The 213,168-nt window shown below is 69.2% G+C and carries 203 protein-coding genes, 2 tRNA genes and 1 pseudogene (1 of these 206 only partly in view); 69 read left to right on the top strand and 137 right to left on the bottom strand.

The features are described from left to right. The first annotated feature begins 39 nt into the window (after positions 1 to 39). Positions 40 to 1,167, top strand: coding sequence for an LLM class flavin-dependent oxidoreductase (locus tag G5C66_RS09560; protein WP_165110720.1), 1,128 nt, complete (start codon positions 40 to 42; stop codon positions 1,165 to 1,167). 109 nt (positions 1,168 to 1,276) lie between these two features. Here G5C66_RS09560 and G5C66_RS09555 read toward each other — a convergent pair whose 3' ends face one another. The 10 genes from G5C66_RS09555 to G5C66_RS09510 all read right to left on the bottom strand — a co-directional run bounded on the left by G5C66_RS09555 (position 1,277) and on the right by G5C66_RS09510 (position 14,244). Continuing rightward, positions 1,277 to 2,065 carry a DUF1684 domain-containing protein gene (locus G5C66_RS09555; protein WP_165110719.1) on the bottom strand — a complete coding sequence of 263 codons (789 nt, stop codon included), beginning with the start codon at positions 2,063 to 2,065 and terminating at the stop codon, positions 1,277 to 1,279. A gap of 17 nt (positions 2,066 to 2,082) precedes the next feature. Beyond that, the gene (locus G5C66_RS09550) at positions 2,083 to 3,036 is read right to left on the bottom strand and encodes a transporter substrate-binding domain-containing protein (protein ID WP_165110718.1); all 954 of its coding nucleotides are present in this window, start codon (positions 3,034 to 3,036) and stop codon (positions 2,083 to 2,085) included. Between the two features lie 21 nt (positions 3,037 to 3,057). After that, on the bottom strand, positions 3,058 to 3,819 hold the full coding sequence (locus G5C66_RS09545) for an amino acid ABC transporter ATP-binding protein (protein WP_165110717.1): 762 nt from the start codon (positions 3,817 to 3,819) through the stop codon (positions 3,058 to 3,060). Beyond that, on the bottom strand, positions 3,816 to 4,784 hold the full coding sequence (locus G5C66_RS09540) for an ABC transporter permease subunit (RefSeq protein WP_165110716.1): 969 nt from the start codon (positions 4,782 to 4,784) through the stop codon (positions 3,816 to 3,818). Before G5C66_RS09540 ends, G5C66_RS09545 begins: the two co-directional genes overlap by 4 nt. Before the next feature lie 129 nt (positions 4,785 to 4,913). Beyond that, positions 4,914 to 6,413, bottom strand: coding sequence for an IMP dehydrogenase (gene guaB / locus G5C66_RS09535; protein ID WP_165110715.1), 1,500 nt, complete (start codon positions 6,411 to 6,413; stop codon positions 4,914 to 4,916). Positions 6,414 to 6,474: 61 nt separating this feature from the next. Next, entirely contained in the window at positions 6,475 to 7,386 is a 912-nt protein-coding gene (locus G5C66_RS09530; protein ID WP_165110714.1) for a GNAT family N-acetyltransferase, read from the bottom strand. 54 nt (positions 7,387 to 7,440) lie between these two features. Continuing rightward, entirely contained in the window at positions 7,441 to 8,226 is a 786-nt protein-coding gene (locus G5C66_RS09525; protein ID WP_338144123.1) for a DUF1684 domain-containing protein, read from the bottom strand. Between the two features lie 66 nt (positions 8,227 to 8,292). Beyond that, positions 8,293 to 9,024: a hypothetical protein gene (locus G5C66_RS09520; protein ID WP_165110712.1), complete on the bottom strand. Its 732-nt coding sequence runs from the start codon at positions 9,022 to 9,024 to the stop codon at positions 8,293 to 8,295. A gap of 97 nt (positions 9,025 to 9,121) precedes the next feature. Further along, on the bottom strand, positions 9,122 to 12,661 hold the full coding sequence (locus G5C66_RS09515) for an amino acid adenylation domain-containing protein (protein ID WP_206443877.1): 3,540 nt from the start codon (positions 12,659 to 12,661) through the stop codon (positions 9,122 to 9,124). 116 nt (positions 12,662 to 12,777) lie between these two features. After that, positions 12,778 to 14,244 carry an LVIVD repeat-containing protein gene (locus G5C66_RS09510; RefSeq protein WP_241248360.1) on the bottom strand — a complete coding sequence of 489 codons (1,467 nt, stop codon included), beginning with the start codon at positions 14,242 to 14,244 and terminating at the stop codon, positions 12,778 to 12,780. A gap of 180 nt (positions 14,245 to 14,424) precedes the next feature. Here G5C66_RS09510 and G5C66_RS09505 point away from each other — a divergent pair, with 180 nt between their 5' ends. Both G5C66_RS09505 and G5C66_RS09500 read left to right on the top strand, forming a co-directional pair. Beyond that, a complete protein-coding gene (locus G5C66_RS09505; protein ID WP_165110711.1) occupies positions 14,425 to 15,093 on the top strand; it encodes a DUF305 domain-containing protein in 669 nt (222 codons plus the stop codon). A gap of 19 nt (positions 15,094 to 15,112) precedes the next feature. After that, positions 15,113 to 15,862, top strand: a complete 750-nt coding sequence (locus G5C66_RS09500) for a GH25 family lysozyme (RefSeq protein WP_165110710.1) — start codon at positions 15,113 to 15,115, stop codon at positions 15,860 to 15,862. A gap of 83 nt (positions 15,863 to 15,945) precedes the next feature. Here the strand turns inward: G5C66_RS09500 and groL are convergent, their stop codons facing one another. The 3 genes from groL to G5C66_RS09485 all read right to left on the bottom strand — a co-directional run bounded on the left by groL (position 15,946) and on the right by G5C66_RS09485 (position 18,793). Then, positions 15,946 to 17,565, bottom strand: coding sequence for a chaperonin GroEL (gene groL, locus G5C66_RS09495; protein ID WP_165110709.1), 1,620 nt, complete (start codon positions 17,563 to 17,565; stop codon positions 15,946 to 15,948). 91 nt (positions 17,566 to 17,656) lie between these two features. Continuing rightward, positions 17,657 to 17,950, bottom strand: a complete 294-nt coding sequence (gene groES / locus G5C66_RS09490) for a co-chaperone GroES (protein WP_165110708.1) — start codon at positions 17,948 to 17,950, stop codon at positions 17,657 to 17,659. 186 nt (positions 17,951 to 18,136) lie between these two features. Beyond that, positions 18,137 to 18,793, bottom strand: coding sequence for a hypothetical protein (locus tag G5C66_RS09485; RefSeq protein ID WP_165110707.1), 657 nt, complete (start codon positions 18,791 to 18,793; stop codon positions 18,137 to 18,139). 80 nt (positions 18,794 to 18,873) lie between these two features. Between G5C66_RS09485 and G5C66_RS09480 the strand changes: the two genes are divergently transcribed. Continuing rightward, entirely contained in the window at positions 18,874 to 20,043 is a 1,170-nt protein-coding gene (locus tag G5C66_RS09480; RefSeq protein WP_165110706.1) for a class I SAM-dependent methyltransferase, read from the top strand. Between the two features lie 15 nt (positions 20,044 to 20,058). Here the strand turns inward: G5C66_RS09480 and tsaD are convergent, their stop codons facing one another. From tsaD to glmS, 10 genes are all read right to left on the bottom strand, one after another. After that, a complete protein-coding gene (gene tsaD / locus G5C66_RS09475; RefSeq protein WP_165110705.1) occupies positions 20,059 to 21,120 on the bottom strand; it encodes a tRNA (adenosine(37)-N6)-threonylcarbamoyltransferase complex transferase subunit TsaD in 1,062 nt (353 codons plus the stop codon). 307 nt (positions 21,121 to 21,427) lie between these two features. Next, a complete protein-coding gene (locus G5C66_RS09470) occupies positions 21,428 to 21,991 on the bottom strand; it encodes a TetR/AcrR family transcriptional regulator (protein WP_165110704.1) in 564 nt (187 codons plus the stop codon). A 22-nt stretch (positions 21,992 to 22,013) separates the two neighbouring features. Continuing rightward, complete coding sequence (gene rimI / locus G5C66_RS09465; RefSeq protein ID WP_165110703.1) at positions 22,014 to 22,478, bottom strand: ribosomal protein S18-alanine N-acetyltransferase; 465 nt, start codon at positions 22,476 to 22,478, stop codon at positions 22,014 to 22,016. Continuing rightward, positions 22,475 to 23,143, bottom strand: coding sequence for a tRNA (adenosine(37)-N6)-threonylcarbamoyltransferase complex dimerization subunit type 1 TsaB (gene tsaB, locus G5C66_RS09460; RefSeq protein WP_165110702.1), 669 nt, complete (start codon positions 23,141 to 23,143; stop codon positions 22,475 to 22,477). Before tsaB ends, rimI begins: the two co-directional genes overlap by 4 nt. A gap of 10 nt (positions 23,144 to 23,153) precedes the next feature. Continuing rightward, complete coding sequence (tsaE, locus tag G5C66_RS09455) at positions 23,154 to 24,098, bottom strand: tRNA (adenosine(37)-N6)-threonylcarbamoyltransferase complex ATPase subunit type 1 TsaE (RefSeq protein WP_165110701.1); 945 nt, start codon at positions 24,096 to 24,098, stop codon at positions 23,154 to 23,156. Further along, the gene (locus G5C66_RS09450; protein WP_165110700.1) at positions 24,095 to 25,189 is read right to left on the bottom strand and encodes an alpha/beta fold hydrolase; all 1,095 of its coding nucleotides are present in this window, start codon (positions 25,187 to 25,189) and stop codon (positions 24,095 to 24,097) included. Before G5C66_RS09450 ends, tsaE begins: the two co-directional genes overlap by 4 nt. Next, the gene (gene alr, locus G5C66_RS09445; RefSeq protein WP_165110699.1) at positions 25,186 to 26,373 is read right to left on the bottom strand and encodes an alanine racemase; all 1,188 of its coding nucleotides are present in this window, start codon (positions 26,371 to 26,373) and stop codon (positions 25,186 to 25,188) included. The genes G5C66_RS09450 and alr overlap by 4 nt, the downstream gene beginning before the upstream one ends. Positions 26,374 to 26,393: 20 nt before the next feature. Beyond that, entirely contained in the window at positions 26,394 to 27,791 is a 1,398-nt protein-coding gene (locus tag G5C66_RS09440; protein ID WP_165110698.1) for an NAD(P)H-hydrate epimerase, read from the bottom strand. Between the two features lie 46 nt (positions 27,792 to 27,837). Beyond that, positions 27,838 to 28,191: a holo-ACP synthase gene (locus tag G5C66_RS09435; RefSeq protein WP_165110697.1), complete on the bottom strand. Its 354-nt coding sequence runs from the start codon at positions 28,189 to 28,191 to the stop codon at positions 27,838 to 27,840. Between the two features lie 13 nt (positions 28,192 to 28,204). Continuing rightward, a complete protein-coding gene (gene glmS, locus G5C66_RS09430) occupies positions 28,205 to 30,049 on the bottom strand; it encodes a glutamine--fructose-6-phosphate transaminase (isomerizing) (RefSeq protein ID WP_165110696.1) in 1,845 nt (614 codons plus the stop codon). 70 nt (positions 30,050 to 30,119) lie between these two features. On the opposite strand from glmS, the gene coaA reads away from it, so the two are divergent. Further along, complete coding sequence (gene coaA, locus G5C66_RS09425; protein ID WP_165110695.1) at positions 30,120 to 31,085, top strand: type I pantothenate kinase; 966 nt, start codon at positions 30,120 to 30,122, stop codon at positions 31,083 to 31,085. A gap of 86 nt (positions 31,086 to 31,171) precedes the next feature. Here the strand turns inward: coaA and glmM are convergent, their stop codons facing one another. From glmM to G5C66_RS09405, 4 genes are all read right to left on the bottom strand, one after another. Beyond that, complete coding sequence (gene glmM, locus G5C66_RS09420) at positions 31,172 to 32,527, bottom strand: phosphoglucosamine mutase (protein WP_165110694.1); 1,356 nt, start codon at positions 32,525 to 32,527, stop codon at positions 31,172 to 31,174. Between the two features lie 102 nt (positions 32,528 to 32,629). Next, a complete protein-coding gene (gene rpsI / locus G5C66_RS09415) occupies positions 32,630 to 33,130 on the bottom strand; it encodes a 30S ribosomal protein S9 (RefSeq protein ID WP_008362446.1) in 501 nt (166 codons plus the stop codon). Positions 33,131 to 33,144: 14 nt separating this feature from the next. After that, entirely contained in the window at positions 33,145 to 33,588 is a 444-nt protein-coding gene (gene rplM / locus G5C66_RS09410) for a 50S ribosomal protein L13 (RefSeq protein WP_008362447.1), read from the bottom strand. 258 nt (positions 33,589 to 33,846) lie between these two features. After that, positions 33,847 to 34,542, bottom strand: coding sequence for a flavodoxin family protein (locus G5C66_RS09405; RefSeq protein ID WP_165110693.1), 696 nt, complete (start codon positions 34,540 to 34,542; stop codon positions 33,847 to 33,849). Positions 34,543 to 34,620: 78 nt separating this feature from the next. Between G5C66_RS09405 and G5C66_RS09400 the strand changes: the two genes are divergently transcribed. Together G5C66_RS09400 and rocD are read left to right on the top strand one after the other, a co-directional pair. Next, entirely contained in the window at positions 34,621 to 35,673 is a 1,053-nt protein-coding gene (locus G5C66_RS09400; RefSeq protein ID WP_165110692.1) for a LacI family DNA-binding transcriptional regulator, read from the top strand. 75 nt (positions 35,674 to 35,748) lie between these two features. After that, positions 35,749 to 36,987 carry an ornithine--oxo-acid transaminase gene (gene rocD, locus G5C66_RS09395; protein WP_165110691.1) on the top strand — a complete coding sequence of 413 codons (1,239 nt, stop codon included), beginning with the start codon at positions 35,749 to 35,751 and terminating at the stop codon, positions 36,985 to 36,987. Positions 36,988 to 37,076: 89 nt separating this feature from the next. On the opposite strand, the gene G5C66_RS09390 is transcribed toward rocD, so the two are convergent. The 4 genes from G5C66_RS09390 to G5C66_RS09375 form a co-directional block, all read right to left on the bottom strand. Continuing rightward, positions 37,077 to 38,156 (bottom strand): nitrate- and nitrite sensing domain-containing protein, encoded by a 1,080-nt coding sequence (locus G5C66_RS09390; RefSeq protein WP_165110690.1) that lies wholly within the window; start codon positions 38,154 to 38,156, stop codon positions 37,077 to 37,079. Beyond that, entirely contained in the window at positions 38,153 to 38,668 is a 516-nt protein-coding gene (locus G5C66_RS09385; protein ID WP_165110689.1) for a SigE family RNA polymerase sigma factor, read from the bottom strand. Before G5C66_RS09385 ends, G5C66_RS09390 begins: the two co-directional genes overlap by 4 nt. A gap of 146 nt (positions 38,669 to 38,814) precedes the next feature. Continuing rightward, positions 38,815 to 40,377, bottom strand: coding sequence for a hypothetical protein (locus G5C66_RS09380; RefSeq protein ID WP_165110688.1), 1,563 nt, complete (start codon positions 40,375 to 40,377; stop codon positions 38,815 to 38,817). Between the two features lie 128 nt (positions 40,378 to 40,505). Continuing rightward, positions 40,506 to 41,102, bottom strand: coding sequence for a TetR/AcrR family transcriptional regulator (locus G5C66_RS09375; protein WP_241248359.1), 597 nt, complete (start codon positions 41,100 to 41,102; stop codon positions 40,506 to 40,508). A gap of 49 nt (positions 41,103 to 41,151) precedes the next feature. Between G5C66_RS09375 and G5C66_RS09370 the strand changes: the two genes are divergently transcribed. From G5C66_RS09370 to G5C66_RS09360, 3 genes are read left to right on the top strand one after another with little or no spacing between them, the layout of a single operon-like run. Then, positions 41,152 to 42,693 carry a flavin-containing monooxygenase gene (locus tag G5C66_RS09370; protein WP_165110686.1) on the top strand — a complete coding sequence of 514 codons (1,542 nt, stop codon included), beginning with the start codon at positions 41,152 to 41,154 and terminating at the stop codon, positions 42,691 to 42,693. Next, positions 42,690 to 43,526, top strand: coding sequence for an SDR family NAD(P)-dependent oxidoreductase (locus G5C66_RS09365; protein ID WP_165110685.1), 837 nt, complete (start codon positions 42,690 to 42,692; stop codon positions 43,524 to 43,526). The genes G5C66_RS09370 and G5C66_RS09365 overlap by 4 nt, the downstream gene beginning before the upstream one ends. Before the next feature lie 15 nt (positions 43,527 to 43,541). Continuing rightward, positions 43,542 to 44,066, top strand: a complete 525-nt coding sequence (locus G5C66_RS09360) for a ribonuclease FAU-1 family protein (RefSeq protein WP_165110684.1) — start codon at positions 43,542 to 43,544, stop codon at positions 44,064 to 44,066. Positions 44,067 to 44,070: 4 nt separating this feature from the next. Here the strand turns inward: G5C66_RS09360 and G5C66_RS09355 are convergent, their stop codons facing one another. Beyond that, a complete protein-coding gene (locus G5C66_RS09355) occupies positions 44,071 to 45,417 on the bottom strand; it encodes a threonine/serine exporter family protein (protein WP_338144122.1) in 1,347 nt (448 codons plus the stop codon). Between the two features lie 82 nt (positions 45,418 to 45,499). On the opposite strand from G5C66_RS09355, the gene G5C66_RS09350 reads away from it, so the two are divergent. Continuing rightward, the gene (locus G5C66_RS09350; protein WP_165110683.1) at positions 45,500 to 46,627 is read left to right on the top strand and encodes a glutamate--cysteine ligase; all 1,128 of its coding nucleotides are present in this window, start codon (positions 45,500 to 45,502) and stop codon (positions 46,625 to 46,627) included. Between the two features lie 93 nt (positions 46,628 to 46,720). Here the strand turns inward: G5C66_RS09350 and G5C66_RS09345 are convergent, their stop codons facing one another. From G5C66_RS09345 to G5C66_RS09325, 5 genes are all read right to left on the bottom strand, one after another. After that, entirely contained in the window at positions 46,721 to 47,836 is a 1,116-nt protein-coding gene (locus G5C66_RS09345; protein WP_165110682.1) for an FUSC family protein, read from the bottom strand. 33 nt (positions 47,837 to 47,869) lie between these two features. Next, positions 47,870 to 48,520, bottom strand: a complete 651-nt coding sequence (locus G5C66_RS09340) for an HNH endonuclease family protein (protein ID WP_165110681.1) — start codon at positions 48,518 to 48,520, stop codon at positions 47,870 to 47,872. A 110-nt stretch (positions 48,521 to 48,630) separates the two neighbouring features. Beyond that, positions 48,631 to 49,443, bottom strand: coding sequence for an MBL fold metallo-hydrolase (locus tag G5C66_RS09335; protein WP_165110680.1), 813 nt, complete (start codon positions 49,441 to 49,443; stop codon positions 48,631 to 48,633). A 36-nt stretch (positions 49,444 to 49,479) separates the two neighbouring features. After that, a complete protein-coding gene (locus G5C66_RS09330) occupies positions 49,480 to 50,706 on the bottom strand; it encodes a DNA methyltransferase (protein ID WP_165110679.1) in 1,227 nt (408 codons plus the stop codon). 10 nt (positions 50,707 to 50,716) lie between these two features. Beyond that, positions 50,717 to 51,256, bottom strand: a complete 540-nt coding sequence (locus G5C66_RS09325; protein WP_165110678.1) for a hypothetical protein — start codon at positions 51,254 to 51,256, stop codon at positions 50,717 to 50,719. Between the two features lie 77 nt (positions 51,257 to 51,333). Between G5C66_RS09325 and G5C66_RS09320 the strand changes: the two genes are divergently transcribed. Next, the gene (locus tag G5C66_RS09320; protein WP_165110677.1) at positions 51,334 to 51,909 is read left to right on the top strand and encodes a uracil-DNA glycosylase family protein; all 576 of its coding nucleotides are present in this window, start codon (positions 51,334 to 51,336) and stop codon (positions 51,907 to 51,909) included. Positions 51,910 to 51,913: 4 nt separating this feature from the next. On the opposite strand, the gene G5C66_RS09315 is transcribed toward G5C66_RS09320, so the two are convergent. Continuing rightward, positions 51,914 to 53,080 carry a hypothetical protein gene (locus G5C66_RS09315; RefSeq protein WP_165110676.1) on the bottom strand — a complete coding sequence of 389 codons (1,167 nt, stop codon included), beginning with the start codon at positions 53,078 to 53,080 and terminating at the stop codon, positions 51,914 to 51,916. A gap of 207 nt (positions 53,081 to 53,287) precedes the next feature. Here G5C66_RS09315 and G5C66_RS09310 point away from each other — a divergent pair, with 207 nt between their 5' ends. Beyond that, positions 53,288 to 55,087 (top strand): hypothetical protein, encoded by a 1,800-nt coding sequence (locus tag G5C66_RS09310; protein ID WP_165110675.1) that lies wholly within the window; start codon positions 53,288 to 53,290, stop codon positions 55,085 to 55,087. A gap of 1 nt (position 55,088) precedes the next feature. Here the strand turns inward: G5C66_RS09310 and G5C66_RS09305 are convergent, their stop codons facing one another. Further along, positions 55,089 to 55,625: a TOPRIM nucleotidyl transferase/hydrolase domain-containing protein gene (locus tag G5C66_RS09305; protein WP_165110674.1), complete on the bottom strand. Its 537-nt coding sequence runs from the start codon at positions 55,623 to 55,625 to the stop codon at positions 55,089 to 55,091. A 74-nt stretch (positions 55,626 to 55,699) separates the two neighbouring features. On the opposite strand from G5C66_RS09305, the gene G5C66_RS09300 reads away from it, so the two are divergent. Beyond that, positions 55,700 to 56,449: a helix-turn-helix domain-containing protein gene (locus G5C66_RS09300; RefSeq protein ID WP_165110673.1), complete on the top strand. Its 750-nt coding sequence runs from the start codon at positions 55,700 to 55,702 to the stop codon at positions 56,447 to 56,449. Then, positions 56,443 to 57,231, top strand: coding sequence for a Fic family protein (locus G5C66_RS09295; protein WP_206443874.1), 789 nt, complete (start codon positions 56,443 to 56,445; stop codon positions 57,229 to 57,231). The genes G5C66_RS09300 and G5C66_RS09295 overlap by 7 nt, the downstream gene beginning before the upstream one ends. 4 nt (positions 57,232 to 57,235) lie before the next feature. Here G5C66_RS09295 and G5C66_RS09290 read toward each other — a convergent pair whose 3' ends face one another. The 6 genes from G5C66_RS09290 to G5C66_RS09265 form a co-directional block, all read right to left on the bottom strand. Continuing rightward, complete coding sequence (locus tag G5C66_RS09290) at positions 57,236 to 57,850, bottom strand: nucleoside/nucleotide kinase family protein (RefSeq protein ID WP_165110672.1); 615 nt, start codon at positions 57,848 to 57,850, stop codon at positions 57,236 to 57,238. A 124-nt stretch (positions 57,851 to 57,974) separates the two neighbouring features. Further along, positions 57,975 to 59,510 (bottom strand): arabinosylfuranosidase ArfA, encoded by a 1,536-nt coding sequence (gene arfA, locus G5C66_RS09285; RefSeq protein WP_165110671.1) that lies wholly within the window; start codon positions 59,508 to 59,510, stop codon positions 57,975 to 57,977. A gap of 26 nt (positions 59,511 to 59,536) precedes the next feature. Continuing rightward, positions 59,537 to 60,376 carry a carbohydrate ABC transporter permease gene (locus G5C66_RS09280; RefSeq protein ID WP_165110670.1) on the bottom strand — a complete coding sequence of 280 codons (840 nt, stop codon included), beginning with the start codon at positions 60,374 to 60,376 and terminating at the stop codon, positions 59,537 to 59,539. Continuing rightward, positions 60,376 to 61,278 carry a carbohydrate ABC transporter permease gene (locus G5C66_RS09275; RefSeq protein ID WP_165110669.1) on the bottom strand — a complete coding sequence of 301 codons (903 nt, stop codon included), beginning with the start codon at positions 61,276 to 61,278 and terminating at the stop codon, positions 60,376 to 60,378. The genes G5C66_RS09280 and G5C66_RS09275 overlap by 1 nt, the downstream gene beginning before the upstream one ends. Continuing rightward, positions 61,275 to 62,624 (bottom strand): extracellular solute-binding protein, encoded by a 1,350-nt coding sequence (locus G5C66_RS09270; RefSeq protein ID WP_165110668.1) that lies wholly within the window; start codon positions 62,622 to 62,624, stop codon positions 61,275 to 61,277. The genes G5C66_RS09275 and G5C66_RS09270 overlap by 4 nt, the downstream gene beginning before the upstream one ends. Before the next feature lie 294 nt (positions 62,625 to 62,918). Continuing rightward, positions 62,919 to 63,941, bottom strand: coding sequence for a LacI family DNA-binding transcriptional regulator (locus G5C66_RS09265; protein WP_165110667.1), 1,023 nt, complete (start codon positions 63,939 to 63,941; stop codon positions 62,919 to 62,921). 156 nt (positions 63,942 to 64,097) lie between these two features. On the opposite strand from G5C66_RS09265, the gene G5C66_RS09260 reads away from it, so the two are divergent. The 3 genes from G5C66_RS09260 to G5C66_RS09250 all read left to right on the top strand — a co-directional run bounded on the left by G5C66_RS09260 (position 64,098) and on the right by G5C66_RS09250 (position 70,119). Continuing rightward, positions 64,098 to 67,202 carry a DUF3427 domain-containing protein gene (locus G5C66_RS09260; RefSeq protein ID WP_165110666.1) on the top strand — a complete coding sequence of 1,035 codons (3,105 nt, stop codon included), beginning with the start codon at positions 64,098 to 64,100 and terminating at the stop codon, positions 67,200 to 67,202. A gap of 114 nt (positions 67,203 to 67,316) precedes the next feature. Further along, positions 67,317 to 69,713 carry a type IV secretion system protein gene (locus G5C66_RS09255; RefSeq protein ID WP_165110665.1) on the top strand — a complete coding sequence of 799 codons (2,397 nt, stop codon included), beginning with the start codon at positions 67,317 to 67,319 and terminating at the stop codon, positions 69,711 to 69,713. Next, positions 69,655 to 70,119: an agglutinin cell wall attachment protein gene (locus G5C66_RS09250; RefSeq protein WP_165110664.1), complete on the top strand. Its 465-nt coding sequence runs from the start codon at positions 69,655 to 69,657 to the stop codon at positions 70,117 to 70,119. The genes G5C66_RS09255 and G5C66_RS09250 overlap by 59 nt, the downstream gene beginning before the upstream one ends. Before the next feature lie 28 nt (positions 70,120 to 70,147). Here the strand turns inward: G5C66_RS09250 and G5C66_RS09245 are convergent, their stop codons facing one another. Next, complete coding sequence (locus G5C66_RS09245; protein WP_165110663.1) at positions 70,148 to 71,068, bottom strand: helix-turn-helix transcriptional regulator; 921 nt, start codon at positions 71,066 to 71,068, stop codon at positions 70,148 to 70,150. Positions 71,069 to 71,121: 53 nt separating this feature from the next. Between G5C66_RS09245 and G5C66_RS09240 the strand changes: the two genes are divergently transcribed. Then, positions 71,122 to 71,823, top strand: coding sequence for a class I SAM-dependent methyltransferase (locus G5C66_RS09240; RefSeq protein WP_165110662.1), 702 nt, complete (start codon positions 71,122 to 71,124; stop codon positions 71,821 to 71,823). 48 nt (positions 71,824 to 71,871) lie between these two features. Further along, positions 71,872 to 73,629 carry a DUF429 domain-containing protein gene (locus G5C66_RS09235; RefSeq protein ID WP_165110661.1) on the top strand — a complete coding sequence of 586 codons (1,758 nt, stop codon included), beginning with the start codon at positions 71,872 to 71,874 and terminating at the stop codon, positions 73,627 to 73,629. Positions 73,630 to 73,632: 3 nt separating this feature from the next. Here the strand turns inward: G5C66_RS09235 and G5C66_RS09230 are convergent, their stop codons facing one another. Continuing rightward, positions 73,633 to 74,409, bottom strand: coding sequence for an NPP1 family protein (locus G5C66_RS09230; RefSeq protein WP_165110660.1), 777 nt, complete (start codon positions 74,407 to 74,409; stop codon positions 73,633 to 73,635). A gap of 133 nt (positions 74,410 to 74,542) precedes the next feature. On the opposite strand from G5C66_RS09230, the gene G5C66_RS09225 reads away from it, so the two are divergent. After that, a complete protein-coding gene (locus G5C66_RS09225; protein WP_165110659.1) occupies positions 74,543 to 74,980 on the top strand; it encodes a TY-Chap domain-containing protein in 438 nt (145 codons plus the stop codon). Here G5C66_RS09225 and G5C66_RS09220 read toward each other — a convergent pair. The 11 genes from G5C66_RS09220 to nrdR form a co-directional block, all read right to left on the bottom strand. After that, positions 74,974 to 75,210: a hypothetical protein gene (locus G5C66_RS09220; protein ID WP_165110658.1), complete on the bottom strand. Its 237-nt coding sequence runs from the start codon at positions 75,208 to 75,210 to the stop codon at positions 74,974 to 74,976. The genes G5C66_RS09225 and G5C66_RS09220 overlap by 7 nt on opposite strands. A 207-nt stretch (positions 75,211 to 75,417) precedes the next feature. Then, complete coding sequence (locus G5C66_RS09215; protein WP_165110657.1) at positions 75,418 to 75,843, bottom strand: hypothetical protein; 426 nt, start codon at positions 75,841 to 75,843, stop codon at positions 75,418 to 75,420. A 2-nt stretch (positions 75,844 to 75,845) separates the two neighbouring features. Continuing rightward, on the bottom strand, positions 75,846 to 76,202 hold the full coding sequence (locus G5C66_RS09210; RefSeq protein WP_165110656.1) for a hypothetical protein: 357 nt from the start codon (positions 76,200 to 76,202) through the stop codon (positions 75,846 to 75,848). Between the two features lie 7 nt (positions 76,203 to 76,209). After that, positions 76,210 to 77,412, bottom strand: a complete 1,203-nt coding sequence (locus G5C66_RS09205) for a hypothetical protein (RefSeq protein ID WP_165110655.1) — start codon at positions 77,410 to 77,412, stop codon at positions 76,210 to 76,212. Further along, positions 77,412 to 77,714: a hypothetical protein gene (locus G5C66_RS09200; RefSeq protein WP_165110654.1), complete on the bottom strand. Its 303-nt coding sequence runs from the start codon at positions 77,712 to 77,714 to the stop codon at positions 77,412 to 77,414. Before G5C66_RS09200 ends, G5C66_RS09205 begins: the two co-directional genes overlap by 1 nt. A 171-nt stretch (positions 77,715 to 77,885) precedes the next feature. Then, positions 77,886 to 79,028 (bottom strand): hypothetical protein, encoded by a 1,143-nt coding sequence (locus G5C66_RS09195; RefSeq protein ID WP_165110653.1) that lies wholly within the window; start codon positions 79,026 to 79,028, stop codon positions 77,886 to 77,888. A gap of 115 nt (positions 79,029 to 79,143) precedes the next feature. Next, positions 79,144 to 79,590, bottom strand: coding sequence for a YybH family protein (locus tag G5C66_RS09190; RefSeq protein WP_165110652.1), 447 nt, complete (start codon positions 79,588 to 79,590; stop codon positions 79,144 to 79,146). 167 nt (positions 79,591 to 79,757) lie between these two features. Further along, entirely contained in the window at positions 79,758 to 80,093 is a 336-nt protein-coding gene (locus G5C66_RS09185) for an HIT domain-containing protein (RefSeq protein WP_165110651.1), read from the bottom strand. A 38-nt stretch (positions 80,094 to 80,131) separates the two neighbouring features. Further along, positions 80,132 to 80,491: a DUF4440 domain-containing protein gene (locus tag G5C66_RS09180; protein ID WP_206443872.1), complete on the bottom strand. Its 360-nt coding sequence runs from the start codon at positions 80,489 to 80,491 to the stop codon at positions 80,132 to 80,134. 84 nt (positions 80,492 to 80,575) lie between these two features. Continuing rightward, a complete protein-coding gene (locus G5C66_RS09175; protein WP_165110650.1) occupies positions 80,576 to 83,515 on the bottom strand; it encodes a vitamin B12-dependent ribonucleotide reductase in 2,940 nt (979 codons plus the stop codon). A 164-nt stretch (positions 83,516 to 83,679) separates the two neighbouring features. Then, complete coding sequence (gene nrdR / locus G5C66_RS09170; protein WP_045546759.1) at positions 83,680 to 84,180, bottom strand: transcriptional regulator NrdR; 501 nt, start codon at positions 84,178 to 84,180, stop codon at positions 83,680 to 83,682. 398 nt (positions 84,181 to 84,578) lie between these two features. On the opposite strand from nrdR, the gene G5C66_RS09165 reads away from it, so the two are divergent. Next, positions 84,579 to 85,484 (top strand): hypothetical protein, encoded by a 906-nt coding sequence (locus tag G5C66_RS09165; protein ID WP_165110649.1) that lies wholly within the window; start codon positions 84,579 to 84,581, stop codon positions 85,482 to 85,484. 116 nt (positions 85,485 to 85,600) lie between these two features. Here G5C66_RS09165 and G5C66_RS09160 read toward each other — a convergent pair whose 3' ends face one another. Beyond that, complete coding sequence (locus G5C66_RS09160) at positions 85,601 to 85,993, bottom strand: LysM peptidoglycan-binding domain-containing protein (RefSeq protein WP_165110648.1); 393 nt, start codon at positions 85,991 to 85,993, stop codon at positions 85,601 to 85,603. Positions 85,994 to 86,173: 180 nt separating this feature from the next. Here G5C66_RS09160 and lexA point away from each other — a divergent pair, with 180 nt between their 5' ends. The 3 genes from lexA (at position 86,174) to G5C66_RS09145 (ending at position 90,371) form a co-directional block, all read left to right on the top strand. Then, the gene (gene lexA, locus G5C66_RS09155; protein ID WP_241248358.1) at positions 86,174 to 86,938 is read left to right on the top strand and encodes a transcriptional repressor LexA; all 765 of its coding nucleotides are present in this window, start codon (positions 86,174 to 86,176) and stop codon (positions 86,936 to 86,938) included. An 88-nt stretch (positions 86,939 to 87,026) separates the two neighbouring features. Beyond that, a complete protein-coding gene (locus G5C66_RS09150) occupies positions 87,027 to 88,712 on the top strand; it encodes an alkaline phosphatase D family protein (RefSeq protein WP_165110647.1) in 1,686 nt (561 codons plus the stop codon). A gap of 93 nt (positions 88,713 to 88,805) precedes the next feature. Then, positions 88,806 to 90,371: an MXAN_6640 family putative metalloprotease gene (locus G5C66_RS09145; RefSeq protein ID WP_165110646.1), complete on the top strand. Its 1,566-nt coding sequence runs from the start codon at positions 88,806 to 88,808 to the stop codon at positions 90,369 to 90,371. Positions 90,372 to 90,452: 81 nt separating this feature from the next. Here the strand turns inward: G5C66_RS09145 and G5C66_RS09140 are convergent, their stop codons facing one another. From G5C66_RS09140 to miaA, 9 genes are all read right to left on the bottom strand, one after another. Next, positions 90,453 to 92,447: a helicase C-terminal domain-containing protein gene (locus G5C66_RS09140; RefSeq protein ID WP_165110645.1), complete on the bottom strand. Its 1,995-nt coding sequence runs from the start codon at positions 92,445 to 92,447 to the stop codon at positions 90,453 to 90,455. Between the two features lie 10 nt (positions 92,448 to 92,457). Then, positions 92,458 to 93,213: an SGNH/GDSL hydrolase family protein gene (locus G5C66_RS09135; RefSeq protein ID WP_165110644.1), complete on the bottom strand. Its 756-nt coding sequence runs from the start codon at positions 93,211 to 93,213 to the stop codon at positions 92,458 to 92,460. A 99-nt stretch (positions 93,214 to 93,312) separates the two neighbouring features. Continuing rightward, entirely contained in the window at positions 93,313 to 94,812 is a 1,500-nt protein-coding gene (gene hflX / locus G5C66_RS09130) for a GTPase HflX (RefSeq protein ID WP_165110643.1), read from the bottom strand. Positions 94,813 to 94,872: 60 nt separating this feature from the next. Beyond that, the gene (locus G5C66_RS09125) at positions 94,873 to 96,504 is read right to left on the bottom strand and encodes a VWA domain-containing protein (protein ID WP_165110642.1); all 1,632 of its coding nucleotides are present in this window, start codon (positions 96,502 to 96,504) and stop codon (positions 94,873 to 94,875) included. Positions 96,505 to 96,625: 121 nt separating this feature from the next. Further along, positions 96,626 to 97,402 (bottom strand): SDR family NAD(P)-dependent oxidoreductase, encoded by a 777-nt coding sequence (locus G5C66_RS09120; protein WP_008362565.1) that lies wholly within the window; start codon positions 97,400 to 97,402, stop codon positions 96,626 to 96,628. Between the two features lie 80 nt (positions 97,403 to 97,482). Further along, entirely contained in the window at positions 97,483 to 98,334 is an 852-nt protein-coding gene (dapF, locus tag G5C66_RS09115) for a diaminopimelate epimerase (RefSeq protein ID WP_165110641.1), read from the bottom strand. Next, entirely contained in the window at positions 98,334 to 98,963 is a 630-nt protein-coding gene (locus G5C66_RS09110) for an MSMEG_1061 family FMN-dependent PPOX-type flavoprotein (protein ID WP_165110640.1), read from the bottom strand. The genes dapF and G5C66_RS09110 overlap by 1 nt, the downstream gene beginning before the upstream one ends. Then, positions 98,960 to 99,901: a helix-turn-helix transcriptional regulator gene (locus G5C66_RS09105; protein WP_165110639.1), complete on the bottom strand. Its 942-nt coding sequence runs from the start codon at positions 99,899 to 99,901 to the stop codon at positions 98,960 to 98,962. Before G5C66_RS09105 ends, G5C66_RS09110 begins: the two co-directional genes overlap by 4 nt. Beyond that, complete coding sequence (miaA, locus tag G5C66_RS09100) at positions 99,898 to 100,830, bottom strand: tRNA (adenosine(37)-N6)-dimethylallyltransferase MiaA (protein WP_165110638.1); 933 nt, start codon at positions 100,828 to 100,830, stop codon at positions 99,898 to 99,900. Before miaA ends, G5C66_RS09105 begins: the two co-directional genes overlap by 4 nt. A 120-nt stretch (positions 100,831 to 100,950) precedes the next feature. Between miaA and G5C66_RS09095 the strand changes: the two genes are divergently transcribed. Together G5C66_RS09095 and G5C66_RS09090 are read left to right on the top strand one after the other, a co-directional pair. Beyond that, the gene (locus tag G5C66_RS09095) at positions 100,951 to 101,148 is read left to right on the top strand and encodes an antitoxin (RefSeq protein WP_165110637.1); all 198 of its coding nucleotides are present in this window, start codon (positions 100,951 to 100,953) and stop codon (positions 101,146 to 101,148) included. Between the two features lie 265 nt (positions 101,149 to 101,413). Beyond that, positions 101,414 to 101,971 (top strand): hypothetical protein, encoded by a 558-nt coding sequence (locus tag G5C66_RS09090; RefSeq protein WP_165110636.1) that lies wholly within the window; start codon positions 101,414 to 101,416, stop codon positions 101,969 to 101,971. A gap of 89 nt (positions 101,972 to 102,060) precedes the next feature. On the opposite strand, the gene G5C66_RS09085 is transcribed toward G5C66_RS09090, so the two are convergent. Continuing rightward, on the bottom strand, positions 102,061 to 102,993 hold the full coding sequence (locus tag G5C66_RS09085; RefSeq protein WP_165110635.1) for a zinc metalloprotease: 933 nt from the start codon (positions 102,991 to 102,993) through the stop codon (positions 102,061 to 102,063). 106 nt (positions 102,994 to 103,099) lie between these two features. Continuing rightward, positions 103,100 to 104,602, bottom strand: coding sequence for a tRNA (N6-isopentenyl adenosine(37)-C2)-methylthiotransferase MiaB (gene miaB, locus G5C66_RS09080; protein WP_165110634.1), 1,503 nt, complete (start codon positions 104,600 to 104,602; stop codon positions 103,100 to 103,102). A 157-nt stretch (positions 104,603 to 104,759) separates the two neighbouring features. Between miaB and G5C66_RS09075 the strand changes: the two genes are divergently transcribed. The 4 genes from G5C66_RS09075 to G5C66_RS09060 all read left to right on the top strand — a co-directional run bounded on the left by G5C66_RS09075 (position 104,760) and on the right by G5C66_RS09060 (position 108,079). After that, a complete protein-coding gene (locus G5C66_RS09075) occupies positions 104,760 to 105,536 on the top strand; it encodes an amino acid ABC transporter ATP-binding protein (protein WP_165110633.1) in 777 nt (258 codons plus the stop codon). A 76-nt stretch (positions 105,537 to 105,612) separates the two neighbouring features. Continuing rightward, positions 105,613 to 106,431, top strand: a complete 819-nt coding sequence (locus G5C66_RS09070; protein ID WP_165110632.1) for a glutamate ABC transporter substrate-binding protein — start codon at positions 105,613 to 105,615, stop codon at positions 106,429 to 106,431. A gap of 74 nt (positions 106,432 to 106,505) precedes the next feature. Further along, the gene (locus G5C66_RS09065) at positions 106,506 to 107,195 is read left to right on the top strand and encodes an amino acid ABC transporter permease (RefSeq protein ID WP_165110631.1); all 690 of its coding nucleotides are present in this window, start codon (positions 106,506 to 106,508) and stop codon (positions 107,193 to 107,195) included. Beyond that, complete coding sequence (locus G5C66_RS09060; RefSeq protein ID WP_165110630.1) at positions 107,195 to 108,079, top strand: amino acid ABC transporter permease; 885 nt, start codon at positions 107,195 to 107,197, stop codon at positions 108,077 to 108,079. The genes G5C66_RS09065 and G5C66_RS09060 overlap by 1 nt, the downstream gene beginning before the upstream one ends. 66 nt (positions 108,080 to 108,145) lie before the next feature. Here G5C66_RS09060 and G5C66_RS09055 read toward each other — a convergent pair whose 3' ends face one another. From G5C66_RS09055 to G5C66_RS09040, 4 genes are all read right to left on the bottom strand, one after another. After that, positions 108,146 to 108,613: a hotdog fold domain-containing protein gene (locus tag G5C66_RS09055; protein ID WP_165110629.1), complete on the bottom strand. Its 468-nt coding sequence runs from the start codon at positions 108,611 to 108,613 to the stop codon at positions 108,146 to 108,148. 49 nt (positions 108,614 to 108,662) lie between these two features. Next, positions 108,663 to 108,929, bottom strand: coding sequence for a metal-sensitive transcriptional regulator (locus G5C66_RS09050; RefSeq protein ID WP_008362591.1), 267 nt, complete (start codon positions 108,927 to 108,929; stop codon positions 108,663 to 108,665). 149 nt (positions 108,930 to 109,078) lie between these two features. After that, positions 109,079 to 109,459, bottom strand: coding sequence for a VOC family protein (locus G5C66_RS09045; RefSeq protein WP_165110628.1), 381 nt, complete (start codon positions 109,457 to 109,459; stop codon positions 109,079 to 109,081). Continuing rightward, positions 109,456 to 110,253 carry a methyltransferase domain-containing protein gene (locus tag G5C66_RS09040; protein ID WP_165110627.1) on the bottom strand — a complete coding sequence of 266 codons (798 nt, stop codon included), beginning with the start codon at positions 110,251 to 110,253 and terminating at the stop codon, positions 109,456 to 109,458. Before G5C66_RS09040 ends, G5C66_RS09045 begins: the two co-directional genes overlap by 4 nt. A 109-nt stretch (positions 110,254 to 110,362) precedes the next feature. Between G5C66_RS09040 and G5C66_RS09035 the strand changes: the two genes are divergently transcribed. Next, on the top strand, positions 110,363 to 110,851 hold the full coding sequence (locus tag G5C66_RS09035; RefSeq protein ID WP_165110626.1) for a MarR family winged helix-turn-helix transcriptional regulator: 489 nt from the start codon (positions 110,363 to 110,365) through the stop codon (positions 110,849 to 110,851). Positions 110,852 to 110,955: 104 nt separating this feature from the next. On the opposite strand, the gene G5C66_RS09030 is transcribed toward G5C66_RS09035, so the two are convergent. Further along, on the bottom strand, positions 110,956 to 112,761 hold the full coding sequence (locus G5C66_RS09030; protein ID WP_420901734.1) for an ABC-F family ATP-binding cassette domain-containing protein: 1,806 nt from the start codon (positions 112,759 to 112,761) through the stop codon (positions 110,956 to 110,958). A 95-nt stretch (positions 112,762 to 112,856) separates the two neighbouring features. Between G5C66_RS09030 and G5C66_RS09025 the strand changes: the two genes are divergently transcribed. After that, the gene (locus G5C66_RS09025) at positions 112,857 to 114,119 is read left to right on the top strand and encodes a TetR/AcrR family transcriptional regulator (RefSeq protein WP_165110624.1); all 1,263 of its coding nucleotides are present in this window, start codon (positions 112,857 to 112,859) and stop codon (positions 114,117 to 114,119) included. Between the two features lie 220 nt (positions 114,120 to 114,339). Continuing rightward, positions 114,340 to 115,152 carry an IclR family transcriptional regulator gene (locus tag G5C66_RS09020; protein WP_165110623.1) on the top strand — a complete coding sequence of 271 codons (813 nt, stop codon included), beginning with the start codon at positions 114,340 to 114,342 and terminating at the stop codon, positions 115,150 to 115,152. Positions 115,153 to 115,277: 125 nt separating this feature from the next. Here the strand turns inward: G5C66_RS09020 and G5C66_RS09015 are convergent, their stop codons facing one another. From G5C66_RS09015 to G5C66_RS09005, 3 genes are read right to left on the bottom strand one after another with little or no spacing between them, the layout of a single operon-like run. Beyond that, the gene (locus G5C66_RS09015) at positions 115,278 to 116,180 is read right to left on the bottom strand and encodes a 4-(cytidine 5'-diphospho)-2-C-methyl-D-erythritol kinase (RefSeq protein ID WP_165110622.1); all 903 of its coding nucleotides are present in this window, start codon (positions 116,178 to 116,180) and stop codon (positions 115,278 to 115,280) included. Next, complete coding sequence (rsmA, locus tag G5C66_RS09010; RefSeq protein ID WP_165110621.1) at positions 116,177 to 117,046, bottom strand: 16S rRNA (adenine(1518)-N(6)/adenine(1519)-N(6))-dimethyltransferase RsmA; 870 nt, start codon at positions 117,044 to 117,046, stop codon at positions 116,177 to 116,179. Before rsmA ends, G5C66_RS09015 begins: the two co-directional genes overlap by 4 nt. 34 nt (positions 117,047 to 117,080) lie before the next feature. Next, entirely contained in the window at positions 117,081 to 118,148 is a 1,068-nt protein-coding gene (locus G5C66_RS09005; RefSeq protein ID WP_338144121.1) for a transglycosylase family protein, read from the bottom strand. 572 nt (positions 118,149 to 118,720) lie between these two features. Here G5C66_RS09005 and G5C66_RS09000 point away from each other — a divergent pair. Continuing rightward, the gene (locus G5C66_RS09000; protein WP_165110619.1) at positions 118,721 to 121,075 is read left to right on the top strand and encodes an immune inhibitor A domain-containing protein; all 2,355 of its coding nucleotides are present in this window, start codon (positions 118,721 to 118,723) and stop codon (positions 121,073 to 121,075) included. A gap of 77 nt (positions 121,076 to 121,152) precedes the next feature. Here G5C66_RS09000 and G5C66_RS08995 read toward each other — a convergent pair whose 3' ends face one another. Together G5C66_RS08995 and rsmI are read right to left on the bottom strand one after the other, a co-directional pair. Further along, positions 121,153 to 121,974, bottom strand: a complete 822-nt coding sequence (locus tag G5C66_RS08995) for a TatD family hydrolase (protein ID WP_206443871.1) — start codon at positions 121,972 to 121,974, stop codon at positions 121,153 to 121,155. Positions 121,975 to 121,987: 13 nt separating this feature from the next. After that, the gene (gene rsmI / locus G5C66_RS08990; protein ID WP_165110617.1) at positions 121,988 to 122,836 is read right to left on the bottom strand and encodes a 16S rRNA (cytidine(1402)-2'-O)-methyltransferase; all 849 of its coding nucleotides are present in this window, start codon (positions 122,834 to 122,836) and stop codon (positions 121,988 to 121,990) included. Positions 122,837 to 122,869: 33 nt separating this feature from the next. Here rsmI and G5C66_RS08985 point away from each other — a divergent pair, with 33 nt between their 5' ends. The 3 genes from G5C66_RS08985 to G5C66_RS08975 are packed head-to-tail and all read left to right on the top strand — an operon-like array spanning position 122,870 to position 126,215. Beyond that, positions 122,870 to 124,651, top strand: coding sequence for a phospholipid carrier-dependent glycosyltransferase (locus tag G5C66_RS08985; protein WP_165110616.1), 1,782 nt, complete (start codon positions 122,870 to 122,872; stop codon positions 124,649 to 124,651). Further along, a complete protein-coding gene (locus tag G5C66_RS08980) occupies positions 124,642 to 125,772 on the top strand; it encodes an N-acetylglucosamine-6-phosphate deacetylase (RefSeq protein WP_165110615.1) in 1,131 nt (376 codons plus the stop codon). The genes G5C66_RS08985 and G5C66_RS08980 overlap by 10 nt, the downstream gene beginning before the upstream one ends. Positions 125,773 to 125,795: 23 nt before the next feature. Next, positions 125,796 to 126,215, top strand: a complete 420-nt coding sequence (locus G5C66_RS08975) for a DUF3054 domain-containing protein (protein ID WP_165110614.1) — start codon at positions 125,796 to 125,798, stop codon at positions 126,213 to 126,215. A gap of 73 nt (positions 126,216 to 126,288) precedes the next feature. Here G5C66_RS08975 and G5C66_RS08970 read toward each other — a convergent pair whose 3' ends face one another. Genes G5C66_RS08970 through G5C66_RS08955 form a run of 4 tightly spaced genes read right to left on the bottom strand, consistent with a single transcriptional unit; the run spans position 126,289 to position 128,677 of the window. Continuing rightward, the gene (locus tag G5C66_RS08970; RefSeq protein ID WP_165110613.1) at positions 126,289 to 127,041 is read right to left on the bottom strand and encodes an ATP-binding cassette domain-containing protein; all 753 of its coding nucleotides are present in this window, start codon (positions 127,039 to 127,041) and stop codon (positions 126,289 to 126,291) included. After that, complete coding sequence (cbiQ, locus tag G5C66_RS08965; protein ID WP_165110612.1) at positions 127,038 to 127,649, bottom strand: cobalt ECF transporter T component CbiQ; 612 nt, start codon at positions 127,647 to 127,649, stop codon at positions 127,038 to 127,040. Before cbiQ ends, G5C66_RS08970 begins: the two co-directional genes overlap by 4 nt. Before the next feature lie 3 nt (positions 127,650 to 127,652). Beyond that, positions 127,653 to 127,988: a PDGLE domain-containing protein gene (locus G5C66_RS08960; RefSeq protein WP_165110611.1), complete on the bottom strand. Its 336-nt coding sequence runs from the start codon at positions 127,986 to 127,988 to the stop codon at positions 127,653 to 127,655. Further along, positions 127,985 to 128,677: an energy-coupling factor ABC transporter permease gene (locus G5C66_RS08955; protein WP_165110731.1), complete on the bottom strand. Its 693-nt coding sequence runs from the start codon at positions 128,675 to 128,677 to the stop codon at positions 127,985 to 127,987. Before G5C66_RS08955 ends, G5C66_RS08960 begins: the two co-directional genes overlap by 4 nt. A gap of 187 nt (positions 128,678 to 128,864) precedes the next feature. Between G5C66_RS08955 and G5C66_RS08950 the strand changes: the two genes are divergently transcribed. The 4 genes from G5C66_RS08950 (at position 128,865) to G5C66_RS08935 (ending at position 133,533) form a co-directional block, all read left to right on the top strand. Further along, positions 128,865 to 130,091, top strand: a complete 1,227-nt coding sequence (locus tag G5C66_RS08950; RefSeq protein ID WP_165110610.1) for an acetyl-CoA C-acetyltransferase — start codon at positions 128,865 to 128,867, stop codon at positions 130,089 to 130,091. Positions 130,092 to 130,153: 62 nt separating this feature from the next. After that, a complete protein-coding gene (locus tag G5C66_RS08945) occupies positions 130,154 to 130,951 on the top strand; it encodes a CoA transferase subunit A (protein WP_165110609.1) in 798 nt (265 codons plus the stop codon). Between the two features lie 3 nt (positions 130,952 to 130,954). Then, positions 130,955 to 131,605 carry a CoA transferase subunit B gene (locus tag G5C66_RS08940; RefSeq protein ID WP_165110608.1) on the top strand — a complete coding sequence of 217 codons (651 nt, stop codon included), beginning with the start codon at positions 130,955 to 130,957 and terminating at the stop codon, positions 131,603 to 131,605. A gap of 92 nt (positions 131,606 to 131,697) precedes the next feature. Continuing rightward, positions 131,698 to 133,533 (top strand): CocE/NonD family hydrolase, encoded by a 1,836-nt coding sequence (locus G5C66_RS08935; RefSeq protein ID WP_165110607.1) that lies wholly within the window; start codon positions 131,698 to 131,700, stop codon positions 133,531 to 133,533. 45 nt (positions 133,534 to 133,578) lie between these two features. Here the strand turns inward: G5C66_RS08935 and G5C66_RS08930 are convergent, their stop codons facing one another. From G5C66_RS08930 to G5C66_RS08915, 4 genes are all read right to left on the bottom strand, one after another. Next, positions 133,579 to 134,799: an MFS transporter gene (locus tag G5C66_RS08930; protein WP_165110606.1), complete on the bottom strand. Its 1,221-nt coding sequence runs from the start codon at positions 134,797 to 134,799 to the stop codon at positions 133,579 to 133,581. Positions 134,800 to 134,869: 70 nt separating this feature from the next. Next, positions 134,870 to 135,343 (bottom strand): MarR family winged helix-turn-helix transcriptional regulator, encoded by a 474-nt coding sequence (locus tag G5C66_RS08925; RefSeq protein WP_165110605.1) that lies wholly within the window; start codon positions 135,341 to 135,343, stop codon positions 134,870 to 134,872. Between the two features lie 113 nt (positions 135,344 to 135,456). Beyond that, positions 135,457 to 135,990, bottom strand: coding sequence for a glutathione peroxidase (locus G5C66_RS08920; RefSeq protein ID WP_165110604.1), 534 nt, complete (start codon positions 135,988 to 135,990; stop codon positions 135,457 to 135,459). Positions 135,991 to 136,060: 70 nt separating this feature from the next. After that, positions 136,061 to 136,363, bottom strand: a complete 303-nt coding sequence (locus tag G5C66_RS08915) for a hypothetical protein (RefSeq protein WP_165110603.1) — start codon at positions 136,361 to 136,363, stop codon at positions 136,061 to 136,063. A gap of 185 nt (positions 136,364 to 136,548) precedes the next feature. Here G5C66_RS08915 and G5C66_RS08910 point away from each other — a divergent pair, with 185 nt between their 5' ends. Then, on the top strand, positions 136,549 to 137,373 hold the full coding sequence (locus tag G5C66_RS08910) for a metal-dependent hydrolase (protein ID WP_165110602.1): 825 nt from the start codon (positions 136,549 to 136,551) through the stop codon (positions 137,371 to 137,373). Here the strand turns inward: G5C66_RS08910 and G5C66_RS08905 are convergent. The 7 genes from G5C66_RS08905 to G5C66_RS08875 form a co-directional block, all read right to left on the bottom strand. Continuing rightward, entirely contained in the window at positions 137,357 to 139,429 is a 2,073-nt protein-coding gene (locus tag G5C66_RS08905; protein WP_165110601.1) for a protein kinase domain-containing protein, read from the bottom strand. The two genes, G5C66_RS08910 and G5C66_RS08905, sit on opposite strands and share 17 nt — an antisense overlap. An 82-nt stretch (positions 139,430 to 139,511) precedes the next feature. Beyond that, entirely contained in the window at positions 139,512 to 140,930 is a 1,419-nt protein-coding gene (locus G5C66_RS08900) for a nitrate- and nitrite sensing domain-containing protein (RefSeq protein WP_165110600.1), read from the bottom strand. Positions 140,931 to 141,158: 228 nt separating this feature from the next. After that, positions 141,159 to 142,202, bottom strand: coding sequence for a hypothetical protein (locus G5C66_RS08895; protein ID WP_165110599.1), 1,044 nt, complete (start codon positions 142,200 to 142,202; stop codon positions 141,159 to 141,161). Continuing rightward, positions 142,199 to 142,813 carry a DUF2867 domain-containing protein gene (locus tag G5C66_RS08890; protein ID WP_165110598.1) on the bottom strand — a complete coding sequence of 205 codons (615 nt, stop codon included), beginning with the start codon at positions 142,811 to 142,813 and terminating at the stop codon, positions 142,199 to 142,201. The genes G5C66_RS08895 and G5C66_RS08890 overlap by 4 nt, the downstream gene beginning before the upstream one ends. 75 nt (positions 142,814 to 142,888) lie before the next feature. Further along, complete coding sequence (locus G5C66_RS08885; RefSeq protein WP_165110597.1) at positions 142,889 to 143,566, bottom strand: response regulator transcription factor; 678 nt, start codon at positions 143,564 to 143,566, stop codon at positions 142,889 to 142,891. Then, positions 143,563 to 144,753 carry a sensor histidine kinase gene (locus tag G5C66_RS08880; RefSeq protein WP_165110596.1) on the bottom strand — a complete coding sequence of 397 codons (1,191 nt, stop codon included), beginning with the start codon at positions 144,751 to 144,753 and terminating at the stop codon, positions 143,563 to 143,565. Before G5C66_RS08880 ends, G5C66_RS08885 begins: the two co-directional genes overlap by 4 nt. Positions 144,754 to 144,769: 16 nt before the next feature. Continuing rightward, a complete protein-coding gene (locus G5C66_RS08875) occupies positions 144,770 to 145,780 on the bottom strand; it encodes a TerC/Alx family metal homeostasis membrane protein (RefSeq protein WP_165110595.1) in 1,011 nt (336 codons plus the stop codon). A 290-nt stretch (positions 145,781 to 146,070) separates the two neighbouring features. Between G5C66_RS08875 and G5C66_RS08870 the strand changes: the two genes are divergently transcribed. The 3 genes from G5C66_RS08870 to G5C66_RS08860 all read left to right on the top strand — a co-directional run bounded on the left by G5C66_RS08870 (position 146,071) and on the right by G5C66_RS08860 (position 148,186). Beyond that, complete coding sequence (locus tag G5C66_RS08870; protein ID WP_165110594.1) at positions 146,071 to 146,601, top strand: flavin reductase; 531 nt, start codon at positions 146,071 to 146,073, stop codon at positions 146,599 to 146,601. A gap of 49 nt (positions 146,602 to 146,650) precedes the next feature. Next, positions 146,651 to 147,046, top strand: coding sequence for a superoxide dismutase, Ni (sodN, locus tag G5C66_RS08865; RefSeq protein WP_165110593.1), 396 nt, complete (start codon positions 146,651 to 146,653; stop codon positions 147,044 to 147,046). 174 nt (positions 147,047 to 147,220) lie between these two features. Continuing rightward, complete coding sequence (locus tag G5C66_RS08860; RefSeq protein WP_165110592.1) at positions 147,221 to 148,186, top strand: bile acid:sodium symporter family protein; 966 nt, start codon at positions 147,221 to 147,223, stop codon at positions 148,184 to 148,186. Here the strand turns inward: G5C66_RS08860 and G5C66_RS08855 are convergent. The 10 genes and pseudogenes from G5C66_RS08855 to G5C66_RS08810 form a co-directional block, all read right to left on the bottom strand. Further along, positions 148,173 to 148,475 (bottom strand): hypothetical protein, encoded by a 303-nt coding sequence (locus G5C66_RS08855; RefSeq protein WP_165110591.1) that lies wholly within the window; start codon positions 148,473 to 148,475, stop codon positions 148,173 to 148,175. The genes G5C66_RS08860 and G5C66_RS08855 overlap by 14 nt on opposite strands. Before the next feature lie 4 nt (positions 148,476 to 148,479). Then, the gene (locus tag G5C66_RS08850) at positions 148,480 to 149,205 is read right to left on the bottom strand and encodes an arsenate reductase/protein-tyrosine-phosphatase family protein (protein ID WP_338144119.1); all 726 of its coding nucleotides are present in this window, start codon (positions 149,203 to 149,205) and stop codon (positions 148,480 to 148,482) included. A 36-nt stretch (positions 149,206 to 149,241) separates the two neighbouring features. After that, positions 149,242 to 149,967 carry a sulfatase-like hydrolase/transferase gene (locus G5C66_RS26445; RefSeq protein ID WP_165110590.1) on the bottom strand — a complete coding sequence of 242 codons (726 nt, stop codon included), beginning with the start codon at positions 149,965 to 149,967 and terminating at the stop codon, positions 149,242 to 149,244. Continuing rightward, the gene (locus tag G5C66_RS26440; protein ID WP_165110589.1) at positions 149,901 to 150,842 is read right to left on the bottom strand and encodes a sulfatase-like hydrolase/transferase; all 942 of its coding nucleotides are present in this window, start codon (positions 150,840 to 150,842) and stop codon (positions 149,901 to 149,903) included. Before G5C66_RS26440 ends, G5C66_RS26445 begins: the two co-directional genes overlap by 67 nt. Before the next feature lie 173 nt (positions 150,843 to 151,015). Next, the gene (locus G5C66_RS08835; RefSeq protein ID WP_165110588.1) at positions 151,016 to 151,879 is read right to left on the bottom strand and encodes a 3-hydroxybutyryl-CoA dehydrogenase; all 864 of its coding nucleotides are present in this window, start codon (positions 151,877 to 151,879) and stop codon (positions 151,016 to 151,018) included. Beyond that, on the bottom strand, positions 151,876 to 152,619 hold the full coding sequence (locus G5C66_RS08830; protein WP_165110587.1) for an enoyl-CoA hydratase/isomerase family protein: 744 nt from the start codon (positions 152,617 to 152,619) through the stop codon (positions 151,876 to 151,878). Before G5C66_RS08830 ends, G5C66_RS08835 begins: the two co-directional genes overlap by 4 nt. Next, complete coding sequence (locus G5C66_RS08825) at positions 152,619 to 153,776, bottom strand: acyl-CoA dehydrogenase family protein (protein ID WP_206443870.1); 1,158 nt, start codon at positions 153,774 to 153,776, stop codon at positions 152,619 to 152,621. The genes G5C66_RS08830 and G5C66_RS08825 overlap by 1 nt, the downstream gene beginning before the upstream one ends. A 71-nt stretch (positions 153,777 to 153,847) precedes the next feature. Then, positions 153,848 to 155,847, bottom strand: a pseudogene (locus tag G5C66_RS08820) (acetate--CoA ligase family protein). Between the two features lie 74 nt (positions 155,848 to 155,921). Next, positions 155,922 to 156,740 carry an SDR family oxidoreductase gene (locus G5C66_RS08815; protein ID WP_206443868.1) on the bottom strand — a complete coding sequence of 273 codons (819 nt, stop codon included), beginning with the start codon at positions 156,738 to 156,740 and terminating at the stop codon, positions 155,922 to 155,924. Next, on the bottom strand, positions 156,737 to 158,341 hold the full coding sequence (locus G5C66_RS08810) for a BCCT family transporter (protein ID WP_206443867.1): 1,605 nt from the start codon (positions 158,339 to 158,341) through the stop codon (positions 156,737 to 156,739). Before G5C66_RS08810 ends, G5C66_RS08815 begins: the two co-directional genes overlap by 4 nt. A gap of 342 nt (positions 158,342 to 158,683) precedes the next feature. Here G5C66_RS08810 and G5C66_RS08805 point away from each other — a divergent pair, with 342 nt between their 5' ends. Together G5C66_RS08805 and G5C66_RS08800 are read left to right on the top strand one after the other, a co-directional pair. Next, positions 158,684 to 159,538, top strand: coding sequence for a TetR/AcrR family transcriptional regulator (locus G5C66_RS08805; protein ID WP_165110584.1), 855 nt, complete (start codon positions 158,684 to 158,686; stop codon positions 159,536 to 159,538). After that, positions 159,535 to 160,170, top strand: a complete 636-nt coding sequence (locus tag G5C66_RS08800; RefSeq protein WP_241248357.1) for an NUDIX hydrolase — start codon at positions 159,535 to 159,537, stop codon at positions 160,168 to 160,170. Before G5C66_RS08805 ends, G5C66_RS08800 begins: the two co-directional genes overlap by 4 nt. Before the next feature lie 104 nt (positions 160,171 to 160,274). Here the strand turns inward: G5C66_RS08800 and G5C66_RS08795 are convergent, their stop codons facing one another. Beyond that, complete coding sequence (locus tag G5C66_RS08795; RefSeq protein WP_206443866.1) at positions 160,275 to 162,119, bottom strand: BCCT family transporter; 1,845 nt, start codon at positions 162,117 to 162,119, stop codon at positions 160,275 to 160,277. Between the two features lie 245 nt (positions 162,120 to 162,364). Between G5C66_RS08795 and G5C66_RS08790 the strand changes: the two genes are divergently transcribed. From G5C66_RS08790 to G5C66_RS27070, 5 genes are all read left to right on the top strand, one after another. Further along, on the top strand, positions 162,365 to 163,336 hold the full coding sequence (locus G5C66_RS08790) for a LysR family transcriptional regulator (RefSeq protein WP_165110582.1): 972 nt from the start codon (positions 162,365 to 162,367) through the stop codon (positions 163,334 to 163,336). Between the two features lie 171 nt (positions 163,337 to 163,507). Beyond that, positions 163,508 to 165,871, top strand: a complete 2,364-nt coding sequence (locus G5C66_RS08785; protein WP_165110581.1) for a sulfatase-like hydrolase/transferase — start codon at positions 163,508 to 163,510, stop codon at positions 165,869 to 165,871. 16 nt (positions 165,872 to 165,887) lie between these two features. Continuing rightward, positions 165,888 to 166,835: a formylglycine-generating enzyme family protein gene (locus G5C66_RS08780; protein WP_478354315.1), complete on the top strand. Its 948-nt coding sequence runs from the start codon at positions 165,888 to 165,890 to the stop codon at positions 166,833 to 166,835. Continuing rightward, positions 166,832 to 167,206 (top strand): YidH family protein, encoded by a 375-nt coding sequence (locus G5C66_RS08775; RefSeq protein ID WP_165110579.1) that lies wholly within the window; start codon positions 166,832 to 166,834, stop codon positions 167,204 to 167,206. The genes G5C66_RS08780 and G5C66_RS08775 overlap by 4 nt, the downstream gene beginning before the upstream one ends. Next, positions 167,203 to 167,532, top strand: a complete 330-nt coding sequence (locus G5C66_RS27070; RefSeq protein WP_165110578.1) for a DUF202 domain-containing protein — start codon at positions 167,203 to 167,205, stop codon at positions 167,530 to 167,532. Before G5C66_RS08775 ends, G5C66_RS27070 begins: the two co-directional genes overlap by 4 nt. Here G5C66_RS27070 and G5C66_RS27065 read toward each other — a convergent pair. From G5C66_RS27065 to G5C66_RS08730, 8 genes are all read right to left on the bottom strand, one after another. Continuing rightward, positions 167,446 to 167,766 (bottom strand): SDR family oxidoreductase, encoded by a 321-nt coding sequence (locus G5C66_RS27065; protein WP_420901733.1) that lies wholly within the window; start codon positions 167,764 to 167,766, stop codon positions 167,446 to 167,448. The genes G5C66_RS27070 and G5C66_RS27065 overlap by 87 nt on opposite strands. A 518-nt stretch (positions 167,767 to 168,284) precedes the next feature. Next, positions 168,285 to 168,360: transfer RNA gene (locus tag G5C66_RS08760), tRNA-Ala, on the bottom strand. A gap of 54 nt (positions 168,361 to 168,414) precedes the next feature. After that, complete coding sequence (gene sepX / locus G5C66_RS08755) at positions 168,415 to 169,221, bottom strand: divisome protein SepX/GlpR (RefSeq protein ID WP_165110577.1); 807 nt, start codon at positions 169,219 to 169,221, stop codon at positions 168,415 to 168,417. A 101-nt stretch (positions 169,222 to 169,322) separates the two neighbouring features. Beyond that, positions 169,323 to 169,922 (bottom strand): GNAT family N-acetyltransferase, encoded by a 600-nt coding sequence (locus tag G5C66_RS08750; RefSeq protein WP_165110576.1) that lies wholly within the window; start codon positions 169,920 to 169,922, stop codon positions 169,323 to 169,325. Positions 169,923 to 169,934: 12 nt separating this feature from the next. Continuing rightward, the gene (locus G5C66_RS08745) at positions 169,935 to 170,411 is read right to left on the bottom strand and encodes a MogA/MoaB family molybdenum cofactor biosynthesis protein (protein WP_165110575.1); all 477 of its coding nucleotides are present in this window, start codon (positions 170,409 to 170,411) and stop codon (positions 169,935 to 169,937) included. After that, entirely contained in the window at positions 170,408 to 170,878 is a 471-nt protein-coding gene (gene moaC / locus G5C66_RS08740) for a cyclic pyranopterin monophosphate synthase MoaC (RefSeq protein ID WP_165110574.1), read from the bottom strand. Before moaC ends, G5C66_RS08745 begins: the two co-directional genes overlap by 4 nt. Continuing rightward, a complete protein-coding gene (gene glp / locus G5C66_RS08735) occupies positions 170,878 to 172,086 on the bottom strand; it encodes a molybdotransferase-like divisome protein Glp (RefSeq protein ID WP_165110573.1) in 1,209 nt (402 codons plus the stop codon). Before glp ends, moaC begins: the two co-directional genes overlap by 1 nt. A 10-nt stretch (positions 172,087 to 172,096) precedes the next feature. Next, positions 172,097 to 173,473, bottom strand: a complete 1,377-nt coding sequence (locus G5C66_RS08730; RefSeq protein ID WP_165110572.1) for a UTP--glucose-1-phosphate uridylyltransferase — start codon at positions 173,471 to 173,473, stop codon at positions 172,097 to 172,099. Between the two features lie 23 nt (positions 173,474 to 173,496). Here G5C66_RS08730 and G5C66_RS08725 point away from each other — a divergent pair, with 23 nt between their 5' ends. The 4 genes from G5C66_RS08725 to G5C66_RS08710 all read left to right on the top strand — a co-directional run bounded on the left by G5C66_RS08725 (position 173,497) and on the right by G5C66_RS08710 (position 175,618). Next, positions 173,497 to 174,114 carry a 5-formyltetrahydrofolate cyclo-ligase gene (locus G5C66_RS08725; RefSeq protein ID WP_338144116.1) on the top strand — a complete coding sequence of 206 codons (618 nt, stop codon included), beginning with the start codon at positions 173,497 to 173,499 and terminating at the stop codon, positions 174,112 to 174,114. Positions 174,115 to 174,173: 59 nt separating this feature from the next. Continuing rightward, positions 174,174 to 174,440, top strand: coding sequence for an FmdB family zinc ribbon protein (locus tag G5C66_RS08720; protein WP_165110570.1), 267 nt, complete (start codon positions 174,174 to 174,176; stop codon positions 174,438 to 174,440). 100 nt (positions 174,441 to 174,540) lie between these two features. Beyond that, positions 174,541 to 175,200 carry an SAF domain-containing protein gene (locus tag G5C66_RS08715; protein WP_165110569.1) on the top strand — a complete coding sequence of 220 codons (660 nt, stop codon included), beginning with the start codon at positions 174,541 to 174,543 and terminating at the stop codon, positions 175,198 to 175,200. A gap of 67 nt (positions 175,201 to 175,267) precedes the next feature. Next, positions 175,268 to 175,618, top strand: coding sequence for an MscL family protein (locus tag G5C66_RS08710; RefSeq protein ID WP_165110568.1), 351 nt, complete (start codon positions 175,268 to 175,270; stop codon positions 175,616 to 175,618). Positions 175,619 to 175,641: 23 nt separating this feature from the next. Here the strand turns inward: G5C66_RS08710 and G5C66_RS08705 are convergent, their stop codons facing one another. Next, entirely contained in the window at positions 175,642 to 175,821 is a 180-nt protein-coding gene (locus tag G5C66_RS08705; protein WP_165110567.1) for a hypothetical protein, read from the bottom strand. Then, on the bottom strand, positions 175,821 to 177,902 hold the full coding sequence (locus G5C66_RS26750; RefSeq protein WP_165110566.1) for an LCP family glycopolymer transferase: 2,082 nt from the start codon (positions 177,900 to 177,902) through the stop codon (positions 175,821 to 175,823). Before G5C66_RS26750 ends, G5C66_RS08705 begins: the two co-directional genes overlap by 1 nt. Before the next feature lie 203 nt (positions 177,903 to 178,105). On the opposite strand from G5C66_RS26750, the gene G5C66_RS08695 reads away from it, so the two are divergent. Further along, positions 178,106 to 178,181, top strand: a tRNA-Arg gene (locus G5C66_RS08695). Positions 178,182 to 178,211: 30 nt separating this feature from the next. On the opposite strand, the gene G5C66_RS08690 is transcribed toward G5C66_RS08695, so the two are convergent. Then, positions 178,212 to 179,387, bottom strand: a complete 1,176-nt coding sequence (locus G5C66_RS08690) for a saccharopine dehydrogenase family protein (protein WP_165110565.1) — start codon at positions 179,385 to 179,387, stop codon at positions 178,212 to 178,214. A gap of 148 nt (positions 179,388 to 179,535) precedes the next feature. On the opposite strand from G5C66_RS08690, the gene G5C66_RS08685 reads away from it, so the two are divergent. The 3 genes from G5C66_RS08685 to G5C66_RS08675 are packed head-to-tail and all read left to right on the top strand — an operon-like array spanning position 179,536 to position 181,551. After that, positions 179,536 to 180,357: a response regulator gene (locus G5C66_RS08685; RefSeq protein ID WP_165110564.1), complete on the top strand. Its 822-nt coding sequence runs from the start codon at positions 179,536 to 179,538 to the stop codon at positions 180,355 to 180,357. A gap of 31 nt (positions 180,358 to 180,388) precedes the next feature. Continuing rightward, positions 180,389 to 180,658: a DUF2277 domain-containing protein gene (locus tag G5C66_RS08680; RefSeq protein ID WP_165110563.1), complete on the top strand. Its 270-nt coding sequence runs from the start codon at positions 180,389 to 180,391 to the stop codon at positions 180,656 to 180,658. Beyond that, positions 180,655 to 181,551, top strand: coding sequence for a Sir2 family NAD-dependent protein deacetylase (locus G5C66_RS08675; RefSeq protein ID WP_165110562.1), 897 nt, complete (start codon positions 180,655 to 180,657; stop codon positions 181,549 to 181,551). Before G5C66_RS08680 ends, G5C66_RS08675 begins: the two co-directional genes overlap by 4 nt. Here G5C66_RS08675 and G5C66_RS08670 read toward each other — a convergent pair. The 7 genes from G5C66_RS08670 to G5C66_RS08640 form a co-directional block, all read right to left on the bottom strand. After that, positions 181,537 to 181,806, bottom strand: coding sequence for a hypothetical protein (locus G5C66_RS08670; RefSeq protein WP_165110561.1), 270 nt, complete (start codon positions 181,804 to 181,806; stop codon positions 181,537 to 181,539). The genes G5C66_RS08675 and G5C66_RS08670 overlap by 15 nt on opposite strands. 128 nt (positions 181,807 to 181,934) lie before the next feature. Next, on the bottom strand, positions 181,935 to 182,621 hold the full coding sequence (locus G5C66_RS08665) for an iron-dependent transcriptional repressor DtxR (RefSeq protein ID WP_165110560.1): 687 nt from the start codon (positions 182,619 to 182,621) through the stop codon (positions 181,935 to 181,937). Between the two features lie 101 nt (positions 182,622 to 182,722). Continuing rightward, positions 182,723 to 183,208, bottom strand: a complete 486-nt coding sequence (locus tag G5C66_RS08660) for a MarR family winged helix-turn-helix transcriptional regulator (RefSeq protein ID WP_165110559.1) — start codon at positions 183,206 to 183,208, stop codon at positions 182,723 to 182,725. Then, on the bottom strand, positions 183,205 to 184,824 hold the full coding sequence (locus G5C66_RS08655) for an MDR family MFS transporter (RefSeq protein WP_165110558.1): 1,620 nt from the start codon (positions 184,822 to 184,824) through the stop codon (positions 183,205 to 183,207). Before G5C66_RS08655 ends, G5C66_RS08660 begins: the two co-directional genes overlap by 4 nt. A 477-nt stretch (positions 184,825 to 185,301) precedes the next feature. Beyond that, positions 185,302 to 187,266, bottom strand: a complete 1,965-nt coding sequence (locus tag G5C66_RS08650; RefSeq protein ID WP_165110557.1) for an ABC transporter transmembrane domain-containing protein — start codon at positions 187,264 to 187,266, stop codon at positions 185,302 to 185,304. A gap of 76 nt (positions 187,267 to 187,342) precedes the next feature. Next, positions 187,343 to 189,091, bottom strand: coding sequence for an ABC transporter ATP-binding protein (locus G5C66_RS08645; RefSeq protein WP_165110556.1), 1,749 nt, complete (start codon positions 189,089 to 189,091; stop codon positions 187,343 to 187,345). Continuing rightward, positions 189,092 to 189,724 (bottom strand): TetR family transcriptional regulator, encoded by a 633-nt coding sequence (locus G5C66_RS08640; protein WP_165110555.1) that lies wholly within the window; start codon positions 189,722 to 189,724, stop codon positions 189,092 to 189,094. It abuts the gene before it with no gap. 178 nt (positions 189,725 to 189,902) lie between these two features. Between G5C66_RS08640 and G5C66_RS08635 the strand changes: the two genes are divergently transcribed. Further along, positions 189,903 to 191,612, top strand: a complete 1,710-nt coding sequence (locus G5C66_RS08635; RefSeq protein WP_165110554.1) for a S8 family peptidase — start codon at positions 189,903 to 189,905, stop codon at positions 191,610 to 191,612. 71 nt (positions 191,613 to 191,683) lie between these two features. On the opposite strand, the gene G5C66_RS08630 is transcribed toward G5C66_RS08635, so the two are convergent. The 4 genes from G5C66_RS08630 to G5C66_RS08615 form a co-directional block, all read right to left on the bottom strand. Next, positions 191,684 to 191,917 carry a hypothetical protein gene (locus tag G5C66_RS08630; protein ID WP_165110553.1) on the bottom strand — a complete coding sequence of 78 codons (234 nt, stop codon included), beginning with the start codon at positions 191,915 to 191,917 and terminating at the stop codon, positions 191,684 to 191,686. A gap of 49 nt (positions 191,918 to 191,966) precedes the next feature. Next, on the bottom strand, positions 191,967 to 193,961 hold the full coding sequence (locus G5C66_RS08625; protein WP_165110726.1) for a beta-galactosidase: 1,995 nt from the start codon (positions 193,959 to 193,961) through the stop codon (positions 191,967 to 191,969). A gap of 5 nt (positions 193,962 to 193,966) precedes the next feature. Then, positions 193,967 to 194,614, bottom strand: a complete 648-nt coding sequence (gene pdxH / locus G5C66_RS08620; RefSeq protein WP_165110552.1) for a pyridoxamine 5'-phosphate oxidase — start codon at positions 194,612 to 194,614, stop codon at positions 193,967 to 193,969. Positions 194,615 to 194,681: 67 nt separating this feature from the next. Then, positions 194,682 to 195,185: a hypothetical protein gene (locus G5C66_RS08615; protein WP_165110551.1), complete on the bottom strand. Its 504-nt coding sequence runs from the start codon at positions 195,183 to 195,185 to the stop codon at positions 194,682 to 194,684. A gap of 105 nt (positions 195,186 to 195,290) precedes the next feature. Between G5C66_RS08615 and G5C66_RS08610 the strand changes: the two genes are divergently transcribed. Further along, positions 195,291 to 196,394 carry a citrate synthase gene (locus G5C66_RS08610; protein WP_165110550.1) on the top strand — a complete coding sequence of 368 codons (1,104 nt, stop codon included), beginning with the start codon at positions 195,291 to 195,293 and terminating at the stop codon, positions 196,392 to 196,394. 22 nt (positions 196,395 to 196,416) lie between these two features. Here G5C66_RS08610 and G5C66_RS08605 read toward each other — a convergent pair whose 3' ends face one another. Together G5C66_RS08605 and G5C66_RS08600 are read right to left on the bottom strand one after the other, a co-directional pair. Further along, a complete protein-coding gene (locus G5C66_RS08605) occupies positions 196,417 to 197,274 on the bottom strand; it encodes a PhzF family phenazine biosynthesis protein (protein WP_241248356.1) in 858 nt (285 codons plus the stop codon). 45 nt (positions 197,275 to 197,319) lie between these two features. Continuing rightward, on the bottom strand, positions 197,320 to 197,793 hold the full coding sequence (locus G5C66_RS08600; RefSeq protein ID WP_165110549.1) for a GNAT family N-acetyltransferase: 474 nt from the start codon (positions 197,791 to 197,793) through the stop codon (positions 197,320 to 197,322). A 43-nt stretch (positions 197,794 to 197,836) separates the two neighbouring features. Between G5C66_RS08600 and serC the strand changes: the two genes are divergently transcribed. After that, positions 197,837 to 198,952, top strand: coding sequence for a phosphoserine transaminase (gene serC / locus G5C66_RS08595; protein WP_165110548.1), 1,116 nt, complete (start codon positions 197,837 to 197,839; stop codon positions 198,950 to 198,952). 122 nt (positions 198,953 to 199,074) lie between these two features. Here serC and G5C66_RS08590 read toward each other — a convergent pair whose 3' ends face one another. The 3 genes from G5C66_RS08590 to G5C66_RS08580 all read right to left on the bottom strand — a co-directional run bounded on the left by G5C66_RS08590 (position 199,075) and on the right by G5C66_RS08580 (position 204,275). Beyond that, positions 199,075 to 200,052, bottom strand: coding sequence for a hypothetical protein (locus G5C66_RS08590; RefSeq protein ID WP_165110547.1), 978 nt, complete (start codon positions 200,050 to 200,052; stop codon positions 199,075 to 199,077). Beyond that, entirely contained in the window at positions 200,049 to 201,260 is a 1,212-nt protein-coding gene (locus G5C66_RS08585; protein ID WP_241248355.1) for a class I SAM-dependent methyltransferase, read from the bottom strand. The genes G5C66_RS08590 and G5C66_RS08585 overlap by 4 nt, the downstream gene beginning before the upstream one ends. A gap of 213 nt (positions 201,261 to 201,473) precedes the next feature. Further along, complete coding sequence (locus tag G5C66_RS08580) at positions 201,474 to 204,275, bottom strand: FAD-linked oxidase C-terminal domain-containing protein (protein WP_165110546.1); 2,802 nt, start codon at positions 204,273 to 204,275, stop codon at positions 201,474 to 201,476. A gap of 151 nt (positions 204,276 to 204,426) precedes the next feature. Between G5C66_RS08580 and G5C66_RS08575 the strand changes: the two genes are divergently transcribed. Further along, positions 204,427 to 205,785, top strand: coding sequence for an MFS transporter (locus G5C66_RS08575; protein WP_165110545.1), 1,359 nt, complete (start codon positions 204,427 to 204,429; stop codon positions 205,783 to 205,785). A gap of 17 nt (positions 205,786 to 205,802) precedes the next feature. Continuing rightward, the gene (locus tag G5C66_RS08570) at positions 205,803 to 206,762 is read left to right on the top strand and encodes an ornithine cyclodeaminase family protein (RefSeq protein ID WP_165110544.1); all 960 of its coding nucleotides are present in this window, start codon (positions 205,803 to 205,805) and stop codon (positions 206,760 to 206,762) included. Between the two features lie 196 nt (positions 206,763 to 206,958). On the opposite strand, the gene G5C66_RS08565 is transcribed toward G5C66_RS08570, so the two are convergent. Both G5C66_RS08565 and G5C66_RS08560 read right to left on the bottom strand, forming a co-directional pair. Next, positions 206,959 to 207,846: an NUDIX domain-containing protein gene (locus G5C66_RS08565; protein ID WP_338144115.1), complete on the bottom strand. Its 888-nt coding sequence runs from the start codon at positions 207,844 to 207,846 to the stop codon at positions 206,959 to 206,961. Positions 207,847 to 207,896: 50 nt separating this feature from the next. Then, a complete protein-coding gene (locus G5C66_RS08560; RefSeq protein ID WP_165110542.1) occupies positions 207,897 to 209,129 on the bottom strand; it encodes a geranylgeranyl reductase family protein in 1,233 nt (410 codons plus the stop codon). A gap of 127 nt (positions 209,130 to 209,256) precedes the next feature. Between G5C66_RS08560 and G5C66_RS08555 the strand changes: the two genes are divergently transcribed. Genes G5C66_RS08555 through G5C66_RS08545 form a run of 3 tightly spaced genes read left to right on the top strand, consistent with a single transcriptional unit; the run spans position 209,257 to position 212,083 of the window. After that, entirely contained in the window at positions 209,257 to 210,327 is a 1,071-nt protein-coding gene (locus tag G5C66_RS08555; RefSeq protein WP_206443864.1) for an iron chelate uptake ABC transporter family permease subunit, read from the top strand. A 35-nt stretch (positions 210,328 to 210,362) separates the two neighbouring features. Then, positions 210,363 to 211,331, top strand: coding sequence for an ABC transporter substrate-binding protein (locus tag G5C66_RS08550; RefSeq protein WP_165110540.1), 969 nt, complete (start codon positions 210,363 to 210,365; stop codon positions 211,329 to 211,331). Continuing rightward, positions 211,328 to 212,083: an ATP-binding cassette domain-containing protein gene (locus G5C66_RS08545; protein ID WP_165110539.1), complete on the top strand. Its 756-nt coding sequence runs from the start codon at positions 211,328 to 211,330 to the stop codon at positions 212,081 to 212,083. Before G5C66_RS08550 ends, G5C66_RS08545 begins: the two co-directional genes overlap by 4 nt. 17 nt (positions 212,084 to 212,100) lie before the next feature. On the opposite strand, the gene G5C66_RS08540 is transcribed toward G5C66_RS08545, so the two are convergent. Further along, a complete protein-coding gene (locus G5C66_RS08540; protein ID WP_165110538.1) occupies positions 212,101 to 212,586 on the bottom strand; it encodes a pyridoxamine 5'-phosphate oxidase family protein in 486 nt (161 codons plus the stop codon). 23 nt (positions 212,587 to 212,609) lie between these two features. Beyond that, on the bottom strand, positions 212,610 to 213,168 hold the 3' portion of the coding sequence (locus G5C66_RS08535; RefSeq protein WP_165110537.1) for a glycerophosphodiester phosphodiesterase family protein. The gene runs 512 nt beyond the window's last position; the window shows 559 of its 1,071 coding nt (coding positions 513-1,071); its start codon lies beyond the right edge, outside the window; its stop codon occupies positions 212,610 to 212,612.

Raw genomic sequence — 213,168 nt, 5'->3', positions numbered from 1 at the left:
GCCCTGGGGCTGGGGCTCCCCCACCAGAGGAGAAGACGCATGAGCCGCGTACCCCTGTCAGTCCTCGATCTCGTCCCCGTCTCCTCCGGGTCCTCCGGCGCCGACGCGTTGCGCAACGCCGTGGCGCTCGCGCAGGCGACCGAGTCCCTCGGCTACCACCGCTACTGGGTCGCCGAGCACCACCTCAACCCCGGCGTCGCCGGCACGTCACCGGCGGTGGTCCTGGCGCTGCTGGGCAGTGCCACCTCGACGATCCGGCTCGGCTCCGGCGCCGTGCTGATGGGGCACCGGACGGCGCTGTCGACGATCGAGGAGTTCGGGTTGCTCGACGCGGCCTTCCCCGGTCGGATCGACCTCGGCCTGGGGCGCTCCGGCGGCAGACCGGGGGCGTCGGGTCCGGTGACCGTCCCGGTGGAGCTGGTCGACGGGCGCACTCCGGAAGGCCTGCTCGTGCCGCCGAGGTTCGACCCCAGCGGACTGCTCGGGTCACCGCGGATCCGGCTCCAGAAGGAGCTCCTGCAGCTACCCGGGGCGACCTCCGCCGACTACGGCGAGCAGGTCGACACGATCCTGGCCTTCGTCGACGGCACCTACCGCGACGCCGCCGGCACCCCGGCACGGGTCGTACCCGGCGAGGGCGCCGAGCTCGAGCTGTGGGTGCTGGGCAGCAGCGGCGGTGAGAGCGCCGAGGTGGCCGGCAAGCGGGGACTCCGCTTCGCGACCAACTATCACGTCAACCCCGCGGGCGTCCTCGAGGCGGCCCACTCCTACCGTGCCGCCTTCGCGCCGTCCGACACCTTCGCCGCGCCCCACGTCGCGGTCTCCGCCGACGTCGTCGTCGCCGAGACCGAGGAGTCGGCACGCGAGCTCGCGACCGGCTACGGCCTCTGGGTCCGCTCCATCCGCACCGCCGAGGGCGCCATCCCGTTCCCCACCCCCGAGGAGGCTCGCGCGTGGGAGTGGACCGAGGAGGATCGAGCACTCGTGCAGGACCGTCTCGACACCCAGTTCGTCGGCACCGCGGCTCAGGTCGCCGACCAGCTGGAGATCCTCCAGCGGGCTGTTGACGCCGACGAGCTGGTCATCACGACCATCACCCACGACCACGCCGACCGGGTCCGCTCCTACGAGCTGCTCGCCGAAGAGTGGGCCCGCCGCGGTCGCTAGGCCCGGATGCTGACCGAGGTACGTCGGTGGGGCATCGCTTCCCTCGCGGAACTCCACGAAAGCAGCGACCGCTCACCGAGTTACCTCGGTCAGCATCCAGCAGCTCGCCCTACGGCAGCTTCTCCCCCGCCTCGACCGCGACCGGCAACCGGTTGCCGGCGGGCGGGAGCGGACAGGTGGCGTGGTCGGTGTAGGCGCACGGCAGGTTGGTGGCGCGGTTGAAGTCGATCACGACGTTGCCCTCCGCGTCGGGTGCGGCGACGGAGAGCGACCGGTTGGCGGCGTACGTCGTCTTTCCCGAGGTCTGGTCGACGAAGAGCACGTGCAGGGCGCCGGGCGCGGAGCCGGGGAACGCGATCAGACTGTGCACGGCGTCGCCCACGGTGAACTCGATCTCGCCCACCGCCTCGTAGACATGCTCGAGGCCGTCGACGACCGAGCCGACGGTGGTGGGCACCGGCGTCTCGTAGGCCACGAAGCGCCCGGGAAGAGCCCACTTCGGGTCCGGCGGATAGGCCTCCGTGCCGCGATAGCCGACCAGGACCGGGTTGTCGGGATGGCGCGGGCGAAGGATGTCGTTCCCGCCGCGCTTGGCGATCTCGACGACCGCGTCGCCGAACCCGGCGGTGATCCCGCCGCGCTCGTCGATGACGCCGAACGAGTGCCGGCCGGTGATCTCGGTGCCGTCGACGACGAGCGACTCACCCGGGGCGAGCGAGACCACGATGCCCTCGGGCCCGATCGACCAGGCGCCCGGCACGTCGTCGTACGTCTCCGGCTCCTCGCCGAGCCAGCGAATCGACGTGATCGCCAGGAAACCGTGCTTGTCGGCGCGGCGCCGCTCGTGCTCCTCGTGCCAGGCTGTCCACTCTTCGGCGAAGGTGTCGGTGACGGTCATGGGTCCTCCCGGAAGGTTCAGAATGCCGGCTTCGGATTGAACTCCGACTTGTCGAGCTTTATGTCCGAAACGTCCCACTTCGTGAAGATCTTGTTGTAAGTCCCGTCGGCGATGAGCGCATTGATCGCGTCGACGAGCACCGGGGCCAGCGGCGAGTTCTTGGCGACGACGAAGCCGACGTCGGTGAGGCTGAGCTCGCCGAGGTACTTCAGGCCGGACTGGTGGGAGACCAGATACTTCAGCGACAGGGTCGGCCCGAAGTAGAGGTCGGTCTTGCCGTTCTGCAGACCGAGCAGGATCGCGGCGTTGTCCTTGAAGTACTCCACCTCGTAGGCCTTCTTGCCGGCCTTCTCGCACTCCGCGGCGCCGTCCTCGAGGATCTGCTGGAAGCTGGAGCCCGGCGTGGTCGCGACCGTGTGGCCGCAGATGTCGGTCAGCGTCTTCACCTGGTCGAGGTCACCGTCCTCACGGGAGACGAACGACTGCCCGTCGAGCAGGTAGGTGGCGTAGTCCACGACCTCGAGCCGCTCCGAGGTGACGGCGAAGTTGGCCTGCCCGACGTCGTACTTCCCGCTCTGGGTGCCCGGCACGATCGTCTCGAAGCTGCCGAACTCCGTCTTCCAGGTCACCCCGAGCTTGGCCGCGAGCGCGTTGCGCAGGTCGATGTCGAGACCGATCTGCTCCCCGGACTGGTCCGACCCACCGTGCGGCAGCCCCTGCTCGCCGGTCGCCTCGGTGGTGCCGAGGATCAGCGTCTTCGACTTCCGTACGTCGGCCGGCAGCCGCTCGGTCAGGGCCGGGTCCGCCTGGACGTCCGAGACGACGTCCTGGGTCGGGATCGCGCCCGGTTCGGCGGAGGCCGACCCGTCCGAGCCGATGCCACGTTCGGCGTCGCTGAGCGTGTCGGAGGCATTGCCGCAACCAGCGAGGGCGAGGGCCGCGACGGCGACCAGGGCGAGCTTGAGCTTCACGGATGGGGTCCTTTCGAGGGGTCACAACACAGCGGAGAGGAACGCCCGAGCGCGCTCATGGGTGGGTTCGGTGAGGACGGCGTCGGGCGTGCCGGCCTCGACCAGCCGGCCCTCGTCGAGGAAGACGACCTGGTCGGCGACCTCGCGGGCGAAGCCGATCTCGTGGGTGACCACGATCATCGTCATCCCGGTGCGGGCGAGGTCCTTCATCACACCGAGCACCTCGCCCACCATCTCGGGGTCGAGCGCGGAGGTCGGCTCGTCGAAGAGCATCAGCTCGGGCTCGACCGCGAGCGCCCGGGCGATCGCCACCCGCTGCTGCTGGCCGCCCGACATCTGCCGTGGGTAGGAGCGCTCCTTGTCGGCCAGACCGACCCGGTCGAGCAGCTCGCGACCGCGTGCCTCGGCCGGCCCGCGGCGTACGCCTGCGGCCAGCTGGCCCTCCAGGACGTTCTCCAGCGCGGTCTTGTGCGGGAACAGGTTGAACTGCTGGAACACCATCCCGATCCGGCTGCGCTGGCGGGTGATGGCCCGGTCGGAGAGCTCTCTGAGTCGGGTGCCGTCCCGGCGGTAGCCGATGATCTCGCCGTTGACCTCGACGAAGCCGGCGTCGGGCTTCTCCAGGTGGTTCACCGTACGCAGCAGCGTCGACTTGCCGGAGCCCGACGGCCCCAGGACGACCGCCACCGAGCCCCGGGCGACGTCGAGGTCGATGCCGTCGAGGACCGTGTGGTGGCCGAACCGCTTGCTCAGGCCGCGGACGCGGACGAGGGGCTCGCTCATCGGAGCACCTCCAGGTCACGACGCGGGCGCGAGCGCGGGACGAGCGGGAGCTGGCCGCGCCACAGCTGCCAGAACCCGCTGCGCGCACCCTTGCCGCGGGCGTAGTGGCGCTCGACGAAGAACTGGATCGTCGACAGGATCGTGACCAGGATCAGGTACCAGATCGTGGCGACCAGGAGCAGCGGGATGACCAGGTAGTTCTGCGCGTAGATCAGCTGCACCGAGTAGAGCAGGTCCTGCACGGCGATCACCGAGACGATCGAGGTGCCCTTGAGCAGCCCGATCAGCAGGTTGCCGGAGGCCGGGATGATCGCCGGCATCGCCTGCGGCAGCACGATCCGCCAGAAGATCCGGGCCTTCGACAGGCCGAGCGCCTTGGCCGCCTCGGTCTGGCCGGCCTCGACCGAGACCAGGCCGCCGCGGATGATCTCGGCGGCGAACGCGGCCATGTCGAAGGTGAGCCCGACGAAGGCCGCGAGCAGCCCGCTGAACAGGTGGGCCGTCTCGATCGTGACGAACGGCTTCAGGAACGGGATGCCCAGGCTGATCTGCGGATACAGCGAGGCCATCTGGAACCAGAAGAGAAGCTGCAGCAGCGGCGGCACGCTCCGGAAGAACCAGATGTAGACCGCGCTGACCGAGCTCAGCACCGGGTTCGCGGAGAGCCGCATGACCGCGAGCACGATGCCGAGCAGGTAGGAGCTGACCAGCACCGCCGCGGTCAGCCACAGCGTCAGCACCAGCCCGTCGAGGATCGAGGGGCGCAGGAAGAAGGCGCCGACGACGTCCCAGTGGTAGCGCGGGTTCGTGACCAGGCTCTTCACGATCCCGGCGACGACCAGCAGCACCAGCACCGCCGAGATCCACTGTCCCGGCTTGCGGCGCGCGACGAGCCGGGCACCGAGCAGCTCCTCGTCGCCGTCGCGGGCGAGCAGGGGGCGACGTACGGCCTCGTCAACACTCACGCGCAACCACCACCTATTTGTCGAGTAACTTGCTCAACATTCTAGCCGTGGTTCCTGGATCCCGGCGGAGCATCCGAGAAATGGGACGAGCCCCGGATCCGTGGGATCCGGGGCTCGTCTCGCGAAGGCTCACATGTGGTAGTTGGGAGCCTCGGCGGTGACCTGGACGTCGTGGGGGTGCGACTCCTTGAGCGAGGCGGAGGTGATCCGCATGAAGCGGCCCTTCTCCTGCAGCTCGGGGATGGTGCGCGCGCCGACGTAGAACATGGTCTGGTGGAGGCCGCCGGTGAGCTGGTGGGCGACGGTGGCCAGCGCGCCCTTGTAGGCGACCTGGCCCTCGACGCCCTCGGGGACGATCATGTCGTCATCGGTGACCTCGGCCTGGAAGTAGCGGTCCTTGGAGAAGGACTTCTTGCCGCGGCTCGACATGGCTCCCATGGAGCCCATGCCGCGGTAGGCCTTGAACTGCTTGCCGTTGATCAGCACCGTGTCGCCGGGGGTCTCCTCGGTGCCGGCGAGCATCGAGCCGAGCATCACGGTGTCGGCGCCGGCGACGATCGCCTTGCCGATCTCGCCGGAGTAGCGCAGGCCGCCGTCGGCGATGACCGGGACGCCGGCCGGCTTGCAGGCAAGGGAGGCCTCGTAGACCGCGGAGATCTGCGGCACGCCGACGCCGGTGACGACGCGGGTGGTGCAGATCGAGCCCGGGCCGACACCGACCTTGACGGCGTCCGCGCCCGCGTCGACGAACGACTGGGCACCCTCGCGCGTCGCGACGTTGCCGCCGATGACCTGGACGTGCTTGGTGGCCGGGTCGGTCTTGAGGCGGCGGACCATGTCGATCAGCATGCGTACGTTGCCGTGGGCCGTGTCCGCGACGAGCACGTCGACGCCTGCCTCGATGAGCGTGGTGGCCCGCTCCCAGGCGTCACCGAAGTAGCCGATCGCGGCACCGACGAGCAGACGGCCCTGCGCGTCCTTGGAGGCGTCGGGGAACTGCTCGGACTTCACGAAGTCCTTGACGGTGATCAGGCCGGTGATGCGGCCGTCGGTGTCGACCAGCGGGAGGCGCTCCAGCTTGTGCTGGCGCAGCAGCTTGGTGGCCTCCTCGCGGGAGATCTCGGCGGGGCCGGTGATCAGGTCCTTCGAGGTCATCACCTCGTTGACCTTCGTGGTCGCCCACTCCGCGACCGGGGTGAACCGCAGGTCGCGGTTGGTGATGATGCCGATCAGCTTCTGGTCGACGTCGACCACGGGGAAGCCGGAGATCCGGTATTCGCCGGCGAGCTTGTCGAGCTGCTCGAGCGTCGCATCGGGGCCGATGGTGACCGGGTTGGAGATGATCCCGGTCTGGGTGCGCTTGACGAGGTCGACCTGGTAGGCCTGATCCTCGATGCTCAGGTTGCGGTGGAGCACGCCGATGCCGCCCTGACGGGCCATCGCGATCGCCATCCGGGACTCGGTCACGGTGTCCATCGCGGCGGAGATCAGCGGGACCCGCAGGTCGATCTCGCGGGTCAGCCGGGAGGTCGTATCGATGTCAGACGGCGCCAGATCCGAGTATCCAGGCATCAGGAGTACGTCGTCGTAGGTGAGGCCGAGCGTCGCGAACTTCTCCGGGATCTCCATGAAGAGATTCTACGTTCCGGCTCCCGCGTGACCGAAAACGCCAGGAGTCATCCTGGCGAATCTAGGTCTGCAACGGTTTGAGATCCCGCACCGGCACCTTGACGGTCAGCAGATCGCCCGCCATCCGGATCCGGCCGCGCATCCCGGCGGCGAGGACCATGGGCAGGACCGCCTGGTTGTCGGACTGGGTGGTGAGCAGGATCTCGTCGGCACCGAGCATGTGCGCGAGCTTGGCGGTGTCGACGAGCAGCCGCGTGCCGATGCCGCGGCGCTGCCAAGCCGGGTCGACGCGCAGGTTGACGATACGTACGTTCTCGTCGTCCTCCGCCTGGCCCAGGACCTCGCCGATGCCGACGGCGACGCCGTCGATCAGGGCGGTCACGGTCTCGCCGGTGACGACGAGGTCGGGGGTGCTTCCGGTGCCCAGGCGGCGTACGGGCGGGGTGGTGCCGATCGCGGCCGACTCGCGGCTGCGGTCGAGGACGTCGTTGACCAGGTCGGCCATCGCGGAGCCGCGGGCGTGCTCGGTCGCGGTGAAGGGAGCGGTGCGGTGGAGCTGGACGTCGACGTCCGCGACGCGGAGCTCCATGGTGTCGTGGACGACCCCGGGCGGGGCCTCCGCCTCGGCGTCGAAGAGCTGGGCGACCACCTCGGGGAACGACATCGGCCGCTCCAGGACATGCCGGGCTGCCTGCACGTAGCGCGTCGGCTGGTCGGCCAGGGCTGCCTCGGTCGCGATCTGGATGACGATCCCGCCGCCGCCCGCGGAGGAGATCAGTTCACAGATCTCCTTCTCGCCCCAGCCTGCGGGAGTACGCAGCACGAACTCGTCGGTGACCTGCGCCAGCCCGGGGAAGATCTGCATCCCCAGGATGTTGACCTTGGCCTCACCGCAGCGCTGAGCCAGCGCCGCCAGCGCACCCGGTCGGTCCGGCAGCGTCGTACGCACTCTCCACAACATCGTCCCCGCCATGTGCCCTAGTCTGCCTGTTTCGCTGTTTCTGGTCCGTTACCCACGGTTAAACCTTCAGTCCGCGGGCGGACGAGGCGGAGTCTGCTCGCCCGCCTCGACGAGCACGTCGATGTGGTTGCTCGCGGGTGGCAGCGGGCAGGTGGCATGGATCGTGTAGGCGCAGGGCATGTTGGCGGCGCGGTTGAAGTCGAGGACGGCCTTCCCGTCGACGGGCCGCTCGACGGCGAGCTGGCGGCACGCCGCGTAGGTCGTCACCCCGCTGGTCTCATCGGTGAACAGCAGCCACAGCTCGTCGTCGCCGCCGTCGAACGCGATCAGCCGCTGCGGGCGACCCGCCGCTTCAAAGGCCACCTCCCCCACGGCGTCGATGGTGGTCGACCGCCCCTCGACCACGGAGCCGACCGAGATCGGCCGCGGCTCCGCGTAGGCGGTGAAGGCGGCGATGATCCGCCACGCCGGGTCCGGAGCGTACGTCGGCGTGCCAGTGTAGTCGCGCAGGAACGGACCGTCGGGCTGCCGCGGCCGAAGCACCGGGGTGCCGAACCGGTCGGCGATCTCGACCGTCCCGGCGTCATAGGTGGCGATGACACCGACGGGATCGACATGGCCGAAGACGTGCCGGCCGGCGAGCGTGGCCCCGCCGAGCTCGAGCCACTCGCCCTCGCCGAGCTCGACGACGGCACCCTCCGGCCCGTTCGACCAGACGCCCGGGATCCCGGGAAAACGCTGCGGCTTGGGGCCCAGCCAGTGCAGCCCGGTGATCGCCAGGAAACCTTCGGGACTTCTCAGCTCGGCCTCTCGCTCATCGCGCCACCGCTGCCAGGCCTGCTCGAAAGTCACGCGCCGCACTCTACAAAGACTTGCGTTGCCAGGTCTTGCAATGGTCGCCGACTTTTACCCTCGGCTTTACCGTCTGTGTGCCTCGCCCTTCACGCCCACAAGCCGGACCAGGCGCACCGAGCCGCGCGCCGCGGTGACCAGGACGAGGTACCAGATCGCCGCCACCACCAGCAGCGGGATGATCAGATGGTTGCGCCCGTCGAGCGCCTGGACGACCCCGAGCAGGTCGGTGATCGCGAGCACCGAGACCAGGCTGGTCGCCTGGAGCGTCGTCACCAGGATGTCGCCCAGCGCGTCGAGCCGGTCGCCGCTCGGGAGGGTTCTCGCCGCGTACGCACCGAGCGCCAGCGCCAGCCCGGCGATCGCCGCGTGGACCGGCGTGACCAGCCGCACCGCGTCGATGTGCACCCCCGGGATCCCGAACGTGATGTCGGGGAAGACCAGCGCGACGTTGCTCCACAGCAGGAGCTGCACGAGCACCGGGATGCTGCCGAAGACCCAGACGTACGCCGCCGCGATCCCGCCCAGCAACGGGTTGCCCGAGCGTTCCATCCTGACCACGACGAGTCCGATCGCCGACGCCACCGCGAAGACCAGCGCGGTCAGCCGGACCGTCAGCCAGACGCCGGCGAGGACGTCCGGGTGGAGCAGGTGGTCGACGACCTCGCCCGGGAGCAGGTTCTCGTTCCTCGCCAGGCTCCACAGGAACCTCATCAGGAGCAAGGCGAGGAGAGCTGCGATCGCCCATCCGATCGCGTTGGTCTCGACACGATCGTCATCGGCAGCCATCTCGGTCATCGCAGAGAACCATGGCCATGCGTAGTGACCAGAAGGTTGCGGCTAGCGAGCCGCCGGAGCAACTCACGCACTCAAAAGGCCAACACGGCGGCGCGGATCAGGAAACCCGAGTCAAGGGCTCGCTCGCCGTACGCTGCCAATCGGCGAGACGCCCGATGAACCAGACGAACGGCTGGGTGTGGCCTCCGAGAGCACACCTCCCGTCGATGATGCTCGCGAGCAGACTCTCGGGGTCCCGCGCGCTGAGTGCGGCCACCGCTCCCGCGTCGAGGAGCCGAAGAGAGCAGGCGAGGGCCTCGGCGGGCACATCGGCGCCTCGGGTCGCGCCGCGCTCGTCGATCCGGACGACGACATCCTCCTCGTCGGGCGACTCGATCGTGACCACGAGGCTCGGCACCGCCGTGGGAAGCTCGGCCAGCGTGGTGTTCAGGTAGGCGGTGAACGCCTCGGCCCACCCGGTCACAGTGCATCTCGACGCCGGCGACTCCACTCCATGAGACTGCGACGCGGCGCCGTCGGATGCAGTCCGTCGGGTCGCCTCTGCCTCCGCCTCGACCAGCGCCTGCAGGGTCCTGTCGACGTCCTCGCGGGTGTGGGAGGCCGAGCAGATGAACCTCAACCGGCCCCGGCTGCGTTCGACGATCGGGTAGGTGACCGCCGCGGTGTGGATGCCTCGCTCGAAAAGACCGCGGGCGATGGCTCTCAGGTTCTTCCCGTCGGAGAAGTGCGGAGTGATGATGAGCCCGTCCCCGGTGCCGAGCTCATAACCCGCCGCCGCGAAGCGTTCCCTCATGTAGTTCGCGGTGTCCCAGAGCCGTTCTCGCAGCGCATCGCTCTCGCCCACCCGGCGTAGCGCTGCGAGCGCCGCCGCGATGTCGGCAGGCGATGTGTTCGCCTGGAAGACGTACGCCCTCGCCGAGCTCCTCAGCAGAGCGATGAGGGGCTCTTGTGCGGCCACCACACCGCCGATGCTCCCGAGCGCCTTGCTCAACGTCGTGAGGATGAGATCGACATGCTCGGTGACTCCTTCCGCCGCGCACAGCCCGGCACCTCGCCCTCCGTACAGGCCGAAGGAGTGGGCCTCGTCGACGAGGACGAGCGCGCCGAACTCCTTCGCGGCGGGCACGATGTCCCGCAGCGGGGCCGCCCCCTCGCCCATGCTGTATACGCTCTCGAGCACGACCAGGGTCGTGTGGTGGGGCGACGACTCCGCCTCGAGCACCGCCCGCAGATCGGCGGTGTCGTTGTGCCGGAACGTCCTCACCCGGGCACCGCTCAGGCGAGCTCCGTCGACGAGGGATGCGTGGCACAGCTGATCCATGACGACCACGTCCCCCTCGCCGACCACCCCTGCGATGGCGCCGAGGCTCGCAGTGAAACCGGTGGGGAGGAGGCAGGCGGACGGCTTGCCGACGATCGCGGCGAACTCGCGCTCGAACTCCACGTGGAGATCGGTCTGCCCCGAGCCGGCGGCGGAGATCCCCATCCCCGTGCCGAAGCGGCTGAGAGCGTTCCGCGCCTCCTCGATGATCTTCTCGTCCCGGTTGAACCCGAGGTAGAGGTTGGTGGTCCAGATGATCGCCTCGCGCTCCTCGCCGGTGTGCACGTCGACGACGGTGCCGCGTTCGGCACTCCCGGTGCGCACGACCTTGCCGTACGGATCGAGTCCCGAGCGGGAGAGGAGGCTCCGAAGGTGCTGCACGAGGGCACCTTTGTCGATCGCGGACCAGGCTGGGATCTTGGCAGCGAAAGCAGGCGGGTGCCCCGACCGGATCTGCGCCTGGAACGCAGGGAGTCGAGCTGCCGCTCCGACACCGTTCGGGCGCCCATCCGGCTCTCGGCCGCCGGACGCACGGCGGATTGCCGACAACGCGTCCGCGGCGTCCTCGACGGTCATCAGCTCGTCCAGCGTGGACGACGGAAGGCTTGTTGCCAACACCTGAGACAGACGTACAGTGAGCTCGGCGACGTCCAGCGAGTCAAGGCCCAGCGACTCCAGTGACACCTTCGGTGGGACCGAGTCGGCAGCAGGAGAGCCGAGCAGCACGGCCACCTCGTTCCTGACCGCGTCGAGGAGCGACGACTGCCGGGTCTCCGTCGCCGTCGGACCGCCCGCCACCCCCTCGGTACGCCTCACCGCGGGGAGTCGGTGACGGTCCACCTTGCCGTTCGGCAGTCGCGGCATCTCGGCCAGCGGCATCACGATGTGCGGAGTCATGTACTTCGGCAACTGGTCTGCCAGATCGGCCCGCACGGAGGCGGCGCTCACCGACTCCGACTGCGTCTCCACGTACGCCACCAAGAGGCCCTTGCCCTCCGCCCGGTCGACGACCACCGCTGCCTCCGCGACCCCGGGCATCGACTGCAGCACCACCTCGATCTCGTCCAGCTCGATCCGATGGCCCCGGATCTTGACCTGCCGGTCGACCCGCCCGAGGAACTCGAGCTCTCCCGACTCGGTCCACCGGCACAGGTCTCCGGTCCGGTAGATCCGTTTCTCCGGGATCGGCCCGTCAGACTTGAGCTCCAGGAAACGCTGCCGAGTCCGCTCGTCGTCGTGGAGGTATCCCCTCGCGAGCTGGTCCCCGGCCACGAAGAGCTCACCCGCCTCGCCGGCGGGCACCGGCTGCAACGACTCGTCCAGGACGTACGCCCGCGCACCCGCGACCGGGGCCCCGATCGTGATCGGCTCGTCGGCCGCATCGACGATTCCGGCGGTCGTGAACACCGTGGTCTCCGTCGGACCGTAGACGTTCAGGACCCGAGGCGGACGCGGCCCAGCATGCAGGTCGGCAACGAGGGAGGGGGTGAGCACCTCGCCGCCGAGCACCACGCATCGAACTCCGTCCGGCAGCGGGCCGGCCGTGAGCAGAGCCTTCATCGCGGACGGCACCATGATGGTCGTTCGCACCCGATCCGCACAGGGCACTTCACGCAACGCCAGGACGTTCTCCGCCAGCACGACTGTCCCGCCGAGCATCAACGTCCCCAAGATCTCCATGACCGACGGGTCGAAGCAGACCGACGCGCCGGCCAGGACCCCACCCAGGTCCTCCTCGTCGAGCAGCCGGCGCATCGCCTTCGCCATCGCCACGACGCTCCGGTGCTCGACCGCCACGCCCTTGGGGTTGCCCGTCGATCCCGAGGTGTAGATGACGTACGCGATGTCACCGGCCACGGGCTCGGCTCCCGGCGGCAGCCGGCGGTCCGAGATCGTGCGAAGGGGCACGAGGTCGGGCGCTGCTGCACACAGTTCGGCCGCCTCGTCGTCGACGATCACGGTGACGGCTCGGGAGTGCTCGACCATGTAGCGCACCCGTTCCGACGGGTACGCAGGGTCCAGAGGTACGTAGCCGCAGCCTGCTCGCAGGACGCCCAGCAGCGTCGCGACCAGTTCCCACGTACGTCCCAGGCAGACCCCGACGAGCGATCCCGGCGCGACGCCCCGCGCGACCAGCTCGTCGGCGATCACCTGCGCTCGGGCGCGCAGCTGCTCGTAAGTGATGTCGACCGTCCCGTCGACGACCGCGGTCCGGGCCGGGCGACTTGAAGCCTGGGCGTCGAACAAGGCCCAGATGGTCTCCGCTGAGTGTTCGCCGTGGCGCATCGGCTGCTGCTCCCAAGTGATCGAGGTCACGATCTGCGGAGCCTAGTGTCGCGTCCTGCAGGTTGCTGAACGCTTGGCACAATGCTGGGACTCAAAAGACCAACACCCGCCCGGGTGAGGGCCGGGCGAGTGTTGGCGCTCTGGGCTCAGTAGGAGGGCTGAGCCTGGACGTTCAGCTCGTCGAATCGCACCTTCTTCGCCGAGGCGACCCGCGGGTCGCGCAGGTCGAAGACGTCGAACCCGCGCTGGATCTCGTTGGAGTAGATGTAGCCGTTGTAGTAGTAGGTCGACCAGGGGCCGGCGATCGTCGAGGTGTCCTCGAACGGGCCGCGGTCGAACCAGGCGATCTCCTTCGGGTTGGCCGAGTCCGTGAAGTCGTAGACCGACACACCGCCCTGGTACCAGGCCTGGACCATGATGTCCTTGCCCTTGACCGGGATCAGCGAGCCGTTGTGAGCGACGCAGTTCTCGGTGTTGGACTGGGTGCGCGGCATCTTGTAGTAGGACTTGAAGACGAGCTGGCCGTCCTCGATGTCGTAGATGCCGTTGGCACCCTTCTCCATCCCGGTCTCCGGGTTGCAGGTCGGCGCACCGCCGCCGCCGAGCTCGTCGGTGAAGACGACCTTGGTGCCGGTGTTGTTGAAGGTGGCCGAGTGCCAGAACGCGAAGTTCTCGGTGTCGCGGACCCGCTCGGTCACGACCGGGTGCTCGCGGTCGGAGATGTCCATCAGGATGCCGTCACCCATGCAGGCGCCGGCCGCGATGTCCTTGGACGGGTAGGTGGTGATGTCGTGGCAGCCGGCGGTGTTGGTGTAGCCGCCGTCGGGGAACAGCACCGGCTCACCGACCACCGCGGCCTGCTCCGGCGCCCGGGTGGGGATCTTCACGATGCTGATCTTGTCGTGCGGGGGCTGGCAGTCCGGGTAGGTCAGGCGGGGGCCGTAGGAGGAGACGTACGCGTAGACGGACCGGCCGTCCTTGCTCGGTGCCAGCGAGTGGGTGTGCGAGCCGCACTTGGTCTCGACGGCTGCGACGTACTCCGGCTCGCGGGGATTGCTGATGTCGAAGACGCGCAGGCCTTCCCACGACTCCTTGATCTCGGCCGACTGCGCCACGTTGTCGCAGGTGTTGTTGCTCCGGCTGGAGTCGACGGAGAGGACCAGCAGGTCGCCGTAGACGGAGATGTCGTTCTGTGAGCCCGGGCAGACGTACTGCTTGACCAGCCGCGGCTTCCTCGGGTCCTTGATGTCGATGACGTTGAACCCGCTGTAGTTGCCCGCGAACGCGTAGTCGCCCTGGAAGGCGAGGTCGCTGTTGAGCGCGTTGACGGGCTCGAAGGCGCCCGACTTGGGGATGTTGGCGATCAGGTGCATGTTGGGCGAGCCCGCGGACTCGCCGGCGGGAACGACCGGGTCGTTGGCGCCCAGCCGGGCGAGGTCGTTGCCGGCGACGCAGGCGGAGGCGAAGTTGTCGCCGAGCTTGGTGATCGCCCGCTTCTCCTCGGCCGTGCAGCTCGTCTGGGCCTCGGGAGACTGCGTGCTCTCGGTGCCGTGGGTGTGGGACTCGTCTGCGGAGGACGGGGCGGCGACGGCCAGCCCTCCTGCGACAACCATGACCGCCGCGATGGGGGCCAGGTAATGGGTAGGTCGTCTAAGCCTCATGATCGCAAGCCTTCCGAGTCGGCCGCCGTGGGGTGGCACGGGCATGACTTCTCAACTTTAGTAAAAGCCGTACACGGGCCGCACGGAATGTGAATAAATTGTTCGCGCCTACGGCATCTCGGAAGGAGTCACATGCCCGTTCGACGGTTCGGTGTCATCGCCTCGGGTGTCGTGATCGCTGCGATGTCGCTCGGCGCGTGCGGAGGCTCCACCCACGACGCCCACGGTGCCCACGGTGCCCACTCGCCCAGCCCCGAGGCGGCCACCCAGTCGGCGCCGGTGGTGCAGGGCGGGGCGCCGGGCGAGGCCGCGCGGACCGTCTCGCCCTCGGCCGCCGACACGGATCCGTGGAACCGGACCGACGCCGACTTCGTGACGATGATGATCCCCCATCACGCCCAGGCGCTGGAGATGACCCGGCTGGCACGGGAGCACGCCGTCCACCCCGAGGTGGTGTCCCTGGCCGAGCGCATCGAGTCGGCCCAGGGACCCGAGATCGTGGCCATGAGCGGCTGGCTCGAGCTGCGCGGTCTGCGGGTGCCCCGGGCCTCGGATCCCCCGCACACGATGGCGGGCATGCTCACCCCCGACCAGATGAGCGCGCTCGGCAAGGCCCGCGGCGAGGAGTTCGACCGGCTCTTCCTGACCGGGATGATCCAGCACCACCAGGGTGCCCTGGAGATGGCCGAGCCGATGGCGTCCCGGGGCAGCGACGCGCTGGCGCTCGAGATGGCGACCGACGTCGAGGCCACCCAGTCGGTCGAGATCGAGATCATGGAGAAGCTGCTCGCCGAGCTGTGAGACCGGGTACGTTGCGGCGGTGCCCCTCACCCCCACCCGCCGTCGACAGGTGCTCATCGGCTCCGCCGTCGTCGCCGTCCTCGCGCTGGTCATGACCGCGCTGGTCTACACCGGCGTCGTGATGCCCACCCGGATGTTCGCGGCGAAGTACGACGTACGCGGCATCGACGTCTCCCACCACAACGGCACCATCGACTGGCCGCGGGTCGCCGAGCAGGACATCGACTTCGCCTGGATCAAGGCGACCGAGGGCTCCTCCCACGTGGACTCGCGCTTCGCCGCCAACTGGGCCCAGGCGCAGCGGGCCGGGATCCCGACCGGCGCCTACCACTTCATGAGCTTCGAGAGCCCTGGCAGCGACCAGGCGCACAACATGATCGCCACGGTCCCTCGGGTCGCCGGCACGCTCGCCCCGGTCGTCGACCTGGAGCCGTACGGCTCGTTCATGGGCGACCTGCCGCCCGCGGCCGAGGTCCGCGCCATCCTCGACCCGCTGCTGAGCACCCTCGAGGCGCACTACGGCATCGCGCCGGTCATATACACCACGCCGTCGGCATACCGCGCCTACCTGGTCGACCTCTACCCGGACAACCCGATCTGGTTCCGCTCCGTCGCCTGGCCGCCGCGGATTCCCGACGGACGCGACTGGACCGTCTGGCAGTACTCCAACCGCGACCGGCTCGACGGCGTGGGGAGTGAGAAGGAGGCGTACGTCGATATGAATGTGCTTTCGGACGACGTCTCGCTCGAATCGCTGGTCGTTCGCTGAAATCGCCGAGTCGGCGCATCGGACCCCTTTCGCTCGCTTCGCTTCGCGAAGCACGGGGTCAGATGCGCCGACTCGGCTGTGTGTCAGTGGCCGTGACCGTGGCCGTGACCGGCCGCAGGCGCCTCTTCCTCTTCCGGCTTGTCGACGACCAGGGTCTCGGTCGTGAGCAGCATGCCCGCGATCGAGGTGGCGTTGACGAGCGCGGAGCGGGTGACCTTGACCGGGTCGATGACGCCCTGGGCAACCAGGTCGCCGTACTCACCCGTGGCGGCGTTGTAGCCCTGGCCGACACCGAGGTCGCGGACGCGGGTGGTGATCACGTAGCCGTTCTCGCCACCGTTCTCGGCGATCCAGCGCAGCGGCTCGTCGGCGGCCTTGCGGACGACGCGTACCCCGACCGCCTCGTCGCCCTCGAGGCCGAGGTCCTTCTCCAGCACGGAGACGGCGTGGATCAGCGCGGAGCCACCGCCGGGGACGATGCCCTCCTCGATGGCGGCGCGGGTCGCGGAGACAGCGTCCTCGATGCGGTGCTTCTTCTCCTTGAGCTCCACCTCGGTGTGAGCGCCGACCTTGATCACGCAGACGCCGCCGGCGAGCTTGGCGAGGCGCTCCTGGAGCTTCTCGCGGTCCCAGTCGGAGTCGGTGCGCTCGATCTCGGACTTGAGCTCGGCAACCCGGCCCTCGACGGCAGCGGCGTCGCCGCCACCCTCGACGATGGTCGTGTTGTCCTTGGAGACGGTCACGCGGCGGGCGGTGCCGAGCACCTCGAGACCGACCTGGTCGAGCTTGAGGCCGACCTCCTCGGCGACGACCTGCGCGCCGGTCAGGATCGCGATGTCCTGCAGCATGGCCTTGCGGCGGTCACCGAACGCGGGAGCCTTGACGGCGGTCGCGTTGAAGGTGCCCTTGATCTTGTTCACGACCAGGGTCGAGAGGGCCTCGCCCTCGACGTCCTCGGCGATGATGAACAGCGGCTTGCCGGCGGCGATGACCTTCTCCAGCAGCGGCAGGAGCTCCTGGACGGAGCTGATCTTGCCCTGGACGAGCAGGATCAGCGGGTCGTCGATGACGGCCTCCATCCGCTCCTGGTCGGTCACGAAGTACTGAGAGATGTAGCCCTTGTCGAACTGCATACCCTCGGTGAACTCGAGCTCGGTGCCCGTGGTGTTGGACTCCTCGACGGTGATGACGCCGTCCTTGCCCACCTTGGCGAAAGCCTCGGCGAGGATCTCGCCGATCTTCGCGTCGCGGGAGGAGATGGTGGCGACCGAGGCCATGTCGGACTCGTCGACGACCTCACGGGCGGCGGCACGCAGCGCGTCGCCGACGGCGGCGGCAGCGGCGTCCATACCGCGCTTGAGGCTCATCGGGTTGGCGCCGGCGGCAACCGCACGCAGACCCTCGTGAACCATCGCCTGGGCGAGGACGGTCGCGGTGGTCGTACCGTCACCAGCGATGTCGTTGGTCTTGGTCGCGACCTCCTTGGTGAGCTGAGCACCAAGGTTCTCGAACGGGTCGTCCAGCTCGACCTCACGCGCGACGGTGACACCGTCGTTGGTGATGGTCGGGGCGCCCCACTTCTTGTCGAGGACGACGTAGCGGCCCTTGGGACCCAGCGTCACCTTGACGGCGTTGGCGAGGGCGTCGACGCCACGCTCGAGGGCGCGGCGGGCGTTCTCGTCGAACTCCAGGATCTTCGGCATATGCATTACTCCCTAGTACGCAGCGCGCGGCCGTGGTCGGCCAGGACTTCCACCCCGCCGGCCCGGCCGCGCTGTTGCGAGACGGATGACGTCAGGCGATGACCGCGAGGATGTCGCGGGCGGACAGGATGAGGTACTCCTCGCCGGCGTACTTGACCTCGGTGCCGCCGTACTTGCTGTAGATGACCTTGTCGCCGACCTGGACGTCGAGCGGGACGCGGTTGCCCTTGTCGTCGATGCGACCCGGGCCGAGAGCCAGGACCTCGCCCTCCTGGGGCTTCTCCTTGGCCGTGTCCGGGATGACCAGGCCCGAGGCGGTGGTCTGCTCGGCCTCGACGGCCTTCACGACGATGCGGTCCTCGAGCGGCTTGATGTTGACCGACACTGTGTCGACCTCCCCATTTCTTCTATGGAGTCAGATGATTCTGGGTGGGTGTTGCTACGTCTGTGCTTGCGACATGCCGCGTACGCCGTCGCGGGGGTCGCACCCGGCTCGCAAGCGCTGGCACACTCAGGGGGAGAGTGCCAATGCAGACGTTAGCACTCGCCCGCAATGAGTGCCAGCAATGGGCTACCGCTGGCCGGGGAGTCGCACGGTCAGTGCGACCGCGCCGGCGAGCAGACCGACGACGATGATGCCGCCGACGATCATGAACGACCAGCGGTCCTCGCGGTCGTCGCTCTCCTCGAAGTTCGTGATCTCGAGCTCTTCGCCGTCACCCTGTAGCAGCAGGTCAGTCGAGGATTCCGGACTCTCCGACCGCTCGGCGGCGGCCGACTCCTGCTGCTTCGCCCCCTCCTCCTGCGGCGTGGGCGAGGGCTCCTCGGTCGCGTTGTTCTCCGGCTTCGCGGACGCCTCTTCCGTCGCCTCCGGCTCGCTCGCAGCCCGGGTCCGGACGTACGTCACCGTGTAGCTGTCCAGCTGCCGGCCGCTGCTGTGCTGGATCACCGTGCTCGCTTGCGGGGTGGCCAGAGTGTGCACCTCGGGGCCGGCATTACCACGGCCGACGACACAGAAGGACGCGATCCCGTAGCCGTCGGGCGCCGTGGCGGTGGCGGAGCGGGAGCCCACCGACGAATAGGAGCGGTCCCCGGCCGGGCACTGACCCACCGGGCTCACCGAGTCCGCCGAGGCGGGCATGGGCGCGGTCAGCAACAGCGACACCAGAGTGATGACCACGGCGACCGTCCACAGGGTCAACGGGGCTATGCGGGGGGATCTACGCACTCGGCGGATCCTAGATCAGGAACACCCGCGGGGGTAATGGAGTTTGCCAAGACCGGAAAACGGCCTGAGAGGATCGAGCCATGGATCTCGACGCCTTCGCCTGGTTGCTCACCGATGACGGGCAGCGACTGCTGGCGCGAGCCACCGAGATGACCGCCATGGGCGAAGACTCCGCCCTGGCGGTGCAGTCCGCGCTGCGCAAGGACGAGACCGCCGAGCATGTGGCCGCGGCGATGACGCAGGTCGACCTACGCCGGAAGGCAGCCGCCAAGTTCGGCGACCTGGCGCCGCAGATGTACTTCACCCCCGACGGCCTCGAGCAGGCCACCCGCCTCGCCGTCGCCCACCACCGGGCGGCGCGACTGCGCGCCTTCGACGCAGGCAGCGTCATCGACCTCGGCTGCGGGATCGGCGGCGACCTGATCGCCTCCTCCCGTGCCGGGCTCACCGCCGCCGGGGTCGACAACGATCCGGAGCGGGTCGCCGTCGCCCAGGCCAACCTCGACGCGCTCGGGCTCCCCGGCGCCGTCACCGTCGCCGATGCGACCGCCGTCGACCACTCACCCTTCGACGTCGCGTACGCGGACCCCGCACGTCGCGGCGCCAAGGGCCGGGTCTTCTCCGCGGAGGGGTGGACTCCGCCCTGGTCGTGGGTCGAGACCCTCTTCGCGCGCGACGCGTGCGTGAAGGTCGCCCCTGGGTTCCCGCACGATCTCGTACCCGACAAGGTCGAGGCCGAGTGGGTCAGCGACCGCGGCGAGGTCAAGGAGGCAGCGTTGTGGTCGGGCTCGCTGGCCAGCACGCACCGGCGGGCCACCGTCATCGGCGAGCGCGGCCTGGCGACGCTCACCTCCGAGGACGACCAGGGTGGCGAGGTCGGCGAGGTCGCCGAGTTCCTCTACGAGCCCGACGGCGCCGTGATCCGTGCCGGGCTGGTCACCGCCGTCGCCGCAGGGGTGCAGGGGCATCTGATCGACGAGCACATCGCGTACGTCACCTCCTCCGCCTCCTTCGAGACGCCCTTCGCTCGCGGGTACCAGGTGCTCGAGGAGCTCCCCTACCGGGAGAAGCAGCTCAAGGCAGCGCTGCGGGAGCGTGGGATCGGGAAGCTGACGATCAAGAAGCGGGGCGTGCAGGTCGTGCCCGAGCAGCTCCGCAAGCGGCTCGCGCTGTCGGGCTCCGCGGAGGCCACGATCGTGCTCACCAGGGTCGCCGGCGAGGGGACCTGTCTGCTGGTACGGCCGTTCTGAGGTCCGGACCGCGGGTCAGACCAGGACGGACGTGATCGGCTGGGACGAGTCGGCCGGAAGGTCCAGCGCCGACGGCGTACGTCCCCTCGCCACCATCTCCGCCCCCAGAGCAGCCACCATCGCGCCGTTGTCGGTGCACAGACCCGGACGCGGGACCCGGACCCGGATGCCCAGCTTGGTGGCACGCTCCTCGGCGAGCACGCGGAGCCGGCTGTTCGCGGCGACCCCGCCGCCGATGATGATGTCCTCGATGCCTTCGGAGGAGGCCGCGTCGAGGGCCTTCCGCACCAGCACGTCGACCACGGCCTCCTGGAAGCTGGCGGCGACGTCGGCGACCGGGACCGGTTCGCCGCTACGCTCCTTTGCCTCGATCCAACGAGCCACGGCGGTCTTGAGGCCCGAGAAGGAGAAGTCGAAGCGGTGCCGTTCGAGGTCGCGACGGCTGGTGAGCCCGCGCGGGAAGTCGATCGCGATCGAGCTGCCCGACGTGGCGGTCCTGTCGATGACCGGACCACCCGGGAAGCCGAGGCCGAGCAGGCGGGCGACCTTGTCGAAGGCCTCCCCCGCGGCGTCGTCGATCGTCGCGCCCATGGGGTCCACGCCCTCGGTGATGTCGGTGACCTTGAGCAGGCTGGAGTGGCCGCCGGAGACGAGCATGGCCACGCAGGGCTCGGGAAGCGGCCCGTGCTGCAGCTGGTCGACCGCGACGTGCGAGGCCAGGTGGTTCACGCCGTAGATCGGCTTGTCGAGCCCCAGCGCGAGGGCCTTGGCGGCCGCCACCCCGACCAGCAGGGCACCCGCGAGACCTGGCCCGGCGGTGACGGCGATCGCGTCGACGTCGTTCAGCTTGATGCCGGACTCCTCGCAGGCCCGCTCGATCGTCGGCACCATCGCCTCCAGGTGCGCCCGGCTCGCGACCTCCGGCACCACCCCACCGAATCGGGCGTGCTCCTCGACGCTGCTCGCCACCGCGTCGGCCAGCAGGGTATGGCCACGCACGACGCCGATCCCGGTCTCATCACATGAGGTCTCGATCCCGAGGACCAGGGGCTCATCAACGAGGGCACCGGAAGTCATGAGCCCATTCTGCCTTCCCCTCGATCCGAGGCGGGGAGCCCGCCCCTCGCCGTGGCGGACGAACGAATTTTCATTCGCTCCAAGCTCGCGGACGAATTTTCATTCACCCCGCTCGCACGAACGAACGTACATTCACGCTGGACGCGCGAACGAACGTTCATTTCACCCGTGCCCGTCCGCGAACGAATCTTCATTCGTCACAGGCCGCGAATGAATTTTCGTTCGTCACGGGCACGCGAACGAATCTTCGTTCGCCTGGGCCTCACGTGGTCCGCCCGAGATGCGCTCCATCCGAAGCACCGGCCGCTCAGGCGGCTTGGGCGCTGTCCAGATCGTCGCGAAGAGCGGCGTACGCGGCGGTCCAGATCTGCTGTGCCAGATCAGGATCGATGGGCTCGGCTGAGCAGAGGCCGTCCCACAACCCACGGAGCAGGACCACCAGCCCGCCCGATTCGAAGTCGGTGAGGTCGCGACCGATCGAGCTGCGGAGCCAGAACCTCACGTTGTGCCACAGGTCTCGGACCGCCTCGCCGACCACGTCGTTGGACCGAGCGAGCTCCTCGATGCCGAGCCAGGCCCGGAGAAAGTAGATCTCGTCCTTGGTCGACGGCAGGTAGCCGGACCAACCCCGTAGGTTCACGCGCTGAGCGATCTGCTCCCAGTAGATCCCAGCGAACCCTGCCGCGGCATGGGGCAGCATGTTCTCCCGCCCGGCGAACCACTTGTGCAACGTCGACTGACACATGTTCGCCTCCTCGGCGACCACCTTCAGGGTCGGCGCACGCAGACCGTCGCGGCCGATCGTCCTCGCCAGGGCGATGCCAGCCGTCTTCGTTTCGAACCTGTCGCGGTTGAAGGCCATGACACTCATCGCACCACAGACCACCGACATTTCAGTCAGGCGTCGCTCCCGAGTCCGTGAGGTCCATCGCCAGCACGATCCCCGTCGCCCCGTCTCGGTAGTAGCGCTCGCGGCGGTCGATCTCGACGAAGCCCGCTCGGTCGTAGAACGGGAGGGCAGCGGCGTTGTCCTCCCGCACTTCGAGCAGCACCCGCTCGGCCTGCTCCTCCCGTGCCAGCTCGACACACGCCTCGAGCAGCCCACGACCGATCCCCTGCCGCCGCTGGTCGGCCGCGACCGCGATCCGCTGCAGCTCGGCGATCTCGTAGACGACGCTCACCAGCGCATGGCCGACGATCACCCCGCCCTCCTCGGCGACGAGGATCCGGACCGTCGGCATCTTCCCCTCGATCGCGACCTGCAGGTAGTCGCGGGTCCAGGCGTCGTCGGGGAAGGCCTCGACCTCGAGGCCGGCGATCGCGTCGACGTCGTCCGGGCCGGCCGAGCGTACGATCATTGCGAGACCTGCTTGTGGACCTTCTTCTGGGCAGCCTGCTCCACCGCGTCAGGCCGACGCAGATAGAGCGGCTCGGGGTCCATCAGCTCGACCCGCTCCTCGGCCACGGCCCGTGCCAGCCAGCCTGCGGACGGACGCTGCGGACCGAGCGGCGTCGAGAAGGCGTCGGGGTAGAGCAGCGCTCCCTCGCCGACCACCGGCATCGAGGTGGCGACCTCGGCCGGGCGGGCGACGACGGGCCCCTCGAGACGTACGCCGTCGGGGTCGTAGGAGGCCAGGTAGACCTCCTTGCGGCGCGCGTCGGTCGCCACGAAGAACCCCTCGGCGGTCGAGCTTGTCGAGACCACGCCGGACTCCACCGCCTCCACCGCCAGCACGTCCAAGGTGCAGGCCGCGTAGACCGGGATCTCCAGAACGAACCCGAGCGTCCGGGCGGTGACCAGCCCGACCCGGAGACCGGTGAACGGCCCGGGACCGGCGCCGACGGCGATGGCGGTCAGGTCCTGGCGTACGATCCCGGCCTCCGCCATGACGTCGGAGATCAGCGGCGCGAGCTGCTCGCCGTGCTTCATGGTCCGGTCGGAGGCGACCTCGGCGACGACGTCGTCACCGTCGTGGAGCGCAACGGTCACCTGGGGTGTGGCGGTGTCAAAGGCGAGAAGCACAACTCCCACCCTAGAGCGCGCTCAGGTCCACGCCACGCCAGCGGGCCCCGACCGGGACGATCTCGACACGTCGCGGATCAGCGCCGTCGGGCGCCTCCACCAGATCGAGGGGAGCCTCGTCGGCCTCGGCACGTACGATCCGGATCTCCAGTCGGGAGTCGGAGAGCCCCTCGGCCAGCCCCTCGCCCCACTCGACCACGGTGACCGCATCGTCGAGATCGGTGTCCAGGTCGAGGTCGTCGAGCTCGTCCATCCCGCCGAGCCGATAGGCGTCGACATGGACCAGCTCCGGGCCACCGACCGTCGAAGGATGCACCCGGGCGATCACGAACGTCGGCGAGGTGATCTCGCCGCGCACCCCCAGCCCGGCGCCGAGGCCCTTGGTGAAGGTCGTCTTGCCGGCACCGAGGCCACCGGAGAGGACGAGTACGTCGCCGGCGGCAACCAGTGCGGCCACGCGCCGCCCCAACTCGAACATCGCGTCGGCGTCGAGCGCCTCGACGACGTGCTCGTTGAGCGGACGGTGGAGCCGTACGGCGGGCGCAGCACGGGAGACCTCACGAAAGCCCTGACGGACCCAGAACCGCAACGTCTCCGGGAGCTCCTCGCGAGCGATCACCGCGAGGTCGTCGAACCCCTCGGCACGCGCGATGCCGGCGGCGTACGTCACCATCTTGTGTGCCACACCATGACCCTGCTGATCAGGCAGAACAGCGAATCGACGCAGCCACATGGTCGAGTCGGCGGGATCCATGACGACGGCGCCGACGCCGACCCCGTCCAGCCGCGCCAGCACACCCCCGAAGCCGGAGAGGCGCTCCTTCAGCGACCCCTCGGTCTCGCCGAGCGCATCGGCAGGCGGGTCCAGGGGCGGGCGGGCGGAGAAGGCCGCACGGACGATGCCGAGCACCTCCGCCGCGGCCTCCGCCCCGACCCGCTCGAAGACGAGCGTCATGCCGAGGCCGCATCCCGGGTGGCCGAGGCGAGCAGCTGGTCGAGCTCGGCGTTGACCTGACCGTGGCGCTCGAGGATGACCATGTGTCCGGCCTTCTCGCACTCCACCAGGCGCGAGCCGGGGATGTAGGAGTGCAGCTTGCGGCTGTGGCCGATCGCGGTGAGCCGGTCGGCGGTGCCGCAGATGATCGTGGTCGGCACCCGCCCCATCGCAGCGACGCTCGAGAACTTGTCCAGCGCACGGAAGCTCGGGAAGAACTCCGCGACCACCTCGAACGGCGTCTGTGAGAGCAGCCCGTCGACGAACTCGACGTACGCCGCGGGCACCTCGTCGCCGAAGGCGAACACGTCGGTGAAGACGGTCGCCACCGAGGCCCCCATGACCCGGAACCGGTCGACGATCCCGTGCCCGCGCGCCAGTGTCCGCATGGTGCCGTTGGCGATCCCGCCGGACAGCTTGGCCGGGAGCACCGGGATCAGCAGCCGGCTCGGGTCCAGGCCACCGGCGGTCGTCGAGATCAGGGCGGCGCCGATGATCCGGCCACCCTCGTCGTAGGGCGCGAACAGCTCGGGGTGGTCCTCGGCGAGCGCGGCGATCGTCATCCCGCCCATGGAGTGGCCGACCAGGATCACCGGGCCCTCGGGCACGACCGCGTCGAGCACCTGGAGCAGGTCGTCACCGAGCTGGTCGATGGTGGCGTTGCCGAGCGAGGACCGGCCGCTGCGACCGTGGCTGCGCTGGTCGTAGAAGACCGACCGCACCAGACCGCGGTAGGCGGCGCGCTGGAAGTGCCAGCAGTCGAGGTTGAGGCAGTAGCCGTGCACGAAGACCATGGTCACGTTGCTCGACGCGCTGTTGTGGTTGTGAGCCTGATCGACCTCGTCGACCTCGACGTGCAGTGGTACGCCGTCGGAGGTCACCACGGTGACCGGACAGGACCGCAGCGTACCGAGCGGGGTGCGGTCCTCGGGGCGTTCCTCTATCGCGCGACGGCGCTTCTTGACCACCACCGCACCGCGGGCCGCGGCGGCGACCGCCGCCGCTCCCAACGTGCCTGCCGCGATCTGACCGATACGTGTTGCGATGCTCACTGGTCGCCTCCCTGCTCGGTGTCGACGTCGGTGTCGATATAACGGCGCTTCATCCGTCCTCCGATCCTGGTGACGACTTCATAGGCGATGGTCTCGCTCGCCTCCGCCCAGTCCTGGGCGGTCGGCTCGCCATCGGCGCCGGTGCCCCACAGCACCACCTCGGCGCCGGGCTCGACCGTGGAGTCCCCGAGGTCGACCACGATCTGGTCCATGCAGATGGTGCCGCGCACGGGTCGCCGCGCGCCGTCCACCCACACCGACGCACGGTTCCCGGAACGACGCTGGATGCCCTCGGCGTAGCCGACCGGGACCAGCCCCACCGTCGTCGGCTCCTCGGCCACCCAGGTGTGGTTGTAGGAGACGCCCGCGCCGGCCTCGATCCGCTTCACCAGCGCCAGCTCGGCCCGCACGGTCATCGCCGGGACGAGTCCGAGCTCGGGCCACGGCGAGCCCTCGACGCCCGGCGCCGGGTCGATGCCGTACGTCGCGATCCCGACCCGCACCAGGTCGAGCCTTGCACTGGGGCGCAGCAGCGCTCCCGCGGAGTTGGCCAGGTGGCGCACCTCGGGCCGCAGGCCCGCCTCCTCGGCGACCGCGAGCGCCTCGGCGAAGACCTTCTCCTGAAGAGCGCTGGCCGGGTCGGCGGTGTTCTCGCTGGCGCTGAAGTGGGACCAGATGCCGGTGACCCGGATCGCTCCCTCGGCCTCGAGGATTCGCGCCAGGCCGACCAGCTTCGCCCAGTCGGCGAACGCAGCACCGCCCCGGGAGAGCCCGGTGTCGACCTTGAGCTGCACGCGTGGCGTACGACCCAGGGCATCGCCGGCGGCAGCGAACTTCTCCAGGTCTGCGATGGTGTAGGCGGTGACGTCGATGTCCGCGGCGACGAGCTCCTCGGCGGGCTCGCTCGGCATGATCAGCCAGGCCAGCAGCCGCCCCCCGTCGCCGGCCGCGCGCAGGGCGAGCGCCTCGTCGGCCGAGGCCACCCCGAGCCAGTCCGCGCCACCCTCGCGAGCGGCCCGTCCGGCCTCGACCAGGCCGTGCCCGTAGCCGTCGGCCTTGACCACCGTCATGATCGGCGTACGCAGGTGTTCCTTCAGCCGCGAGACGTTGTGTCGGATCGCGGCGAGGTCGATGACGATCTCGGCTCGCCGAAGCGGAGCCCGAGGCGCTGGGCTCGGTGACATGGTGTCAAGGGTAGTTGCTGCTAGCTGGAGACAGCAGGAAGGGATCGGATAACGGCGGGTATCGCGGCGGCGACGCCGCTCGCCGTGACCGGCCCGCCCGCGCTGGCGAGGGTCGCCGCCGCACCGTGCAGCCAGGCCCCGGCCGAGGCGGCGTCGATGGGGGCGAGACCGGTCGCGAGAAGCGAGCCGATCAGGCCGCCGAGCACGTCCCCCGAGCCGGCGGTGGCCAGCCACGAGGTGCCGGTGGTGTTGACGCGTACCGGCGTGTCGGGATCGGGTGCGGCGATGGTCGTACGCCGCCCCTTGAGCAGCACCACCGCATCGAACCGCTGGGCGGCGAGCCGAGCGTAGTGCAGCGGACGGGCCTCGATGTCGGCGCGATCCTCCCGGATCAGCGCCGCCAGCTCGCCCGCGTGCGGCGTCAGGATCGCCGGTACGCCCAGCGGCCCGTTCAACGCACGGAGGCTGTCGGCGTCGATGACCAGAGGTACGCCGCTGGCCCGCGCGAACGCGAGCGCGCTGTTGGCGCCGTCGGCGCTGCCGGAGCCGACCACCCAGGCCTGTGCCTGCCCGTCGCCGACCACCTCCGGGTGCTGGCGCTTGACCCACTCCGAGGCGGTCCCGACGTAGCGGACCATCCCGGCGAGCCCGGTGTTGGCGCCGGCGACCGCCAGCAGCGCGGCGCCGGGGTAGGTGGCGCTGCCGACCCGCAGGCCGACCACGCCGCGGGTGTACTTGTGCACGTCCGGCGCCGGCCGCGGCACCAGCGCAGCCACGTCGGCGGCCTCCAGGCTCTCGATCGCCGGCGTCGGCAGATCGAGGCCGATGTCGACCAGCTGGACCTTCCCGCAGGCCGAGGCCGCCGGATCGAGCAGATGGCAGGGCTTGTAGGTGCCGAAGGAGACCGTCAGGTCGGCAGTCACGTGGGCGCCGTCCACCTCCCCGGTGTCCACGCAGACGCCGCTCGGCGTGTCGACGGCCACCACCGGGACCCCGGCGAGCGTCTTCAGCGCCGTCTCGGCGTCCGGCCGCAGCCCCGGCTTCCCGCCGATCCCCACGATCCCGTCGACGACCAGGTCCGGGGTGATCGAGCTTGTCGAGATCACGCCAGAGGAGACAACTCCCCCTGCCGCCTTCAGGGCACCGACCCCACCCGCATGCGCCCGATCCGACAGCAGCCACGCCTCGACCCGCGCGCCGCGACGCGCGAGCAGCGCCCCGGCGTACAGCGCGTCTCCGCCGTTGTCCCCGCTCCCGACGAGCAGGACGACCCGGCGGCCGTAGGCGCCACCGAGATGGTCGATGACCGCGTGGGCCAGCCCGGCGGCCGCGCGCTGCATCAGGGCGCCCTCCGGCAACCTCGCCATCAAGGCCTTCTCTGCCGCTCTGACCTGCTCCACCGAGTGTGCACGCCGCATGGTCCAAGCGTACGCGTCCTGGTCGCGGGCCCGGACGGGTCGAAGGTCAGTCCTCGAGGACGACCATCGCCGAGGCGATCCCGGCGTCGTGGGAGAGCGAGAGGTGGACGGTGGCGACTCCGAGCTTCGTGGCCTGCGCCAGCACCGTTCCGCGGAGCTCGAAGCGCGGCTTCCCCGACGACTCCGAGATCACCTCGGCGTCGTGCCACTCCATCCCCTGCGGCGCGCCGAGCGCCTTGGCGAGCGCCTCCTTCGCGGCGAACCGGGCCGCCAGCGAGGCGATCGGCTTCGACGCCTCCGCGGTGGTGAACAGCCGCTCGCGCAGCCGCGGCGTACGCTCCAGCGACTCCTCGAAGCGCTCGAGGTCGCAGACGTCGATCCCGACTCCGATCACAGCCATCAGCGCGGCGCCGTCACTCGACCGTGACGGACTTGGCGAGGTTGCGCGGCTGGTCGACGTCGTAGCCGAGCTCGGTGGCGAGCTGGCAGGCGAAGAGCTGCATCGGCACGACCGCGACGAGGGGCTGCAGCAGCACCGGCACCTTCGGCAGCCGGATGATCGTGTCGGAGACCGCGTCGACGGAGTCGTCGCCCTCCTCGACCAGCGCGATGGTGCGGGCGCCTCGGGCGCGTACCTCCATGATCCCCGAGCGCATCTTGTCGTGGAGGAAGTCACGGCCGCGCGGGGGCACGATGCACCAGATCGGCAGGCCCTCCTCGACCAGCGCGATCGGGCCGTGCTTGAGCTCGCCGGCGGCGAACCCCTCGGCATGCAGGTAGGCGAGCTCCTTGAGCTTGAGCGCGCCCTCCAGTGCGACCGGATAGCCGGCGTGGCGCCCGAGGAACAGGAACGCCCGGCGGTCGGCGTACTCACGCGCGAGCTCGTAGACCTGCGGAGCCGTCTCCAGGACCTGAGCCACGGCAGCAGGCATCGCCTCGAGCTGGGTCATCACGGCGTCGATCTCGTCGCCGTACTTGGTGCCCTTGACCTGGGCCAGGTAGAGCGCGAGCAGGTAGCAGGCGACCAGCTGGGTGACGTACCCCTTGGTCGAGGCGACCCCGATCTCCGGGCCGGCGTGGGTGTAGATCACCGCGTCGGACTCGCGCGGGATCGTGGAGCCGTTGGTGTTGCAGATCGCCAGCACCTTGGAGCGCTGCGAGCGGGCGTGCCGGATCGCCTGCAGGGTGTCGGCGGTCTCGCCGGACTGCGAGATGGCGACCACGAGGGTGGAGTTGTCGAGGATCGGGTCGCGGTAGCGGAACTCGGAGGCCAGCTCGACCTCGACCGAGATCCGGCACCAGTGCTCGATGGCGTACTTGGCGACCATGCCCGCGTAGAACGAGGTCCCCGCGGCGATGATGATGATCTTGGTGACCTCGCGCAGCTCGTCGTCGTCGAGCCGCATCTCGTCGAGGTGGAGCGACCCCGAAGGCGTACGCCGCCCCAGCAGCGAGTCGGCGACCGCACGAGGCTGCTCGAAGATCTCCTTGCGCATGAACCAGTCATGGCCGTCCTTCTCCGCGGCCGCGAGATCCCAGTCGACGTGGAAGCGGCGGCCCTCGGCGGGGCTGCCGTCGAAGTTGGTCACCGACGCCCCGTCGCGGGTGATCGTGACGACCTGGTCCTGGTCGAGCTCGAGCGCCTCGCGGGTGTGCTCGATGAAGGCGGCGACGTCCGACCCGAGGAACGACTCGCCCTCGCCGAGACCGACCACGAGCGGGCTGTTGCGCCGGGCGGCGACGACCCGGGACGGGTCCTCGGCGTCGACCGCGACGAAGGTGAACGCGCCTTCGAGGATCGAGCAGACCTTCTGCATGGCGACGGTCAGGTCGGTCCCGCCGACGACCTCGCGCTCGAGCAGGTGGGCGGCCACCTCGGTGTCGGTCTGCGAGGAGAACTCGTGCCCGGCCTCCTCCAGCTCGGCGCGGAGCTCGGCGAAGTTCTCGATGATCCCGTTGTGGACGACCGCGACGCGCCCGGCACGGCCGATGTGGGGATGGGCGTTGCCGTCGGTCGGACCGCCGTGGGTCGCCCAGCGGGTGTGGCCGATCCCGGTCGTCGACGCCGGCAGCGGCGTGTCCACGATCGCCTTCTCCAGGTTGGCGAGCTTGCCGGCCCGCTTGTCCACGGCCAGCTTCCCGCCGGCCACCAACGCGATCCCGGCCGAGTCATAGCCGCGGTACTCCAACCGCCGCAGGCCATCGATCACGACGCTCTGCGCCGACCGGTCTCCGACGTACCCAACGATGCCGCACATGGCGGATGATCCTACGGCGCTCGTGGACCCCATCAGGAAGTGGCGGCGCCGGTGCGTAACAATCGTTGCCATGTCACACCCCGGGCCACACGGCGATGACCGCGGCTCCTCGCCCTACGTCGAGCTCGACCGTAGTGCGTGGGCCGAGCTCGCGACCGAGACCGAGAGTCCGCTGACCGAGGCCGAGATCGAGTCGCTTCGGGGCCTGGGCGACCAGATAGACCTCAAGGAGGTCGAGGAGGTATACCTGCCGCTGAGCCGCCTGCTCAGCCTCTACGTGAGCGCCTCGGCCAAGCTCCACGACCAGCAGGAGCTGTTCCTCGGCAAGACGATGCCGGAGCGTACGCCCTTCGTCATCGGCGTCGCCGGGTCCGTCGCCGTCGGCAAGTCGACGACCGCGCGCGTGCTCCAGCAGATGCTGGCCCACTGGCCCGAGCACCCCAACGTCGCCCTGGTCACCACCGACGGGTTCCTCTACCCCAACGCCGAGCTCGAGCGTCGCGGGCTGATGGAGCGGAAGGGCTTCCCGGAGTCGTACGACCGCAAGGCCCTCCTCCGCTTCCTCGTCGACCTCAAGTCGGGCGAGGACGAGGTCCGCGCACCGATCTACTCGCACCTCACCTACGACGTCACCGACCAGACCGTGCTCGTCAAGAAGCCCGACATCGTCATCCTCGAGGGGCTCAACGTCCTGCAGCCCTCCCGCGTCCGCGCCGACGGCACCATCTCGCCGGCACTCTCCGACTTCTTCGACTTCTCCGTCTACGTCGACGCCGGGTCGCGCGACATCAAGCAGTGGTACGTCGACCGCTTCCTGCGGCTGCGCGAGACCGCCTTCCGCGACCCGTCGTCCTACTTCACGAAGTATGCGGCCCTGTCCCACGACGAGGCGGTCACCCGCGCCACCGAGATCTGGAACGAGATCAACGGCCCCAACCTCCGCGAGAACGTCCTCCCCACCCGCTCCCGCGCCACCCTCGTCCTCCGCAAGGACAGCGATCACTCCGTCCGCTACGTACGCCTCCGCAAAATCTGACGCCGAGTCGGCCCGTCTTGACCGAAAACCACGCCGAGTCGGCCCGTCATGACGGGCCGACTCGGCACCGGGTGTGACGAGAGGGGTCAGAGGGCCAGCCGGGACCGCACCACGTCAGCGAGACGCTCAGCACACGCCTCGGCCTCGTGGTGGGTGGGTGCCTCGACCATGACGCGTACGAGGTTCTCGGTGCCCGACGGGCGCAGCAGGATGCGCCCGGAGCCGGCGAGGGCCGTCTCCTCCGCGGCGACCGCCTCCAGGAGACCGGAGTCGGTCTTGCAGCGCGCCTTGTCGACGCCCTTGACGTTGAGCAGGACCTGCGGGAGGCGGGTGACGACGGAGGCGAGATCGGCGAGCGTACGTCCGGTGTCGGTCATCCGCTGCAGCACGTGCAGCGCGGTGAGGATGCCGTCGCCGGTGGTGGCGTGCTCGCTCATGATGATGTGGCCGGACTGCTCGCCGCCGATGGCGTAGCCGCCGCGGCGCATCTCCTCGAGCACGTAGCGGTCGCCGACGGCGGTCTGCTTCACCTGCACGCCGGCGGCGTCCATCGCCTTGACGAAGCCGAGGTTGCTCATCACGGTGACCACGACGGTGTCGTCGGGGAGCCGGCCGGCGTCGTGGAGTCCGAGCGCGAGGATGGCGATCAGCTGGTCGCCGTCGACGAGGTTGCCCTCGGCGTCGACAGCCAGGCAGCGGTCGGCGTCGCCGTCCCAGGCGAAGCCGACGTCGGCGCCGTGCTCGACGACCGCCTTCTGGAGCATCTCCGGGTGGGTCGAGCCGACGCCGTCGTTGATCGAGAGCCCGTCGTTGGTGTCGTTGATCGCGATGACCTTCGCGCCGGCCTGGTCCAGGGCGAGCGGCCCGGCGGCCGCGGCGGCGCCGTTGGCGCAGTCGACGACGACGGTCAGCCCGTCGAGACGGCGCTCGAGCGTGGAGACCAGGTGGGCTGCGTACGTCTCCACTGGGTTGTCGTGGGACGAGATCCGGCCCACCGAGGCGCCGGTCGGGCGGTCCCAGGGCTCATCGACGTGGGCCTCGATCCGGTCCTCGAGCACGTCGTCGAGCTTGTGCCCGCCGCGCTGGAGGAACTTGATGCCGTTGTCGGGCATCGGGTTGTGCGAGGCCGAGATGACCACGCCGAGGTCGGCCTGGAGCGCCGCGGTGAGGTAGGCGACGCCGGGCGTCGGCAGGACGCCCACCTCGATCACGTCGCAGCCCGCCGAGGCGAGCCCGCCGGCGACCGTCGCCTGGAGGAACTGCCCGGAGACGCGCGAGTCGTTGCCGATGACCGCCAGCGGCTTACGTCCGCTGCCGGAGCCGCGAAGCTCCTCGGTCAGGACCAGTGCTGCAGAGGTCGCCAGCTTCTGGGCGAGCGAGGCGGTGAGGACCTCGCCGTTCGCGAGACCGCGAACCCCGTCAGTGCCGAAAAGGCGTGCCACGTCCGTGTGACCTTCTTTCGTACGTCGGCCCCCGCCCGAAAAGAGTTGGGGTGCCTCGGCGAGCCGAGGCACCCCAACAATGCTAGGCGATCGCGAGGGCGATCAGCGCTTGCTGAACTGCGAGGCCTTGCGGGCCTTCTTGAGACCGGCCTTCTTCCGCTCCACGACGCGGGCGTCGCGGGTCAGCAGACCGGCCTTCTTCAGGGTCGGGCGGTTGGCCTCGACGTCGACGTCGTTCAGCGCACGGGCCACGCCGAGACGCAGCGCGCCGGCCTGACCGGCGATGCCGCCGCCGTCGATGCGGGCGATCACGTCGAAGCGGCCCTCGAGCTGCAGCGCGACGAACGGCTCGTTCGCGACCTGCTGGTGCAGCTTGTTGGGGAAGTAGTCCTCGATGGTGCGACCGTTGATGGTCCACGCGCCGGTGCCCGGGACGATCCGGACGCGGGCGACGGCCTCCTTGCGGCGGCCGGTGGCGGCAGCCGGGGCGATGGTCGCGGGACGCTCGGGGGTGTCGGCGGACGGGGCGCTCTCGGAGGTGTAGGCGAGGCCCTGCTCGTCGGTCTCGAAGGTCTCCTCGACCTCTACGGTGTTCTCAGTCATGTTCTGGTCCTGGCTCACTGGGCGATCTGCTTGATCTCGAACGGAACGGCCTGCTGCGCGGCGTGCGGGTGCTCAGGGCCGGAGTAGACCTTCAGCTTCTTGAGCATCTGACGGCCGAGCTTGTTCTTCGGCAGCATGCCCCACACCGCCTTCTCGATCGCCTTGCGAGCGTCCTTGTCCAGGACCTCACCGATCGGGGTGGCCGTCAGACCGCCCGGGTAACCCGAGTGACGGTAAGCCAGCTTGGTGGTCTTCTTGTTGCCGGAGAGGGAGACCTTCTCGGCGTTGATGACGATGACGAAGTCGCCGGTGTCCGCGTTGGGCGCGAAGATCGCCTTGTGCTTGCCGCGGAGGAGCTCGGCGACCTGGACAGCGAGGCGGCCGAGACGGACGTCGGTCGCGTCGATCACGAGCCAGGCGCGCTCGATGTCGCCCGGCTTGGGAGCGTAAGTACGCACGTGTGCCTTCTTAGTTCGTTGGACCCGGCGCACGGATGCGCACCGGGATGGTGCTGCGTGGCTTCTGACGAACACGGCCCGGCTTGCCCTGTCCTCTGGGTGGTCCCAGCGACAGTCATCCGGATCTGCGTCCCTGACCGTGCGCAGTTCTTATCGAACCAGGGATCAGGACGCGGCAGGAGTCACGACCTCACAAGGTTACGAGCCCTCGCACGGCAGAGACAAATCAAGACGTACGCCGCCGGGTCACGCACTTGCTTACTGGATGCTGGTCACCGACACGACCTCGTCTCCTGCCACCGGGGGCTTTGCTGGGACACCGTGATCGGCCCACACGCGGTTGGAGCGCGGAGTGTCGAGCCGATAGTCCGTCACATGCGTGGTGAAGAGGCGCTCCCCCAGGTCGTAGGCCCGTTGCAGTGGGTTGGCCGGGTCCCACTTGACCTCACCACGAGAGTTGCTCACTCCCACGACTACGCCGGCGAGTTCCTGTCGGTTGTAGCGCGTGAGCTCTTGGAACTGGGTGACGAGCCCGAGCGTGGCTCCCTGATAGTTCTCCTCGCATGAGACCAGGAGGCCGATGCGCTTGCCGGTGAGTCCGGCCATCACGCGCTCCCCGTCGGGCGCACTGTTCGAGGTGTAGCAGAACAGCCGGTCGAAGAACGCTTTCAGACGACTGGTCATGCCGTAGTAGTGCAACGGAGTCGCGATCACGACGGCGTCCGCAGGGACCACGTGATCCACGAGAAGGGTCTCGTACTCGTCGAGGATCGAGCATCGGCCGTGACTGTCGCGGCAGCGCCGGCAGTCGCCCAACACTCCGTCCACGAAGTCGCTGAGGTGGAGCAACTCGACCTCGTGCCCCGCCGCCTCCGCGCCGTTTGCTGCCTGCTGTGCCATCGCCGCGGAGTTACCCGCCCGTCGCGGGCTGGAACTAATGACGAGTACCTTCATCTCTCCTCCTGCCAAAGCGCTTTGGCGCCAGCATGCATGATGGGTCCAAAGCGGTTTGGCATGGGAGGGACCAACGCGATGCGCGCCACGATCCAGGATGTAGCTCGGGAGGCTGGGGTCTCCATCACCACGGTCTCCCACGTACTGGGAGAACGTGGCCGAGTAGCGGCTGCGACCCGGGAGAGGGTCAAGCGCGCCGCCGCCTCGCTCGGCTATCGAGCCAACGTGCACGCGCAGCAGCTGATGACCCGCCACAGCAGGACCTTTGCGGTGCAGATCGCGAACTCCGTCCAAGCAACCGACGGCTGCTCACTGGTACCCAACTCCGAATACTTTCTCGAGCTGCTCAACGGTGCTGCGGAGGTGGCTGACGAGCGCTCCTACGCACTCGTGATGGCTTCACCCACCTCGAGCCCCTTCGATTTGGCTCAGTTCGCGGTGGACGGCGTGATTCTCGTGGACCCTACTGGGGAGGAGTCATGGTTCTCTCCCGAACTCAAGCCCAAGCCTCCGATCGTGACCACCGCCCGACCGATCGTCAGAGGGCGGCGGATCCGAGCAGTCGTCGATCATCAACTCCAGGACGCAGCAGCGACGATGCTGGACCACCTCTGGGAACAGGGCTACCGAAAGCCGGCCTTCATCACCACAAGAAGGACCCGCTCCTATACATGGGACCTCACCGAGGGATACCGGTCGTGGGCTGAAGCCAAAGGCATCACGCATCGCGTCGTAGAGATCGCAGAGCAGCCGACCCTGCAAGACGCCGGCCAGGCCCTGGCATCGTTGCTCGACAGCAAGACGCCGCCCGACGCGGTCTTCACAAGTGCGGAGTACTTGGCCATAGGCGCGCTCCACGAAGCGCAGAACCGCGGCATCAGCGTGCCGGCCGAGCTGGGCGTCTGCAGCGCCGTCGACAGCGGCGCGCTGCAACTGACCTCACCGCAGATCACCGGCATGTTCGCCTTTCCTCGCGACGTCGGCCGCCAGGCAGCCTCCGCACTCATCGACGTGATCGAGGGCACCACCGAACCTCCCCGATTCATAGGGGTGCCCGTCGAGCTGCGCGTTCGACGTTCGACCATGCGGGGCTTCCCCGCAGGCGCGACAGCGATGAGACATCTGGCGTAACCTGATCGTAGGATTGTCTGACAATCAGATGATCCTGGTTCAGATCACCCAGAACACCCACGATGGAGGAGTGCGATGACCCTGCTCAACGAGGCTCAGGCCACCGCTGCGACCAGCTTGACCCCCGCCGCCTTCGCGGCCGCCGAGGCACACTCCGCGCACAACTATCACCCCCTCGAGGTGGTGATCAGCCACGCCGAGGGCGCCTGGGTGACCGACGTCGACGGCCGTCACTGCCTCGACATGCTGGCCGGCTACAGCGCGCTGAACTTCGGTCACGGTCACCCCGCGCTGCTGTCCGCAGCCCGTGAGCAGCTCGACAAGGTCACCCTGACCTCGCGTGCGTTCGTGCACGACCAGTTCGCCGAGTTCACCGCCCGCCTGGCCGCGATGTGCGGCAAGGACATGGTGCTGCCGATGAACACCGGCGCCGAGGCCGTCGAGACGGCGATCAAGGTCGCCCGCAAGTGGGGCTACGACGTCAAGGGCGTCCCGGCCGACCAGGCCGAGATCATCGTGATGGCCGGCAACTTCCACGGCCGCACCACCACGATCGTCGGCTTCTCCGACGACGCCGACGCGCGCGACGGCTTCGGCCCGTTCGCCCCCGGCTTCGTGATGGTCCCGTACGCCGACCTCGCCGCGATCGAGGCCGCGATCACCCCCAACACCGTGGCCGTCCTGGTCGAGCCCATCCAGGGTGAGTCCGGCGTCGTCATCCCCGGCGACGACTTCCTGATCGGCCTGCGCGAGCTCTGCACCCGCGAGAACGTGCTCTTCGCCGCCGACGAGATCCAGGCCGGCCTGGGCCGCACCGGCTACACGTTCGCCTGCGACCACGCCGGTGTGAAGCCGGACATGTACATCCTCGGCAAGGCCCTCGGCGGCGGCATCGTCCCGGTCTCGGCGGTCGTCGCCGACCGCGACGTGCTCGGCGTCATCGGCCCCGGCCAGCACGGCTCCACCTTCGGTGGCAACCCGCTCGCCTGCGCCGTCGGCACCGCCGTCATCGAGCTGCTCGAGACCGGCGAGTTCCAGGCCCGCGCCGAGGCGCTCGGCCAGGTCCTCCGCGACCGCCTCCTCGCGATGGTCGGCAAGGGCATCGTCGGCTTCCGCTCCCGCGGCCTGTGGGCCGGCGTCGACATCGACCCGGCCGTCGGCACCGGCCGCGAGATCTGCGAGCGCCTCCTCGCCCGCGGCGTGCTCGCCAAGGACACCCACGGCTCCACCATCCGCCTCGCGCCGCCCCTGGTGATCGCCGAGGAGGACCTCCACTGGGCCCTCGACCAGCTCGAGGCGGCCGTCTCCGAGTAGGGCCGAGCCGCCCTGTAACACGTCGTTCGACGTACTGGTCGCCCCAAGAGAACGACCGGAATGTACGTCGAACGACGTGTTACACCCCGCTAGCGGTCGAGCGCGGCGAGATCGTCGATGATCTCGTTCGCCGCAGCGACGAACAGCTTCTGCAGCCCCCGGATGAGCTCGGTGCAGGACGCCGTGTAAGCGTCCGGCGTCATCGTCACCTGGTCCAGGCTTCCGGTGGACAGGACCTGGTTGACCGCCCGGTGCGCGGGAACCCCGATGGCCCCGTCTGACGCCGTGTTGTAGGTGATCCGGTCGAGGGCCTCGCGCTGACGCTCCGAGGTCGCCGTGTAGAAGTCCGCGAGCGATCGACGCCAGGTGGCCTCGGCCGAGGCGAGCGACGCGAGGTCGTCCTCGCCGATGGGCTCGGCGGGCATATCAAGAGCCTGCGAGTGCTCGCGCTTCTTCGTGAGCGCCTCCATCATGATGGCCCGCTCCTCGCCCAATGACCGGAACGCCGGGCGAATGGCGCCGAGCGCTTCGATCTGGGCATCGATCTCGGCGTCACCGACCGACGGCACGAGCGTCGCGAGCGACAAGAGATCATCGGCGAGTGTCCCGTAGGCCGCTGCCGCCGCCACCTGGGTCCGGGCCGTGTCACGGATGTCCGATCGTGTCTTCGGCATGCCATCCAACGACTGCTGGATCCTCCCGAGGACATCCGCGAGCTCCTGGTCACCGCCGGCGTCGATCTGCTCCGCCTTCGCCGTCCAGATCGTGATGGCCTCATCGGTCGTCGCCTGCAACGGCCTCATCACGACGTCGGGGACGCCTGCCAAGGCGCCGTCGCGCTCGAACATCACGTTGATCGCCAGGTCGAACGTGCTGGGCAGCGCCTGCGCGACCGACTCGGCCCGGCGCACCGACGAGGTCGAGGTGACCGTCGGCGACCCCGCCGGATCGGTGGCCCGGTCCGCGATGACGGGCTGGAGCGCCACCCCGGCGATGCCGATGATCCCGACCGCCATCACGGTCCCGACGGTCGCGACCAGGCGGGTCCGGCGTACGCGGCGGCGGCCGCGGCGTACGTCCTCGGCGGGGTCCGCGAGCGGGACCGGCGCGGTCGCTCCGATGCGGTAGAGGCTGTCGCGCAGCAGGGTGTCGTCGTCGAACGTGTTCATCGCTGGCCTCCTCGGGCAACGTCGGCGGAAGCGTGGCCGGGACGAAGGGCGCGGCGCAGGTTGGCCAGGGCGGTCGAGGTCTGGCTCTTGACCGTCCCGCTGCTGACCCCGAGGTCGGCGGCCGTCTCCTCGACCGACAGACCCCAGTAGTGTCGAAGCACCACGACCCGGCGCTGACCTGCGGGAAGAGATCGAAGCGCCGTCCAGAGCTCATCGAGCTCCTCGACCCCGAGGCCGGCCGTCGCCGGCCGGTCGGCGATCTCACCCGATCGCTCACGCCGCCACGGACGGCGACCTTCGTCCAGGTGGCTGTTGACCAGCACCCGGCGTACGTAGGCATCGACGCTGTCGGCCTTCTTCACCCGCCGCCACGCGGCGTACACCTTCGACAGCGTCAGCTGCACGATGTCCTCGGCGCGATGTTCGTCACCGCACAGCAGGTAGGCCGCGCGGAACAGGTGCGCGCGTCTCTCGCTGACGTAGGCCGTGAACTCCTCGTCCCTGCTCAACATCTCTCCTTCTCCGGTCCAACCCCCGACGCCCTACTGACGTAGTCGGTCGTCGATCGGTTGGGACCGGTGACGGCTTTCCCGGGTGCACGCGCCTGTGTCACACGTCGACGCACGCGACCAGCGGCGGCGTCAGCGAGGCGGACGCGTCAGTAGCGAGTCGGCGCCGGCGGCACCGACTTGGCGACGTCGGGCATGACGAAGACGTTGCCGATGAAGACGGTCTTCGTCGTGAGCGGCACGAACCTGACCCGCTCGTGCGCCTCGCGGTCGGCAGTGAGCGTGATCCAGCGGTTGCCGTAGGTCGCGGAGTGGGCGTTGATGGTGCCGAAGTAGGTCCCACCGACGTAGACCTTCGCCCGGCCGTACGACGGGCCGACTCGATACTGGATCCGGAGTCGCTTGGCCGTCCAGCGCTCGGTCGTACGGAGGTGGCTGCCGAACTCGTCCTGGTCCCGCACCGAGGACCAGATCTTGCCGCCTGCCTCGCTGGCGGCGCCGATCGTCCAGTTCCCGCTCAGAGGCTCCAGCGGCGAGTAGGCACACTTCCAGGCCGTCCATGCCGAGTGGTTGCCGGCCGCGTCGAAGGCCCGGACCCGCTGGCAGTTGGACGTTCCCGCGAAGTCCACGTTCGCCGACATCGCCGTGCTGGTCGTCTGGTAGAAGCCGCCGCCGTCCTCGTAGGAGGTGTGACCACCCCACTTACCAGCGATCTCGTAGCCGGCGACCTTCACGTTGTCGCTGGCCTTCCACGTGGCCTTGACCCCGTAGACGCCGTTGCGATTGCGAACGGTCGGGAACGTGGGCGAGACGGTGAACGACGTCATGCGTGGGGCGACGCTGTCCGTGCCGGTCCTGGTGTGCTCATCAGGCTGCTCGGTCGAACCCCAAGGCCGCGGTGTCACCCTGCTCGTGCCGACAGGTGCGGTCGCCCGCAGCGCCCACAGCGACACGAACCGGAACGAGCGGGTCGACGAGAGCGACCGGACCCGGATCCTGCCCTTGAGGTTGGACGTCTTCTGCCGCGTGACGTACTTGTAGCCGTACTCCTTCGCGTAGCCGCTGACCTCGCCCAGGTAGGTCGTGCCGATGTAGATCCGCGCCTTGCCGTAGACCGGCCCGGTGCGCACTCGCATCCGGATGCCCTTGGCGAGGTACGTGCCCGAGTTGACCGGGTTACAGCACGCGCCGTTGTTGCGCACGACGTACTTGAACGGGGTCACGTCGAAGCCGCGTTCGAGCTCCTCGGTGCCCAACGGGGCGTAGGTGCACTTCCATCCCGACCACGGACCAGCCGCGCCGGCGGCGTTGACGGCGCGTACGCGGCGACACACCTGGTCACCGGAGTAGACCGCCGGGGCGATGGAGGTGCGGGAGGCCGCGTACGTGTCGATCGTGGAGCGGTAGCCGGAGTACATCGTCCCGGAGTAGGGCGTGTTCGACGCGCGAACGTACGAGCCCCATCGGGCGCCGTGCCAGGACTGCACCTGATACTTCGCGACCCCGGTCGTCGTCGACGGCTTCCAGCTGAAGGCCGGGGTGGCACTCCAGTGGGACCCGCGCCACCGCATCGCCGAGGGGGCCAGGAACGTCGGGTAGGAGGCGCTGGCGATCTTCGGCGCTGCCGGCTCGGCCGCGGAGGCCGAGGGGCTTGCGGAGACAGGACCGATCGCGGCAAGGACGACCGCGACGGCTCCGACGGCACGCGTCATGCGCGCACGCAGGACAGCACTGAACCACGACATGCTTCGAGACTCCTGGGGACGAGGCTCACGGACGCCCCGGAGCACAGAGGCCGAACATTAAGGTCACGCGGGACTCGCGGGGAGACCCGATCGGGCTATTCGCGCCTAGTCCTTTCGGGCAGCATCTCCAGCAGCACCGGCAGCGACCCGGCCAGCACCCCCAGCAGCTCCTCGCGCGACAGCCCCGCGGGGTCCGCCTTCCAGGAGAGCACCAGCTCCTCCGACATCGCCTGCCACCCGCGCACCATCAGCCGGGCGGCCGGGGTGTCCTCGACGAAGTCGGCACCGGCGTCGAAGATCCGGAGCCCCAGCGCGCCGAAAGCCTCGTCGTAGATCTCGCGCAGGACCGGGTCGCTCGCGGCGCCGCGGACCATCGAGACGTACCCCTCGTAGTTGGCGTCGACGAAGTCGACGTAGGCCGTCATCGAGGCCAGCAGGCGCTCGACCGGCTCCCCCGTCGCGGGCGGGGCGGTCTGGGCGACGAGCGCGTCGGCGGCGCGGCGTACGACCGCCTCGCGGAAGGCCATCTTGTCGCCGAAGTAGTGGTAGAGCAGCCCGCGCGAGATCCCGGCCTCACGCGCCACCACGTCGATCGAGATCTCGTCGAGGGAGTGGTGCGCGAAGAGGCGAATGCCCAGGTCCAGCAGCTGTTCGCGGCGCTGCTCGGGCGTCAGTCTCGTCCGTTGGCTCATGCGATCCATTCTATTGACACCTGTTCAATAGGCAAGCCATACTCGAAGTATGACCACTGCTGACCTCACCCACGTCGACCACCTCATCGTCGGCGCCGGCTTCGGAGGCCTGTGCGCGGCGATCAAGCTCGAGGAGGACGGCGAGCGCGACTTCGTCGTCATCGAGAAGGGCTCCGGCGTCGGTGGCACCTGGCGCGACAACACCTACCCCGGTGCCGCCTGCGACGTGCCCAGCCAGCTCTACAGCTACTCCTTCGCCCTCAACCCCGACTGGTCGATGAGCTTCTCGCCCCAGCCGGAGATCGAGGCATACATCAAGAAGGTCGCCGAGAGTTCCGGCACCCTGGACCGCTTCGTCTTCGACACCGCGGTGACCGCCGCGACCTGGGACGAGACCCAGCAGCGCTGGCTCGTCGAGACCGAGGGAACCAACGGCAAGAGGACGTACGCCGCCACCACCGTCATCGCCGGCCCCGGCGCGCTCTCCGAGCCGAAGCTCCCGGACATCGCGGGCATCGACACCTTCCGGGGCGAGATCTTCCACTCCGCCCAGTGGAACCACGACGTCGACCTGACCGGCAAGCGCGTCGCGGTGATCGGCACCGGCGCCAGCGCGATCCAGATCGTCCCGGAGATCCAGAAGAAGGCAGCGCGCCTCGACGTCTACCAGCGCACCGCACCCTGGGTGCTCCCCCGCAACGAGCACCGCTACTCCAAGCTCGAGAAGGCCGCCTTCCGCCACGTGCCCGGCGCCCAGCGCCTCGCCCGCGCGGCGGTCTACTGGGGCCTGGAGGTCCGCGTCCTGGGTCTCGCCGTGGAGCCCAGGCTCACCAAGGCCCACGAGCTGATGGCGAGGAACAACATCCGCCGCGGGATCAAGGACCCCGAGCTGCGCCGCAAGGTCACCCCCGACTACACGCTCGGCTGCAAGCGCACGCTGATCTCCAACGCCTACTACCCGGCGCTGGCCGCCGACAACGTCGACCTGATCACCGACGGCATCGACCGGGTCAGCGAGAACGCGATCGTCGCCAAGGACGGCACCAGCCGCGAGATCGACGTCCTGGTGGTGGCGACCGGTTTCTACACCACCGACCTCCCGATCGCCCACGCGATCACCGGCAGCAAGGGCCGCACCATGGCCGAGCGGTTCGCGGAGACGGGGATGAGCGCCTACAAGGGCACCACCGTCCCCGAGTTCCCCAACCTCTTCTTCGTGGTCGGCCCCAACACCGGTCTCGGCCACTCCTCGATGGTCTACATGATCGAGTCGCAGGTGGCCTACATCCGCGACGCGATCCGCACGATGCGTACGAATGCGTACGCCACGGTCGAACCCACCGAGGACGCCACGTCCGCCTGGAACGACGACCTGCAGCGCAAGATGGACAAGACGGTCTGGTCGGAGGGCGGGTGCGCGTCGTGGTATCTCGACGAGCACGGCCGCAACACCACCCTCTGGCCGAGCTTCACCTTCCTGTTCCGCCACCTGACCAGCAAGTTCGACGTCGACAAGTACGTCGTCACCGCCGCGACCACGCCGACCAGCCCGGCCGGCCCGGCCACGACCAAGGAGAGTGTCCCCGCATGAAGTCCTTCGACGACAAGGTAGTCGTTCTCACCGGAGCCGGCTCCGGCATCGGCCGCGCCCTCGCGCTCAACCTCGCCGGCCGCGGCGCACGGCTGGCGCTCTCCGACGTCAACGAGGCCGGTCTGGCCGAGACCGTCGAGCTGGCCAAGCAGGCCGGCGCCCGCGAGATCAAGTCGGACCTGCTCGACGTGGCCGACCGCCAGGCCTTCACCGCGTACGCCGAGGGCGTCATCGCCCACTTCGGCACCGTCAACGTGGTGATCAACAACGCCGGCGTCGCGCTCTCGGGCCGGGTCAACGACCTGGACTGGGAGGACATCGACTGGATCATCGGCATCGACTGGTGGGGCGTCGTGCACGGCACGAAGCTGTTCCTGCCGGCCCTGATCGAGTCGGGCGATGCGCACATCGTCAACATCTCGTCCCTGTTCGGGCTGGTCTCCATGCCCGACCAGGCCTTCTACAACGCAGCCAAGTACGCCGTGCGCGGCTTCACCGAGGCGCTGCGCGAGGAGATGCTGATCGACGGCCACAAGGTCGGCGTCACCTCGGTCCACCCCGGTGGCATCAAGACCGCGGTCGCCCGCAGCGCCCGCGTCTCGGCCAAGGACGACCAGGCGGCGACCGCGAAGTTCTTCGACGAGAAGCTCGCCAAGATGGAGCCGGAGCGCGCCGCCGAGATCATCGTCAAGGGCATCGAGAAGAAGCAGGCCCGCGTGCTCGTCGGACTCGACGCCCACGTGATCCACAACTTCGGCAAGTTCACCGGCTCGCGCTACCAGGACCTGATCGCGCTCGGGGCCAAGTACGTGATGCCGAAGAAGCAGAGCTGAGGCAGAATCGGCGCCATGCGCTTCGAGGCCGGTCATCCCGTTCGTGTCGAGTTCACGAAGTGGGGTGGCCGGCCTCACTGGTCCTTCACGGGGCTCTACCTCGGCGAGGACGAGCACGGTGAGTGGCTCGGGCACCCGGTCGGCACCGAGTTCGCCCGTCCGGGGCGGGGCTGGGTCGCCGACTGGGACTCGGTCACCCTGGTCCCCCACCACGACGCGGCCCACTTCCCCGCCTTCAACCGGCCCAACGGGCGCGTGACCTCGCAGATATATGTCGACATGTGCACTCCGCCGGTGTGGCAGGACTCGACGGTCACCTGCATCGACCTCGACCTCGACGTGGTCAAGAAGTTCGACGGCTCGGTCTACATCGACGACGAGGACGAGTTCGAGCACCACCAGATCGAGTACGGCTACCCGCCCGAGATCATCTCCATGACCGAGGACTCCGCCGAGCGGGTATATCTCGCGGTCAAGGAGGGGCGGGCGCCGTACGACGCCACTCCCGAGCGCTGGTTCGAGGTGCTGGGCGGGCTGTGAGTCCCTATGAGTCGGACTCGGCGGCCGGCACCGGGGTGGTGGCGCGGTCCTTCCGCAGCGGACCGACCAGGCGGGGCCCGGCGAGCCGGGTCTCGATCCGCCAGGACCGGCGGCTGAGCGGCTGGGCGATGAACTCGCCGAGGTAGACGCCGGAGGCCAGGGCCAGCGCGACCGAGGCCGCGGTGAAGAGGGCGACCAGGCCGACCGAGGTGGTCGCGGGGGTCTCCTGGGCGAGCATCGTCAGGCCGCGGTAGATCGAGTAGCCCGGCAGGAACGGCACGACGGAGGAGACCACGATGACCAGCGGCGGCACCTTCAGCCGGTTGGCCACCGAGTAGGCGACCAGACCGATGAAGAGGGCGGCCACGGCCACCCGCCACGTACGTCCGACGTCGCCGGGCACGACGATCGACAGCACCACGGCGACGCCGGCGATGAGGGCGATCGGGAGCATCGTCCGCTTCGGTGCGTACGCCGCATAGGCGAAGGCCGCGGCGCCGACCGCGCCGCCCACCGTCGCGAGGGTGATCGACTGCAGCGTGGTAGTGCCACCGGAGACCGCGCCGTGGATCGGCACCCCGACCGCACCGGCGAAGACCAGACCGCCGGTGACTCCGGCGATGATCCCGGCCGTGGAGACCAGCGCCTCCATGATCCGGGCGCTGGCCGTGACGTGGAAGCCGGTCAGGGCGTCCTGCAGGGCACCCATGAAGCTGATCCCCGCCAGCATCACGGTGATGTTGGCCGTGATCGAGGTCGAGACGTCGAGATCCAGCGGAAGCGCCGCGGCGATGACCGCCAGCAGCGTGGCCAGCCCCGCACCGGCGACCTGCAGGTAGAAGAGCGGCAGCCGCCAGCGGCGGTGGAGGAGGTGCTGCAGCTGGTCGATGGAGGCGCCCGAGATGAAAGAGAGGACGACGACCCAGGGATCACCACCGACGTAGACGGTGAACGCGGCAGCCATCACCGCCATCCCGAGCGTCGCCGCCCAGCGCGGCCGGCGGTGGCCGCCGGAGATGATGCGGCCGAGCGCGATCCGGGCGCCCTGGAGGTCCACCTCGTCGCGTACGACCTGACGGACCAGGTGGTCGACGGCGGTCAGGTGGTCGTAGTCGATCGTGCGGTTCTTGACCTGGCGGGTGGTGTGGATCGGGATGGCCTCGGGATCGGCCTGGTAGCTCATCGAGAGGCTGGTGTAGGTGACGTCGACCTCGGCTCCGCGGAGCCCGAGGTGCTGGGAGAGCGACCTCATCGTCGCGGTCACGTCAGCGGCCCCGGCGCCGGTGGAGATCAGCAGCTCACCGACGCGGAGGCAGAAGTCCAGAGTCAGGTTCACCTCACGCGCGTCCACCGTCACAGGGTGCCATCGGGGCGGTGATCGACAGGCATTCACGGTGCTCGACAAACCGGCCCGTCCAAGGAACGCTCGTCATATGCGGATCGACTTCCATCCCTCCCCGCGTCCGACGCTCGGCGTCGAGTGGGAGCTCGCGCTCGTCGACCGCCAGACGAGGGACCTGGTCAACGTCGCCGACCACCTCTTCGCGCGGGCCAAGGCGCGGGTCCCCAACCCCGAGCGGATCCACAAGGAGCTGCTGCGCAACACCGTCGAGATCGTGACCGGGATCTGCGGGACGGTCGAGGAGGCGATGGACCAGATCCGGGAGACGACCTCCGAGGTCGTACGTGCCGGCGACGACCTCGGCGTGGACCTCTACGGTGCCGGGACGCATCCGTTCGCGTCCTGGACCAGGCAGGAGCTGTCCGCGGGGCACCGCTACCAGGAGCTGATCAACCGCACCCAGTGGTGGGGGCGGCAGATGCTGATCTGGGGCGTGCACGTGCACGTCGGGATGCCGGAGCGCGACCGGCTGATGCCCGTCCTCAACGGGCTGCTCACCTACTATCCCCACTTCCAGGCACTGTCGGCCTCCTCGCCGATCTGGGCGGGCGTCGACACCGGGTACGCGTCGAACCGGGCGCTGATGTTCCAGCAGCTGCCGACCGCCGGACTGCCGTTCCAGTTCTCGACGTGGCAGGAGTTCGAGGCGTACGTCTCGGACCAGACGGTCACCGGCGTGATCGAGGACATCAGCGAGATCCGCTGGGACATCAGGCCGTCACCCCGGATCGGCACCATCGAGAACCGGATCTGCGACGGCGTCTCGACGCTCCAGGAGCTGGCCGCGATCGCCGCCCTCGCCCACTGCCTCTGCGTCGACCTGGACGCCCGGGTCGCCGCCGGCGAACCCATCGTCACCATGCCGCCGTGGCACGTCCAGGAGAACAAGTGGCGCGCCGCGCGCTACGGCCTGGACGCCATCGTGATCCTCAACGACGCCTCCGACGAGCGGCTGGTCACCGAGGACCTCGCCGAGCTGCTGGTGCGGCTCGAGCCCGTGGCCGCGCGCCTCGGCTGCGAGAAGGAGCTCGCCGGGGTGCACGACATCATCCACAAGGGCGCCTCCTACCAGCGGCAACGCGCGATCGCGGCGTCGACCGAGGGCGACCTGGTCGCGGTGGTGGACTCGGTCGTACGCGACCTGCGGGGGTCGCTATAGCGGATGTTCACCGAGGTAACTCGGTCAGGCACCACATACTTCGTGGAGTTCCGCGAAGGAAGCGACCACTCACCGAGGTAACTCGGTGAACATTCAGCGGGGCGGCAGCGGCGGCAACGCGTCGGTCGCCTCGAACTGCCCCATCCCGGTGACCCCGAGCAGGTCGACGATGATCGACCTGATCTGGACGAGGATGACCTCGGCGTTGAGCGATTCCGTACGCTCCACCTCGGCCGAGTGCTCGCCGACCGCGAGCAGCACCGACCGGGCCTGCTCGCTCAGCCCGTCGGGCCCGAGGCCCGCGGCGAGCTCGGCGTCGACGACGTCGACGGCGTCGGCGAGCCCGAAGGCCAGCTGGCAGTAGCTCTCCGGCACCACGTCGCCGCGGTAGGCCGACACCGCGGTCCGCCGCACGAGCACGCGGGTGCTCCGCAGCGCGCGGTCGAGCGGCTCGACGAGCTCGGCCATCCGGTGCACGTGGCTGCGATGTCGGAACCGGAACGGTGACACGGCCAGCACCGACATACCCTCGTCGGACGCGTCCTGGAGCTCGCGGATCAGCGGGTCGGTGGCGCGTGCTTCGGCGAGCACCTTGAGCCCGTGCACCGCGTCGGCATCGAGCATCACCTGGCCGGCGGCGCGCAACAGCGAGGCGATCTTCCGGGCGACCACGGCCGCCTGCTCACCAGGCCGACGCAGCGGCGCCGCGGGCACGATCGAGGCGGCCACCAGCGCGACCGCACCACCGATCAGCGCATCGGTCCAGCGGGTGAAGGCCGCGCCGGGCGTCGGCAGCAGCCCCATCACGAAGATCGACTGCACCGCCGCCTGGTTGCGGAAGACCTGGCCCGAGGAGATGAAGATCCCCACGACCATGGCCATCCCGACGACGAGGGTCATCTGCCAGGCGCCGTCGCCGATGACCTGCACCACGACGTCACCCAGGAAGACGCCGAGCGCCACGCCGATGGTCACCTCGGTGACCCTCCTCAGCCGCTGGCCGTAGGAGGTGCCGAGGCTGACCACCGCCGCGATCGGCGCGAAGACGGGTTGTACGTGGCCGAGCAACTCGGCCGCGATGAACCACGCGACCCCGGCTGCCCCGGCGGCCTGCAGCACGTGCCAGCGCTTCGACTTCAGCCGCGCCAGCCGGCGGCGTACGTCGGATCCCACCTGCTCACGGGTGACTCGCGGAGCAGAGAACGCCATGCCGCAGATCCTAGGGCAGCCGGGGCTCGGGGATCAGCGGGCGCGAGTCACCGAGACGGTCTGGCTGCCGCAGCCGTTGGTGGAGCTGAGGTTGTTGAGGGCGGACTTCTCGGTGCTGTCGACCGAGAGCCGCCAGCGGATCTTCACCGAGACGAACTCCTTCAGGTAGCGGCACTTCTGGTTCGTCGGCATCCAGGTGGCGGGGTCCTGGTCGCCCTTGGCCTGGTTCACGTTGTCGGTGACACCGACGAGCGAGCCGTAGTAGCCGAGGTCGTTGGCGAAGTTCCTGCGCTCGGTCGAGGTCCAGGTGCGGGCGCCGGAGTCCCAGGCCTCGGCGAGCGGGACCATGTGGTCGATGTCGATGTCGCTGGTGGCGGTCCAGGACACACCGTCGTAGTAGGAGTACCAGCGGCCGCCCGACAGGGAGCAGCCGGAGCCGACCGTGGGAGCCTCCTCGGCCTCCGCGATCAGCACCTCGTTGCGGGTGTTGCAGCCGTCGCTGTCGGCGTCGATCCAGTGCTGGAAGAGGTCACGGCTGTAGCCGGTGCGGTTCTCGGCAGCGACGGGGAGGTCGCCGATGGCGGTCGAGAGCGGCTGGGAGTAGGTCTCGGCGTGCGCTGCCGCCGGGATCGTGAGCGGCACCAGGGCGCCGCAGGCGAGGATGAACAGGCCACGGAGTTTCATGGGGGTCTCCCGAGGTGAGGTGTTCGGTCGCCCCCTGACGATGCCGCGTTTTACGCACTCCGTGTAACGCGGTTACCAGATGTTTCGAGAAGTTCACCCAGCTCGCGCGATCACGCCATGAGGAACGCCTCCGTCAGATGCGGCGTCGCCAGGTGCAGCCTGGTGGCGGGATCGCGGCTGAGCATGCGCTCTCGCGAGCGCCTGGCCGCATCCGGGTCGACCTCGTGCGAGTAGGCGAGTTCGGGATGGAGCAGCTGGAGCGCGTGCACCAACAGGTCGCCGGTGACGAGCGCCAGCTCGCGCCCCTCGCCGACCAGCACGCTCTGGTGACCGGGCGTGTGACCGGGCGTGGCGACGGCGCGCCCGGCGCGCAGGGTCGTGTCGCCGTCCAGGAGCCGGAGCTGGCCGGCCGTCGCGAGCGGGTCGGTGAGGGTCTCGCGAAGCTGTGGGTTGAGCGCGTCGAGAGCGTCGTACTCTGCCTGCTGGAGCAGGTAGTCGGCGTTCGGGAAGAACGGGCGGCGGCCGTCGGCCTCGGTCACGACCGCCCAGCCGACGTGGTCGGTATGGAGATGGGTGAGCACCACGGTGTCGACCTCGGCCGGGTCGATGCCCGCAGCGTCGAGCGACTGAGGAAGGACGCCGGGCACGGGCGCCCACGAGGCGGCCGGGCCGTCCGCCGGCCCGATCCCCGCGTCCACGACGGTGAGGCCCTGGTCGCTGCGGATCGCGTAGGCACGGAACTGGAGCCGCCAGCGGCCCTCGGCGTCGACCGCGCCCGGATCGAAGCGGTCGACCTCGGCCCACTGAGCCGCCGTGGCCTCCGGGAAGGCATCGGCGCGCGGGGAGAAGAACGGACCCTCACCGTCGGCGAGAGCGATGATCTCGGTCGAGCCGGTCCGGAGGCGGGGGACGCTGATGGCCATGGCCGCGATCCTGCCACGCGTTCTGCTCGCCTCGCGTCACGCAGACGTCTGGAGAAGCTCTCCCAGGTCGCGCTCGACCAGTTCCTCCTGGTCGCCGTTCCCATGGGCTGCGACCACGGCCCGCAGCCGCGCGCGGGTGATGTCGGAGACGTACGCCATCTCGGCCTTCGCCGCGTTCGAGCCCGGCCGGGTCGTCTCGGCGATCTGGACCGACCAGCACGTACGCCGCGCCCCGTCCTCCACGTTGGCCAGCGCGACCGCGTGGCCGGTGGTGCCGGATCCGGCGAAGAAGTCGAGGACCCGCGCGTCGGCGGGCATCGTGGCCAGGATGCGGCGGATCAGACCGGTCGGCTTCGGCGACTCGAACAACGGCCCGACCAGCGACTTCAGCTCCGCGACGGCGGTGTCGGTCGAGCCGATCTCCTCGGCCATCCAGATCGTGGTGAGCTTCTTGCGCCGGGCGTCGCCGGAGGCGTCGCGGGAGAGCCAGTCGCGCTGGTAGACGTCGACGCGCTCCCCCAGCTTCCCGCGTACGCGGCGGCACATCAGGTCGTCGGGCCGGGCCGCGATCAGCGGGGCGCTCCAGCGCCAGACCGCCGGGCGGCCGTCACCGAAGACCGGCCAGATCTCCTGGCCGCCCTCGAACGGCTCGACACTCACGCGGCCGGAGTCGGGGTCGCCCCACACCGGGAAGTGGAGCGTCCGGGCGGTCGCCGGGTTGAACTTCTTGTTGGTGTTGCGCAGCGGCAGCCGCCGGTAGTGGCGACCGTCGTCGGTGACCAGCGGGAAGTCCTGCTCGTTGACGGCCTCGGGGATGCTCGACTCCAGCGCGCAGGACCGGACGTCCTTGGCGTAGACGAGCAGGTATTCGTGGGAGGTCGCGAACCCGTTGCCGAGCTGGCGCCCCTTGGGGTTGAGGTTGACCACGATCTGCGCGAGGTGGTTGCGCTCGTCGAAGACCTCGTCCATCAGCACCCTGAGGTGAGCGGCCTCGTTGTCGTCGATGGAGACGTAGATCGCCGCGCGGTCCGACATCACGGTGCGCGCCGCCTCCAGCCGGGGCCGCATCATCGCGACCCAGGCCTCGTGACGGCCGGCCCGCCGGCCGTCCTCGCCACGTCGGTCGTCGTGGTAGGCGAAGAGGCTGCCGGTGTTGTAGGGCGGGTCGATGTAGATCAGGTCGAACCTCTCCCCTGCCGCGGAGAGCGCCTGGAGAACGTCGAGGTTGTCGCCCTCGACGAAGGTGTTCCACGGCTCCCGCACGCGTGGAACGTTAGCCGACGGGCTGGTCGACACTGAGCAACGCGACCGATCGCTCGGCCACCAGGCACTGGATCTTGGTGCTCTTGGGCGGGGTGATGTTCAGGACCACACCCTCGCCGCTGGCGCCGGCGGTGATGGTGGCCGGGTTCGGTGCCTCGCAGCCGTCGTAGACCGTCTGCGCATAGAGCCGCTGACCGGCCGGGACGTGCTCGAGCAGCCGGGTCGCCTCGACCGTGAAGGGTTGTTGCAGCGGGGTGCCGAGCGTCGCGGCGTACGCCTGGATCGCGGCCGCGTCCGGGAGCGGGGTCGCGGTCTTGTCCAGGTCGCCCTGGGCCGCCCCGCCGGCGGAGACCATGCCGCGTACGGGCTTCTCGGAGCTCGGCGGACGGGACGGCTCGGGCTGCGGCTTGGGCCTGGTGGTCTCGGACGAGGAGGCCGAGGGCGACGGGCTCGAGGCCGGGTCGCTCGCCTCCTCGGGGGTGCCACAGGCAGAGATCAGGAGCGCCGTCGCAGCGGCGACTGCGAGTGGGAGAAGACGCGTGGGGTGCATATTTCACATACTCCCCACGGCACCCTGCTGTTGCACCCCGGGCAGGAAGGTCGTTACGGAGATGGAAGGATCAGGCCGTGGCCCGCTTCACCCAGGCCGAGCTCCAGACCTACTACGGCGCCTCGGTCCCCGACCTCCTCCCGGCAGACGACCAACCGCTGCGCCTCCTCTTCGTCGGCATCAACCCCGGCCTGTGGACCGCGGCGACCCAGACCCACTTCGCGCACCCGCTCAACCGCTTCTACCCCGCGATCTTCCGCGCCGGGATCACCACCCGGCCGATCGACGCCTCCGCCGGGATGACGCCGGAGGACCGCGACTACTTCCGTGCCCGCGGCATCGGCTTCACCAACATCGTCCGGCGCGCCACCGCCAAGGCCTCCGAGCTCACCAACGCTGAGCTCAAGGAGGGCGGCGCCGAACTGTTCTCCCTGGTCGCACGGAGGAAACCCACAGTCGTCGCGATCGCCGGGATCACCGCCTACCGGACCGCGTTCAACCGCCCGAAGGCCAAGCAGGGCCGCCAGCCCGAGCCGCTGGCCGGCGCCGAGCTGTGGGTCGTGCCGAACCCGTCCGGCCTCAACGCCCACGAGACCGTGCCGACCCTGGCAGCCGCGTACGCCGAGGCGGCCCGCGCCGCCGGGCTGATCTGATCCCTCAGAACCCCGACGGAGGTTCGGGCAGCTCCGGAAGCCCGAGCTTCGTCAGCAGCGCGACCGCGTCGTCGGTCGAGACCCGGGTCGACTGGGAGTGGAGCATGTCGTCGACAGCGAGATCGACCTCGGCGGTGAGGCAGACGAGCACGTCCTCGCCCTCGGCCTCGGCCGGCCCCTGGAAGGCGAGCACGGGCAGGTAGGCGAGGTCCAGGGAAGCCGCCTTCTGCAGGAGGCGTACGGCGGCGAGCACGTCGGCACGCGGATCCGCGATCTCGAGCGGACGGCCCTCGACGGACGCCGCCCCGTCAGCCGGCACCTCGACCACCCCGGCGGTCGAGGGGATGTCGTACTGCTCCACCACGGCGATCCCGCCCAGGTGCACCACGACCGCCTCGATCTCGCGGCCGGAGACCGGGACGTTGAGCACGACCAGCGCCGACTCGAGCTGGCCGAGCGCCTGGCGGAGCTTCTCCTCACCGAAGGTCTCCGGGGCGCCGAGGTCGAGCATCCAGCCGCCCGCGGCGGTGGCCACCCACGAGGCGGTCTCCTGCTCCTTGAGCGCGACCAGCTTCTCGGCCTCCTGCCGCAGCCGGTCCCGCTCCAGCGCCGCGTCGTGCGCCCGCCGCCGCTCGTCGTCGAGCTCGGCACGCAGCATCGCGACCTCGCTCTCGGCCAGCTGCTGCAGCTCGCGGCGACGCTCCGCCTCCCGGGCACGCTCCTCGGCCGCCTGCTTCTCGGCCCGCAGCCGGGCGACCTCGAAGCGGCGTACGCCCTCCTCCAGCAGGCCGAGGGTGCGGTCGGAGACCGCGACGTCGGCACCTGACTCCAGCCGGTCGCGCAGCGCACCCCAGTTGACCTCGGGGTGGTCGGTCACCAGCGCGTCCAGCACCTTGAGGAGTACGTCACCCTCCACTCCCGCACGCGCGGCCAGCGTCGTCTGGTTGAACCGAGCCGGCGCGGGCGCCGCGGGCGCCGCGGGGGCGGCAGGGGCCAGGCTCCACTGCCCCGGAGGCCCCTCGACGAAGCCGCCCGACGTCAGCACGGAGAGCAGCTCCTCCTCGGTCAGCAGCACGCGCTTGCCCTTCAGCGCGGCGCGCAGGACCTGCAGGCTCAACGGAGCCCGCAGGCGCAGGATCTCGGCGACGGCCGGCTGGGAGGATTCAGGCATAGGGGCTGGTTGGAAGGGTCGTTCTCGCAGGCGCGGCGATCGTACACCGCAGCACCGACACTTCCCCGCAACCATCGGACGGCGGTCACCCGCACTCGTCGGCGGGAGTCGAAGTTCCCTCGCGAGAGAGCCGGGTCATTGACGTACGTCCCCTTTCCGTTCGCTGTACGTTTTTGTGAAAGGAGGGGCATGTCTGCGATCAAACGCGTGACGAACACGTCCGAGGCCGAGGCGCTGGCGGCGTTGCTCAACGGCGACGCCCGCACCAAACCGACCGTGGTGGTGACCGTCGCGTCCGGCCACACCGAGCCGTACGCCGACGTGGAGCGGATCGCGGCCGAGATCGGTGACCTCGCCGACCTCTACCTGGTGACCACCGGCGGCCACACCTGGGCCTTCTCCAACAAGATGACGCCCGGCACGCAGGTCTACGGCGGTGCCGGGCGGGTCTACCCGGTCGGACTGGGCTGGAACGTCGACCTGAAGCAGGCGCCACTGCGGTTCGCCTGGAACAAGTCCGAGGGCAAGAAGCTCACCGGCCAGCTCATCGACGACGCCCTCGACATGGCCGCGGCCGCCGGCCTCTTCGACAGCGCCCGCACCGCCTCCACCCGCGAGCGCCGCGCCGGCACGGTGCGCTCGATCATGAGCGAGCGTGCGCTGGTCGACCTCGACGGTGGCGACATGGCGTCGATCCCGCCCCAGCTCGCCCAGGCGGGGGTGCCGATCGAACGCGTCCTCGCCCCGGGGATGCACGTCGACGGCGTCCTGGAGAAGAAGTCACGCTGGCTCGACATCCGGGAGAGCCGCCCCACCGCCGAGGAAGCGCTGAAGACGTACGCCGTCGGGGACATCGTCCCCGCCGAGGTCCGCTCCGTCCTCGCCGGCTCCGCGGACCTGCGCCTGCACCCCGACGTGACCGTCGAGGTCTTCCGCTCCGACGTGACCGGCGACCCCGACGACGACCTGCAGGCCCTCCTCACGCCCGGCGAGGTCGTGCTCGCGCGAGTCGTCGCCGCCGGCCCGAAGTGGCGGCTGTCCCTGCGCGACGTCCGGGAGCACGACACGGCCCGCGAGGCCCTTGCCCTGTACGCCGGTGGTCCGCCCTGGCTCGACCCGGACGCGCCTCCGCCTGCGGTCGTCGAGCATGTCGAGACCGTCACCGAGGCGCCGGCTCCGGCGGCCCGGGCTCCGGAGGTCTCGGCCGAGCCCGTGCCCGAGGCTCCGCCCAAGCCGGCGATCCCGACCCCGGCGATGATGCCTCGTCGCAAGGGCGAACCGGTCCGCGCGGTCCGGCCCGCCCCTGCGCCCGAGCCTGCACCGACGCCGGCGAGGGAGTCCGCGCCGGCGAAGAAGGCCGCGGTGCAGTCGATGTCGCTGCAGGTCACCGCGATCAAGGCCGAGAAGGCTCACCTCGAGGCCGAGCTCGCCGAGCTCCGCGACCAGGTCTCCGGGCTGCGCAACGAGCGCGTGCAGTTCGCCAAGGATCTCGCCCGTGCGGCCCGCCAGCTGGAGACCCGCGACGCCGAGCTGGCCCGGATGCGGTCCCAGCTGCGCCGCGCCAAGCAGCGCACCGCGCCGCCTGAGGTCGCCCTCCCTGTCTTCGCCGACCGCGAGCGCGGCTTCCGTCACCTCGTCGAGGCCGCCTGGGCCCGCCGCATCCCGGTCGGCGAGCAGCCGACTCGCCCGCTGCCCGACTATGCGATCGGCGACAAGTTCCTCGACAGCGTCGACGCGCTCGAGGGCATCACCGTCGACAAGATCGCCGACGTGGTCATGGAGGTGCTCACCGGCCTCGCGGAGCAGTCGACCGGGCGTGAGCTGCACCAGCTGCGTACCTCTGCCGGGGGCAACGCCGCGCCACAGTCCCGTCCCGACGGCGCGGTCTGCTACCGGGTCTCGATGCAGATCCACACCCCGAGCGCCCGCCGGCTGCACTTCTGGAAGTGCCCCGACGGCACCATCGAGCTCTCCCGCGTCGTCGTCCACGACGACATGGAGCCCTAGCTCAGCCCCAGCACCAGGTGAGCAGCCCGACCAGCGGGTCCGGGATGTTCTCGAGCTCGACGGCCTCGCCAAGGATCGTGCCGTAGCGGATCTTGCGTCCCGAGGCGGTGCCGAAGAACCGGTGCAGCTGGTCGGCGACCTCCTCGCCGCGATGCTCGGGCTGGTTCTGCAGCGTACGGAACTTGCCGCCCTCGCCGTTGGCCTCGAGGATCTCGACGATCCGTGCCGCGCCGATCGCCCGGATCATCTCGTCCTCGAGATCGCGGCGGCAGGCGAAGAATCCCTGCCCGGAGAGGTCCTCGCCGATCTGCCTGCCGAGAGCGTTGGCGACGAAGCGCTCCTCGGCCTCGTCGTAGAGCCCGCCGACCCGATGCCCCGCCGCGGTCATCTCCTTGATGAACCGGCCAGCGTTCCCGGCGCCGTTCATCGAGACGACCTCGATCCCGAGCTCGACCAGCTCCACCCCGTACCTCGGCGCCAGCGCCTCCACCAGAGCCTTGTCGGACTCTCCCTCGACGAGCAGCGTGATCGGTCGCATGGCGCACACCCTAGAAGAACGTACGTCGGCACGCCTGTTCCATATATGCAACGAATTCGACTAGCGTTGCATATATGGAACAGGACGTCGGCAGCCTCGTCGCGGAGTGCATCGAACGCTCCGGGCTCAGCGCTCGACAGGTGGCCGCCCGGGCGGGCGTGTCCGCCTCGACGGTCCACCGGATCGTCAACGGCGTGGTCAGCCCGTCGGTCGACACGCTCGACACCATCACCACTGCCTGCGGCGCCGGGCTGACGATGACCGCCTCTCCGCTGGCGGCGCCGGCGGCCGCGGCGGGTGCACGCGCGATCCTCGATCCGCTGTACCCGGCCGACGTGGACGCCGACATCGAGCTCTGGGCCGACCGGATCGACGCCTGGGCCGACGGCGACCCGGTCGAGATCGTCGAGGAGGCCGCCCGGGCCTCGGGTGTCGTGCATCGTCCCGGTGCCGTCCTGCTGAGCGGCGAGGCCACGATCGGGCGGCTCGCCTCCGCCGGCGAAGCCTCGGGTCAGCGGTGGGCGCTCTCCGGCGCGGCCGGCCTCGACCTCCCTGCCTTCGACGATGCCGTACCCCGGATCTCGGTGCTGTGGTGCCAGGACCCGAGCGCTCTCCAGCCCCTGCTCGCGGGTGGATCCCTCCGCCCCGCGTCCACCCCGGACCAGGCCACGGTGGTCATCGCCGCCGCCGAGCCCGACCTGTTCCTCGGTACGTTCGAGCGCGACCGCGTCGTCTACGCCGCCCCGATCCAGATCGCCATCGACGCCATCTCCGTCGGCGGAGACGCCGCGGACCGCGCCCGCGAGGAGATCCGGACATGGTGACGAAGCAGCCCCGCTGGGCACCGGCCCCCGAGACGTACGCTGCCCGCAAGCCGGCCACCGACGACACCTTCCGGGTGGTCGCGGACCGCGAGGCCCAGGTGCGCGACACCGGCGTCTGGTGGACCGAGGTCGACACCTCCCGGATGCTCCCCGGCGACACCGAGCGGGCCTGGCGTCGGTTCCGCGCCCACCTCCCCGAGCTGGTCTGGAACGCAGCACGGCTCGAGGGCAACAGCTTCACCCTCCCCGAGGTGCGCACCCTCCTCGCCGGCGTCACCGTCGGTGACCACCCGGCCGGCGACGAGCGGCAGGTGCTGGCGCTCGGCGAGGCGTACGCCGCGCTCCGCGACCTGGTCGGCTACGGCAGGTTCCATATCGACAAATCGATCTCCGACCGCCTCAACCGCATCGTCGCCCGCCACGAGTCGCCCGATGCGGGGAGGTTCCGCGGCGAAGGCACGTTGCGCCGCGGTGGCAGCGAGCTGCTCCGAACCCGTTTCGCGGGGCTGCAGGAGCGCATCGCGGAGACCGGCGACCCACGGCTCCAGGCGCTGATCTACTTCTGCTCCGCCGCCTGCACCCGCTTCTACACCGCCGGTAACAACCGCACCGCCCTGCTGATGATGACCGGCATCCTGATCTCCAACGGCTTCGACGCCATCACCATCCCCGGCGTCCGTCGCCTCGAGCTCGACCACGCCCTCGACACCCTTGTCGCGACCGACGACGCCACCGAGCTGATGTCGTTCCTGGTCGACTGCTCCGCCTCCCCCGACGACTGACGGCTCACAGCACGACGTCCGCCCGGTCCCGCGTCGCCCGCACCAGCGCAGCGTTCCGCAGATCGCTCGCGGCGATCTTCGCCTCCGCCTCCTCCCGGGACCTCCCGCCGGCGAGGAACCGCTCGAGCAGCCTCGGCACCAGGAGCTCGTCCGGAACGTCGATGAACCAGGCCTCGTCCAGCAGACCGCGTACGTCCCGCCACGGCCCCTCGTCCAGCAACAGGTAGTTGCCCTCGGTGATCACGACCGGCTCGTCCCCGATCATCACCCCGCCCGGCACCGGCTCGTCCGTGACCCGACTGAACGTCGGCCACTCAACCCGGCTGCCCGCGCGAACCTGTCGCAACGCCGCCACATATGCCTCCGCGTCGAAGGTGTCCGGCTCCCCCTTCCGCGCCCGCGCCCCGATCTCGTCCAGCTCCGCGTTGCTCCGGTGGAACCCGTCCATCGGCGCCACCACCGCAACCCGTCCGCCCTCGTTGAGCACGTCCCGCAGCCGCTCCGCCAGCGTCGACTTCCCCGCCCCCGGCGGACCGACGATCCCGAGCACGAACCTGGCGCCCGCCTTCTCCCGTAGCTTCTCCGCCAACCGGAGGAGCTCACTTTCACTGACGGTCAAGGTCAACCTCCACGACGCGGACCGGAGACGCCCGGACGATCGGGCCTTTACCAGACGATGACACCTTGTGAACCGTTCACAAAGTGTCATCGTCTAGTCAAAGCATGACGTCACCCCCAGACCGTCACGCCACCGCCACCTCCAACTGCACCACCGCCCACGACAGCGGCGGCAGGGCGAGCCGGACCGCGCCGTCCTGGACACCGACGCCCTCGAGGGGCACCAGCCCGACGGCGTCGGGAGCCGACTCGACGTTGGACGTGTGCCGGTCGCCCCCCTCGGGAATGGTGAGCACCTCGGCGTTCACCACGCGCGCGACCCCGAGCCCGCGCAGGTCGACCGTCACCTCCGAGGCATCGTCGAGACCCCGGTTCGCGACGAAGAGCGCGACCCGACCGTCCGCCTCGGACCAGGTCGCGGCAGCGTCGATGACGTCGACGTCGCCGAACTTCTCGGTCGGAATCCGGTCGGACGAGACCGCGAGCCGCAGGATCTGCCCGCGGGCCAGCGCGGCCATCCGGGCGAAGGGCCAGAAGATCGTCTGCCTCCACGCGGGCCCGCCCTCCTCGGAGCGGATCGGGGCGATGACGTTGACCAGCTGGGCCTGGTTGGCGATCCGGACCCGGTCACCGTGACGCAGGAGCGAGTTGAGCAGCGTGCCGACGACCACGGCGTCGGTGACCGAGTACTCGTCCTCGATCAGCCGCGGGTGCTCGCGCCACTCCTTCTTCACCTGGTGGATCTGGTCGGCGGTGTCGAGCCCCTCGGCGTACCAGACGTTCCACTCGTCGAAGGAGATGTCGACCTGCTTGGTGTGCTTGCCGGCCGCCTTGACGGCGTCGATGGTCGCCACGACACCGTCGATGAAGGCGTCCATCCCGACCCCCTCGGCCAGGAACGAGGCGGCGTCGCCCGACCTCTCCTGGTAGTACTCGTGCATCGAGATGTAGTCGATCTCGTCGTACGTGTGGGTCAGGACGGTGTGCTCCCAGGAGCCGAACGTGTCCATGTAGCGGTTCGAGGAGCCGACCGCGACCAGCTCGATCGAGTCGTCGACGAGCTTCATCGCCTTGGCCGTCTCCTGGGCCAGCCGACCGTACTCGTGAGCGGTCTTGTGGCCGATCTGCCAGGGCCCGTCGAGCTCGTTGCCCAGACACCACAGCTTGATGTCGAAGGGCTCCTCGGCTCCGTTGCGACGCCGAAGGTCCGACCAGTACGTCCCACCGGGATGGTTCGCGTACTCGACCAGCGCTCGCGCCTCCTCCACCCCACGCGTACCGAGGTTGATCGCCTCCATCACCTCGACGTCGGCCTCGCGGGCCCAGCCCATGAACTCGTGGAGCCCGAACTCGTTGGTCTCGATCGTGTGCCAGGCGCCGTCGATGCGGCGGGGCCGGTCGGCGACCGGTCCGATGCCGTCCTCCCAGAGATAGCCGGAGACGAAGTTGCCGCCGGGGTAGCGTACGACCGTCGGGCCCAGCTCGCGGACGAGCTCGAGCACGTCCTTGCGGTAGCCACGGCCGTCGGCCGTCGGATGGCCGGGTTCGTAGATGCCGGTGTAGACGCATCTCCCCATGTGCTCGACGAACGACCCGAAGAGACGTCGGGGTACATCGGCGATCGTGAAGTCACGGTCGATGGTGATACGTGCGCGGGTCATGAAGCTCCTTTGTCGATACGAACTGGCTACCGGCCGCCGAAGCCGGTGGTCGCGACACCCTTGACGATCTGTCGCTGGAAGAACAGGAAGACGACGATCAGCGGCAGCGCGGCCAGGACGGCTTGGGCCATCGTCTGGGCGTACTGGATGCCGTGGGCGTCGATGACGGTCTGCAGCCCGGTGGGCAGGGTCATCAGCGTGGTGTCGTTGATGACGAGGAACGGCCACAGGAAGTTGTTCCAGGCGTTGATGAACACGAAGATCGCGACCGCCGCCATGACCGGGCGGGACAGCGGCAGCACGATCGACCAGAACACCCGCAACCGGTTGGCGCCGTCGACGCGAGCGGCGTCCTCGAGCTCGATCGGCACCCCGTCGAAGAACTGCTTGAGGATGAACACCATCGCCGGCGCGACGATCTGCGGCAGGATCAGCCCCCAGGCCGTGTCGATCAGGTCGAAGGTGAGCATCTCGTAGAAGAGCGGGATGATCAGCACCTGCGGCGGGATGATGATCGCCGCCACGATGACCGCGAAGAGCCAGCGGCGGCCCGGGAAGCGCAGCCGCGAGAAGGCGTACGCCGCGAGTGCCGAGATCGTCACGGTGAGCAGCGTGATGACCAGCGAGGTCCACAGGCTGTTGAACGCCCACATCCACACGTTGCCGTTCTCGAGCATCCCGCGGAACGCCCCGGTCGTCAGGCCGTCGTCGCCGATCCAGCCCGACTCGGACGCGGCGTCCGTCTCGGTCTTGAACGCGGTGGCGACCGCCCACAGGAACGGCATCAGCCAGCCGACCGCCATCAGCGCCAGGACGACGAAGGCGACGATCTGACCAACCCCGAATCTCTTCTCCCCTGGTCTCATCACAGGCTCCTCCGTCGGTTCATGGCGGTCATCTGGAAGACGCCCACGATGACGATGAGCGCGAAGAAGACGTACGAGATGGCGGCCGAGTAGCCGAAGCGATAGCCGACGAACCCGGACTCGTAGATGTACTGGACGATCGGCCGGGTCGTGTCCGTCGAGACGCCGATGAGCATCTGGTACGCCTGGTCGAACAGCTTCAGCGAGGCCAGGACCTGCAGCATCACGATCAGGATCGTGGCCGGCCAGAGCTGAGGCAAGGTGATCGAGGTGAGCCGGCGCCACGGTCCGGCGCCGTCGATGGCGGCGGCCTCGTACAGCTGGTCGGGGATGTTCTGCAGCGCGGCCAGGTAGAGCAGGAAGTTGAACCCGACCGTCCACCACACCGTGGCGATGACGATCGCGTAGAGGTTCACGGCCGGGTCCTGAAGCCATGCGATCGGCTCGATCCCGAACGTGCCGAGGACGGAGTTGGCCGCACCGATGTCCGGGTTGAAGATCCACACCCAGATCTGCGAGATCACCGTCGAGGCGAGCAGGAACGGCATGAAGAACGACAGCCGCCACAGCCACTGCCCCGGCAGCCCGCGATGGACGAGCAGCGCCATGACGAGCGCGAGGATCACCAGCGGGATCGTGGAGACGATGGTGAACCAGACGGTCGTACGCAGCGCCCGCCACATCGTCGGGTCGGTCAGCGCCTCCCGGTAGTTGTCGAGCCCGACCCACGAGCCCCCTGCGCCCGTGAGTGACTGGTTCGTGACGCTCAGGTAGAGGCCGTGCACCAGCGGCCAGACCAGGAAGAGCGCGAAGGCGATCAGGAACGGAGCGAGGAACGCCCAGCTGACCAGCCGCTCGCGGCTGGGTGCGGCGGCGGGTGCGGCGGTGGACATGGTGGTCATGGCTTCCACGTCCCATCGGGGTCGACCGGGTTCTGGGTCTTCAGCAGCCGGTCGACCCGGGCACGGAACGCGTCGATGGCGCCCGGCGCGTCCTTCCCCGTCATCAGGGCCGGCTGGATCGCGTTGCCGAAGTTGGAGTGGAAGTTGGAGGCCGACCCGGTGAACCAGGCCGCCGGGTCGTAGTTCACCTGCTGCGCGACCTCGGCGTAGTGCGACTGCGGCGTCAGCTTCGCGTACTCCGGGCTCTGGGTCACCGGAAGATAGGCGGGTACGTGGCCGGCGGTCGCCCAGTCGTAGGAACCCTTGAGCAGGTCCGCCACGAACCGGTAGGTCAGGTCGCGACGATGCTCGTCGACCTCGTTCTGGTGAGGCAGGACGAACGCGTGCGAGTCGGCGTACGCCGCCGGGGTGCCGAACAGTGTCGGGATGGCGGTCATGTCGAACGGCACCCCGGCCTCCTTGACGGACCGCAGCTCCCAGACGCCGGTGAACAGCAGGCCGCTCCGACCGGTCGCGAACTCGGCGAGCGCTGCGGCGTAGTCGTTGCGCTGGACGGCGAGCTTGCCGTCGAGCAGCCTCTGCATGAGCTCGAGCGACTCGACGGCGATGTCGTCGTCGATCTCCGCCTTCCCGCCCTCGGGGAACGTCATCGACGCGCCGTGCTGGGTGTAGAAGGTGTAGAAGAGCCGGAACATCTGCGACCCGTCACCGAGATAGCCGTACGACAGCGGCGGCGAGCCCTTCGTCTGGCCGCCCACCTGGCCGAGCAGATCGAGGAACTCCTCGGGCGACTCGGTCCTGCGCAGCTTGCCGTCGCTGTCGAGGACGCCGGCCTTGTCGCAGATCTCGGGGTTGAACATCAGCACCGTCGGGTGGGCGTCGAGCGCGACGGCGAACACCTTGTCGCCGATCATGCCCTTCTGCCAGATCTCCTCGGGGAAGTCGTCCTGGCTAACGCCGAGCTCTGCGAGCCGGGCGACGTCCCAGGAGTCGAGGAGACCTCCGGGCGCGTAGCCGGGCACGCGCGAGGCGTGCATGATCGCGAGCTCGGGCGGACGGCCGCCGGTCGCCGCCATGGCGAGCTTCGTGTAGTAGGGCTCACCCCAGACCAGGGTGGTGGTCTTGACGTCGTACGCGGCGCCCGACCCGGTCGCCTTCGCGACCATGTCGGCCATGGTGCCGCCGTCGCCGCCGCTGAGCAGCGTCCAGAACTGGATCTGGTCGGGGTTGGCGGCGCTTGCCGCGCCACAGGCTGAGAGGCCGCCGGAGAGGGCGGCCGCCCCGCCGATCGCGGCCGCTCCGGTGAGCAGCCCGCGTCTGGAAAGCATCGTGGATCGACGTGCCATCGCGTCTCCTTGTCACAGAGGTGGGGTGTGACCTGCGTTACATGCCACACTATTACATCGATGTAATGAGACTGGCAAGGGCCTGTTCGTCCCCGATTCGGTGGATCCCTGCCGCCGTCGATCGATCACGCCTCGATGGCGAGTGCCAATGGGAAGCATGAAGTCCCGAAACCCACTCTCCCGATGAGCACGACGCTCCTCATCGGTGCGGGTATCGGCTACCTGCTGGGCATCCTGGTCGGCGTGTGGATCGCACACGGCCGCCGGACCGCTCACTAGATCGCCGCGACCGACCTACCGCGTAGTGCTTGCCCGGACGACCAGCTCGTGCGGGATCGCCACCGCGCGGGGCGGGCTCGTCCGGTCGCTGATCCGGGTCAGCAGCAGATCGACCGCCGCCTCGGCGAAGGCGTGCCGGTTCAGGCCGATGGTGGTCAGCGACGGGTTCATGAACCGGGCGTGCTCGACGTCGTCGAACCCGGTCATCATCACGTCGCCGGGCACCGAGATCCCGTGCTCGTCGAGGACGTGCATCGCACCGAACGCGATCGAGTCGGTGAACGCGACGATCGCGTCGAAACTGGTGTCGCGCTCCAGCAGCTCGGCGGCCGCCTCGGCGCCGCCCACCATCGACCACTCCTCGACGTACACCTCCAGCTTCGGGTCGGCCTCGATCCCGTGCTCCGCCAGCGCCCGGTGATAACCCTCCAGCCGCTGGATGCTGGTGGCCGTGGCGTCGTGTGCGCCCGTCTCGCCGCCCAGGGTGGCGATCCGCCGCGCACCGCGCTCGAGCAGGTGCTTCGTCACCTCGTACCCGCCCTGCCGGCTGTCGATCAGCACCCGATCGACCTTGTGCTGCTCGACCTCCCCGATCAGCACCACCGGCGGCAGCTGGTCGTCGTGGACGATGATGCTGTCCTTGAGCCGGATCGGGTTGAGGATCAGCCCGTCGATCTGGTGCTCCCGGGCCCGCGAGACCAGGTCGTACTCCCGCTGCGGCTCCGCCGCCGTCTCCTCGATCTGCACCACCATCCCGCGCTCGTGCGCCACCTGCACCACCCGGTGCAGCAGGTCCGCCGAGAACGCCGTCGCCAGATCCGGCAGCGCCAGCGCGATCACGCCGGTCCGTCCGTTCCGCAGGCTGCGGGCGCTCAGGTTCGGTACGAACCCCAGCTCCTCGACCGCCGCCAGCACCCTCTCGCGGGTGTCGGGACGTACGAACGCGGTCTCGTTCATCACGTTCGACACCGTCTTCGGCGACACCCCCGCCAGCGCCGCGACGTCCTTCACCGTCGCCCGGCGCGGCCCTCTGGTCATAAGAGCAGCGTAGATGACCAGCGTCCCGGTGGATTCCGCCAGGATCGAGCCCGCGAGAGACCTCTCAGAGGAAAGTCTGGGAGGTCCTCCCCACAATTGAGGACGAGATTTGCAAAGTTCCGACGATTCGGCGGCACCGTTAGAGAAGCTGGACAGGTGTCAGACCTCGGATCGCATGACGGCCTCTACGAATTGCTCGTCACCAACGACCTTCACGACCAGCTCAGACGAGTCACCGATCGCGACGTCGAGACCACACCTGTGGACCAGGCCGATCAGCCGCATGTGCTTGCTCGCCACGTCTACCAAGCAGCTGTACGCAGCCTTGAGGCCGTCAAAGATCCTGAGCTTCGGGTGAAGGCCGCCAATGAGCTCATCGCTCAACTGGCGGCCGGCGATGCGGACCACATCGTCACTCCCCCGACCGAGCTCCGCCGGATCAGCAGCCCACAGGCCCCGGGCACGGTCACCTACCTCAACACCCGCCCGAAGACCCCACTCACTGAGGCGGCACTGCTCACCAACTCCAAGGAAGAACCCAGCCTCGCCGCCGAGCTCCGCGCCGAGATCGACACCGCCGACGAAGTAGACCTGCTCTGCGCGTTCGTACGCTGGTACGGACTTCGACTCGTCGAGCCTGAGCTGAAGCGCCTCCGCGACCGCGGCGCACGCCTGCGAGTCATCACCACCACATACACCGGCTCGACCGAGCGCGACGCGCTCGACCGACTAGTTCGAGACTTCGGCGCGCAGGTGAAGGTTCAGTACGACGCTCAGCGCACTCGTCTCCACGCGAAGGCTTGGATGTTCCGCCGCAATACCGAGTTCGACACCGCGTACGTCGGCTCCTCGAACCTCACGAGAACAGCCATGGTCGAGGGCGTCGAATGGAATGTCCGTCTGTCTCGCAAGGGCACGCCGTCTCTGTTCGACAAGTTCACCGCGACCTTCGACACCTATTGGAACCACGGCGACTTCGAACTGTATGACCCCGACCGAGACCGGGATCGGCTCGATGATGCGTTGGCTGAAGCATCGGGCCGCGGCCGTGGAGACCGGGTCACGATCTCGCTCTCAGGCCTCGAAGTCAGGCCATATCCCTACCAGCAGAAGATGCTCGACGACCTAGACGCGGAGCGGACTCTGCACGACCGGCATCGCAACCTCGTTGTCGCTGCGACCGGGACCGGAAAGACTGTCGTCGCCGCGCTCGACTACCGGCGGCTGGCAGAGAACAGCACAGATGGGAAGCGTCCGAAGCTCCTGTTCGTGGCGCATCGCAAGGAGATCTTGCAGCAGTCTCTGCGGACCTACCGTGAAGTCCTCTCCGATGCGACCTTCGGAGAGTTGTACGTCGACGGAGCTCGCCCGGAGCGTTGGGAGCACGTCTTTGCCAGTGTGCAGTCACTGAAGTCGTACGGCGTCTCACAGATCCCACCGGATACCTACGACATCGTCGTCATCGACGAGTTCCACCATGCCGAGGCGAAGTCCTACCGCGAGCTCATTGACCATCTGAAGCCCACAGAGCTTGTGGGTCTGACCGCGACGCCGGAACGTGCGGACGGAGTCAATGTCGCTTCGTTTTTCGACAACCGCATCGCCACACAGCTCCGGCTGTGGGATGCACTCGGCGCAGACCTGCTCTGTCCGTTCCACTACTTCGCAGTGTCCGACAACACTGACCTCCGGACCGTGAAGTGGGTGCGTGGTAAGTACGACGACACGGCACTCTCGACGCTGTACACCGGCAACGATGCTCGCGCCAGGATCATCCTCAACGAGCTCCGCGACAAGATGCCCGATGTGTCCGAGATGCGTGCCCTCGGATTCTGTGTCGACGTGGCGCATGCCAACTACATGGCCGAGGTCTTCAACAAGGCCGGAATCCCCGCCGGAGTCGTCACCGGCACCACGACTTCTCCAGTGCGCCGCGACTCCATCGCCGCCCTGCGCGAACGACGACTCAACGTGCTGTTCTCTGTCGACGTCTTTAATGAAGGCCTCGACGTTCCTGACGTCGACACCGTGCTGTTCCTTCGGCCTACCGACTCCGCCACCGTCTTTCTGCAGCAACTCGGTCGCGGCCTGCGGCGCACCCGCGACAAGGCCGTTCTTACCGTCCTCGACTTCGTCGGCCATCAGAACAAGCAGTTCTCCTGGGACCGAAAGCTTCGAGCGATGACCGGGCTGACCAGAGCTGCCCTCCGCCGCGAGGTGGAACGCGGCTTCCCGTTCCTGCCCGCCGGTTGCCAGATCGTCATGGATCGTGAAGCACAGGCGCTGATCGTCGACAACCTCAAGTCGCAGATCTCGAACCGGTGGCCTTCGATGGTTCAGGAGCTGCGCTCGTACGGTGACCTGTCGCTTCCTGAGTATCTCGACGAGTCTGGAATGGAACTGCCCGACATTCTGCGGAAGGGCCAGCGTTCATGGACGGAACTTCGTCGCTCGGCTGGCCTTCCGGTGCCTCAAGGGACCGAGGCCGAGACGAGACTGCTGCGTCGCGTACGCGCGTTTTCCCACGTCGATGACCCGCTTCGCGCGACCGCTTTCACTCGAATGCTCGCCGACGACGCGCCGTCGTATTCATCGCTTTCGCCGGGCGAACAGCGGCTGGCCGACATGCTCTTCTTCTCGCTCTGGCCCGATGGCGGCGGATTCGCGTCGATTGATGCGGGATTCGCAGCTCTTCGGGCAGAGCAGGCGACACGATCCGAGATCCAATCCGTTGTCGATCTTGCCTTCGACTCTGCCCGCCACCGTCTGTCTGAGCTGACCGGCTCACTTTCCGGGGTGCCGCTCATGGTCCACGCGCGGTATCAGCGCGAAGAGATCCTCGCGGCCTTGGGCTATGCGAGCCTCGACCGGAAGCCGAACTCCATGCGTGAAGGCGTCAAGCACATCCCTGAACTCAACGTGGATGCCTTCTTCATCAACCTCAAGAAGTCCGAAGCCGACTTCTCGCCGACAACGATGTACCGCGACTACCCGATCAGCCCGACGCTGTTTCACTGGGAGACGCAGTCCACAACCTCGGTGGCGAGCAAGACCGGCCAGCGCTATCTGACTGGTGCAAGCACGGTGCTGCTTTTCGCCAGGGAACAGGCCGACGGAGTCTTGGGCACGTCGCCGTACCTCTTCCTCGGCCCGGCCACGTACGTCTCCCACACCGGTGATCGCCCCATCGCGATCACATGGCGACTGGATCACGCAATGCCCACCGACTTCTTCACCACCGCGTCCGTCGCTGCCGGCTAAGCAAGATGCGGGCCGCTCGGCCGCATGCTCAGCACCGGCGCTGAGACCCTAAACGGTGGCCACCATAAGCGTCGTGGGTGAAACTGCTGTCCGGTTTCGGGAGCATCGGGGGGCATGGAGTTGGGTGGTCAGGCACCGCTTCGGGTACGTCGCCGCGGGCGATCGCGTCTGCTCCCTGCGCTGCTTGCCCTGACCTTCGTCGTCATCGGATCGGTCGTGGTCGGTTCGCCGGCTGGTGCGGTCGATCTTGCGTGCAACAACGACGAGGCGCCCATCCCGGCTTCCCCGTACGGGGCAGGGTCGTGGATCGTCCAGTTCGGCGAGAGCCCGAAGGACGCCGATCCTTTCGATGACGACGGCGTGACCCTGGAGTCGACCTACGGCACGAGCCCGCAACTGTGGACCTACGACAACGGGTGCACCGGCCAGTTCGTCGCCGGAGCCGGGACGGCGATCGGGAACATCCTGCTCCAGATCTCCGGGGCGATCCCGAACTGGACCCACGCCCTCCTGGCCGCCGTTGTCGATCCGGACTCTCCGGTCCAGGCCCTCGACAACCCGGTCGTCGATGCCACCCGTGCAGTCACCGACGGTGTCTGGCGCCCGTGGATCACGATCGCCGTCCTCCTCGTCGCCGCGACCGCGATCTGGCGCGCACGCACGGGCCACATCGCCGGATCCGCGACTGCCGTCGCATGGGCCGGAGTCGTACTTCTTGGAACGACTCTGCTGATCTCCTATCCCGCCGAGTCGGTCCGCCTGGTCGATGACGGCGTACGCAACACGGTCACGCTGATCGCGACCGGGTTCGAGGATCACCCGGCGCCCGGCGAGGATCCAGCGGTGGCGGCGATCAACGGCCAGATGGACGAGGTCGTACGCTCCACCCAATACCGCACCTGGCTCACCGGCGCCCTGGGCGATGCCGACTCCGCCACGGCCCGCGAGTACGGACCGGACCTGTTCCGGGCGACCCACTTCACCTTCGACGAGTACGAGACCTACCGGTCCGATCCCGAAGGTGATGGCAAGGCGATCGTCGAGGAGAAGCAGGACGCGTTCAAGACGATCGCCGATCAGATCGACCGTGAGGACTCGGTCGCGTACGAGTACTTCAAAGGCGAGCACTGGGGCCAGCGCGCCACCGCAGGCCTCGTCAACCTGGTCGCGGTGATCGTCACCTGCGGCTACCTGCTGATCGCCGGATTGGCGATCCTGCTTGCGTTCGTCCTCATCCGCCTCATCGTCCCGTTCGCTCCGGCGGCCGGGATCCTGTTCATGTTCGACCGCACCCGCGACCTGGCGGTCGGCTGGCTGCATCGCGTGATCGGCCCGCTGGTCATGGGGCCGATCTACTTCGTCGTGGCCCTGTGCCTGCTCCGGTTCTTCAGCGAGGTCCTGACCAGCGCCCAGGTGCACTACGCGCTCAAGCTCGCCATCTGCGCAGTCCTCACCTACCTCGCCTGGCGCTTCACCCGCCCGGCCGCCTACGGGGTCGGCCACATCTGGGGCGCAGCCGGGTTCGCCTGGGGGATGGCCACCGGCTGGCGTCGCCAAGTCACCCCTCTCTCAGAACCCGCACCACAAACACCGCCCTCCGTCACCGGCCCTGCGCGCCAGCCGCCCGAGGTGGCCGGGCCTCGAGTGGTTCACCACCAAGTCGCGATGCCGAATCCTCCGGCTCTCACCCCCGCCAGCGCGTCCACTTCGGCACCAGGGGTCACTTCAGTAGCGGCGGTGATTCCTGCTCCTGGATCGATGTCTGCGATCCGCATCCAGCAGCGATGGCCGGCGCCCGATGTGGTCAACCGTGTCGCGGTGGGGCCGCTCGGGCCTCGGACGAAGTTCCCGCCCCGAGGGCTGACCCTCGAACCCAACACCGCCTACGACGTCACCGGCCGAGGGACTTTCTTCACCGACGATGACGGCATGCTGACTCACATCCATACCGAGTACGGCGAGAAGGGCAGTCTCAATCCGGACCTCAACTCGCCTGCGCCCTCGGCGACCTTCGTCGTGAGCAACATCCACGTGTTCCGCACCGACCCACAGGCACGAACGGTCGAAGCGAATGACCCGCACTTTGCGCTCAGGAACGCCACGCGATCCGAGCACGTCCAGGGCGTCGTCGGTCGCTCCGGCGGACCTGGCTTCCAGGGAGGCCATCTGCTCCAACGCGCGAGCGGAGGCGGCCCCGACCGAATCAACATCATCGCAATGCTGGCCGAGCTCAACGAGTCGGTCGCTTCGGGACCAGCGAAGCTGACCGACAACTTTTACGATATGGAAAAGCAGCTCCGCCAGTGGGTGAGCACGTACGCCGATGGTGACAACCCGGCCTACGACATTGCCCTCAAGATCGTTCCGAGATACGAAGGGGACCGACGAGTCCCGTCAAAGATCCACGCCGTCATGACCGTGAACGGCAAGCGCAGAGAGAGGACGTTCACCAATGTCCGCCCCGAATCCGCAAGGCCCGAACCTGACACGTCAGGGGGAGCTGATCAGTGAGATCTCGGCGCTCATTCCTGCCGAGGTCACCGGCCCTTGGCGCAAGCTGACCTTCAACCGCAACTCCCTCTCCATGCTGTCCGAGCACGAACTCATCGTCGAGCGACCCGACGGCACCATCGATGAGTCCCAGGGCGTCCCTTTCGAGGTCGACGACCTCCTCAACGAACTGCGTAAGGTCATGTACACACCCGGGGCAGGCACCTGGATGTCGGCCCGGTGGACCATCACTGACTTGGGCGACGGCCACGCCGATGCCCGCACAACGTTCAACTATGACGATGAGCCCCGATGGAGCACGCCGATTCGAGCGTTCAACTACGCCATCGACGTACGCGACTTTCCGCGTGAAGCCGGAAACATCCCCGAGTGGCTGAGTGAGCGTCTCGATGAGGCGTCCGCCTAAGCGAGTTGCGTAAGACGCCTTACGCGTCTCACGCCTCCCGGCGCCAGCGGTCGGGGGTGGTGCCGTAGCGGGCCTTGAAGCGGCGTACGAGGTAGCCGGGGTCGGTGAGGCCGGTGCGGGTGGAGATGACCGAGAGGGGGAGGTCGGTCTCGCGGAGAAGGCGGCGGGCTTCGGTGAGGCGGCGCTCGGTGAGCCAGTCGAGGAGGGTGCGGCCGGTGCGTTGGCGCAGGACGGTGGTGAGGTGGCCGGGGGTGTAGCCCAAGGACCGGGCCAGGTCGCCGGCGGTGACCTTGGTGGCGTACGTCCTCTCGATCTCGTCGAACACGCGACTGACCAACGGGTCGGGGGCGATAGGAGCGCTCGGGGCCAGGCGGGCGGAGGCGACCAGGAGGTTCGTGAGGATGGCGGTGATGGCTTCGGGGGCGCCGAGGCGGTCGGGGTGCTGCAGCTCGTCGGCGAGCTCGGCGAGCCAGGACTGCCAGCGCGGGCGCTCGGCTTCCGGCACCAGCGCTTGGCGGCCGTCGGCGGCGAAGAGGGCGAGGAGGGGGTGGTGGGCCCAGGTGAGCGGGGAGATGGAGGCGAGGGAGGGGATCGCGTCGGGGGTGAAGGCCACCGACCAGGCTCGCGCGTGGGTGAGCTCGGCGATCGACTCGGCGGCGACGACCTCGCCGGGAGCCACCGCGTGGACCTCTCCGTCGCGCAGCGTCACCTGCCGGCCGTCAAGGCCGACGGGGCCTCCGCCGCGCTCGACGTAGGCCAGCACCCAGAAGTCGTGGGCGTGCCGGTTGTCGGGCGGCAGATGCTCGGTGTCGCAGTCGGGATCGAAGGGTACGACCCTGACGGGAGGTACGCCCGGGCGCTGGTCCCAGCGGTAGATCGGGGTGCCGTCGGCGCGCACGGTGCGCAGCACGCTCCTCGCGGGCGTGGCCGCATCCGAAGAACGTCCCATCGTCACCGACTTCCCTCCCACCGCATATCCGCAGAATGTCCCATCGTGGAGATATGACCACCATACAGATCATCGACGGCCGCGCCGAGAGCGATCGAGGCCGCGACTTCCTCCCCGGCATGGGCCGCACCTGGCTCCTCCCCCTCTACGACCTCTTCACCCGGTTCGCGCGCGTGCGCCCGCTCCACGAACGGACGGTCGAGCTCGCCGGCATCCGACCCGGCGAGACCGTGCTCGACGTCGGCTGCGGCACCGGCAACCTCTCGTTCGCGGTGCTGCGTGCCGTACCCGGAGCCGTCGTCACCGGCCACGACCCCGACCCGAGCGCGCTGCGGCTGGCCGCCCGGAAGGCGGGTCGGCGAGGCGTACGTCTCTCGCTGGTGCAGGGGTATGCCGACCGGTTGCTGCCGGAGGACGGCAGCGTCGACCACATCGTCTCCTCGCTCGCGCTCCACCACGTCGACGACGCCGGGCGTGAGGGGTTCGGGCGGGAGGCTCACCGGGTGCTCAAGCCCGGCGGGCGGGTGACCATCGTCGACTTCGGCGCCCCCGACCACGGCCCCGGCGGGCACGACCACGGGCGCAGACACGGGCACGAGGGCCACCGCCACCGCGGCATGAACGCCTATACCGAGCGCAACCTCGACAACGGGATCGTCGACCTGCTCACCGACGCCGGGTTCACCGACGCCCGCGAGATCGACCACATCGACCACCGGTTCGGGCCGATCACGATCGTGCAGGCGACTCGCTGACGACCTCCGGGGTTATGCGGGCGCCGCCCGGGCGGGCAGGCTGGGCCCATGTACTTCATCGGAGTCGACCTCGCCTGGGGCGCGCGCAGGCCCACCGGCCTGGCCGTCCTGGACGAGGAGGGCCGCCTCGTCCACGTCTCGGCCGCCCGGACCGACGACGAGATCGTCACCGCCCTCGAGCCGTACGTCGCCGACGAGTGTCTGGCCGCGATCGATGCTCCGCTGATCGTCACCAACCCCACCGGCAACCGGCCGGCCGAGGCGGCGCTCAACAAGGACTTCGCTCGCTTCGACGCGGGTGCGCACCCCACCAACACCAGCAAGCCCGAGTTCGGCGAGCAGCCGCGGGGCGCCCGGATCGCGGCCCGGCTCGGGCTCGACATGAACCCGCGGTCGGGCCGCCGGCGGCGGGCGATCGAGGTCTATCCGCACCCCGCGACGGTCGCCCTCTTCCGCCTGGGCCGGACGCTGAAGTACAAGCACAAGTCGGGACGCGAGATCGACCAGCTCCGCGCCGAGTTGCTCGTGCTGCTCGGCCTGCTCGAGGGGCTCCAGAGCGCCGACCCGTCGCTGCTGCTCGACGACCCGTCCTGGCTCGCCCTCCGCACCGCCGCCGAGAGTGCCGTACGCAAGAGCGAGCTGCGCGCGGTCGAGGACCAGGTCGACGCGGTGCTGTGCGCCTACATCGGCCTGTTCGCGACCCGCGCACCGGACCAGACCACGACGTACGGCGACTTCGCCACCGGCTACATCGTCACGCCGACGCTGCCCGACGACCTCCATCCCACACCGCGCGGGCGAGCCGGCGCGAAGGTCCACGACCCCGGGACCGCGGTCCGTGAGTACGCCGCGATCCAGCCGACGCTGCAGGAGGCCGCCGACCTGTACGTCCAGCTGGTGACGTCGATCCTCGACGAGGCGGGCATCAACTACCTCACCGTGAGCTCCCGCGCGAAGTCGGTCGCGTCGTTCGCGGCGAAGGCGGCTCGCACCGTCGACGGACGGCCCGTCTACACCGACCCGCTCCGCGAGATCACCGACCAGATCGGGCTCCGGGTGATCACGTACGTCCACAGCGACGTCCAGGCCGTCGCCGAGCTCCTCGACGACCAGGTGGTGGTCCTCGACGACCGCGACATGGGCGAGGAGACGGCGAGCGAGGGCCGGTTCGGGTACGCCAGCCGTCACCTGCTGGTCAGCCTCGACCCCGCGCGCGAGGGGCAGGCGGCGTACGAGCTGTTGCGGGGCCGCCAGGCGCAGATCCAGATCCGCACCGTGCTGCAGCACGCCTGGGCCGAGTTCGAGCACGACATCCGCTACAAGGGCACCATCCCCAGCGAGCACGTACCCGACTTCGACCGCCGGTTCACCCTCGCCGCTGGGCTGCTCGAGCTCGCCGACCGTGAGTTCTCCACGATCAGGGACCGCCTGCGGCAGGGCGTGACCGGCGCCAGCACCCAGGCGCTCGACGACGACCCCCGCATCAGTCCCCGTGAGCTGGCGGCCTTCCTCGCCGGGCAGTACGCCGACGCCGGCTGGTCCCGCACCGACCACTACGGCTGGATCTCCGGCGTCATCCTCGAGCTGGGCATCACCTCGCTGACCGAGCTCGGCGACACGCTGCGCTCGGTCGACGAGGACACCCTGATGGCGCGGATGGACTACCGCTACCCGCCGGGTGCCGTGCGGCGGCTCGACGACGCGCTGCTCTGGGTCTACGGCGACGCGTACGTCGAACTGCGCGCCAACGCGCACCGCGAGCCTGCCCTACGCGCCAGGCTCGCGAAGATGCGCGACTCCGACTGAACCTCAGGCGTACGGGTCCAGGGTCACCGCGCTCGGCTTCCCGGCGGCCAGCGTCGCACCGAAGCGGGCATCGGTGAGCTTGAAGGTGGCGGCACCGAAGTCGGCCGCGACCAGCCGGTCGCGGATGCCGGCCGGGTAGTTGTCCCAGCCAACCAGGCCCTTGACCTGCCAGACACCCTCGTGGTTCTCGGGCGGCTCGTCGCCGCCGCCGGTCTTGGGGAAGCGGAAGCAGTGGGTGCTGCCGCCGTCCTTGTGATAGACGGCCTTGGGGTGCGTACCGCCCTCGAACTGCAGCTCCGACTCGGGCTTGATCGCGTAGCTGGAGTGCTGCGAGACCGACATGTAGCGGGCGTGACCGTCCTGCACCCACACGATGATGTGCTCCCAGTCGTGCCGGTGGCCGGCCGAGCCGGGACCCCAGGAGACCTGGTCCTTCTCGAAGTAGTAGCCGTAGAGGTACGCGCACCAGCCGTTGTTGCACTTCGAGCGCGAGTAGACGTTGGTGTTCTGCAGGTCGGAGAGGTCGCGGCACTGGCCGTTGACGGTGCCGCCCATCGCGAGGCCGCCGTTGAGCGTGCCGTCCGGCCCGATCGCCGGGGTGCTGTAACAGCCGTCGGTGTCGAAGTCGAGCGCCGGCTGCCAGGTGCGGTCGGCCTCGGGTGCCGAGGCCGGCAGCGCGGGTGGCGGGGCGGCCCAGGCGGCCGCCGGTACGACGGAGAGGAGTGCGGCGAGCGGAAGGGCGAGGGCGAGCCGGCGCGCGAGGCGTTTCCCGAGAGTCATGTGGGGGTCCTTCGTCGTGGGGGCGGAAGGCAGCGCACCGATGCAACCAGTGCGGCGTCGGGGTGACAACCCCCGGCTGGTGAACGTGGCGGTAACCCGCGGGGCGTGTTCCCGGCCCTGGTTGGATGGACGGATGGACGCGACGCAGTGGCAGCAACGGATCACCTCCGAGCTCGCCGATCTCGGACAGCAGGAGTTCGTGACGATCGGCGAGCCCGAGCCGCCGGCCCCGGAGCCGACGGGCTTCCTCGCCCGGCTCAGGTCGAAGCCTGCCGTCCCGTTTCGTTGGGGTCAGGTGCTGTGTGTCGACGAGGTGCTCTTCGCCGAGTTCGCAGGTACGCAGCACATCGGCGGCACCTGGGAGGCCTCAGCCGAGCAGCACGAGGCGCTTCGCGCGGCCGGCTGGCTGACGCCCGGCGAGACCGACCCGATCGGCCCGGCGCCGTCTCAACCGCACTACTGGCGGACCGTGCCCCAGTCCGAGGCCGGGCTCGTCGCCGACCTGCTCGTCGACGCCTTCCGCATCCTCGGCGCCGACCTCACGACCCTCACGCTCCGCCGGGATCAGTAGGCACCGAGCTGCTCGCACAGCAGCCGGTAGAAGGCGGTGTTGGTGACGGGGGTGAGCCTGTCCTCCAGGGCGAGGTGGAGACCGTCGGGACCGTTGATGCCTGTGAGCTGCCACTCGCCGACCGCGATCGACCACGCGGTGCGGGCGCCGACCTCGGCCAGGACCGTGTCGCGGGCATCCTGGTCCTCGCCCAGCAGCTCGGCCATCCGAGCGGTCGGGAACGGGCGCACCGACCCGGCGGCATCCTTGATCGGGCGGATCTTCAGGGTGCGGACCAGGCTCGGGACCAGGTGGCCGCGCGGGACACCGAGGTGCTGCGTACGGGTGCCGTCGAGGGCGAGCCGGAGATGGATCCCCCGTGGGGTCGACCGTGGCGCGGTGCTCCAGGCGTCCGCCCGGGCCTGCCAGGACCCAGACGACCTCCGTCGCCGCGGCGTTCATGCCGGGCTCCAGGTGGCGGCGGTGGCGTCGATCCGGGCGGCCCAGGTCGCGTAGTCGCTGGTCGGCACGGTGGCGGTGAGGGTGTGGCCGACTCCGTCGATCGCCACGAACCACTGCTCCATGGTCAGCGCGGAGCCGCCAGGTCCGTCGTACATCGCCAGCCGCCGCCCCGCCTCCTGCCCGGCGATCGTGAGCCGCTCGAGATCGATCGGCGTGTAGCCCGGCATCATCTGGGTGAACGCCATCTCCGATCCGACTTGCCAGTCGCGGAACCCGATGTCGCCGTTGGTCTGGGCGGTCACCGTGATGTTGGCGCGGAACGTGCCGTGGGCCGGCGCGAGCGCCAGGAGACGTACGCCGTCGGGTGGGTCGACGCTCTCCCAGCCGTCCGGGAGCGTCAGGGTCGTCTGAGTCTCGGACACGGTCACTTCTTTCCCGCGGAGCGCTTCTTCGGACGCGACTCGCGATACCACTTCGGCTCGAGGAACGACGGGGTGGGCAGGATGACCAGCAACGGGTAGACGACGCAGGTGAGCAGGAAGAGCCCACCGATGATCGTCCATGCGGCGGTCTGCTCCGGCACCAGCCCGAACGCCGTCGAGCCGGTGATCGCCAGCGCGGAGATGCAAGGCAGATGGATGAGCACGACGTCCTCGCCCACACCGCCCCGGTTCCACGCATTCGCCCACGAGCGGGCACGGGCGGAGAGTCCGAGATGTTGCCAGATGCTGACCCCGGCGCCGATGACGCCGGCGGCCAGGATGATTGCGGCCCAGATCATGAAGGTCCTAGTCCCAGAAGGTGATGGCGTCGCCGACATCGGAGGCTACCTCGCCGGCGCCCTCCGCGAAGTCGCTGACCCCGTCGACGACCGCTTCGCCGAGTTCGCCGGCCTCGTCGACGACGAACTCGGCCGCCTTGCCGGCCAGCCCGGAGCCGATCGCACCACCGACCAGACCGCCGACGACACCACCGATGACCGTGCCCGGACCGGGGAAGATGCTGCCGATGGCGGCACCGGCCTGGGCTCCGGCCCAGGCTCCGCCCGCGGCACCCGCGGTCGTGATGGCGGAGGTGCTCACCGTGCGGCTCACCCGCTCGGTCGTCGACAGCGACGGGTCGTCGGCGTCCTTCTGCCACTGCTCCCATGCCGAGCTGCCGGCCGTGACCACCCAGCCGGCACGGGTCGCCCACTTACCCGCGGTCAGCCACTTGCCGCGTACGGCTGCCTTGTTGGCCTTCGCGTGCCAGTTCTTGTCGCTGAGCACCTTCGCCGCGCGCTCGAGCTTGGTCAGGCTCGCGGGGCTGGCGAACCGGCCGTTCACGCGCGGCTGGAACGTCCCGTAGCGGCTCTTCACCATCCAGTCGACGCCGGCGCCGGCTCCCAGACCCGCCAACCCCAGAGCGTACGCACCGATCTGCATGCCGTCGGAGAAGTCCTTCGGCAGCAGGCCCAGGTCTTCGAGGCGGTCCTCGATCCAGCCGTCACCGGTGGACTTCGAGATCGCCTTGCCGAGATCCTCGTGGGCGTTGTCCTCGTCCTTGCGGGCCGCCTCGACCCGGCTGACCAGGTCGTTCCATTTCTCGACCTTGGTGTTGTGGGCGTCGACATCGCTCTCGGAGGCGTCGTCGCCGGGGTCGGTCGGCGGTGAGATCATGGTGCCGCTGACCGTGAGCCCGGCACCGCTGGCCTCGTCGCGGATCGTCGACATCTTGGTCTCGACCGCCTTGAGGTCTCCCGAGAACGTCGACAGGCCCTTGCCCATGGCCTCGATGCGCGACTCGAGCTGGCGCAGGTCGTTCTTGCGCTTCTCCGCCTTCGTCTCGAAGGCAGCGCCCGCCTGCCCCTTCCAGGAGCCGGCGGTCTTGATCGCCTTGCCGAGATCGTCGAGCGCGTCCCCGACGGCGTCCTTGGCGGTCGTGCACGCGTCGGCCGCGGTCTGTACCGCGGCGGCGTCGCCGTAGACCTTGGTGTCCATCGCCTCCGGCATCAGCTGCCCCTCACCCTCTGCTCCTGGCGCCGGCCTGCATCGCCGGCGGCCTCGTCGGACGTGGTCGCGTGGTCGAGCGCGTTCTGCACGCCGTCACCGAGCGAACCGAGACCCTCGGCCATCCCGCCGACCGCCGCCGCCAACGACGCCAGCGCGGTCGCGACCTCGGAGGACGACTCCCCGACGTCCGGGGTCTTCTGCAGCGGCTGCGCCTGCTTGAAGAGGTCACCGCCAGCGGTGTCGAGCGTGTTCTTGATGGACCTGAGATCGTCGGGGTTGACGTGCATGTCGTCGTCGGTCATGCCTTCGTCCTACCCGGTTTCGCCGATTTCAAACACGGACGAAGGTAAAAAGCCCTATAGGGCCAGGCTCGGTGTCCGACGCTGCCTGCGGTGCTGCCATTCCGACCCGCACGTCTCGACTGGCATCAAACTAAGCCAAACCCCCGGTTTGGGCGAGGGCATCGCGAGGTGTCAGGCAGCCTCCTCGTGGTGGTCGACCAGGTCGCGGATGAGGCTCGCCGCCGGCTCGTGCACGAAACCTGCGAATCCGAGGAGCGCGGCCCGGCCCTCAGAGGGCAGACCGGCGCGCAGCGCACTGATCGTCGCCGGGCGGACCAGCCAGGCGGCGAGGCAGGCCGGGTAGTCGGCGGGGTGCGTGAACAGCTCGGTGAGCTCTTCGTCATCCGGGTGATGGAACGCGTGCAGTCCTGCGTCCATGGCGAGGTCTACCAAGGCGTGCGGGATGTCGGTGAGCAGCCCGTAGTCCCGCAGCCCCCGCCGTGTCCAGATCTCGCCCGGGTCCTGGGCACAGGCATCGCGCAGCACCTCGATCCAACGGTCGGGCTCGTCCGCCACTGCGTACGCCACCTCGTCCGGGACCCGCAACGGCGCCGTCTCGAACATCGACCCGCTCTCCAGCGGCACGATCCGCCCGATCGCACACTCGCCGTCCTCGACGAGCATGCCGGCTCCGATGTTGATCGTGCGCACCTGCTCCCCGGTCTCCGGGTCCTCCCACAGCAGGTGTCTCGGCTCCCGCTCCAGAAGTCGTACGCCACGCATCGGCGCCCGCGTCCACTCCCAGATCCGATCGGCGCCGGCGAGGAGATCGCCGGAGGCGTTGTGACGCAGGAACGCCTCGAGCCCGCCGAGCTCGTAGAGGAACGTCTGGCGATAGACCCAGTCGCGATCCATGATCTGGATCCGGTCGTCCTCCCGATCGCGATGAGGATCGGGGCCGCCGCGCACGTCCATCGCGACCTGAATGGCCTTGGACATCCTCCACTTGTTGCGCGGCTGGGTCCCCTGCATCGCCTGGGAGACGATCCATCGCGAGTGAGCCCATCTCGGCATCTCGGGACCGAGCAGCCGCATCTGCTCGAGCCGCTCGATCCGCAGCGGATGCCAGAACTGCTCGCCGTCGAGCTGGTTGCCGGCCCGGTGGATGATCTCCAACGCTGCCTTCACATCCCCGCGAGCCTCGGCATCGATCACCGCGAACATCGCCGGCCAGTACGGACTGTCGACGACCTTCTCGGCGAACGACCGCCGCCGCGGATCCCCGAACCTGTTGCCTGGTCGGGGCGAGCCTTCGCGCTTCTTTCGTTTGGACATGTGACCAGCAGACCCCCGATGCGCGCACCCCGCCACCCCGATCGACGCGCCTGTGGATAACTCGATCCCGATGCCTGCCTGTGGATGGTGATCGGCCCACTGACCTCACATCTGCCTAGCGCCGTCCGACCAGGCCTCGCACATAGCTCTTGGCGAGCCCGGGCGGGTCGAACGGGATCGAGATGTGCTCGTGGGTGATCGTCCACGTGTCGTTCGATCGCTGCAGGCACACCGTCTCCCGCACCCAGATCGACGACAGAGGAGCAGCAAGCCCCTTCCGCTCGCCGGAATCCACATGCAGCATGTTCGCGAACGCGACGTCCTCGCTGGCCACGATGCTCAGGTCGTGTGTCTCCAGGCCGATCGGCCCCTTGTAGCCGTCGAACCACCGTAGGAAGTTCTGACGCAACTCCTCGGTGCCGACGAATCGCAGTGGTGGAACAGCGTCGTAGTAGACGACATCCGGTGAATAGAACGAAAGGAGCCGGTCGATGTCCTTCGAACGCTGGGCATCGGTACGCCGCGCCAAGAACTTCCTGATCTCAGCTTCGGTGGTCGTCATCGCATTCCTCCTCGATCCGGGCACGAGGTCTCCGTCCCTCTGCGGCTGTCGACGTCGCTACGTCTGGATCCGGCCCGTCTGGTCGTCTCCGGTACCAGGACGTCGACGACGCTGCGGTTGTGACATTCGGACCTCCTGAGGTCACCGGTGTCACCGCGAGCAGGGCCTCACCTCTGGTCTCGACGCCCGCCGCTGTGGACATGGACGTGCAGGTGCTTGGAGTCCTGGTAGGCACCGAGATTCGTGAGCACCGCTGCGGCACCGTGCTCGAGCTCAATGTTCCTCGCGACGGCCTGGACGACACCGAGCAACCGACGTACGTCGTCCTCGTCGTCGGCCCCAACGGTCGTCAGCGACCCGATGTGGCGCTTCGGCACCACCACGATGTGAACCTCCCAGAACGGGCGCGTGTGATGGAACGCGAGCACGTGCTCGTCCTCATGCACCACATGCAGGCGCTCGGGGTGCGGGATCGCGACGTCGCAGTAGAAGTCAGTACCCACATACGGGACGTCGGTCCGCCTTAGTTCATCCGGCGGCCCTAGGCCCATCCGACCGGCGTTCCTTGATGGTGCACCAAGCGCCAGCCCTCGGGACGACGTTGCCACAGAGAGGTTCGATTGACGCGACACTCATCGCGGACGGACTGCCATCGGAGGATGATCACGCCGTCCGCGATCACGCGCCCTGTGAGTCCGTGCACCTCGATGTCGGACATGTCCTCGTCCTCGCCCGCGAGCATCTCGAGAATCGACGTGATGTCCCACTGGCGGCCTGAAGCACCGATCTCCTCGAAGTCTGGAGCCAAGAGCTCCACGAGCCGACTCGGATCAGCGCGAACCGACGCAGTCTGCAGCTCGCGTTCGAGCGCCATTACATCGGCCAGTTCGGTATCCCTCACGTGCCGCAGGCTATCCACGTCCCCGAAATGAGTCCGGTCCCGCGCCCTCACTCGGGCACGGGACCGGACTCAGTCACTCAGAGATCAGCTGCAACCGGAGGTCGAGCCGCAGCCCTCGCAGACGTAGCAGGAGCCGGCGGGGCGCATCTTGGTGCCGCAGGTGAAGCAGAGCGGGCTGTCGATGGCCATGCCGCTGATCGACTCGAGCAGCTCGGCGGTGGTGTGGGCGGCCTTGGGGGCCTCCGACGCGGCAGCGGCCTCAGCCGGAGCCTCGGCGGGCGCCTCGTCCTTGACGTCGGCCTCGACGACCTCGGTCTTCGCCTCGACCTTGCGCTCCGGAGCCGGCTTCTCGACGAGCTCGGCGGCGGTGGTGCCGTTGCCGAGCTGCTCGTAGGAGCCGGTCTCGAGGTAGCGCTGACGCTCCTCGGCGGAGTAGATGCCGAGCGCCGCGCGGTCCTCGAAGGACATGTAGTCCAGCGCCAGCCGGCGGAAGACGTAGTCCATGAGCGACTGCGCCATGCGTACGTCCGGGTCGTCGGTCAGACCGGCGGGCTCGAACTTCAGGTTGGTGAACTTGGAGACGTACGTCTCGAGCGGGACGCCGTACTGAAGGCCGACGGACACCGCGATGGAGAAGGCGTCCATGACACCGGCCAGGGTCGAGCCCTGCTTGCCCAGCTTGAGGAAGACCTCACCGAGCTCACCGTCGGCGTGCGCACCGGAGGTCATGTAGCCCTCGGCGCCACCGACCGTGAAGGAGGTGGTGCGCGAGACGCGGGACTTCGGCAGGCGCTTGCGGGTCGGCGCGTAGACGATCTTCTCGATGATCTTCTCGACGACCTCGGGCTCGACCTCGGCGGCGGGAGCCTCCGCAGCAGCGGTGGAGAGGCCCTGGTCCTTCTTGGCGTTCTCCGACTTGCCGTCGGCCAGCGGCTGGCCGACCTTGCAGTTGTCTCGGTAGATCGCGGTGGCCTTCAGGCCCAGCTTCCACGACTCCATGTAGACCTGCTCGATGTCCTCGACGGTCGCGGACTCGGGGAGGTTGACGGTCTTGGAGATCGCGCCGGAGAGGAACGGCTGGGTCGCCGCCATCATGCGTACGTGGCCCATCGGCTGCAGCGCGCGCTTGCCCATCGCGGTGTCGAAGACCTCGTAGTGCTCCTGGCGCAGGCCGGGGGCGTCGACGACGTGGCCGTGCTCGGCGATGTAGGCGACGATCGCCTCGATCTGCTCGGCCTGGTAGCCCAGCTTCTTCAGGGCCCGCGGGATCACCTGGTTGACGATCTGCATCGAGCCGCCACCGACGAGCTTCTTGAACTTGACCAGCGAGAAGTCGGGCTCGATGCCGGTGGTGTCGCAGTCCATCATGAAGCCGATGGTGCCGGTGGGCGCGAGCAGCGAGGCCTGGGCGTTGCGGAAACCGTTGACCTTGCCGATCTCGACGACGTCGCTCCACACCTTCGTCGCCGCGTCGATGATGTTGCGGTCGACCGGGTTGATCGAGCGGACCGCGTCGTTGGCGGCCTGGTGCTTGCGCATGACCCGCTGGTGAGCCTCGGCGTTGCGGGCGTAGCCGGCGTACGGGCCGACGACGCCGGCCAGCTCGGCCGAGCGCTTGTAGCCGGCACCGGTCATCAGCGAGGTGATGGCGGCGGCCATCGTGCGGCCACCCTCGGAGTCGTAGCCGAGACCCATCGCCATCAGCAGGGCGCCGAGGTTGGCGTACCCGATACCGAGCTGGCGGTAGTCGCGGGTGGTCTCGCCGATGGCCTCGGTCGGGAAGTCGGCGAAGCAGATGGAGATGTCCATCGCGGTGAAGACGATCTCGCAGGCCTGCTGGAAGCGCACGGCGTCGAAGGTGTCGTCGTCCTTGAGGAACTTCAGCAGGTTGAGCGACGCCAGGTTGCAGGAGGAGTTGTCCAGCGACATGTACTCCGAGCACGGGTTGGAGCCGGTGATGCGGCCCGTCTCCGGGTTGGTGTGCCAGTCGTTGATGGTGTCGTCGTACTGCAGACCCGGGTCGGCACACTCCCACGCGGCGACCGAGATCTTGCGGAACAGCTCCCGGGCGTCGATCTCCTCGATGACCTCACCGGTCGTACGCGCCCGGAGGCCGAACTTCTTGCCCTCCTCGACCGCGCGCATGAACTCGTCGGAGACGCGCACCGAGTTGTTGGCGTTCTGGTACTGCACGGACGAGATGTCCTTGCCGCCCAGGTCCATGTCGAAGCCGGCGTCGCGCAGCGCGCGGATCTTGTCCTCCTCGCGCGCCTTGGTCTCGACGAACTCCTCGATGTCGGGGTGGTCGACGTCGAGCACGACCATCTTCGCCGCGCGGCGGGTGGCGCCACCGGACTTGATGGTGCCCGCGGACGCGTCGGCGCCGCGCATGAAGGAGACCGGGCCGGAGGCGGTGCCACCGGAGGACTTCAGCAGCTCCTTGGAGGAGCGGATGCGGGAGAGGTTGAGGCCGGCACCGGAGCCGCCCTTGAAGATCAGGCCCTCCTCCTTGTACCAGTTCAGGATCGAGTCCATGGAGTCGTCGACCGAGAGGATGAAGCAGGCCGAGACCTGCTGGGGGGACTCGGTGCCGACGTTGAACCAGACCGGCGAGTTGAAGGCGAAGTGCTGGTTGACCAGCAGCCAGGTGAGCTCGCGGCCGAAGAGGTCGGCGTCGGCCTCGGAGGCGAAGTAGCCGTTCTCCTTGCCGGAGGCGACGTAGGTGTTCACGACGCGGTCGATGAGCTGCTTGAGGCTCTGCTCACGCTTGTCGGTGCCGAGGGCACCGCGGAAGTACTTGGTCGTCACGATCGTCGAGGCGTTGATCGACCAGAAGTCGGGGAACTCCACTCCGGTCTGCTCGAAGACGGTCTCGCCGGTCTTCCAGTTCTTCTGGACGACGTCGCGTCGCTCCCAGGTGATCTCGTCGTAGGGGTGGACGCCCTCGGTGCTGAAGATCCGCTCGATCTTCAGCCCGGCGCCCGCCTTCGCCGATGCCTGTGCCTCTGCTGCCGTGTCTGTCATTTCGTTCCCCCTGTTGTCATCGATCGCTGTGCCGTACTGCTGGTCGGTGCTGATGGTGGAGTCCTTGCTCTGTCTATCTGTTTCGCTGGATGGCCCGGACAGGTCGCTTCCCCACGGCCTGCCCGGGCCGGTCTGTGTGCCATCTCGTATTCATGGCCGTGGGATCAGTCGGTGCCCACCGGGGCCTCGACCGGATGCTCTGCCTCGAAGTCCTGGACTTCCCGTTCCGTACGCAGCATCTGGATCTCACGCTCGAAGTCGTCGGCCGAGCCGAAGGCCCGGTAGACGCTGGCGAAGCGCAGGTAGGCCACCTCGTCGAGCTCGCGCAGCGGCGCGAGGATCGCCAGCCCCACCTCGTGGCTGGGAACCTCGGCCAACCCCTGGCTCCGCAACGCCTGCTCGACCTCCTGGCCGAGGCAGGCGAGCTGGTCCTCGGTGACCGGGCGGCCCTTGCACGCCTTGCGTACGCCGTGCACCGCCTTGTCGCGGCTGAACGGCTCCGCTGCGCCGGAGCGCTTGGCCACCATCAGCTGCATCTGCTCGACGGTCGTGAACCGCTTCCCACATTCCTGGCAGACCCGGCGTCGCCGGATCTGGCCACCGTCCTCGGCCACACGGGAGTCGAGCACCTTGGTGTCGCTGTGTCGGCAGAACGGACAGTGCACGGTCGAGCCCCTCTCGTGAAGCCTTGTGGATCCAGGCCGTCTCAGCGGCGACCCGAGCCTGTGGAACCTGTGGAATTGAGCGTGAGTCCCTGTGGAACAACACCCCCATCGCTGTGGGCCATCCACGCGTTCATGTGAACTAGATGTGGATAACTACAGCGGTGTAACTACTAGATGTAGTGGTAACCGTACGCCCGCCCCCCAGCCGATGCAAGCGAGGGTCGCGTTTCCCCGCGTGTCCGGCGTGTCGCCGACCAAACACCGAAAGATTCCGGTTCAGCGGCGCCCGACTGGGCCGGATGGGTAAGAATGACCCCGTGACAAACATCTCCGGAGGAAATCGCGTCGGGTCGCGGAGAGGCACGCGCCCCAGAAGCGGTCCCCGGCCACCGTTCATCTTGCCTGCGATCGCGACACTGGCATTCCTCGTCATCTGGGGAGTGCTCGTGTGGGTCGCCGTCGGTTTCGGGGCCGACGCACGAGGAGGCGATTCCGGCGCCTGGGCGAAGCTGGCCATCGCGGCCGTCGTCGCCGTCGCCTGCCTCTTCCTGACCTTCACCTTCGCCGGGAGGGCATGGCAGGCCCTCTCCGGCTCCCCCACCCCGCCGCCCGCCGACGACTACACCGGAAGCCACTCCAACGCCTACGTGGAGGAGCAGGACTACCCGGACCAGCCCTACGGCGACCAGATGTACTCCGAGCAGGCCTATCCGGAGCAGGACTACTACGGCACCGGCTCCTACGGCTACGAGGACACCGGCTCCTACGGCCGGCACAGCTCCGACACCGGCAGCCAGGCTCCCTACGGCGACACCGGCAGCCGCTCGGCCTACACCGACACCGGCTCCCAGTCGCCCTACGGCTACCCGAGCAGCGCCTCGGACTTCGGCAGCACCGGAAGCCGATCGGCCTACGGCGCCCCGACCTACCAGCCGCCGACCCAGGCGCCGCAGACCCCTCCGCCCTACTACACGAGCCCGCCGACCCCGGCTTCCACCCCGACGCCGGCGAGCCCCCAGACGTACGGCACGCCGGGCTATGGCACGGACAGCTACCCGACCCAGCAGGCCGGTTCGTCGCAGTACCAGTCCGGCGCCTACCAGGCCCCGACCGGATACGGCCAGACCGGTTCGCGGGCTCGGCTGACCCAGGACCCTGCGGCGACCCAGGCGATGCCCACTCAGCGGCAGCCGCAGGACCCGCCCGCCGCCCAGCCGGACGACGAGTGGCCTCCCCGGCACAGCTCCCGCAACAAGCAGTGGCCGCCGCCCGAGCCGGAGACCCCCTACCGCGGCCGTCACTGACGCCCACCGACGACAGCGAGAGTGCTGCAGACGCTTCCCATCGTCTGCAGCACTCTCACTTTCCCCGGTTGCCGGCTGCCAGGGTCGAAGGAGCAGCCGGACATCTGTGTGGCGCGTTACGGCGCGGTCGGGATGATCAGGGTCTGGCCGGCCACGAGCATGGAGGACTCGAGGCTGTTGAGCTCCTTGATCGTCTGCTCCATCTCCCGAATCGAAGCGTCAGTGCCGGCGACGGCCTTCGCGGAGATGTCCCAGAGCGTGTCGCCATCGCCGACGACCATCGTGTGGGCGGCGGGGGCAGGGCCACGAAATCGAGCACCGTTGTCGGCACCGTTCTCCACCGCGAAGGCCACCCGGGCCCCGATGAGCGCGATCCCGAAGAGCACGACGAGCGCGAACGCGAACACCACGATCCGTCCGCGGCGGGTGAGTCGCACGGTCGAGCGCCGCTGCTCCCGCACCGGGCGGGGCGGTTCGGCGACAGGCAGCACATAGACGGTTGCACTCATCACAGCCTCCAGTTCACAAGTCTCTCGATCACGTGTTCGATCGAGCACATGTTCGAAGGTAGATCACGTGTTCGAACAACGCAAGTAGCGACCCCAAGAATTTTCGAACGCCGACACGCACCCTTCACGAGATCGAACAGATGTTTGATGTGGTGGGGCCAGAGGGACTAATGTGATGACATGACCACGCAGAAGACAGGCACCGGATCAGGCGGTTCGAAGAGCCGCGTCCGCGAGCTGCCCGACGGGCCGCCGGACGCGACCGGGCTCACGCCACGTCAGCAGCGCATCCTCGCTCACCTGCGCGACAGCATCGAGCAACGCGGCTACCCGCCCAGCATGCGTGAGATCGGCGCCGCGGTCGGACTGACCAGCACGAGCAGCGTCGCCCACCAGCTGCGTGCGCTGGAGCAGCGTGGTCTGATCCGCAAGGACCCGAAGCGGCCCCGTGCGCTCGAGGTCTTCCTCCCCGAGGTGATGGCCCACCGCAAGGCCATGTCCGGCGAGGAGCCCGACACGGCGATCACCGCCGAGGCCGTCGTCAACCCCAACCCCGACGCCACCATGGTTCCCTTGGTCGGCCGGATCGCCGCCGGTGGTCCGATCCTGGCCGAGGAGACCTCGAGCCAGCAGAGCGTCGAGGACGTCTTCCCGCTGCCCAAGCAGCTGGTCGGCAACGGTGACCTCTTCCTGCTCTCCGTCTCCGGTGACTCGATGGTCGACGCCGCCATCTGCGACGGCGACTTCGTGGTCGTGCGCCAGCAGCCGACCGCGGAGAACGGCGAGATCGTGGCCGCGCTGATCGACGGCGAGGCGACCGTCAAGACGCTCTCCCGCAAGGACGGCAAGGTCTGGCTGCTGCCGCACAACGCGGCGTACGAGCCGATCGACGGCACCCACGCGACGATCCTCGGCAAGGTGACCGCAGTTCTGCGCAGCCTCTGAGTCCGGCCCGGGGACCAGCCCGGGAACACTGCGTGAAATCCAGCCGCCGGCCCATGACAGGGCCGGCGGCTGCGTCGTTCCATACAGCGTGACCCACAGCAGCCCGACCCAGACGCAGATCGATCGCCGCACCCTCATCGTCGCCGGACTGGCCGCCTCCGCAGGAGCAGGAGTCGTGGCACTCCCCGCCCCGGCCGAGGCAACCGGCTCGACGCTGAACCACTTCCAGCACGGCGTCGCCTCCGGCGACCCGCTCCCCGACCGGGTGGTCATCTGGACCCGGGTCACGCCCACCGCCGAGGCGACACCGGGCTCCGGGCTGGGCGAGGAGGTCCTGGTCCGCTGGGAGATGTCGCCCACCGCCGACTTCAGCCGCATCACCGCGAAGGGCTCGCAGCAGACCGGCCCCGACCGGGACCACACCGTGAAGCTCGACGTCACCGGCCTCTCCCCCGAGACCTGGTACTTCTACCGCTTCGCCTACAACGGCCAGACCAGCCGCGTCGGCCGCACCCGCACCGCTCCCGCCGCCGACGCGACCCCGGACAACGTACGTTTCGGGGTGGTGTCCTGCTCCAACCTCCAGGCCGGCTGGTTCGCCTCCTACCGCCACCTCGCCGCCCGGGACGACCTGCACGCGATCCTCCACCTGGGCGACTACCTCTACGAGTACGCCCCCGGTGAGTACGGCAACGGCATGAACAACGACGACGTCCGCTCCCACGAGCCGGTCACCGAGATGCGCACGCTGGCCGACTACCGGATCCGGCACGCGCAGTACAAGCGCGACTCCGACCTCTCCGACGCCCACGCCCACGTGCCCTGGATCGTCACCTGGGACGACCACGAGTCGGCCAACGACGCCTGGCTGCTCGGCGCGGAGAACAACGAGCCGGGCGAGTACGACTGGATCGAGCGCAAGACCAACGCCAACCAGGCCTACGACGAGTGGATGCCCCTGCGCGTCAGCGGCACGGCCACCATCGAGACCGACGGCCACCTCCACGACCGGATCTACCGGCGCCTGAGGTTCGGCACCCTGCTCGAGTTGAGCATGCTCGACCTGCGCTCCTACCGTTCCGAGCAGGTCGCCCCCACCGAGCCGGCCAAGGTCGACGACCCCGACCGCACGATCACCGGCGACGAGCAGATGGAGTGGCTCAAGGAAGGCCTGCTCACCGACGCCCAGTGGAAGATCGTCGGCAACCCGGTGATGATCGCGCCGGTCACCTTCGCCGCGCTCCCGAAGAGCCTCATCAGCCCGGTCAACGACGTCACCGGCCTGCTCCCCGACAACGGCATCGCCTACAACGTCGACCAGTGGGACGGCTACACCGCGGACCGCACCGAGCTCTTCGAGCACATCCGCAACAACGCGATCACGGACACCGTCTTCGTCACCGGCGACATCCACTCGGCGTGGGCCTGCGACCTGCCGTACGACTCCGCCGTCTACCCGCTCGGCAAGACGGCCGGCGTCGAGTTCGTCGCCACCTCGGTGACCTCGAACAACCTCAAGGACATCCTCGGCGCCCCGCGGCGCACGGTCAGCGTGACCGTCGAGAACATCATCAGGACCGCCAATCGCCACGTTCGCTACCTCAACTTCGACGACCACGGCTTCTCCGTGCTCGACGTGACCCGCAACCGCGCGCAGATGGACTGGTACGTCATCGGCGAGCGCCGCGACGCCGGCACGCCGGCCACCTGGACCAGGTCGTACGCCACCGCAACCGGAAGCAACCGGCTCCATCACGTCACGGAGCCGGTCTAGGCCCGTCCAGGCCAACTAGGCCGTGTCCCCCGGACACAGCGGGCCGGTGCGCTTAGACTGCCCTGGTCTGCCTTCCCCAACGTCTGGTATCTCATGCGAAACATTGCCCGCCGGATCACCCGCACCCAACGCTCGTTCGTCCTGATCGCAGGCATGGTCGTGGCCACCTTCGCCGCCACCATGCCCGCAACCGGCTCGACCCCGGCGAGCTCGGTGAGCTCGATGAGGACCGGCGGCGACACCAGCATCGAGCAGCCGGTGACGGAGAAGGCGGCCAGGAAGGCGCTCGCCGAGGCCAAGAAGATCAAGCGCAACCAGTCGGTGCGCGGCGTCCGGCAGTTCGTGCCGGGTCGGCACGTCGCCGGCCGGCCGGACGCGACCATCGCGCTGACCGACCTGTGGAACGCCAAGGACGCCCTGGACGGCTCCAACAAGGCCGCCGCACGTGAGCTGCTCGCCCGTCCGCGGGCCGCGACCCAGACCTGCAGCGACGTGGTCTGCGTCCACTACACGCCGGGCAAGGGCGGCGACAAGGCCTCGGTGACGTACGCGACCCAGGTGCGTGACGTGGTCACCAAGGTGCACAACATCTACGTGAAGGCGGGCTACCGCAAGCCGGCGGCCGACAAGACGGTCACCCCGGGCAAGGTCGACATCTACCTGGAGAACCTCTACGACGAGGGCTACTACGGCTACTGCGCGCCGGAGACGAAGGTCTCCAAGACCGCTGCGACGGCCTACTGCGTCCTGGACAACGACTACGCCAGCAGCGAGTACGGCACGGTCAACACGCCCACCGAGAACCTCCGCGTCACCGCCGCCCACGAGTACTTCCACGCCGTGCAGTTCGCCTACGACGCCGGCGAGGACCGCTGGATGATGGAGTCGACCGCGACCTGGGTCGAGGACGAGGTCTACGACAGCATCAACGACAACCGGCAGTACCTGGCCTACGGTCAGCTCGAGGACCAGCGCAAGCCGCTGGACAACTCCAGCGCCTCCAACCTCGGCATCTACGGCAACTGGATCTTCTTCCGCTACCTCTCCGAGCGCTTCGCCCGGGAGCGCGGCGACCTGCCCGAGGTGGTCCTCAGCGTCTGGAACCGCGCCCCCTCGACCTACTCCACGACCGCCATCCGTCAGGCGCTCGCCGCGCGCGGCACCACCCTGAAGCTGCAGTACACCCGCTTCGCCGCCGCCAACCTGGCCCCCTCGAAGACCTACAGCGAGGGTGGCGCCTACTACCCGCCGGTCTACGACGGCCGCACCGCGCTGCCGGCCAAGCGACAGACGGTCGACGGCCAGTTCACCCTCAAGCACCTCACCTACGCCTCCCAGCGCCTGGTCCCGAAGAACGTCGGTCGGGGCTGGAAGCTCCGGGTGAAGGTCGACGTGGCCCGCCCCAGCGCCAACGCCGCCGTGGTCAGCGTCTTCCGCACCGACGGCACCCGCGGCGTCTACTACCTCAAGCCCAACAGCCAGGGCATCGCCACCAAGACCATCGAGGGCTTCTCCTCGAAGCGGATCCGCAAGGTCGAGGTCACCTTCGCCAACGCGAGCAGCAACTTCAAGTGCGGCCAGGGCACCGCGTACTCCTGCCACGGCATCGCCTCGCCCGATAAGGCCACCCACCGCTGGTGGGCCAAGACCTACCGCTGACCCAGACAACGCCGAGTCGGCTCGTCATGACGAGCCGACTCGGCGTTGTTTTCTGTCAGAACGAGCCCACTCGGCACGGGGTCAGACGGATGCCGACTCGGAGAGACGCTTCAGTGCCTGCCGCACGATGGCGGGGTCGGTGGTCGCCCACATCGGCGGCAGGCTCGCCTTGAGGAAGCCGCCGTAGCGGGCGGTCGCCAGGCGCGCGTCGAGGACGGCGACGACTCCGCGGTCGGTGGTGGTGCGGATCAGCCGGCCGGCACCCTGCGCCATGAGCAGCGCGGCGTGGGTGGCGGCGACCTGCATGAACCCGTTGCCGCCGGCCTTGTCGGCGGCCTGCTGCCGGGCCGACATCAGCGGGTCGTCGGGCCGCGGGAACGGGATCCGGTCGATGATCACGAGCTGGCAGGTGTCACCGGGGACGTCGATCCCCTGCCACAGCGACAGGGTGCCGAAGAGCACCGTGTGGGGGTCGGCGACGAACTGCGCGGCGAGCTCGGGCAGCTGCGCGTCGCCCTGGGCCAGCGTGGTCAGGTGGGGCAGCTTCTTGCGGACCACCTCCGCGGCGGCCTCGGCGGCCCGCCGGGACGAGAAGAGCCCGAGCGTACGTCCGTCGGCGGCGTCGACCAGGTCGACGATCTCGTCGAGGGTCTTGGCGCCCATGCCGTCGCGTCCGGGAGGAGGCAGGTGGCGGGCGACGTAGAGGATCCCCTGCCGGCCGTAGTCGAATGGGCTGCCGACATCGAGCCCCACCCACGGCAGCACATCCTCCGTACGCTGCGCCCCGGCGCCCAGCTCGGTGCGCTCCTCCGCCTTGAGGCCGAGGGATCCGGCCACCGGGCCGAAGTCGCCGCCGAGCTTGAGGGTCGCGGAGGCGAAGACGACGGTCTTCTCGCGCAGCAGCTTCTCGCGCATCTGGGCCCAGACCTGCAGCGGCGCGACGCAGAGCCGCGGCGGGATCCGGTCGCTGCCCTCGTTGAGCCAGATGACGTCGGCGTCGGAGGCGGCGGCCATCCGCTCGGCGGTGGCGAAGACCTCCTGCAGGCCACCCTTGGCCTGCTGGAACCCGGGGTCGGCGCTGTCGGAGTCCTTCGGCTTCGGGAGCGCGGAGAGCGCGGACCGGGCCGCGTCGCGCACCAGCACGAGGGCGTCGGAGACGACCTCCGGGATGGTCACGAACCGACCGGGCGAGGTCTCGTTGATCGCGGCCCGCAGCGCGTCGGCCGCGTCGGCCAGGTCGTCGGCCTCGGAGCCGTCGACGTGCTTCTGGGCCCGGCGGGCGGCTCGCTCGACCTCGGCGGCGGTCAGCTCGTCGGTCGCCGCCTGGGTCACCCGGGCGACGAGCTCGTGGGCCTCGTCGATGACCACGGCGTCGTACTCCGGGATCATCGGCACGCCCTCGATCGCGTCGATCGCGAGCAGCGAGTGGTTGGTGACGATCAGGTGGCTCTTCTGCGCCTTGTCGCGGGCGACCTCGACGAAGCACTCCTCGCCGAAGGGACACTTGGCGGCGCCGAGGCAGTCGCGGTGGTTGACCGAGACCTGCCGCCACTCCCGGTCGGTGTGGCGCGGCGCGGAGTCGCGCTCACCGCTGCCACCCTTCTCCGCCTCCTTCTCGGCCCAGCTGCGCAGCTCGAGGACCTTCTCGGCCATCGGGCCCAGCGGGACGTCGACCAGGGTGCCCTGGTCGTCGGGAGCACCCTCGCGCACCCGGTGGAGGCAGGCGTAGTTGGAACGACCCTTGAGGACGGCGTAGGAGGCGTCGACGCCGGGGCGCGAGCCGATCGCCTTGACCAGGCGTGGCAGGTCGCGCTCGACCAGCTGGTGCTGCAGCGCCAGGGTCGCGGTGGCCACCACGACCCGGCTGTCGTGGAGCAGCGACGGGACCAGGTAGGCCAGCGACTTACCGGTGCCGGTGCCGGCCTCGACCAGCAGGTGCTCCTCGTCGGCGAGCGCCTGCGCGACCGCGTCGGCCATCTTCACCTGGCCCTCGCGGGTGGCACCGCCGAGGGTCGCGACCGCGTCCGCCAGGGCTTCACGTACGGGCGTCTGGGAGGCGGTGTCGGTTGCGGTCACTCGGGCAACCTTAGCCGTGTGCGGGGACAGTCTCCGATCGGCTCTCCGCGATCCGCCGGGCGACGATCTCCCCGAACTGCATGTGACCCGCGACGGTCAGATGGGTGTTGTCCTCGAGCATGGGCAGCTCGAGGTCGAAGACGTTGATGTAGGTCACCCCGTACTCCGCCGAGACCCGACGCATCATCTTGTTGACGGCCCGGATCGCCTTGGCGCGGGAGTTCACCTTCGGAGCGCTGAGCACGACGACCTCGTAGCCCTTCAGCTCGTCGAGGGTGGCCCGGAAGCCCTTCTCGACGTCGTCGAGGTCGCTCTTGGAGTCGTTGATGCCGCCCTCGAGCACGACCAGGTCGGCCCCTTGCGCCACCGCGTCGGGGACGCGCTCGGGGAAGGAGATCGGGCCGCACCGTTCCATCAGGTGATGGGAGTAGCCGGTGCCCCCGAAGCCGGAGACCCGCACCTCGCCGTCGAGATAGCGCGGCCACGAGAGTCCGGGGTCGTCCAGCCCGAAGCCCGAGGCCCAGGAGTCGCCGATCACGACCACCCGCTCACCGGCCCCGGTCACGACCGCGGCGCGGGTCACGGACTCGGCGGCCAGCCGGGTGCACAGGTCCTGGGTGACCTCGTTCCCCTGGCTCGTTTCCTGCCCCGGAAGCGCGCCGTCGTCCTCGGGGGTGGCACAGCCGGCCAGCGTGGCCACGAGGGCAGCACCGGCCAGCGCACCCACGATCCTGGCGCGCGTCGCAGGACGTACCTCTGTGCGCATCCGTGCCCTCTCCATCGACCGACCGTCCCAAGTGTGGGGGACGAGCCCGGCATCACCAACGTCGCAACGCCGGAACCGGCCCCGGATCAGCGCAGAAGATCAGGCAGAGTAAGCCGCCAGCTCACCGGCCAGGTCCGCGTTGGCGCGGCCCTTGACGACGGTGCCCTCGGCGGTGTGCTCGAGGTGGTCGATCTCGCCGTGCTGGTGGATCCGGTTGACCAGGTCGCCCCGCTCGTAGGGAACCAGCGCGGAGAACTCGACGCCCGGCCGCGGCAGGTCGTGCTCGACGGCCTTGATGGCCGCCTCGATGCCCTCTCCGGTCTTGGCCGAGACCGCGACCGAGTGGGGCTCGGCGCGGAGCAGCCGGCTGATCACCAGCGGGTCGGCGATGTCGGACTTGTTGATCACGACCAGCTCGGGCACGTCACCGGCACCGATCTCGGCGAACACCTCGCGCACCGCGGCCAACTGGCCCTCGGGATCGGGGTGGGAGCCGTCGACCACGTGCACGACCAGGTCGGCGTCGGCGACCTCCTCCAGCGTCGAGCGGAAAGCCTCGACGAGCTGGTGAGGCAGGTGACGCACGAATCCGACGGTGTCGGACATCGTGTAGACCCGGCCGTCCTCGGTGGTCGTACGCCGGGTGGTCGGGTCCAGGGTCGCGAAGAGGGCGTCCTCGACGAGCACCCCGGCTCCGGTGAGCCGGTTGAGCAGCGACGACTTGCCGGCGTTGGTGTAGCCGGCGATCGCCACCGCGGGGATCTGGTGACGCTTGCGGTCGGCACGCTTGGTGTCGCGGGTGCCCTTCATCGCCTTCAGCTCGCGGTTGAGCTTGGCGATCTTGGTGTTGATCCGGCGACGGTCGGTCTCGATCTTGGTCTCACCGGGACCACGACCACCGATACCGGCACCGCCGGCGACCCGGCCACCGGCCTGGCGGGACAGGTTGCCACCCCAACCACGAAGCCGCTGCTTCATGTAGTTGAGCTGGGCGAGCTCCACCTGGGCCTGACCCTCACGGGACTTGGCGTGCTGGGCGAAGATGTCGAGGATCAGCGCGGTCCGGTCGACGACCTTGACCCCGGTGCGGTCCTCCAGGTTCCTGAGCTGCGAAGGCGCGAGCTCGCCGTCGGCGATCACGGTGTCGGCGCCGGTGGCGGCGACGATCTCCTTGAGCGCCTCGACCTTGCCGCGGCCGATGTAGGTCGCAGGGTCGGGCGCCTGGCGGCGCTGGTAGATCGCCTCGAGTACCTCGGAGCCGGCCGTCTCGGCGAGGAGCGCGAGCTCGGCCAGCGAGTTCTCGGCGTCCGCCTGGGTGCCGCCGGCCCACACGCCCACGAGCACCACTCGCTCCAGACGCAGCTGCCGGTATTCGACCTCGGTGATGTCCTCGAGCTCGGTGCGCAGGCTGGCGACGCGCCTGAGCGCGTGCCGCTCGGCGAGCTCCATCGCGCCGACGGTCGGATCGGTGTCCTCTGGATCCTCGTCGGCGCTGTACCCAAACTCTTCGGCACTCTCGAAGCTGTCGTCGAGCGCGTCCCAGTCCTCGGTGGCCTCGAGCTCGTCAGCGAGTGAGAAATCGTGTGCGTTGTTCGTCATATACCAACAAGGGTACGGCGCCACACCACCCGGGGGACAATGCTTATCCGAGAGCGCCCCTCAGCGCTGCCCGAGCGCCTCCCGCAGCACACTGCCGACATCCTCCGGCCGCTCGGCGACGTACGCCTCCCCGCCGGTCGCGTCGGCGATCGCCTGGAGCGCGCCGAGGTCGGCGTCGGCGGTGATCCCGATGCCCAGGACGCGGACCGGCCGGCTCGGGTCGGAGGCGGCCTCCAGCTGACGTACGAGCTCGGCGAGGTCCATCGAGTCGGGGTCGTCGTTGGTGCCGTCGGTGAAGAGCAGCACGGTGTTGGAGGCGAGCGGGTCGTAGGAGGCGACCGCGGCCTGGTAGGCGGCGAGCGCCGTGTCGTGGAGGGCGGTGCCGCCGCCGGTGCGCGCGGTGAGCCCGGCGATCTCCTCGCTCAGCGCCGCGCGCTGGCCGTTCGTGGCGAGCTGGCGGGTCGGGACGAGCACGGTGTGGTCGCCCCCGAGGGCGCCCTCGGTCTCCTCGGAGAAGGCCCACAACCCGATCGCGGCACCGCCGGGAAGGAGCTCGACGGCCTCCGTCGCCGCCGCCTGGGTGAGCTGGAGGCGGGTCGTCTCGCTCCCCGGAGCGGACGGCCAGGCCATCGAGCCGGAGACGTCGACAACCGCGAGCGCCCGCTGCGGCCGCAGCTTGGCGGCCCAGTCGGCAGCGGTCCTCGCGACGGTGGCTTGGTCGACCCGGGTGAACGCGCCGACGTTGGGCGACGGCTTGCCCGCCCCGTTGGTGCGGAACCCGGCCTGGGTCAGCGCGGTGTCGGCGGCACGGCTGTCGAGCACCCGGGCGAAGCTGGTGATCGAGGAGGCGATCGCGTTGCGCCGGGACGAGTCGGCGGTGATCAGGACCGGGTAGTCGAGGACGACCGTGCCCTCCTTCGGCGCGGCCGCCTTCAGCATCGGCGCGTACGTCGACCACTGCTGCTCGCTGGTCGCGGTCACTCCGCTCATGACGGTCTGCAGCTCGGCCAGACGCGCCGAGTCGGCCGGGGCGGCGGCCTCGGCGCCGGAGGCGATCCGCTCCGCGTACGGCTCCAGCCTGGCCTCGCCGCCCGGCTTCGCCTGGCCCGCGACGACGGTGCCGAGGGCGCTCATCATCCGCTGCGGATCGCCGAGCAGCAGGTCGTCCTCGGCGAAGGCCTCGGAGTAGGAGGTGCGGGCGAGCCCGTCGCCGGAGACGAGCACGACCGGCGAGGAGGCCATCGAGTCGCGCAGCTTCACCGGCTCCTCGGCCGGCGTGACCCGGTCGAGCCAGAGCGAGGAGTCGGGGATCCAGACGTCGGGCAGCTCCCCACCGACCGCCAGCGGGTGGAGGACCTGGTCGGCCTTGGTGGCCTCCACCTCCATCTGGCTGCAGCCGGCGTCCTGGAGGATGTTGCGGACGGCGGTCGCCGCCTCGGGGGCCACCGCGATCGTCATCTGTGGTCCCAGGCAGGTGCGGTCGCCGCTCGGGTTTGCCTTGCCGTTGGCGACCAGCGCGGTCGCGAGCAGACACACGGCCAGCACACCGGCAGCACCGGCGATCACGCCGAGCGTCTCGCGCGTGAACCGCGGCTCCTGCTCGGGCTCGGTCGGTCCCGAGGCTCCGGTGGAGTCGTCGGGCTCGATGATCGCGAGCGCCTTGGACGTACTGGTGCCCGCCTTTTCGGACATGCGAACTCCCCTAGCTCCGACTCCCGCGGAGCGGTCTGGACGGCCCGCGGCTGGCGCACACATTAGCGGTGCGCCAGCCGTCGGGGTACTACCTGCGTCCGGTTACCTCAGTCGCGTGCGTTCACTTCGGTGGCATCCGGATGCCGCCGTCGACGCGGATCGTCTCGCCGTTCATGTAGTCGTTGGTCAGGCACTCGACGACCATGCTGGCCAGCTCCTCCGGCACACCGAGGCGGTGCGGGAACAGCACGCTCTCGCCGAGCTTGGCCTTGAACGCCTCGGCCTCCGGCCCCTCGCCGTAGATCGGGGTGTCGATCAGACCCGGGGCGACGGTGTTGACCCGGATGCCGACCGCGGCGAGGTCGCGGGCGAGAGGGAGGGTGAGGCCGACGACGCCACCCTTGGACGAGGAGTAGGACACCTGTCCGATCTGGCCGTCGAAGGCCGCCACGCTCGCCAGGTTGACGATGGCGCCACGCTGCCCGTTGGCGTCGGGCTCGTTGCGGCTGATGTAGGTCGCCGCCTGGCGGCACATGTCGAAGGTGCCGATCAGGTTGATCGCGATGACCTTCTTGTACGCGTCGAGGTCGTGCGCCGACCCGATCTGGCCGTCACGCCCGATGGTGCGCTGCGCCCACCCGATCCCGGCCGAGTTGACCACCGCCTTCAGCGGCGCGATCTCCACGGCCCTCTCGACGGCGTTGGTGATCTGGTCGGTGTCGGTGACGTCAACGGGCACGAACAGCCCCTTGATCTCCTCCGCCAGGGCCTCGCCCTTGTCCTTCTGCATGTCCGCGACGATGACCGTCGCACCCTTGGCCGCCAGCGCTCGGGCCGTCGCCGCCCCGATCCCGCTGGCCGCTCCGGTCACGATCGCTGTGCTGTCAGTCAACTCCATGGGCAGCACCATAGACGTGACCACCCTCACGGTGGTGAATACCCGTTAACCGTCTCGCGGTCGGAGCCGATCAGGCCCGGTCAGAGCGCAGTCGTGCCCTCGGCGACCAGGATCGCCGGTCCGGTGAGCAGAACGCGGTCGTCGGCCGTCCAGGTCACCTGGAGGGTGCCGCCCGGCACATCGACCCGGTACGTCACGTCAGCATCGCGCGCGACCGCGAGGCCGTCGGCCTCGGCGGCCGCGACCATCACCGCGCAGGCACCGGTGCCGCAGGAGCGGGTCTCGCCGGCCCCACGCTCGTAGACCCGCATGGCGACGTGACGCTCGGCGACGCGCTCGAAGAACTCGACGTTGACGCCGTGCGGGTAGACCGTCTCGTCGAAGATCGGGGAGTCGTAGAGGTCCCCGACGGGACCGTGCGGATCGATCGACTCGACCTCGGCGGCGGCGTGCGGGTTGCCCATGTCGACGTTGCAGGCCGACCAGAAGTGATGGGCGACGGTGACCTGGGTCGTCCCGAGCAGCTTCGGGGAACCCAGGTCGGCGGTCCAGACGTCCCCGTTCGCACGCAGGGTCTTGTCACCGGCGCGCGTCGCGAAGGTGACCTCGTCGCCGGCCAGCCCGGCCGAGCGCAGGTATTCGGCGAAGACCCGGGTGCCGTTGCCGCACATCTCGGCCAGGGTGCCGTCGGCGTTGCGGTAGTCCATGAACCACTCGGCGTCGCTCGCCGGCCGGTCCGCACCGGTGTAGGCGGCGGTGCGGATCACGCGCAGGATCCCGTCGGCGCCGATGCCGGCCCGGCGGTCGCACAACGCCCGGACGCGCGCGGCCATCTCCTCCTCGGAGAGCCCGCCGTGCACCGACCCGTCGAGGTCCGGCAGCAGCACGAAGTCGTTCTCCGTGCCGTGGCCCTTCAGGTAGGTGTAGGTCATCAGTAGAGGTACTTCGAGTAGACGTCGGTGCGGTAGTAGTCCTCCATCTCCGCCAGCGTGCGCGGGTCGTTCTCGACCTGCTTGGCGATGACCGCACGCTTCGGGAGGTGGTCGGGGTCCCAGGTCTCCGGGTCCCACAGCCCCGAGCGCAGGAACGCCTTCGCACAGTGGAAGAAGATGTCGTCGATCTCGACGACCAGGGCGAGGATCGGGCGCTTGCCCTTCACCACCATCTCGTCGAAGAACGGCGCGTCCGAGACCAGCCGGGCGCGGCCGTTGATCCGCAGCGTGTCCCCACGGCCCGGGATCAGGAAGTTGAGCCCGACGTGCGGGTTGGAGAGCACGTTGCGGTAGCCGTCGACGCGCTTGTTGCCCGGTCGCTCCGCGATCGCGATCGTCGTGTCGTCGATGACGTGCACCAGCGAGCCGGCCGGGTCCCCCTTGGGCGAGGCGTCGCAGTTGCCGTCCGCGTCGGCGGTCGCGAGCACGCAGAACGGCGTCGCGGCGAGCCACGCCCGGTCGATGTCGAGGAGCGCCGGGCGTCCCTTGGTCACCGCCCGCTCGTGCGGCGTGCCGACGAGGCCGACGAGCTCCTCGAGCGTGCTGATCTCAGTCCAGGTAGGGGTCACGGCCCCAGGGTACGAGGCGGCACCTCACCCCGGCGAGCCCGTAACCACTCGATCGGGTCGCCCCGGTCGACCTCGACACCGGCCATCCGGAGCATCATCCGGGCCAGCAGACGCCGGTGGGCTGCGTACGTCAGGACGTGGGCGACCACCGACCCCATCTGGAAGCTCTCCGGCGGCTCGCACAGGGCGTCCACGAGCCGATCCTCCCAGGCGCCACGGCGCTCGATGTCGCGCACCACCGCCAGCCAGCGGGCCGCGACGGCCTCGTGCCGCTCGATCAGCGCGACCACGGAGCCGGGGCCGCTGCGTACGGGCATCGAGAGCCCTTCGATGGAGGCGACCCAGCACTCCTTGGACCACACCGTGGCCTCCAGGACCTGGACGAGGGACTCCTCCGGGCCGTCCCACGGAAGCACCTCGTGACCCGGCAGCCGTACGCCGGCGAGCACGTCCTCGGAGAGCCCTGCGGCGAGGTCGAGCAGCGCCCTGGTGTCATCGAGGTCGTGCATCACCAGCTGCTCGGTCAGCGGCGCGAGCACCCGCTCCTGGGAGTCGACCCAGAGCGACTCGGGCGGGTGGAAGTGGATCCCGTTCGGCGCCGGCAGCCAGTGGCTGACCGCGGCGGTGCTCGGCGGGTGCCCGAAGGCCTTGGCGAAGGCCCGGGAGAAGCCCTCCACCGACTCGTATCCGGCGGCCCAGGCGGCTTCGGTCACCGTGCCCCCGTGCTTCAGCTGCCAGGCGGCGCGCTCCAACATCACGCGCCGCCGCATCGCCACCGGCGGCTCGCCCGCGCCTCGGGAGAGAAGCCGATTGAAGTGGTACGGCGAGGTGTAGACGTCCCCCGCCATCTGCGCCAGCGTGCGTGGTTCCCCGTCGTCGGCACCCTCGAGCACCGCGTCCAGCAGCTCCCGCAGACGGTCTCGCACCTGCTCGCTCATGCCGTCACCGCCTGCACGGCCGCGACGGCCTTCCCGAGACGGGACGGATCATCATATGAGACCCACACGACCCGCGGATCCTTGCGGAACCAGGCGTCCTGACGCCGTGCGAACTGTCGCGTCCTGATGGCGGTCCGCTCCATGGCGTCCTCCAGGGTCATCTCCCCGGAGAGGTACGCCGCGACCTCGTTGTAGCCGATGGCCTTCGCCGCCGTCCGCGACCGTCCCAGGCCCTCGTCGAGGAGCCGGGCCACCTCATCGACGAACCCGACCTCGAACATCTCCGCGACGCGCTGCCGGATGCGTACGTCCAGGGCCTCCCGGGAGATGTCGACCCCGATCTGGACGGAGGCCGGGTCCTCGTAGACCTGCTCGGGCAGCCGGGCGCTGAACGGCTTGCCGGTCAGCTCGATGACCTCCAGGGCGCGTACGACGCGACGACCGTTGTCGATCTCGATCCGCTCCGCCGACACCGGGTCCAGGGCTCGCAACCGGTCGTGAAGCGCCTTCTCACCTGCGGTTTCGAGTTCTTTCTCGAGGCGCTCCCGCACCTCGGCGGACGTCCCGGGGAACTCGAAGCGGTCCAGGATCGCTCGGGTGTAGAGAGCGCTGCCGCCGACCAGCACGGGCGTCTTCCCGGCCTCACGGAGCGTCGCGATCTGCTCGCGTGCCAGGCTCTGGAAGTCGGCGACGGAGGCCGGCTCGGCGATGTCGAGAAGGTCCAGCAGATGGTGCGGGATCCCGCGCCGCTCGGCAACCGGGAGCTTCGCGGTGCCGATGTCCATCCCGCGGTAGACCTGCATCGCATCGGTGTTGATGATCTCGCCGCCGAGGGTCTCGGCGAGGTCCAGGGAGAGGGACGTCTTGCCCGCCGCAGTGGCACCGACGACAGCGACGATCGGAGTGGTCGACCGGGTAAAAGATCCCAAGTTGTGTAGTCCGTGTGACCTATTCGGGTCGCGTGTCCCCCTGTTGCTGTCGTACTCCATGTGGTTAGTCTGACCGCTAGATGGCTCATACGGGGAGCCACCGATCAAGAGGGGGAAGCAATGGGCTTCTTGGACAAGGCAAAGGACCTGCTCGGCAGCGAGCAGGCCGAGGGCGTCAGCGACAAGGCGCTCGACCAGGGTCTCGACAAGGTCGGCGAGTTCGCCGACGAGAAGACCGGTGGCAAGTTCAGCGACAAGATCGACCAGGGCATCGACGTCGCCCGCGAGAAGGGCGACGAGCACCTCGGCAACGAGTGAGCCGATCGTCTTCCACGAGGCGGGGAGCAACCCACACCGGGTTGCTCCCCGCCTCGCGTCTTCGGGGGCGTGTACACCCGTAAGACATTTTTCGTGGCTTTTTTCGAAACACTGTTACAGACCTGTTGCCACAAGTGCCGTCACGTGGAACGGTCTAGACCGTCTCATTCGCGTGCCTCACCGAATGGGGGCAACCGGGGGGCGGACGTGCGATGCATGTTCGGAATCCGGTCCGATCACAACTACTCGGAAGTGTGGACCCAATATGTCTGAGAACTACGGCAACAGCGACGAGCAGCAGAACTACGGCCAGGAGGGCGGCTTCGGCGGCCAGGAGTCCAACGAGGGCTCCTCCTACGGCGAGCAGTCCAACGAGGGCGGCTTCGGCGGCGGCCAGGAGGGCGGCCAGAGCGAGGGCGGCTACGGCCAGGAGTCCTCCAACGAAGGCGGCTTCGGCGGCGGCGAGCAGCAGTCCGAGGGTTCTTCCTACGGCTCCGAGGGCGGCCAGAGCGAGGGCGGTTCCTCCTACGGTGAGCAGTCCGGCGAGGGCAGCTCCTACGGTGGCGGCGAGCAGTCCGAGGGCTCGAGCGAGGGCGGCTACGGCCAGGAGTCCAACGAGGGCTCCTCCTACGGCTCCGAGGGCGGCCAGAGCGAGGGTGGCTACGGCTCGGAGCAGTCCAACGAGGGCGGCTTCGGCGGTGGCCAGGAGCAGTCCGAGGGTTCCTCCTACGGCTCCGACGAGGGCTCCAGCGAGGGTGGCTTCGGCGGCGGCGAGCAGTCCGAGGGCGGCTTCGGCGGCGACCAGGAGCAGTCGCAGTACTGATTCAGTTCTGCTGATCGCACACAGATCGAGCGCCGGGCCCGCAAGGGACCCGGCGCTCGGCGCTTCTGTGGGTGAGGCTCCTGATCAGATCAGGCGCGGTAGGCCACCCATCCGTCGATCATGCGCTGCACCTGACCCGGCGTGAACTCGTCCATGCACGCGTCCTCGGTGTAGTCCATGAAGTTGTGGATCGGGTCGAGGCCAGGAGCGGTGCAGGTGTCGGACCCCTCGGGGCAGCCGAAGGCGGGTGCAGCCTCGGCCGGAGTGTCGTCGACCTGGTCGCCCTTGCCGTGACAGCCGCCCTGGAAGGTGTGGTAGAGGTGCAGCCAGTGGCCGACCTCGTGGGTGGCGGTATCGCCCTCGTCGTACGGCGCCGCGTCACCGCCCGGCAGCGAACCTGCCAGGATGACCACGCCGTCCTGCGACGAGATGTTCTTGGTCGGGAAGGTCGCCCAGCCCAGCAGGCCGTCGTCGATCTCGCCGATGTAGACGTTGAGCGCGTTGTCGCCGCCCTGGCGCAGCGTCGACTTCATCTCCCGCTCGCCGGCCGAGCCGGAGATGATCGGGTACCACGCCGGGTTGATCGTGGTGTCCTGGCCGGCCACCTCGAACGAGAACGGCGTGCCCGCGTACGCCGCGTTGAGCACGTCGATCTGGGCGTCGATGTTCGCCTGCGGGACGGCGCCGGTGGTGGCGTCCTCCTGGATGACGTGGATGTAGGTCGGGATGGTCGTCGGGCCGAGGGTGGCGCCGCCACCCTTCTTCCCCTTCGCCGCCAGCGCGTCGGCGAGCGCCTTCTCCTTGGCGTCGGCCTGCTTCGCGGTCAGATGGTTGGTGTCGCGTACCTGCTTGGCACCTTCGGCGACACGGGCGGCTCCGACCTCGTGCGGGTCGAAGCAGGCATCGCCACCGGCGGCCGCCTGCATCGCGGACGCGGGGGCCGCGGCCGCCAGACCTGAAGCGACGAGCACACCGAGCGCGCCCATGGCCGCTGCTCTGCTGGCCAGCTTGGGAATCGACATGGGGTATCCCTTCCTGAGACGAGTTGCCTCAGGCTAGAGCAGGAATACCCCTCGATGGAACGGCGTTACGGAGAATTTGCTGTCGGGGTAACGCGTCACCGCATGATCAGCCGCAGGCCGGCGCCGCCGGTAGCGGAGCGGGTACGCCGACCGACGGCATGCCCAGCCCCACCGAACGCGTCTCGGGCTCGGTCTGGCCCTGGCGCGCCTCCCAGGCGTCGCCGGAACGGGTGCGCCGCACCTCGAGCACCGGGTTGTCGGCGATCAGGTAGTGAGGGGCCGCGCGGGTGATCTCGACCTTCACCATGTCGCCGGGACGTACGCCCTCGACGCCGGCGGCGTCGAAGTGGACCAGCCGGTTGTCCGGGGCCCGGCCGGACAGCCGGTTCGTCGAGGAGTCCTTGCGGCCCTCGCCCTCGGCGACCAGCAGCTCGAGCGTACGTCCGACGTTCTTCTTGTTCTCGTCGTAGGCGATCTCGTTGACGAGGTCGACGAGCCGGCCGTAGCGGTCCTTGACCACCTCGGGGGAGATCTGGTCGGGCAGGTCGGCCGCCGGGGTGCCGGGCCGCTTGGAGTACTGGAACGTGAACGCGCTCGAGAACCGCGACTCACGCACCACGTCGAGCGTGGCCTGGAAGTCCTCCTCGGTCTCCCCCGGGAAGCCTACGATGATGTCGGTGGTGATCGCCGCGTGCGGGATCGCCGCCCGGACGCGATCGATGATGCCGAGGAACTTGGTGGACCGGTAGGAGCGCCGCATCGCCTTCAGCACCCGGTCGGAGCCGGACTGCAGCGGCATGTGCAGCGACGGCATCACGTTGGGCGTCTCGGCCATCGCCTCGATGACGTCGTCGGTGAACTCCGCGGGGTGCGGGCTCGTGAACCGCACGCGCTCCAGCCCCTCGATCTCGCCGCAGGCGCGCAGCAGCTTCGAGAAGGCCTGCCGGTCACCGAACTCCACGCCGTAGGCGTTGACGTTCTGGCCCAGCAGGGTCACCTCGCTGACGCCCTCGGCGACCAGGGCCTCGATCTCGGCGAGGATCTCGCCCGGGCGCCGGTCCTTCTCCTTGCCCCGCAGGCTCGGGACGATGCAGAACGTGCAGGTGTTGTTGCAGCCGACGCTCACCGAGACCCAGGCGGCGTAGGCCGACTCACGCTTGGTCGGCAGCGTGGACGGGAAGACCTCGAGGGACTCCAGGATCTCGACCTGGGCCTCCTCCTGCACCCGGGCACGCTCGAGCAGCACCGGGAGCGAGCCGATGTTGTGGGTCCCGAAGACGACGTCGACGTAGGGCGCCTTCTCGGTGATCGTCGCCCGGTCCTTCTGCGCGAGGCAGCCGCCGACGGCGATCTGGAGGTCGGGGTTGGCCTCCTTGATCGGGGCCAGGTGGGAGAGGTTGCCGTAGAGCTTGTTGTCGGCGTTCTCCCGGACGGCGCAGGTGTTGAAGACGACCACGTCGGCCTGCGTACCCTCGCTCGCCTTGAGGTAGCCCGCGTCCTCGAGCAGCCCGGAGAGGCGCTCGGAGTCGTGGACATTCATCTGGCAGCCGTAGGTGCGGACTTCGTACGTACGGGCCGTTGCGGAGCCAGAGGCGATCGACGTAGTCATAGCGCCTTCAAGCGTACGACCGCAGGGGCCGCGCGGAGGAATCCAGCGCGGACGCCGGTCGGCGCCGACGTACTGAATCTTGTTGGTTATCTGCTTGTAACCGATACCGGGGACCAAGTCATGGATGTGCAATGCAGGATGTGGTTAGGTCTGCGGCATGACCGTGCTTGACACAGAACCCACCAGCGCACCTTCGGGAGACGCCCTGGTGGTGCTCGACCATGTCGACAAGCACTACGGCGACCTGCACGTGCTCCAGGACATCAACCTGGAGATCAAGCGTGGCGAGGTCGTCGTGGTGATCGGGCCCTCGGGCTCCGGGAAGTCGACCCTCTGCCGCACGATCAACCGGCTGGAGACGATCGACTCCGGGACGATCAAGCTCGACGGCAAGGAGCTGCCCGCGGAGGGCAAGGGCCTCGCCAAGCTGCGCGCCGAGGTCGGGATGGTCTTCCAGAGCTTCAACCTCTTCGCCCACAAGACGATCCTGCAGAACGTCACGCTGGGCCCGATGAAGGTGCGCAAGCTGAAGAAGGCCGAGGCTGAGGCCGAGGCCAAGAAGCTGCTCGACCGCGTCGGCGTCGGCGCCCAGGCGGCGAAGTACCCCGCCCAGCTCTCCGGCGGCCAGCAGCAGCGCGTCGCGATCGCGCGGGCGCTGGCGATGAAGCCGCAGGTGATGCTCTTCGACGAGCCCACCTCCGCTCTCGACCCGGAGATGGTCAAGGAGGTGCTCGACGTCATGGTCAGCCTCGCCAAGGAGGGCATGACGATGATCGTGGTCACCCACGAGATGGGCTTCGCCCGGATGGCCGCCGACCGCGTCGTCTTCATGGCCGACGGCCAGATCGTCGAGTCGAACACCCCGGCCGAGTTCTTCGACAACCCGCAGTCCGAGCGCGCCAAGGACTTCCTCGGCAAGATCCTCAAGCACTGAACGTACGTCTCGGGTGAGCCGCTGAGCTCGCGAACCCTGCAACGCACCAACACTCATATTCCAGAAGGTGGATTCGATGAAGTTCAAGAAGATCGCCGCGGCCGTGGGCGCCCTCGCGCTCGCCGGCTCGCTCGCTGCCTGTGGTGGCGGCGACGACACCGGCTCCGACGCCGGCGGCGACAAGATCAAGATCGGCATCAAGTTCGACCAGCCGGGCCTCGGCTTCAAGGAGGCCGACGGCTCCTACTCGGGCTTCGACGTCGACATGGCGACCTACATCGCCGAGGGCCTCGGCTACGAGGAGGACCAGATCGAGTTCGTCGAGGCCGTCTCCGCCAACCGCGAGACCTTCCTCAAGGACGGCACCGTCGACATGATCCTGGCGACCTACTCGATCACCGACGAGCGCAAGGCCGAGGTCGACTTCGCCGGTCCGTACTACGTCGCCGGTCAGGACATCCTGGTGGCCGCCGACAACACCGACATCACCGGCCCGAAGACCCTCGACGGCAAGAAGCTCTGCTCCGTCACCGGCTCCACCCCGGCGGAGAACATCAAGGAGAACTACTCCAAGGGCGTCCAGCTGCAGGAGTTCGACACCTACAGCAAGTGCATCACCGCGATCGAGGGCGGCCAGCTCGACGCGATGACCACCGACGACATCATCCTGGCGGGCTACGCCCAGCAGGACCCGGGCAAGTTCAAGATCGTCGGTGCGCCGTTCTCCGAGGAGAACTACGGCGTGGGCCTGCCCAAGGGCAGCGAGGACCGCGACAAGATCAACGACCTGATCGAGCAGTCCTTCGAGGACGGCGCCTGGGAGAAGGCGTTCAACGACAACCTGGGCGAGTCCGGCTACGAGCTGCCGGAACCGCCGACGGTCGACCGCTACTGAGTCACCCGCGGGGCAGGGGAGTCCGCTCTCCTGCCCCGTCGGCACGTCCAGCGCAAGAAAATTTGGAAGGACCAATGGACCTCATCTCCGAGAGCGGGTCAGCCATCCTGACCTCGTTCGGGCTGACCTTGAGACTCGCCTTCTTCAGCGGCATCTTCTCGCTGCTGCTCGGCGTCGTGCTCGCGACGTTCCGGGTCTCTCCGGTGCCTGTGCTGCGCTGGGTCGGCGCGGCCGTCGTCTACACGCTTCGCAACACCCCGCTGACCCTGGTCATGTTCTTCACGCTCTTCGGACTGAGCTACCAGCTCGGGGTCAGCTTCGACAAGGAGCTGCTCTACCGCAACAACTTCTGGCTGGCCGTGCTCGCGCTCAGCGTCTACACCTCGACCTTCGTGTGCGAGGTGCTCCGCTCGGGCATCAACACGGTGCCGCTCGGACAGGCCGAGGCCGCCCGCGCGATCGGGCTGACCTTCACCCAGAACCTTCGCCTGATCGTCCTCCCGCAGGCACTGCGGTCGGTGATCAACCCGCTCGCCAGCGTACTGATCGCGATGACCAAGAACACGACGGTCGCGGTCACCATCGGCGTGACCACGGCGACGTTCGTCAACGAGGCCTCGGGTCAGATGAAGGCCCTGATGGAGCGCAACTCCGACCAGATTCTGCTGATCTTCATCATCTTCGCGGCCGGTTTCATGATCCTGACCCTGCCCATCGGCTTCATCGCCGGCTGGGCGTCCAAGCGATTCGCGGTGATCCGATAATGAGCGCCTCAGTTCTGTACGACGCCCCCGGCCCGCGCGGCAAGGCTCTCAACCTGGTCTATTCCGCCGTCGCCCTGGCGGCGCTCGCCTGGGTCGCCTGGATCGTCTACTCAAAGTTCGACTCGACCGGTCAGTGGGAAGCCGACAAGTGGACGCCCTTCCTCGAGTCCCAGACCTGGGAGAACTTCCTGATCCCGGGCCTCATCGGCACGCTGAGCGCCTTCGCGGTCGGTGCCGTGCTCGCCGTCGCCTTCGGGTTCGTCTTCGCTGTCGGCCGCCTCTCGCAGAGCCGGTTCATCAGCGTGCCCAGCGCCGTGGTCGTGGAGTTCTTCCGGGCGATCCCGATGCTGCTGCTGATGATGTTCATCTACTTCATGCAGCAGCCCCTCGGGTTGGACACCAGCGTGTTCTGGGCAGTCGTCCTCGGGCTCATGCTCTACAACGGCTCCGTGCTGGCCGAGGTGATCCGGGCCGGGGTCAACGCCCTGCCGAAGGGACAGTCGGAGGCCGGTGTGGCCATCGGCCTCTCGCCCGGGCAGGTGATGCGTACGATCCTGCTGCCGCAGGCGGTGCGCGCGATGCTCCCGGCGATCATCGCCCAGCTCGTGGTGCTCCTCAAGGACACCGCACTCGGCTACATCCTCGCCTACAGCGAGCTGCTCAACCAGATCAACAAGCTCGATGGCAACTTCGACAACCTGATTCCCGCCGCCCTCGTGGTCGCGCTGATCTACATCGCGCTCAATACGATCCTCGGACTCGTGGCCAACTTCGTCGAGGCCCGTACGCGGCGCGTGGGTCACACCGCCGGCCCCGTCGGCCATGCAGAGGACCCGAACGTGCAGACGGCTACGGCAGCCGGCATGCCGGGCGGTAACGCCTGACGCGGTCAAGGACAGGACGACGGCCCGCGGCCCCTCTCGGGGCGGCGGGCCGTTGTGTATCTGCTTCTACTTCTTCTTCGGGGTCACCCAGAGGTTGATGGTGCCCTCGATGACGACGGTGCCGTCCTCGCGGATGCCCTTGACCCGGACGGCGAGATCGCCGTCGGCGGCCTCCCAGTCCTCCTGGTCGGTCTCCGCGATGCAGGTGATGTCGGAGGTCGCCTTGGCGGTGTAGGAGACGGTCATCCCCTTGGGGATCCAGCGCTTGTCGCGGGGGATGGTGACCTCCGCAAGGGCACCCATGGCCATCTCGAGACCGTTGCACAGCGCGATGGCGTGCACGGTCCCGATGTGGTTGTGGTTGCCCTTGCGGTTGGGCACGATGACCTCGGCGTAGTTGGGTCGCAGCTGGTTGACCAGCGGGTGGATGGACCCGAAGTACGGCGCCTTCTTCGCGAACGCGACCGAGAATGCTCGCTTGCCCACAACCGGGACACGGTTGAAGGACTTCCAGAGGTCGTAGAGCTGGCTCATGGCCGTCAGGTTACCCGACGGTAACCCCCTCCCCTCTCCTGGCCCGAGATCAGGAGAGGGAGAGGAAGACCTTCTCGAGCTCCTCGATCTGCTCCGGCCGGTCTCCATCGGCGTGCGCACGGCGCAGCTCGTTGGAGAGCAGCGCGAACGCTGCCTTGTCGAGGGCCCTGGTCACTGCCTTGAGCTGACCGACCACGTCGGCGAGCTCGCGGCCGTCTTCGATCATGCGGAGCACGCCACCGAGCTGGCCCTGAGCCCGGCGGACTCGATTGACCACGCTCGTCGTCTCCGCGTCCCGAGGCTGGGGGACGGTCACGTCGTCAGTCAAAGTCTTGCCTTCCATCGTTTCTGGCATCATTCCTGGCTCGTTGTTGTATCCCCCGGGGGACAACGGTCCAGACCAGTTGGCGTTACGGTTCTTTTTGCCTGATTCCTGTTTTCGCCTGCATGGACCAGAAGTTCGTGCTAAACGGCGACCGGCCAGACGATCTCGACACGGTTGCCGAACGGGTCGCGGACGTGGAAGCGCTGGAATCCGTCGGCGTTGTGACGCTGGCTCCAGTCGACGTCGAAGCCGAGTCGCTCGAGCTTCTCCCCCAGCGTCTCCAGCGCTGCCTCGGTCTCGACCGCCAGGGCGGGATGGGCCTTGGCCTGCGGTCGGTGCGGGTCCTCGACCCCGAGATGGATCTCCGCGCCGCCGGGCGATCGGAACCAGGCGCCATCGCGCTTGGCCAGCTCGGCCGGCTTCGGCACCTCGGCCAGCCCGAGCCCATCGGCATAGAAGGTCCTGGCGTCGTCCTCGCGGCCGGCGGGCATGCCGACCTGTACGTGATGGATGCGCATCATGCCGCCAGCCTGTGGGCGACCACGAAGACGCGATGGAACGGGAGCAGGACGAAACTGTTTCCTACGGAATCGTTTCGTACCGGATAGGCCTGTGCCAGACGGTTCTTGAGCTCCTCGGCGAAGGGCTCGAACATGCCGGCCTTCTCCAGCGCAGCGGCGGTGGGACGCAGGCTCGTCCCTGCGATCCAGGTGAAGACCGGGTCCTCGCCGGTCAGCACGTGCAGGTACGTCGTCTCCCAGGCGTCGACCTCGAAGCCCTCTCCCGCCAGCACGTCGAAGTAGTCGGCCGGATCGTGCGAACCCGGCGCCTCGAGGTGGCGCGTGTGCTCGGCGTAGGGCTCCTCGGCGGCAAGCTCCTCACGCAGCCTGTGGCTGGGTTCGTCGAAGTTGGCCGGCACCTGGAAGGCGAACCAGCCGTCATCGCCCACCGCACGGGCAAGCGCCGGGAGCAGTTCGAGGTGGCCCGGGACCCACTGGAGGGTGGCGTTGGCGAGGAGTACGTCGACAGACCCGGGCGCCACCGAGTCGGCCCAGTCACGAAGGTCTGCCACCGCGAAGTCGACGCCGTCGACGGTCGCGCGCGCCTTGTCGATCATCGCGGCGCTGGAGTCCAGCCCGACGGCCCTGGCCTCCGGCCAGCGGGCCGCTGCCAGCGCAGTCAGGTTGCCAGGACCGCAGCCCAGGTCGACCACCGACGCCGGACGCTCGGCAGCGACCCGACGGAGCAGGTCGACGAACGGCCGCCCGCGCTCATCGGAGTAGGTCAGATAGCGCTCGGGATCCCATGCGGTCATGGCGTACGTCCTCTCGATTTCTCTTGATGTCAAGATATTCCGATCGTCCTCCCGACTTGTCTCGATGTCAAGATTCTCGATGAGGCGAACTTGGGCTAGGCTCGACGCCATGCGCGACGAAGTCGACGACCTGAGCGAGGCTTGGGCACACGAGCGGCCCGATCTCGACCTGGGCCCCGTCGAGATCTTCTCGCGTCTCTCCCGCCTCTCGCGCCACCTCGACCTCGCTCGGCGCGACGCGTTCTCCAGCTCCGGGATCGAGTCGTGGGAGTTCGACGTGCTCGCCGCCCTTCGACGGGCGGGCGCCCCCTACGAGCTCTCCCCCGGCCGGCTGCTGCGCGAGACCCTGGTGACCAGCGGCACGATGACCAACCGCGTCGACCGGCTCGCCTCGCGCGGCCTCGTCGAGCGGCTCCCGGATCCCGCCGACCGCCGCGGCGTGCTCGTCCGGCTCACCCCCGACGGCAAGGCGACCGTCGACAGCGCCTTCGAGGCGCTGCTCGCGGCTGAGCGGGAGTTTCTCGACGGACTCTCCGCCGACCAGCAGAGCCAGCTCACCGACCTGCTGCGCCGGCTGCTGGTCCCCTTCTCGGCCTGAGTCTGCGCGGGCCGCAAACCGTGTAACACGTCGTTCGACCGACTATCCGGTCGTTCCGATCGGGCGAGAAGTGCCACGAACGACGTGTTACAGCTCCGGAGCGGCTACTCCAACGCCTCGGCCGCCTCGAGCCACTCCATCTCGAGCTCGTCCTTCTCGGCGGCGAGCTGGTCGAGCTCGGCGCTGAGCTCGGCGAGCCGGGTGTAGTCGTTGACCGCCTCGGCCATGGCGAGCTCGAGCTTCTGCTGCTGCTCGCCGATCCGCTCGAGCTGCTTGTCGATCCGGGCGATGACCTTCTTCGCCGCTCGTTCCTCGGCAGATCCGGGCTTGGCCTTCGACACGCCCGCCGGCGACGTCTCGGCCGACGCGGGCGACGCCTCGGTCTGCGGGGCCGACGTCTCGGCAGGGATCGGGAGGCGGCGCTCGAGGTACTCGTCGACGCCGCGCGGGAGCATGGAAATCTGGCCGTCGCCGAGGAGCGCCCAGATGGAGTCGGTGACGCGCTCGAGGAAGTAGCGGTCGTGGGAGACGACGATCAGAGTCCCCGGCCAGGCGTCGAGGAAGTCCTCGAGGACGTTGAGCGTCTCGATGTCGAGGTCGTTGGTGGGCTCGTCGAGTAGCAGTACGTTCGGCTCGGTCAGGAGCAGACGCAGCAGCTGGAAGCGGCGGCGCTCACCACCGGAGAGGTCGCCGATGCGGGTGACGAGCTTGTCGCCGGTGAAGCCGAAGCGCTCGAGCATGGAGGTCGCAGAGAGCTCCTGGCCGTCGGTCGTCTTGGTGACGCGCCGGATCGACTCGACGGTCGGCAGCACCCGCGCGTCCGGGTCGAGGTCGTCGAGCTGCTGGGTCAGGTGCTGGAGCGCGATGGTGCGGCCGTGGCGTACCTTTCCTGCCGCTGGCGCCAGAGAGCCGTCGAGCAGCGACAGCATCGAGGTCTTGCCGGCGCCGTTGACGCCGACGATGCCGATCCGGTCGCCCGGGCCGATCCGCCAGGTGGCATGCGACAGCAGCTGCCGCTCACCGCGGAACAGGTCGACGTCCTCGACGTCGATGACGTCCTTGCCGAGCCGCTGGGTGGCGAACTTCTGCAGCTCGAAGCGGTCGCGCGGAGGAGGTACGTCCTCGATGAGCTGGTTGGCGGCGTCGATGCGGAACTTCGGCTTCGACGTACGCGCCGGGGCGCCGCGGCGCAGCCAGGCGAGCTCCTTGCGGACCAGGTTCTGGCGGCGTACCTCGGAGGCGGCGACCTGGCGCTGCCGCTCAGCCTTCGCCAGCACGAAGGCGGCGTAACCACCCTCATAGGCATCGACGACACCGTCGTGGACCTCCCAGGTGAACTGGCACACGGCGTCGAGGAACCAGCGGTCGTGGGTGACCACGACCAGCGCGGAGCTGCGCGCGGCGAGGTGAGAGGCGAGCCAGGCCACGGCCTCGACGTCGAGGTGGTTGGTGGGTTCGTCGAGCACGATCAGGTCGTGCTCCCCGAGCAGCAGCTCAGCCAGGGCACAGCGACGACGCTCACCACCGGACAGCCCCATCACGGAACGGTCGAGATCGATCCCGGCCAGGAGCTGCTCGACGATCTCCCGCAGCGCAGGCACCGCCGCCCACTCGTGGTCCGAGCGCCCACCGAGCACCGCCTCGCGGACGGTGTGGGTGTCGACGAGCTGGTCACCCTGGTGCAGGAACCCCACGAGCAGACCGCGCTGGCGCGAGACCCGGCCGGAGTCGGGCTCCTCCAGCCCGGTCATCACCTGCAGCAGCGTCGTCTTCCCGTCGCCGTTACGGCCGACGATGCCGATCCGCTCACCGGCGCTGATGCCGAGGGAGACGTCAGAGAGGAGGGGCCGGATGCCGTACGCCTTGGAGACGTGCTCGAGGTTGAGGAGGTTCGCCATATCGCCTCCCATTGTCCCCGAGGGCGGCGAGGCGGCCCGCATCGCGGCGGCCACCCAGCGGCACACCGAGCGGACGAACGGCCCCTGACCTGCCTAGACTCCGTGCAATGGTCGAGAAGGCGCTCCGCGAGCACACCCAGGGTTCGCGTCAGATGATCCTCGAAGCTGCCCTCCGGCTGGCGGCCGAGCGCGGCTACGTCGGCACGACGATGGCGCTGGTTCGGCGCGCCACCGGCCTGCCGCCGTCCTCCCTCTACTGGCACTTCCCCAACAAGGACCAGCTGCTCGCCGAGGCGCTCGAGCACGGCTACGCCCGCTGGCACGGGCGCGTCCCGCGGTGGGAGTCGAAGCCGACCGACGGAGACCTGCGCGAAGGGCTGCTGGCCAATCTGCGGCGGACGACGTCGGACACCCGCGACGCGAACGCCGACTGGTGGCGGATGGGTCTGATGCTCGCGCTCGAGTCCGGGCCGACGGTCGGCGACGGTCCGCGGCAGCGCTTCCTCCAGATCCGCACCCAGACCCTGGCCGGCTTCGAGATGTGGTGGTCCGGGGCCGTCGACCTTCCGCCCGCCCACATCGAGACCCTCGCCCGGCTGACCCTCGCCGCCCACGACGGCCTCTTCATCCACGTCCAGACCGATGAGTACGCCGAGCTCGACCCGCTCCGGCAACGGCTGGCCGACGGCCTGGCCGCCATCGCGGACCACCTCCGCAAGCAGGACCCGGCAGCGACCCCGGAGGCCGTGGACCTGCCGCCGGTGACGTACGAGGGTCGGAGCGGTAGCCGGGAGAAGCTCGTCGCAGCCGCGCTGGAGGTCGCTGCGGAGAGCGGCTACGAGGGCGCCTCGATCAGCCGGATCTGCGCCGCGGCCGGCCTCCCGGCCTCCTCGGTCTACTGGCACTTCGCGAACAAGGACGACCTGTTCTCGGCGGCGGTCGACGACTCCTACCGCGCCTGGCAGAGCGCCCAGTCCTCCTGGCGGCCGCCGCGCGCGGACTGCGACTGGTCCACCGAGCTCCCCCGGATGCTGACGCCGCTCGTGGCCAGCCTCCACCGGCTGCCGCCGTTCCTGCGGATCGGTCTCATGCTCGTGCTTCCCAAGCGGTCCGAGCCGCTTCCCGGCCGGGACCGGTTCCTCGCCGTACGCCTCCAGTCGCGGGCGGACTTCGCCGACTGGCTCCGCGGCGCCCTCGGCGAGAACGGGGCGGCGCATGCCGACGAGATGGCCACGCTCATGCTCGCGATCGCAGACGGACTCCTCTTCGCCGAGGCGCTCGACAGCGCTGGCATGCCACCGGCCACGACCTCGGACCTGCTGGCGAGACTGGTCACGGCGACGCCATTTCATACACAGATAAGTCACTGACCTACTACCGTAGATCCACAGACGATCTACGACGCTAACGGTCGAAAACACATCGAAATGTGTGCCGTGTCATCTATTTCCGCAGGTCAGGAATGAGATTTATCCAACATTTTCGCCACAACCTCCGGAACGATCGTTACAGTGACTGCTGTCACAGAGAGCCGGGGCACCCAGATCCCCCCATCGTGGTGTGTCTTCGGCTCAGTAAAGGAGATCCCCCATGAGCGTCTCTGCTATCCCCACCCTGGCTAGTCAGCACGACCATGAAGGTGCCCCGAGGACGACCTCCTCGGCGACCCCGTCTGCGACGAAGGCCCTCCAGATCCTGGAGGCATTTCTCGGAGCCGGCCCGAAGCTCGGTGTCAGCGAGATCGCGCGCACCGCGGGCCTACCCAAGTCGACGGCGTTCCGCCTCCTGCGTCATCTCGAGCAGAGCGGATACGTCGAGCGCACCGGGCGTCACTACGTCCTCGGCCGCCGGCTCTTCGAGCTCGGCAACGCGGTGCAGATCTGTCGCCCGCAGGGCATTCGTGAGACCGCGATGCCGCATCTGGCCGAGCTCTACGTGGCCACCGGCAAGACCGTCCACCTCGCCATCCTCGAAGGCACCGACATCGTCATCCTGGAGAAGATCACCGGACGCGGCGGCATCCAGCCCGACACGTACGTCGGCGGGCGCGCGCCTGCGGCCTGCTCCGCCCTCGGCAAGGCGATCCTCTCCTTCAGCGACCGCAACCACATCGCGGCGGTGCTGGAGTCCGGCCTGGTGAGGCGCACCCGCCACTCGCACAGCGACCCGGCGAAGTTCCTCGCCGAGCTCCGCCGCGCCAACAGCGAGCGCATCGCCTTCGACCGCGAGGAGGCCCAGCTCGGCATCGTTTGCGCGGCGGTCCCGATCATGATCGAGGGCCGCGCGATCGCCGCGGTCTCCGTCTCCGGCAGCGCCGCAGGGTTCAACGCCGCGAGCATCACCCGCCACCTGCGCCGCGCCGCCGCAGCGATCTCCGACGAGGTCGTCACCAGCGCCGCGTAGACCCCTGCCGAGGCGTCACGTACGCAGGCCGAGACGTCGGCTACGTCGGTCGAGGCGTCACACGCTGACGTCTCGGCCGATCTAACCGACGTCTCGGCCGACGGGGCCGACCTCTCGGCAGGTGCTCAGTAGGTGACCACGTGGGCGCCGGCGACGGGGCCGGGCGCGGTCCAGACGCGGTCGTACGCCTTGGCCTGCATCGCCCCGGAGACCTCGCGGGCGTGGGCAGCGTCGCGGCAGAGCATCAGGATCGTGGGGCCCGAGCCGGAGAGCTGGACGGCGAGGGCGCCGGCCTCCTCGCCGTCGGCGAAGGTCTGGGCGAGGTCGGGGCGGAGCTCCAGAGCCGGGCCCTGCAGGTCGTTGGCGAGCGCGTCGGCGAGGAGCTCGGCGTCGCCCTTCTCCAGCGCCATGAGGAGGCTCTCGGGCACCTGCGGGTCGCCGACCTCGCTCCCGGTGTGCTCGTCGAAGGCGCGGTAGACCGCCGGCGTGGAGAGTCCCTGCTCGTTGCCGACCACGACCCACCACCAGGCGCCGTTGTCGGTCACCGGCTCGACGATCTCACCACGGCCGCCGCCGATGGCGGTGGCGCCGATCAGCGCGAACGGTACGTCCGAGCCCAGCTGCCCCGCGAGGGCCAACAGATCCTCGTCGGAGGTCTCCAGCGACCACAGCCGGTCGAGGGCGATCAACGTCGCGGCGGCGTCGGCGGAGCCGCCGGCGAGACCGCCGGCGACCGGGATGCCCTTGTGGATCTCGATCCTCGCCGCCCGGTCGAGACCGTGGTGGGCGGTGAGCGCCTCGCCGGCCCGCACGACGATGTTGTCGTCGCCGGTCGGGACCTCGCCCAGCGCGATGTGATCCTCCGCGGTGAGCGCGACCTGCCACTCGTCGGCCTCGCTCACGGTGACGTCGTCGTAGAGCCCGATCGCGTGGTAGACGGTCGCCAGCGGGTGGTAGCCGTCGTCGCGGACCGGCCCGACCCCGAGGTGAAGGTTGAACTTCGCGGCCGCACGGACGGTGATCGTCATGAGGGAACCTTCTGGAGCGATTCGGTGATGCGTACGAAGTCGTCGATGGTCAGCGACTCCCCGCGTGCGAGCGGGTCGATCCCGGCCGCGACGAGCGCCTTCTCGGCCGCGTCGGCGGAGCCGGCCAGCGGCTTGAGTACGCCGCGGAGCGCCTTGCGGCGCTGCGCGAAGGCGGCGTCGACGACCGCGAAGACGTCCTCGCGCGAGACCGCGGTCGTGGGCGGCTCGCGGTGGCTCCAGTAGACGAGGCCGGAGTCGACGTTGGGCGCCGGCCAGAAGACGTTGCGGCCGATCGCGCCGGCCCGGCGGACGTCGGCGTACCAGGCGGCCTTGACCGACGGGACGCCGTAGACCTTCGAGCCCGGCTTGGCCGCGAGCCGGTCGGCGACCTCGGCCTGCACCATCACCAGCCCGTGGCGCAGCGTTGGCAGCAGCGACATCAGGTGGAGCAGGACCGGGACCGAGACGTTGTAGGGCAGGTTGGCGACCAGGGCCGTGGGCGGCGGCCCTGGAACCGACGAGACCCTGAGGGCGTCGGCGCGGATCAGGCTGAACGCGTCGGCCTGGTCGGGGGCGTACTCCTGGATGGTCCGCGGCAGCCGCTCGGCCAGGACCTCGTCGATCTCGATCGCGGTCACCGTGGCGCCGGTCTCGAGGATGGCGAGGGTGAGCGACCCGAGGCCGGGACCGACCTCCACGACGACATCGGAGGCGCCGACGCCGGACTCGCGGACGATCCGGCGGACCGTGTTGGCGTCGATGACGAAGTTCTGCCCACGCTGCTTGGTGGGGCGCAGATCGAGCTCGGATGCGAGCGACCGCACCTCCGCCGGGCCCAACAGGCGCGGCGGGGTGCGGTCGGTCATGGGTACAGCCTATGGCCCGAAGGCCGAAACAGCCTTACTGCGGCAGGCCGAGCTGCTGCGAGCAGTGCGGCCAGGCGCCGTAGCCACCGTTGGCGTCGCGGACCTTGGTCGCGATCGCGATCTGGGTCTCACGGCTGGCCTCGTGCGGGTAGCCGGAGCCACCGTAGGCCTGCCAGGTCTGCAGGTTGAACTGCAGACCGCCGTAATAGCCGTTGCCCGTGTTGATCGCCCAGTTGCCGCCGGACTCGCACTGCGCGAGCTGGTCCCAGACGGTGCTGCCACCGGCGAAGTTGGCCGCCGGGGCCTCCTTCTCCTTGGTGCCGACCTTGACGATGCGCGGCTCGGCCTCCTTGATGACGTTCTGCTCGAGAACCTTCCGGGAGACGGCCTCGCCGTTCTTGTAGACGATGCGGTAGGTCACCGAGCGGACGCCGTCGGCGCCCTCCTGGACGACCTCGGTCTCGCCCTCGTACATCGACGAGTCCTCGCGCTCCTCGACCGGCGCCTCGATGGTCTCGCGCGCGACCTTCTGGTTCTTGGCCGAGAAGTCGGTGAAGACGATCTTCTGACCGGTCTTGAGGGCCTTGTCCGAGGCCGGGGAGACCTTGTCGCGACGCTCCAGGTCGACCCCGAGGTCCTTCAGGGCTTCACCGACGGTCAGCGCGGTCACGCTCACCTTCTTGGCCTTCTTCCCCGCCAGCTCGACCTTGACGGTCTTCGGGGTGACGACGTCGAGCGACATCCCGTCGCGGCCGATGTACGCACCGCGGCTGGTGGAGAGCTCGGCGCGGTCGTAGTCACGGCCGAGCTCGGCGAGAGCGCCACCGACGGTCGTGGCGGTCACCCAGTGGTCCTGGGACTTGCCATCGACCTCGAGGCTCAGCTGCCGGGCGTAGCGGACGCTGATGGCGCTGCCGTCCTCGACCTTGGTGTCGACCGACGGGGCGACGGCGTCGCGGTCGCCGATCTCGATGCCCTGGGTCTCGAGGACCTCACCGACGGTGTCGGCGTGGACGCTGATGTCCTTGGCCTTGCCGTCGACCGAGAGGACGACGTCGGTCTGGGAGGTCTTGACCCCGTATGCGGTGCCGCCTGCGGCCACAACTGCGGCGGCGAGTCCGCCGACCAGAAGGGCCTTACGGCGACGAGTAGATGCGATGTTGCGAACCCATGAGGTGGTGCTGCTGACGGGCACAATGCTCCGATGTTCGTGCTCCCCGGGCACGGGCGCACGGTGTTGCGAGATCTGAAGATCTACGCGCTGAGGCCCACCCCCAACACCGTCCGGATCTATCCCGACCCCGGCTATCTCGCCGGACAGCGGAACAAATCCGGTCGGTTAAATGCAAGTTCCGCGCACGTGCAGCAGGCAAATACAAGCATGCAATCTTGGCATCAAAGGAGCACCAGGCAGGGCTGTCAATACCTGTCACACCGAATGACACCTGTGCGATTCACCACGCCGAAATCGCAGGTCAAGCAGGTGGATCATGGTCGCTGTCGTAATCCCGCCACGAAATATCGTGCCCGCTGGCCAATAGGCGACAAATCCTTTACAGGTAACTGCGTTGCTTGGTGTTGTACTCCCCAGCCATCTGCGTCGTGATGGCCCGTCGTGCCGGTCGTTTCTCGGGAAGGCAGATGTGCGCGATGTCACCAGACCCCGGAGGAACGATGAACAAGCGCGTTTTCAGCGCCCTCGCCGCAGTTGCGGTCGCGGGAGTGACGCCGGTTGTCCTCTCCCCATCGGCGGCAACCGCCGCCGAGGAGACCAGGACCCCGGCTTCCGCCAGCGTGAAGCAGAAGATCGACAACAAGCCGGACGCGCTCCACACCAAGCGCACCGAGCTGAAGCAGGCCGCGGCCGAGGCCGTTGCCACGGGCGAGAAGACGACTGTCACCAAGAACGGCAGTGAAGTCGTCAAGATGGGCAAGGGCGACAACACCCGCTGGGTCGAGCACCAGCCGACCGAGAAGTCCCAGCTGCTCAGCTTCCTGGTGGAGTTCGGCGAGGGTGGCAACCCGGCGTTCCCCGACAACACCTCGGGCCCGCTCCACAACGAGATCGAGGCCCCGGAGGAGGGTGACAACTCCACCTACTGGGAGCCCGACTTCTCGCGGGATCACTACCAGGACATGTTCTTCAACGAGGACCCGAGCGCCGAGTCCTTCCACAACGTCTACAAGGAGATGTCGAGCGGCCGCTTCGACCTCCAGGGCGACACCAGCGACTGGGTGAAGCTCCCCCACGCCGCGTCCTACTACCAGAGCGAGACCGGCGACGAGACCGCCTCCTCGATGAAGAACTTCATCCAGGACAGCGCCAACGCCTGGTACGACGCCCAGAAGGCCGCCGGCAAGACCGACGCCGAGATCGTGTCCTACCTGAAGGACTACGACATCTGGGACCGCTACGACATCGACGGTGACGGCAACTTCAACGAGTCCGACGGTTACATCGACCACTTCCAGGCGATCCACTCCGGCGAGGGCGAGGAGGCCGGCGCCGACCCGTGGGCCATCTGGTCGCACCGCTGGGCCGCGAACGCCTCCGGCTCCGAGGGTCCGTCGAACTTCCCGAAGGTCGGCGGCGTGCAGATCGGCAACACCGACATCTGGATCCGTGACTACACCACGGAGCCCGAGAACGGCGGTCTGGGCGTCTTCGCGCACGAGTTCGGCCACGACCTCGGCCTGCCGGACTTCTACGACACCGCCGGCGGCGAGAACGGCACCGGCTTCTGGACCCTGATGAGCTCCGGCTCGTGGCTGGGTCACGGCGACGGCGCGATCGGCACCACCCCCAACCACATGGGTGCGCCGGAGAAGCTCTTCCTCGGCTGGCTCAACTACGACACCGTCGAGGCCGGCACCGCCAAGAAGCTCGCGCTCGGCCCGTCGTACCACGACACCGGCGCCAAGACGCCGCAGGCGCTGATCGTCAACCTGCCCGACGGCAAGAAGACGTACGACGCCGGCGACGGTTCCTCCGGGCGCTCGTTCCTCTACTCGGGCAAGGGCGACGACCTCTCGGCGACTGCGACCACCCCTGAGATCGCCATCCCTGCGGGCGGCACGCTGACTGCCAAGGTGAAGTACGACCTCGAGAAGGAATACGACTACACCTTCGTCGAGGCTTCGACCGACGGCGGCTCGACCTGGTCCACCCCGCTGAAGACGAACCTGTCCTCCACCTCCCCCGAGGCCAACAACGGCATCGACGGCACCTCGGACAGCTCCTGCACCACCAACTGCAAGACCAAGGACCCGGTCGAGTTCAAGGACCTGTCCGTCGACCTGTCGGCGTACGCCGGTCAGACCGTGAAGCTCCGCTTCCGCACCGCCACCGACGGTGGCGTGCACTACTACGGCTTCGCGATCGACGACCTGGCCGTCGGCTCGGCCTACACGACGGACTTCTCGTCCTTCGACGGCTGGACGGTCAACAAGTACTTCACCCTCGCCGACGGCACCTACACCCTGCCGTACAAGCACTTCTACATCGCCGAGAACCGGCAGTACAAGGGCTACGACAAGACGCTGGCCGAGGGTCCGTACAACTTCGGCTACGCGAACTCCGCGCCCGACAAGGTCGACCACTACCGCTACCAGGACGGCCTGCTGGTCTGGTACCAGAACGGTCTCTACTCAGACAACAACACCTCCGCCCACCCCGGTGGCGGCCAGGCGCTGATCGTCGACTCCACGGCGTCGATCCAGAAGTGGTCCAACGGCACCCTGACCCGTAACCGGATGCAGGGGTACGACTCGACCTTCGACGTCGACAAGAAGGACGCTCTCAACCTGGAGCAGGACTTCCTCGACCCGAAGACCGGTGCGTTCATCAGCCGCGAGACGCTCTCGGTTCCGGCCACCCGGTCGGTTGCCGCGTTCGTCGACTCGAGCGAGACCGCCTACTGGAACGCCGACAACCCGCGGCACTCCACCAAGACGGCTGGCTCCGGCGTGAAGATCGAGGTCCTCTCCTCCGACGAGAAGGCTGGCATCATGAAGATCAGGGTCTCCTGACCTGACTCAGCCACAACAGAAGGGCCCGAGGCGATCGCCTCGGGCCCTTCTTCCGTGTCAGCTCCGTTGTCAGGAGATCACCAGGTGCCGCCGAAGGCGGTCTCGGTGTTGGTGTTGACGGCGTTGCAGAGCGCCTCGAGGTCGTCGCCGCGTACGTCGGCCATCACCCGCATCGTCGCCGGGATCATGTAGCTGGAGTTGATCGCGCCGCGGTGGGGGTGGGGCGTCAGGAAGGGGGCGTCGGTCTCGACCAGGATGCGGTCCTGGGGCGTGATCGCGAGGGCGTCGCGGAGGTACTGCGCGTTCTTGAACGTCACCGTGCCGGCGAAGGAGAGGTAGGCGCCGCGGTCGAGGCACTGGCGCGCGAACTCGGCGTCGCCGGAGAAGCAGTGCATCACCCAGCGCTCCGGCGGGCCGACGCTGTCGATCACCTCGAGCACCGCCTGGTGGGCGTCGCGGTCGTGGATCATCAGCGTCTTGTCGAGGCGCTTGGCGATGTCGATGTGACGCCGGAAGGAGTAGGCCTGGGTCTCGCGGCCGTCCTCGTCGGTGCGGAAGAAGTCCATCCCGGTCTCCCCCACCACGCGCACCTTGTCGTGCGCACCGGCGAGCTTCTCGATCTCGTCGAGCGCCGCCTCCAGGTCGGGTTGTCGAGGAGCGTCGTTGGGGTGGAGCGCGACGCCGGCGACCATGTTGTCGTACGTCTCGGCCGCCTCCACCGCCCAGCGCGCGCCGGGCAGGTCGCAGCCGATCTGGACCACCCTGGTCACGCCCACCGCCGCCGCCTGAGCGAGCGCCTCCTCGACCGGGAGGCTCTCGTCTCCCCGGACGATGTCGAGGTGGGTGTGGTTGTCGACGACCGGTGCGGGCAGCGGCTCGGGTGCCGGGGCGAAGCTCATGCTCACCAGTCTTCTACACGCTCTTGTGCACGAGGTCGTAGACCTCGCGTTTCGGTACGCCGGCGAGCTTCGCGACCTCGGCGATCGCCTCCTTCTTGGTGCGGCCCTCGGCTTCCAGGTCGGCCACGGCTTCGCGGAGGCTGTCGGGATCGCTGCCGATCTCGGCGGAGGGGTCGGCGCCGGTGACGACGATGGTGACCTCGCCTCTCACCCCGTCGCGTGCCCAGTCGACGAGCTCGGCGAGGCCGCCTCGGCGTACTTCCTCGTGGGTCTTGGTGAGCTCGCGGCAGACGGCGGCGGCACGGGTGTCGCCGAAGGCCTCACGCATGGCCTCGAGAGCGGCCTCGGTGCGGTGAGGGGCCTCGAAGAAGACCATGGTGCGCTCCTCCTTCGCCAGCGACGCGAGGCGGCGGGAGCGCTCGCCGGCCTTGCGCGGCAGGAAGCCCTCGAAGCAGAACCGGTCGACGGGGAGGCCGCTGACGGCCAGCGCGGTCAGGACGGCCGAGGGTCCGGGCACCGCGGTGACGCGTACGTCCTTCTCGACCGCGGCAGCGACCAGCCGATAGCCGGGATCGGAGACCGACGGCATGCCGGCATCGGTGACCAGCAGGACGCGGTTGCCGTCGAGGAGGTCGGCGAGCAGGGCCGGCGTACGCGCACTCTCGTTGCCCTCGAAGTAGGACACGATGCGGCCCTTGAGCTCGACCCCGAGATCGCGTGTCAGGCGGGAGAGCCGGCGGGTGTCCTCGGCCGCGATCACGTCCGCCGTGGCGAGCTCGGAAGCCAGCCGGGGTGGGGCGTCTTCGACACGTCCGATCGGGGTTGCCGCGAGTACGAGCACGCCGTCGTCTGGAACTACCACCCCGATATTGTCGCAGGCCTATAAGGTGCCATCGTGACAACGACGGTGACCAGGGCCGATGAGCCCATGGAGGGGTTGGCGACCACCCCTTCGGGTCACCTCCTCCCCACCGCCTGGGAGCGTGCCCGGCGGCGCATCAGCGGCTCGCCGCGGGCCGGCTGGATGGCGACGATCGGGATCACCGCGCTGGCCTTCCTGCTGCGACTGTGGCACCTCGGCACCCCGAAGGTCTTCGCCTTCGACGAGACCTACTACGCCAAGGACGCCTGGGCGCTGCTGGAGTTCGGCTACGCGCGCAACTTCATCGAGGGCGCCGACGAGAACATCCTGGCCGGGCAGCTCGAGGGGCAGTTCGCCGACGGGCCGTCGATGATCGTCCACCCCGACGTGGGCAAGTGGCTCATCGCGATCGGCATCAAGCTCTTCGGGATGGACCCGTTCGGCTGGCGGATCGCGTCCGTCGTGGTCGGCTCGCTCCTGGTGCTGCTGACGATCCGGTTCGTACGCCGCATCTCCGGGTCCATGCTGCTCGGTCTCGTCGGCGGCATCCTGGTCACCTTCGACGGGCTCGCCTTCGTGCTCTCCCGGCTGGCCCTGCTCGACCTCTTCGTCGCCTTCTTCCTGCTGCTCGCGGTGCACCTGATGGTGATGGACCGCGACTGGTGCCGGCGCCGGTTCTCCGCGCTCGCACCCACCCAGCTGGCCGAGCCAGGCGCCTGGGGCCCGGTCCGGCGCATGCTGTTCCGGCCGTGGCTGCTCTGCTCGGGGATCGCCTGGGGCCTGGCGATCGGTTGTAAGTGGGAGGCGCTCTACCCGCTGGCCGCGTTCGGTCTCCTCTATGTCGCCTGGTCCGCCGGGATGCGGCGCTCCTTCGGCGTACGGCTCTCCTGGCTCCGCGCCTGCGTCGCCGACGGTCCGACGGCGTTCGTGCACCTGGTGGGCGTGGCGCTCGCGGTCTACGTGATGACCTGGATCCCGTGGATGACCCACGCCGACGTCTACGAGGAGGCGCTCTCGGCGACGCAGTACACCCGCTACTCCGGCGAGGGCCACTGCGAGAACAAGTCGTACGTCCCCGAGAACCTCAACGACAAGCGCTGGCCGACCGCGACCGAGCCGGACGCCTCCGGCCTGGGCGAGGCGACCCAGTCGCTGCGGTCGCTCTGGTACTACCACCGCGACGTCTACACCTTCCACACCCACTTCCTGGAGTGCGCCGAGCACACATACGGCTCGCACCCGATCGGCTGGCTCGTCCTGAACCGGCCGGTGGGTGTCGCCGCCGACACCGGGATCCTGTCGGGCTCGAAGTCGAGGGGCGAGATGTGCGAGGCTTCCCCGACCACAGATCCTGACGGCGACGGCCCGCAGGAGGCGGGGACCTGCCTGCGACAGGTGCTGCTGCTGGGCACCCCGGTGCTGTGGTGGGGCGCCTTCGTCGCGCTGATCGTCTCGGCCTTCATGTGGGTCGCCGCGCGCGACTGGCGGTTCGGGGTCGCCGTCGTCGGGGTGCTGTCGACGTGGCTGCCGTGGCTGCAGTACGCCGGGCGGCCGATCTTCTCCTTCTACATGATCATCGCGCTGCCGTTCCTGGTGCTCGGCCTGTGCCTGTGTCTGGGCAAGCTGCTCGACCGGCCACCTCCGCTGGCCGGGGGCAGCCCCGCCACCAGGCGCCGGGTCGGGGGTGCGGTCGCCGGCGGCATCTTCGTGGTGCTGGTGATCTGCAACTTCGCCTGGTTCTGGCCCATCTACACCGACGAGCTGCTGACCAGGCAGGAATGGCTGACGAGGATCTGGTTCAAGCGATGGATCTGACGCATGTGGTGCGTGGTCGGGTGCCCCGGCCGGGCGGGTTCGACGACGTCGTCGTGACGGTGTCCGCAGGCGTCGTCTCCGACGTGCGGGCCGCCGTGTCCGGTGACCCCGCGTCCTCGGGGATCCTGCTGCCGGGCCTGGTGGACATCCACAACCACGGCGGCGGTGGTGCGTCCTTCCATTCCACGTCGTCGGAGGAGATCGCCGTCGCCGCCGGCGTCCACCACACTGCTGGCACGACCACGCTGCTCGCCTCGACCGTCACCGACGCACCGTCACGGCTGCTGTCCGTGGTCTCGACCCTGGCCACCGCCGCGGAGGACGGGCTGATCGCCGGGATCCACATGGAGGGGCCGTTCCTGGAGCACTCCTGCCGCGGCGCGCACGATCCCGAGCTGCTGCGGGCGCCGGACGCGGGGCTCGCCCGCGAGCTCGTCGCCGCCGCGCGCGGGCAGCTGCGGGTGATGACGCTGGCCGCCGAGCTGCCAGGCGCCGACGAGGTCGCCTCGGTGCTCACCGAGGCCGGGGTCGTGGTGGCGCTCGGCCACACCGCGGCGTCGGCGGAGCGGGCTCGCGCGTTCCTCGCCGGGCCCGGCGGTCTGGTCACCCATCTGTTCAACGGGATGCCGCCTGCGCACCACCGCTCTCCTGGGCCTGTGCTCGGGTCCCTGGGAGCCGCGGGCGTGGGAGACGCCTGCGTGGAGCTGATCGCCGACGGCGTACACCTCGACGACGAGACGGTCCGGGCGGTCATGTCGATGGTGCCCGGGTCCGTCGTGCTTGTCACCGACGCGATGGCCGCGGCCGGGATGGCCGACGGCGACTACCAGCTCGGCCCGCTGTCCGTGGAGGTACGCTCCGGGGTCGCCCGCGTCGCCGACGGGACCGGCAACGGGTCGATCGCCGGTGGCACCTCACGCCTCATCGACCAGGTACGCCGCCACGCCGCCGCCGGGGTCGACCTGGCCATGCTCATGAAGGCCGCCAGCCTCAGGCCCGCCTCGGTGGTCGGGCTCGACGCGGGCCGCCTCGAGCCCGGCGCCCGCGCCGACCTGGTGATCACCGACGATGCCCTGCAGCCGACCCGGGTGATGCGTGGCGGGGCCTGGCTCTCGGCGTAGCCGGGGCTCGTATCCTGGGCGCCATGTCCTCCACGAAGCCTTCCGCCCCGCTCGTCGCCGGACTCGTGCCGAAGTGGGCGGTCGCGGCTTTCGCGGCCGACGTCTTCTTCGTGCTCCTCTTCGCCTACGCCGGGCGCCAGTCGCACGACTCCGGCCCGGCGCTCGTCGTGCTCCGCATCGCCTGGCCGTTCCTGGTCGGGCTCGTCGTGGCCTGGGCCGTGGTGGCGGGGCGCCGCTGGTCGGCGGTCCGCACCTGGCCGGCCGGCGTGGTCGTCTGGTTGGGGACGTACGTCATCGGGATGATGCTGCGCGGCCTCACCGGCGAGGGTCTCGCGCCGGCCTTCCTGGTCGTCTCGATCCTCTTCCTCGGCCTCACCCTGATCGGCTGGCGCGGCTACGTCAGCGCCAAGCTCCACTACCGCTCGAAGCGCCTCGCCGAATAGGTAGTTGTGGCGGCCGAGACCGTAGAAGTGGCGGACGAAACTGTCGTTTCGTCGCCCAGAACTGCGGTCTCGGCTAGAGGGTGGCGGCTGCGGCGACCGGGTCGAAGCCGAAGGGGAGCTCCAGGCGGTGGGCCCGCATCAGGTCGGCGTTGGACAACACATCGACCGTGCGGCCCTCGGCGGCCACGACGCCGCCGTCGAGGATGACGGAGCGCTCGCAGAGCTCGAGGGCGTACGGCAGGTCGTGGGTGACCATCAGGACCGTCACGTCCAGGCCGCGGAGGATGTCGGCGAGCTCGCGGCGGGAGGCGGGGTCGAGGTTGGAGGACGGCTCGTCGAGGACCAGGATCTCGGGATCCATCGCGAGCACGGTGGCGACCGCCACCCGGCGGCGCTGACCGAAGGAGAGATGGTGGGGCGGGCGGTCGGCGAACTCCTCCATCCCGACCTTCGCGAGCGCCTCGGTGACCTTCGCGTCCAAGGCCTCGCCGCGCAGGCCGAGGTTGGCGGGGCCGAAGGCGACGTCCTCGCGGACGGTGCCCATGAAGAGCTGGTCGTCCGGGTCCTGGAAGACGATGCCGACGCGGCGGCGGATCTCCTTGATGTTGGCCTTGGTGACCGGCAGTCCTGAGACCGCGACAGACCCGGCGCCGGCCAGGTGGATGCCGTTGAGGTGCAGGACCAGCGTGGTCTTACCGGCCCCGTTGGGCCCCAGCAGCGCGACCCGCTCACCGCGGTGGACGTGCAGGTCGACGCCGAAGAGCGCCTGATGGCCGTCGGGGTAGGCGAAGGCGAGGCCGCGTACGTCGAGGACTGGAGTCGTCACCGGGGCATTCTCCCTGTGTAGCCGCGCGAGACCATCGCCAGGTGCACCCGCTCGCCGCGCTCGAAGGAACGGATGAACAGGGCGCCGACCGAACGGGCGAGCACCGGCCAGTGCAGCGGGTTGCGGGCGACGAACCCTCGGGAGGCTCGCGCCACCGCCATCCGGCGCATCTCGTCGGTCACGACCTCGAGGTAGCGCACCATGAACGCCATGATCTGCACCAGCTGCTGAGGCAGCCGCAGCCGCTCCAGGCCGTGGACCAGCTCCTGGGGCGTCGTCGTCGCGGCCAGCATCAGACCGGCGATCACGCCGAGCGTGCCCTTGGCCAGCAGCCCCCACGCGGAGAGCAGGCCCGACTCGCTCAGGCTCAGCCCGAGCACCTCGATCCGCGGCCCGTGCGCGATGAACGGCATCAGCACGGCGAACACCACGAACGGCGTCTCCACCACCATCCGCTTCAGCACCCACCCCGGACGCACCCGGCCGACCGCGCCGACCGTCACCAGGACACCGAGAAAGAACGCGTACGCAGCGAACCACTCCCGCGGGGTCGCCACCACCACGAGCATGAAGCCGACCAGCGCCAGCACCTTCAGGTGTGCGGGCACGGCTCAGGCCTCGTCGGTCGAACTGCTGGAGCGGCGGCGTACGACCATCGCCAGGCCACCGGCGAGCAGGAGCACCACGACCGTGCCGATCACCCCGGCGAGACCGCCGGAGAGCCGCTCGTTGTCGACGCCCTTGGTGCCGTAGTCGGCCAGCGGGCCGTCGGCGGTGCCGTGCTCGGAGGCGCTGTCGAGGAAGCCGGTCCGGCCGGCGACGTACTCGAGGCCGTCGGGGTGAGCGGAGGCATAGTAGGAGACCACACCGGCCAGGAGGAGGGCGACGACGGCGATGACGACGGCGACCCATTTGAACGGCACGCGCTTCTTCTCGGTCTCACTCACGCCACCGACTCCTTCGGCTTGATGACCAGGTCGCGCTCGGTGATCACGCCGCGCGCGGCGTAGACGAGGTCGGGACGTACGGACAGGATCGCGCCGACCGCGAGGAAGGTGATCACGCCCTCGCCCAACCCGATGAGGGTGTGCCAGCCGAGCATCGCGGTGGCCAGCGTGGTCAGCGAGATGTCGGCGGTGCCACCGACCGCGTAGAGGGCCGTGAAGACCAGCGCTGCCGCGGGGACGGAGACGAAGGCGCCGATCGCCGCGGCGGGCGCGACCAGGCCGACCCGCTTGGGCAGCACCTTGAGCAGCACTCGGCTGACCACCCAGCCGACGACCACGGTGGTGACGGCCATGAGCAGGATGTTGGTGCCGAGGGCGGTGATGCCGCCGTCGGCGAAGAGCAGGGACTGCACGATCAGCACGACCGAGACGCACAGCACGCCGGTCCAGGGCCCCACCAGCACGGCGGCGAGGGCGCCGCCCATCAGATGACCGCTGGTGCCCGCACCCACCGGGAAGTTGAGCATCTGGGTCGCGAAGACGAACGCGGCGACGAGGCCGGCCAGCGGAGCGGTCTTGTCGTCGAGCTCGCGGCGCGCGCCGCGCAGCGCGACACCGACCGCGACGACAGCGACAGCGCCGGTGGCGATCGACGTCGGAGCGTCGAGGAAGCCGTCGGGGACGTGCATGGTCACCTCTGGGATCTGCGTGGGGTAGGTCGAAGTGGAGCCCGAGATCGAAACTGCTAACGCGAACTTATCGCAATAGCCTCGCTCGCGCACTGTCCGGTCGAGCGGGATATCCAGACTCCAGAGGTTTCAATCGACGTCAAATGAATACTTCTCAAGTCATGACTGCGCGCGTACCGTCGAAGGCATGAGCAGCTCCGCCAACGACATCGTCATCTGCGAGCCCCTCCGCACCCCGGTCGGCCGGTTCCTCGGCGCCCTGGCGCCACTGAGCGCGACCGACCTCGCCACGACCGTCATGCGCGAGCTGGTCGAGCGCACCGGCCTGCAGGAGGGCGACGTCGACGACGTCATCCTCGGCAACGGGTACGCGAACGGCGAGAACCCCGCGATCGGCCGCATCGCCGCCCTCGACGCCGGGCTCGGCACCGGCGTCCCCGGCCTCCAGATCGACCGCCGCTGCGGCTCGGGTCTCCAAGCGATCCTGTACGCCGCCGGCTCGGTCGCAACCGGCGCCGCGAACCTCGTCATCGCCGGTGGCGCGGAGTCGATGTCCAACGTCGAGCACTACGCGCTCGGGCTGCGTGGCGGGGTGAAGCAGGGCGGCATCGAGCTGCTCGACCGCCTCGACCGTGCCCGCGAGACCGCGGGCGGCAAGGACCACCCGATCCCCGGCGGCATGATCGAGACCGCCGAGAACCTCCGCCGTGAGTACAGCATCTCCCGCGAGGAGCAGGACGAGTTCGCGCTGCGCTCCAACCAGCGCGCCGTGGCCGCCCACGAGGCCGGCAAGTTCGCCGACGAGCTGGTCCCGGTGACCGTGCCCGGTGGCCGCCGCAAGCCCGACGTCGTCGTCGACCGTGACGAGCACCCGCGCGCCGACATCTCCTTGGAGAAGCTCGCCTCGCTGCGCCCGGTCCGGCTGAAGGTCGACGAGGAGTCGACGGTCACCGCAGGCAACGCGTCCGGCCAGAACGACGGCGCCGCGATGTGCGTCGTGACCACCCGCGCCGAGGCCGACAGGCGCGGCCTGACTCCCCTGCTGACGCTCAGGTCGTGGGCCGTCACCGGCTGCGAGCCCGAGCGGATGGGCATCGGCCCCGTCCTCTCCAGCAAGGCCGCGCTGTCCCGCGCTGGGCTCACCCTCGACGAGATCGACCTGATCGAGCTCAACGAGGCGTTCGCCGCCCAGGTCCTCGCTGTCCTCCGCGAGTGGAAGATCGACGCGACCGACGAGCGGCTCAACCCCAACGGCTCCGGCATCTCGCTGGGCCACCCGATCGGTGCCACCGGCGCCCGCATCCTCGCCACCGCCGCCCGCGAGGCGCAGCGCCGCGAGGCCCGGTACGTCCTGGAGACGATGTGCATCGGTGGCGGGCAGGGGCTCGCGGCGGTGTTCGAGTCGGTCCGCTGAGCGGCCGGCACGCTTCGTACGTGATCTTTTTCAAGTAGAGCATTCGAGAGAGCAGAGAAGACATGGGTCTGGACAAGGTGGTTGGGTCGGCCGCGGAGGCGGTCGCCGACATCCACAGCGGGGCCAGCCTGGCCGTGGGCGGCTTCGGGCTGGTGGGCATTCCGTGGTTCCTGATCGAGGCGCTGCGAGAGCAGGGAGCGGACGACCTGATGGTCGTCTCCAACAACTGCGGCGTCGACGGCGCCGGGCTCGGGCTGCTGCTCGACGACCACCGCATCTCCCGCGTGATCGCGAGCTACATCGGCGAGAACAAGGAGTTCGGCCGCCAGTACCTGGCCGGCGAGATCACCCTGGAGCTCACCCCGCAGGGCACGCTCGCCGAGCGGATGCGCGCCGGCGGCAGCGGGATCGGCGCGTTCTACACCCCGACGGGCGTCGGCACGATGGTCTCCGACGGCGGCCTCCCCTACCGCTACCACCCCGACGGCACGATCGCCGAGGCCTCCGAGCCGAAGGAGGTCCGGGAGTTCCAGGGCAAGCAGATGGTGCTCGAGGAGGGCATCGTCACCGACTTCGCGCTGGTGCGCGCGACCCGCGTCGACCGCGCCGGCAACGCGCAGTTCCACGCCGCCTCGCGCAACTTCAACGTACCCGCCGCGATGGCCGGCCGGGTGACCGTCGTCGAGGCCGAGGAGGTCGTCGAGGTCGGCGAGATCGACCCGGCCGACGTACACCTTCCGGGGATCTTCGTGAAGCGGATCGTCGCGCTGACGCCCGAGCAGGCGGCACGCAAGGACATCGAGAAGCGTACGACGCGCGGCGAGCGCCCCACCCAGACCACGTCGAGCAAGGAGGCCTGAGTCATGGCTTGGGACCGCAACCAGATGGCCGCGCGCGCCGCACAGGAACTGCAGGACGGCGACTACGTCAACCTCGGGATCGGTCTGCCGACCCTGATCCCCGACTACATCCCGGAGACCTCCACGGTCGTGCTGCACGCCGAGAACGGGATCCTCGGCGTCGGCCCGTTCCCCTACGAGGACGAGGTCGACCCCGACCTGATCAACGCCGGCAAGCAGACCGTGACCGTGCTCGCCGGGGCCTCCTACTTCGACTCCGCGACCTCCTTCGCGATGATCCGCGGCGGTCACATCGACGTCGCCGTCCTGGGCGCGATGCAGGTGTCGACCAACGGTGACATCGCCAACTGGATGGTGCCCGGCCAGATGGTCAAGGGCATGGGCGGCGCGATGGACCTCGTCTCCGGCGCCGGGCGCGTGATCGTGCTGATGGAGCACGTCACCAAGAAGGGCGCCCCCAAGCTGCTGGAGGCCTGCGACCTGCCGCTGACCGGGCGCGGGATCGTGAAGCGGGTCATCACCGACCTCGGGGTCCTCGATGTCACCGGCGAGGCGTTCGAGCTCGTGGAGCTCGCTCCCGGGGTGACGTACGACGAGGTCGTGGCGGCCACGGGCGCACCGGTGGTCGACAGGACCACGGCTCCGGCCGCTTAGTCTCACCATCCAAAACTGGAACAGGTTTCCGTAACTCGCGTTTGCATTCCGTCGTTCGAGGTGTGATACCCACCGCACCTCTGGAGTGAGTCGTGAAACTCGGCAGACTGGCGTTCCTCGTTCCGTTCCTGGCTCTCGTCGCGACCTTCCTGCCACCGGCGCTCTCCCCGCCGGCCGCCTCGGCGGCGCCTGCGGTCAGCACCCAGGCGCCCCAGGCGCGGGTCGGGACCTGGAAGCCGCGCCCGCCGACGTACGGCGTGGTCGTCGAGAAGGACGTCGAGATCACCATGTCCGACGGAGTCGTGCTCCGGGCCGACATCCACCGCCCGGCGAAGGCCGACGGCACCCCGGCGGCGGGTCGGTTCCCGGTGATCCTGACGCAGAACCCCTACAACAAGAACGTCTCCGGCGGCGCCACCGGTGGTGGCGGCGACTACTTCGTGCAGCGCGGCTATGTGTTCGTGCAGACCGACGTACGCGGCACCGGCTCCTCCGCCGGCCAGTGGGACGCCTTCGGCGACCGCGAGCAGAAGGACGGCCTCGAGGTCGCCAACTGGGCCACCTCGAAGAAGCGCCCGTGGAGCAACGGGGAGCTCGGCCTGTGGGGCCCGTCCTACATGGCGATCAACCAGTTCTTCACCGCAGCGCAGCACCCGCGCGGACTGAAGGCGATGTTCCCGATCGTGCCGGCCGGCGACGTCTACCGTGACGTCGTCGCCTCCGGCGGGCAGATCGACGCCGGGTTCATCCCGCTGTGGTTCGGGCTGGTCACCGGATCGGGGCTGGTGCCGCCGGCCGTCAACAAGGCCCGCCCGGAAGCAACCTTGACCACGCTGCTGCAGCACGTCGGCGGTGCGGTCGGGTTCCAGGTGCCGATGCTGGTGAGCGCCGCGCTGGGCAGCGACGCCGCCTATGACGGCCCCTTCTACCGGAAGCGCTCGCCGCTGAGCGTGGTCGACGAGATCGACGTGCCGACCTTCGTCACGGCCGGCCAGTACGACATCTTCCAGCGCGGCGCCCCGATGCTCTTCGACCGGATGCAGCGCAACGGCGTCGACACCAAGCTGCTCATCGGACCGTGGACCCACGCCGAGGGATCGATGGGCGGCGGCCTGGAGGGCAGCGGGATCAGCAGCCTGGACGAGATGGCGCTGCGGTGGTTCGACACCCACATCAAGGGCCTCCCCGACACCACGCTCGACCGGGACGTCGCGCCGGTGACCTACCACGAGATCGGGTCCGGGAAGTGGCGCACGATGAAGTCATGGCTCGGGAGCGAGGTCAAGGCCAAGACGTACGCCCTCGGGTCGGCGCTGAAGCCCGTCGGCGGCGACACCATCGCACCGCTGCCGGTGCAGGGGCTGTGCTCCCGGAGCACCTCGCAGTGGACCGCCGGTGCCCTCGCGATCCCCGGCTGCGAGACCGACAACCGGATCAACGACGCGCTCGGGGTCTCCTACGAGACCGCGCCGGCGACCTCCGACCTGGCGTTCTCCGGGCCGATCAACGCCGATCTGTCGGTGTCCACGACCGGCACCGACGGGCTGATCGCGGTCTCCGTCGAGGATGTCGCTCCCGACGGATCCGTCGACCGCATCACTGGCGGCTGGCAGACCCTGCGTCACCGCGCGGTCATCCCGTCGAGGTCTCGGACACTGAACGGCCAGGTCGTCCAGCCCTGGCATCCCTTCACCCGTTCGGCCGAGCAGGCGGTGACGCCGGGCCAGATCTACCGCGTCCCCGTCGAGGTCTTCCCGACCGGCGCGGTGATCAAGAAGGGGCACCGGCTCCGGGTCACGGTCCACTCCTACGACGTCCCTCACCTGCTGCCCAACGTCAAGCAGCTGGTCCGCGGCGTCGCCGGTGTGGTCACCGTCCACCACACGAAGACGCACCCCTCGACGCTGATCCTCCCGGCCCGGAGGTAGGGCCGAGAGGATCTCGATCTTCGCGTCGAGGGATCGCCGCGGAGCTCAGAGGCGGGCGGCCTCCTCCGGCACGCGCTCGGAGACCTTCGGGTCCCGGGCGCGTGCGGCGTTCACGAGCAGGTACGCCGCGACCACCGCCCCCACGGCCAGCGCGACCGCCGCCGAGGCGTAGGCGGCCGCGTAGCCGGAGGTCGTGAGCAGGCCCGCGGCGATCAGAGTGCCGAGGAATCCGCCGGCCTGCTGGGTCGTCGTGGTCAGACCGGAGCCGATCCCGGCGTACTCCGGCGCCAGCGCGCCCATCGCCAGCGCGGTCACCTGCGGCATCGCGAGCCCGAAACCGAGGCCCATCACGACCGCGCCGGGGAGGACGTCGAGGAGGAAGCTGCCGGACTCGGGCAGGCGGACGAGGTAGACCATGCCGACAACGAAGGCGAGCAAGCCCGCGACCAGGATGCGCTCGGAGCCGAACCGCTCGGCCAGGGCGGCGCTGAAGCCGAGGCTCGCCACCGCGATCACCCCGCTGACCGGGAGGAACGCCAGGCCGGTCGCCAGGGCGCCGAAGCCGAGGACGTCCTGGAGGTAGAGCGTGGTGACGAACTGGAAGGTGAACCCGGCGAAGGTCAGGGTCACCAGGATCAGGTTCGCGAGCGCGAACCGGCGCTCGGCGAACAGGCCGCGCGGGAGCAGGCCGCCCTTGGTACCGGTCGGCGGCGTACCCTCCACCGCGCGCAGCGCCACGATCAGGGCGATGATCCCGAAGGGCACGTTGATCAGGAAGGCCCAGCGCCACGAGGCCACCTCGGTGAGTACGCCACCCAGGACCGTGCCGACCGACGCACCGATCGAGCCGACGAAGGCGAGTACAGCGAAGGCGCGCAGGCGGTCGCGGGCCTCGGGGTAGAGGCCCGCGATCATGCCGAGCACCACGGCCGAGGCGATGCCGCCGCCGAGACCTTGGACGAACCGGGCCATGACCAGGGAGACCGGGTCCCAGGCGATGCCGCACCAGGCCGAAGCGAGCGTGAAGATGCTCAACCCGGCGAGGAAGACCGGGCGCGTCCCGAAGACGTCACCGGCCCGGCCCGCCGGGAGCAGGACGAGGGCGAAGGCGAGGAGGAAGCCGTTGACCACCCAGGACAGCGAGGTGTCGCCGAAACCGAGGTCGTCGCGGATTGCAGGGAGGGCGACGGTCACGACCGTGCCGTCGAGGATCACCATCAGCTGAGTTGCTGCGAGGGTCGCGAGCGCGACTGTCTTGGTCGTCATAGATACGACCATAGAAGATTGTTTGTTATGAAACAATCTATTTCGGGATATTCCTTTGTGGACCTATCTCTCAGCGAGCCGAAGCAGGCGCGCGCCGCCGCAGCGTCATCGTGTGCGACGGCGTGGCCCACGGCCCCTCGACCAGGTGCTGGAGCGCCTCGAGGAACGCCTCGCCCTCGCTCGGCGCCAGACTCTCGAGCGCCGTGGCGACGGTCGCGTTGTAGACCTTCGAGGCCTCGTCGAGCGCCTTCACGCCGTCCGGCGTGAGCGCGACGATGCGAGCTCGACGGTCGGTGGTCGAGACGCGTCGCTCGGCGAGCCCGCGCTGCTCCAGGTTGTCGAGCGTCGTGACCATGGTCGTCTTGTCCAGCATCGCCATCTCGGCCACCGCGTTCTGGGTGTACTCGCCCTCGGCGGCCTTCATCAGGACGCAGTACTCCCGCACCGAGAGATCCAGGTCCGCCAGCGCCTCGCCGACCTGAGCGGCGAAGGCGTGCGCGGACTGGTTGAGCAGGAACAGCAGGTCGATACGCGGTCCGGTCATGAACCAGATGATAACGAACCATCTGATACCGAACTATCTTCTGATCAACTATCTAGGCAAAGACGGCGCCCGCCCCGACAAGACATCGGGAACGAGCGCCGCCCGGGGTCAGGTCAGAGATACTGCCCGAGGTCCGCCTGGATCTCCTCGGGCGTCACCGGCGGCTCGTAACGCTTGATGACCTCGCCGTCGCGGCCGATGAGGAACTTGGTGAAGTTCCACTTGATGTCGCCGGGCTCGGTCGCCGGCGTCAGGTCCTTGACGCCTTCGTAGAACGCTCCGAGGTGCGGGCCCCAGTCTCCGGGCGCCTCCGCCCGCAGGAAGTCGTAGAGCGGCGCAGCGTTCTCACCGTTGACGTCCACCTTGGCCATGACCGGGAAGGTCACGTCGTACGTCGTCTTGCAGAAGTCCTGGATCTCGTCGTCGGTGCCGGGCTCCTGACCCAGGAACTGGTTGGTCGGGAACCCGATGACCTCGACGCCGGAGTCCTTGGTGGCACGGTAGAGCGCCTCGAGGCCCTCGTACTGTGGCGTCAGGCCGCACTTGCTCGCAACGTTGACGATCAGCAGAAGCTTGCCCTTGTAGTCGCCGAGCGCGACGGTGCTGCCGTCGGCGGCGGTCGCTTCGAAGTCGTGCGTAGTGGTCAAAGATCTCTCCTTGGAACGTCGGACATCGGTCGTCGAGCCTGTCGAGGCGACAACCCGGCTCCGCCCGAGGTTATGCCCCGCGCTGATGCGGCACGGACGAGGCCTCCTCGGCCAGCCGCCGCTCCCGCGCGACCGTCATGATCGCCGCCGACATCCATTCGAGCGCCTCGGGCATCTCGAACGCGATCTCCTCGAGCAGCGTCGGCATGTCGTGACGCCCCACCGAGAGCAGCATCTCGCTCAGCGATCCGTCGGGCGCGGTCACCATGAACCGGAACTCGATCGCCTCAGGAGTGACCGTGGCGGCGCACCGGCTGGTCTCGAACGTCCACGGCGCACGGCGGGCCTGGCCGTGGGTGCCGGGAGTCGTCATGACCGCGGATCATATTCAGGTTGCCGCCTCGGCCGCACCCCTTTCTCCCCTCGGATCATCCCTCGAACAGTGATTCGAATCTCGCCACGAGACACACCGCCCCAGCACGCGCGCAACCTCACGATGACCGGTACGTTCGTCCGCGGTCATTCGGCGGGGAACACTGGAGAGGGACACAACTTCACATGATGGGCGGGCATCACGCGGCCTCTGGCGCTGCCGCGTGGATCGCAGTGACATCGTCGGCACCGATCGCATTCGGGTGGTATCCCGGCGTCTCGGACGTAGGGGTGATGACCGGCACCCTGGTGTGCGCCGGCGCCGCGCTGCTGCCGGACGCGGACCACCACAACGGCACCATCGCCAACTCGCTGCCGCCGATCTCCGACGGCCTGACCAAGATCGTCGGACAGGTCTCGGGGGGCCACCGCAACGGCACCCATTCGATCCTCGGCGTGGCCGCCTTCACCGGCCTCGCCTGGGGCGCCGGGACGCTCGCCGTCCAGACCGAGCGCTTCGGCAGCATCCTGATCGGCCCGGGCATCATGTGCATCCTGCTGGTCGCGTTCGCGATGAACGCCCTGAAGCTCACTCGCCGGGGATTCATCTGGCCCTGGGTCTCCGCGGTGACGCTGGCGAGCGTGATCGCGATCTTCGCGCCCGAGGAGTGGTGGTGGATGCCGTTCTCGGTCGCTCTGGGCTGCGTCGTCCATCTCATCGGCGACTTCGTGACGACGATGGGGATCCCGTTGTTCTGGCCGATCGCACCCAAGCCGCCCAGGTGGGTACGGCGCAACAAGTGGCTGCCGTTCGACAACATGTGGACCCGGGGCGGACACTTCGCCCTCCCGATCCTCGGCGACGCCGGCTCCATCCGGGAGTGGGTCGTGATGACCCCGATCAGCCTCTACGCGATCGTCGGCTTCGGCTGGGCGATGCTGAGCCAGATGGGCTTCGACGTCGACAGCCGCTGGGATGCCTTGGTCGCGAGCCTCACTGCTCTGATCTGACGGACCGTCGGCGCCCGCGCAGCGGGCGTACGACGAAGATCCCCGCCAGCAGGGCGAGCGCACCGAGGAACGCGGCGACGGCGACCATCCCGCTGACGACGACCTTGGTCTGGACACCCCGGTGCTCCTCGCCGACGTCGTCCGCGACGATCAGGGTCATCGCGACGATGGTGTCCTTGAGGAGCTGGATGAAGCGGTTCATGTCCTCGGCCCAGACCTGGGCGGCCGGCCTACCGAGACCGTGTTCCGCGAGGTCGGGGACGACACCCTCCAAGGACCCGTCGTTGATCACCTGGACGACGGCGTTCTGCGACACCACACCGCGGGAGCCGTCCGCGAAGGTGCCGTTCGAGATCTTGTCCAGCGCCTTCTGGGTGGCCTTCGGGGAGTCGGCGTAGAAGGAGCGCGAGGTGAGCTGCCAGGACGTACGCGCCTCGCTCATCGCCTCCATCGACTCCTCGTCGATCCGTCCCGTCATCAGCGCCGGCACCATGATCGCGCGCTCGACGCCCAGCGACTCGGCCGCCGACCGGACGTACTTGAGGTTGGTGACCTGCTTGTAGATCTTCTCGTTGCGGATGTTGGGCATCTCGGTCGCGAAGTCGAGTAGCTCGTAGGCGGTGTCGGTGTAGGCAGCGGCCGCCGCCTCCGTGCTCGCCTTGTCGCCGTCCTCGAGGTCCTTGCGGTAGGCGTCGATGCCCTTGAGGACGGTGTAGGTGCGCTCGACCCGCTCGCGCAGGCTCGGGGTGTCGGCGAGGTCGACCTTGGTGATGTCGGCGTGCCAGGCCTCGATCGAGTCGTCGGTCACCTGGCGATAGGCCTGCCGGACCGCGTCCGGGACCTCGTCGGAGCTCAGCGCGTCCCGCTCGAAGATGAGGTCCATCCCGAGCTCGTAGCTCTCCGGGAGCGCGCCGGCGATCGTCATCGCCCGGCTGGAGACGGACCGCTCGTCGAGGGCGTCGGCGAAGGACAGCCCGCCCAGGACCAGGGCGATCACGACCGGCACCAGAAGCGTGCCGAGGACCCGCCTGCGCAGGAACCTCGGCTTCGGGGCGGCATGCGACCGAGGCGTACGCTGCACCGACTCCACCACGCCCGCGACCGCTGTCACCGGCGAGGCCTTCGACGGCGAGGAGGGCGATGGCACGGCGAGCGAGGCCGCCTTGGGAGCCGCGAGCGCCGCGGGCTTCGGCGCGGAGGCGAGTTCCCGGCTGCCGGCAGTGATCGCGGGGACGACGCCGGGACGACGCGCGAAGGCGACGACCTCGCCGGCGGTCGGCCGCCGGGACGGGTCCTTGTCCATCATCGACGCCACGAACTCGTCGATGTGGGCCGGCACCGTGACGACGTCGTTGACGTGCGGGACGGGAGCGGTCACGTGCTGGTAGATCATCGAGACCGGCTCGGAACCGGCGTACGGAGCGCGTCCGGTGAGCAGCTCGAACGCGACGCACCCGAGCGCGTAGATGTCGCTCGGCGGCCCGACCACGGTGTCGGCGGCCTGCTCGGGCGAGATGTAGGGCAGGCTGCCCATCACGTGGCGGGTCGACGTCAGCCGCTCGGCCTGATGGTTGGCCAGCTGCGCGATGCCGAAGTCGAGCACCCGGATCCGGCCGTCACCGTCGTAGACGAGGTTGGACGGCTTGATGTCGCGGTGGATGATCCCGGAGGCGTGCACCGCGGTGAGGGTGCGCGCGACCTGGACGATCGCCTCGCTCGCCTCCTCGACGGTGAACCGCCCCTGCTTCTCGAGCCGGTCGGCCAGCGTCGGACCCGGGAGCAGCTCCATGACGAGGTAGACGATGCTGCCGTACTCGGTCTGCTCGACCCCGACGTCGTGCACCTGCACCGTGCCGGGGTGGCTGGCCGCCGTGGTCGAGAGCGCCTCACGCCGGAACCGCTCGGTCACCTTCGGGTCGGCGGACGTCTCCACGACCTTGACCGCCACCCAGCGTTCGAGCCGGATGTCGGCCGCCTGCCAGACCTCGCCCATCCCGCCGCGGCCAAGCAGTCGGTGCAGGCGGTAGCGGCCTGCGATCGGGGGGCGCGTTCGCATGCGCATATGTTGTCGGACTCACACCCCGTGCGTCTCGTGTACGCACCGATGAAATCCGCCGATCTTCGCAGAAGTCGCCTGTTTACGCATCAACTGATCGTCCTCGCGATCGCAACAGCACGACACCGAGGACGACGAGCACCGCCAGCACGATCCCGGTGAAGATCCCCCAGCCGATCGTCTGGTTCTTGGCGTCCTGGTGCGCACGGTCGACATCGTCGGCGAGCTGGCGAGCGGAACCGACGACCACGCTCTTGAGGTCCTGTACGTAGGTGGCCGCGTCGGCCAGCCAGACCTGGTCCACCGGCCTGCCGTCGGCACCGTCCTCGAGCTGCCGGATCACGTCCTCGACGTCACGAGCGTTGAGCACCCGGATGACGGCGCGCTGGGACGAGACCGCGTAGGAGCCGAACTCGAACGACCGACCCGAGATCTTGTCGAGCCTCTGTCGCATGCCGGGATCGGCGCGCGCGTAGATCGACTCCGAGTGGGTCGCCCAGGAGTCCTGCGCCGCGCCGAGGTCGGCGATGCCCTGGTCGCTGATGCGCCCGTTCCGCAGCGCGTTGGCCATGACCCGCCGCTCGAGGCCGAGCACCTCGGAGACGGACCCGATCAGCTCCAGGTTGCGGGCCTGCCGGGCCAGCTCGTCGTCCTGGAACGTCGGCAGCTCGGCGGCGAGATCGAACAGTCCGTTGACCGCGTTGGTGTAGAGCTCGACGGCCACCATCTTGCCGGACCTGTCGCCCTCTCGCGCGGCCGCACGGATGTCCGAGAGCCGTTCGAGGGCCGCCGCCGAACGCTCCGTACGCCGCCGCAACCCCGGATCACCCGAGACGTCGAGCTCCCTGACCTCGGCCGTCCACGCCTCGATGGACCGGTCGGTGACCTGCAGGAAGTCCTCGGTCAGCTCGGCGTCGGTCCGCAGTGCGTCGCGCTCGATCGAGAGGTCGAAGGCGAGCTGGAAGCTGGTCGGCAGGATGCCCGCCAGCGGCTTCGCGCTCCCGACCGTCGACATCGTGTCCGCTTCCCGGAGCGTGCCCCAACCACCGAAGACCAGCCCGGGCAGGACCAGAAGCATCAGCACGCCCAGAACCGTGGGCGAGAGCCTCGGCCCGGTCCGGCCGGTCGGCCGTACGACCCGCTTCGGCGGGGCGGCGACGCCGCTCTCGAGCACGGCCACCACCTCGTCGGCCCGGGGCCGCTTGACCGGGTCGTCGGCGAGCATCGCGGCCGTGATGCCGTCGAGGTGACCGGGCACGGTCACCAGGTTGCCGACCCGCTCGGGCTCCACCCCGGCGTACGGCGGTCGCCCGGCGAGCAGCTCGAAGAACACCGCGCCGAGGGAGTAGATGTCGCCGGCCGGGCTGATCCGCCGGCGGTCGATCTGCTCGGGAGACATGTACGGCAGGGCTTCACCGCCGCGCGGCGCGGGCGCGCCGATCAGCGCGATGCGGCCGTCCGGGGCGTACCCGATGGTGGCCGGCCGGATGTCTCCGTGCACCTGCCCGACGGCGTGGCCCGCCTCGAGGATGCGGGCGACCTGAGCGACGATGGCCGCGGCCTCTGCAGGGGGGATACGGCTCTCCTGGACAAGCCGGCCGGCAAGGCTCTGACTGTTCAGAGCGGTTCCGCCCTGTCCGGTCAGATGATTCAAATGCTGGCGACCGGCGCGTGGGGGACGGATACGCATGGGTACATAGTCCCTGTTCAGGCTGCGGCTGGCCCGGGCTCAGCCGAGAGTTTTCCTGGACTTGGCCAAGAGTTCGACTCCGTCGGTGCGCCGCCCCAGGTAGGCGAGACAGGCGACCGCGAGAGCGACACCCCACAGCGGCCACAGCATCTCCGGGGCCCAGGCGCCCCAGTCCGAGGTGGCCCCGGGGACCGTCCAGAGGTCGTCCGCGATCGCCATCCGCCAGAACGAGATCCCGGCGGACGTCACGGCGCTGGCGACCAGGATCCCCGGCACCAGGGCCATCGCGACCGGGACCGGGCGCCCACCGACACGCGGCACCCAGCGCCAGAACACCTCGCCCCAGCGGGCCACCAGTCCCCAGGTCAGGATCGCCCCGACCACGGCGAAGGTGCCGAGTCCGAAGCCCGCCCATCTCCCCTCGCCGAGCTCGTCCAGCATCTCCCGGCTGATCCCCAACGGGATGCCGACCGTCCAGGCGATCCGGGTGGCGGCGTAGAGAAGCGGTACGACGACTGCGACCGCCACCGCAGGACGACCCCAGCGCGCCCAGCGGCCCCAGTCCAGACGCCCGCCCGGCGTGGCCCGCGCGAGCAGGGAGACGCCGGCGACGACCATGGCCAGGCCGCCGACAGCATGCCCCAGAGCGGCCCCGGAATCGACGAAGAGACCCCACTCGAGCTTTCCGGCACCCGGCCCGAGCCCGACTGTCGCGAGCAGGACCTGTGGCAGGTAGCCGAGGAACATCAGGGCGCGGACGTCGGAGACGACCGCGGCGACGACGAGTCCGACGACGATCAGGAACCACCCGGTCGCCCTGGTCGTACGCGGCGTCCGCGTCTTCACCGCCGCGCCCCCGACAACCAGGACGAGGAGGGCGAGCATCGCAATCACCCAGGACATCTGGGTGCCGTCGAGGCCGCCGAGTGGCGAGGCCGCGTCGGGCACCCACGGGTCCGGCGCCCTGCCCAGCAACGCCAGCCCGGACAGGGCGCCGAAGGCGAGGGTCCAGGCGCCGGCCACCCACGGCGCCGCGCGCCGCACGGCCGACGGTGGCTGCGTACGCTCCATCGTGACACTCATCGGGCCACCCCCTGAGCGGTCTCCCAGCGACGGCCGACGGTGCGCAGCAGCGCCGGGTAGACGACGAGGTAGCGGAACGGCTTGATGAACGCCATGTACGCCTCCCCGAGCACGCCGTTCGGCCGCACCAGCACGCTCATCTGGGCGCTGTAGTCGTCGGGAACCTCGGGGACCTCGACCCACCCGAGGTGCAGGACGCCGTGGACCGTGCGGTTGGCGACCTCCGCCGCGTACTCCCGATCCGTCAGGAAGAGCGGGTGGAACGCGCCGTCGTGCTCAGGGGCGGGCTGGTCGCGGAGGTCGGCCGGCAGGCGGTCGCTCAGCGAGGCGACCCGTCGGCCGAGGCCGTGCTCGTCCTCGTCGGTGCCGAGCAGCTGGCCGAGGGCCATGCGGACGGCGAACAGGAAGCGGTACGCCGCAGGGAAGTCGCGGTCGTCACCACCCATCATGGAGTCGACGAAGCGCGGGAAGTCGTCCGCTCCGCCCCGGACGGGCAGGGCCCAGACGTCCTCGAGGTCGAAGTCCTCGGTGATCTCGTGGATCCTCCAGGGCCGGCTGGAGTAGGCGCCCGACGGGATCGGTCTCGTTCTGACAGCTGTCTGTGTGGTCATGTCTCCACACTGGTCCTCGGGCGACGGTGGCTCGTCGCCCACAGGTCGCGGACCCCTCATCCTCTGGGATGAGACTCAGCTCCGGGGTCCGACCAACCCCGTCTCGTACGCCAGCACGACCGCCTGCACCCGATCGCGCAGGCCGAGCTTGGCGAGCACATGGCCGACATGCGTCTTCACCGTGGCCTCGGAGAGGTGGACGCGACGCGCGATCTCGGCGTTGCTGTCACCGGTGGCGAGCTCGAGGAGCATGTCGAGCTCACGAGGCGTCAGAGTCGCGCGGATGTCGGCGGCCCGCCCGCCGTCGGGGGCCGGGCCGGTCGCCACGTGCTCCAGCAGGCGTCGCGTCGTCGACGGCGCAACCACGGCGTGACCTGCGTGAACGGTGCGGATGGCGGCGACGATCTCCTCGGCGCGGGCGTCCTTGAGGAGGAAGCCGCTGGCCCCGGCACGGATCGCCGGGAACGCGTAGTCGTCGAGATCGAACGTGGTCAGCGCGACCACCTTGGTGGCCGGCTGCTCGCCGGTGATCGAGGCCGTCGCCTGGATCCCGTCGAGACGGGGCATCCGCAGGTCCATGAGGACGACGTCGACCCGCTTCGTACGCACCAGGGCGAGCGCCTCGTGACCGTCGGCCGCCTCGCCGGCGAGCTCGAGGTCGGGCTGGCTCTCCACCATCATCCGGAGTGCCGAGCGCATCAGCTCCTGGTCGTCGACGATCGCGACCCGGATCGGGGTCTCGTGCTCGGTCATAGGGGCATCATGGCGCGGACCCGCCATCCTTCGCCGCTCGGCCCGGCCTCGAGGGTGCCGCCGACGGCAGAGACCCGTTCGCGCATCCCGCGCAGTCCGCGTCCCGGCGGTCGTTGGATCCCGACGCCGTCGTCGCTGACCTCGACGCGCAGCTGGCGACCGACGCGTGTCATCGACACGGTCGCGACGGCTCCCGGGCCGGCATGACGGGTGACGTTGGTGAGTGCCTCCTGGACGACGCGATAGGCGGTCAGGCCGACGGCCGGCGCGACCTGGCCGAGCTCGTCCGCCTCGAGGCGGATCGTCAGACCGGCCTCGCGCATCCGCTCGACGAGATCGTCCACATCGGCCAACCCCGGCTGCGGCTCGGTCGAGGCGATGTATCGAGCTTGTCGAGATGACTCGCCGCCGAGTACGCCGAGCAGCCCGCGCATCTCCGCCAGCGCCTCCCGGCCGGTGGTCGCGATGGTGTCGAGGATCCCGGAGGCCCGATCCGGCTGCTGCGCGACGACCATCCGGCCGGCCTCGGCGTGACTGACCACGACCGCCAGCGAGTGCGCGACAACGTCGTGCATCTCCCGGGCGATGCGCTGGCGCTCCTCGGCTGCGGCCCGGTCGGCGAGCTGGTCGATCCAGGCGGCCCGGGTCGCCCGGAACCTGCCGAGCGCCCAGGCGGCCACCGTGGCACCGAGCGTCGCGGTGGCCACCATCAGCCACCACGTCCACCCCTCCAGCCCGGTGCCCTCGAACTTCGACAGACGTACGACGGTGACCAGGCACCCCACCAGCGCGATGCCGAGCGCCACCCCCGGCCACGGCCTCCGGTCCCGGGCGCTCACCGCGTAGAGCAGCACGAAGAAGCACAGGCTGCTCGGCAGCAGCACCGGCCCGTAGTCGCTCCCGGCCGCCTCCGCGGTGGGCCCGCTCAGATCCGGGCCTGCGACCAGCACCAGCTCGGACAGCGCGCCCACGACGTACGAGGCCAGCGGCCAGCGACGGGCGGTGGCCACGGCGCCGTGCAGAGCCAGCAGTGCGGCCACGAGGGCGATCTCCCAGCCCCTGGCCACCTCACCATCGACCACCGACGTCCAGCCGACCGGCAGCAGCACCAGGGCGAGCAACCCCGCCAACGCGACCTGCCCCAGGTCTCCGAGCCAACGGGGACCTGGGGCAGGGACTGACGTCATGACCTCAGCGTAGGGCCTACATGCTGCGCGGGCCGGTGGCGTCGTCGCGCTCCTTCTCGGTCATGCTGCGCGACTTCAGCAGGCTGAGGATCGTGGTGATCGCCAGGATGCCGACGATGACGCTGAGCGAGACCGCGATCGGGATCTCCGGGGCCCACTCGACGTGGTGGCCACCGTTGATGAAGGGCAGCTCGTTCTCGTGGAGCGCGTGGAAGACGAGCTTGAGGCCGATGAAGCCGAGCAGGATCGCCAGACCGTAGGACAGGTAGACCAGCCGCTCGAGCAGGCCGCCGATGAGGAAGTAGAGCTGACGCAGACCCATCAGGGCGAAGATGTTGGCGGTCAGGACCAGGTAGGCCTCGTTGGTCAGACCGTAGATCGCCGGGATCGAGTCGAGCGCGAACAGCAGGTCGGTCGTACCGAGAGCACAGATGACCACGAACATCGGGGTCGCGACCCGCTTGCCGTTCTCACGGATGAACATCTTCGCGCTGCTCCACTGCGAGGTCAGCGGGATGTGCCGCTCGAGGTACTTCACCACGGCAGGCTCCTCGTACTCGTCCTCGTCCTCGCCGCCCTCCATGGCCAGCTTGACCGCGGTGTAGATCAGGAACGCACCGAACAGGTAGAAGACCCAGCTGAAGTTCTCGATCGCGGCCGCACCGACTGCGATGAAGATGCCGCGGAAGATCAGCGCCAGGATGATGCCGATCAGCAGCGCCTTCTGCTGATACTGCCTCGGCACCGCGAACTTCGACATGATGATGATGAAGATGAACAGGTTGTCGACCGAGAGTGAGTATTCGGTCAGCCAGCCCGCGAAGAACTCGGTGCCGTACTTCGGGCCGGAGAACACGAAGACGCCGATGCCGAAGAGCACGGCCAGGCCGATGTAGACGCTCAGGGCGACGATCAGCTCTCGACGCGAGGGCTCGTGGGGACGACGGCCGATGACGAGTACGTCGAAGAGCAGCACGGCACTGGCGATGCCGATGGTCAACCACCAGATGAGCGGGGAGACGTCCACGAAGGGACTCCTTAGGTCGTGAGGCAGAGCGGTTCTTTGGGAAGGTTAGGCGACCGAGGCCCCAGCTTCGAAGTCGTAGCGGACCGCAACGGCGGTCGGCATCGGCGTACGGCGACACACCAACCCGAGTTGTATAACGAGTGCTTAGCAAGTCTAACAAGTAGCACCCGCGACACCTGACATGATCTCAGGCGACGCCAGGCAGATGAGTCCGCGATCACACCGTGGATGACTGGACCTCAACCGGACTTGATGTTTTAGCGTCGCTGCGAAAGAGAGAGGAGGGGGGTGTGAGCGACACACTCACCGACCAGTTCAAGGCCGGCTTCCGTCGATACCCCACCGGCGTGGCCATCGTCGCCACCTCGACCGAGACAGGACCCGTCGGGGCGACCGTCTCGAGCGTGGCCTCGGTGAGCGCGAACCCGCCGATGCTGTCGTTCTCGGTCTCCCGGTCCAGCCGGTCCGGCCCGGCATTCACCGAGAGCGACCGACTCGCGGTGCACGTGCTGACCGACTCCCAGGCACACGTGGCCGCGGCCTTCGCCGACCGCACGGCGCCACGATTCACGCTGACCCAGGGCTGGAGGCTCCCGCTCGGCGAGCCGCCGATCCTGGACGACGCCGCGGCGACCTTCTACGGCCGCGTCGTCCGCGTCGTCCCCGCCGGCGAGGCCTGGCTGGTGCTGATCGAGGTCGACGAGGTCACCCTCGGCGAGAACGCCGAGCCGCTCCTCCACCACGACCGGCACTACTGGTCGCTCGGCCCCTCCGTCAGCACCGTCCCGCTCGACGGGATCCTGCCCGAGAAGGCTTCCTGACCGCCGACATCGACGGTCTTTCTCCACCACATCATCGAGAGGAACCACCATGCGTCTGTTCGCTCCCACCATCGAGGTCTCGGCCCACTGCGACCTGCCCTGCGGCGTCTACGACCCCGCCCAGGCCCGCATCGAGGCCGAGTCCGTCAAGGCGGTCATCCAGAAGGCCCTGGACAGCGACGACCCCGACTTCCGCACCCGCGCCATCATCATCAAGGAGCAGCGCTCCGAGCTGGTCAAGCACCACCTGTGGGTGCTGTGGACCGACTACTTCAAGCCTCCGCACTTCGAGGCCTACCCCCAGCTCCACACCCTCGTCAACGAGGCCACCAAGCTCGCCGGTGCCTCCGGCACCAAGGGCACCCTCGACCTCGAGACCGCCGACAAGCTCCTCGCCAAGATCGACGAGATCGCCGAGATCTTCTGGGCGACCAAGAAGGCCTGAGCTTCTCCATGCTCGACGACTCAGGGGCATAGACGTACGACCAGTACGTCGACGGAGAGCTGGACTGGCTCTCCTGACCATCCCCCACCCTCGCCCGCCGCGCGCCTCCTGCGAGGATCTCGCGGCGGGCGGGTCATCGGTTCGACCCGTGCCCCTCGTCTCGGAAGGCAGAGCATGAACACAGTCCGACAGATCAGCGCATTCGTGGGCCGCTGGTTCGCCCTGATCGTCCTCGTCGCCGGCGCCATCGCACTGGCCACGCCCAGCACTTTCGACGGCTGGGCTGCCCAGGTCCCCCTGCTCCTCCAGATCATCATGCTCGGGATGGGCATGACGTTGCAGCCCAGCGACTTCGCGATCATCGCTCGACGTCCGTGGGCCCTGCTGCTGGGCGTCGCCGCGCAGTACACCCTGATGCCGCTCCTCGGCTGGAGCATCGCGCACCTGCTCGGCCTCTCCGCCGTGCTCACCGCAGGCATGATCCTGGTGGGCTGCGCGCCCGGCGGCACCGCCTCCAACGTCATGGTGTTCCTCGCCCGCGGCGACACCGCGCTGTCGGTGGCGATGACCTCGGTGTCGACGCTGCTCGCGCCCGTGATGACGCCGTTGCTGGTCCTTCTCCTGATCGGCGAGGACCTGCCGGTCTCCGCCAGTGACCTGTTCGTCTCGATCGTGGAGATCGTGCTCGTGCCGGTGCTCCTCGGCCTGGTGCTCAGGCTGCTGCTACCACGTCTCATCGAGCGCGTGATCGACGTGCTCCCGCTGATCTCGGTCGCCGGCATCACCGGTGTCGTGCTGGCCGTCGTCGCCGGGAGCTCCTCCACGCTGCTCTCCGTGGGGCTCCTGGTCGTCCTCGCGGTGGTGCTGCACAACGTCGCCGGTCTTGCTCTCGGGTACGCGGTCGGTCGCCTCTGCGGCATGCCGGTGTCCAGCCGCCGTGCGATCAGCATCGAGGTCGGCATGCAGAACTCCGGCCTCGCGGCCGCCCTCGCGACCGTCCACTTCTCCCCCGCCGCGGCGCTGCCAGCCGCAATCTTCTCGGTCTGGCACAACGTATCCGGGTCGGTCCTCGCGAGCTACTGGTCGCGGCGTCCCGTCGAGGATGCTGCGAGCCGCGAAGCCGACCTCACGCCCCAGTGATCCGCCACGGGCGGGTCGAGGGGCGGCGACCGCGCGTGGTGCGGTGATTGCTCGACCGCCGGTCGCGCTGCGTGTCGGCGGCCATCTCGGAGAAGTAGACGATGCCGGCGAACTGCTCGGCGAGCGATGGCGCGTCGGTGGTCGCGTTCGGGCTCTTCGCTCGGGCGTCGAGCGAGTCGCGCAGGATCTGTTCGATCGCGGCGCTGTCGTGGCCGCTGAACTCCTCGGCGGTGCGAGCGGTGGTGCTGCTCGACGCCGACTGCTGGTCGACGGTGGTGTCGGTGTCCATAGGTCTACTCCTTGCGCGTCAGGGATGACTGATCGGGCTCAAAGCGGGATGCGAGCGCCTGGATGCGGCGCTCGAGCTCGGCGTATGCGGTGTCGAAGGCCTCGGGCCCCTTGCCCACCGGGTCGGGGATCGACCAGTGCAGCTCACCGGGGACCTTCGGCGTCTCGTGCGCGCGGTCACACACGGTGACCACGAGGTCGTCGGGATCCAGTACGTCCTCGATCCGCTGCGGCTCGACGATGGGTAGGTCCAGCTCGCGGCGGGTCGCGACGTCGATCGTTCCTGGGTTGATGCGGTCGGCGGGATGGGTACCGGCCGAATCGGCCGGGATCGTACTGACCTGGCGCCACAGCGCCGCAGCCAGGTGCGAGCGCGCGGTGTTGCCGGTGCACACGAACAGGACACGCTTGGGAGCGGGACGGCGAAGACCGGTGCCCAGGCTGTCGAGCATGTCCTGCTCGAGGCGGAGATACGTACGTCTCCGGTCGCCCTCGGAGTGGTGACGAGAGACGACGCCTGCGCTCACCAGCACGTGGACGTGGTGGGCGAACAGGTTCGACGGGACCGCCAGCACCCCGGCGATCTCCGTGGGGGAAGCGTCGTTCGTATGGAGGATGTCAACGATCCGAAGTCGCACCGGATCTCCGAGCGCCGCATGCACCTTGGCCCTTCGCTCCAGGTCGGCATGTTGCTCAATGTCCATTGACTCAATGGTTACTGAGTCATCCACCTTGAGTCAAGGCATGCCTCACAAACGGCCCTCCGGTCAGCCGGGACTCGGCGTGGCCAGGGTGCCTGCGTACGTCTTCGGGCAGGTGCTGCCCGAGCAGGAGCGATACTTCGCCTCGATCACCTTCAGCTGGGCCACGACCTTGGCGTACCTCCGGTCGCCGGCGAGGTTGCGTGTCTCGTACGGATCGACGGCGCGGTCGTAGAGGACGGGCACACCGGTCGCGGTCACGGTGATGTAGGTGTAGCGCCCGTAGCGGATCCCGCGGTACTTGCTGGTCGTCCCGCCCAGAGTCGGCCAGGCGGCGACCGGGATCGGCCGGTAGAGCGTCTTGCCGGCCTTCACGCTCGACACGAGCACCCTGGTGATGTCGACCCCGTCCTGCGCCCGCCCCGGCGTCGCCCGCCCGAGAGCGGCGACCGTGGTCGCGATGTCCGGGTTGCCGACCGCGGAACCGACCTTGATGTTCTTCGGGACTCCCGGGCCGACCATCACCAGCGGGATCCGCATGGACTGCGACGTCTCCCACAGCTTGCCCTGGCGGTTGTGGTGCCCGGTGGTGTAGCCGTTGTCGCCGGAGAAGATGATGACCGTACGCCGGTACTGCCCGCTGCTCTTCAGATGAGCGATCGTGCCGGCGACCGCGCGGTCGACCGACTGGGCGGCCTCGATGCGCTGCTGGTAGACGTAGCGCATCACTCGCTTCTGGGCTGCGGTGTAGGGCTTCCCGGCGGTGACCTGGCCGGGCCCGGCGTAGAACATGTCGGGGGTCCTGGGGAGCTCGAGGCCGCTGAAGCGTCCCTTGTCGGCGGGCATCGGTCGCGTGTTCCCAGCCACAGCGACGGCTGGTCGGGGTAGCGCCTCTTCGGGTCGCTGGCCTCCACCGGGCCGCCCGCGTGGGGCGCCACGTAGTTGACCCACAGGAACCACGGCTTCTTGCCGCCCACGTTGGTCCCGGCCCTCTTGATCATCTTGATCGACCGGTTCTTCAGCACGACCGAGCTGTAGATACCGGGGCTCTGGATCGTGCCGTTGCTGTTGAACTTCGGGCTCAAAAGGTTATACGTCGACGGGTCGATCGTCGCCTGCCAGTCATCCCATCCCGGCTCGCCGCTGGAGTAGCGCTCCGCTCCCCGGCCGTAGTTGTTGAGGTACTTCCCGAGAAACATCGTGCGGTAGCCGGCCCTGTCCATCCACACCGGGAGCGTGTTCCGCCGCCCCGTGAAGCCCTTGTAGCCGCCGTTGGTGCCCGAGATCGACCAGTTCTTGTGGTTGTGGGCGTACTTCCCGGTCAGCAGGCTCGCCCGCGCCGGCACGCACAGCGGCGTCGGAGCCACCGCATCGGTGAACGTCGTCCCCTGCTGCACCAGCAGCCTCTGCACGTTCGGCATGTACCTGATGTCGGTCGCCGCCAAGTCGTCGACGTTGATCATCAGCACGTTCGGCCGCCCCGACTCCAAGCGTCCCGGAAGCGCAACCGCCACCGCCACGGTCGCCGGACCGCAGAACACCGCCACCGACGACAGGATTGCCGCCGTCGCGATAGACGCCCGCCTCCGCCGTACGCCGCCGAGGCCACTCCCAGACTTGATCGCCCGGCCAATTTTGGGCACTACACGATGGCAGGGGTGGTTCAACGAGACTCCTGGCAAAGATCGGACAGCTAGAAAACGCTTCTCCGATCCCGAGCCGGCGAGCAAGACAGAATGTAGCCCTCCGGGGCATTTCCCCGCAGATGTTCAGAGCTTTGTTGACCAGTTGGACAGCAACCGGCCACCCCAGCGTGTCGATGCGGGGACCGCCGCTCCGGTCATCGCACGTACTCGTAGAATCTGCGGCCGGCCTTGCGGCCCAGCAGTCCGGCCTCGACCATCCTCAGCAGAAGCGGCGGTGGCGCATAGAGCGGCTCCTTGAACTCCTCATGGAGCGACTCGGCGACCCTCACCGTCGTGTCCAGACCGATCAGATCGGTGAGCCGCAACGGTCCGAGCGGGTGTGCGCAGCCCTCGACCATGCCGTTGTCGATGTCCGCGGCGCTCGCGAAGCCAGACTCCAGCATCCTGATCGCCGACAGCAGGTACGGGATCAGCAACGCGTTCACCACGAACCCGGCACGGTCCTGGGAGCGCACGACCTCCTTGCCGAGAACGTTCCGCGCGAACTCCTCGATCCGCAGCGCCGCCGGCTCACCGGTGAGCAGAGAACGCACGACCTCGACGAGACGCAGGACCGGCACAGGATTGAAGAAATGGAGCCCGAGCACCTGCTCCGCACGCGACGTAGCCCAGGCGAGCCGCATGATCGGGATCGACGACGTGTTGGACGCCAGGATCGCGTCGGCCCCGGTGACGATCTTGTCGATCGCCTCGAACGCCTCGATCTTGAGCGCCAGCACCTCCGGCACCGCCTCGACGACCAGTTGCCGGTCGTGGAACGCGTCCCGGTCAGCGGTGAAGGTCAGCCGCTCGATCGCCGCCGCCCGATCGTCGTCGCTGAGCTTGCCCGCGTCGACCGCGCGGCCGAGAGAGCGCACCACCCGCAGCCGGCCGGCATCAGCAGCGGGGCGGTTGGTCTCCACGACGACGACGTCACGACCGGCACGGGCACACACCTCGGCGATGCCGGCACCCATGAGTCCACACCCGAGCACGCCGACCCGGTCGATCGAGCTCACGCCTCATCCTTCTTGTGTGCGGCCTGGTTGAGCGCCGCGTAGGCGAGCTGCTCGACGAGCAGCGACGTGGCCGTCGAGGACTCAGCGGCTGCGTCGATCGCGGCCTTGGTCCAGGCGACCGCCAGCGGGGGCAGAGCCGACAGCTGCTTGGCGAGGTCGAGCGCCCTGGCGTCGACCTCACCGGGGGCGACGACGTCGCGGACCAGCCCGAGCCGGTGTGCCTCGGCGGCGTCGAACCGGTCACCGCACAGCACCAGATCGCGGGTGGTTGCCGCCCCGACTGCTCGCACCAACCGGGTGATACCCCCTGACGACGGCAGGATGCCCAGCGCGACCTCAGGCAGTCCGAACGTCGCCCCCTCTGCGGCGATCCTGAGGTCGCAGGCGAGCGCGAGTTCGAACCCGCCGCCGAGACAGTAGCCCGCGATCGCCGCGACCGTCGGCTGTGGCAGACGGGCGACGGCCTCGTAGACCGAGCCGCTCCCGCGGTAGTAGGCCGCGATCCGGTCCGGTGTCATCTGCGGCAGTTCGCTGGTGTCGGCGCCCGCCGAGAACGCGCGCTCGCTGCCAGCGAACACCACCGCGCGCGCTGAGGCGACCCGCGCGGAGGCGACGGCGTCGAGCAGCTGCTGCTCGACCGCCGTCGACAGCGCGTTGAGCTTGGCCGGCCGGTCGAGCTGCACGACCACGACGTCACCGTGGTCGTGCAACCGGACCAGCTGATCCCGGGTTTCAGCCATCAGACTGAGGCACCGGCGTAGTCGAGCAGACCGGCCGAGCCGCGCTTGTTGAGCTCGTTACCGACGATCAGCTTCTGGACCTCGGTGGTGCCCTCCCAGATCCGGTCGACCCGCAGCTCACGCCAGAGACGCTCCACCGGGTTCTCCCGCATGTAACCACGCCCCCCGAAGATCTGGAGCGCGTTGTCGACACACCGGTTGGAGGCCTCGGACGCCCCGAGCTTGATCACCGCAGCCTTGGCGTTGAGCGCCTTGCGGTCCATGCCCTGATCGGCCTCCCAGGCGAACTGGTAGACGAGTGCCCGGTTGGTGAGGATGTCGACGGTGTTGCGGGCGAGCATGTCCTGGATCAGCTGGTAGCTCAGGATCGAGGCACCGAACTGCTCGCGCTCCTTCGCCCAGTCGGTGGCGAGCCGGGTCGCACGGTCAGCAGCGCCGATGGTGCGAGCCGCGATCATGATCCGCTCCTCGACGAACCAGTCGCGGGTCAGCTCATACCCCTGGCCGACCTCGCCGAGGATCTTGTCGGCGCCGACACGGACGTCGTTGAAGACGAACTCGGGGTGCTCGTAGACGAACGTGTGGGTGTAACGCGGAACCCGCTGCACCTCCACACCCGGCAGGTCCTTGTCGATGATGAACATCGTCGGCGCACCGTCGACCGAGCACAGGGTGAGGATGAAGTCGGCGGCGTCGCCCACGGTCACGAACCACTTCTCGCCGTTGATGACGTACGAGTCGCCGTCCTTGACCGCGGTGGTCGAGATGTTCTGCGGGTCGGAGCCTGCGTTCGGCTCCGTCACGGCGACCGCGTCCCGCCGCTCGCCCCGGATCTCGGGGAACAGGTACTCCTCGCGCTGCGCCTCGGTGGCGGCCTTCAGCGCGTTGGCGGGCCGCCACATGGTGTCCCACAGCGCGCCGGTGAGCTTGCCGACCTCCTCGGAGATGATCGCCTGCTCAAGCACGGAGTAGCCGGCGCCGCCGTACTCGGTCGGCATGTTGATGGCGGCGAGACCGTGGTCGATGATCAGCTGCTTCACCTTGGCGTGCTGCTCGAGGCTCAGCCCGTTGTTCATCTCGCAGTCGAGCTCGAAGGCGTACATCGCCTCGGTCCAGGCACGCGCCTGGTGCTTGAGGTCGATCTGGCGGGGAGTCATCCGGAAGTCCATGGGAATCGCTTTCTGTCTGGTGTGTCGTGCTGGTTGTCGGTTCGGGAAGAAAGTGCCGCTCAGTCCGTGAGCACCACCCGGGCGTCGAGAGCCAGGGCCGCCCGCGGACCGGCGGCAACGGGGTTGCACTCGATCTCTGCGATCTCCGGGTGTGCCGCAGCGACCGCGCTCAGGCGAGCGACCACATTGGCCGCCGCCTCGAGGTCGACGGGCGTACGGCCCCTCGCTCCCGTCAGGAGTGCGGAGCCCGCAGCGAGAGCAGCAGCTCCTTCGCCTGGTCGCGGGTCACCGGGCCGAGCGCGCAGGCCACGTCACGGAGCACCTCGGCGTACACGCCGCCGAGCCCTACGAGGACGACGGGGCCGAAGCGGGGATCCCGCCGTACGCCGACGAGGAGCTCGACCACGCCGGAGAGGTCGGCCATCTCCTCGACCGAGCAGCTCGGCGGCGCAAGCAGGTCGACGATGTCGCGATACGCCGCGACCAGCGCCTCCTCATCCGGGATGCCGAGGACCACGCCACCACGGTCGGACTTGTGTTCGTCCCCGAGCGCCTTGAGGACCACAGGAAAGGCGAGCTTCGCGCCGGCGGCACGCAACTCGGCCTCGTCGCAGACCTCGACGGCACCGGGGAACGGCACGCCGCCCTCCTCGAGCAGATGCCGCGCCACGAAGTATCCGGTGTCGGCGAGCGGCGCCTCCGGATCCGGCAGCGCCGGTACGCCGTCGGCTCCCCGGGCGCCCCGGGCCGCGAGCCGGCCCAGCACCCAGGACGCCTCGTCGATGCCGCGGTACACCGGGATGCCGGCCGTGCGCAGCCGGTCCGCCGCCGCAGACCGATGGTTCATGGTCTGCACGACGAGGCTGCCACTGTGCCTGGCCACGACCTCGGCCATCTCCTCAGCCGTCTCGACCTCGGCCTCGGCGAGCGCGTCACCGTAGCCGCCGTACCCGCCGAAGTAGCCGCTCATCAGTGTGGCGCCGACCTCGTCGGTCGTCTGGAGGTGCTCGAGGACACGGGCGAAGCAGTGGATGTCTTGCTCGCCACCGCCGGCGACGTCGATCGGGTTGCTGACACCCGCCGTCGGGGGAAGTTCGGCCGCGATCCGGTCCTGGAGCGAGGCAGAGAATTCCACGGCCTCCAGCCATTCCGAGGCCGCGCGGTCGCTGGCGACGGAGGCGTGGCCGCCACCGTCGGCGAGCACGGCAACACGACGGCCCGAGGGGAGCCGGGTGCGCACGAGCGCCTGGAGCAAGTGGGCCATCTCCGCCGGGGAGCTGACCTGCTCCATCCCGGCGGCCCGGCACGCCGCGCCCACGACGATGCCGGACGACACCATCGCTCCGGTGTGCGAGCGGGCGTTGCGCACCGAGGCGTCTGTGCCTCCAACGGTGAGCAGAACGACCGGCTTGCCTGCTGCGGCAGCCCGGGACGCCGCGGACACCAGCCGACGGCCGTCCTGGAAATCCTCACAGTACAGCGCGATCGCCGCTGTTCCGTCGTGCACGGCGTACGCCTCGATCAGGTCGGCTGCCGTCAGATCGGCCTGGTTGCCGAGGCTGGCGAACCGGGAGACGCCCAGGTCGTGGTCGACGAGCCAGGTCGCGAGCTCGAGGGCCATGTTGCCGCTCTGCGAGATCACGCCGATGTCACCGACCGGGAAGTCGTTGGAAGCGAGCCGCAGACCGGAGGTGTGGTCCAGCACGCCGAGACAGTTCGGGCCGAGCAGGCGGGCGCCCGCGTCGCGGACCTTCGCCACGACCCGCTCCTGCAGGCGTCTGCCGTCCGCTCCCGCCTCGCCCAGCCCCGCACTGATCCCGACGATCGCTCTGGCGCCGCCCGCGAGAGCGTCGTCGACGGCCGCTTCGAATCCGGCAGCGGGCACCGCGACGACGACGAGGTCCACCGGCTCGCCCACCGCGGTGACGCTCGGCACGGTCGGACGGCCGAGCACCGTCGGCCGGTTCGGGTTGACCAGGTGCACGGGCTGCTTGCCCTCGAGCGCTTGGACCGAGATCCAGTTGCCGTACTTGCGGGTGTCGTCGCTCGCACCCACCACCGCGACGGTGCGCGGCGTGAACAGTGCACCGAGGTCGGCGACCTCGGGGATGATCGGCGTAGTCAGCAGGGTGGTCACGATTGGCCTTTCTCACGGGGTTCGGGTGCGGGCGCCGGCATTCCGGTGCCCCATGCGTCGACGCCGCCGTCGACGATGACGGTGGTGCCGGTGATGTACGACGCAGCGGGCGTCGCGAGGAACGCGATGAGGTCACCGACCTCCTCGGGCGTCCCGAGCCGTCCGAGCGGCACGGCGCTGGTCCAGCCGGCGATCGCGTCCTCGTCATACTGCTCGCGAAGACCCTCGGTGAGGATCGTCCCGGGGGCGACCGCCAGAGAGCGGATGCCGAACCGGCTCCATTCCAGGGCGAGGCCGCTGGCAAGGTTCTCCACCGCGGCCCGGGCCGCGGTGGCGTGCACCATGCCCGGGATCCCGCGGCGGGGCGAGAAAGCCATGAAGACCACCAGTCCGGAGCGTTGCGGGATCATGGCCCGGTTGGCCACCTCACGGGTGACGCTCCAGACCGACTCGACCGCGAGCCGGTGTACCGCGCGCCAGCCGTTGACGCTGAGATCCTCCGCCGGTGCCATGAACTGCCCGCCGGCGTTGTTGACGAGCACGTCGATCCGACCGAAGTGCTCGAGAGCTCGGTCGACCATGCCGGCGACCTGGTCCGGTTCGCGCAGGTCGCAGCTGTGGGTCACACACTGCCGGCCGAGGTCGGCGACCAGCTTGGCGACCTCGTCGAGCGGCTCGGGCCGGCGGCCGCAGACGGCGACATCGGCTCCGGCGGCGGCCGCCGCCACGGCCGCGGCCCGACCGATCCCGGTGCCTCCACCGGTGACCAGCACGACCTGCCCCGCGAGCGCGTCCGGTCGCAGCACCGAGCTCATCGCGCGACCTCCGGCTCGAGGGCCGCCGTCGACGCCTGCTCGTGCGGCACGGTGTCACGGTCGGTCACGACCGGAGCGACGCCGGCGTCGTCCCTGTGACGCGCGGCAGGCGGCGCTGCCTCGGCCCCGCCGGCCGGGACCTCCTCGCGGAGCGCCCTCATGACGCCGACGCACAGCACGATCATGACCAGGGTGAACGGCGCAGCCATCACCAGCATCGCCTGCTGCATGGCGTCCAGCCCTCCCGCGACCAGCAGCACTGCGGCAGCGCCACCCGTGGCGACACCCCAGAACACGACGACCCAGCGAGGAGGCGTGAGCGCTCCCCGTGAAGAGAGGATGCCCATCACGACCGCCGCGGCGTCCATGCCGGAGACGAAGAAGAGGGCGACCAGGAACATCACCACGAAGGTCACGAGCTTCGCTGCCGGATACTGGTCGAGCAGCGCGAACAGGGCGTTCGCCTGACTCTCGGCCACTCGCGCCGCGATGTCGGCCTGGCCGGTGACCTGGGCGTGCATAGCGCTGCCGCCGAAGATCACGAACCACACGAAGCTGACACCGGACGGCATGAGCAGGACACCCCAGACGAACTCCTTGATGGTGCGGCCGCGGGAGATGCGAGCGATGAAGGCGCCGACGAAGGGGGCCCACGCGATCCACCAGACCCAGTACGCGACCGTCCAGCCGTTGACGAACTCGCCCTGCGAGAAGGTTCCGGTGCGGATGCTCATCGGCACGATCTGGGTGACGTAGCCACCGAAGGACTCGACCATGCTGTCGGCGATGTGTCGGGTTGGGCCGGCGACGAGCACGAAGACCGCGAGAATCACCGAGGTCACCATCGCCACGTTGGCGAGGAACTGGACGCCACGCTTCACCCCGGTCACGGCGGAGAGGACCATCGCGGCCGCCATCGCGAACACAATGACCAGCGCGATGCTGGTGGAGCTCTCGATGCCCCACAGCGAGGTCATGGCGCTGTTGATCTGAACCGCCCCCAGGCCCAGCGACGGCACCACACCGAAGAGCGTTGCGAAGACAGCCATGCCATCGATCAGCTTCCCGAGGGGGCCGTCGCAACGGCTGCCGATCACCGGTCGGCACGCGGAGCTGATGAGGTTGCCCTGACCCTTGCGGAAGCCGAAGTACGCCATGCCGAGTCCGGCCACCGCGTAGATCGCCCAGCCGTGCAGACCCCAGTGGAGGAAGGTCTGGTTCATCGCCACGCGAGCGGCTTGCTCGGTGCCGGCCTCTGCGGTGCCCGGTGGCGGTGACATCAGGTGGCTCATCGGCTCGGCGACGCCGTAGAAGATCAGGCCGATGCCGATACCGGCGGCGAACATCATCGAGATCCAGGAGACGGTGCGGAACTCGGGGCGCTCCCCGTCGCGACCGAGCCGGATGCTGCCGAACCTGCTCATCGCGAGGTAGATGGCGAAGACCAGGAACCCGTTGGTCGCCAGGATGAAGAACCACCCGAAGTTTGCGCTGATGAGCTCCATCGAGCCAGCGGCGACACTCGCCAGACTCGCCGGCTTCAGCGCGCCCCAGAGCACAAACCCCAGCGCGAGCCCGCCCGCCGGGATGAAGACGGCCATGTCGACGCCCGTGCGCCCGGCGTCAGGATCATGGTCTGTGGCCGGATCGTTGTCCCTTGCCTTGCTTCGGGTGCTCCGTAACATCATCAATCCCTCGAGGTGTGCCGACTGACGCGGCTCGTGGTGACCAACTCGGCCCGTTCGCAACATCTGACTGATCCACCAGTCATGCTGTTGCGGTTCATTGTGACCACGGTCTCATCGAAAGGTCAACAGGCCCACGGAAAAGCCTCACGCCTAGGGAGCACGCGGTCACTTGACGCCATCGAATCGGTTCCCGACTTAAGCCAGTCGCAAGTTGCTCTAGTTGCGCAATTCGCAATTGCGCGATAGATTCTCGCCATGGAAGTTGAGCTAAACGACCGCATCAGACAGGTCGTCTCCAGGATCGCGCCGACACAGCGCGAGGCCGCGCAGGTCATCGGCCTCGACCCCACCAAGCTGTCCAAGTCGCTCAACGGGGTCCGCCGCTTCAGCACGGACGAGCTGGGGCGCATGGCCAGCGCCGGCGACGTGTCGGTCGACTGGCTCCTCCACGGGCACGGCCAAGGACCTCAGGACCGGAAGCCCGTCACGGCGGAGCGGTTCGACGACGTCAGCGACGACGAACGCCGACGCCGTTTCCTCGAGGAGGCTTGGCGGCTGATCGCAGAGAAGGGCTACCACGCCGTGCGCGTCTCCGACATCGCAGCCGCATGCGGCACCAGCTCGGGCGCGGTCCACTACTACTTCCCGGGCAAGCAGGAGATCCTCGAGGCCGCGATGCGCTACTGCGTGGAGCAGACGTTCAAACGCCAGTACGCCGCACTCCGCGACGTCGACGACGCGCGCGAGCGGCTCGAGCGGCTGATCGACAACCAGGTTCCCGCGGGTGGCTCGATCGCCAACGAGTGGTCGGTCTGGCTGCAGTTCTGGTGCGAGAGCGCGCTCAGGCCTGAGCTGCGACCGATCCACAACGACTTCTACGCACGGTGGCGGGAGACGGTGATCCGCATCATCCGACGGGGCGAGCGTCAAGGCGTCTTCCGCGACGTCGACGCCGAGGAGGTCGCCTTGCGCTTCACATCCCTCACCGACGGGCTCGGCATCCAGGTGATGACCGGCATGCCCGGCGTGACACCGCAGCGCATGCGCGCGATCCTGCTCGACTTCATGCACCGCGAGCTGCTCGTCGACTCCGACGGGCGCGTGGCATGACGGCCGCTCGACCGCTCTCCGAGGAGATCCCTGCTGTCGCCGCCACGATGCGGGCCAACCTCGCCGCGTTCTCACGCGTCGCGCCACCGACATCCGGCGTACGACGCCGCGCCGGTGTTGCGCTGACCGTCTTCGAGCACCGCGGCGAACCGTGCGTCCTGGTCATCAAGCGCGCGTTCGGCGGCCGGAACGCCGGTCAATGGGCGCTTCCCGGCGGCCGGGTGGAGGAGGGCGAGACCGCCGTCGAGGCCGCACTCCGCGAGCTTCACGAAGAAGCCGGTCTGCAAGCGAGCAGTGCCGAGGTCGCGGGCGTTCTCGACGACTTCGTCACCGGCTCCGGTTTCGTCATCACCCCGGTGGTTGTCGTGCTCGACCGTCCCAGGCGGCCCCGCCGTGATCCGGTCGAGGTTCACTCCCTGCACCCAGTGCCGTTGCACCGGCTTCTCGACGACGCCGTGCCGCGATGGCGAACGGCCGCCGACGGCAGCCCTCTGCTCCAGATGCCACTGCGTCACGACATGGTGATCCACGCGCCGACCGGAGCGATCCTCTGGCAGTTCCGGCAGGTGGCGCTGCTGGGGCAGCACACGCGCGTGGGCAACGTCGCCCAACCCGCGTGGACACATCAGTGAGGTGCGGAAGCCGGACCGCAGGTCGGTCCGCGACGGCGCACCGTCACGAGCCGGGTGAGCTCGACCCAAATCCAGCGGGCACTCGGTTGCGCTCTGGGACCTCTTCAGGGACCGTCGGGGCGGACGGCCGGCATCTCCCCAGTCTCCGGGTCGAAGCCGTCGGCCCACTTCCCCGAGTCGAAGTCGTACTCGACCGGATGACCCTCTTCGTCGGTGCGCTGGTACCAGTCGGTGTACCGCTCGTCGGTGGAGTCGACCTCCGCACCGGCACCCTCTTCGGGACAGCTCGCCTCCACCACTTGGATGGCGAAGTTGTCGCCGTACCTCTCCACACCCTGGAGCACGGCGTTGCGGATCGCGGCGTCGGCGTAGCGGTGCCGCAGGGTGTACGGGTCGGTGGTGAGGTCGCGGGCCCAGGCCACGATGATCAGGAGCATCACCAGGGCGAACGGCACCGCGGTGACGATCACCAGCTGCTGCAGTCCTGCCAGGGCGGTCGCGTCTCCAAGCAGCAGCATCACCACAGCGATGCCGGCCATCACCAGTCCCCAGAAGACGACCACCCAGCGGCTCGGCTCCAGGTGTCCCCGGGTCGACAGCATCCCCATCACCACCGACGCGGAGTCAGCGGAGGTGATGAAGAAGATGGCCAGCACCACGATGATCAGGTAAGGCAGCCACTCCAGGTACGGCAGGTTGTCGATCATCGCGAAGAAGACCTGCGGCGGAGTCAGGTCGCCGGCGAGCGAGCCGTCCTGGGACATCGACATCGCAGTTCCGCCCATCACACCGAAGGCGACGAAGAGCAGCGTGGCGGGGATGAGGATCGTGCCGAGAAGGAACTGTCGGATGGTCCGTCCCCGGGAGATGCGGGCGATGAAGATGCCGACGAACGGCGACCAGGAGATCCACCACGCCCAGTAGTACACGGTCCAGGTCGACTGGAACTCCTGGGTCTCCTCACCCCAGGACAGCGAGCGGCCCATCAGGTCGAAGAGCGAGCCCAGGTACTCCAGCTGCGCCGATGGCAGGAAGTTCAGCAGGAACAGGGTCGGCCCCACGGCCAAGATCAGCCCGACGACGCCAATGGTCAGCACGATGTTGATGCTCGAGAGGTAGCGGATGCCTCGGGCGACACCGGAGACGGCCGAGATCACGAACGCCACGGTGAGCAGCAGCAGGATGCCGACCACCATGATGTTCGTCAGCTGACCGGCCCCGGTGACGATGCTGACGCCGGTCCCGATCTGCATCGCTGCGATTCCGAGCGCTGCGGCGGTGCCGAAGAGGGTGGCGACGATGGCGAGGATGTCGATCAGCTTGCCGGCGAAGCCCTCGGTGAGCCGCTCCCCGAAGAGATCACGGAAGATCGAGGACATCAGCAGGCTTCGGCCGCGGCGGTAGGCGGAGTACGCGACGGCGCCACCGACGAGCGCGTACATCGCCCAGGCATGGAACCCCCAGTGGAAGTACGTCTGCGCCATCGCCCGGTGCATCGCTTCGACCGACCCCGCCTCGTTGGTGAGCGGCGGTGGGTCGGTGAAGTAGGTCAGCGGCTCGGACGGGCCGAAGAAGATGACGCCGATCCCGATACCTGCGGCGAAGAGCATCGCCACCCAGGCGAAGGTGCTGAACTCCACTTCCTCGCCGTCCTTGCCGAGCGGAATCTTGCCGTAGGGCGAGAAGGCCAGTACCAGCAGGGAGACGAGCACCACGACGGCAACGGAGTTGAAGAGCCAACTGACGTTCCGAGTGGACCAGTCGAAGGCGGTCTGGGCGACCGAGGCCACACTGTCCGGTGCCACGACGCCCCAGATCACGAAGGCGACCGTGAGCCCTCCGGCGATCGCGAAGACGAGCTTGTCGACGCTGTAGCGGCGCCGTTGCTCATCGATGGAGATGCCCGGGACCAGGACTGGATGCCGGTCATGGGGATACTTCGGGCGCATCGGATCGAGCTTCCCCAACGACTCTCCGACTCTGCGACGGGTACGTCTTCCTTCATCCTCGTCACGCGACTGGATGGAAGTTTGCTTCTCGTTCACAGCTCGACCCCTCAGGTTTAGCGGCCCCGCGGTTGCCATTCCGTAGATCTGGCTAGTTACGATGCCTGTGCGCTTCGGTTTGAACAGGATCTCAACGAATCCGCCCAGGCGAACCCCTCGATTGGCTATCGCAGCCATAGGCGCCGGCCATGAGGACCCGCTCCGTCACCATCACGCTCGGACCGCCCGTCGCGTCGAAGCACTATGCTCCACGCATGGACAGGCGCCACCTCGAGTATTTCGTGACGGTAGCCGAGTTGGGAAGCTTCACCCGGGCGGCCCAAGCACTGTCCATCGCGCAGCCGTCGCTGTCCAACGCCATCGGCTGGCTCGAGCGAGATCTCGACACCCGGCTCTTCGATCGACACGGCCGGGGCGTGCGACTCACTCCGGCTGGCGAGGCGCTGCTCGAGCCGGCCAGACGGTCCCTGCGATCGTTTGAGGTGGCGCGTGGCGCGGTGCGCGCCGTGTCCCAGGCCGGTTTCGGTCGCCTGTCCATCATCACGAACACCTTGTGGGCCGTCGAACCACTGGCACGGTTGATCGGCGAATTTCGTGATCTGCATCCCCGCGTCCAGGTCACCGTGGCCGACCCGGTATGGCACGGTGACGTGCTGGAAACGGTGCGAATGGGCGGCGCGGAGCTCGGTCTCGTCGACGGGACCCCTCCTGGCGGAACTCTGGAAAGCCGGTGGCTGGCCGACCTCGAGATGATGGCCGTATGCCCGCCGGATTCCACATCGGCTCCGACGGTCGGCCGCGCCGACAAGGAATCCATCACGATCGGCGATCTCTCGGAGCGGGGCCTGGTGTGTACGCCCGACGGCACCGTGCTCCGGGGCATCGTCGCCGAACCACTCCTGGCCGCGGGGCTCTCGACGGACGTAGCCGTCGAGACGGCTCACCTCGCAGCAGTCGCACCCCTGGTCCTGGCAGGAGCAGGCGCCGCCGTACTGCCGCAGGCGATGGCCGACGATGCCGCTGTCAAGGGAGCGCGAGTACAACCGCTCGACCCGCCACTTCGCCGGTCAGTACACGTGATCTGGCGCAAGCGCAGGGCCAGCGACCTGGCCTTGGGCTTCGTCGACTTCTGCGTCAAAGCCTGCTCCGCCGAGACCTAGCGACCGAGCCGGCGCCTCGCCCTCTCTCCACTCTGTGCCCTAAGGCATAGCAAGCGGCTATCGCTGAACTAGCCCACTCGCCGTTGCTGCCGAGAGCGTCCTGGACCGAGACTCGATGAGTCGAGCGGACCGGCACAACTCGGCCCGCCCAGCCTTCGAGGAGATTCCATAGTGACGTTCTTCCACGCCGACCGGCACGTACTGCCCGAGCCCGACCAGGCACAGGTCGTCGCCACAGCGCTTGGTATCGAGGATCAGACCGCCGCCTTCGAACCGGTGCACCCGACCGCGCCCCCGCCGGCGGCTCCGAACGTCGTGATCGTCGTCATGGACGACTTGGGCTACGGAACCTCCAGCGCGTTCGGCGGCCCGTGCACGATGCCGACAGCGGAGAACCTGGCTGACGGCGGCCTGCGCTACTCCCGCTTCCACGTGACGGCGCTGTGCTCGCCGACCCGCCAGGCTCTGATGACCGGCCGGAACCACCATTCCGTCGGGATGGGCGGCACCACCGAGATGGCCACGTCGGCCCCGGGCTACAACGGGTTCCGACCCCAGTCCGCGGCGACGATCGCCCAGATCCTGCAGGGCAACGGCTACAGCACCGCTGCCTTCGGCAAGTGGCACCAGACCCCGCCGCGCGAGATCAGCCCGGTGGGCCCGTTCGACCGGTGGCCGACCGGCGAGGGGTTCGACACCTTCTACGGGTTCATGGGGGCGGAGATGAACCACTGGTACCCGCTGCTGTACCAAGGCACGACGCCGGTCGAGCCGGACCGGCGACCCGAGGACGGATACCACCTCTCCGAGGACCTCGCCGACCGGGCGATCGAGTGGGTACGGACCCAGCGCACCCTGACCCCGGACCGGCCGTTCTTCACCTACCTTGCTCTCGGCGCCTCGCACGCGCCGCTGCACGTAGCACAGGAGTGGCGCGAGAAGTACCAGGGTCAGTTCGACCACGGCTGGGACGAGCAGCGCGCGCGCACGCTGGCCGAGCAGAAGCGGCTCGGCGTGGCACCGGCCGACGCCGAACTGGCACGCTGGGCCGACGGCGTGCCCCACTGGGACGAGCTCTCCGACACACAGCGTGCGCTGTCGGCGCGGTTCATGGAGACCTTCGCCGGGTTCACCGAGCACGCCGACCAGCAGGTCGGACGGTTCGTCGCCGCACTCGAGGAGCTCGGCGAGCTGGACAACACGCTGTTCGTCTACCTGCTCGGCGACAACGGCGCATCGGGTGAGGGTGGCGTCGACGGCACCACGGTCGAGCACCGGCTCGGCCACGGCCTCGTGGACGACCCCGAGGAGATGATCGCGGACCTGGACCTGATCGGCGGCCCGGAGACCTATCCGATCGCGCCCGTCGGATGGGCGCTGGCGCTCAACACCCCGTTCCAGTGGACCAAGCAGGTCGCCTCCCACTTCGGTGGGACCCGGGACGGCCTGATCGTGCACTGGCCGGAGGGCATCGCCGACCGCGGCGGCATCCGGGACCAGTTCCACCACGTCATCGACATCCTGCCCACGGTCCTCGACTGTGCCGGCGTCCCGCAGCCGACCTCGGTCGCGGGCGTCGCGCAGCAGCCGGTCGAGGGCACGAGCATGCGCTACACCTTCGACGCTGCCGACGCGACCGGGCGGCGGCGTACGCAGTACTTCGAGATGTGCGGCAACCGTGGGATCTACCACGAGGGCTGGATGGCGGTGACCCGCCACGGGACCCCGTGGGAGATGGTCCCGGAGGGAGGACGGCGGTTCAGCGACGACGTCTGGGAGCTCTACCACGTCGACACCGACTTCTCTCAGGCCCATGACCTGGCCGCAGAGCACCCGGAGCGGCTGCGCGAGCTGCAGGAGCTGTTCCTCATCGAGGCCGCGAAGCACCAGGTGTTCCCGCTCGACCCCAGGGTGACGGAGCGGGAGAACCCCAAGCTGGCCGGGCGCGTCGACCTGCTCGGCAACCGCCGGTCGGTGACCTACCGTGGTGGCATGCGGCGGTTCACCGAGGAGACCACGCCCAACGTCAAGAACCGTTCCCACAGCATCACCGCTGACGTCGAGGTGCCCGCGACCGGTGCCGCCGGAGTCGTCGTGGCCCAGGGCGGCCGGTTCGGAGGCTGGTCGCTGTACTGCGTCGACGGCAGCGTTCGCTACGACTACAGCTACTTCGACCTGACCCATTTCACGGTCAGGGCCCAGGAGGCGCTGTCCCCCGGACGTCACCAGATCCGGATGGAGTTCCACTACGACGGCGACGGACATGGCCTCGGCGGCGACGTGATCCTGGTGGTCGACGGGGCCAAGGTCGCCCAGGGCCGGGTGGATCGGACGATCCCCTACTACTTCTCCTTCGACGAGACGCTGGACATCGGGGTCGACCTGGGCACCCCGGTCAGCGACGAGTACGCCGCGGTCTACAACGCCTTCACAGGCACCGTGCACACGGTGCGGATCGACCTCGACGGCCCGGCCGCACCCGACGATGCCGACACCGAGGCGCAGCGCCGCCAACGCGTCTTCATCTCCCAGTGAGAACCGGAGGACGACCATGAGCTCCTCGTGCTGCGCCCCCTCCGGCAAGGACCGGCCTGCCCCGCTCGCTTCCGCGGCGCCGGTTGGACGTCGCACGGGGCCCATGGAAGAAGGGCTCGTGCTCCTCGACGGCGGGACCTTCCAGATGGGCTCCGAGGACGTCGATGCCAACCGGGGCGATGGCGAAGGTCCCGTGCGGCAGGTGACGCTGGCGCCGTTCTGGATCAGCCGGCACGCCGTGACCAACTCCGAGTTCGCCACTTTCGTGAGCGACACCGGATATCGCACGGGCGCCGAGCGCTATGGCTGGTCCTACGTCTTCGCCTCGTTCCTCCCATCCCATCTTCGGCGAGGGGCACAGCGCCCAGAAGCGGTGCCGTGGTGGTGTCGGGTCGACGGCGCCGTATGGAACGCACCGGAAGGGCCGGGCAGCGACGTGGACGACCGGATGGACCACCCGGTCGTCCACGTCGACCACGACGACGCACTGGCCTACTGCTCCTGGGCCGGGCTACGTCTACCGACCGAGGCTGAGTGGGAGTATGCCGCGCGCGGCGGGCTGGAGCGTGCGCGGTACGCCTGGGGTGACGAGCTCACTCCCGAAGGACGCCACCGCTGCAACATCTGGCAAGGCAAGTTCCCGGCCAGCAACACGGTCGAGGACGGGTATCGGGCAACTGCACCTGTGGATACCTTCGAACCCAACGGCTTCGGCCTGTATTGCGTAGCCGGCAACGTGTGGGAGTGGTGCGCCGACTGGTGGACGACCGAGCACGCGCCATCGGGGACGCACAACCCCCAGGGGCCCATGCAGGGTGAGCTGCGGGTGATGCGCGGGGGTTCCTACCTCTGCCATGAGTCCTACTGCAACCGCTACCGCGTCGCAGCTCGCACCAACAACGACCCGAGCTCCTGCAGCGGGAACATCGGGTTCCGCTGCGCGAAAGACGAACGATCGGAATGAGATCGAGGAACAACCGCCGCCGCGATGTCCGCAGCCTCCTGCTCGGAGGTCACATCGAACCGGACCCCCGATTCACCCTGGCCAACGAACGCACCTTCCTGGCCTGGATCCGCACCGCACTTGCGGTCGTCGCGGCGGCGGTCGCAACCGACACCTTGATGGTCGAGCAGTGGCCGTCCGGTGTCCGGCAACCCGTGGTCGTACTCCTTCTGTTGGCAGGGACTGCTGTCAGCGCCGGGGCCGCGGTGCGCTGGTTGGCAGTGGAGCGCGCCCTGAGGAGCGACCGTCCGCTCCCCCTGTCGCCGCTCGTACCCATGCTCGCGCTCGTCGTGCTCGCAGGAGCCAGCAGTGTCTTGGTGCTCACGCTGTGAGGCACACGAACAGCCCCCCGCTGCGAGACCCAGGCCTTCAACCGGAACGCACCAGCCTGGCCTGGTCACGAACCGTCCTGGGTTACCTGGTAGTTGCCACCATCTGCTTGAAGGCTGCGCCCCACGTCGGCCCGGTAGGTATCGTCTCTGCAGTCGCGTATCTCACGGTCGCAGTCGCCATCGCGTGCTCGACCGCCACGCGGTACGACAAGCATGTACGAGGTATGCACTCGGAGCGATCACACCCGCCCTTTCGCAGGGTGGTTTCCTTGAGCACCGCTACCGCGGCGCTCTCGGTCCATCTGCTCTGGCTCCTCATCGGTTGACCTCTGCCGCAAACGGGTCTCCGATTTGGTCACAGACCCGCACGGGTCAGTGGACCTGACGAGGCCGCCGTCGCAGCGGATCTGTTCGCCCGTGATGTGGGACGCCTGGATGCTGGCAAGGAAGGTGACAGCAGCCGCGAACTCCTCGGGTGTGCCGAAGCGTCCGACCGGGCCGAAGCGGCTGGTCGCCGCGTCCACCAGCGCACGTTGGCCGTCGGCGGTGGTGATGTCCACGCCGATCCCACGGTGGAAGGAAGCGCCTGTGCCTGTGCAGTGGCGATTTCGGCTCGTCGTCCTCCGATGGCGACGTCAACGCCTTTGGCTGAAAGCTCTCGCACCACCGCTGCTCCGAGTCCCGAGGTCGCCCCGGCACGACCGCGATCCGGCCGGATAGACCAAGATCCACTGTCACCTGCTTTCCATGACGAGGGGACGGCTCGACGATTCTGGCACCGCGGCCACGAAAGTGCTGTGGCGCACATCGCAGCGACCGCGACGGCACGCGACGGACCGGTCGCACAAGCAACGCGAGCGCCCCACCTCCGTCGCAGGAAGCGGCACGCTCAGCAGCTCAGGGCGTCTAGAGATGGCTCCTGCACATGTCACACAAGGTCAAGTGGTAGACGTCGCCTCGCACATGGTGCCTCAAGCGCCGCGGGAGTTCCGAGTTATCACGGAGAAATGCCGAGCGGGCATCTGTTCATCCTCTTTGGTTTTGGATGACAGATGCCCGCTCTGACCTGCTACTTCTTTGGTGGAGCTGAGGGGATTCGAACCCCTGGCCTTCTCATTGCGAACGAGACGCGCTACCAACTGCGCCACAGCCCCAAGCGATGAGAAACGTTAGCACCTCGTCGCGGGTGTTACCCAATCAGTAGGCATTCAGGAGCCCGTGGCGCGGCCGCGCGCCTCTTCGGCGGCTGCCGCCGCGGCGCGCTCGGCCTCCTCGGCCTGGCGGACGAGCTCGGAGTCGGCGGCGTTGCGGCCCGAGCTCCACACGCCGGTGGCGTCGAGGTCGATGGTGCGCACCGTGCGGCGCGGCGCGGCCTCCTTGGAGACGTACGTCGGCAGCGGGGTCTCCACCGGCTTCCAGGCACCCTCGGGGAGCTGCTCGCCGGTGTCGTCGTGCTCGACCACGGCCACCAGGTCGCCGGTGTCGTGGTCGATGTCGAAGGTGACCCGGGGCGGGGCGACCGGCTCGGGCTCGGGGATTTCCTCCGGGAACGGGATCCGGGCCCAGACCTCTCGCTGGTGGCGCACGCTAAGTCGGCAGGTCACCAGCCAGGCGACGACCAGCCCGGCCGGGATCGCGATCCACACCGGGCCGAAGACCCCGAAGCCAGCGAGCGCGCCGACCACGGCCAGGCCGAAGACGAGCACGCCCAGGACGATCGAACGGCGCTTGGCCGCGGCGCGAGCCGCGCGGCGGCGTACGGCCATCGGGACGGGGCGCGGAGCGGGCTTCTCTGCGGCCTCCGGCTTCCTCGACGACTTCTCGGTCACCAGGTCGGTGGAGTCCTTGCCGGTGGCCTCGCGCCGTGCGAGGATCCGACGGGACTTGGAGATGGCGACGCTGGCCCGGCTCTTGGTCCCGTCCTCGGCCGTCGCGGTGTGTTCGAGCGCTTTGGGCACCAAGTACACCGCCCACGCCACGGCGAGGGCGACGAAGATGAGTGCGCTCGGGTCCACGTCAAGAAGCGTAGGAGCCATTACCAGCCCGTAGGCGGACGTGCAGTGGTGTGTCGCGTGTGACTTGTGTGATTTCAGCAGGACACGCCGAAGTCAATGCCTCATTCAGGTGACAAACCGAGTCTGGCCAGCATTCCTTGGTGACATTCTTCAACCGTTATCGCGAAGATGCGGTGATCTCGCCAGGCACCGTCGATATGCAGAAATCGGGGCGCATATCCGATCTCGTTGATGCCCAGCTTCTCCACGACGCGGAGCGAGTTGGAGTTCTCCGGACGGATGCAGATCTCGATCCGGTGCAGCCGCGCGGTGGTGAAACAGTGGTCGATGACCAGCGCCACCGCCAGCGGCATCACGCCGCGGCCGGCGAAGCGCTGGTCGATCCAGTAGCCGATCGAGGCGAACTGCGCCGAGCCCCGCACGATGTTGTTGACCGTGACCTGACCTGCGAAGACACCGTCGACATCGATCGCGAAGGGATAGGTCGTCCCGCGCTTGGCCTGACGGCGAAGACGACGTACGAGGCTGGCGAACGTCGTGGGTCGGGCGCTCGATCCCGGCGGCACGGTCGCGTCCCACTGGTGCAGCCAGGCCGCCGACCGGCGGCGAGCCTCGGTCCAGGCCTTGGCGTCGGTGCGGTCGAGCGGGCGTACGGTCACCGCGCCGTGGGACAGCACAGCAGGCCAGCCGGGATCACTCATGAATGGTTCCACTCAGTGATCACTGCCGACCGACTGCTCCACCGCGTGGGGCAGCACCGGACGCAGCACGTCGATCGCATCCTTCACACCGCCCCGGGACCCGGGAAGGTTCACCACCACGCACGCTCCGATCTGACCGGCCAGACCGCGGGACAGTAGCGCCGTCGGGATCCCCTTGGCCACTCCGGCCGCCCGGATGCCCTCGGCGATGCCGGGGATCTCGCGGTCGAGCAGCGGACGGGTGACCTCGGGGGTGCGGTCGGTGGGGGTCAGCCCGGTGCCTCCGGTGGTGAGGACGACCCGCGCACCGGCCTTCGCCGCGCGGGCGATCGCCTCGCCGACCGGGTCGCCGTCGCGTACGACCTCGGGCGGGCCGACCACGAAACCGAGCTCTTCCAGGAAGGCGACCAGGAGGGGTCCGGTGGTGTCCTCGTAAACACCGGCCGAGGCGCGGTTGGAGGCGACGACGACGGTCGCTTTCAGGCTCATCGGGTGAAGTCCCCCGACTTTCCGCCGGTCTTCGTCTCGACCTGGATATCGGTGATGACCGCCCTCTTGTCGACGGCCTTGATCATGTCGACCACGGTCAGACCGGCGACGGCGACGGCGGTCAGCGCCTCCATCTCGACGCCGGTGCGATCGGTGGTCTTGACGGTCGCGGTGATGTCCACCGACTCGTCGGAGACGTTTAGCTCGACCTTGACGCCAGAGACCGCCAGCGGGTGGCACAGCGGGATCAGATCGGGGGTCTTCTTGGCGCCCATGATCCCGGCGATGCGGGCGACGGCGAGCGCGTCACCCTTGGGTACGCCCTCCCCGCGAAGCAGCTCGATCACCTCGGGCGAGACCAGAACCCGCCCGGACGCGGTCGCGGTGCGGGCCGTGACCGCCTTCTCGGAGACGTCGACCATCCGGGCCGCCCCGGTCTCGTCGACGTGGGTCAACCTGTCAGCCATCAGAACTCCACGTCCAGCTCGATCACGTCCACCTCGGCGCCCTTGTCCAGCGCGGTCGTCTCCGGCGGGACCACGATCAGGCAGTTCGCGCCGGCCAGGTCGCCGATCAGGTGGGAGCCCGGGCCGCCGATGGGCGAGACGCCCGCACGCGAGCCGTCGTACCACCCGCGAAGATACTGCTCCTTGCCCTTCGGGGAGCGCACGGCGTGGGTCAGGGCGGCACGGCGTACGGGGCGGGCCTCGGGGGTCATGCCCATCAGCCGGCGCAGCGCCGGCAGCACGAAGAGCTCGAACGAGACGAACGAGGAGACCGGGTTGCCGGGGAGGCACAGGACCGGCACCCGCTCCTCACCGATGCGGCCGAATCCCTGGGGCTTGCCCGGCTGCATGCTCACGGGGCCGAACCAGACGCCCTCCGGGGTCAACGCCTCCTTGACCACGTCGTAGTCGCCCATCGAGACGCCGCCGGAGGTGACCACCAGGTCGGCGCGTACGAGCTGGTCGGAGAGCGCGGTCATGAACGCCCGCGGCTCGTCGGGCACGATCCCGACGCGGTAGGCGATCGCGCCGGCTTTGCGGGCGGCGGCGGCCAGGAGGAAGGAGTTGCCGTCGTAGATCGAGTCGTGACCCAGGGTCTCCCCCGGCTCGCGCAGCTCGGTGCCGGTCGAGAGCACCACGACCCGCGGCCGCGGCCGGACCGCCACCTGCGCGCGGCCGACGGAGGCGATCAGACCGAGGTGGCGTGGACCGAGCACGGTGCCGGCAGGGATGAGCAGGTCGCCCTTGGCGACGTCCTCGCCGGCGTAGCGGACGTGCTGGGCCTCGTCGGGCGTCTGCCGGATCTCGACCTCGGCGACGCCGCGGTCGGTCCACTCGTACGGCACGACCGTGTCGGCACCCGTGGGCAGCGGCGCACCCGTCATGATCTTCGCCGCCGCACCCGGCGGGAGCGCCAGCAGCGAAGCCTGTCCGGCGCCGATCTCGCCGAGCACCGGCAACCGCACCGGCGCCTCCGCCGAGGCGGTCGCGACGTCGGCGTAGCGGACTGCGTAGCCGTCCATCGAGGAGTTGTCGAAGCCCGGCAGCGCGACCTCGGCATGGATGTCCTCGGCCGCCGCCAGCCCCAGGCAGTCCATCAGAGGCTGCGGGTAGGCCGGCATCGGCTCGAGGTCGGCCAGGATTCGCTCGCGGTATTCGGCGGGGGTCACCCCGCCAACACTAGTCGGAGAGGACCGTGGCGGGCGCGACGCGTTCGGCACTGGCGCCGTCGAGCTCGACCGCGCCGATGACCTGGACGCCCTTGCCGAAGGTCCAGTCGCCGTTGACGGTGAGGGACGACGCCTTGCGCAACGACGGGGCACCCTCGGGGAAGCGCTCGTCGAAGTTGGCGACGTACTTGTAGTAGTCGCTGTCCAGGTCGATGAACGGCACCACCTCGGCGACCTGGTCGAGCACGAAGTCCTCGCCGATGTCGTAGACGTCGGAGCGGAGCACGAGCAGGTCGTTGGTCGTCTTGACCGGCACGAACCGGTCACGGCCGACCTCGATCAGCTGCGACCCCTCGAAGACCTCGATCGCGGCGCCCATGGCGGTCTCGATCTGGATGACCTTCGGGGTCTTCGGGTCCGAGGGGTCGACGGTCTTCTCGTTGCGGATCAGCGGCAGGCCGAGAATGCCGTCGCGCTCGGTGAGGACCTTCTTGAGCGCCTTGAGGTCGAACCAGATGTTGTTGGTCGAGCAGTACTTGTGGCGGCTGAGGTCCTGCAGCGCCACCTTGTCCTCGTCACGCGTCTGCGCGGTCTCACGGAGGATGAGGCGGCCGTCGGACTTGCGGCGCGCGAAGTGGCCGCCCTTGCGGTCGCTCGGGGTGCGGCGTACGGCCTCGATGGCGAAGGGCGCTCCGCTCTTCGCGAACCAGCCGGCGACCTTCTCGTCGGGGACGGCGCCGAGGTTGTCGGAGTTGGAGACGAAGACGCGCTCGTAGCCCTGCTCGATGAGCAGGTCGAGGAGGCCGGTGTCGAGCAGGGCGGTGTAGATGTCGCCGTGGCCGGGCGGGCACCACTCGAGCTCGGGGTCCTTGGGCCACTCGACCGGGGTCAGGTCGTCGGCGAGCAGGCGCGGCTCGCGGTTCTGCAGGAACTCCAGCGGCAGACCCTCCACCGGCAGGTCCTGGTAGCGCTCGAGCGCGGCCAGGCTGTCCTCGGAGGTGCGGAAGGAGTTCATCAGCAGCAGCGGGAGACGTACGTCGTAGGTCTTGCGCATGTGCAGGATCTGGCGGGCGATCACGTCGAGGAAGCTCAGCCCCTTGCGCACGCACAGCAGCGACTTCGCACGGTCCATGCCCATCGAGGTGCCGAGACCGCCGTTGAGCTTGATCACCGCGGTGGTCGAGATGGCGGCGTGCGCCTCGTCGTCGCTGACCTCGGCGTCGTGGATCGACGGGATGTCCACCGGCTCGATCGTGTCCTCCGGGATCATCCCGGTCTCACCGTGCTCGAGCTGGCGGTAGTAATGTGCGAACGTCTGCACGGCGACGTCATCCACGCCGGCGTCGCGCATCTTCGCCATCGCCTTGGCCAAACCTGGGCTACCCATAGAGGAAAGCCTAGGCTGTCGTTGTGTCGCGTTCACACACCCCTCCGGGTTCTGATGGTCCAGCCCCCGCTGACTTCGTGGGGCGCAAGACTGCCTTACGCGACCAGTTGTTGACTACCCGGGGGCGTATCGGGCTCCCCCGGCTCGGCTCGCTGGCTCGCTCGCTGTCACAAGTGGTCACTGCTATTCCAGACGTGCGCAGCGCCGCAACGGTTGCGCTCTACGTCTCGATCGGCAGCGAACCGGGCACCGGACCTCTTATCGACGAGCTGGACGCGGCCGGGAAACGCATCCTGCTTCCGTGCCTGCTGCCGGACAACGACCTGGACTGGGCCGTCTATGACGGAGAGCTGGTCCGGGCGGCTCGCGGGCTGCTGGAGCCGGGCGGCGAGCGGTTGGGGGTCTCCGCGATCGCCGGCGCCGACGTCGTTCTCGTCCCGGGCCTGGCCGTCGACGCGCAGGGGCATCGGATGGGCCGGGGCGGCGGCTCGTACGACCGCACCCTCTCCCGAGTGCCTGCGGGAACCTTTACCTGCGCACTTCTCTATCCGTGGGAGATCGGGGTCCCGGTGCCGGTGGAGCCGCACGACCGGGCCGTGGCGGCGGCCGCGAGCGCGGAGGGAATGCGGCGCTTCTCCTAGGCGTTCGCTAATATTGGCAGTCGCACCCGTCGAGTGCCAGATTCTGTTCTAGGAGAAACGTGCCCACCTATCAGTACGCCTGCACCGAGTGCGGCCACGCCTTCGATCAGTTCCAGAGCTTCAGCGACGCCTCGCTGACCGAGTGCCCCGAGTGCGGCGGCAAGCTGCGCAAGGTCTTCAGCGCGGCCGGCGTCGTCTTCAAGGGCTCCGGTTTCTACCGCACCGACTCCCGCTCCGGCTCGTCGTCGACGTCCTCCACGTCCTCGACCACCTCGTCCTCGAGCACCTCCTCGCCGGCCCCGGCGGCCTCCGGCTCCTCGGACTGATTCCGCCCGCCACGTCGGTTATCCACAGGATCATCCACATCCTCAGCCCGGCTGTGGATAGCGAGATGCAGGAATCTCGGGCGCGTCTTAGCGTGCCCGCATGTTCACTCGAATCACGTCCTTCACCCGCCGTGTACGCCGCGGGGTCCTCGCTCATCGGCGCCTGCTGGCGTTCCTGCTGACCGCCTCGGCGGTCGCGATCGGGTTCTCGGCCACCCGGCCGGACCCACCCGACACCTCGACGATGGCGGTCGCCTCCCGAGATCTGCCGGTCGGCACGGTCCTCACCGCTGCCGACCTGACCGACATCGAGACCGACCCCGACAGCGTGCCCGCCGACCTCGCCGAGGCGCCGCTCGGGGAGCGCCTCGCGGCTCCGCTGCGGCGGGGCGAGCCGGTCACCGACGTACGTCTGGTGGGTCCGGAGCTCACCGAGGGACACCCCGATCTGGTGGCGGTGCCGGTCCGGCTCCCCGATGCCGAGATGGCCGGCCTGCTCCACGTCGGCGACACGGTCGACCTCTACGCCACCGACCCTGCCACCGCCGAGACCGCCCGGGTCACCACCGACACGCTGATCCTCGGCCTCCCGCAGGCCGCCGAGGCGAACGGCGATGATGCTGTGACACAAGGAAAGACCGAAGGGTTTGGCGTCACGAACACTTCGGCGGGGCGTCTGGTCATCGTCGGAGTCGCCGCGAACAGCGTCGAGGACGTCACATCTGCAGGGGTGGGTGGCTATCTCACCTTCGCGTACTGACGCCCTGCGCACGCCATATCCGGGGTCTCCTTCACCTCACACAATGCGCAACAGGAGAAAGCAAGACATGGACGGTTTCAAGAAGTTCCTGCTCCAGGGCGACCTGATCAAACTCGCGGTCGCCTTCATCATGGGCGGCGCGTTCGCCACCGTTGTGACCGCGACGGTCGACGTCATCATGGACCTGCTCGGCAAGCTCGGCGGCACGCCGGACTTCTCGAACTATGAGCCGGGTGGCGTCAGCGTCGGCGCGTGGCTGACCGCGGTGATCGCCTTCCTCATCATGGCCGCGGTCGTCTACTTCCTGATCGTGAAGCCCTACACCCACGCCAAGGAGCGCTTCTTCCCGGACCCCGACCCGGGCGAGACCGAGGTCGACATCCTCAAGCAGATCCGCGACAGCCTCAGCGCCCGCTGACCCGTTCGCGCCCAGGTGCCGTCTCACCCACCGTGGTGAGGCGGCACCTGCGATTTCAGCCAGCGGTCCGACGCCGACTCCCCCGACTCGGCAGACTGCTCCTGCTCGTCCTGGGTCGTCTCGGGAAGCTCGTCACCGAAGATCCGCGCCAGCCGCTGCTTGCGCTTCCACTCCGGCTCCTTGGGCTCGTCGGTGTCCGACATCAGCACAGTCCGGCGCGCTCGCGTGCTGCCTTCGCCTCTTCGGCGATCTGGGCGAGCTCTTCCTCGGTGGCACCGCTGCTGGCACCGTCCGACGCCGTGCCGGACGCGTTGTCCGACGACTCGCCGGACTCGGCCTCTTCGGTCGGCGTCGTCTCCGCGGTCTCGCCATCGGTCGCGTCCGTCGCGTCGCCCTCCGGCGCCTTGCCGCCCGAGCTCTTGCTCTTCTTGCCGGACGCCTCACCGGCGTCCAGGGCCCCGGCCGCGATCTTCTTGGTCAGCGGCTTGTCGTTGGCGATGGCCTTGAAGACGTTCTTGGCCTTCTCCTCGTCGAGGACGACGGTGGCTTCCGGATTCTCGGGGTCGGGGACTGTCGGGATGGTGAGGAACTTGATGTTCTCCATCCCGATGCTCTGGAACCCAGAGCCGATCTTCGCCATCGTGTCGAGGTTGTCCTTCAGACCCTCGTCCATGGTCAGGCCCTTGGTCGCAGCGTTGAGGAAGCTGAGCACCTTTGTGGGGCTCGACAAGGTGTCGCCGGAAAGCAGCTTGGCCGCCATGGACCCGATGAACGCCTGCTGGCGCTTCGACCGGTCGAGATCGCCACCATCACCCAGCCCGTGTCGCAGGCGGACATAGTTGAGGGCCTGTTTGCCCGTCAGCGTCTGCTTGCCAGCATCGAAGTGAGCGCCGGTGTACTTGTCATCGACCTCTTCAGGAATACAGACGTCGACTCCGTCGATGGCATCGACCATGCCCTTGAAGCTGGCGAAGTCGACCACCACGAGATGGTTGACGGTGATGTCGCACTTCTCACCGCACATCTCGCTGGCGACTGACTCGAGTTGGGTGATGGTGCAGGTCGGACCTGCGGTCGCGTATGCGGCATTCCACCGGACGTACTCAGCAGGCGCCGTCTCCCCGTCCTCGGTCTTGCAGGAGGGCCGGTTCACCATCGTGTCGCGCGGGATCGAGACACCGTAGGCGAACTTCCGGTTGGCGGACAGGTGCAGCAGGATGTTGGTGTCCGAGCCACCGCCGCTCTCACCGTCGACGCCACACCCCTTGCAGTCGCGGCTGTCCGAGCCCATCACGAGGATGTTGATCGGCTCCTTCGGACCGAGATCGGCGGCCTCTTCACCGAGGCTGACGGTGTTGATGTTCGACCGCAGATCGCGGTAGGTGTAGACGACGAACAGCCCGACGATCAACGCCAGCACGAGCAGCGTCGAGCTGAGCACCTGCCACACACTGATCCGCGGCTTGTCGCGGTCCTCGCGCTCGTCGGGATACGGGGCGTACGGCTCGTCGTAGCCGCCCCGGTAGTCGTCATAGGACTCGTCGTCGTCATACCCGGACGCGTACGCAGCGCTCCGACGCCCCGAGGCGGGGTAGGCCTCGTGCCGCGCCTCGTGCAGCTCGTCGCGTGAGGTCGTGCGTCCCCGAGGCCGGTCGGTGGGTGCGGGGGCGTTCCAGTCGAACTCGCGAGCGGCCGGCGGGGCGAACTGCTGGTCGGGAGCCTTGGGTGCGGGCGGGGCCGGCTGGGGATCCTGGCGATACCACTCCTGCGCGGGTGCGACCGCGGTCTCCTCGACGGAAGGGGCGGGGGCAGGCGGCGGAGGCACCTGGCGCGCCGGACGCGCGGTCTCGCGCATCGGTGGGGCGACGGCGGTCGCCTCCGGGTCGCTCCACTCCTGCGGAGCCGGCGGGGCAGGGGTCGGCGTCGCACCCGCGCTTCCCCGGCCCATCGCCTGATAGCGCTCGGCCCGGGTCGGCTCCCGCCGCACCGGTTCGACGCGCAACGGCTCGATGCGTGGCTGTTCGGCGACGGAGGGCTCGACCGGAGCCTGCTCCGGCCGGACCGGACGCGCGGCCCGACGACCGCCACCCGAGGATCCCGGCCCCGGAGGCGGCGGCGACACGAACTCCGACTGCGGACGCGCTGCCCGCCGGCCACCGCCAGGCTCGACCGACGGCTGGTCGGTCGGTACGTCGGCGGCCCGGGCTCCACGACCGGAACGAGTCCCCCCGGACTCGTTGTCCGCAGCCTCGTCGCCGCCGTACATCCATTCGAATCCGGACACGCCCGAGCCAGAATCCGCACCCCCACGTCGGGGAGGCAGGGAGGGGTCAGGCATAGATCACCGTCACTCGTCGCTTGTCATCGGGGGGATTCGGGTTGAGTCGACGGTGACTCAACCTACGCGAGGGCCCCAAGTTTGGCCCCTGACCGCATCGAACCCCAAACCGTAGTATTACCCGCCACCATGGCAAGATATCTGCGAATGCCCCAGTAGCTCAGTGGATAGAGCAGCCGCCTCCTAAGCGAAAGGTCGCAAGTTCGACTCTTGCCTGGGGCACCAGTTCCACACATATCCCTATAGCCCCGCGCCCTACGAGCCGTCGACCACCTCGAACCGGATACCTGCAGCCTGCAGGCGATCGAGCAGCGCGTCGCCCATGGCGACCGCGGTGGTGACCGACCCGGAGGTCTCGGGGAGCGTGTCGAAGGCGAGGCACAGCGCCGACTCGGCGAGCATCTTGGCCGTCTCCGTGTAGCCGGGGTCGCCGCCGGACACCTTGGTGCGGATCTTCCGGCCGTCGGTCTCGGCGACGAAGTCCACGGTGAACCAGGACTTCTCGCGACGTGCCTCGGAAGGCCCGGTGCCCTGCTTGACCCGCTCGCCGAGCTTGGCCCGCAGCGGTGGCACCTGCATCGCGGCGGCGAGGCCACCGACGCCGATCGCACCGCCGACGGCGTACCTCAGCGTCTTGGTGCCGGCGAAGTGAGAGTAGGTGAACGCCGGACCGTACGCCTCCAGTGCCCGCCCGGAGCGGGCGACGATCGTCGGGTCGATGGTCGGCAGCGGCAGCAGCCAGTAGCCGAGCTCGCTGTCGCGGCCCACGCGTGGCTTCGCCGATCGAGACGTACGTCCCTCCGGCCGCACCTCGAGCGCCCGGCGCTCGCGCGACGCGGCCGCCATCTCACGGGGCCGCGACATCTGTCCCAGCGCCGAGTGGAAGGTGCCGCCGGAGAAGGTGGCGTTGGTGCGTACGACGCCTCTCATCGTCAGCGGCTCGGTGATCTCGCCGCCGGCGGCGAGCTCGCGCACCGTGTAGTAGGCGCCGAGGTCGTGCGGGATCGAGTCGAACCCGCAGGCGTGCACGATCCGGGCGCCGTTGGCGCGGGCCGTGGCGTCATACATCACGAACATCCGGTCGACGAACTCTGGCTCTCCGGTGAGGTCGACGTAGTCGGTGCCGGCCTCCGCGCAGGCCTTGACCAGGGGCTCGCCGAACTCGAGGTAGGGCCCGACCGTGGTGATCACGACCCGCGCACGGGCTGCCAACGTCGCCAATGAGGCGGAGTCGTTCACATCGGCCTGGATGAGCTCGACGTCCGCGGACCCGAGTCCGTCCCGAACGGTCTCGAGGCGCGACATCGAGCGGCCGGCGAGCGCCCAGCGCAGCCCGTCGGGGGCGTTCTCGGCGAGATACTCGGCGACCAGACCGCCGGTGAACCCGGTCGCACCGAACAGGACGATGTCGAGATCGCGAGAAGTCGTCATGGCCGATACCTTTCCAGAAGCGACGAAATCCGAGACGGCACGGGTATCTGAGTGATCAAATGTTGCATCAATAGGGATACGCTTGAGCGGTTTCTTTCGGCACCATCCCCGACGACGAGATGAGTGAGACGAGCCTGTGGGTGACGCGGTGATCAGCGTTCTGCTGGCCGACGGTCACGACGTCGTGCGTGTCGGTGTGCGCACGGTGCTGCAGCGGGAGTCCGACATCGAGATCGTCGGCGAGGCCCGCACCGCCGCCGAGGCACGCCCGCTGATCGCGACGCTCCGCCCTGACGTACTCATCCTCGACGCTCACCTCCCCGACTCCTCCGGGGTCGCGCTGTGCCGCGAGGCGCTGGCGATGAAGAGCGACATCCGCTGCATGATCCTGGCCACCGACGCCGAGGACGAGGTGATGAGCCAGGCGATCATGGCCGGTGCGGCCGGCTATGTGCTCAAGCAGATCGAGGCGTCGAGCCTGGTCTCCGGTGTACGCCTGGTCGCCAGCGGCCACACCCTCTTCGACCCCGAGGCGGCCGCCAAGGTGGTCCACAACGTCGAGGAGCGCCGCCGGATGCACGAGGTCGTCGCCGAGCTGACCCCGCAGCAGCGGCGGATCCTGGTCCTGCTCGCCGAGGGCATCTCCAACCGGCAGATCGCCGACCGGCTGGTGCTGGCGGAGAAGACCGTCAAGAACCACATCACCGGACTCCTCGCCAAGCTCGGCGTCAGCCACCGCACCCAGGCGGCGCTGATGGCGAGCCAGCTGCTCGAGGACGGCGTCGTGCCCCGCCCGGCACCCCCGGGCGACGACGCCCGGCAGGCCAGGGGCACGACCAAGGGGGCCGGCTCCAACGGCGGCTCCAACGGCGGCCCCAACGGCGGTTCCAACGGCGGTTCCAACGGCGGCCCGGTGCCCCCGCTGCCGCGAGGACAGGCCCCGTCGCGCACACCCGGCCGATCCCGGTGAACATCGCGGCGATCCGAGTACCGTTGATGGCATGTGCCGCAACATCCGCCCGCTCCACAACTTCGAGCCGCCTGCCACCAACGACGAGGTCACCGCTGCCGCGCTGCAGTTCGTACGCAAGGTGAGCGGCACCACGAAGCCTTCTGCCGCCAACCAGGAGGCCTTCGACCGCGCCGTCGCCGAGATCGCCCACGTCACGCAGCATCTCCTCGACGAGCTGGTCACCAACGCCCCCAAGAAGAACCGCGAGGTCGAGGCGGCGAAGCGCAAGGCTCGCGCCGAGGCGAGGTACGCCTCGTGACCCTCGCCGCGGAGGCGAGCAGCACCGATTCGTACGCAGCCGCCCTGGCCCTCCTCCAGGACCGGCGCCTCGTGGTGCTGACCGGCGCCGGCGTCTCGACCGACTCCGGGATCCCCGACTACCGCAGCCCGGGCAGCCCGGCGCGGCAGCCGATGACCTACCAGCAGTTCGTCTCGGGCCCGCGGGAGCGGCAGCGCTACTGGGCGCGCAGCCACCTCGGCTGGCGGCGGATGGGCAGCGCCGTGCCGAACGCCGGCCATCGCGCGCTGGCCGCGATCGACCCCGAGCTGCTGATCACCCAGAACGTCGACGGGCTCCACGAGCAGGCGGCGCCGGAGCTGGCCAGGAGCGGCCGAATCGTGCCGCTCCACGGCCGGGTGGCGGACGTCATCTGCCTGTCCTGTCGCACGCTCAGCCCGCGCCGCGCCCTCCAAGAGCGGATGGAGGCGCTCAACGCGGGCTGGGCCGAGGCGCACGCGGACGTGGAGTCCCGGCCCGACGGCGACGTCGCCCTCGAGGAGACGCAGGACTTCGTCGTCCCCGACTGCGAGGTCTGCGGCGGCATCCTCAAGCCCGACGTCGTCTTCTTCGGGGAGAACGTGCCGAAGGAGCGGGTCGCCCGGTGCATGGAGGCGGTCGACGCCCTCGCCGACACCCGCGGCGAGCAGCACGAGGGGAAGGGCGGCGTGCTGCTCGTCGCGGGCTCGAGTCTGGCGGTGATGAGTGGCTATCGGTTCGTGCGCCGGGCGGCGAAGGCCGGGACCCCGGTCGTCATCGTCAACCGTGGTGCCACCAGGGGTGACGGGGAGGCTACGTACAAGCTGGAGGTGGGGACCAGCGAGTTCCTCACCGACGTGGCACAGAGCAGAATCGGAGGATCAGGCAGAGCGTGACTGCATCGGCAGGCCTGCCATCCGGCCGGCGGCCTCGTCGACCGAGAGTCTGGCTCCGATGAAGAAGTGGTAGACCGGGCCTTCGTCGATCAGCAGCACCTTCGCGCTGTGGAACTCACCGCCGAGGTCGGTGAGGACGATCTCCTCGCCACGCTCGAGGTGACGTGTCAGGCCGGTGTCGGTGTGGTGGACGGCGACTGGGCGGAACGTCTCATCCAGCTCGCGACCGCGAGCGGGCAGATGAACGACCTCCATAGAGCTCTCCCCTCCGGAGACCCCCGCAAGTCTCGACATGACAACCGCTGAAGATCTCTCTCCAGCAGGCCCCGCACGTCAAACCTAAGCATTCAGGACCTAATCGGTCCAGAGGAGTGTGCCAGTTTTTAGAGAGCCTTCACGAAGATGTGGTCCGCGGCCTCGGGGATGATCTCTGCGGTCTCGCCACCCGAGCCGAGCAGCACCCCGTCGGGGGTCGCCTTGATGGCGACGGTCTGGTCCGGGGTCGCGCCGACCCGGCGCAGGGCGCTCATCAGCGACTCGTCCTTCTGCATCTCCTCGGAGATGCGGCGCACCAGGACGGTGGCGCGCTCGGAGCCCGCGGCAGCGGTCAGCGACTGCACGCCGGCCATGAAGTCCTCGTCCGCGGGCTTGCCGCCGAGCTCGTCGAGGCCGGGGATCGGGTTGCCGTAGGGCGACTCGGTCGGGTCGCCGAGAAGGTCGAGCAGGCGCTTCTCCACGGTCTCCGACATGACGTGCTCCCAGCGGCACGCCTCCTCGTGGACGAGCTCCCAGTCGAGACCGATGACGTCGGTGAGCAGGCGCTCGGCCAGCCGGTGCTTGCGCATCACCCGGGTGGCCAGCCGCAGGCCCTCGTCGGTGAGCTGCAGGTGGCGGTCGCCCTCGACCGTCAGCAGACCGTCGCGCTCCATCCGGGCCACGGTCTGCGAGACCGTGGGACCCGACTGGTGCAGGCGCTCGGCGATGCGGGCGCGCAGCGGAACGATTCCCTCTTCGACCAGCTCATAGATGGTGCGAAGGTACATCTCGGTGGTATCGATGAGATCGCTCACGGGCTAATCCTACATCCTTGAATCAGTCAAAAAAACCGAACCCAGCAGGGTGTGTCTCGGACGACGTCGACCTGCAGGAGAGATCATCACGGCGCGATCCCCTAGGAGCCCTGGCGTTCGAGGGCTTCGTTGTATCTGGAAAGCATAGCGCTGAGCCGGTCGATGTCGCCGGGACTCCAGTCGGCCAGCCGGTCGTTGAAACGTACGCGGCGCTCCCGCGCGACACGGTCGAGCCGTTCGCGCGCCTCGGCGGTCACCGAGACCAAGCTGGCCCGGCCGTCCTCGGGATCAGGGTGACGCTCGAGCAGGCCGAGGTCGACGATCGTCTGCACCATCCGACTGACGGCACCCTTGTCGATGCCGAGTGCGTCGACCAGGGCGGAGGCACGCAGCGGACCGTGCTCGGCGACCCAGGTCAGCAGCATGTAGCCGCCCGGCGGCAGGTCGGGGTGGACCATCCGGCCGCGGTCGCGCATGGCCCGCTTCGCTCGCCGCATGAGCACGCCGACCTCGGCCTCCAGCCGGATCAGCGACTCCACCCTGGTGTCGTCGATCGAGTCGTCCGCGACGGGCTCGTCAGCTGTCATGTCCGCAGGGCTCCCTCGGCCTCGATCTCGGCCTCAGCGGGGGCCTTCTCCTCGGGGAGATCGTCGACGGTCGTCTTGAGCGGGACCTCCTTGATGCCCACGATAGCGACCAGCGCGAGCAGGGCGCACGGGATGGCCACCAGGAAGAGGTCGGCGGTCGCCACGGCGAAGGCGTGCTCGTAGAGGGCCTGCATCGGTGCAGGCATGCTCGCCGGGTCGGCGAGCCCACCGCTCTGCAGGCTCTGCAGCTCGTCGCGCGTGACCTGTCCGTTGGCCACCAGGTCGGGGATGCCGTCGGTGATGACGTCCTCGACCCGGTGGGAGAGCACGGCGCCGAGCGCGGCGATGCCCATCGAGCCGCCCATCGACCGGAAGAAGGCGACGACCGAGGAGCCGGCGCCCATGTCCTTGTTGTCGAGGTTGTTCTGCACCGCGAGCACGAGGTTCTGGTTGGTGGCACCGACGCCGAGGCCGACGACGGCCATGAAGGCACCGACCAGGGCGAGGTTGGTGTGCTCGTCGATCGTGCTGAGCAGGTAGAGCCCGATCGGCAGCATGACACCGCCGAAGAGCAGGTAGCGCTTCCAGCGCCCGGTCGAGCTGATCAGGCGTCCGGTGACCATGCCGGCGACGGAGAGCCCGAGCACCATGCAGATCGACATCAGGCCGGCGTGGGTCGGCGTCATCCCACGGGCGGTCTGGAAGTACTGCTGCAGGTAGACCGTCGCGCCGAACATGCCGGCACCGACGAAGAACGAGGCGAGCGTGGAGAGCACCATGGTGCGGTCGCGGAAGAGCCGCAGCGGGATGATCGGCTCCTTGGCGAACCTGCCCTCGACCAGGATCGCGACGGCGAGCACGACGAGGCTGCCTGCCACCAGGACGTACGACATCAGCGAGGTCCACTGGAAGGACTCGCCGCCCAGAGTGACCCAGATGAGCAGCATCGAGACACCGGCGACCAGCAGGAACGCACCGAGGTAGTCGATGCTGACCTCGCGGCGTACGTGCGGGAGATGCAGGGTCTTCTGCAGCAGGATGAAGGCGACCACGGCGAACGGGACGCCGACGTAGAAGACGCCGGGCCAACCCACCGGGGAGTCGACGATCACGCCGCCCACGAGCGGGCCGATGACCGTGGCCAGCGCGAAGACGGCGCCGATGTAGCCGGAGTAGCGGCCGCGTTCACGCGGGGAGACGATCATCGCGATGATCACCTGGATCAGCGCGACGATGCCGCCCATGCCGAGGCCGGCGATGACGCGGCCGGTGATGATGACCGGCATCGACGGCGCCAGACCACAGATCGCCGAGCCGATGATGAACAGGCCGAGCGCGACCTGGACCAGGACCTTCTTGTTGTAGAGGTCGGCGAGCTTTCCCCAGATCGGCGTGGTCGCGGTCATCGCCAGCATGCTCGAGACGACGATCCAGGTGTAGCCACCCTGGGTGCCGTCGAGGTCGGTGACGATCCGCGGCAGGGCGTTGGCGACCGACGTGCTGGACAGCATGGCGACGAAGAGCGCCATCAGCAGGCCCGAGAGGACCTCCATGATCTGGCGGTGGGTCATCTCCGGCGCCGCGATGGCCTGCGAAGGCTGCTGGGACTCTGACAAGTGTGGACCTCACGAGGAACTGGTTGAATATCGGCAACCAATGTACCTCCGTTTAGTTGCTAAACGCAACTTGTCCTGGGTTCGCCCAGTCACGCGCCCGAAAACGGGGCGACCCGCAGGCGGGCCTGGTGGCCGACCCGGTGGATGAGTCCGGTACGCCTGCGGGTCGGGTGGCTGCCGTTGGATTGCCAGCTCCCCATCCATCGTTGGAGGGCTGCTAGCGAGCAGCCACCTCACGCATCCAATCGTTCTTCATCTGATCGGATCACCTCCTTTCCCGTGTGCCTCAACGGTAGGCGTCGAGGCGATCCGGGTTCAAAGGGTTTTAATTGCCGCTGGTTGAGCCGCGAGCGCCAGCGAGCGTGTCGAAACCAACACAGTCCCCTCGGCACTCCCTAGGACTGTGTTGGTCTCGACCCGCCCGTCGCCCGACCTCTTCGGGTTAGCGGCGTGCTCGCAAGCTCGCACACCGCTACCTCAGACCTCCACGATCGGGTGGCTGAACTGCGACTGGTAGAGCTCGGCGTACGCCCCGCCGGCCTCGAGCAGCTCGGCGTGGTTGCCCTGCTCGACGATGGCGCCGTCGCGCATGACCAGGATCAGGTCGGCGTCGCGGATCGTGGAGAGCCGGTGGGCGATCACGAAGGACGTACGGTCCGAGCGCAGTGCCGCCATGGCGTGCTGCAGCAGCAGCTCGGTGCGGGTGTCGACCGAGGAGGTCGCCTCGTCGAGGATCAGCAGCGAGGGCTCGGCGAGGAAGGCCCGGGCGATCGTGACCAGCTGCCGCTCGCCCGCCGACAGGTTGCCGCCCTGGTCGGTGATCAGCGTGTCGTAGCCGTCGGGGAGCGAGTGCACGAACCTGTCGACGTACGTCGCCCGGGCCGCCTCGAGAAGCTCCTCGTCGGTCGCGGACGGCCGGCCGTAGCGGATGTTGTCGCGGATCGTGCCCTCGAAGAGCCAGGTGTCCTGGAGCACCATGCCGGTGCGACCGCGCAGGTCGGAGCGGGGCATCGAGGAGATGTCGACGCCGTCCAGGGTGATCCGGCCGGCGTCGAGCTCGTAGAACCGCATGATCAGGTTGACCAGCGTGGTCTTGCCGGCGCCGGTCGGACCGACGATCGCGACGGTCTGCCCGGGACGGGCCACCAGCGACAGGTCTTCGATGAGCGGCTTGTCCTTGTCGTAGGCGAAGGAGACGTGCTCGAAGCGGACCTCGCCGGCGCCCTCGGCTCCCGTCCCGGGTGTGCCGACCTCGGACGACTGCTCCTCGGCGTCGAGCAGCTCGAAGACACGCTCGGCCGACGCGACACCCGACTGGAGCAGGTTCATCATCGAGGCGAGGGTGGTGATGGGCTGGGTGAACTGGCGCGAGTACTGGATGAAGGCCTGCAGCTCGCCCAGGCTCAGGGTGCCGCTGGCGACCCGGAGGGACCCGACGACGCACACCACCACGAACATCAGGTTGCCGACGAACATCATCAGCGGCATCAGGATCCCGCTGATGAACTGGGCCTTGAAGGCCGCGTCGAAGAGCTTGTCGTTCTCCTCGGCGAAGGTCTTCTCGACCTCCTCCTGGCGACCGAAGACCTTGACCAGGTCGTGGCCCGAGAAGGTCTCCTCGATGTGGCCGTTGAGCTTGCCGGTGCTGCGCCACTGCGCCACGAACTGCCCCTGCGACCGCTTCATCACCGCACCCGTCACCACCAGCGAGACCGGCACCGCGAGCAGCGCGATCAGGGCCAGGACCGGGCTGATCCAGAACATCATGAACAGCACCGTGACCAGCGTGAACAACGCGGTCAGCACCTGGCTGAACGTCTGCTGCAGTGTCTGGCTGATGTTGTCGATGTCGTTGGTGACGCGGCTGAGCAGCTCGCCTCGCGGCTGCTTGTCGAAGTAGGACAGCGGGACGCTGTGCACCTTCTTCTCGACGTCCTCGCGCAGGCCCCTCACGGTGCCCTGGACGACCGAGTTGAGGATCCAGCCCTGCACGAAGGCGAGCAGCGAGGCGACGAGATAGACGGCGAGCACCACCATCAGGGCGTTCCGCAGCGCGTCGAAGTCGACGCCCTGGCCCGGGGTGACGTAGTCCATCCCGGAGAGCATGTCGGCGAGCTTGTCGTCACCCTGCGCCCGCAGGCCCTCGACCGCCTCCTCCTGGGTCACCCCGGCCGGCAGCTCCCGGGAGAAGACGCCGCCGAAGATGATGTTGGTCGCCTTGCCGAGCAGCCACGGACCCAGCGACATCAGCGTCACGCTGATCGCAGCGAGGACGACAGTCGCGAAGGCGTGGATCTTGTAGGGCGCCATCCGTCGCAGCAGCCGCTTGGCCGAGGGGACGAAGTTCATCGCCTTGTCCCCCACCGCGCCGCCCGCGCCCATCGGACCGGGGCCGCCCTGGGGACGTACGATCCGCTCGGTCTTCTTCATGGTCTCGGTCATGCCGCCGCCTCCGTCGAAAAGAGCAAAGAATACGGACGCGGCCGCCTGAGGCCTATGGTCGCTCGCTGGCGCTCGCTCATGCCGCGGCCTCCTCTGCGCTGAGCTGGGAGGAGACGATCTCCTGGTAGGTGGCGTTGCCGGTGAGCAGCTCCTCATGGGTGCCCTCGCCCACGATCGCGCCGTCCTCGAGCACGAGGATCTTGTCGGCTTCACGGATGGTGGAGACGCGCTGGGCGACCACGATCACCGTGGCATCGTGGGTCTCGGGGGCGAGCGCGGCGCGGAGCCGGGCGTCGGTGGCGACGTCGAGCGCGGAGAAGGAGTCGTCGAAGAGATAGATGTCCGGCCTCCTCACGAGCGCTCGGGCGATCGCCAGGCGCTGCCGCTGACCGCCGGAGACGTTGGTGCCACCCTGGTCGATCTCGGCGTCGAGGCCGGTGCCGCCCTCGGGAGCCATCCGCTCGACGAAGTCGCGCGCCTGGGCGACCTCGAGCGCGTGCCAGAGCTCCTCGTCGGTGGCGTCCGGCTTGCCGTGGAGCAGGTTGGAGCGGACGGTGCCGGTGAAGAGGAAGGCCTTCTGCGGCACCAGCCCGAGGGAGCTGCGCAGGGTGGCCGGGTCGAGGTCGCGTACGTCGATCCCACCGACGCGCACGACACCGGCGGTCGCGTCGAAGAGCCGTGGGACGAGCCCCAGCAGGGTCGTCTTGCCGGCACCGGTGGAGCCGATGATCGCGACGGTCTGCCCGGGGCGGGCCTCGAAGGTCAGGTCGTGGAGGACCGGGTGGTCGGCGCCGGGGTAGGTGAAGCCGGCTCCGGTCAGGTCGACGTGGCCGCGCCGGGAGATCTCGGTGACGCCGGCCACCGGGGGCGTCACCGACGTCTCGGTGTCGAGCACCTCGGCGATCCGGTCGGCGCAGACGGCCGCGCGCGGCACCTGCATGAGCATGAACGTGCCCATCATGATCGACATCAGGATCTGCATCAGGTACTGCAGGAAGGCGGTCAGCGGACCGACCTGCATCACCCCGTCGTCGACCCGGATGCCGCCGAACCAGATCACCGCGACGCTGGCGACGTTGATGACCAGCATCATCAGCGGGAACATCGTCGACATCCACCGCCCGGCCCGCAGGGCGACGTCGGTGAGCTCGTCGTTGGCCTTCGCGAACCGCTCGGTCTCCTGCCGCTCGCGTACGAACGCGCGGATGACCCGGATGCCGGTGATCTGCTCGCGCAGGATGCGGTTGACCGCGTCGATGCGCTCCTGGACCTTGCGGAAGTTGGGGACCATGCCGCGGACGACCACGGCCATGGAGACCAGCAGCGCCGGGATGACGACAGCGAGCAGCCAGGAGAGGCCGGCGTCCTCCTGGATGGCCATCACGACACCGCCGATCATCATCATCGGCACCATCACCGCGAGCGTGCAGGTCAGCACGGCGAGCATCTGGACCTGCTGGACGTCGTTGGTGGTGCGGGTGATCAGCGACGGGGCACCGAAGCGGCCGACCTCGCGGGCGCTGAAGGAGCCGACCTTCGCGAAGATCGCCGCCCGCAGGTCGCGGCCGAAGCTCATCGCGCTGCGCGCGGCGAAGTAGACGCTGACGATCGAGGCGAGGATCTGCACGAGCGCGACACCGAGCATGATCGCGCCGATCCTGACGATGTAGTCCGTGTCGCCCTCGGCCACACCCTTGTCGATGATGTCGGCGTTGAGACTGGGCAGCAGCATTAAGGCCGAGGTCGAGAAGAGCTGCAGGATCGCGATGACGACCAGGAATCTCTTGTACGGGAGCAGGTAGTCCCGGAGCAGTCGCAGAAGCATTCAGGGGGTCTCTCTGGTCAAGATGCCACCGAGCAGCACGTCGATGACGTCCTCGCTGCTCAACGGCTGGTTCGTTCGGTTCAGACCAGGGAGCCAGGCCCCGATCGTGAGGCTGCGCAGCACCAGCGCGGCCTTGCGCGGCGGCAGCCGCAGGTCGTCGACGTGTGGCTCGAAGACGAGCCTCGTCAGGTTGTCGATGAGGGCCTTGTTGGCCTCGATGACGAACCTCGGCGGACCATGCGGATGACGTACGCCCTCGGGGTCGCACTCCTCCTCCATCACGGCGGAGCGCACCGCCATCATGACCAGGACGCCGCGCTGCGAGCCCGCGGCCAGCAGGTCGATCACGGCACGGAGCTTGTCCTCGATGTCGGCCTTGTCCTCGACGACCTCCGCCATGGACTCGGCCGTCCGGACGGGGTCGAAGACGTTCTCCGCCACCGCTCGGTAGAGCTCCCGCTTGTCACGGAAGTGCCGGAAGATCGTGCCCTCGGCGACGCCCGCCGCCTCCGCGATGAGCCGCGTGGTCGTCGCCGTGCCGTGCTCGATCAGCAGCGTCTCGGTCACCGCGATGATCGCTGCGCGCCGGTCGGCTGCGGGAATCGGCTTCGCCCGCGTACGTCGTTCGTCCACGTCTACGAGGGTAAGTGAGTGAGCACTCACTCACAACTCATTTGTTGGTGGATCGTGGCTCCAAACCCTGTTCGAGCCGACGCTGTCTGAGGCATGCTGACCCCACTGTCGGGCCGACAAGGGCCGTGACAGGGGTGGTCCCGACAATCTCGACCACCGAATCCGGAATGGAGACAGCATGCGTAGGTTGTTGACAGGTGCGACCGCGGTCGCGCTGGGGGTCACCGGCACCCTCGTCATGGCGAACTCGGGCAGCGCCACCTCCGACCAGGAGGTCCGCTATGTCGTGGCATATGCCGAGGGAACCTCGGCCGCCACCGCCCGCGCCGCCGTGAAGGCGGCCGGGGGCGAGATCGTCTCGGAGAACAGTGCCATCGGTGTCGCGACGGTCACCGCGGGCGAGGACTTCGCCGAGGCGGCCAACGCCTCGGGCGCCCTCGTCGGCGCGGCCCAGGACAGGATCGTGGGCGCCACCGCCCCTGATGCGGCGAGCAAGGCCCGCAAGCAGGAGGTGTCGAAGGTCGAGACCGAGTTCCGCAGCGGCAAGGGCACCGCGCCCAAGGCCCCGAAGCCGAAGGGCTCCGCGGAGCCGCTCTCCGGCCTGCAGTGGGACATGGAGCAGATCCACGCCAAGGCGGCCAACAAGACCGAGCGCGGCAAGGGTGTCCGCGTCGGCATCATGGACACCGGCGTCGACGGGTCCCACCCCGACATCGCGCCCAACTTCGACGCCCGCCTGAGCCGCAACTTCACCACCGACATCCCGGTCGACGCCAACGGCGCCCCGGTCGACGGTCCGTGCGAGGACGAGCCCGACGCCTCCTGTGAGGACGCGGCCGACGTCGACGAGAACGGCCACGGCACCCACGTCGCCTCGACGATCGCCTCGCCCGTCAACGGCGTCGGCATCACCGGCGTCGCCCCGGAGGCCGACATCGTCAACCTCCGCGTCGGCCAGGACTCCGGCTACTTCTTCCTGCAGCCCTCGGTGGACGCGCTGACCTACGCCGGCCGCAACGGCATCGACGTGGTCAACATGAGCTACTACGTCGACCCGTGGCTGTTCAACTGCACCAGCCACCCGGCCGACTCGCCCGAGGACCAGGCCGAGCAGGTCACGATCATCACCGCGATGCAGCGTGCCCTCGACTACGCCCGCTCGCGCGGCGTGACCCTGGTCGCCGCCGCCGGCAACCAGGCGATCGACTACACCAAGCCGCAGACCGACGCCAGCAGCCCCGACTACGCCAGCGAGCCCGGCGAGGCCGCGTACGTCCGTGACCTGCTCGACCCGGAGTCCTGCGTCTCGATGCCCACCGAGGGCGACGGGGTCATCGCGGTCAGCGCCACCGGGCCGTCGGAGCGCAAGTCCTACTACTCCAGCTACGGCGACGGCTTCGTCGACGTCGCGGCGCCGGGTGGCGACGCGTACGACAGCGCGGACGGGACGCGCAACTACGCCTCGAACATCCTGGCCGCCTACCCCTACGACCTGGCCGTGGCCGAGGGCGCGATCGACCCGGCGACAGGCGAGGTCCTGGTCCCGTGGGCCGTCAAGGACTGCTCCAGCGGCGAGTGCTCCTACTACCAGTACCTGCAGGGCACCTCGATGGCCTCCCCGCACGCCGCCGGTGTCGCCGCGCTGATCGTCGGCGAGTACGGCAGCAGAGACCGCTCCGGCAAGAAGCTCTCGCCCAACAAGGTCGAGAAGATCCTGCTCGAGTCGGCCACCGACAAGGCCTGCCCGGTCCCGGCGGACTTCACCTACGTCCGCCACCTGCCCAACGGCACGACGGCGACCTCGACCCACACCTGTGAGGGTGGCGAGGCCCCGAACGGCTTCTACGGCAGCGGCATCGTCAACGCCGAGGCGGCAGTCTCGCGCTGATCCACTGCTCGCGGGCGACCGCGATCCGGCCGGCCCACACCCTGCGTGTGGGCCGGCTCCGCTTTTGCGGGTCAGTCGCGACCGGCGTCGTGCTGCTCCTTGATGTACTCCCAGTCGCGGTCGCTCAGCAGCGGAGCGTCCGGAAGTCCGTCGAGAGCGGTGTCGTCGCGTCGGACCGGGACGCCGCCCGCGCCGATCACCGCGTCCAGGACCTTCATGTCGCTCAACGGCGCACCCGGATGCGCACGGAGCCAGTGCTTCACATCGTCTGCGAGCCGGTGCCACCAGTGCTCATGCTCGTTCATGCTCCGATGATCCCACCGTTGGATGAACAGCGGGTTCGCAGAAAGAGGCTCAATCCTCCTCGCGGATGACGGCGACCTGGCCGGCACGGACCAGGTGCGGCCCGCCCTCGTTGCCGGAGAGCAGGTCGGTGCCGCGGACGGGGACGATGACCGCCTCGTGGGTGTGGTTGATGACGAAGACGTACGTCCCCTGCTCACCGACGCGACGGATCGCCTCGACGCCTTCGGGGAGACCGCCGACGACGGGCTTGGTCGTGGTGAAGACCTGGTTGGTCAGGGTGTCGAAGGAGTCGGGGGTGAGCTCGGTGCCGACGTACCAGGCCGTGCCCTTGCCGACCCGGCGCCGGGTGACGGCCGGGTCGCCGGCGCAGTCACCGGTGGCGTACGCAGCCACGACGTCGGCCCCGACGGCACGGCCGCGCTCGCTCCAGATCGTCCCGGTCCCGTAGGCGGTCAGCGGGATCTCGTCGCCCTCGGGGAGCGGGCAGAACTCCTCGATCCGCACGCCGAGCAGGTCGGTGAGACCGCCCGGGTAGCTGCCGAGCCGAATGTGGTCGTGCTCGTCGACGATGCCGGAGAAGTAGGTCGCGACCAGGGTGCCGCCGGCCTCGACGAACGCGGTGAGGCGGGCGATGGTCGCGTCGGAGAGCAGGTACTGCACGGGCAGCACCACCACGTCGTATCCGTCGAGCGGGTCGGTGACCCCGATGATGTCGACGCCGAGGTTGCGTGCCCAGCAGGCCCGGTGCCAGGCCCGCGCGGCCGCCATCGGGTCGACGTCGACCGACGGGTGCGAGTCGAACGTCGCCGCCCACCACGACTCCCAGTCGAAGCAGATCGCGACGCTCGCCTGCGCCACCCGGGTGCCGGCGACCTCGGAGATCGCGGCGAGGTCGGCGCCGAGGCGTACGGCATCCCGCCACAGCCGGCTCTCGGTGCCGGCGTGCGGGACCATCGCGGAATGGAACTTCTCGGCGCCGCCGCGCGAGGCGCGCCACTGGAAGAACATCGCCCCGTCGGCTCCGCGCGCGACGTGCTGGAAGGAGTTGCGGCGCATCTCGCCGGCGGTCTTGGCGATGTTGCGCGGCTGCCAGTTGACCGCGGAGGTCGAGTGCTCCATCAGCAGCCACGGCTCGCCGTGGGCCCAGGAGCGGGTCAGGTCGGCGGTCATCGCGAGCTGCTGCGTGCGGTCCTCGTCCTCGGCGATGAGGTAGTGGTCGTTGGAGACGAGGTCGCCGACATCGACCCAGCTGCGGTAGTCGAGCGACTTGCGGAAGCCCATGAAGTTGGTGGTCAGGGGCTTGTCGGAGTGGGCCCGCACCGCCGTCGCCTCGACCCGGTAGATCTCGCGGATCTCGTCGGAGCAGAACCGCCACCAGTCGAGCTGCTGGCCCGGGTTGGCGAAGTTGCCGTAGGAGACCTGGCGGGGCGGTCCGATCTGCTCCCAGCTGGTGTAGTGCTGGCTCCAGAACGCCGTCGCCCACGCCTCGTTGAGCTTCTCGATCGCGCCGTAGCGGTCCTCCAGCCAGCGCCGGAAAGCCACCGCGCTGGCGTCGCAGAAGCAGTGGTCGTTGTGGCAGCCGTACTCGTTGTTGATATGCCACATCACCACCGCCGGATGCTCGTCGTAGCGCTTGACCAGCTCGGTGATCAGGGCCGTGGCGGCATCGCGGTAGCCGGTCGAAGAGGGACAGTACGCCTGGCGCGCGCCGAACGCGCGCGGGTTGCCGAGCTGGTCGACGAGCGTGGCCTCCGGGTGACGTTGGAGGAACCACGGCGGCGGGCTCGCGGTCGCGGTCGCCAGGTCCACGGCGATCCCGCCCGCGTGCAGCTTGTCGAGCACCCGGTCGAGCCAGCCGAAGTCGTACGTCCCCGGCTCGGGCTCCAGCAGGGCCCAGGAGAAGATCCCCACGCTGACCAGGTTGACCCCGGCCTCCTGCATGAGGCGTACGTCCTCGTCCCAGGTCTCCTCCGGCCACTGCTCCGGGTTGTAGTCGGCGCCGTAGGCGATCCGCCCGCCCAGCGCCTGGGTGACCCGCTCCATCCCGGTCACGGGGCCAGCCTCTCGGTGCGCCAGGCGCCACCGTCGCGGCGGTAGACGAGCCGGTCGTGCATCCGCCCCGGCCGACCCTGCCAGAACTCCACGCTCTCCGGCTCGACCCGGTAGCCGCCCCACTCCTCCGGCACCGGGACCGGCCGGCCCGCGAACTCCGCCTCGACCTTCGCGTACGCCGCCTCCAGCTCCTCCCGCCCGGAGACGACCCGGCTCTGGTGGGAGGCGTGAGCGCCGAGCTGGGAGCCGCGCGGACGCTGGGAGAAGTAGGCCTCGACGTCGGCCGCGGAGAGCTCGTGGGCGACGCCGTCGATGCGTACCTGGCGCTCGAGCGGGTGCCACGGGAAGAGCACCGCGCAGCGCGGGTTGTGCGCGAGCTCGGAGCCCTTGCGGGACGCGGTGTTGGTGAAGAAGGTGAAGCCCTCGGTCGAGAAGCCCTTCAGCAGCACCGTTCGCGAGGAGGGCGCGCCGTCGGCCGATACGGTCGAGACCACCATCGCGTTGGGTTCGACGATGCCCGCGTCACGAGCCTCGGCGTACCACCTCTCGAACATCGCGAACGGGTCTGCCGCGAGGTCGCTCTCGGTCAGCCCGCTGCGCGTGTAGGACTCGCGCGCGGCCGCCAGCTCAGCTGAGAGATCCATGGTCTCAACCTACGGCCTGATCGGGCGGCCACCGGAGTCAGCCCATGCTGAGTCAGCCCATGCTGTGTCAGTCCATGAAGGCCTTGACCTGGGTGCCGGACTCGTCGAGCTTGTCGCCCAGCTGCTCCAGCGCCGAACCGACCTTCGCCAGCAGCTCCGCGATCGTCTCGAGGGAGCCGGAGAGATCGTCGAGCGCCGAGCCGGCTCCGCCGATCTCCTTCGCGGCGCTCGCGATCGACTTGGCCGGGCCGTCGGCCATCGGCACCTTGCTGAGCCCCTCGGCGACGTCGGCGAGCCGGTCGACGCCCTTGGCGATCGCGGCCGAGATGCCGCCCAGCGAGGTGGCGACGTCGCCCAGCGCGTCCTTGACGCCGCCGGCGCCGTCGCCGACCAGCACGGCGCCTGCCTCACGGGCGCGGCCGCCTGCGGCCTCGAGCCCTGCGCCGAAGGAGTCGAACAGCTGAGGCAGCCGCTCGACCGACGCCAGCACGTCCTTGTTCTCCGTGATCAGCTTGATCACCTTGTCGATGTCCTTCGCGTCGAGGCCACCGACGAGCTTCCCCAGGTCCATGGTCGCTGACCCTAGCGCCGCGCCCACTACCACGCCCGCGCCCCACGCCCGAGCCGAAGCCACGATGCGGCACAATGCCCATGACAGCAGAGAACGGAGAAGGTAGTGAGCCAGGTACAGCACGGTCTCGAGGGCGTCGTGGCCTTCGAGACCCAGATCGCGGAGCCCGACAAAGAGGGTTCGGCCCTCCGTTACCGCGGGGTCGACATCGAGGACATCGTCGGGCGGGTGCCCTTCGAGAACGTCTGGGGTCTGCTGATCGACGGCTCATACGGACCGGGCCTGCCGCCCGCCGAGGCCTACAACCTTCCGGTGCACACCGGCGACGTGCGTGTCGACGTCCAGGCCGCCATCCCGATGCTCGCGCCCGCCTTCGGTTTCGGACAGACCTACGACATCACCGACGAGCAGGCCCGCGCCGACCTCGCCCGCGTGGCCGTCATGGTCCTCTCGTACGCCGGCCAGTCGGCGCGCTCGATCCACCTGCCGGTGGTGCCGCAGCGCGAGGTCGACAAGGGCAACACCCTCGCCGAGAAGTTCCTGATCCGCTGGCGCGGCGAGGCCGACCCGGCACACGCCCACGCCATCGACGCCTACTGGTCCTCGGCCGCCGAGCACGGCATGAACGCCTCCACCTTCACCGCCCGGGTGATCACCTCCACCGGTGCCGACGTCGCCGCCGCCTTCTCCGGCGCGATCGGCGCGATGAGCGGCCCGCTGCACGGCGGCGCGCCCTCACGCGTGCTGGGCATGATCGAGGACGTCGAGAAGTCCGGCGACGCGGCCTCCTACGTGAAGCGGCTCCTCGACTCCGGCGAGCGGCTGATGGGCTTCGGCCACCGCGTCTACCGCGCCGAGGACCCGCGTGCGCGCGTGCTGCGCCGCACCGCCCGCGAGCTGAACGCGCCCCGCTACGAGGTCGCCGAAGCGCTGGAGAAGGCGGCTCTGGAGGAGCTTCGCGCTCGCCGCCCCGACCGGGTCCTGGAGACCAACGTCGAGTTCTGGGCCGCCATCGTCCTCGACTTCGCCGAGATCCCGGCCAACATGTTCACCTCGATGTTCACCTGCGCCCGCACCGGCGGCTGGTCCGCCCACATCCTGGAGCAGAAGAAGACCGGCCGCCTGATCCGGCCCTCCGCCATCTACACCGGCCCCGCCGCTCGGCCCGCCGACGCGGTCGAGGGCTGGAACCCCGACTGGGCGAAGTAGCCGCGAAGCAGCCGCCAGGCCGTCAGAGGCTGATCGCCGCGCCGGTGACTCGCACACGCGGGTCACCGGCGTGCAGCTCGACCTCCAGCAACGACGGCTGGCCCATGTCGTGCCCCTGATGGAGCGTGAGCTCCGCGTCCTCCGCGACCAGGCCGAGCTCCCGCGCATACGCACCGAAGGCCGCGGCAGCCGCCCCGGTCGCCGCATCCTCCACCACGCCCCCGACCGGGAACGGGTCGCGCACGTGGAACACCGTCGGCGTCTCCCGCCACACCAGCTGGACCGTCGTCAGGTCGAGCCGCTCCATCAGCCGCAGCAGCCGGTCGAAGTCGTAGTCCAGCTCCGCCAAGCGCTCACGCGTGGCCGCCGCCAGCACCAGGTGACGTACGCCCGCGAAGGCGATCCTGGGAGGAAGCTCGGCGTCGAGCTCCTCGTCTCGCCAACCGAGGGCGGCCAACGCCTCCGCAACATCGGCCGGTGCAGCCTCGTGCACGCGCGGTTCGACGCTGGTGAGAGTGGCCTTCAGGACGCCGTCGTCGTTGCGTACGGTGACGGGGACCTCGCCGGCGGCGGTGTGGAAGTCGAAGTCGCCCACACCGAGGCGCTCACCCAGCGCCACCGCGGTGGCCACGGTGGCATGCCCGCAGAAGCCCACCTCTGCCTTGGGACTGAAGAAGCGGAGCGTGAACGACCGGTCGTCGTCCGGCTTCGGGCCCGGGGTGACGAACGCTGACTCCGAGTAGCCGAGCTCGGCGGCGATCACGACCAACTGGGCATCGTCGAGAGCCGAGGCATCGAGGACGACGCCGGCTCCGTTGCCGCCCGTCGGCGTGGTGGTGAAGGCGGCGTAGTGCAGGACCTCGGTCATGGTGGAGATCATCGCCGCTCCCCGGGACCTCAGCGAACGAATTTTCGTTCGCCCAGGTCAGAGCCTCTTGGCCATGCAGACCACGAGGTCTTCGTCCTTGTAGTAGCCGAACGGCTCGACGTCGACGTAGCCGTTGGCCGTATAGAGCCCGATGGCCTCGTGCTGGAGGCCGCCGGTCGTGAGGACCAGGGCTTCGAAGCCGGCCTCGCGGGCCGAGGTCTCGACGTGGGCGAGCATCTGTTTGGCGAGTCCCTGGCCCTGGGCCTCGGGGACGACGTACATCCGCTTGATCTCGGCGGTGACTGCGGTCCCGAGGGCGGGCTCGCCGGAGCGTCGCCAGGCGCCGGAGGCGACCGGGACGTCGTCGAGGTAGCCCAGGAAGTAGGCGCCTGCGGGCGGCTCGAACATCTCCGGCACGGTCGGGTCGAGGTCGGGTTCGCCGTAGCGCTCGACGTAGAACTCCTGGACCCGGTCGACCAGCTTCTGCGCGTCCGGGTGGTCGTAGGCGACCCGGCGAATCTCAACAGACACGTCGGTATTCTGGCCGACGCCGGCATCTTGCGAGAATGGGTTTATGACGCTGCAGATCCCCGCCGACCTCCTGCCCGCCGACGGACGTTTCGGGTCCGGGCCGTCCAAGGTGCCCGCCGGGCGCCTGGAGGCGCTCGCCGCGACCGGGGTCTCGGTGATGGGCACCTCCCACCGCCAGCAGCCGGTGAAGGATCTCGTACGCCGCGTCCAGTCCGGCCTCGCCGAGCTGTTCTCGCTGCCGGAGGGCTACGAGGTCGTCCTGGGCAACGGTGGCTCGGTGGCGTTCTTCGACCTGGCGACGTACGCGCTGGTGCGCGAGCGCAGCCAGCACGCGGTCTTCGGGGCGTTCGGCAAGAAGTTCCTCTCCGCGGCCACGGCGGCGCCATGGCTGGCCGACCCGTCGGTGATCTCGGCCGAACCCGGGGCTCTCGCGGTGCCTTCCCAGGAGGCCGACGTCGATGTCTACGCATGGACACACAACGAGACCTCGACGGGGGTGATGGCTCCGGTCGTGCGTCCTGCCGGAGCCGGGTCCGACCAGCTCACCATCGTCGACGCCACCTCGGCCGCCGGCGGGCTGCCGCTCGACGTGACCCAGAGCGACGTCTACTACTTCGCGCCGCAGAAGTCGTTCGCCTCCGACGGCGGCCTGTGGCTCGCGCTGCTCTCCCCCGCCGCGATCGCGCGGGCCGAGGAGATCGCGGCGAGCGGCCGGCACATCCCGTCGTTCTTCTCGCTGACCGAGGCGATCAAGCAGTCCCGCAGCGCGCAGACGGTCAACACCCCGGCGATCGCCACGCTCTTCCTGATGGCCGAGCAGCTCGACTGGATGAACTCCTCCGGCGGGCTCGACGCGATGGTCGCCCGCACCACGGCCTCCTCCGACGCGCTCTACGCGTGGGCCGAGAAGGCTCCGTACGTCCGGCCCTTCGTCGACGACCCCGCCCACCGCTCCCTGGTCGTCGGCACCGTCGAGCTCGACGCCGGCATCGACAAGGCCGAGCTGCGCCGCATCCTCGCCGAGAACGGTGTCGTCGACCTCGACGCCTACCGCGGCGTCGGTGCCAACCAGCTCCGGATCGCGATGTACCCCTCCGTCGACGCCGCCGACATCGAGGCCCTCACCGCCTGCATCGACTGGGTCATCGACCGTCTCTGACCCCGCCGACTCGGCGCAACTGCCCCAAGGACGGTGCCCGAGTCGGCGCAAATGTCCCGATGCGGTTGAGACAAAAGCGCCGACTCGGCGTTCTTGAGCGGGACAAACACGCCGGGTCGGCGTCAGGGGCGCTTGCGGAAGACGAAGTACGCAGCGACCGCGAGCGCCACCAGCGCGGCCGGGCCGACTGCGCCACCGGAGCCGCTCCCCGGGTCGCTGTCGTCGCTGTCCTCGGGTCCACGCTCCTCACCGGCCGGCTCGGCGGCTTCGGGGGTGGGGTCGGCGGTCGGTGACGGCTCGTCCCCGAGCACGTCGCTCACCAGCGCCGGGTCGACCCTGATCACCTCGGCCCGGATGCCCTCGCTGGTCACGACGACCTCGCCGGCCGGGGTGACGCCGATGGCTTCGCCCTGCTCCTGGTCCGGGGTCCGGAAGGAGCCCACTCGGTCCATCGAAGGCCAGTCGTAGACCGTGGCGGAGTAGTAGCCGCGTACGACGACGTGCTTGCCGTCGGGGAAGAAGGCACCGTCGGTGGCCATCGGGATGACCGGGGCAACCTCCTTCAGCCGGTTGGGGCGGTCGGGGTCGAGACGCCTCGGCACGGCGTAGAGGCGCCCGCCGCCCCAGTCCTTCGTGGCGACGAAGACCCGGCCGTCGGGGTGGGCCAGCAGGGACTCGGCGTTGTGCGGACCGTCGGGGTAGACGAGCTCGTAGACCGTCGGCGAGACCGTGCGCTCACCTCGCCCGACCCGGACCTTCGCGATCCGGATCGAGTCCCAGACGCTGTTGTTGTCGCCGATGTCGCCGACCCAGACGTGGTTGCCGCCGGCAGGGGCGAGGCCCTCGACGTCGACCGGGTCGGCGGCCCAGTGCGTCACGCCGACGGTGTCGCCGCGGGAGTCGACGGTGAAGACGCGGCCGCTGTCGCCGGAGTCGTTGGTGGTGGCGTACAGACCCTTGCCGAGCGGGGTCAGCGCGCTGGCCTCGCTGATCGTCGGGTCGGAGAACGCGAAGAGCACGTCGTCGCCGGCGGCGTGCGCGGGGACGGACGTGATCAGCATCAGTCCGAGCGCGCCCGCGGCGGCGACGACCGCCTTCATCGCTCGGAGAGCAGCTCGCCGAGCTTCGGACGTACGCCCCACTCGGCCACGAGCTCGTCGTACTCCTTCTTCACCGACCCACCCTTGACCGGCGAGCCGGTGCGGATCGCGCGGAGCATGGTGTTGCGCGGGGTGTGCTGGCTCTCCACGAACTGCACCACCTCGACGCGGTAGCCGGCCAGGCGCAGCAGGCTCGCGCGCAGGGCGTCGGTCAGCGTGTCGGCGAAGCGCTCGCGGAGGATGCCGTGGCGGGTGAGCATCGAGTAGGGCGCCGGGGTCGGGGCCTTGCGGAGCTGGGCGGCGATGTCGTGGTGGCAGCACGGCGCAGCGAGGACCAGCGGCGCCTCCCACTCGACCGCTCGGGCGAGGGCGTCGTCGGTGGCGGTGTCGCAGGCGTGCAGGGCGAGCACCACGTCGGGCTTCTCGGCGAGCTGCACACCCTCGATCGTCCCGGCCACGAACTCGGCGTGCACTCCGAGCTCGGCCGCGATCTTCGAGTTGTGCTCCCGCGACTGCTCCTTGACATCGACGCCGGTGACGACGACGGGCAGCTCGCGGACCTCGGTGAGGTAGCGCTGGGCGGCGAAGGTCAGGTAGCCGTTGCCGGCACCCAGGTCGATGATCCGCAGCGGCTCGTCGGCGGTCGGCCGGCGGACCTTCCCGGACTTCATCGCGTCGGCCAGGGCCGCGTCGAGCTGGCGCAGGAACTCCTCGACCTGGCGGTACTTCGCCTGCCGTGACGGCTTCAGCTTGCCGTCCTTGTCGGAGAGCCCGAGCACCCGGAAGACCGGGTCGGACTCCGGCAGCAGCCGCTCCTTGGCCTGGTCGTGGCCGCGCTCGGCCTCGACCGGCGCGGTCAGCTCGGTGGTCGACACGAGGGCCGTCGTCGGCGTCTTCGCCTGGATCTGGGTCTGCTCGGTCGCAGTCGTGACGTTCCAGTTGGCGAACGGTTCGTCGAGGAGATCGTCCAGTGCCGAACTATCTCCAACGGGATGGTTCGCGGTGAACGCCTGAGTCGTGTCGTACGTCGTGATCTGCAGGTGTCGCCCGGCCTTGAGGTCGACATAGCGAAGCTCTGCGCGGCGCCACCTCGGGGTGGTGCCACGCTGCTTGCCGGACGCGACCGCCTTCACCAGCTGGTCGGGATCGAGGATCACCGATCGCATCCGGTTCAGCGCCCGCAGCAGCGGCTCGGACTCCCTGCTCAATTCAGCACCCCGGCAATGACGACCACCAGCAGAAGGGCGACCAGCGCGCCGGGAATGATCATTCGGCGGTAACGCGGGTTCACCGCTTCAGTCTAGGCGCGGCCCGGTCGACGACCCCCATCCCCGACCGCCGCCGCACGTGTAACACGTCGTTCGTAGGACCATCCGGTCGCTCCGATAGGGCGAGTAGTCCAACGAACAGCGTGTTACACCTCAGACCCGCGACGCGAACAGCTCGGCGAGATGCATGGTCGGCACCGAGGCGAGGTCGTCGAGCTGGACCCGGCACGACATCCCGTCGGCCAGGATCACAGAGTCGGGGTGGGACCGGACAGCCGGAAGCAGATGCGTCTCAGCGACCGCGACCGACACCTCGTAGTGCCCCTCCTCGACCCCGAAGTTGCCGGCCAGGCCGCAGCAGCCGGAGACCTTGGTGACCGTCGCACCGGCTCGCTTCAGCAGCGCCTCGTCGGCGGTCCAGCCGAGCACGGCGTGCTGGTGGCAGTGCGGTTGCGCGACGACCTCGACGCCGCCCAGGTCGGGCAGCGTCACGCGTCCCTCGCTGACCAGGCGGGTCACCAGCTCGGCGAAGGTGAGCATCCCGTCGCGTACGACCTCGGCCTCGGGCAGCGCCGAGAGTTCCACCGAGTCCGACCGCAGGGTCGCCGTGCAGGACGGCTCCAGCCCGACGACGGGGATGCCGGAGGAGACGTAGGGCGCCAGCGTACGGACGGTCTTCTCCATGATCTTGCGCGCGTCGTCGAGCTGGCCGGTGGTGATCCAGGTGAGCCCGCAACACGCCTTCTCGCCGATCACGCGGACGGTCAGGCCCTGCGACTCGAGCCAGCGGATCGCGCCGTGGCCGGACTGCGCGAAGAAGTGGTCGGTGAAGGAGTCGGCCCAGATCCAGACGTCGGGGGTCTCGCCGCCGAGCCGGGCGACCGGCGCCGACCGCTTCAGCGTCTTCGGTGCGAACGCCGGGATCGAGCGCCGCTGGTCGATGCCTGCGGTCTTCTTGGCGATGCTCGCCAACGGGCCGACCTTCAGCGAGGCGTTGGCCATCTTGGTGAACGGCGCCGCGAGCCGGGCCCACTTCGGCAGCTGTCCGAGAAGGGCGTGCGAGCGCGGCCGCCGCTCCCCGAGGACGTCGTGCTTCTGGTAGAGCGCCTCCGACTTGTACGTCGCCATGTCGATGCCCGTGGGACAGTCGGACGCACACCCCTTGCAGGCCAGGCACAGGTCGAGCGCCTCGCTGACCGCGGGGTCGCCGAGCCCGTCGACGAGGGATCCGTCCAGCGCCTCCTGCAGCACTCGCGCGCGCCCGCGGGTCGCGTCCTTCTCCTCGCGGGTGGCGAGGTAGGAGGGGCACATCACTCCGATCGTCTTCGGCGCCACGCACTTGCCGACGCCCGTGCAGCGGTGGACCGCCGCACCCAGGTCACCGGAGTCGTGGATGAGCCGCAGCCCGGTGCGGGGAAGAGCACGAGGCCGCACCGGACGCAGGTCGTCGGTGATCGACGCCGGCCGCACGATGTTGCCGGGGTTGAGCAGGTCGGACGGGTCACAGATCCCCTTGACCTGCTCGAAGAGCTCGATCGATGTCTTGTCGTACATGATCGGCAGCAGCTCCGACCGCACCCGACCGTCGCCGTGCTCACCCGAGAGCGACCCGCCGTAGGTGACCAGCCGGGTGGCGCACGCGGTCATGAACTCGCGGAACACCTGCGCCGACTCCGGCGAGTCCGGCGCGAAGGGGAAGTCGATCCGGCAGTGGATGCAGCCGTCGCCGAAGTGGCCGTAGGGGTAGCCGTGCAGACCGAAGTCGGCGAGGATCCCCTCGAAGTCCCGCAGCCAGGCGCCGAGGTGCTCCGGCGGGACCGCGGCGTCCTCCCAGCCGGAGTGGGCCGGCGTCGGCAGCGAGACCCCGGCCAGGCCGGCGCCGTCCTCGCGGATCCGCCACAGCGCGGCGGCCTCGATCGGGTCGACGACCACCCGCGAATCGAGCGCACCGGACTCGGCAGCGATACGTTTCACCAGGTCAGGAGCGTCCTCACCAGCGACCTCGACCATCAGCCAGCCGGCGCCCTTGGGCAGATCGGGCACCGGACGGCCCTTGGCCCGAACCAGGTCGGCGATCCGGGCATCCATCCCCTCGCACGCGATCAGCCGCCCCGGCGCCACCGACAGCAACGACGGCACCGCGTCGGCCGCCTCCGCCATCGTCGGGTAGCCGAGGACGAGCAGCAGCCGCTGGGCCGAGTCGTCGACGAGTCGCACCGTCGTCTCCAGGACGGTGGCGAGGGTGCCCTCGGACCCGGCGAGGAACCGGTCGACCCGACCGCCCTTCTCGGGCAGCAGGTGCTCGAGCGAGTAGCCCGAGACCTGGCGTCCGAAGCGGCCGAACTCGGTCCGCACATGCCCGAGGTTGGCACCCACGAGCGCCTGGAGCCGCTCGGCCGTCTCCCCCGAGGAGACGCCGTCGGCGTAGACCGCCTGCTCGCCGTTGCCGAAGAGGACGGTGAGCGACTCGATGTTGTCGACGGTGCGCCCGTAGCCCAGCGCGCGGTTGCCGCAGGCGTTGTTGCCGATCATCCCGCCGATGGTGCAGCGGGTGTGGGTGGACGGGTCCGGCCCGAAGCGCAGCCCGTGAGGAGCGGCCGCCCGCTGCAGATCGGCATGGACGACACCCGGGTCGATCCGCGCCGTACGCGCCTCCGGGTCGATCTCGTAGATGGTCCGCAGGTCCCGCGTGTCCACGACGATCCCGGCCCCGACGGCGTTGCCCGCAATCGAGGTGCCCGCACCCCGCATCGTCACCGGCGCCCCGGCCGAGCGCGACACGGAGTGCACCGCAAGCAGCTCGTCGCGGGACTGCGGCCGCACGACGACGGAGGGCACGACCCGGTAGAGGCTCGCGTCGCTGGAGTAGAGCGCCCGGGCCAGCGGCGAGTCGTCGACCCGGCTGATCCCCTGGTTGCGCAGCTCATTCGCCAGATCCGAGGCAGTCGCATTCACCCGCTCATTGTCACAGACCCCGGCGCCGCCACCGGCCAGCGCCCACCGTCGGCGACCACAACCCGAACCCGTCTCATTGAGCGATACTCGGCTCTCATATGATGGGACAGCCCGCGAGAGCGCGGGCACTTCCAGACCTCGGAGAGAGACCATGTCCGCCACCCCCGCACCGGCCAACCCGCGCTCCCGCGTGCTCGTCGCCAGTCTCGTCGGCACGACGATCGAGTTCTACGACTTCTACGCGTACGCGACCGCAGCCGTCCTCGTCTTCCCCGCCCTCTTCTTCCCGGCCGGCGATCCGACCACCGCGCTCCTCGCGAGCTTCGCGGTCTTCGGCGCCGCGATGGTCGCCCGACCGGTGGGCGCGATCTTCTTCGGTCACCTCGGCGACCGGCTCGGCCGCAAGACGACCCTGGTGATCTCGCTGCTCACCATGGGCATCGCGACGTTCCTGATCGGTGTGCTCCCGACGTACGCGACCGTCGGCTGGGTCGCCACCGCGCTGCTCGTGCTGATGCGCCTGGCCCAGGGCTTCGCGCTCGGCGGCGAGTGGAGCGGCGCGGCCCTGGTCGCGACCGAGAACGCCCCGGAGGGCAAGCGCGCCATCTTCGGTACGTTCCCGCAGCTCGGCGCGCCGCTGGGCTTCATCCTCTCCAACGGCCTGTTCCTGACCATCGCGGCGCTGCTCTCCGCGGAGGGCGCCGACCCGACCAAGCCGTCCGACGCCTTCCTGGCCTGGGGCTGGCGGGTGCCGTTCCTCTTCTCGGCCGTCATGGTGATCGTCGGCCTCTGGGTCCGGCTGCGCCTGGTCGAGAGCGACGTCTTCACCAAGAGTCAGGACGCCGGCCTGGTCCGCAAGGTCCCGCTGGCCTCGGTCGTCCGCAACCAGGGCAAGCAGCTGATCCTCGGCACGTTCTTCATGCTGGCGACGTACGTCCTCTTCTACCTGATGACCGCGTTCTCGCTGTCGTTCGGCACCGCTGCCAAGGACCTCCCCGTGCCCGGCCTGGGCTACGGCTACACCACCTTCGTGCTGATGCTGATCTTCGGCGTGGTCTTCTTCGGCATCTTCACGATGGTCTCCGGCCCGCTGGCCGAGCGTTTCGGCCGCCGCCGGCTGCTGATCGCGGTCACCCTCGGGATCATCGTCTTCGGCCTGGCCTGGGTCCCGCTGGTCAATGCCGGCACCCCGGGCGTGCTCCTCTGGCTCGTCCTCGGCTTCTCCCTGATGGGCCTCACCTTCGGCCCGATGGGCGCGCTCCTGCCCGAGCTGTTCCCGACCAGCGTCCGCTACACCGGCTCCGGCGTCTCCTACAACGTCGCCTCGATCCTCGGCGCCGCGGTCGCCCCGTTCATCGCGGTCGCGCTGTGGAAGCAGGCCGACGGCTCGCCCGTCCTGGTCGGCGTCTACCTCTCCGTGATGGCGGTGATCACCCTGATCTCGCTGCTGATCGGCAAGGAGACCAAGGACATCGCGCTCGAGGAGACCGCGGAGAAGGCCACCGTCTGACGGTCTACGGTGGCGGGGTGAGTGTCAGGATCCTCTCCGCCACCGACGTACGCAGCATCTTCACGCCGCAGCTCGCGCTCGAGTCCCAGCGCGAGGCGTTCACCCGACTGGGAGCCGGGGAGGCCGTCCAGCCTCCCCGGCTCCTCGTCCCTGGGCAGGACTCGTCGGTCTCGTTCTGCTACTCCTCCCGGATCGCTCCCGACGCCCCCGCGGTGAGCAAGTTCGGCAGCGTCAACCCGGCCAACGCCGGCCGTGGCCTGGGCGCCGTCCACTCGGTCATCACGGTCCTCGACAGTGAGACCGGCGCTCCGCGCGCGATCATCAACGGCGACAGCGTCACCGGCCTGCGCACCTCCGCCGCGACCACCCTCGCCATGCAGCAGCTCGCACCGTCCGCCGCGACCGTTCTCGTCGTCGGCACCGGCGCGCAGGCCCGGGCCCACCTCGACGCCTTCGCGGTGACGCATCCCGACGCCGAGCTCCAGATCTTCGGCCGGAACCGGACGGCCGCCGCCGAGATCGCCGAGTCGCACGGCGCGACCGCGAAGGACGATCTGGAACAGTCGGTACGCAGCGCCGACATCGTCGTCCTCTGCACGTCGTCGCTCACGCCCGTGATCGAGGACCCGTGGGTCGCCGACGGCACCACCGTGGCCAGCGTCGGCTCCTTCGCCCCCGACCGCGTCGAGCTACCGCCGTCACTGCTGGCGCGCTCCACGGTCGTGGTCGACTATCGCCCGTCCGCGCTGACCGACTCCGGCCCCGTCGTCGAAGCCGTCGCGTCCGGCTCCGTCGCCCCGGACCGGATCACCGACCTCGGCTCGCTCCTGACCGGCGCCACCACTCTCGCTCGCGGCACCACCGACGTCGTCACCTACTTCTCCGTGGGCGTCGGCGTCCAGGACGCCGCCGCGGCGGCGGTGATCCTGGCGGCCGCCGAGGAGAACGGTGTCGGCACCCGTGCCGACCTTGGCTAGAGGCGATGCCGAGATGAGGGCGACCACGCTGGTCTACTAGCCCCGGCGAACGAATCTTCGCTCACCTGGGACACGTGAACGAACTTTCATTCACCCCGCACCCGCGAACGAATTGTCATTCGCCTGGGACTCACCAACCCGCCCGGAGATGCGCCGCGAAACCGGGCCCACTCACGAAGTGCCACAGCCCGCCCGACTAGGAGGCTGCCTTCTTCTCGGCGTCGAGGGCCGCGGTGACCACGTCGAGGAGTGGAAGGCCGGCCAGCTCGTCACGGGTCACCCAACCTACGTCGTCGGTGGTGCCACCCTCCTCGACCACTCGCGGCTCGGCACCGTCGGGCACGGTCGCGGCGAAGATGAGGTGGACGCCGTGGAACTCCTCGTGACGGCCGCTGGGGGCGGTGCCGGTGATCTTCACGTCGTGCACGTCGAGCAGGACGCCGACCTCGCAGGTGAGACCGCACTCCTCGGCCACCTCGCGCACCAGCGCCTCGCGCGGCTGCTCGCCGAAGTCGATCCCGCCACCGGGCAGCGTCCACGAGCCGGAGTGGTAGCCGAGCGGCGAGATCCGGGTGAGGAGGATCGCGTCGTCGGAGGTGCGGGTGATGAACGCGTACGCCGCCAGCCGCTGCATCCGCGCCGGCTTGTGCACCTCCAGGGCCTCGGTGACCAGCGGAGACGTCGGGATCTCGCCGCTCACGACGGCGGCCAGCGGCAGCCAGGCCGCCTCGGCCGTGGAGCCGTCGACCTCCATCGTCTGCGGCGCGGGAGCGTCGTGAGGCACCCAGCCGTCGTAGACGATCCGGATCGCGTGGGAGTTGACCCGTCGGCCCAGCCGCCAGGCCTTGGCCTGGTGGACGGAGTAGACCCGCGCCTCGACACCGACCTCGACCGGCACCCCGGCCTCCTCGTAGACCTCGCGCACGACCGCGTCGCGCGGGTCCTCGCCGTGGTCGATCCCGCCACCGGGCAGCGTCCAGCGCTCCTCCGGCGTGACCTTCTCCGAGAGCCGGCTCAGCAGGATCTCCGGCTCGGCCGCAGCGCCGGCCCGGATGATGACCGCGTAGGCCCCTACCCGCTGCACCTTCGGAAGCTTGCGTCGCCGCCCACCGCGGCCCCGATTCCGCGTCGCCATCAGCTGAACGGAGGTCGGGAGTCGAGGGAGATGGAGCGGCGGCCGGCCCAGCGCCACACCTTCGCGGCGCGGTCGCGGTCCTCGTCGGTGACCAGGTTGCCCATCCATCGCAGGGCGAGCGTCATCAGCCAGTCGGAGCGCATTCCCGCAGGTCCGAGCGTGGACACCAGGCGCGGACGGGTCGCGATCCCGGCCAGGCGACGGGCGATGGAGAACGCCTCGCCGTAGTGCTCGCGCAGGGTCGCCGGCCATGCGGTGGCCAGGTCCTCGCCTGTGACGATGGCGTCGGCGACCATCCGCCCGGTCTCCAGGCCGTAGTCGATCCCCTCGCCGTTGAGCGGGTTCACGCACCCGGCTGCGTCGCCGATCAGCGCCCAGTTGGAGCCGGCGACGCCGGAGACCGCACCGCCCATCGGCAGCAGCGCGGACTTCTCCGCCCGCAGCTCGCCCTTCAGCCCGAACTGGTCGCGGCACTGCTCGGTGTAGTGGCGCATCAGTGGCTTGATCGCGACGTCTGCCGGCCGCTTCGAGGTGGCCAGCGCGCCGGCGCCGATGTTCACCTCGCCCGAGCCCAGCGGGAAGATCCACCCGTAGCCGGGCAGCGCCTCACCGGACTCGTCGCGCAGCTCCAGGTGGGAGGAGATCCACTCGTCGTCGGCCTGGTCGGAGGCGATGTAGGCCCTCCCGGCGACGCCGTAGACGGTGTCGCGGTGCCACTCGCGCCCCAACACCTTGCCCAGCGGCGAGCGCACGCCGTCGGCCACCACGACCGACCGGCAGGCCACCTCGTGGCCGCCTTCGAAGACGACGGCAGCAATCCGGGCACCGTCCCACCGCACGTCGACCGCCCGCACGCCGTCGACCGCGGTCGCACCCGACTTGATCGCCACGGTGCGCAGGTGGTCGTCGAGCTCGGTGCGCGGCACCGCCGAGCCCCAGGAAGGCAGCGTGCCACCCGGCCAGGGCAGGTGCAGCGTCTGCCCGAAGCCGTGCGCGCGCAGCCCCTTCGAGACCGGGTGAGCGCGCAGCCAGTCCTCGAGTCCGAGGCGCACCAGCTCATGGGTGGCGCGCGGGGTCAGCCCGTCACCACAGGTCTTGTCACGCGGGAAGACAGCGGCGTCGGTCAGCAGGACATCGACCCCGGCGCGCGCCAGCCAGGCAGCCGCGGCCGAGCCCGCGGGCCCTGCCCCCACGACGAGCACGTCAGCTGACTGCGGAAGGGACGAGGTCATGCGCATATCTTCCCAGACCCGCCACACGCCCGGTCAGAGAACCCTCACCTCCGGCCAGCGGAAGCCCCTGCTAGGTTATTGCAAGTTGTTTGCAGTAATGCCCGACGCCGGCCAGAAAGGCCCCCACGTGCACGACCCTCTCGGCGTACGTCGCCGCCGCCGGCGCGCCGTCATCTGGCTCCTGGGCCTGCTCGCAGCCGCTGTGGCGACGGTCGTCGTCGCGGTCGGGCTGGGGGCTGCGTACGTCACGCCGGGGACGGTCGCGCAGATCCTCGGCCACCACCTCCTCGGCCTCCCCGAGGCCGGGCCGGAGTCGGGCTGGAAGGCCACCGAGGAGGCGATCGTGTGGAAGGTACGCCTCCCCCGCGTGCTCCTCGGCGCCCTGGTCGGCGCGGGCCTGGCCGTCACCGGCATGGCGCTGCAGGCGATGGTCCGCAACATGCTCGCCGACCCCTACCTGCTCGGGATCAACTCCGGCGCCTCCAGCGGCGCCGCGGCGGCGATCCTGTTCGGCGCAGGCACCGGCCTGGGGGCGTACGCCCTCCCGGGGTCCGCCTTCCTCGGCGCTCTGGCGGCGTCGTTCCTGGTCTTCGCGCTGGCGCGCAGCGGCGGCCGAGTGACCTCGCTGCGGCTGCTGCTCTCCGGGGTCGCGGTCGGCTACCTGCTCTACGGGCTGACCAGCTTCCTGATCTTCGCCTCGGGCTCGGCCGAGGGCGCCCGGTCGGTGATGTTCTGGCTGCTCGGGTCGCTCGGGCTGGCGCAGTGGGACGGCCTGCTCGCCGTCGTGGCTGTCGCGGTGATCGCCACGATCACCCTACTGACCATGTCGGGTCGCGGGCTCGACGCGCTCGCGATCGGCGACGAGACCGCCCACACGCTCGGCGTCTCCCCCGACCGCTTCCGCACCCTGCTGCTCGTCGTGGTGGCGCTGACCGTCGGCGTGGTCGTCTCGGCTGCCGGCAGCATCGGCTTCGTCGGCCTGGTCGTGCCTCACCTGGCCCGCCGCGCCGTCGGCTCCGCCCACGCGGTGGCCGTACCCGCGGCCGCGCTCATGGGCGCGATCCTGCTGGTCTGGGCCGACGTGCTCGCCCGGGTGCTCCTCCAGCCCCAGGAGATCCCGATCGGGATCGTCACCGCCCTGCTGGGCGCCCCGTTCCTCATCGTCCTCATCCGGCGCTTCTCCGCCCGCGACGTCTGACCACCGCCCGACCGACCCACCACCAGGAGCACGACATGATCCGCACCACGATCGCCACCGCCGCCCTCGTGCTGGCCACGACCACCGCGTGCGGCGCCGACGCCGCCGGCACGGAGGCCACCGCAGACGGCTTCCCGGTCACCATAGAGAACTGCGGCGCTGAGGTCACCTTCGACGCCTCGCCGGAGCGGGTGGTGATGCTGAAGAGCTCCGCGGTGCCCTATCTGCACGCGCTCGGCGTGATGGACCAGGTCGTGGCCCGGGCCGGCGAATACCCCGCCGACTACTACGACGCCGAGACCCAGGCCGAGCTCGACGACATCCCCTTGCTCACCGACGAGATGGACACCAGCGGCCACCTGCAGATCTCCAAGGAGGTCGTGATCGCCGAGGAGCCCGACCTGGTCCTCGGCGAGGTCGACAACCTCTCCCGGGACACCCTCGACGCGGTCGACATCGATCTCCTCGAGGAGCCGGCGATGTGCCCCGAGGGCGTCGACGATCCCGGGTTCCACGACGTCTACAGCCAGCTGGAGGCCTACGGCCGCGTCTTCGACAAGACCGACGAAGCCGCCCAGGCTGTTGCTGACCTGCGCAAACGCGTCACCGAGCTGGAGAAGAAGAAGGTCGGCGAGGGGCGTACGGCGGCCGTTCTCTACCCCACCGTCGGTGGCGGCGTGACCTACGCCTACGGCACCCGCTCGATGGCCCACCCGCAGCTCGAGGCGGCCGGGTTCGAGGACGTCTTCGCCGACGTGGACGAGCGGGTCTTCGAGGTCTCGACCGAGGACCTTCTCGAGCGCGACCCCGACGTGATCATCCTGCTCCACAACGCCGGCGACCCGGCCGAGGTCGAGGAGTCGATCACCCAGCTCGCCGGCGCCGAGGACCTGACCGCGGTCAAGAACGGCGACGTGATGGCGCAGCTGTTCAACTTCACCGAGCCTCCCTCGGCCCTCTCGGTCGACGGCCTGGAGCGGATCATCGAGAGGTTCGGGCAGTGATCGAGGCCGCCGGCCTGACCTGGACCTACGGCGCCACGACCATCCTCGAGGACGTCGACGTCGACTCCCACGAGGGCAGGGTCCTGGGCCTGATCGGGCCGAACGGGAGCGGCAAGACCACCCTGCTGCGGATGCTCTACGGCGCCCTCCGCGGCACGGGCACCGTCGAGATCGACGGCGACCCCCTCGCCGGGCTCCCCGCCAAGGAGGTCGCCCGACGGCTCGCCGTCGTCGTCCAGGAGTCCGGCACCGACACAACACTGACCGCCGGCGAGATGGTGCTGCTGGGACGTACGCCGCACCTGTCCGCGTTCGCCAGAGCCGGCGAGCACGACCTGCAGGTCGCCGCGGACTGCCTCGAGCGCGTCGGCGGCACCCACCTCGGCCCGCGCTCCTTCGCCGCCCTCTCCGGCGGCGAGCGGCAGCGGGTGCTCATCGCCCGCGCACTGGCCCAGGAGGCGACCCACCTGCTCCTCGACGAGCCGACCAACCATCTCGACATCCGCTACCAGCACGAGATCCTCTCGCTGGTGCGGAAGCTCGGCACGACGGCGATCGTCGTGCTCCACGACCTCAACCTGGCGGCCCGCTACTGCGACGACCTGGTGCTGCTCGACCGGCGTCGGGTCGCCGCGCGCGGCACCGTCGACGAGGTGCTGCGCCCCGAGATCCTGGAGCCGGTCTACGGCATCGGCATCGAGCGGCTCGAGCTGCGCGATGAGATCCATCTCCTCTTCCGCCCGGCGACCTGACGGCCGACCTGACGGCCTCAGAGCTCCGGGGCCGCCTCGACCCGGGTCTCCGGCACCTCCTCGTCGTCCGGGTCGACACCAGGAAGGTGCGCCTCCCAGAGCTCCACGTCCATCACGTAGAGCCGCAGCGGCGCCTCCCCGCGCAGCTCCTCGGGCTTGAACGCCCGCGACGTCCCGACCAGCCGGTGAAACGCCACAGCGCAGCGCTTCTCGAGCTCGAAGTCGGGCACCTGGCGGGCCATCCCGGTGACGTACGCAGCGCTCGCCCCCGACCCGGGCGGCACCGAGGAGTCGAAGATCACCCCGGCGACGCGCGGATCGCGGACGATGTTGCGGGAGTGCTGGGCGTCGGGTGCCGAGACCCAGTAGAGGTCCCGGTAGCCGTCGTGGGAGAAGTAGACCGGCGAGGTACGCGGCCGTCCGTCGGGGTCCGAGGTCGCCAGCACCAGATAGGCGACGCTGTCGACGATCCCGCGGACGTGTTTGTCCAGATCAGCTGCCATACCCCAGAGGGTAGGCGACTCCGCTACTCCTGACCTGCGTATATGCGCGGCAGCTTGTAACCGTGCTCGGCCAGCACCTCGCGCAGCCCGTCGGGCCGGTCGGTGATCAGGCCATCGACGCCGAGCCCGATCAGATGCTCCATGGTGGCGACGTCGTTCACCGTCCACGGCACGACCGCGATCCCGCGCTCGTGGGCAGCGTCGACCAGCTCCTGGGTCGTGAACGGGACGTAGCCGGGGTCGGACACCGAGCCGCCCTGCGGGTCACCGTGGACCGGCGAGACCGCATCGGCCCCGAACGAGTCGGCGGCCGCGACGTACCGCTCCTGCAGGGACCCCTCGAAGTCGTCGATGTCGATCCCACCCAGCCACGGCGAGGCGCCCTGCCGCCCCTGCTGGAGGAACTGCTGGCCGTTGGTCAGCGCGACGATCGGCAGGCGCGGCTCGACCTCACGGAACCGCTTCAGCGCACCCCAGTCGAAGCTCTGGATCGTGACCTGGTTGCGGATGTGGGCCCGCCGGATCTCGGCCAGGACGACGCGTACGAACTGCTCGCGCGGCGCGGTCTGCTCCGGCGCACCG

It is taken from the genome of Nocardioides turkmenicus, assembly GCF_011045035.1.
Lineage (GTDB): Bacteria > Actinomycetota > Actinomycetes > Propionibacteriales > Nocardioidaceae > Nocardioides > Nocardioides turkmenicus.
Note: the sequence above shows the minus strand (reverse complement) of the source record. Positions and strands in the feature narration are given on the sequence as shown.

What these genes read in the sequence shown, in the direction of transcription:
- G5C66_RS09560 (WP_165110720.1), top strand. Translation starts at nt 40, where the DNA reads ATGAGCCGCGTACCCCTGTCAGTCCTCGATCTCGTCCCCGTCTCCTCC.
- G5C66_RS09555 (WP_165110719.1), bottom strand. Translation starts at nt 2,065, where the DNA reads ATGACCGTCACCGACACCTTCGCCGAAGAGTGGACAGCCTGGCACGAG.
- G5C66_RS09545 (WP_165110717.1), bottom strand. Translation starts at nt 3,819, where the DNA reads ATGAGCGAGCCCCTCGTCCGCGTCCGCGGCCTGAGCAAGCGGTTCGGC.
- guaB (WP_165110715.1), bottom strand. Translation starts at nt 6,413, where the DNA reads ATGGAGATCCCGGAGAAGTTCGCGACGCTCGGCCTCACCTACGACGAC.
- G5C66_RS09530 (WP_165110714.1), bottom strand. Translation starts at nt 7,386, where the DNA reads ATGGCGGGGACGATGTTGTGGAGAGTGCGTACGACGCTGCCGGACCGA.
- G5C66_RS09520 (WP_165110712.1), bottom strand. Translation starts at nt 9,024, where the DNA reads ATGACCGAGATGGCTGCCGATGACGATCGTGTCGAGACCAACGCGATC.
- G5C66_RS09510 (WP_241248360.1), bottom strand. Translation starts at nt 14,244, where the DNA reads ATGGTTGTCGCAGGAGGGCTGGCCGTCGCCGCCCCGTCCTCCGCAGAC.
- G5C66_RS09505 (WP_165110711.1), top strand. Translation starts at nt 14,425, where the DNA reads ATGCCCGTTCGACGGTTCGGTGTCATCGCCTCGGGTGTCGTGATCGCT.
- groL (WP_165110709.1), bottom strand. Translation starts at nt 17,565, where the DNA reads ATGCCGAAGATCCTGGAGTTCGACGAGAACGCCCGCCGCGCCCTCGAG.
- G5C66_RS09480 (WP_165110706.1), top strand. Translation starts at nt 18,874, where the DNA reads ATGGATCTCGACGCCTTCGCCTGGTTGCTCACCGATGACGGGCAGCGA.
- tsaD (WP_165110705.1), bottom strand. Translation starts at nt 21,120, where the DNA reads ATGACTTCCGGTGCCCTCGTTGATGAGCCCCTGGTCCTCGGGATCGAG.
- G5C66_RS09470 (WP_165110704.1), bottom strand. Translation starts at nt 21,991, where the DNA reads ATGAGTGTCATGGCCTTCAACCGCGACAGGTTCGAAACGAAGACGGCT.
- rimI (WP_165110703.1), bottom strand. Translation starts at nt 22,478, where the DNA reads ATGATCGTACGCTCGGCCGGCCCGGACGACGTCGACGCGATCGCCGGC.
- tsaE (WP_165110701.1), bottom strand. Translation starts at nt 24,098, where the DNA reads ATGACGCTCGTCTTCGAGCGGGTCGGGGCGGAGGCCGCGGCGGAGGTG.
- alr (WP_165110699.1), bottom strand. Translation starts at nt 26,373, where the DNA reads ATGTCACCGAGCCCAGCGCCTCGGGCTCCGCTTCGGCGAGCCGAGATC.
- G5C66_RS09440 (WP_165110698.1), bottom strand. Translation starts at nt 27,791, where the DNA reads ATGCGGCGTGCACACTCGGTGGAGCAGGTCAGAGCGGCAGAGAAGGCC.
- G5C66_RS09435 (WP_165110697.1), bottom strand. Translation starts at nt 28,191, where the DNA reads ATGGCTGTGATCGGAGTCGGGATCGACGTCTGCGACCTCGAGCGCTTC.
- glmS (WP_165110696.1), bottom strand. Translation starts at nt 30,049, where the DNA reads ATGTGCGGCATCGTTGGGTACGTCGGAGACCGGTCGGCGCAGAGCGTC.
- coaA (WP_165110695.1), top strand. Translation starts at nt 30,120, where the DNA reads ATGTCACACCCCGGGCCACACGGCGATGACCGCGGCTCCTCGCCCTAC.
- rpsI (WP_008362446.1), bottom strand. Translation starts at nt 33,130, where the DNA reads ATGACTGAGAACACCGTAGAGGTCGAGGAGACCTTCGAGACCGACGAG.
- G5C66_RS09405 (WP_165110693.1), bottom strand. Translation starts at nt 34,542, where the DNA reads ATGAAGGTACTCGTCATTAGTTCCAGCCCGCGACGGGCGGGTAACTCC.
- G5C66_RS09400 (WP_165110692.1), top strand. Translation starts at nt 34,621, where the DNA reads ATGCGCGCCACGATCCAGGATGTAGCTCGGGAGGCTGGGGTCTCCATC.
- rocD (WP_165110691.1), top strand. Translation starts at nt 35,749, where the DNA reads ATGACCCTGCTCAACGAGGCTCAGGCCACCGCTGCGACCAGCTTGACC.
- G5C66_RS09390 (WP_165110690.1), bottom strand. Translation starts at nt 38,156, where the DNA reads ATGAACACGTTCGACGACGACACCCTGCTGCGCGACAGCCTCTACCGC.
- G5C66_RS09385 (WP_165110689.1), bottom strand. Translation starts at nt 38,668, where the DNA reads ATGTTGAGCAGGGACGAGGAGTTCACGGCCTACGTCAGCGAGAGACGC.
- G5C66_RS09380 (WP_165110688.1), bottom strand. Translation starts at nt 40,377, where the DNA reads ATGACGCGTGCCGTCGGAGCCGTCGCGGTCGTCCTTGCCGCGATCGGT.
- G5C66_RS09375 (WP_241248359.1), bottom strand. Translation starts at nt 41,102, where the DNA reads ATGAGCCAACGGACGAGACTGACGCCCGAGCAGCGCCGCGAACAGCTG.
- G5C66_RS09370 (WP_165110686.1), top strand. Translation starts at nt 41,152, where the DNA reads ATGACCACTGCTGACCTCACCCACGTCGACCACCTCATCGTCGGCGCC.
- G5C66_RS09365 (WP_165110685.1), top strand. Translation starts at nt 42,690, where the DNA reads ATGAAGTCCTTCGACGACAAGGTAGTCGTTCTCACCGGAGCCGGCTCC.
- G5C66_RS09360 (WP_165110684.1), top strand. Translation starts at nt 43,542, where the DNA reads ATGCGCTTCGAGGCCGGTCATCCCGTTCGTGTCGAGTTCACGAAGTGG.
- G5C66_RS09350 (WP_165110683.1), top strand. Translation starts at nt 45,500, where the DNA reads ATGCGGATCGACTTCCATCCCTCCCCGCGTCCGACGCTCGGCGTCGAG.
- G5C66_RS09345 (WP_165110682.1), bottom strand. Translation starts at nt 47,836, where the DNA reads ATGGCGTTCTCTGCTCCGCGAGTCACCCGTGAGCAGGTGGGATCCGAC.
- G5C66_RS09340 (WP_165110681.1), bottom strand. Translation starts at nt 48,520, where the DNA reads ATGAAACTCCGTGGCCTGTTCATCCTCGCCTGCGGCGCCCTGGTGCCG.
- G5C66_RS09335 (WP_165110680.1), bottom strand. Translation starts at nt 49,443, where the DNA reads ATGGCCATCAGCGTCCCCCGCCTCCGGACCGGCTCGACCGAGATCATC.
- G5C66_RS09325 (WP_165110678.1), bottom strand. Translation starts at nt 51,256, where the DNA reads ATGCACCCCACGCGTCTTCTCCCACTCGCAGTCGCCGCTGCGACGGCG.
- G5C66_RS09315 (WP_165110676.1), bottom strand. Translation starts at nt 53,080, where the DNA reads ATGCCTGAATCCTCCCAGCCGGCCGTCGCCGAGATCCTGCGCCTGCGG.
- G5C66_RS09305 (WP_165110674.1), bottom strand. Translation starts at nt 55,625, where the DNA reads ATGCGACCGATCACGCTGCTCGTCGAGGGAGAGTCCGACAAGGCTCTG.
- G5C66_RS09300 (WP_165110673.1), top strand. Translation starts at nt 55,700, where the DNA reads ATGGAACAGGACGTCGGCAGCCTCGTCGCGGAGTGCATCGAACGCTCC.
- G5C66_RS09295 (WP_206443874.1), top strand. Translation starts at nt 56,443, where the DNA reads ATGGTGACGAAGCAGCCCCGCTGGGCACCGGCCCCCGAGACGTACGCT.
- arfA (WP_165110671.1), bottom strand. Translation starts at nt 59,510, where the DNA reads ATGACCCGCGCACGTATCACCATCGACCGTGACTTCACGATCGCCGAT.
- G5C66_RS09280 (WP_165110670.1), bottom strand. Translation starts at nt 60,376, where the DNA reads ATGAGACCAGGGGAGAAGAGATTCGGGGTTGGTCAGATCGTCGCCTTC.
- G5C66_RS09275 (WP_165110669.1), bottom strand. Translation starts at nt 61,278, where the DNA reads ATGACCACCATGTCCACCGCCGCACCCGCCGCCGCACCCAGCCGCGAG.
- G5C66_RS09270 (WP_165110668.1), bottom strand. Translation starts at nt 62,624, where the DNA reads ATGGCACGTCGATCCACGATGCTTTCCAGACGCGGGCTGCTCACCGGA.
- G5C66_RS09265 (WP_165110667.1), bottom strand. Translation starts at nt 63,941, where the DNA reads ATGACCAGAGGGCCGCGCCGGGCGACGGTGAAGGACGTCGCGGCGCTG.
- G5C66_RS09255 (WP_165110665.1), top strand. Translation starts at nt 67,317, where the DNA reads ATGGAGTTGGGTGGTCAGGCACCGCTTCGGGTACGTCGCCGCGGGCGA.
- G5C66_RS09250 (WP_165110664.1), top strand. Translation starts at nt 69,655, where the DNA reads ATGTCCGCCCCGAATCCGCAAGGCCCGAACCTGACACGTCAGGGGGAG.
- G5C66_RS09245 (WP_165110663.1), bottom strand. Translation starts at nt 71,068, where the DNA reads ATGGGACGTTCTTCGGATGCGGCCACGCCCGCGAGGAGCGTGCTGCGC.
- G5C66_RS09240 (WP_165110662.1), top strand. Translation starts at nt 71,122, where the DNA reads ATGACCACCATACAGATCATCGACGGCCGCGCCGAGAGCGATCGAGGC.
- G5C66_RS09235 (WP_165110661.1), top strand. Translation starts at nt 71,872, where the DNA reads ATGTACTTCATCGGAGTCGACCTCGCCTGGGGCGCGCGCAGGCCCACC.
- G5C66_RS09230 (WP_165110660.1), bottom strand. Translation starts at nt 74,409, where the DNA reads ATGACTCTCGGGAAACGCCTCGCGCGCCGGCTCGCCCTCGCCCTTCCG.
- G5C66_RS09225 (WP_165110659.1), top strand. Translation starts at nt 74,543, where the DNA reads ATGGACGCGACGCAGTGGCAGCAACGGATCACCTCCGAGCTCGCCGAT.
- G5C66_RS09210 (WP_165110656.1), bottom strand. Translation starts at nt 76,202, where the DNA reads ATGATCTGGGCCGCAATCATCCTGGCCGCCGGCGTCATCGGCGCCGGG.
- G5C66_RS09205 (WP_165110655.1), bottom strand. Translation starts at nt 77,412, where the DNA reads ATGCCGGAGGCGATGGACACCAAGGTCTACGGCGACGCCGCCGCGGTA.
- G5C66_RS09200 (WP_165110654.1), bottom strand. Translation starts at nt 77,714, where the DNA reads ATGACCGACGACGACATGCACGTCAACCCCGACGATCTCAGGTCCATC.
- G5C66_RS09195 (WP_165110653.1), bottom strand. Translation starts at nt 79,028, where the DNA reads ATGTCCAAACGAAAGAAGCGCGAAGGCTCGCCCCGACCAGGCAACAGG.
- G5C66_RS09190 (WP_165110652.1), bottom strand. Translation starts at nt 79,590, where the DNA reads ATGACGACCACCGAAGCTGAGATCAGGAAGTTCTTGGCGCGGCGTACC.
- G5C66_RS09175 (WP_165110650.1), bottom strand. Translation starts at nt 83,515, where the DNA reads ATGACAGACACGGCAGCAGAGGCACAGGCATCGGCGAAGGCGGGCGCC.
- G5C66_RS09160 (WP_165110648.1), bottom strand. Translation starts at nt 85,993, where the DNA reads ATGAGTGCAACCGTCTATGTGCTGCCTGTCGCCGAACCGCCCCGCCCG.
- lexA (WP_241248358.1), top strand. Translation starts at nt 86,174, where the DNA reads ATGACCACGCAGAAGACAGGCACCGGATCAGGCGGTTCGAAGAGCCGC.
- G5C66_RS09145 (WP_165110646.1), top strand. Translation starts at nt 88,806, where the DNA reads ATGCGAAACATTGCCCGCCGGATCACCCGCACCCAACGCTCGTTCGTC.
- G5C66_RS09135 (WP_165110644.1), bottom strand. Translation starts at nt 93,213, where the DNA reads ATGCGCACAGAGGTACGTCCTGCGACGCGCGCCAGGATCGTGGGTGCG.
- hflX (WP_165110643.1), bottom strand. Translation starts at nt 94,812, where the DNA reads ATGACGAACAACGCACACGATTTCTCACTCGCTGACGAGCTCGAGGCC.
- G5C66_RS09125 (WP_165110642.1), bottom strand. Translation starts at nt 96,504, where the DNA reads ATGTCCGAAAAGGCGGGCACCAGTACGTCCAAGGCGCTCGCGATCATC.
- G5C66_RS09120 (WP_008362565.1), bottom strand. Translation starts at nt 97,402, where the DNA reads ATGGAGTTGACTGACAGCACAGCGATCGTGACCGGAGCGGCCAGCGGG.
- dapF (WP_165110641.1), bottom strand. Translation starts at nt 98,334, where the DNA reads ATGACCTACACCTACCTGAAGGGCCACGGCACGGAGAACGACTTCGTG.
- G5C66_RS09105 (WP_165110639.1), bottom strand. Translation starts at nt 99,901, where the DNA reads ATGAGCGAGCAGGTGCGAGACCGTCTGCGGGAGCTGCTGGACGCGGTG.
- G5C66_RS09095 (WP_165110637.1), top strand. Translation starts at nt 100,951, where the DNA reads ATGGGCTTCTTGGACAAGGCAAAGGACCTGCTCGGCAGCGAGCAGGCC.
- G5C66_RS09090 (WP_165110636.1), top strand. Translation starts at nt 101,414, where the DNA reads ATGTCTGAGAACTACGGCAACAGCGACGAGCAGCAGAACTACGGCCAG.
- G5C66_RS09085 (WP_165110635.1), bottom strand. Translation starts at nt 102,993, where the DNA reads ATGTCGATTCCCAAGCTGGCCAGCAGAGCAGCGGCCATGGGCGCGCTC.
- miaB (WP_165110634.1), bottom strand. Translation starts at nt 104,602, where the DNA reads ATGACTACGTCGATCGCCTCTGGCTCCGCAACGGCCCGTACGTACGAA.
- G5C66_RS09075 (WP_165110633.1), top strand. Translation starts at nt 104,760, where the DNA reads ATGACCGTGCTTGACACAGAACCCACCAGCGCACCTTCGGGAGACGCC.
- G5C66_RS09070 (WP_165110632.1), top strand. Translation starts at nt 105,613, where the DNA reads ATGAAGTTCAAGAAGATCGCCGCGGCCGTGGGCGCCCTCGCGCTCGCC.
- G5C66_RS09065 (WP_165110631.1), top strand. Translation starts at nt 106,506, where the DNA reads ATGGACCTCATCTCCGAGAGCGGGTCAGCCATCCTGACCTCGTTCGGG.
- G5C66_RS09060 (WP_165110630.1), top strand. Translation starts at nt 107,195, where the DNA reads ATGAGCGCCTCAGTTCTGTACGACGCCCCCGGCCCGCGCGGCAAGGCT.
- G5C66_RS09055 (WP_165110629.1), bottom strand. Translation starts at nt 108,613, where the DNA reads ATGAGCCAGCTCTACGACCTCTGGAAGTCCTTCAACCGTGTCCCGGTT.
- G5C66_RS09045 (WP_165110628.1), bottom strand. Translation starts at nt 109,459, where the DNA reads ATGATGCGCATCCATCACGTACAGGTCGGCATGCCCGCCGGCCGCGAG.
- G5C66_RS09040 (WP_165110627.1), bottom strand. Translation starts at nt 110,253, where the DNA reads ATGACCGCATGGGATCCCGAGCGCTATCTGACCTACTCCGATGAGCGC.
- G5C66_RS09035 (WP_165110626.1), top strand. Translation starts at nt 110,363, where the DNA reads ATGCGCGACGAAGTCGACGACCTGAGCGAGGCTTGGGCACACGAGCGG.
- G5C66_RS09030 (WP_420901734.1), bottom strand. Translation starts at nt 112,761, where the DNA reads ATGGGAGGCGATATGGCGAACCTCCTCAACCTCGAGCACGTCTCCAAG.
- G5C66_RS09025 (WP_165110624.1), top strand. Translation starts at nt 112,857, where the DNA reads ATGGTCGAGAAGGCGCTCCGCGAGCACACCCAGGGTTCGCGTCAGATG.
- G5C66_RS09020 (WP_165110623.1), top strand. Translation starts at nt 114,340, where the DNA reads ATGAGCGTCTCTGCTATCCCCACCCTGGCTAGTCAGCACGACCATGAA.
- G5C66_RS09015 (WP_165110622.1), bottom strand. Translation starts at nt 116,180, where the DNA reads ATGACGATCACCGTCCGTGCGGCCGCGAAGTTCAACCTTCACCTCGGG.
- rsmA (WP_165110621.1), bottom strand. Translation starts at nt 117,046, where the DNA reads ATGACCGACCGCACCCCGCCGCGCCTGTTGGGCCCGGCGGAGGTGCGG.
- G5C66_RS09000 (WP_165110619.1), top strand. Translation starts at nt 118,721, where the DNA reads ATGAACAAGCGCGTTTTCAGCGCCCTCGCCGCAGTTGCGGTCGCGGGA.
- G5C66_RS08995 (WP_206443871.1), bottom strand. Translation starts at nt 121,974, where the DNA reads ATGAGCTTCGCCCCGGCACCCGAGCCGCTGCCCGCACCGGTCGTCGAC.
- G5C66_RS08980 (WP_165110615.1), top strand. Translation starts at nt 124,642, where the DNA reads ATGGATCTGACGCATGTGGTGCGTGGTCGGGTGCCCCGGCCGGGCGGG.
- G5C66_RS08975 (WP_165110614.1), top strand. Translation starts at nt 125,796, where the DNA reads ATGTCCTCCACGAAGCCTTCCGCCCCGCTCGTCGCCGGACTCGTGCCG.
- G5C66_RS08955 (WP_165110731.1), bottom strand. Translation starts at nt 128,677, where the DNA reads ATGCACGTCCCCGACGGCTTCCTCGACGCTCCGACGTCGATCGCCACC.
- G5C66_RS08950 (WP_165110610.1), top strand. Translation starts at nt 128,865, where the DNA reads ATGAGCAGCTCCGCCAACGACATCGTCATCTGCGAGCCCCTCCGCACC.
- G5C66_RS08945 (WP_165110609.1), top strand. Translation starts at nt 130,154, where the DNA reads ATGGGTCTGGACAAGGTGGTTGGGTCGGCCGCGGAGGCGGTCGCCGAC.
- G5C66_RS08940 (WP_165110608.1), top strand. Translation starts at nt 130,955, where the DNA reads ATGGCTTGGGACCGCAACCAGATGGCCGCGCGCGCCGCACAGGAACTG.
- G5C66_RS08930 (WP_165110606.1), bottom strand. Translation starts at nt 134,799, where the DNA reads ATGACGACCAAGACAGTCGCGCTCGCGACCCTCGCAGCAACTCAGCTG.
- G5C66_RS08925 (WP_165110605.1), bottom strand. Translation starts at nt 135,343, where the DNA reads ATGACCGGACCGCGTATCGACCTGCTGTTCCTGCTCAACCAGTCCGCG.
- G5C66_RS08915 (WP_165110603.1), bottom strand. Translation starts at nt 136,363, where the DNA reads ATGACGACTCCCGGCACCCACGGCCAGGCCCGCCGTGCGCCGTGGACG.
- G5C66_RS08910 (WP_165110602.1), top strand. Translation starts at nt 136,549, where the DNA reads ATGATGGGCGGGCATCACGCGGCCTCTGGCGCTGCCGCGTGGATCGCA.
- G5C66_RS08905 (WP_165110601.1), bottom strand. Translation starts at nt 139,429, where the DNA reads ATGCGAACGCGCCCCCCGATCGCAGGCCGCTACCGCCTGCACCGACTG.
- G5C66_RS08895 (WP_165110599.1), bottom strand. Translation starts at nt 142,202, where the DNA reads ATGAGTGTCACGATGGAGCGTACGCAGCCACCGTCGGCCGTGCGGCGC.
- G5C66_RS08890 (WP_165110598.1), bottom strand. Translation starts at nt 142,813, where the DNA reads ATGACCACACAGACAGCTGTCAGAACGAGACCGATCCCGTCGGGCGCC.
- G5C66_RS08885 (WP_165110597.1), bottom strand. Translation starts at nt 143,566, where the DNA reads ATGACCGAGCACGAGACCCCGATCCGGGTCGCGATCGTCGACGACCAG.
- G5C66_RS08880 (WP_165110596.1), bottom strand. Translation starts at nt 144,753, where the DNA reads ATGACGTCAGTCCCTGCCCCAGGTCCCCGTTGGCTCGGAGACCTGGGG.
- sodN (WP_165110593.1), top strand. Translation starts at nt 146,651, where the DNA reads ATGCGTCTGTTCGCTCCCACCATCGAGGTCTCGGCCCACTGCGACCTG.
- G5C66_RS08860 (WP_165110592.1), top strand. Translation starts at nt 147,221, where the DNA reads ATGAACACAGTCCGACAGATCAGCGCATTCGTGGGCCGCTGGTTCGCC.
- G5C66_RS08855 (WP_165110591.1), bottom strand. Translation starts at nt 148,475, where the DNA reads ATGGACACCGACACCACCGTCGACCAGCAGTCGGCGTCGAGCAGCACC.
- G5C66_RS26445 (WP_165110590.1), bottom strand. Translation starts at nt 149,967, where the DNA reads ATGTTCTACGCCGGGCCCGGCCAGGTCACCGCCGGGAAGCCCTACACC.
- G5C66_RS08830 (WP_165110587.1), bottom strand. Translation starts at nt 152,619, where the DNA reads ATGGCTGAAACCCGGGATCAGCTGGTCCGGTTGCACGACCACGGTGAC.
- G5C66_RS08825 (WP_206443870.1), bottom strand. Translation starts at nt 153,776, where the DNA reads ATGACTCCCCGCCAGATCGACCTCAAGCACCAGGCGCGTGCCTGGACC.
- G5C66_RS08815 (WP_206443868.1), bottom strand. Translation starts at nt 156,740, where the DNA reads ATGAGCTCGGTGCTGCGACCGGACGCGCTCGCGGGGCAGGTCGTGCTG.
- G5C66_RS08810 (WP_206443867.1), bottom strand. Translation starts at nt 158,341, where the DNA reads ATGGCCGTCTTCATCCCGGCGGGCGGGCTCGCGCTGGGGTTTGTGCTC.
- G5C66_RS08805 (WP_165110584.1), top strand. Translation starts at nt 158,684, where the DNA reads ATGGAAGTTGAGCTAAACGACCGCATCAGACAGGTCGTCTCCAGGATC.
- G5C66_RS08800 (WP_241248357.1), top strand. Translation starts at nt 159,535, where the DNA reads ATGACGGCCGCTCGACCGCTCTCCGAGGAGATCCCTGCTGTCGCCGCC.
- G5C66_RS08795 (WP_206443866.1), bottom strand. Translation starts at nt 162,119, where the DNA reads ATGCGCCCGAAGTATCCCCATGACCGGCATCCAGTCCTGGTCCCGGGC.
- G5C66_RS08790 (WP_165110582.1), top strand. Translation starts at nt 162,365, where the DNA reads ATGAGGACCCGCTCCGTCACCATCACGCTCGGACCGCCCGTCGCGTCG.
- G5C66_RS08780 (WP_478354315.1), top strand. Translation starts at nt 165,888, where the DNA reads ATGAGCTCCTCGTGCTGCGCCCCCTCCGGCAAGGACCGGCCTGCCCCG.
- G5C66_RS08775 (WP_165110579.1), top strand. Translation starts at nt 166,832, where the DNA reads ATGAGATCGAGGAACAACCGCCGCCGCGATGTCCGCAGCCTCCTGCTC.
- G5C66_RS08750 (WP_165110576.1), bottom strand. Translation starts at nt 169,922, where the DNA reads ATGAGTGATCCCGGCTGGCCTGCTGTGCTGTCCCACGGCGCGGTGACC.
- G5C66_RS08745 (WP_165110575.1), bottom strand. Translation starts at nt 170,411, where the DNA reads ATGAGCCTGAAAGCGACCGTCGTCGTCGCCTCCAACCGCGCCTCGGCC.
- moaC (WP_165110574.1), bottom strand. Translation starts at nt 170,878, where the DNA reads ATGGCTGACAGGTTGACCCACGTCGACGAGACCGGGGCGGCCCGGATG.
- G5C66_RS08730 (WP_165110572.1), bottom strand. Translation starts at nt 173,473, where the DNA reads ATGGGTAGCCCAGGTTTGGCCAAGGCGATGGCGAAGATGCGCGACGCC.
- G5C66_RS08715 (WP_165110569.1), top strand. Translation starts at nt 174,541, where the DNA reads ATGTTCACTCGAATCACGTCCTTCACCCGCCGTGTACGCCGCGGGGTC.
- G5C66_RS08710 (WP_165110568.1), top strand. Translation starts at nt 175,268, where the DNA reads ATGGACGGTTTCAAGAAGTTCCTGCTCCAGGGCGACCTGATCAAACTC.
- G5C66_RS08705 (WP_165110567.1), bottom strand. Translation starts at nt 175,821, where the DNA reads ATGTCGGACACCGACGAGCCCAAGGAGCCGGAGTGGAAGCGCAAGCAG.
- G5C66_RS08690 (WP_165110565.1), bottom strand. Translation starts at nt 179,387, where the DNA reads ATGACGACTTCTCGCGATCTCGACATCGTCCTGTTCGGTGCGACCGGG.
- G5C66_RS08680 (WP_165110563.1), top strand. Translation starts at nt 180,389, where the DNA reads ATGTGCCGCAACATCCGCCCGCTCCACAACTTCGAGCCGCCTGCCACC.
- G5C66_RS08670 (WP_165110561.1), bottom strand. Translation starts at nt 181,806, where the DNA reads ATGGAGGTCGTTCATCTGCCCGCTCGCGGTCGCGAGCTGGATGAGACG.
- G5C66_RS08660 (WP_165110559.1), bottom strand. Translation starts at nt 183,208, where the DNA reads ATGACAGCTGACGAGCCCGTCGCGGACGACTCGATCGACGACACCAGG.
- G5C66_RS08650 (WP_165110557.1), bottom strand. Translation starts at nt 187,266, where the DNA reads ATGACCGAGACCATGAAGAAGACCGAGCGGATCGTACGTCCCCAGGGC.
- G5C66_RS08645 (WP_165110556.1), bottom strand. Translation starts at nt 189,091, where the DNA reads ATGCTTCTGCGACTGCTCCGGGACTACCTGCTCCCGTACAAGAGATTC.
- G5C66_RS08635 (WP_165110554.1), top strand. Translation starts at nt 189,903, where the DNA reads ATGCGTAGGTTGTTGACAGGTGCGACCGCGGTCGCGCTGGGGGTCACC.
- G5C66_RS08630 (WP_165110553.1), bottom strand. Translation starts at nt 191,917, where the DNA reads ATGAACGAGCATGAGCACTGGTGGCACCGGCTCGCAGACGATGTGAAG.
- G5C66_RS08625 (WP_165110726.1), bottom strand. Translation starts at nt 193,961, where the DNA reads ATGGAGCGGGTCACCCAGGCGCTGGGCGGGCGGATCGCCTACGGCGCC.
- pdxH (WP_165110552.1), bottom strand. Translation starts at nt 194,614, where the DNA reads ATGGATCTCTCAGCTGAGCTGGCGGCCGCGCGCGAGTCCTACACGCGC.
- G5C66_RS08615 (WP_165110551.1), bottom strand. Translation starts at nt 195,185, where the DNA reads ATGGACCTGGGGAAGCTCGTCGGTGGCCTCGACGCGAAGGACATCGAC.
- G5C66_RS08605 (WP_241248356.1), bottom strand. Translation starts at nt 197,274, where the DNA reads ATGATCTCCACCATGACCGAGGTCCTGCACTACGCCGCCTTCACCACC.
- serC (WP_165110548.1), top strand. Translation starts at nt 197,837, where the DNA reads ATGACGCTGCAGATCCCCGCCGACCTCCTGCCCGCCGACGGACGTTTC.
- G5C66_RS08590 (WP_165110547.1), bottom strand. Translation starts at nt 200,052, where the DNA reads ATGAAGGCGGTCGTCGCCGCCGCGGGCGCGCTCGGACTGATGCTGATC.
- G5C66_RS08575 (WP_165110545.1), top strand. Translation starts at nt 204,427, where the DNA reads ATGTCCGCCACCCCCGCACCGGCCAACCCGCGCTCCCGCGTGCTCGTC.
- G5C66_RS08560 (WP_165110542.1), bottom strand. Translation starts at nt 209,129, where the DNA reads ATGACCTCGTCCCTTCCGCAGTCAGCTGACGTGCTCGTCGTGGGGGCA.
- G5C66_RS08550 (WP_165110540.1), top strand. Translation starts at nt 210,363, where the DNA reads ATGATCCGCACCACGATCGCCACCGCCGCCCTCGTGCTGGCCACGACC.
- G5C66_RS08540 (WP_165110538.1), bottom strand. Translation starts at nt 212,586, where the DNA reads ATGGCAGCTGATCTGGACAAACACGTCCGCGGGATCGTCGACAGCGTC.